Source organism: Pseudomonas sp. GW822-FHT03F08, assembly GCF_058801265.1.
The window spans coordinates 57,672-267,025 of sequence record NZ_JBXANC010000010.1; the positions used below are offsets into that span (position 1 = coordinate 57,672).

Annotated in this window: 213 protein-coding genes and 4 tRNA genes (1 of these 217 only partly in view); 82 read left to right on the forward strand and 135 right to left on the reverse strand. The window is 60.5% G+C overall.

Annotation, left to right across the window (positions count from 1 at the left end; genetic code table 11):
• The 3 genes in view from radA to AC1RME_RS23630 are tightly spaced (at most 51 nt apart) and all read right to left on the reverse strand, a layout consistent with a single transcriptional unit that may run on beyond the window.
• Window positions 1–823 carry the 5' portion of a DNA repair protein RadA gene (radA, locus tag AC1RME_RS23620; RefSeq protein WP_039771749.1) on the reverse strand. Its footprint begins 545 nt before the window's first position, so only the first 823 of its 1,368 coding nucleotides appear in the window; it begins with the start codon at window positions 821–823; its stop codon lies beyond the left edge, outside the window.
• A gap of 45 nt (window positions 824–868) precedes the next feature.
• Window positions 869–1,414, reverse strand: coding sequence for an ankyrin repeat domain-containing protein (locus AC1RME_RS23625; RefSeq protein WP_096820843.1), 546 nt, complete (start codon window positions 1,412–1,414; stop codon window positions 869–871).
• Between the two features lie 51 nt (window positions 1,415–1,465).
• Window positions 1,466–3,007 (reverse strand): catalase, encoded by a 1,542-nt coding sequence (locus tag AC1RME_RS23630; protein ID WP_493091813.1) that lies wholly within the window; start codon window positions 3,005–3,007, stop codon window positions 1,466–1,468.
• A 284-nt stretch (window positions 3,008–3,291) separates the two neighbouring features.
• Here AC1RME_RS23630 and mscL point away from each other — a divergent pair, with 284 nt between their 5' ends.
• Entirely contained in the window at window positions 3,292–3,705 is a 414-nt protein-coding gene (gene mscL / locus AC1RME_RS23635; RefSeq protein WP_102621112.1) for a large-conductance mechanosensitive channel protein MscL, read from the forward strand.
• A 33-nt stretch (window positions 3,706–3,738) separates the two neighbouring features.
• On the opposite strand, the gene AC1RME_RS23640 is transcribed toward mscL, so the two are convergent.
• Window positions 3,739–4,515: a ferredoxin--NADP reductase gene (locus AC1RME_RS23640; RefSeq protein WP_493073000.1), complete on the reverse strand. Its 777-nt coding sequence runs from the start codon at window positions 4,513–4,515 to the stop codon at window positions 3,739–3,741.
• Between the two features lie 346 nt (window positions 4,516–4,861).
• Here AC1RME_RS23640 and AC1RME_RS23645 point away from each other — a divergent pair, with 346 nt between their 5' ends.
• Window positions 4,862–5,575, forward strand: a complete 714-nt coding sequence (locus AC1RME_RS23645) for an autoinducer binding domain-containing protein (RefSeq protein ID WP_493091814.1) — start codon at window positions 4,862–4,864, stop codon at window positions 5,573–5,575.
• A 166-nt stretch (window positions 5,576–5,741) separates the two neighbouring features.
• The gene (locus tag AC1RME_RS23650) at window positions 5,742–6,866 is read left to right on the forward strand and encodes a methyltransferase (RefSeq protein WP_493072998.1); all 1,125 of its coding nucleotides are present in this window, start codon (window positions 5,742–5,744) and stop codon (window positions 6,864–6,866) included.
• A 69-nt stretch (window positions 6,867–6,935) separates the two neighbouring features.
• Here AC1RME_RS23650 and AC1RME_RS23655 read toward each other — a convergent pair whose 3' ends face one another.
• The 3 genes from AC1RME_RS23655 to AC1RME_RS23665 are packed head-to-tail and all read right to left on the reverse strand — an operon-like array spanning window position 6,936 to window position 9,608.
• Entirely contained in the window at window positions 6,936–7,103 is a 168-nt protein-coding gene (locus AC1RME_RS23655) for a DUF2474 domain-containing protein (RefSeq protein ID WP_007950992.1), read from the reverse strand.
• A 57-nt stretch (window positions 7,104–7,160) separates the two neighbouring features.
• Window positions 7,161–8,168, reverse strand: coding sequence for a cytochrome d ubiquinol oxidase subunit II (gene cydB / locus AC1RME_RS23660; protein ID WP_085697554.1), 1,008 nt, complete (start codon window positions 8,166–8,168; stop codon window positions 7,161–7,163).
• Window positions 8,169–8,171: 3 nt separating this feature from the next.
• Window positions 8,172–9,608: a cytochrome ubiquinol oxidase subunit I gene (locus AC1RME_RS23665; RefSeq protein ID WP_493091815.1), complete on the reverse strand. Its 1,437-nt coding sequence runs from the start codon at window positions 9,606–9,608 to the stop codon at window positions 8,172–8,174.
• Window positions 9,609–10,008: 400 nt separating this feature from the next.
• Between AC1RME_RS23665 and AC1RME_RS23670 the strand changes: the two genes are divergently transcribed.
• Window positions 10,009–11,247: an MFS transporter gene (locus AC1RME_RS23670; protein ID WP_096820837.1), complete on the forward strand. Its 1,239-nt coding sequence runs from the start codon at window positions 10,009–10,011 to the stop codon at window positions 11,245–11,247.
• A 5-nt stretch (window positions 11,248–11,252) separates the two neighbouring features.
• Here the strand turns inward: AC1RME_RS23670 and AC1RME_RS23675 are convergent, their stop codons facing one another.
• A complete protein-coding gene (locus AC1RME_RS23675; protein ID WP_493091817.1) occupies window positions 11,253–11,804 on the reverse strand; it encodes a DJ-1 family glyoxalase III in 552 nt (183 codons plus the stop codon).
• Between the two features lie 67 nt (window positions 11,805–11,871).
• Window positions 11,872–12,321 carry a DUF4879 domain-containing protein gene (locus tag AC1RME_RS23680; protein ID WP_102621120.1) on the reverse strand — a complete coding sequence of 150 codons (450 nt, stop codon included), beginning with the start codon at window positions 12,319–12,321 and terminating at the stop codon, window positions 11,872–11,874.
• 220 nt (window positions 12,322–12,541) lie between these two features.
• Here AC1RME_RS23680 and AC1RME_RS23685 point away from each other — a divergent pair, with 220 nt between their 5' ends.
• The gene (locus tag AC1RME_RS23685; RefSeq protein ID WP_096820834.1) at window positions 12,542–13,837 is read left to right on the forward strand and encodes an NCS2 family permease; all 1,296 of its coding nucleotides are present in this window, start codon (window positions 12,542–12,544) and stop codon (window positions 13,835–13,837) included.
• Window positions 13,834–14,913 (forward strand): tRNA (uridine(54)-C5)-methyltransferase TrmA, encoded by a 1,080-nt coding sequence (gene trmA, locus AC1RME_RS23690; protein WP_114885665.1) that lies wholly within the window; start codon window positions 13,834–13,836, stop codon window positions 14,911–14,913. Before AC1RME_RS23685 ends, trmA begins: the two co-directional genes overlap by 4 nt.
• A gap of 55 nt (window positions 14,914–14,968) precedes the next feature.
• Here the strand turns inward: trmA and AC1RME_RS23695 are convergent, their stop codons facing one another.
• The gene (locus AC1RME_RS23695) at window positions 14,969–15,415 is read right to left on the reverse strand and encodes a DUF2442 domain-containing protein (RefSeq protein WP_493091819.1); all 447 of its coding nucleotides are present in this window, start codon (window positions 15,413–15,415) and stop codon (window positions 14,969–14,971) included.
• Window positions 15,412–15,840, reverse strand: coding sequence for a DUF4160 domain-containing protein (locus tag AC1RME_RS23700; RefSeq protein WP_273541113.1), 429 nt, complete (start codon window positions 15,838–15,840; stop codon window positions 15,412–15,414). The genes AC1RME_RS23695 and AC1RME_RS23700 overlap by 4 nt, the downstream gene beginning before the upstream one ends.
• A 204-nt stretch (window positions 15,841–16,044) precedes the next feature.
• On the opposite strand from AC1RME_RS23700, the gene AC1RME_RS23705 reads away from it, so the two are divergent.
• The 3 genes from AC1RME_RS23705 (at window position 16,045) to AC1RME_RS23715 (ending at window position 18,398) form a co-directional block, all read left to right on the forward strand.
• Window positions 16,045–16,956: a LysR family transcriptional regulator gene (locus AC1RME_RS23705; RefSeq protein WP_493091820.1), complete on the forward strand. Its 912-nt coding sequence runs from the start codon at window positions 16,045–16,047 to the stop codon at window positions 16,954–16,956.
• 141 nt (window positions 16,957–17,097) lie between these two features.
• The gene (gene aroQ, locus AC1RME_RS23710; protein WP_011336043.1) at window positions 17,098–17,538 is read left to right on the forward strand and encodes a type II 3-dehydroquinate dehydratase; all 441 of its coding nucleotides are present in this window, start codon (window positions 17,098–17,100) and stop codon (window positions 17,536–17,538) included.
• A gap of 5 nt (window positions 17,539–17,543) precedes the next feature.
• Complete coding sequence (locus AC1RME_RS23715; protein ID WP_493091821.1) at window positions 17,544–18,398, forward strand: shikimate dehydrogenase; 855 nt, start codon at window positions 17,544–17,546, stop codon at window positions 18,396–18,398.
• Between the two features lie 34 nt (window positions 18,399–18,432).
• Here the strand turns inward: AC1RME_RS23715 and AC1RME_RS23720 are convergent, their stop codons facing one another.
• Entirely contained in the window at window positions 18,433–19,110 is a 678-nt protein-coding gene (locus AC1RME_RS23720; RefSeq protein ID WP_096820828.1) for a TetR/AcrR family transcriptional regulator, read from the reverse strand.
• A gap of 102 nt (window positions 19,111–19,212) precedes the next feature.
• Window positions 19,213–21,114: a 3-dehydroshikimate dehydratase QuiC gene (gene quiC / locus AC1RME_RS23725; protein ID WP_096820827.1), complete on the reverse strand. Its 1,902-nt coding sequence runs from the start codon at window positions 21,112–21,114 to the stop codon at window positions 19,213–19,215.
• A 273-nt stretch (window positions 21,115–21,387) separates the two neighbouring features.
• Here quiC and AC1RME_RS23730 point away from each other — a divergent pair, with 273 nt between their 5' ends.
• Window positions 21,388–22,725 carry an MFS transporter gene (locus AC1RME_RS23730; protein WP_096820826.1) on the forward strand — a complete coding sequence of 446 codons (1,338 nt, stop codon included), beginning with the start codon at window positions 21,388–21,390 and terminating at the stop codon, window positions 22,723–22,725.
• A gap of 42 nt (window positions 22,726–22,767) precedes the next feature.
• Here AC1RME_RS23730 and AC1RME_RS23735 read toward each other — a convergent pair whose 3' ends face one another.
• Together AC1RME_RS23735 and AC1RME_RS23740 are read right to left on the reverse strand one after the other, a co-directional pair.
• Complete coding sequence (locus tag AC1RME_RS23735) at window positions 22,768–23,646, reverse strand: DMT family transporter (protein ID WP_096820825.1); 879 nt, start codon at window positions 23,644–23,646, stop codon at window positions 22,768–22,770.
• Between the two features lie 145 nt (window positions 23,647–23,791).
• Window positions 23,792–24,568 carry an IclR family transcriptional regulator gene (locus tag AC1RME_RS23740; protein WP_096820824.1) on the reverse strand — a complete coding sequence of 259 codons (777 nt, stop codon included), beginning with the start codon at window positions 24,566–24,568 and terminating at the stop codon, window positions 23,792–23,794.
• A gap of 177 nt (window positions 24,569–24,745) precedes the next feature.
• Between AC1RME_RS23740 and AC1RME_RS23745 the strand changes: the two genes are divergently transcribed.
• The 3 genes from AC1RME_RS23745 (at window position 24,746) to AC1RME_RS23755 (ending at window position 27,631) form a co-directional block, all read left to right on the forward strand.
• A complete protein-coding gene (locus AC1RME_RS23745; RefSeq protein WP_273538851.1) occupies window positions 24,746–25,579 on the forward strand; it encodes an aldo/keto reductase in 834 nt (277 codons plus the stop codon).
• Between the two features lie 201 nt (window positions 25,580–25,780).
• A complete protein-coding gene (gene ypfJ / locus AC1RME_RS23750) occupies window positions 25,781–26,677 on the forward strand; it encodes a KPN_02809 family neutral zinc metallopeptidase (protein WP_493091822.1) in 897 nt (298 codons plus the stop codon).
• Window positions 26,678–27,631 (forward strand): S49 family peptidase domain-containing protein, encoded by a 954-nt coding sequence (locus AC1RME_RS23755; protein ID WP_096820822.1) that lies wholly within the window; start codon window positions 26,678–26,680, stop codon window positions 27,629–27,631. It abuts the gene before it with no gap.
• 29 nt (window positions 27,632–27,660) lie between these two features.
• Here AC1RME_RS23755 and AC1RME_RS23760 read toward each other — a convergent pair whose 3' ends face one another.
• From AC1RME_RS23760 to AC1RME_RS23770, 3 genes are all read right to left on the reverse strand, one after another.
• On the reverse strand, window positions 27,661–28,254 hold the full coding sequence (locus AC1RME_RS23760) for an HAD family hydrolase (RefSeq protein WP_493091823.1): 594 nt from the start codon (window positions 28,252–28,254) through the stop codon (window positions 27,661–27,663).
• A complete protein-coding gene (gene tesB / locus AC1RME_RS23765) occupies window positions 28,251–29,120 on the reverse strand; it encodes an acyl-CoA thioesterase II (protein ID WP_085712241.1) in 870 nt (289 codons plus the stop codon). Before tesB ends, AC1RME_RS23760 begins: the two co-directional genes overlap by 4 nt.
• Window positions 29,121–29,225: 105 nt before the next feature.
• Window positions 29,226–29,795 (reverse strand): GNAT family N-acetyltransferase, encoded by a 570-nt coding sequence (locus AC1RME_RS23770; protein ID WP_493072985.1) that lies wholly within the window; start codon window positions 29,793–29,795, stop codon window positions 29,226–29,228.
• 83 nt (window positions 29,796–29,878) lie between these two features.
• Here AC1RME_RS23770 and AC1RME_RS23775 point away from each other — a divergent pair, with 83 nt between their 5' ends.
• Entirely contained in the window at window positions 29,879–30,799 is a 921-nt protein-coding gene (locus AC1RME_RS23775) for a histone deacetylase family protein (RefSeq protein WP_096820819.1), read from the forward strand.
• Window positions 30,800–30,974: 175 nt separating this feature from the next.
• Entirely contained in the window at window positions 30,975–32,216 is a 1,242-nt protein-coding gene (locus tag AC1RME_RS23780) for a TIGR03862 family flavoprotein (protein ID WP_493091824.1), read from the forward strand.
• Between the two features lie 38 nt (window positions 32,217–32,254).
• Here AC1RME_RS23780 and rhlE1 read toward each other — a convergent pair whose 3' ends face one another.
• Both rhlE1 and yedA read right to left on the reverse strand, forming a co-directional pair.
• A complete protein-coding gene (gene rhlE1, locus AC1RME_RS23785; protein ID WP_096820817.1) occupies window positions 32,255–33,592 on the reverse strand; it encodes an RNA helicase RhlE1 in 1,338 nt (445 codons plus the stop codon).
• A gap of 53 nt (window positions 33,593–33,645) precedes the next feature.
• Window positions 33,646–34,596 (reverse strand): drug/metabolite exporter YedA, encoded by a 951-nt coding sequence (gene yedA, locus AC1RME_RS23790; RefSeq protein WP_096820816.1) that lies wholly within the window; start codon window positions 34,594–34,596, stop codon window positions 33,646–33,648.
• 163 nt (window positions 34,597–34,759) lie between these two features.
• On the opposite strand from yedA, the gene AC1RME_RS23795 reads away from it, so the two are divergent.
• On the forward strand, window positions 34,760–35,212 hold the full coding sequence (locus tag AC1RME_RS23795; protein ID WP_039771800.1) for an Lrp/AsnC family transcriptional regulator: 453 nt from the start codon (window positions 34,760–34,762) through the stop codon (window positions 35,210–35,212).
• Here the strand turns inward: AC1RME_RS23795 and AC1RME_RS23800 are convergent, their stop codons facing one another.
• The 3 genes from AC1RME_RS23800 to AC1RME_RS23810 form a co-directional block, all read right to left on the reverse strand.
• Complete coding sequence (locus AC1RME_RS23800) at window positions 35,213–35,818, reverse strand: 3'-5' exonuclease (RefSeq protein ID WP_096820815.1); 606 nt, start codon at window positions 35,816–35,818, stop codon at window positions 35,213–35,215. It lies immediately after the preceding gene.
• Between the two features lie 17 nt (window positions 35,819–35,835).
• Complete coding sequence (locus tag AC1RME_RS23805; protein ID WP_096820814.1) at window positions 35,836–36,315, reverse strand: NYN domain-containing protein; 480 nt, start codon at window positions 36,313–36,315, stop codon at window positions 35,836–35,838.
• Between the two features lie 137 nt (window positions 36,316–36,452).
• The gene (locus AC1RME_RS23810) at window positions 36,453–37,211 is read right to left on the reverse strand and encodes a DUF2076 domain-containing protein (RefSeq protein ID WP_493091826.1); all 759 of its coding nucleotides are present in this window, start codon (window positions 37,209–37,211) and stop codon (window positions 36,453–36,455) included.
• Between the two features lie 178 nt (window positions 37,212–37,389).
• Here AC1RME_RS23810 and AC1RME_RS23815 point away from each other — a divergent pair, with 178 nt between their 5' ends.
• Complete coding sequence (locus AC1RME_RS23815; protein WP_096820812.1) at window positions 37,390–38,064, forward strand: YciC family protein; 675 nt, start codon at window positions 37,390–37,392, stop codon at window positions 38,062–38,064.
• Between the two features lie 74 nt (window positions 38,065–38,138).
• Window positions 38,139–39,215, forward strand: a complete 1,077-nt coding sequence (locus AC1RME_RS23820) for an endonuclease/exonuclease/phosphatase family protein (RefSeq protein WP_493091829.1) — start codon at window positions 38,139–38,141, stop codon at window positions 39,213–39,215.
• A 2-nt stretch (window positions 39,216–39,217) separates the two neighbouring features.
• Here the strand turns inward: AC1RME_RS23820 and AC1RME_RS23825 are convergent, their stop codons facing one another.
• The 5 genes from AC1RME_RS23825 to AC1RME_RS23845 all read right to left on the reverse strand — a co-directional run bounded on the left by AC1RME_RS23825 (window position 39,218) and on the right by AC1RME_RS23845 (window position 45,028).
• Window positions 39,218–40,054 (reverse strand): ABC transporter ATP-binding protein, encoded by an 837-nt coding sequence (locus AC1RME_RS23825; protein ID WP_085612572.1) that lies wholly within the window; start codon window positions 40,052–40,054, stop codon window positions 39,218–39,220.
• Window positions 40,042–40,845, reverse strand: coding sequence for an ABC transporter permease (locus tag AC1RME_RS23830; RefSeq protein ID WP_085732919.1), 804 nt, complete (start codon window positions 40,843–40,845; stop codon window positions 40,042–40,044). Before AC1RME_RS23830 ends, AC1RME_RS23825 begins: the two co-directional genes overlap by 13 nt.
• Before the next feature lie 10 nt (window positions 40,846–40,855).
• Window positions 40,856–41,833: an ABC transporter substrate-binding protein gene (locus AC1RME_RS23835; RefSeq protein WP_096820810.1), complete on the reverse strand. Its 978-nt coding sequence runs from the start codon at window positions 41,831–41,833 to the stop codon at window positions 40,856–40,858.
• Between the two features lie 298 nt (window positions 41,834–42,131).
• Window positions 42,132–43,502: an aspartate aminotransferase family protein gene (locus AC1RME_RS23840; RefSeq protein WP_085703122.1), complete on the reverse strand. Its 1,371-nt coding sequence runs from the start codon at window positions 43,500–43,502 to the stop codon at window positions 42,132–42,134.
• 32 nt (window positions 43,503–43,534) lie between these two features.
• Window positions 43,535–45,028: an aldehyde dehydrogenase gene (locus tag AC1RME_RS23845; protein ID WP_493072978.1), complete on the reverse strand. Its 1,494-nt coding sequence runs from the start codon at window positions 45,026–45,028 to the stop codon at window positions 43,535–43,537.
• 238 nt (window positions 45,029–45,266) lie between these two features.
• Between AC1RME_RS23845 and AC1RME_RS23850 the strand changes: the two genes are divergently transcribed.
• Entirely contained in the window at window positions 45,267–46,181 is a 915-nt protein-coding gene (locus AC1RME_RS23850) for a LysR family transcriptional regulator (RefSeq protein ID WP_007958716.1), read from the forward strand.
• A 3-nt stretch (window positions 46,182–46,184) separates the two neighbouring features.
• Here AC1RME_RS23850 and hrpB read toward each other — a convergent pair whose 3' ends face one another.
• Window positions 46,185–48,704 carry an ATP-dependent helicase HrpB gene (hrpB, locus tag AC1RME_RS23855; protein ID WP_493091831.1) on the reverse strand — a complete coding sequence of 840 codons (2,520 nt, stop codon included), beginning with the start codon at window positions 48,702–48,704 and terminating at the stop codon, window positions 46,185–46,187.
• Window positions 48,705–49,065: 361 nt separating this feature from the next.
• Between hrpB and AC1RME_RS23860 the strand changes: the two genes are divergently transcribed.
• A complete protein-coding gene (locus AC1RME_RS23860) occupies window positions 49,066–49,485 on the forward strand; it encodes a polyribonucleotide nucleotidyltransferase (protein ID WP_169432047.1) in 420 nt (139 codons plus the stop codon).
• 15 nt (window positions 49,486–49,500) lie between these two features.
• Window positions 49,501–50,397, forward strand: a complete 897-nt coding sequence (locus tag AC1RME_RS23865; protein WP_096820806.1) for a cation diffusion facilitator family transporter — start codon at window positions 49,501–49,503, stop codon at window positions 50,395–50,397.
• On the opposite strand, the gene AC1RME_RS23870 is transcribed toward AC1RME_RS23865, so the two are convergent.
• Window positions 50,391–51,410: a DUF6515 family protein gene (locus tag AC1RME_RS23870; protein ID WP_493091833.1), complete on the reverse strand. Its 1,020-nt coding sequence runs from the start codon at window positions 51,408–51,410 to the stop codon at window positions 50,391–50,393. The genes AC1RME_RS23865 and AC1RME_RS23870 overlap by 7 nt on opposite strands.
• Before the next feature lie 455 nt (window positions 51,411–51,865).
• On the opposite strand from AC1RME_RS23870, the gene AC1RME_RS23875 reads away from it, so the two are divergent.
• Both AC1RME_RS23875 and AC1RME_RS23880 read left to right on the forward strand, forming a co-directional pair.
• Entirely contained in the window at window positions 51,866–52,345 is a 480-nt protein-coding gene (locus AC1RME_RS23875; RefSeq protein WP_007909658.1) for an Lrp/AsnC family transcriptional regulator, read from the forward strand.
• 106 nt (window positions 52,346–52,451) lie between these two features.
• Window positions 52,452–52,661, forward strand: coding sequence for a DUF2788 domain-containing protein (locus AC1RME_RS23880; protein WP_003228500.1), 210 nt, complete (start codon window positions 52,452–52,454; stop codon window positions 52,659–52,661).
• On the opposite strand, the gene AC1RME_RS23885 is transcribed toward AC1RME_RS23880, so the two are convergent.
• From AC1RME_RS23885 to AC1RME_RS23900, 4 genes are all read right to left on the reverse strand, one after another.
• A complete protein-coding gene (locus AC1RME_RS23885; RefSeq protein WP_244142413.1) occupies window positions 52,656–53,291 on the reverse strand; it encodes a pseudouridine synthase in 636 nt (211 codons plus the stop codon). The two genes, AC1RME_RS23880 and AC1RME_RS23885, sit on opposite strands and share 6 nt — an antisense overlap.
• Before the next feature lie 72 nt (window positions 53,292–53,363).
• Window positions 53,364–54,863 (reverse strand): AMP nucleosidase, encoded by a 1,500-nt coding sequence (gene amn, locus AC1RME_RS23890; RefSeq protein WP_192559068.1) that lies wholly within the window; start codon window positions 54,861–54,863, stop codon window positions 53,364–53,366.
• Between the two features lie 59 nt (window positions 54,864–54,922).
• On the reverse strand, window positions 54,923–56,572 hold the full coding sequence (locus tag AC1RME_RS23895) for an acyl-CoA dehydrogenase family protein (RefSeq protein WP_493091834.1): 1,650 nt from the start codon (window positions 56,570–56,572) through the stop codon (window positions 54,923–54,925).
• Between the two features lie 95 nt (window positions 56,573–56,667).
• Complete coding sequence (locus tag AC1RME_RS23900; RefSeq protein ID WP_493091835.1) at window positions 56,668–59,016, reverse strand: hybrid sensor histidine kinase/response regulator; 2,349 nt, start codon at window positions 59,014–59,016, stop codon at window positions 56,668–56,670.
• Between the two features lie 304 nt (window positions 59,017–59,320).
• Here AC1RME_RS23900 and AC1RME_RS23905 point away from each other — a divergent pair, with 304 nt between their 5' ends.
• The 4 genes from AC1RME_RS23905 to AC1RME_RS23920 all read left to right on the forward strand — a co-directional run bounded on the left by AC1RME_RS23905 (window position 59,321) and on the right by AC1RME_RS23920 (window position 62,841).
• Window positions 59,321–60,118: a hydroxymethylpyrimidine/phosphomethylpyrimidine kinase gene (locus AC1RME_RS23905; RefSeq protein WP_039771996.1), complete on the forward strand. Its 798-nt coding sequence runs from the start codon at window positions 59,321–59,323 to the stop codon at window positions 60,116–60,118.
• A gap of 18 nt (window positions 60,119–60,136) precedes the next feature.
• Window positions 60,137–60,760, forward strand: a complete 624-nt coding sequence (gene thiE / locus AC1RME_RS23910) for a thiamine phosphate synthase (protein ID WP_493091837.1) — start codon at window positions 60,137–60,139, stop codon at window positions 60,758–60,760.
• 17 nt (window positions 60,761–60,777) lie between these two features.
• On the forward strand, window positions 60,778–62,061 hold the full coding sequence (gene hemL, locus AC1RME_RS23915) for a glutamate-1-semialdehyde 2,1-aminomutase (RefSeq protein ID WP_493091841.1): 1,284 nt from the start codon (window positions 60,778–60,780) through the stop codon (window positions 62,059–62,061).
• A gap of 225 nt (window positions 62,062–62,286) precedes the next feature.
• Window positions 62,287–62,841 carry a tetratricopeptide repeat protein gene (locus AC1RME_RS23920; protein WP_096820799.1) on the forward strand — a complete coding sequence of 185 codons (555 nt, stop codon included), beginning with the start codon at window positions 62,287–62,289 and terminating at the stop codon, window positions 62,839–62,841.
• Window positions 62,842–62,859: 18 nt separating this feature from the next.
• Here AC1RME_RS23920 and AC1RME_RS23925 read toward each other — a convergent pair whose 3' ends face one another.
• Window positions 62,860–63,189 (reverse strand): DUF1820 family protein, encoded by a 330-nt coding sequence (locus tag AC1RME_RS23925; RefSeq protein ID WP_077045543.1) that lies wholly within the window; start codon window positions 63,187–63,189, stop codon window positions 62,860–62,862.
• A gap of 134 nt (window positions 63,190–63,323) precedes the next feature.
• Between AC1RME_RS23925 and miaB the strand changes: the two genes are divergently transcribed.
• From miaB to lnt, 5 genes are all read left to right on the forward strand, one after another.
• A complete protein-coding gene (gene miaB / locus AC1RME_RS23930; RefSeq protein WP_015096961.1) occupies window positions 63,324–64,652 on the forward strand; it encodes a tRNA (N6-isopentenyl adenosine(37)-C2)-methylthiotransferase MiaB in 1,329 nt (442 codons plus the stop codon).
• A gap of 123 nt (window positions 64,653–64,775) precedes the next feature.
• On the forward strand, window positions 64,776–65,780 hold the full coding sequence (locus AC1RME_RS23935) for a PhoH family protein (protein WP_493091842.1): 1,005 nt from the start codon (window positions 64,776–64,778) through the stop codon (window positions 65,778–65,780).
• Window positions 65,773–66,267 carry an rRNA maturation RNase YbeY gene (gene ybeY / locus AC1RME_RS23940; protein ID WP_273536415.1) on the forward strand — a complete coding sequence of 165 codons (495 nt, stop codon included), beginning with the start codon at window positions 65,773–65,775 and terminating at the stop codon, window positions 66,265–66,267. Before AC1RME_RS23935 ends, ybeY begins: the two co-directional genes overlap by 8 nt.
• Window positions 66,268–66,272: 5 nt before the next feature.
• Window positions 66,273–67,112: a CorC family transporter gene (locus AC1RME_RS23945; protein ID WP_007909641.1), complete on the forward strand. Its 840-nt coding sequence runs from the start codon at window positions 66,273–66,275 to the stop codon at window positions 67,110–67,112.
• A 14-nt stretch (window positions 67,113–67,126) separates the two neighbouring features.
• Window positions 67,127–68,650: an apolipoprotein N-acyltransferase gene (lnt, locus tag AC1RME_RS23950; protein ID WP_493091843.1), complete on the forward strand. Its 1,524-nt coding sequence runs from the start codon at window positions 67,127–67,129 to the stop codon at window positions 68,648–68,650.
• A 35-nt stretch (window positions 68,651–68,685) separates the two neighbouring features.
• Here lnt and AC1RME_RS23955 read toward each other — a convergent pair whose 3' ends face one another.
• Together AC1RME_RS23955 and AC1RME_RS23960 are read right to left on the reverse strand one after the other, a co-directional pair.
• Window positions 68,686–69,465, reverse strand: coding sequence for a YdcF family protein (locus AC1RME_RS23955; protein ID WP_493072963.1), 780 nt, complete (start codon window positions 69,463–69,465; stop codon window positions 68,686–68,688).
• Between the two features lie 104 nt (window positions 69,466–69,569).
• A complete protein-coding gene (locus AC1RME_RS23960) occupies window positions 69,570–69,893 on the reverse strand; it encodes a hypothetical protein (protein ID WP_096820794.1) in 324 nt (107 codons plus the stop codon).
• A gap of 254 nt (window positions 69,894–70,147) precedes the next feature.
• Between AC1RME_RS23960 and leuS the strand changes: the two genes are divergently transcribed.
• The 5 genes from leuS to AC1RME_RS23985 all read left to right on the forward strand — a co-directional run bounded on the left by leuS (window position 70,148) and on the right by AC1RME_RS23985 (window position 76,213).
• Window positions 70,148–72,754, forward strand: coding sequence for a leucine--tRNA ligase (leuS, locus tag AC1RME_RS23965; RefSeq protein ID WP_096820793.1), 2,607 nt, complete (start codon window positions 70,148–70,150; stop codon window positions 72,752–72,754).
• Window positions 72,755–72,841: 87 nt separating this feature from the next.
• Window positions 72,842–73,447: an LPS-assembly lipoprotein LptE gene (locus tag AC1RME_RS23970; protein ID WP_096820792.1), complete on the forward strand. Its 606-nt coding sequence runs from the start codon at window positions 72,842–72,844 to the stop codon at window positions 73,445–73,447.
• A gap of 39 nt (window positions 73,448–73,486) precedes the next feature.
• Entirely contained in the window at window positions 73,487–74,524 is a 1,038-nt protein-coding gene (gene holA / locus AC1RME_RS23975) for a DNA polymerase III subunit delta (protein ID WP_096820791.1), read from the forward strand.
• A 140-nt stretch (window positions 74,525–74,664) separates the two neighbouring features.
• On the forward strand, window positions 74,665–74,829 hold the full coding sequence (arfA, locus tag AC1RME_RS23980; protein WP_007958672.1) for an alternative ribosome rescue factor ArfA: 165 nt from the start codon (window positions 74,665–74,667) through the stop codon (window positions 74,827–74,829).
• A gap of 61 nt (window positions 74,830–74,890) precedes the next feature.
• On the forward strand, window positions 74,891–76,213 hold the full coding sequence (locus AC1RME_RS23985; RefSeq protein ID WP_493091845.1) for a lytic murein transglycosylase: 1,323 nt from the start codon (window positions 74,891–74,893) through the stop codon (window positions 76,211–76,213).
• A gap of 47 nt (window positions 76,214–76,260) precedes the next feature.
• Here the strand turns inward: AC1RME_RS23985 and AC1RME_RS23990 are convergent, their stop codons facing one another.
• From AC1RME_RS23990 to AC1RME_RS24050, 13 genes are all read right to left on the reverse strand, one after another.
• Entirely contained in the window at window positions 76,261–77,208 is a 948-nt protein-coding gene (locus AC1RME_RS23990; protein ID WP_493091846.1) for a S66 peptidase family protein, read from the reverse strand.
• A gap of 174 nt (window positions 77,209–77,382) precedes the next feature.
• Window positions 77,383–78,381, reverse strand: a complete 999-nt coding sequence (gene lipA, locus AC1RME_RS23995; RefSeq protein WP_162130488.1) for a lipoyl synthase — start codon at window positions 78,379–78,381, stop codon at window positions 77,383–77,385.
• A 25-nt stretch (window positions 78,382–78,406) separates the two neighbouring features.
• On the reverse strand, window positions 78,407–79,054 hold the full coding sequence (gene lipB / locus AC1RME_RS24000; RefSeq protein WP_096820788.1) for a lipoyl(octanoyl) transferase LipB: 648 nt from the start codon (window positions 79,052–79,054) through the stop codon (window positions 78,407–78,409).
• Window positions 79,054–79,329: a DUF493 domain-containing protein gene (locus AC1RME_RS24005; RefSeq protein ID WP_007958664.1), complete on the reverse strand. Its 276-nt coding sequence runs from the start codon at window positions 79,327–79,329 to the stop codon at window positions 79,054–79,056. Before AC1RME_RS24005 ends, lipB begins: the two co-directional genes overlap by 1 nt.
• An 84-nt stretch (window positions 79,330–79,413) precedes the next feature.
• Window positions 79,414–80,571, reverse strand: coding sequence for a D-alanyl-D-alanine carboxypeptidase family protein (locus tag AC1RME_RS24010; protein WP_096820787.1), 1,158 nt, complete (start codon window positions 80,569–80,571; stop codon window positions 79,414–79,416).
• Window positions 80,572–80,760: 189 nt separating this feature from the next.
• Window positions 80,761–81,771 carry a septal ring lytic transglycosylase RlpA family protein gene (locus tag AC1RME_RS24015; protein ID WP_096820786.1) on the reverse strand — a complete coding sequence of 337 codons (1,011 nt, stop codon included), beginning with the start codon at window positions 81,769–81,771 and terminating at the stop codon, window positions 80,761–80,763.
• Window positions 81,771–82,781: a lytic murein transglycosylase B gene (mltB, locus tag AC1RME_RS24020; RefSeq protein WP_096820785.1), complete on the reverse strand. Its 1,011-nt coding sequence runs from the start codon at window positions 82,779–82,781 to the stop codon at window positions 81,771–81,773. Before mltB ends, AC1RME_RS24015 begins: the two co-directional genes overlap by 1 nt.
• 17 nt (window positions 82,782–82,798) lie before the next feature.
• Window positions 82,799–83,902, reverse strand: a complete 1,104-nt coding sequence (rodA, locus tag AC1RME_RS24025; protein WP_085712360.1) for a rod shape-determining protein RodA — start codon at window positions 83,900–83,902, stop codon at window positions 82,799–82,801.
• A 31-nt stretch (window positions 83,903–83,933) separates the two neighbouring features.
• A complete protein-coding gene (gene mrdA, locus AC1RME_RS24030) occupies window positions 83,934–85,829 on the reverse strand; it encodes a penicillin-binding protein 2 (protein ID WP_096820783.1) in 1,896 nt (631 codons plus the stop codon).
• 10 nt (window positions 85,830–85,839) lie between these two features.
• Entirely contained in the window at window positions 85,840–86,307 is a 468-nt protein-coding gene (rlmH, locus tag AC1RME_RS24035) for a 23S rRNA (pseudouridine(1915)-N(3))-methyltransferase RlmH (protein WP_009051038.1), read from the reverse strand.
• 10 nt (window positions 86,308–86,317) lie between these two features.
• Window positions 86,318–86,812, reverse strand: a complete 495-nt coding sequence (rsfS, locus tag AC1RME_RS24040; RefSeq protein WP_008087903.1) for a ribosome silencing factor — start codon at window positions 86,810–86,812, stop codon at window positions 86,318–86,320.
• Between the two features lie 70 nt (window positions 86,813–86,882).
• Complete coding sequence (nadD, locus tag AC1RME_RS24045) at window positions 86,883–87,605, reverse strand: nicotinate-nucleotide adenylyltransferase (protein WP_085732954.1); 723 nt, start codon at window positions 87,603–87,605, stop codon at window positions 86,883–86,885.
• A complete protein-coding gene (locus AC1RME_RS24050) occupies window positions 87,574–88,845 on the reverse strand; it encodes a glutamate-5-semialdehyde dehydrogenase (RefSeq protein WP_096820782.1) in 1,272 nt (423 codons plus the stop codon). The genes nadD and AC1RME_RS24050 overlap by 32 nt, the downstream gene beginning before the upstream one ends.
• Window positions 88,846–89,022: 177 nt before the next feature.
• On the opposite strand from AC1RME_RS24050, the gene AC1RME_RS24055 reads away from it, so the two are divergent.
• Complete coding sequence (locus AC1RME_RS24055) at window positions 89,023–89,718, forward strand: DNA-3-methyladenine glycosylase (RefSeq protein WP_102620853.1); 696 nt, start codon at window positions 89,023–89,025, stop codon at window positions 89,716–89,718.
• A gap of 54 nt (window positions 89,719–89,772) precedes the next feature.
• Window positions 89,773–91,089 (forward strand): bifunctional DedA family/phosphatase PAP2 family protein, encoded by a 1,317-nt coding sequence (locus tag AC1RME_RS24060; RefSeq protein WP_192559075.1) that lies wholly within the window; start codon window positions 89,773–89,775, stop codon window positions 91,087–91,089.
• Here AC1RME_RS24060 and AC1RME_RS24065 read toward each other — a convergent pair.
• The 4 genes from AC1RME_RS24065 to AC1RME_RS24080 form a co-directional block, all read right to left on the reverse strand.
• Window positions 91,086–91,358 (reverse strand): hypothetical protein, encoded by a 273-nt coding sequence (locus AC1RME_RS24065; RefSeq protein ID WP_096820779.1) that lies wholly within the window; start codon window positions 91,356–91,358, stop codon window positions 91,086–91,088. The genes AC1RME_RS24060 and AC1RME_RS24065 overlap by 4 nt on opposite strands.
• 103 nt (window positions 91,359–91,461) lie before the next feature.
• The gene (locus AC1RME_RS24070) at window positions 91,462–92,052 is read right to left on the reverse strand and encodes an LON peptidase substrate-binding domain-containing protein (protein WP_493091847.1); all 591 of its coding nucleotides are present in this window, start codon (window positions 92,050–92,052) and stop codon (window positions 91,462–91,464) included.
• Between the two features lie 10 nt (window positions 92,053–92,062).
• Window positions 92,063–92,779, reverse strand: a complete 717-nt coding sequence (locus tag AC1RME_RS24075; RefSeq protein WP_096820777.1) for an LrgB family protein — start codon at window positions 92,777–92,779, stop codon at window positions 92,063–92,065.
• Window positions 92,779–93,141 carry a CidA/LrgA family protein gene (locus AC1RME_RS24080; RefSeq protein ID WP_007958636.1) on the reverse strand — a complete coding sequence of 121 codons (363 nt, stop codon included), beginning with the start codon at window positions 93,139–93,141 and terminating at the stop codon, window positions 92,779–92,781. Before AC1RME_RS24080 ends, AC1RME_RS24075 begins: the two co-directional genes overlap by 1 nt.
• Before the next feature lie 193 nt (window positions 93,142–93,334).
• Here AC1RME_RS24080 and AC1RME_RS24085 point away from each other — a divergent pair, with 193 nt between their 5' ends.
• From AC1RME_RS24085 to AC1RME_RS24095, 3 genes are all read left to right on the forward strand, one after another.
• Complete coding sequence (locus tag AC1RME_RS24085) at window positions 93,335–93,790, forward strand: MaoC family dehydratase (RefSeq protein WP_007909575.1); 456 nt, start codon at window positions 93,335–93,337, stop codon at window positions 93,788–93,790.
• A gap of 110 nt (window positions 93,791–93,900) precedes the next feature.
• Complete coding sequence (locus AC1RME_RS24090) at window positions 93,901–95,628, forward strand: C13 family peptidase (RefSeq protein ID WP_493091849.1); 1,728 nt, start codon at window positions 93,901–93,903, stop codon at window positions 95,626–95,628.
• 27 nt (window positions 95,629–95,655) lie between these two features.
• On the forward strand, window positions 95,656–96,297 hold the full coding sequence (locus AC1RME_RS24095; RefSeq protein WP_096820775.1) for an oxidoreductase: 642 nt from the start codon (window positions 95,656–95,658) through the stop codon (window positions 96,295–96,297).
• A 33-nt stretch (window positions 96,298–96,330) separates the two neighbouring features.
• On the opposite strand, the gene AC1RME_RS24100 is transcribed toward AC1RME_RS24095, so the two are convergent.
• The 4 genes from AC1RME_RS24100 to AC1RME_RS24115 all read right to left on the reverse strand — a co-directional run bounded on the left by AC1RME_RS24100 (window position 96,331) and on the right by AC1RME_RS24115 (window position 100,576).
• Window positions 96,331–96,615: a YceK/YidQ family lipoprotein gene (locus AC1RME_RS24100; RefSeq protein ID WP_039771878.1), complete on the reverse strand. Its 285-nt coding sequence runs from the start codon at window positions 96,613–96,615 to the stop codon at window positions 96,331–96,333.
• A complete protein-coding gene (gene ubiX, locus AC1RME_RS24105; protein ID WP_011336112.1) occupies window positions 96,608–97,243 on the reverse strand; it encodes a flavin prenyltransferase UbiX in 636 nt (211 codons plus the stop codon). Before ubiX ends, AC1RME_RS24100 begins: the two co-directional genes overlap by 8 nt.
• Entirely contained in the window at window positions 97,240–98,589 is a 1,350-nt protein-coding gene (mpl, locus tag AC1RME_RS24110; protein WP_007958628.1) for a UDP-N-acetylmuramate:L-alanyl-gamma-D-glutamyl-meso-diaminopimelate ligase, read from the reverse strand. The genes ubiX and mpl overlap by 4 nt, the downstream gene beginning before the upstream one ends.
• Window positions 98,590–98,659: 70 nt before the next feature.
• Complete coding sequence (locus AC1RME_RS24115) at window positions 98,660–100,576, reverse strand: sigma-54-dependent Fis family transcriptional regulator (RefSeq protein WP_096820774.1); 1,917 nt, start codon at window positions 100,574–100,576, stop codon at window positions 98,660–98,662.
• A 301-nt stretch (window positions 100,577–100,877) separates the two neighbouring features.
• Between AC1RME_RS24115 and exaC the strand changes: the two genes are divergently transcribed.
• The 11 genes from exaC to AC1RME_RS24170 all read left to right on the forward strand — a co-directional run bounded on the left by exaC (window position 100,878) and on the right by AC1RME_RS24170 (window position 112,353).
• Window positions 100,878–102,398 (forward strand): acetaldehyde dehydrogenase ExaC, encoded by a 1,521-nt coding sequence (gene exaC, locus AC1RME_RS24120; protein WP_096820773.1) that lies wholly within the window; start codon window positions 100,878–100,880, stop codon window positions 102,396–102,398.
• 204 nt (window positions 102,399–102,602) lie between these two features.
• A complete protein-coding gene (gene eat, locus AC1RME_RS24125) occupies window positions 102,603–103,973 on the forward strand; it encodes an ethanolamine permease (RefSeq protein WP_096820772.1) in 1,371 nt (456 codons plus the stop codon).
• Window positions 103,974–104,053: 80 nt separating this feature from the next.
• The gene (locus tag AC1RME_RS24130; protein WP_102620861.1) at window positions 104,054–105,448 is read left to right on the forward strand and encodes an ethanolamine ammonia-lyase subunit EutB; all 1,395 of its coding nucleotides are present in this window, start codon (window positions 104,054–104,056) and stop codon (window positions 105,446–105,448) included.
• Window positions 105,445–106,278 carry an ethanolamine ammonia-lyase subunit EutC gene (eutC, locus tag AC1RME_RS24135; protein ID WP_493091850.1) on the forward strand — a complete coding sequence of 278 codons (834 nt, stop codon included), beginning with the start codon at window positions 105,445–105,447 and terminating at the stop codon, window positions 106,276–106,278. The genes AC1RME_RS24130 and eutC overlap by 4 nt, the downstream gene beginning before the upstream one ends.
• Before the next feature lie 115 nt (window positions 106,279–106,393).
• Window positions 106,394–106,855 carry a GNAT family N-acetyltransferase gene (locus AC1RME_RS24140; RefSeq protein ID WP_096820770.1) on the forward strand — a complete coding sequence of 154 codons (462 nt, stop codon included), beginning with the start codon at window positions 106,394–106,396 and terminating at the stop codon, window positions 106,853–106,855.
• Between the two features lie 238 nt (window positions 106,856–107,093).
• Window positions 107,094–107,744, forward strand: a complete 651-nt coding sequence (locus AC1RME_RS24145) for a DedA family protein (RefSeq protein WP_096820769.1) — start codon at window positions 107,094–107,096, stop codon at window positions 107,742–107,744.
• A 4-nt stretch (window positions 107,745–107,748) separates the two neighbouring features.
• Window positions 107,749–108,561, forward strand: coding sequence for a M90 family metallopeptidase (locus AC1RME_RS24150; protein WP_096820768.1), 813 nt, complete (start codon window positions 107,749–107,751; stop codon window positions 108,559–108,561).
• Window positions 108,562–108,673: 112 nt separating this feature from the next.
• Window positions 108,674–109,201 carry an inorganic diphosphatase gene (gene ppa, locus AC1RME_RS24155; protein ID WP_007990564.1) on the forward strand — a complete coding sequence of 176 codons (528 nt, stop codon included), beginning with the start codon at window positions 108,674–108,676 and terminating at the stop codon, window positions 109,199–109,201.
• A 221-nt stretch (window positions 109,202–109,422) separates the two neighbouring features.
• Window positions 109,423–110,160: a S24 family peptidase gene (locus tag AC1RME_RS24160; RefSeq protein ID WP_085732972.1), complete on the forward strand. Its 738-nt coding sequence runs from the start codon at window positions 109,423–109,425 to the stop codon at window positions 110,158–110,160.
• A 464-nt stretch (window positions 110,161–110,624) separates the two neighbouring features.
• Window positions 110,625–111,056 carry a hypothetical protein gene (locus tag AC1RME_RS24165; protein WP_096820767.1) on the forward strand — a complete coding sequence of 144 codons (432 nt, stop codon included), beginning with the start codon at window positions 110,625–110,627 and terminating at the stop codon, window positions 111,054–111,056.
• 121 nt (window positions 111,057–111,177) lie between these two features.
• A complete protein-coding gene (locus AC1RME_RS24170; protein ID WP_493091852.1) occupies window positions 111,178–112,353 on the forward strand; it encodes a GGDEF domain-containing protein in 1,176 nt (391 codons plus the stop codon).
• Here the strand turns inward: AC1RME_RS24170 and AC1RME_RS24175 are convergent.
• Genes AC1RME_RS24175 through AC1RME_RS24200 form a run of 6 tightly spaced genes read right to left on the reverse strand, consistent with a single transcriptional unit; the run spans window position 112,340 to window position 122,513 of the window.
• Complete coding sequence (locus AC1RME_RS24175) at window positions 112,340–113,152, reverse strand: YfaP family protein (protein ID WP_493091853.1); 813 nt, start codon at window positions 113,150–113,152, stop codon at window positions 112,340–112,342. The genes AC1RME_RS24170 and AC1RME_RS24175 overlap by 14 nt on opposite strands.
• A 3-nt stretch (window positions 113,153–113,155) precedes the next feature.
• The gene (locus AC1RME_RS24180; protein WP_493091855.1) at window positions 113,156–114,775 is read right to left on the reverse strand and encodes a DUF2300 domain-containing protein; all 1,620 of its coding nucleotides are present in this window, start codon (window positions 114,773–114,775) and stop codon (window positions 113,156–113,158) included.
• A gap of 1 nt (window position 114,776) precedes the next feature.
• Entirely contained in the window at window positions 114,777–119,342 is a 4,566-nt protein-coding gene (locus AC1RME_RS24185) for an alpha-2-macroglobulin family protein (protein WP_493091856.1), read from the reverse strand.
• Entirely contained in the window at window positions 119,339–120,004 is a 666-nt protein-coding gene (locus tag AC1RME_RS24190) for a DUF1175 domain-containing protein (protein ID WP_170931650.1), read from the reverse strand. The genes AC1RME_RS24185 and AC1RME_RS24190 overlap by 4 nt, the downstream gene beginning before the upstream one ends.
• Window positions 119,974–121,686, reverse strand: a complete 1,713-nt coding sequence (locus AC1RME_RS24195) for a DUF2138 domain-containing protein (protein ID WP_493091857.1) — start codon at window positions 121,684–121,686, stop codon at window positions 119,974–119,976. The genes AC1RME_RS24190 and AC1RME_RS24195 overlap by 31 nt, the downstream gene beginning before the upstream one ends.
• 35 nt (window positions 121,687–121,721) lie before the next feature.
• Entirely contained in the window at window positions 121,722–122,513 is a 792-nt protein-coding gene (locus AC1RME_RS24200; protein ID WP_096820761.1) for a YfaP family protein, read from the reverse strand.
• Window positions 122,514–122,790: 277 nt separating this feature from the next.
• On the opposite strand from AC1RME_RS24200, the gene AC1RME_RS24205 reads away from it, so the two are divergent.
• From AC1RME_RS24205 to AC1RME_RS24225, 5 genes are all read left to right on the forward strand, one after another.
• Entirely contained in the window at window positions 122,791–123,936 is a 1,146-nt protein-coding gene (locus tag AC1RME_RS24205; RefSeq protein WP_493091858.1) for a Fic family protein, read from the forward strand.
• Window positions 123,937–124,024: 88 nt separating this feature from the next.
• Complete coding sequence (locus AC1RME_RS24210) at window positions 124,025–124,267, forward strand: exodeoxyribonuclease VII small subunit (protein WP_007894317.1); 243 nt, start codon at window positions 124,025–124,027, stop codon at window positions 124,265–124,267.
• Window positions 124,264–125,151 (forward strand): (2E,6E)-farnesyl diphosphate synthase, encoded by an 888-nt coding sequence (ispA, locus tag AC1RME_RS24215; RefSeq protein WP_493072945.1) that lies wholly within the window; start codon window positions 124,264–124,266, stop codon window positions 125,149–125,151. Before AC1RME_RS24210 ends, ispA begins: the two co-directional genes overlap by 4 nt.
• A 91-nt stretch (window positions 125,152–125,242) precedes the next feature.
• Window positions 125,243–127,141 (forward strand): 1-deoxy-D-xylulose-5-phosphate synthase, encoded by a 1,899-nt coding sequence (dxs, locus tag AC1RME_RS24220; protein ID WP_493072943.1) that lies wholly within the window; start codon window positions 125,243–125,245, stop codon window positions 127,139–127,141.
• Between the two features lie 139 nt (window positions 127,142–127,280).
• A complete protein-coding gene (locus tag AC1RME_RS24225) occupies window positions 127,281–129,164 on the forward strand; it encodes a TonB-dependent receptor domain-containing protein (RefSeq protein WP_493091859.1) in 1,884 nt (627 codons plus the stop codon).
• A 3-nt stretch (window positions 129,165–129,167) separates the two neighbouring features.
• Here AC1RME_RS24225 and AC1RME_RS24230 read toward each other — a convergent pair whose 3' ends face one another.
• From AC1RME_RS24230 to nrdR, 12 genes are all read right to left on the reverse strand, one after another.
• Complete coding sequence (locus AC1RME_RS24230; protein ID WP_493091860.1) at window positions 129,168–129,968, reverse strand: cobalamin-binding protein; 801 nt, start codon at window positions 129,966–129,968, stop codon at window positions 129,168–129,170.
• A complete protein-coding gene (locus AC1RME_RS24235) occupies window positions 129,968–130,387 on the reverse strand; it encodes an MFS transporter (protein WP_096820755.1) in 420 nt (139 codons plus the stop codon). Before AC1RME_RS24235 ends, AC1RME_RS24230 begins: the two co-directional genes overlap by 1 nt.
• Window positions 130,384–131,001, reverse strand: coding sequence for a GTP cyclohydrolase II (gene ribA, locus AC1RME_RS24240; protein ID WP_065259552.1), 618 nt, complete (start codon window positions 130,999–131,001; stop codon window positions 130,384–130,386). The genes AC1RME_RS24235 and ribA overlap by 4 nt, the downstream gene beginning before the upstream one ends.
• A gap of 133 nt (window positions 131,002–131,134) precedes the next feature.
• Window positions 131,135–131,872, reverse strand: a complete 738-nt coding sequence (locus AC1RME_RS24245; RefSeq protein WP_192559097.1) for a substrate-binding periplasmic protein — start codon at window positions 131,870–131,872, stop codon at window positions 131,135–131,137.
• A 28-nt stretch (window positions 131,873–131,900) separates the two neighbouring features.
• Window positions 131,901–132,404 carry a phosphatidylglycerophosphatase A family protein gene (locus tag AC1RME_RS24250; protein WP_096820753.1) on the reverse strand — a complete coding sequence of 168 codons (504 nt, stop codon included), beginning with the start codon at window positions 132,402–132,404 and terminating at the stop codon, window positions 131,901–131,903.
• Window positions 132,401–133,366 (reverse strand): thiamine-phosphate kinase, encoded by a 966-nt coding sequence (gene thiL, locus AC1RME_RS24255; RefSeq protein WP_493091862.1) that lies wholly within the window; start codon window positions 133,364–133,366, stop codon window positions 132,401–132,403. Before thiL ends, AC1RME_RS24250 begins: the two co-directional genes overlap by 4 nt.
• An 18-nt stretch (window positions 133,367–133,384) precedes the next feature.
• Window positions 133,385–133,885 (reverse strand): transcription antitermination factor NusB, encoded by a 501-nt coding sequence (gene nusB, locus AC1RME_RS24260; RefSeq protein ID WP_096820751.1) that lies wholly within the window; start codon window positions 133,883–133,885, stop codon window positions 133,385–133,387.
• Window positions 133,882–134,358, reverse strand: coding sequence for a 6,7-dimethyl-8-ribityllumazine synthase (ribH, locus tag AC1RME_RS24265; RefSeq protein WP_003228649.1), 477 nt, complete (start codon window positions 134,356–134,358; stop codon window positions 133,882–133,884). The genes nusB and ribH overlap by 4 nt, the downstream gene beginning before the upstream one ends.
• A gap of 91 nt (window positions 134,359–134,449) precedes the next feature.
• Window positions 134,450–135,541 carry a bifunctional 3,4-dihydroxy-2-butanone-4-phosphate synthase/GTP cyclohydrolase II gene (gene ribBA, locus AC1RME_RS24270; protein WP_065259547.1) on the reverse strand — a complete coding sequence of 364 codons (1,092 nt, stop codon included), beginning with the start codon at window positions 135,539–135,541 and terminating at the stop codon, window positions 134,450–134,452.
• A 16-nt stretch (window positions 135,542–135,557) separates the two neighbouring features.
• Complete coding sequence (locus tag AC1RME_RS24275) at window positions 135,558–136,220, reverse strand: riboflavin synthase (RefSeq protein WP_085712322.1); 663 nt, start codon at window positions 136,218–136,220, stop codon at window positions 135,558–135,560.
• A gap of 47 nt (window positions 136,221–136,267) precedes the next feature.
• Complete coding sequence (gene ribD / locus AC1RME_RS24280; RefSeq protein ID WP_493091863.1) at window positions 136,268–137,401, reverse strand: bifunctional diaminohydroxyphosphoribosylaminopyrimidine deaminase/5-amino-6-(5-phosphoribosylamino)uracil reductase RibD; 1,134 nt, start codon at window positions 137,399–137,401, stop codon at window positions 136,268–136,270.
• The gene (nrdR, locus tag AC1RME_RS24285; RefSeq protein WP_003228656.1) at window positions 137,398–137,862 is read right to left on the reverse strand and encodes a transcriptional regulator NrdR; all 465 of its coding nucleotides are present in this window, start codon (window positions 137,860–137,862) and stop codon (window positions 137,398–137,400) included. The genes ribD and nrdR overlap by 4 nt, the downstream gene beginning before the upstream one ends.
• A gap of 128 nt (window positions 137,863–137,990) precedes the next feature.
• Between nrdR and AC1RME_RS24290 the strand changes: the two genes are divergently transcribed.
• The 3 genes from AC1RME_RS24290 to trxA are packed head-to-tail and all read left to right on the forward strand — an operon-like array spanning window position 137,991 to window position 140,020.
• Window positions 137,991–138,455, forward strand: coding sequence for a YbaY family lipoprotein (locus tag AC1RME_RS24290; RefSeq protein ID WP_096820929.1), 465 nt, complete (start codon window positions 137,991–137,993; stop codon window positions 138,453–138,455).
• Window positions 138,452–139,108: a class I SAM-dependent methyltransferase gene (locus AC1RME_RS24295; protein WP_085712325.1), complete on the forward strand. Its 657-nt coding sequence runs from the start codon at window positions 138,452–138,454 to the stop codon at window positions 139,106–139,108. Before AC1RME_RS24290 ends, AC1RME_RS24295 begins: the two co-directional genes overlap by 4 nt.
• Window positions 139,109–139,147: 39 nt before the next feature.
• Window positions 139,148–140,020 (forward strand): thioredoxin, encoded by an 873-nt coding sequence (gene trxA, locus AC1RME_RS24300; protein WP_096820749.1) that lies wholly within the window; start codon window positions 139,148–139,150, stop codon window positions 140,018–140,020.
• Between the two features lie 4 nt (window positions 140,021–140,024).
• Here trxA and AC1RME_RS24305 read toward each other — a convergent pair whose 3' ends face one another.
• Window positions 140,025–140,381, reverse strand: coding sequence for a hypothetical protein (locus tag AC1RME_RS24305; RefSeq protein ID WP_096820748.1), 357 nt, complete (start codon window positions 140,379–140,381; stop codon window positions 140,025–140,027).
• Between the two features lie 125 nt (window positions 140,382–140,506).
• Here AC1RME_RS24305 and AC1RME_RS24310 point away from each other — a divergent pair, with 125 nt between their 5' ends.
• The 8 genes from AC1RME_RS24310 to AC1RME_RS24345 all read left to right on the forward strand — a co-directional run bounded on the left by AC1RME_RS24310 (window position 140,507) and on the right by AC1RME_RS24345 (window position 146,735).
• Window positions 140,507–141,088 (forward strand): PAAR domain-containing protein, encoded by a 582-nt coding sequence (locus AC1RME_RS24310; protein ID WP_255261922.1) that lies wholly within the window; start codon window positions 140,507–140,509, stop codon window positions 141,086–141,088.
• Window positions 141,085–142,035, forward strand: coding sequence for a CHAP domain-containing protein (locus AC1RME_RS24315; RefSeq protein WP_493091864.1), 951 nt, complete (start codon window positions 141,085–141,087; stop codon window positions 142,033–142,035). Before AC1RME_RS24310 ends, AC1RME_RS24315 begins: the two co-directional genes overlap by 4 nt.
• Window positions 142,032–142,595: a hypothetical protein gene (locus tag AC1RME_RS24320; protein ID WP_096820746.1), complete on the forward strand. Its 564-nt coding sequence runs from the start codon at window positions 142,032–142,034 to the stop codon at window positions 142,593–142,595. Before AC1RME_RS24315 ends, AC1RME_RS24320 begins: the two co-directional genes overlap by 4 nt.
• Before the next feature lie 157 nt (window positions 142,596–142,752).
• Window positions 142,753–143,355 carry a DUF2796 domain-containing protein gene (locus AC1RME_RS24325; RefSeq protein WP_493091865.1) on the forward strand — a complete coding sequence of 201 codons (603 nt, stop codon included), beginning with the start codon at window positions 142,753–142,755 and terminating at the stop codon, window positions 143,353–143,355.
• A gap of 15 nt (window positions 143,356–143,370) precedes the next feature.
• Window positions 143,371–144,081: an ABC transporter ATP-binding protein gene (locus tag AC1RME_RS24330; protein ID WP_096820744.1), complete on the forward strand. Its 711-nt coding sequence runs from the start codon at window positions 143,371–143,373 to the stop codon at window positions 144,079–144,081.
• Between the two features lies 1 nt (window position 144,082).
• Window positions 144,083–145,348, forward strand: coding sequence for an ABC transporter permease (locus AC1RME_RS24335; RefSeq protein WP_096820743.1), 1,266 nt, complete (start codon window positions 144,083–144,085; stop codon window positions 145,346–145,348).
• Window positions 145,349–145,359: 11 nt separating this feature from the next.
• The gene (locus AC1RME_RS24340) at window positions 145,360–145,878 is read left to right on the forward strand and encodes a DUF3299 domain-containing protein (protein WP_493091866.1); all 519 of its coding nucleotides are present in this window, start codon (window positions 145,360–145,362) and stop codon (window positions 145,876–145,878) included.
• 158 nt (window positions 145,879–146,036) lie between these two features.
• The gene (locus AC1RME_RS24345; RefSeq protein WP_007955593.1) at window positions 146,037–146,735 is read left to right on the forward strand and encodes an OmpW/AlkL family protein; all 699 of its coding nucleotides are present in this window, start codon (window positions 146,037–146,039) and stop codon (window positions 146,733–146,735) included.
• A 190-nt stretch (window positions 146,736–146,925) separates the two neighbouring features.
• Here the strand turns inward: AC1RME_RS24345 and AC1RME_RS24350 are convergent, their stop codons facing one another.
• Both AC1RME_RS24350 and AC1RME_RS24355 read right to left on the reverse strand, forming a co-directional pair.
• A complete protein-coding gene (locus AC1RME_RS24350) occupies window positions 146,926–147,855 on the reverse strand; it encodes an NAD-dependent epimerase/dehydratase family protein (RefSeq protein ID WP_493091867.1) in 930 nt (309 codons plus the stop codon).
• The gene (locus AC1RME_RS24355; protein WP_096820741.1) at window positions 147,848–148,732 is read right to left on the reverse strand and encodes a sugar nucleotide-binding protein; all 885 of its coding nucleotides are present in this window, start codon (window positions 148,730–148,732) and stop codon (window positions 147,848–147,850) included. The genes AC1RME_RS24350 and AC1RME_RS24355 overlap by 8 nt, the downstream gene beginning before the upstream one ends.
• A gap of 178 nt (window positions 148,733–148,910) precedes the next feature.
• Here AC1RME_RS24355 and AC1RME_RS24360 point away from each other — a divergent pair, with 178 nt between their 5' ends.
• From AC1RME_RS24360 to AC1RME_RS24380, 5 genes are all read left to right on the forward strand, one after another.
• Window positions 148,911–153,206: a DEAD/DEAH box helicase gene (locus AC1RME_RS24360; protein WP_493091868.1), complete on the forward strand. Its 4,296-nt coding sequence runs from the start codon at window positions 148,911–148,913 to the stop codon at window positions 153,204–153,206.
• A gap of 132 nt (window positions 153,207–153,338) precedes the next feature.
• Window positions 153,339–154,550 (forward strand): MFS transporter, encoded by a 1,212-nt coding sequence (locus AC1RME_RS24365; RefSeq protein ID WP_493072931.1) that lies wholly within the window; start codon window positions 153,339–153,341, stop codon window positions 154,548–154,550.
• Window positions 154,551–154,736: 186 nt separating this feature from the next.
• Window positions 154,737–155,534: an endonuclease/exonuclease/phosphatase family protein gene (locus tag AC1RME_RS24370; protein ID WP_102620877.1), complete on the forward strand. Its 798-nt coding sequence runs from the start codon at window positions 154,737–154,739 to the stop codon at window positions 155,532–155,534.
• Window positions 155,531–156,817 carry a cardiolipin synthase ClsB gene (clsB, locus tag AC1RME_RS24375; RefSeq protein WP_493091870.1) on the forward strand — a complete coding sequence of 429 codons (1,287 nt, stop codon included), beginning with the start codon at window positions 155,531–155,533 and terminating at the stop codon, window positions 156,815–156,817. The genes AC1RME_RS24370 and clsB overlap by 4 nt, the downstream gene beginning before the upstream one ends.
• Window positions 156,814–157,815 carry a lysylphosphatidylglycerol synthase domain-containing protein gene (locus AC1RME_RS24380; protein ID WP_493091871.1) on the forward strand — a complete coding sequence of 334 codons (1,002 nt, stop codon included), beginning with the start codon at window positions 156,814–156,816 and terminating at the stop codon, window positions 157,813–157,815. The genes clsB and AC1RME_RS24380 overlap by 4 nt, the downstream gene beginning before the upstream one ends.
• Here AC1RME_RS24380 and AC1RME_RS24385 read toward each other — a convergent pair.
• The 3 genes from AC1RME_RS24385 to AC1RME_RS24395 form a co-directional block, all read right to left on the reverse strand.
• A complete protein-coding gene (locus tag AC1RME_RS24385) occupies window positions 157,803–158,561 on the reverse strand; it encodes an alpha/beta hydrolase family protein (protein ID WP_493072927.1) in 759 nt (252 codons plus the stop codon). The two genes, AC1RME_RS24380 and AC1RME_RS24385, sit on opposite strands and share 13 nt — an antisense overlap.
• On the reverse strand, window positions 158,551–159,660 hold the full coding sequence (locus AC1RME_RS24390; RefSeq protein WP_493091872.1) for a DUF3182 family protein: 1,110 nt from the start codon (window positions 159,658–159,660) through the stop codon (window positions 158,551–158,553). The genes AC1RME_RS24385 and AC1RME_RS24390 overlap by 11 nt, the downstream gene beginning before the upstream one ends.
• A 178-nt stretch (window positions 159,661–159,838) precedes the next feature.
• Window positions 159,839–160,834, reverse strand: coding sequence for a GlxA family transcriptional regulator (locus AC1RME_RS24395; RefSeq protein ID WP_096820733.1), 996 nt, complete (start codon window positions 160,832–160,834; stop codon window positions 159,839–159,841).
• A 101-nt stretch (window positions 160,835–160,935) separates the two neighbouring features.
• Between AC1RME_RS24395 and AC1RME_RS24400 the strand changes: the two genes are divergently transcribed.
• The 7 genes from AC1RME_RS24400 to AC1RME_RS24430 all read left to right on the forward strand — a co-directional run bounded on the left by AC1RME_RS24400 (window position 160,936) and on the right by AC1RME_RS24430 (window position 166,094).
• Entirely contained in the window at window positions 160,936–161,490 is a 555-nt protein-coding gene (locus AC1RME_RS24400; protein ID WP_493091873.1) for a cysteine hydrolase family protein, read from the forward strand.
• 154 nt (window positions 161,491–161,644) lie between these two features.
• Window positions 161,645–162,313, forward strand: a complete 669-nt coding sequence (locus AC1RME_RS24405; protein ID WP_493091874.1) for a YjfI family protein — start codon at window positions 161,645–161,647, stop codon at window positions 162,311–162,313.
• Window positions 162,314–162,330: 17 nt separating this feature from the next.
• Window positions 162,331–163,029 (forward strand): PspA/IM30 family protein, encoded by a 699-nt coding sequence (locus tag AC1RME_RS24410; RefSeq protein ID WP_192559111.1) that lies wholly within the window; start codon window positions 162,331–162,333, stop codon window positions 163,027–163,029.
• 123 nt (window positions 163,030–163,152) lie between these two features.
• Entirely contained in the window at window positions 163,153–163,788 is a 636-nt protein-coding gene (locus AC1RME_RS24415) for a DUF2491 family protein (RefSeq protein ID WP_493091875.1), read from the forward strand.
• 13 nt (window positions 163,789–163,801) lie between these two features.
• Window positions 163,802–164,227, forward strand: coding sequence for a DUF350 domain-containing protein (locus tag AC1RME_RS24420; RefSeq protein ID WP_102620885.1), 426 nt, complete (start codon window positions 163,802–163,804; stop codon window positions 164,225–164,227).
• 17 nt (window positions 164,228–164,244) lie between these two features.
• Window positions 164,245–164,934 carry a DUF1190 domain-containing protein gene (locus AC1RME_RS24425; RefSeq protein ID WP_493091876.1) on the forward strand — a complete coding sequence of 230 codons (690 nt, stop codon included), beginning with the start codon at window positions 164,245–164,247 and terminating at the stop codon, window positions 164,932–164,934.
• Between the two features lie 2 nt (window positions 164,935–164,936).
• Window positions 164,937–166,094 carry a glutathionylspermidine synthase family protein gene (locus AC1RME_RS24430; RefSeq protein WP_096820926.1) on the forward strand — a complete coding sequence of 386 codons (1,158 nt, stop codon included), beginning with the start codon at window positions 164,937–164,939 and terminating at the stop codon, window positions 166,092–166,094.
• Between the two features lie 65 nt (window positions 166,095–166,159).
• On the opposite strand, the gene AC1RME_RS24435 is transcribed toward AC1RME_RS24430, so the two are convergent.
• From AC1RME_RS24435 to AC1RME_RS24445, 3 genes are all read right to left on the reverse strand, one after another.
• A complete protein-coding gene (locus AC1RME_RS24435) occupies window positions 166,160–167,365 on the reverse strand; it encodes an acyltransferase family protein (protein WP_096820727.1) in 1,206 nt (401 codons plus the stop codon).
• A gap of 265 nt (window positions 167,366–167,630) precedes the next feature.
• Window positions 167,631–168,149 (reverse strand): single-stranded DNA-binding protein, encoded by a 519-nt coding sequence (locus tag AC1RME_RS24440; protein WP_007966163.1) that lies wholly within the window; start codon window positions 168,147–168,149, stop codon window positions 167,631–167,633.
• Between the two features lie 9 nt (window positions 168,150–168,158).
• The gene (locus AC1RME_RS24445) at window positions 168,159–169,556 is read right to left on the reverse strand and encodes an MFS transporter (protein ID WP_457381299.1); all 1,398 of its coding nucleotides are present in this window, start codon (window positions 169,554–169,556) and stop codon (window positions 168,159–168,161) included.
• Window positions 169,557–169,747: 191 nt separating this feature from the next.
• Here AC1RME_RS24445 and uvrA point away from each other — a divergent pair, with 191 nt between their 5' ends.
• Window positions 169,748–172,582: an excinuclease ABC subunit UvrA gene (uvrA, locus tag AC1RME_RS24450; protein WP_096820724.1), complete on the forward strand. Its 2,835-nt coding sequence runs from the start codon at window positions 169,748–169,750 to the stop codon at window positions 172,580–172,582.
• 65 nt (window positions 172,583–172,647) lie between these two features.
• Here the strand turns inward: uvrA and bfr are convergent, their stop codons facing one another.
• The 50 genes from bfr to birA all read right to left on the reverse strand — a co-directional run bounded on the left by bfr (window position 172,648) and on the right by birA (window position 209,204).
• A complete protein-coding gene (bfr, locus tag AC1RME_RS24455) occupies window positions 172,648–173,115 on the reverse strand; it encodes a bacterioferritin (RefSeq protein WP_085733015.1) in 468 nt (155 codons plus the stop codon).
• Between the two features lie 149 nt (window positions 173,116–173,264).
• The gene (locus AC1RME_RS24460) at window positions 173,265–174,719 is read right to left on the reverse strand and encodes a catalase (RefSeq protein WP_096820723.1); all 1,455 of its coding nucleotides are present in this window, start codon (window positions 174,717–174,719) and stop codon (window positions 173,265–173,267) included.
• A gap of 238 nt (window positions 174,720–174,957) precedes the next feature.
• Window positions 174,958–175,344: a 50S ribosomal protein L17 gene (gene rplQ, locus AC1RME_RS24465; RefSeq protein WP_007955635.1), complete on the reverse strand. Its 387-nt coding sequence runs from the start codon at window positions 175,342–175,344 to the stop codon at window positions 174,958–174,960.
• A 42-nt stretch (window positions 175,345–175,386) separates the two neighbouring features.
• A complete protein-coding gene (locus tag AC1RME_RS24470) occupies window positions 175,387–176,388 on the reverse strand; it encodes a DNA-directed RNA polymerase subunit alpha (RefSeq protein ID WP_003186012.1) in 1,002 nt (333 codons plus the stop codon).
• 22 nt (window positions 176,389–176,410) lie between these two features.
• Window positions 176,411–177,031: a 30S ribosomal protein S4 gene (gene rpsD, locus AC1RME_RS24475; protein ID WP_003176404.1), complete on the reverse strand. Its 621-nt coding sequence runs from the start codon at window positions 177,029–177,031 to the stop codon at window positions 176,411–176,413.
• 18 nt (window positions 177,032–177,049) lie between these two features.
• Window positions 177,050–177,439: a 30S ribosomal protein S11 gene (gene rpsK, locus AC1RME_RS24480; protein ID WP_002555466.1), complete on the reverse strand. Its 390-nt coding sequence runs from the start codon at window positions 177,437–177,439 to the stop codon at window positions 177,050–177,052.
• A 30-nt stretch (window positions 177,440–177,469) separates the two neighbouring features.
• Window positions 177,470–177,826 carry a 30S ribosomal protein S13 gene (gene rpsM / locus AC1RME_RS24485; RefSeq protein ID WP_009045849.1) on the reverse strand — a complete coding sequence of 119 codons (357 nt, stop codon included), beginning with the start codon at window positions 177,824–177,826 and terminating at the stop codon, window positions 177,470–177,472.
• A gap of 130 nt (window positions 177,827–177,956) precedes the next feature.
• The gene (gene rpmJ, locus AC1RME_RS24490) at window positions 177,957–178,073 is read right to left on the reverse strand and encodes a 50S ribosomal protein L36 (RefSeq protein WP_002555468.1); all 117 of its coding nucleotides are present in this window, start codon (window positions 178,071–178,073) and stop codon (window positions 177,957–177,959) included.
• A 27-nt stretch (window positions 178,074–178,100) separates the two neighbouring features.
• Entirely contained in the window at window positions 178,101–179,429 is a 1,329-nt protein-coding gene (gene secY, locus AC1RME_RS24495) for a preprotein translocase subunit SecY (RefSeq protein WP_003228718.1), read from the reverse strand.
• A complete protein-coding gene (gene rplO, locus AC1RME_RS24500; RefSeq protein ID WP_003228720.1) occupies window positions 179,430–179,867 on the reverse strand; it encodes a 50S ribosomal protein L15 in 438 nt (145 codons plus the stop codon).
• Between the two features lie 3 nt (window positions 179,868–179,870).
• Window positions 179,871–180,047 carry a 50S ribosomal protein L30 gene (gene rpmD / locus AC1RME_RS24505; RefSeq protein ID WP_003176408.1) on the reverse strand — a complete coding sequence of 59 codons (177 nt, stop codon included), beginning with the start codon at window positions 180,045–180,047 and terminating at the stop codon, window positions 179,871–179,873.
• Window positions 180,048–180,049: 2 nt separating this feature from the next.
• Window positions 180,050–180,550 (reverse strand): 30S ribosomal protein S5, encoded by a 501-nt coding sequence (rpsE, locus tag AC1RME_RS24510; RefSeq protein ID WP_007955637.1) that lies wholly within the window; start codon window positions 180,548–180,550, stop codon window positions 180,050–180,052.
• Window positions 180,551–180,553: 3 nt separating this feature from the next.
• Window positions 180,554–180,904: a 50S ribosomal protein L18 gene (gene rplR, locus AC1RME_RS24515; protein WP_003186037.1), complete on the reverse strand. Its 351-nt coding sequence runs from the start codon at window positions 180,902–180,904 to the stop codon at window positions 180,554–180,556.
• A 10-nt stretch (window positions 180,905–180,914) separates the two neighbouring features.
• On the reverse strand, window positions 180,915–181,448 hold the full coding sequence (rplF, locus tag AC1RME_RS24520) for a 50S ribosomal protein L6 (protein ID WP_025129400.1): 534 nt from the start codon (window positions 181,446–181,448) through the stop codon (window positions 180,915–180,917).
• A gap of 12 nt (window positions 181,449–181,460) precedes the next feature.
• Window positions 181,461–181,853 (reverse strand): 30S ribosomal protein S8, encoded by a 393-nt coding sequence (gene rpsH, locus AC1RME_RS24525; protein WP_003228724.1) that lies wholly within the window; start codon window positions 181,851–181,853, stop codon window positions 181,461–181,463.
• Between the two features lie 209 nt (window positions 181,854–182,062).
• Window positions 182,063–182,368 carry a 30S ribosomal protein S14 gene (gene rpsN, locus AC1RME_RS24530; protein ID WP_003228726.1) on the reverse strand — a complete coding sequence of 102 codons (306 nt, stop codon included), beginning with the start codon at window positions 182,366–182,368 and terminating at the stop codon, window positions 182,063–182,065.
• Window positions 182,369–182,381: 13 nt separating this feature from the next.
• A complete protein-coding gene (rplE, locus tag AC1RME_RS24535) occupies window positions 182,382–182,921 on the reverse strand; it encodes a 50S ribosomal protein L5 (protein ID WP_003210069.1) in 540 nt (179 codons plus the stop codon).
• 20 nt (window positions 182,922–182,941) lie between these two features.
• Window positions 182,942–183,256 carry a 50S ribosomal protein L24 gene (rplX, locus tag AC1RME_RS24540; RefSeq protein WP_003186046.1) on the reverse strand — a complete coding sequence of 105 codons (315 nt, stop codon included), beginning with the start codon at window positions 183,254–183,256 and terminating at the stop codon, window positions 182,942–182,944.
• A gap of 11 nt (window positions 183,257–183,267) precedes the next feature.
• Window positions 183,268–183,636: a 50S ribosomal protein L14 gene (gene rplN, locus AC1RME_RS24545; RefSeq protein ID WP_002555479.1), complete on the reverse strand. Its 369-nt coding sequence runs from the start codon at window positions 183,634–183,636 to the stop codon at window positions 183,268–183,270.
• A 23-nt stretch (window positions 183,637–183,659) separates the two neighbouring features.
• Window positions 183,660–183,926 (reverse strand): 30S ribosomal protein S17, encoded by a 267-nt coding sequence (gene rpsQ, locus AC1RME_RS24550; RefSeq protein WP_003194644.1) that lies wholly within the window; start codon window positions 183,924–183,926, stop codon window positions 183,660–183,662.
• Between the two features lie 2 nt (window positions 183,927–183,928).
• Window positions 183,929–184,120, reverse strand: a complete 192-nt coding sequence (rpmC, locus tag AC1RME_RS24555; RefSeq protein WP_002555481.1) for a 50S ribosomal protein L29 — start codon at window positions 184,118–184,120, stop codon at window positions 183,929–183,931.
• Window positions 184,120–184,533: a 50S ribosomal protein L16 gene (gene rplP / locus AC1RME_RS24560; protein WP_003228729.1), complete on the reverse strand. Its 414-nt coding sequence runs from the start codon at window positions 184,531–184,533 to the stop codon at window positions 184,120–184,122. The genes rpmC and rplP overlap by 1 nt, the downstream gene beginning before the upstream one ends.
• Before the next feature lie 12 nt (window positions 184,534–184,545).
• Window positions 184,546–185,232, reverse strand: a complete 687-nt coding sequence (gene rpsC, locus AC1RME_RS24565; protein ID WP_003176422.1) for a 30S ribosomal protein S3 — start codon at window positions 185,230–185,232, stop codon at window positions 184,546–184,548.
• 13 nt (window positions 185,233–185,245) lie between these two features.
• Window positions 185,246–185,578, reverse strand: coding sequence for a 50S ribosomal protein L22 (rplV, locus tag AC1RME_RS24570; RefSeq protein WP_003103908.1), 333 nt, complete (start codon window positions 185,576–185,578; stop codon window positions 185,246–185,248).
• Window positions 185,579–185,589: 11 nt separating this feature from the next.
• Complete coding sequence (gene rpsS / locus AC1RME_RS24575; RefSeq protein WP_011336172.1) at window positions 185,590–185,865, reverse strand: 30S ribosomal protein S19; 276 nt, start codon at window positions 185,863–185,865, stop codon at window positions 185,590–185,592.
• Window positions 185,866–185,881: 16 nt separating this feature from the next.
• On the reverse strand, window positions 185,882–186,706 hold the full coding sequence (rplB, locus tag AC1RME_RS24580) for a 50S ribosomal protein L2 (RefSeq protein WP_003186055.1): 825 nt from the start codon (window positions 186,704–186,706) through the stop codon (window positions 185,882–185,884).
• Between the two features lie 14 nt (window positions 186,707–186,720).
• Window positions 186,721–187,020, reverse strand: coding sequence for a 50S ribosomal protein L23 (rplW, locus tag AC1RME_RS24585; RefSeq protein ID WP_002555488.1), 300 nt, complete (start codon window positions 187,018–187,020; stop codon window positions 186,721–186,723).
• Window positions 187,017–187,619: a 50S ribosomal protein L4 gene (rplD, locus tag AC1RME_RS24590; protein WP_003228735.1), complete on the reverse strand. Its 603-nt coding sequence runs from the start codon at window positions 187,617–187,619 to the stop codon at window positions 187,017–187,019. Before rplD ends, rplW begins: the two co-directional genes overlap by 4 nt.
• Window positions 187,620–187,631: 12 nt before the next feature.
• Window positions 187,632–188,267 (reverse strand): 50S ribosomal protein L3, encoded by a 636-nt coding sequence (gene rplC / locus AC1RME_RS24595; protein ID WP_007955641.1) that lies wholly within the window; start codon window positions 188,265–188,267, stop codon window positions 187,632–187,634.
• An 80-nt stretch (window positions 188,268–188,347) separates the two neighbouring features.
• A complete protein-coding gene (gene rpsJ / locus AC1RME_RS24600; RefSeq protein WP_003186070.1) occupies window positions 188,348–188,659 on the reverse strand; it encodes a 30S ribosomal protein S10 in 312 nt (103 codons plus the stop codon).
• Window positions 188,660–188,816: 157 nt separating this feature from the next.
• Window positions 188,817–190,010, reverse strand: a complete 1,194-nt coding sequence (gene tuf, locus AC1RME_RS24605) for an elongation factor Tu (RefSeq protein ID WP_024014521.1) — start codon at window positions 190,008–190,010, stop codon at window positions 188,817–188,819.
• A gap of 31 nt (window positions 190,011–190,041) precedes the next feature.
• The gene (gene fusA, locus AC1RME_RS24610) at window positions 190,042–192,147 is read right to left on the reverse strand and encodes an elongation factor G (protein ID WP_096823079.1); all 2,106 of its coding nucleotides are present in this window, start codon (window positions 192,145–192,147) and stop codon (window positions 190,042–190,044) included.
• Window positions 192,148–192,177: 30 nt separating this feature from the next.
• Complete coding sequence (gene rpsG, locus AC1RME_RS24615; RefSeq protein WP_007916467.1) at window positions 192,178–192,651, reverse strand: 30S ribosomal protein S7; 474 nt, start codon at window positions 192,649–192,651, stop codon at window positions 192,178–192,180.
• A 108-nt stretch (window positions 192,652–192,759) separates the two neighbouring features.
• Window positions 192,760–193,131 carry a 30S ribosomal protein S12 gene (gene rpsL, locus AC1RME_RS24620; protein WP_003186084.1) on the reverse strand — a complete coding sequence of 124 codons (372 nt, stop codon included), beginning with the start codon at window positions 193,129–193,131 and terminating at the stop codon, window positions 192,760–192,762.
• Window positions 193,132–193,346: 215 nt separating this feature from the next.
• Window positions 193,347–197,546: a DNA-directed RNA polymerase subunit beta' gene (gene rpoC, locus AC1RME_RS24625; protein WP_096823078.1), complete on the reverse strand. Its 4,200-nt coding sequence runs from the start codon at window positions 197,544–197,546 to the stop codon at window positions 193,347–193,349.
• 63 nt (window positions 197,547–197,609) lie between these two features.
• Window positions 197,610–201,683, reverse strand: coding sequence for a DNA-directed RNA polymerase subunit beta (gene rpoB / locus AC1RME_RS24630; protein WP_096823077.1), 4,074 nt, complete (start codon window positions 201,681–201,683; stop codon window positions 197,610–197,612).
• Window positions 201,684–201,903: 220 nt separating this feature from the next.
• The gene (gene rplL, locus AC1RME_RS24635; protein WP_007962228.1) at window positions 201,904–202,269 is read right to left on the reverse strand and encodes a 50S ribosomal protein L7/L12; all 366 of its coding nucleotides are present in this window, start codon (window positions 202,267–202,269) and stop codon (window positions 201,904–201,906) included.
• 74 nt (window positions 202,270–202,343) lie between these two features.
• On the reverse strand, window positions 202,344–202,844 hold the full coding sequence (rplJ, locus tag AC1RME_RS24640) for a 50S ribosomal protein L10 (RefSeq protein ID WP_085613345.1): 501 nt from the start codon (window positions 202,842–202,844) through the stop codon (window positions 202,344–202,346).
• Window positions 202,845–203,041: 197 nt separating this feature from the next.
• On the reverse strand, window positions 203,042–203,737 hold the full coding sequence (rplA, locus tag AC1RME_RS24645) for a 50S ribosomal protein L1 (RefSeq protein ID WP_003186095.1): 696 nt from the start codon (window positions 203,735–203,737) through the stop codon (window positions 203,042–203,044).
• A complete protein-coding gene (gene rplK / locus AC1RME_RS24650; protein ID WP_003228756.1) occupies window positions 203,737–204,168 on the reverse strand; it encodes a 50S ribosomal protein L11 in 432 nt (143 codons plus the stop codon). The genes rplA and rplK overlap by 1 nt, the downstream gene beginning before the upstream one ends.
• A 117-nt stretch (window positions 204,169–204,285) precedes the next feature.
• Window positions 204,286–204,819, reverse strand: a complete 534-nt coding sequence (nusG, locus tag AC1RME_RS24655) for a transcription termination/antitermination protein NusG (RefSeq protein ID WP_007957598.1) — start codon at window positions 204,817–204,819, stop codon at window positions 204,286–204,288.
• A gap of 9 nt (window positions 204,820–204,828) precedes the next feature.
• Window positions 204,829–205,197 carry a preprotein translocase subunit SecE gene (secE, locus tag AC1RME_RS24660; protein WP_011063783.1) on the reverse strand — a complete coding sequence of 123 codons (369 nt, stop codon included), beginning with the start codon at window positions 205,195–205,197 and terminating at the stop codon, window positions 204,829–204,831.
• A gap of 45 nt (window positions 205,198–205,242) precedes the next feature.
• Window positions 205,243–205,318 (reverse strand) — tRNA-Trp (locus AC1RME_RS24665).
• A gap of 53 nt (window positions 205,319–205,371) precedes the next feature.
• On the reverse strand, window positions 205,372–206,565 hold the full coding sequence (gene tuf, locus AC1RME_RS24670; protein ID WP_024014521.1) for an elongation factor Tu: 1,194 nt from the start codon (window positions 206,563–206,565) through the stop codon (window positions 205,372–205,374).
• Between the two features lie 84 nt (window positions 206,566–206,649).
• Window positions 206,650–206,725: transfer RNA gene (locus AC1RME_RS24675), tRNA-Thr, on the reverse strand.
• A gap of 26 nt (window positions 206,726–206,751) precedes the next feature.
• Window positions 206,752–206,825, reverse strand: a tRNA-Gly gene (locus AC1RME_RS24680).
• Between the two features lie 25 nt (window positions 206,826–206,850).
• Window positions 206,851–206,935: transfer RNA gene (locus AC1RME_RS24685), tRNA-Tyr, on the reverse strand.
• A 143-nt stretch (window positions 206,936–207,078) separates the two neighbouring features.
• Window positions 207,079–207,504, reverse strand: a complete 426-nt coding sequence (locus AC1RME_RS24690; protein WP_096823090.1) for a hypothetical protein — start codon at window positions 207,502–207,504, stop codon at window positions 207,079–207,081.
• 7 nt (window positions 207,505–207,511) lie between these two features.
• Complete coding sequence (locus AC1RME_RS24695; RefSeq protein ID WP_096823091.1) at window positions 207,512–208,261, reverse strand: pantothenate kinase; 750 nt, start codon at window positions 208,259–208,261, stop codon at window positions 207,512–207,514.
• Entirely contained in the window at window positions 208,251–209,204 is a 954-nt protein-coding gene (gene birA, locus AC1RME_RS24700; protein WP_096823092.1) for a bifunctional biotin--[acetyl-CoA-carboxylase] ligase/biotin operon repressor BirA, read from the reverse strand. The genes AC1RME_RS24695 and birA overlap by 11 nt, the downstream gene beginning before the upstream one ends.
• Between the last annotated feature and the right edge of the window lie 150 nt (window positions 209,205–209,354).

Sequence of the window (209,354 nt, forward strand, 5' to 3'; positions counted from 1 at the left end):
CTTTCAGGCCCTTGTCGGTCATGCCGAACACACCCAACTCGTTGACCGCGCCGAAACGGTTTTTCACCGCCCGCAGCAGGCGCAACCGGCCATCGGACTCGCCTTCGAAATACAGCACAGTGTCGACCATGTGCTCCAGAACACGCGGGCCGGCCAATGCGCCTTCCTTGGTGACGTGGCCGACCAGGAAAATCGCCGTGCCACTTTGCTTGGCGTAACGCACCAGCAACGCCGCACTTTCGCGTACCTGGGACACGCCGCCCGGTGCCGATTGCAGTTGTTCGGTGAAAATCGTCTGGATCGAGTCGATCACCATCACCTTGGGTTTTTCCTGACGGGCGGTGGCGATGATGGTTTCGATGCAAGTTTCGGTCATGACCCGCAGTTGATCCTGCGGCAACCCAAGGCGACGTGCGCGCATCGCCACTTGTTGCTGGGATTCCTCACCGGTGACGTACAGCGCCGGCATGGTCTTGGCGAGGTTGCACAGGGTCTGCAACAGAATCGTCGACTTGCCGATACCGGGATCGCCGCCGATCAGCACCACCGAGCCGTCCACCAGACCGCCGCCGAGTACTCGATCCAGCTCACCGGAGGCTGTGGAAAAACGCGGAATCTCTTCGATGCTGACTTCGGCCAGGGTCTTGATCTGCGCCTGTTGCCCGGCCCAGCCGGTGCGCCCGCTCGGGGCGGCGGCACCACCGCTCTCGACCATGGTTTCGGTCAGGGTGTTCCACGCGCCGCATTCGCCGCACTGCCCGGCCCACTTGGGAAAGGTTGCGCCGCACTCGGTGCAGCCGTACATGCGCTTGGCCTTGGCCATCTGAACCCCCGGCAAAAACCGCGATGATAACGCAGCCGTCGCCGATCAGCGCGGTGCGGCGGTACGGATTTCCCCGCTGGCCAGACGCGCGGCGCTGTTGCCCAACGGATCTTGCGCGTTCAGATCGGCGCCCCTGGCCTTGAGGGCGTCGAGCAAGGCCTCACGCTTGAACAGCCCTGCGTACATCGCAGCAGTCTGACCCGCCCCGTTGCGTTGGTCCGGGTTGCAGTCGGTAGCCATCAATCGGCGGGCGATCTGCAATTCCCCTTTGAATATGGCCCCCATCAGGGCGGTGTTTCCGCGCTGATCCTGGGCACAGGCATTCGCCCCGGCAGCCAGCAACTTGTCCACCGCGTCACCTTCGCCGTGGTAGGCCGCGAGCATCAGCGCGGTGTAACCCTTGGCATCCCGGGTATCCAGGGAATAGCCCGCCTCGATGAAGGTGTCGAGTACGGCGATATCGCCCTCACGGGCGGCATTGAAGTAGTAGTCCTGCAATTGCGCCTTGAGCACATCAGGGTCCTGTTCGGCGGGTGCAGCCATGGTCGCGAACGACAGACAGCCCAGCAACAGCGAAAGATAGAACCGCATGAGTCACCTCCTTGAAGGGAAACGGAGCCCTTTCGGGCCCCGCGATCGTTCTTAGTCGACCAGTTTGGCCGCCAGGGCCTTGACCCGATCCAGGTCACCCTTGGCCACCTTGGTCACACCGGCGCCGTACTCCGGATCAGCCTTATAGAGGAAGGACAGGATGATGTGCTTGCTCTCGTCATCGGTGCTCGCCAGCGAACCGCCAAAGCTCTCGATCAGGTCCTGACGTTCCTTCTTGCTGAAGGATCGATACAGATCACCGGCCTGCTTGAAGTTCTGCTCGCGCTGGATTTTCGCCTGCTGAGTGCTGCCTTGCAGGGACGTCTGGCTGTACCGTGCGTCTTGTGGCTCCTCACGCGGGTGCAGGCGGCTCGGCTGGTAGTTCACGCCCGTATTGCTGGCGCCGAAGTTCATCGAGCCATCCTGATTACCATTGTTCACCGCAACTTTTGGAGCGTTGATGGGGAGTTGCAGGGCATTGGCACCCAGGCGATACATTTGAGTATCGGCATAAGAGAACACTCGGCCTTGTAACAAGCGATCTTCCGAAGGCTCGATACCGGGAACAATATTGGCCGGCGCCATGGCCACCTGTTCAGTTTCCTGGAAGACATTTGCCGGATTGCGGTTCAAGACCATTTGTCCAACTTTCCGTTCAGGAACATTGGGCCAGATCTTGGTTGCGTCCAGTGGATCGAAATCAAACTTGGACAAATCTTGCGGATTCAGGACCTGAACGTACAAGTCCCACTTCGGAAAATTGCCCTTGTTGATATTAGTTACCAAATCATTGGTCATGTGACTGTAGTCACGACCCTGAACTTTTGCGACTTGTTCAGGATCGAGGTTCTTGATCCCCTGCAAACTTTTCCAGTGAAACTTCACGTAGTGCACTTCACCCTTGTCGTTGACCAACTTGTAGGCGTGCACACCGTTGCCATCCATCTCCCGATAACTGGCGGGTGTCCCTGAGTTGGAATACAGCTCGGTCAATGTACGAGTGGCTTCCGGTACATGAGAGAAGAAGTCGAAACGGCGCGAGTCGTCGTCCAGGTTAGTGCGCGGATCAGGCTTGAAAGCATGCACCATGTCCGGGAACTTGATGGCGTCGCGGATGAAGAACGTCGGGAAGTTGTTACCGACCAGATCCCAGTTACCGTCAGCGGTGTAGAACTTGGTCGCGAAGCCCCGTGGGTCACGCAACGTCTCCGGAGAATGATTGCCATGAACCACAGCGGAGAAACGCACGAACACCGGTGTGACCTGGCCGGCAGCGAACACCTTGGCTTTGCTCAGGTCACTGAGATCGTTGGTGACGGTGAACGTGCCATGAGCACCGGTGCCACGGGCATGCACGACGCGCTCGGGAATACGCTCGCGGTCAAAGCGCTGCAGCTTCTGGATCAGTTGCACGTCCTGCAACAGCACCGGGCCATTGGCGCCGGCGGTTTGCGAGTTCTGGTTGTCGCCAACCGCGGCACCGTTATCCCGGGTCAGGGGCGCGGCGTTCACGGAAAAGGTCAGCAGGCCGGCGGCCAATACGCCAACGGTACGGCGAAGGGGCAATACCCCTGAACCAAGTGTGGAATTCATTTCAGGTTCCTCTGTTGTTTGAGGCGCATCCAGGTGCGCCAACCAGAGGCTAGAGAGTCATGACGGCGAACATAAATAGAAAATCCACACTCCTGCGATTGAGAAAAATAGCTTCTCGATCAGAGCCTTGCGGAGTAATTCGCGCGCGATTAGTGGCACTTTGCAAACTAATCGCGAATTGATGTGTCGATAAAAACGAGCATTGTAAGTAGGTGTTTCGCGCAGGACGCGTTTTGCTGATTTACACTGCGTACACCAAACTCATCTGTAACAAGGAAATAACTATGGGCGTGCTCAGCGAGTTCAAGGCCTTCGCGGTCAAAGGCAATGTGGTCGACATGGCCGTCGGTATCATCATCGGTGCGGCCTTCGGCAAAATCGTTTCGTCGTTTGTCGGGGACGTCATCATGCCGCCAATCGGCCTGCTGATCGGCGGGGTGGACTTCAGTGACCTGGCGATAACCCTGAAAGCCGCCGAGGGCAGCGCCCCTGCGGTCGTGATGGCCTACGGCAAGTTCATCCAGAGCATTCTGGACTTCATAATCGTCGCCTTCGCGATTTTCATGGGCGTCAAAGCCATCAACCGCCTGAAACGCGAAGAAGCCGTCGCTCCGACCTTGCCACCAGTGCCAACCAAGGAAGAAGAACTGCTGGGTGAGATCCGCGATCTGCTCAAGGCCCAGAACAATCGGTCCTGAACCCCATGAACGGCGCCTGAAGGCGCCGTTTCTTCACCAGTAGTTTTCCACCGCCACCTGCCCTGGCCGCCGCGTCAGGCTGAGGCTCATGCCCCGCTGCTTGAGCAGGGCCCGGGTGTCGTCGATCATCTGCGGATTACCGCAGAGCATCACCCGCGAATGGACCGGATCAAGCTCAACCCCTGCCGTCTGCTCCAGCTCCCCGTTTTCGATGAGCGTGGTAATGCGCCCGTTGAGGGCCCCCAAACAGGGCTCGCGCGTCACCACAGGAATGAACTGGAACTTGTGAGCGTACTCGGCCAGGTAGTCACGCTGCGTCAACTCGGCAATCAGCTGTTGATAAGCCAGTTCCCGCGCCTCACGCACGCTGTAGACGAGGATGATTCGCTCGAATTTCTCCCACACTTCAAAGTCCTGCAGGATCGACAGAAACGGCGCCACGCCGGTGCCTGTGGATAACAGCCAGAGATCCCGGCCATCGACAAAACGATCCAGCGTCAGATACCCGAAGGCCTGGCGATCCACCAGCAAGGTATCACCTGCCTCAAGACGGCTCAGCTCACTGGTGAACTCGCCACCGGGTACCACGATGGAAAAGAACTCAAGAAACTCGTCGAACGGCGAAGACACCATCGAATACGCCCGCCACACCGTACTGCCATCGGCCTTGGTCACCCCAAGGCGGGCAAATTGCCCGGCGCGAAAGCGAAAACCGGCATCGCGGGTCGTACGCAAAGTGAACAGGCTTGGAGTCAAAGGCTGCACGTCAAGCAGCGTCTGGCGGCTGAATTTTTCTGCGCTGGCGGTCATGCGGAGCTCCCTCGACAAAGAGCTTCAGTGTCACTCAATTAGAGGCTTTGAAACACCGATGGTTTGTAGTGGCATTTAACGCCATCATCCTTAAAGAAAAACAGACGCGTTAACAACGACTTAACAGCCTTCACGACGGGATATAGAATGACGCCACTACTTTAACCACACTCAACTTTAACGCATGAAAATTAATTCATCTTGAAATCCAATATTCCTATCCAACACAGCCACTAAGAACAAAAAAATCCAAACACCCATACAAGAAGCGTCCTACACTCGTTTGCGTGCCTGACTCTTGGATCCAAGATCGCACCCCAGCGAAACACTCTCGGAGACTCTTCAAATGGAACTGTGGAAGGAGCGGCAGATACAGCAGGTGACATTCGCCACAAGAATTGAAACCGCCTACCCGATTCTGCTGACATTTGCCAAGAACATAGGTTTCAAGTTTTGTGGGATTTCAGTCACATCGACTGAACGAGAGAGACTACCAAAAGCCTTGAATATCAATAACTACCCTGAAGCCTGGAACAAACAGTACGAGGAAAATAGTTACTGTGAAGTTGACCCGGTAGTAGCACACTGCAATCAGTCAATGCTGCCAATTACATGGAATAAGGAACTCTTCTCAAAAACTCCGAAGTTGTGGGAAGCGTTACAGGAACAAGGACTGCAATACGGATGGTCGCAATCGTTTCATCACGAAGAAAGTGGCCTGTGCAGCATTCTCAGTCTGGCCCGGCCTCACTGTCCGATCAGTGCAATCGAGTTGTATGAACATTTTGGCTACATGTTTTACGTCACCAGCCATCTGGCCGAGTTGTTCGCGCACGCGCTTCCCAAGCGGCCGGCCAAGGCCCAACCGCCTCGCCTGTCCACTCGGGAGATCGAAGTGCTGAAGTTATGTGCATCCGGTAAAACCGCCTATGAAACTGCCCGAATCCTGAGCCTTAGCGAACGCACCGTTAACTATCATGTGCAAAACGTGATTCTGAAATTGAATGTCTGCAACAAGGTCTCCGCAGTCATCGCCGCCGCCAAGGCAGGGATCATCTAGTCGACGGCTCCGAAAACAAGCAAGTAAAACAGCCGAAAAAAAAGTACCATTTGCGACCTTTCTGAGTGATGACGCGTATCTTCGCGTCGCTGTCCACTCGGACGGTTCCGCCGCACAACACCCTGGGCCGCGGGACACCCGTTGATTACCCAGAGTCCCCCGTCCCATGCCTTTGCTCGATACGCCCTTCGCCCAGCTTGATCTGATCCGCCAGCCCGAACAGCAGAACGAACCGCTGCAAGCTTTCGATGCGGCCGACGAATACCTGCTCAATCATCTGGCCGAGCAGAACCCGGCGGCAAACACTCGGGTATTGGTGCTCAACGACAGCTTCGGCGCGCTAGCCATCAGCCTCTGCGGCAAAGTGCAGGTCAGCAGCAGCGGCGATTCGTTCCTGGCGTTTCAGGGTCTTGAAAAAAACCTGCTGCGCAATGGCCAGGTATTCGATGCGCTGCGCGGCACGCCGGCCAGCGAGCCGTTGGTCGGGCCATTCGACCGGGTACTGATCCGCGTGCCAAAAACCCTGGCGCTGCTGGAAGAACAACTGATTCGCCTGCAAGGCCAATTGGCGCCCGGTGCCCAGGTGGTAGCCGCAGCCATGGTCAAACACTTGCCCCGCGCTGCCGGTGATCTGCTGGAACGCTACATCGGCCCGGTTCAGGCTTCGCTGGCCGTGAAGAAGGCGCGCTTGTTGATCGCCACGCCTGAGGCCAAGGCTGCGGCCGTCTCGCCTTATCCGACCCGCTATCGCCTCGACGAGCCGGCCATCGAACTGCTCAACCACGCCAACGTGTTCTGCCGCGAAGGGCTGGATATCGGTACTCGCGCCTTTCTTCCGCACTTGCCGAAGAATCTCGGCGCGGCGCGGGTTGCCGATCTCGGTTGCGGTAACGGCGTACTGGCCATCGCCAGCGCCCTGCAAAACCCTGATGCGCATTACACGCTGGTGGACGAATCGTTCATGGCCGTGCAATCGGCGGCCGAGAACTGGCGCGCGGCGTTGGGTGAACGTGAGGTGATCGTTCGCGCCGGCGACGGTCTGGCCGGGCAGGAAGCGCAATCGCTCGACGTGGTGCTGTGCAACCCGCCGTTCCATCAACAACAGGTGGTCGGCGACTTCCTCGCCTGGCGCATGTTCCAGCAGGCTCGTGAAGCGCTGGTCGTCGGCGGTGCGTTGTACATCGTCGGCAACCGTCACCTGGGTTATCACAGCAAACTGGCGCGGCTGTTCCGGGGCGTCGAGCAAGTCGCGGCCACGCCGAAGTTCGTCATCCTCAAGGCGCGTAAATAATCCGGGCAAAAAAAACCCTCCGGTCGGAGGGTCAAAAATCCGTGCCGCAAGGCGACGGGATGGGAAGTTTCAGTGTGTAGTCAGGCCTGCGGCGTTCATGAACATGCGCATCAGGCTGGCGACGATGAACAATGCACCGACGCTGCCGACCCAGATCATGGCCAACCAGCCGAGCCGCTGCCACAGCGGCTTTTTTTCGGCTTCTTCAATGTCGTGCAGGGAATGTTTGCCGGTCATGCTTGCATCCTCCGGTTGAGGGAGATGGCGCCGCTGTCGGCGCCATCGTGATCACCCCTAGTGATAGCCGTCTTCATGGGTGACCTTGCCGCGGAACACGTAATAGCTCCAGAAGGTGTAACCCAGGATGAACGGGATGATGAACAGCGTGCCGACCAGCATGAAGCCCTGGCTTTGCGGCGGTGCGGCGGCGTCCCAGATCGAGATCGACGGCGGCACGATGTTCGGCCACAGGCTGATACCCAGTCCGCTGTAGCCGAGGAAGATCAGCACCAGGGTCAGCAGGAACGGCATGTAGTTGGCATTGCGCGCCACCGCGCGGATCAGACCGTACATCGTCACCAGCACCAGAATCGGCACCGGCATGAACCAGAACAGGTTCGGCATGCTGAACCAGCGCGTCGCGATTTCCGGATGGGCCAGCGGCGTCCACAGACTGACGATGCCGATCACCGCCAACAGCACGAAGGCCAGAGGGCGCGCCAGGTCATGCATCTGCTCCTGAAGCTTGCCTTCGGTCTTCATGATCAGCCACGTGCAACCGAGCAAGGCATACGCCACCACCAGCGCAGCGCCGCAGAACAGCGTGAACGGCGTCAGCCAGTCCAGTGAACCGCCGGCGTATTGCCGGTTGACCACGGGCAGCCCATCGATGAATGCGCCAAGCGCCACGCCCTGGAAGAACGTCGCCGCCACCGAACCACCGATGAACGCCTTGTCCCACAGGTGACGCTTGTCGTCCTTGGCCTTGAAGCGGAACTCGAACGCCACGCCACGGAAAATCAGCCCGATCAGCATGAAGATCAGCGGCAGGTACAGCGCCGACAACACCACCGAATAGGCCAGCGGGAAGGCACCGAACAACGCAGCGCCCCCCAATACCAGCCACGTTTCGTTGCCGTCCCATACCGGGGCGACAGTGTTCATCATCACGTCGCGGTCAGTCTTGCCGGGGATGAACGGGAAAAGAATCCCGATCCCCAGGTCGAAACCGTCCATGACCACGTACATCATGATGCCGAAGATGATGATCACGGCCCAGATCAGCGGAAGATCAATACCCATGACTCAAATCTCCTTGGTCAGGCTGCGATCGTGTTCGGCGCCATCGTCGTCGGCAGCGGACAACGGACGGGCCGGTGTGCGTTTCTGGCCAGGACCACCGTCGTTGGTTTCCTTGCCTTCGTCGGTCTTCGGCCCTTTGCGCACCAGGCGCATCATGTAGCCCAGACCCGCACCGAACAGCGCGAAATACACCACCACGAACATGATCAATGTGATGCTCATCTGCATGAAGCTGTGGTTGGAGGACGCATCCGCCGTGCGCATCAGCCCGTAGACCACCCACGGCTGACGACCGATTTCAGTGGTGAACCAGCCCGCCAGGATCGCGATCAGGCCAGACGGGCCCATCCACAACGCCAGGTACAGGAACGGCCGCGAGGTGTAGAGCGTGTCGCGTTTGCGCAGCCACAGGCTCCAGAGACCGGTGAAGATCATCAGGAAGCCGAGGCCGACCATGATCCGGAACGACCAGAACACGATGGTCGAATTCGGCCGGTCTTCCGGTGGAAACTCCTTGAGCGCCGGAACTTGCTTGTCCAGCGAGTGCGTCAGGATCAGGCTGCCGAGGTACGGGATCTCCACCGCGTACTTGGTTTTCTCTTCCTTCATGTCCGGCCAGCCGAACAGGATCAGCGGCGTCGCTTCGTCGCCGTGGTTCTCCCAGTGGCCTTCGATCGCGGCAATTTTCGCCGGCTGATGCTTGAGGGTGTTGAGGCCGTGGAAGTCGCCGATGACCGCCTGGATCGGCGCAACGATCAACGCCATCCACATCGCCATCGACAGCATGGTGCGGATCGCCGGGTTGTCCTTGCCGCGCAGCAGGTGCCAGGCCGCGGAGGAGCCGACGAAGAATGCGGTCGCCACGAACGCCGCCGTCGCCATGTGCATCAGGCGATACGGGAACGACGGGTTGAAGATGATCGCCAGCCAGTCGGTCGGGATGACCTGGCCATTGACGATCTCGAAACCCTGCGGGGTCTGCATCCAGCTGTTGGAAGCCAGAATCCAGAACGTCGAAATCAACGTGCCGATGGCAACCATGACCGTGGCGAAGAAGTGCAGCTTGCTTCCGACCTTGTTCCAGCCGAACAGCATGACGCCCAGGAAACCGGCTTCGAGGAAGAAAGCCGTAAGCACTTCATACGTGAGCAAAGGCCCGGTGACGGAACCGGCGAAGTCCGAGAAGCGGCTCCAGTTGGTGCCGAACTGATAGGCCATGACCAGGCCCGAGACCACCCCCATGCCGAAGTTGACGGCAAAGATCTTCGACCAGAAATGGTAGAGATCGCGGTAGGTGTCGTTGCCGGTTTTCAGCCACAGGCCTTCCAGCACCGCGAGATAACTCGCAAGACCGATGGTGATCGCCGGGAACAGGATATGGAACGAGATGGTGAACGCGAACTGAATTCGGGCGAGATCTAGTGCCTCTAAACCGAACATAAGCTTTCCTCTATCAGATAACGGTTCCAAGGCTGGCGGCCTTGAACCACTGCCCCCACGGGTATGGAGTGCGGCGAACTCGGATTCGTTCTTCTTTTTACAGGCATCGCGACGCAGGGAGTCTGCCGACGGGTCCCGGATCAGTTCCGCGAAGGGTCTTGATCTGGATCAATCAACGTTGAAAGAGTAGTCCCATTTCCGACGGGGAACCGCGTGGTCTTTTGCCGCGTGACAAGTTGCCTCAGAGTCTTGGTAAAGCCCTGAAATACATCGATGGCCGGGTTGAGTGTCCGGGTCCCGAAAAATCGATGTCTGGCTAACTAAATTTTTTGTCATAGCAACTTCCTGTTACAGACTGGTGATAATCTCGCGGTTCCCCTCGTTCAAGACCGGCCCGCAGATGCCCAGCCAAGAGCCCTTGCTGTTACGCCACCACCGTCCCTTTCTTGCGTTCTGGTTTGCCCGGATCTTCACCGCCAGCGGTTTCCAGATGCTCACCGTGGCGATCGGCTGGAATCTCTATCAACTGACCGGCAACGTGCTCGATCTTGGCTTGGTCGGTTTGGTGGAGTTCGCCCCACGCGTGTTGTTCATGCTGCACACCGGCCACGTTGCCGACCGCTACGACCGGCGCAAGGTCGCGGCGATCTGTCAGTCGTTGCAGGCCTTGATCGCCCTGGCACTGGCCATCGGCAGCGCCACCGACCATGTCACCCGGGAAATGATCTTTATCCTCGCGTTCCTGCTCGGTGCGGCACGCTCCTTCGAAATGCCGACCACCCAGGCGCTGCTGCCGAGCATCGTGCCCAGCGCTTTGTTCCCACGGGCGGTCGCCGCCGCGCAGTCGGCGCAGCAATCAGCCACCATCGTCGCCCCGGCGATGGGCGGTCTGCTCTACGCCTTCGGCAGTGTGTGGGTCTATGGCCCGACGGTCATTCTGTATGTCATCGCCTGCACCTTGATGCTCAACCTGCCTGCACGGCAAACCCCACTGAACAAGGGCAAGGCGACGCTGGACTCGTTGCTGGCGGGGATTCGTTTCATCCGCAGCCGCCCGGACATTCTCGGGGCGATCTCGCTGGACCTGTTCGCCGTACTGCTCGGCGGTGCCACGGCGTTGTTGCCGGTATTCGCCAAGGACATTCTGCTGACCGGGCCGTGGGGCCTGGGGTTGCTGCGTTCGGCACCGGCGGTCGGGGCGTTGATGATGTCGCTGTTCCTGGCGCGCTTCGCCGTCGAACGCAACGTCGGCCGGGTGATGTTCACCGCTGTCGGTGTATTCGGCGTGGCCACCATCGCCTTCGGTCTGTCGACGTCGTTCTGGTTCTCGCTCGCAGTGTTGGTGGTGCTGGGCGCGGCGGACATGATCAGCATGGTGATCCGCGCCTCGTTCGTGCAGCTGGAAACCCCGGACGAAATGCGCGGCCGGGTCAGCGCGGTGAACGGCCTGTTCATCGGCGCCTCGAACCAGTTGGGCGAATTCGAATCCGGCCTCACCGCCCACTGGTTCGGCACCGTACCGGCAGTGGTGATGGGCGGGATCGGTACGCTGGTGGTGACCGGGACCTGGATCAAACTGTTCCCGACCCTGGCCAACCGCGACCGGATGCATGTGCCGGTAGATGAGGTGAAGGCCTGACTTTCTCAGGCCAGCAACTCCCCCGCGACCTTCGCTCTGACGGCCTTGCCCGCCAGTTGCTCGACCAGCGTCAGCGCAAACGCCAGTGCGGCGCTGGAGCCCTGCGCGGTGATGCAATTACCGTCGACCACCACCGGTTGATCAACAAACGTACAACCAGACAGGTTATGACTGGTAGCGGGCAGGCAGGTCATGCGTCTTTGACGCAAAACACCGAAACTTTGCAGTGCGACCGCCGGGGATTCGGCGATGGCGGCGAACAGGCGTCCGGCGCTGGCCTGGTCCTTTAGTAATTGCTGCAGCGGCTGATGCGCCGCCAGGTGTTGTGCGCCAACAGCGCCACCGGGCAGGACGATCAGGTCAAAGGTCTGGGCCAGCACATCAATAAGCATGCCGTCGGCGGTCAGTCGCGTACCTCGGGCGCAGGTCAGCATGCGCCGTCCCTCGATGCTGGCCGCCACCACTTCGACGCCGGCCCGACGCAGCACGTCGATCAGGGTCACGCATTGCAGATCATCGATGCCCTCGGCGAGGGTAATCAGGGCTCTAAAGGTCATGGGCGCAATCCGCTGAGTGGTTCATTAAGCTTAGTCAGCTTTGTCCCGAACCGTTCAGCCTGTGCCGTTACTTGATGTAAAGCTGAGTCGACATCGTGTTGCGCGGGGCGTTGATCGATGTGTTGCTGAACGTGAAAGTGCCCTCCTGCCGGCCCGCCAGATCGAAGGTATAGAGAGAACCAACGGTTTTACTGCCGGGCGTGCACTCAGTCAGATTGCCGTTATCGAAGGCACACACCGGGCTTCGCGTGCCGTTCACTTCAAAACCGTCCAGTGCGGCCTGGGGCTGGCTCTGGCCATAGCCGATTTCCAGCACATAAACCTTGATGCCCGGCGCGCTGTGATCGCACCGGGTCTGCACCTGACCATCGGTAATGTCTTCGAGCCCGCAGGACGCCGACTGAACCTTGATGACTTTCACCTCGCTCAGCGGCGGTGCCGATGCGGCGAATGCAGCGGGTGCCCCGGTCAGCAACAGTGCGATCAACCCGCAGGCCTTCATCCAATGCTTGTTCATGCGATCCATTCCCGAAAAATCAGCGCGCAGTATGGCCGGTTTGGCCGCGACACAAAACTTCGCCGACGATCGATACCAACATCCGCCATATTCCTCACGCTGCTGGTATGATGCGCGGCTTTTTCCGGCCCACCACAATTTTCCAGGCGCTTGCGACGGTCTGTGCTTTGCTGTTGAGGTCGATACATTCACGGCGCCACGCGCGCCACGGGGAGCAGACATGCTGGAAAGGCTGTTTCAACTCAAGGCACACAACACCAACGTGCGGACCGAGATTCTGGCGGGCGTCACGACCTTCCTGGCCATGGCCTACATTCTGTTCGTCAACCCGAGCATCCTCGGCGAGACCGGCATGGACAAAGGCGCGGTGTTCGTCGCCACGTGCCTTGCGGCTGCCATCGGCTCCACGGTGATGGGCCTGATCGCCAACTACCCGATCGCCCTCGCGCCGGGCATGGGTCTGAACGCCTTCTTTACTTACACCGTCGTGTTGCACATGGGCCACACCTGGCAAGTGGCGCTGGGTGCGGTGTTCATTTCGGCCGTGTGCTTCTTCCTGCTGTCGATCTTCCGCATCCGTGAATGGATCATCAACAGCATCCCGCTGCCGCTGCGTTCGGCGATTGCCGCCGGTATCGGCCTGTTCCTGGCACTGATCGCCCTGCACAACGCCGGTATCGTGGTCAGTAACCAGGCGACCATGGTCGGCCTCGGTGACCTGAAGCAACCGGCACCGATCCTCGCCACCCTCGGTTTCGCCCTGATCGTTGCCCTTGAAGCCCTGAAAGTGCGCGGCGCGGTGCTGATCGGCATTCTCGCGGTGACCATCGTCTCGATCGTGATGGGCTTCACCCCGTTCGGCGGCGTGACTTCGATGCCACCTTCGCTGGCCCCGACCTTCCTGCAACTGGACATCAAGGGCGCACTGGACATCGGTCTGGTCAGCGTGATTTTCGCCTTCCTGTTCGTTGATCTGTTCGACAACTCCGGCACCCTGATCGGCGTCGCCAAGCGCGCCGGCCTGATGGGCAAGGACGGCCACATGCCGAAGATGGGCCGTGCGCTGATCGCCGACAGTACAGCGGCAATGGCCGGTTCGCTGCTGGGCACCTCGACCACCACCAGCTACATCGAGTCCGCTGCAGGCGTGAGCGCCGGCGGCCGCACCGGCCTGACCGCCATCGTCGTCGCGATCCTGTTCCTGCTGGCGCTGTTCTTCTCGCCGCTGGCCGCCAGCGTGCCGGCCTTCGCCACCGCGCCAGCGCTGCTGTTCGTCGCCGTGCTGATGACTTCGGGCCTGGCGGAAATAGACTGGGACGACATCACCGTCGCCGCGCCGGTCGTGGTCACCGCACTGGCGATGCCCTTCACCTATTCCATCGCCAACGGCATCGCCTTCGGCTTCATCGCCTGGACTGCAATCAAACTGCTGTCCGGCCGCGCCCGTGAGCTGAACCCGGCGCTGGTGATCCTGTCGATTCTGTTCGTGATCAAGCTGGGTTGGTTCAACGCATGACTTTTGATTCCCAGGCCTACGCCGCACAACTCGAAGACAAGGTCACGCGCCTGCGTGACCTCCTGGCCCCGTTCGACGCACCGGAGCCAGCGGTGTTCGACTCGCCGCTGCAGAACTTCCGTCTGCGTGCCGAATTCCGCCTGTGGCGCGAGGGCGGTGAGCGGCATTACGCGATGTTTTCCCAGGACGACAAACGTACGCCGATCCTGATCGAGGAATTCCCGATCGCCAGCCTGCGCATCAACCAGTTGATGCCACAGTTGAAAGCGGCATGGCAGGCCAGCGCGGCGCTGAGCCACAAGCTGTTCCAGGTGGAGTTTCTGACCACCCTGGCCGGCGACGCGATGATCACCCTGTGCTATCACCGTCCGCTGGACGAGCACTGGCATGCGGCGGCCACCAAGCTTTCGGCGGACCTGGGCGTCAGCATCATCGGTCGCTCCAAGGGCAAGCGCGAAGTGCTCGGCCTCGATTACGTGGTCGAGAAACTCGAAGTCGGCGGCCGCACTTTCAGCTATCGCCAGCCGGAAGGCGCGTTCACCCAGCCCAACGGCACCGTGAACCAGAAGATGCTCAACTGGGCATACGAAGCACTGGGCGATCGCAGCGACGATCTGCTGGAGCTGTACTGCGGCAACGGCAACTTCACCCTGCCGCTGGCGACCCGCGTGCGCAAAGTGCTGGCCACGGAAATCAGCAAGACGTCGGTTAACGCTGCGTTGAGCAACCTGGCCGAAAACGCTGTGGATAACGTCACCCTGGTGCGTCTGTCCGCCGAAGAGCTGACCGAAGCCCTGAACGAAGTTCGCCCGTTCCGTCGCCTGCACGGCATCGATCTGAAAAGCTACGAGTTCGGCAGCGTGTTCGTCGACCCGCCACGGGCCGGCATGGACCCGGACACCTGCGAACTGACCCGTCGCTTCGACAACATCCTGTACATCTCCTGCAACCCGGAGACCCTGGCGGCCAACATCGCCCAACTGCACGACACGCACCGCATCACCCGCTGCGCGCTGTTCGACCAGTTCCCGTGGACTCACCACATGGAATCCGGGGTGCTGTTGACCCGGCGTTGATCGCAGGTGCCAGAAACAAGAAAGCCGTCCTGACCGACGGCTTTTTTGTGCCTGTTCATGACACGGGATCGATCTTGCGCGGGCGCCCGCCCTTCCTGCCGTTGGCCCGGGCAGCCTCGGCCTTGGCAGCGCTGCTCTGGCGACCGTTGCGAGAAGCGATCACCGAGGCGGCCATGGCCATCAATGGCTGACTGGCCGAGATCATGCCGGCGATGGAAATCTGCAGATCCCTGCCTTCATGGCAAAGGGCTGTGCCGGCAAAGCCGACGTTCAATCCGCTGAAGTCTTCCGGTTCGAAATCATCGAATTCCCGGTAAAGATTCACTGGTAGCAGCACGCCGCTGTCATCTTCAAAGTGAATCACCAGGCACGGCTTCTGAAAGGACACCGATACGGCTTGCAGGCTGCTGCGTCGGCGCAGCCCCCCACGATCGACAGCTTCATCGAGGCGCTTTTCCGTTACCGGTCGATCAGCATGCAAACCGGCCTTTACTGTTTTCATAGTTCGATCTCCACACCTTCCTGAGCACCGACCAGGGCCAGCAAGGTTTTGTTTTCTTCTGGCTCGTAATACGCCGATCCGATTCTGAAGGTTGCATTGGTGACTTCGCGCATGACGGCCACTTCGTTCGAGTCCCCGTCCCACCATTGATTATCGAGACACGCCGTCTGCAAACGAGTCCACCAGATTCGGCGAGCCCGCCGCAGATGAACGGTTTCACGGAGCGATTGGCGCAACCCCTCAAGCACTGCAATCGGTGGCCGACGCGACAGCGGCACCACATCCCATAACTCCACGCCGTTGTGCCAGAAGCTGAATTTGAAGCGGGCACTCCATGCACCTGAATCTACGTGCGCATGGGGCGGACAATGTTCGTCTCGCAGCATGATCACCACCGACAATCCCTTGTAACTGCACACTTTCATGCTAACCCATCCGTTAGGTTAAAGAGTTTCGAAAACTGCCATTCCCTGACAATTCCGACCATCGGCATTGTTGCCTTCAATGGTCATTACGTTTTCGAGCCTAGTGCGGGATTCAGGAAAGCCCCGCGCAAAATGGTAAGCAGTTCTTTCGCAGCGGCCGCGCATTTGCTACATACGAAGACTCATTCCCCGGTGTAATCAATCATGCAGCGACACTTCGACGATCTTCAGCTAGGCAGCATCGAGTTGTTTTGCCTGGCCGCCGAGTGCGGCAGTTTCACCGGCGCGGCGCAGGCGGCTTCGGTGACGCCGGCTGCCGTGAGCCGCTCGGTGTCACGCATGGAGGAACGCCTGGGGGTGCGGCTGTTTGCGCGCACCACCCGCAGTGTGAAATTGACCGACAGCGGCCGGCGCTACTACGAAGAATGCCGTCAGGCGCTGGCGCAACTGGTCGAGGCGCAACGGGAAGTCATGGGCCAGCAGCAGGAACCGTCCGGCACCCTGCGCATCAGTATTCCTACAACCTACGCCCACCACCGGATCCTGCCGCTGCTGCCGGCGTTTCGCGCGCGCTTTCCTCAGGTGAAGGTCGACATGCACATCAGCAATCGCAACATCGACTTCGTCGGCGAGGGTTACGACATGGCGATCCGCGTGCGGGCCATTCCCGACTCAGGCCTGATCGCCCGACACCTGGAAGATGCGGCGCTGGTGATGGTCGCCAGCCCTGATTACCTGAAACGTGCCGGCACACCACTGACCCTCGAAGACCTCGAACAGCACGAGTGCATCCAGTACGAATTACCCAGCAGTGGGCGGCGGATCACCTGGCTGTTTTACAACGAGGACACGCCACGGGAAATTCTCGCCGAGGGCAATTTCTGCTGCTCCGATGACGTGCTCGGCGGCGTGACCCTGGCCAGACACGGCGCCGGGTTGTTCCAGACTTATCGCTTCATCGTGGAAAAGGAACTGGCCGACGGTTCGCTGGTGGAAGTGCTCAAACCCTACAGCGGGCGTTCGCGACCGTTCACCTTGCTGTACCCGCAGAATCGCCATATGCCGCTGCGCGTCAGGGCTTTCATTGATTTTCTGGTAGAGCAATTGCCGCGCTGATTCTCGCCTGTGTGCGATCACCGCACACAAAACAGGACTGTCGATGTAGAGCAATTGATTAAAGTAACCAGCTAGTACAATTTAACTCCACAGGTCGAAACCCTCGACCCAAGCCAAAAACAATAAGTGGAGTTTGCCCCCATGCCCCCTATCGTTCTGGTGCTCAACGGCCCGAACCTGAACCTGCTCGGCACCCGTGAACCGGCGACCTACGGTCACGAAACCCTGGCCGACATCTCTGCCCTGTGCGGGCGCGCCGCCGAAGAATTCGGCCTGGCCGTGGAGTTTCGCCAGACCAACCACGAAGGCGAACTGCTCGACTGGATTCACGGCGCCCGCCAGCGCTGCGCCGGCATCGTCATCAACCCGGCCGCCTGGACTCACACTTCGGTAGCGATCCGCGATGCCCTGGTCGCCAGCGAATTGCCGGTGATCGAAGTCCACCTGTCCAACGTCCACGCTCGCGAGCCGTTCCGTCATCACTCGTTCGTCTCGGCCATCGCCACGGCCGTGATGTGCGGCTTCGGCAGCCACGGTTATCGCCTGGCCCTGGAACATTTCAGCCAGCGTCTGAAGGGGTGAACCGCATGATCCGCGACAACGTCATACTGGCCGGGCTGATCGGCGCCGGCATCCAGGCGTCCCGCACCCCGGCGCTGCATGAACACGAAGGCGACGAACAGGGCCTGCGTTACCTGTACCGCTTGATCGATCTCGATCAACTGCAACTGGACAGCAACGCCCTGCCCGACCTGCTACTGGCCGCCGAACGCATGAATTACACCGGACTGAACATCACCTTCCCGTGCAAGCAGGCAATCATCCCGCTGCTCGATGAACTGTCACCCGAGGCCCGAGGCATCGGAGCGGTCAACACCGTGGTGTTGAAGGACGGCAAACGCGTCGGCCACAACACCGACTGCCTGGGGTTCGCCGAAGGATTTCGTCGCGGCCTGCCAGACGTTGCCCGCGAGCGTGTCGTCCAGATGGGGGCTGGCGGCGCCGGTGCGGCGGTGGCCCACGCCCTGCTGAGCGAAGGCGTACACCAGTTGAGCATTTTTGATGTGGACATTGAGCGGGCCGAAAGCCTGGCCAACAACCTCAATCAGCATTTTGGCGCGGGCCGCGCCGTGGCCGGACATGATCTGCCGAGTGCGTTGAGTCACGCTGACGGGCTGGTGAACACCACGCCAATGGGCATGGCCAAACTACCGGGCATGCCAGTGCCGGCAGCATTGCTACGTCCAGAGTTGTGGGTGGCGGAGATCGTGTATTTCCCGCTGGAAACCGAACTGCTGCGCAACGCCCGCGCCCTGGGTTGCCGAACCCTGGATGGCGGCAACATGGCGGTGTTTCAGGCCGTGAAGGCGTTTGAACTGTTCAGCGGCGTAGCGCCGGATGCGCAGCGAATGCTGGCGCATTTTCAAAGCATGAAAGGATAAAACCGTGAGGGGGCGACGCCCCCCTCGATACCGATCAGGCCTGCAGGTAACGCAGCACCGACTCGCAAATCATTTCGCGATGACGCTGCTTGATGGTTTCGTCCGGCAGGTCGATCTGAAAGATCTCACCGAACGTGTGACGGTTCGACACACGATAGAAGCAGAACGAACTGATCAGCAGATGCACGTCCAGCGCGTCGAGCCCGGCGCGGAACACACCTTCAGCGGCACCGCGCGCCAAGATCTCGCCCAGCGAATCGAGGATCGTGTTGTTCATCGCCTTGATCGCATCGGAACGCTTCACGTATTCAGCGTTGTGGATGTTTTCGATGCAGACGATGCGCACGAAATCGACGTTGCGATCGTGGTGATCGAAGGTGAACTCCACCAGGCGCCGGATCGCTTCCACCGGCGGCAGCTCGGCCAGGTGCAGACGGCTTTCGGTGCTGCGGATATCGCCGTAGAGCTTCTCCAGCACCTCGACGTACAACTGCTCCTTGCTGCCGAAGTAGTAATAGATCATGCGCTTGGAGGTGTGGATACGCTCGGCGATCGCGTCCACGCGAGCACCCGACAGGCCCTGCTGGACGAACTCGACGATCGCTTCCTGGAGGATGTTTTCGCGGGTTTTTTCCGGGTTGTTCTTGCGACTCTTGCGCGGCTCTACCGCTGGTAAAACGGGGGCTGCGGAAAGTTCTGAAGTCATTGTCATTGCGGGCTCACGGCCATCACTGCACAGGCTGGCGATTATGGGCCGCGCGCCCCAGCGAAGGAAGCCGCGCGACCCGTGTTTAATCCCGCGTTTACGAATTTCCTACAACTTCGCCTGGCGAACAGCGCCACTGCGTGCTTTGGCCATTGCCGCCAGTCGCACCGCGACGTTGGCCGCGCCATAACCGGCGTAACCGTTCTTGCGCTGGATGATCTCGAAGAAGAAGCGCCCTTCGAACGGCTCGGTGTAGACGTGGAACAGCTCGCCGCCCTGAGCATCGCGGTCATAAAGCACGTTGTAGTACGCCAGCTCGCTGAGGAACTCGTCATCGAAATCGAAACGCGCCGCGAGGTCATCGTAATAGTTGAGCGGGATATCCAGCAGCGGTACGCCCGCCTCTTTGGCACGGCTGACCTGAGCAAAGATGTCGTCGCAATCGAAGGCGATGTGATGCACCCCGGAACCGCGATAACTCGACAGCGCGTGTGAGATCGCGGTGTTGCGGTTCTCGGAAATGTTCAGCGGCAAGCGGATCGAACTGTCGCGACTGCGCAGCGCGCGACTCTTCACCAGACCGTACGGATCCGGCAGCACCACTTCGTCGTCGGCCTCGAAATCCAGCAGGCTTTTGTAGAACAGCACCCAACTGTCGAGGCTGTCTGCCGGCAGCGCCATGGCCATGTGATCGATGCGTTTGAGGCCGCCGCGAGCCACCGCATCCGGCAGCAGATTGAAGTCGGTGCCGTAGACATCCGCCTCTTCATCCACCAGATAAATCAGGCTGCCATCCGGCGCACGCACCGCTGCGAGTTCCAGCTCGTTGGGGCCGACCAGTCCGCGATACGGCTGACCTTTATAGGCGACGGCGCGGGCCAGCGCACTGGCGCTGTCCTTGACCCGCACGGCGGTGGCGCACAGCGACGGGCCGTGGGACTCGAAGAAACTGTGGGCGAACGAGTAAGGTTCGGAGTTGAGGATCAGGTTGATATCGCCCTGGCGCAACAGGCTGACGCTCTTGGAGCGATGTTGCCCGGCCTTGACGAAACCCAGTCGTTCAAGCCAGTTCGACAGTTTGGCGCCGAGCGCTTCGTCGACGGCAAACTCAAGAAACTCGATGCCGTTGTAGGCGCTGGCCTTCGGCGTCTCGAAGAGGATTTCGCGGTTATCCACAGGGCGGATGTCCTGCTCCAGACGCTGGCGGGTTTTCTCCTCCAGATACAGCAGCGAACGCAGACCGTCAGCCGCATTGGCCCGAGGCGGCGCGGCGCGGAAGCCGTCGTTGAAGATTTCCAGCGACAGCGGCCCGGTGTAGCCGCTCTGGATGATTGGCGCGAGGAAGCCCGGCAGATCGAATTCACCCTGTCCCGGGAAGCAGCGGAAATGCCGGCTCCACTCCAGCACATCCATCGCCAGGATCGGCGCGTCGGCCATTTGCACGAAGAAAATCTTGTCGCCGGGAATCTCGGCAATCGCCCGAGGATCGCCCTTGAGCGACAACGTGTGAAAGCTGTCGAGCAACACGCCGAGGCTTGGGTGATCGGCTTGGCGCACGATGTCCCAGACCTGTTGATAAGTATTGACGTGACGGCCCCAGGCCAGCGCCTCGTAACCGATGCGCAAGCCACGGGCGCCGGCGTGTTCGGCCAGCAGGCGCAGGTCATCGATGAGGATCTGTTGATCGCCGATACTGTCAGGGGAGGCGTTGCTGCACACCAGCACCAGGTCGGTGCCCAGTTCCTGCATCAGGTCGAACTTGCGTTCGGCCCGCTCCAGGTTGCGCTCCAGACGATCGCGGCGGCAGCCTTCGAAATCGCGGAACGGCTGGAACAGGGTGATGGCAATCCCGAGGTCGGCGCACATCTGCCGGATTTCCCGGGGACTGCCGTCGTAGTACAGAAGGTCGTTCTCGAAAATCTCCACCCCGTCGAACCCGGCGGCGGCAATGGCCTCGAGTTTTTCCGGCAGGGTTCCGCTCAAGGAAACGGTGGCAATGGATCGCTGCATGTTTCAACTCCCGGTGGAGACTTCGGCTACGAGGATTGCGCCGCTTTTATAAGGTGAGCGAATTATTGGTCCCGGTTTTTCATTGAGCAATTTAAACTGTACTACCCGGTTAGTTTTGCGTGCGATTATCGAACACAATGCCGGTTTGGCGAATTGACGATTTTTCGCCCACTGCCCAACATCCCTTTCACCTTGAGTCCGGATCTGAACCACCGGTCGCAGCGTGCACAAAAAAAGCACACCAAATAACAAATCCAAAAACGGGTGGAACACATGATTCCTTCACAGACTTCCCGCATGGCCCCGGCCATGAGCACTGCCACGGGTGGCATCGGCGACAAGATCCGCGGCGCCATGGCCGTCGGCAAGACCCGTTGGGGCATGCTGGCGCTGGTGTTTTTCGCCACCACCCTCAATTACATCGACCGTGCGGCCCTCGGCGTCATGCAGCCCATCCTCGCCAAGGAAATGAGCTGGACGGCGATGGACTACGCCAACATCAACTTCTGGTTTCAGGTCGGCTACGCGATCGGCTTCGTGCTGCAAGGACGGCTGATCGACCGGGTCGGCGTCAAACGCGTGTTCTTCTGCGCCGTGCTGCTCTGGAGCCTGGCCACCGGCGCCCATGGTCTGGCGACCTCGGCGGTGGGCTTCATGGTCTGCCGGTTCATCCTCGGCCTGACCGAAGCGGCCAACTATCCGGCCTGTGTGAAAACCACGCGCCTGTGGTTCCCGGCCGGCGAACGTGCTGTCGCCACTGGCATCTTCAACGCCGGCACCAACGTCGGCGCGATGTTCACTCCGATGCTGCTGCCACTGATTCTTCATGTGTGGGGCTGGCAGGCCGCGTTCCTGTGCATGTCGGCACTGGGCGGGATCTGGTTGCTGTTCTGGGGCCTGAAGTATTTCAACCCGGAAGATCACCCGAGCGTGAAACAGTCGGAGCTGGACTACATCCAGAAAGAAGTCGAACCGGAACAGGCCCGCGTACCGTTCTCGCGAATCCTGCGCATGCGCGGCACCTGGGCCTTCGCCCTCGCCTACTCGCTGACTGCGCCGGTGTTCTGGTTCTACCTGTACTGGCTGCCGCCGTTTCTCAATCAGCAATACAACCTGGGCATCAACGTCACCCAGATGGGCATTCCGCTGATCATCATCTACGTCACCGCCGACTTCGGCAGCGTGGGCGGCGGGATTCTGTCTTCGTTCCTGATCGGTCGCGGCATGAATTCGATCAAGGCACGGCTGCTGTCGATGTTCCTGTTCGCCTGCTGCATCATCGGTGTGGTCATGGCGGCCGGTTCCGCCAACCTGTGGGTTGCGGTGGCTGCCATCTCCCTGGCCATCGGCGCGCACCAGGCCTGGACCGCGAACATCTGGAGCCTGGTGATGGACTACACGCCCAAGCACATGATGAGTACGGTGTTCGGTTTCGGCGGCATGTGCGCGGCGATCGGCGGGATGTTCATGACCCAGATCGTCGGCCACATCCTCACCGTCACCAACAACAACTACACCGTGCTGTTCACCCTGATTCCGGCGATGTACTTCATCGCACTGACCTGGATGTACTTCATGGCACCGCGCAAAATTCCTACCGTTACCGAATAACCTTCCTGCACCGACCGGCCTGATTTCAGGCCGGTCACGTCTTCAGCGACGGCTCTGCTGCCACGCTGCCGCCAGTCCGCTGCAACAGATCACCGCGATCCCGATCACCGTCATCAGGGTCGGCGTGTGGGCAAACAGCAGCCAGCCCAGCAACCCCGCAAACACGATCTGGCAATAGCCGAAAGGCGCCAGCAACGCTGGCGCGGCATGGCGAAACGCCTGGGTCAGAAACAGGTGCGCCGTCATCCCGCACGTGCCCAGCGCCAGCATCAAGAAAGCGTGCCCAAGGCTCGGCACCTGCCAGAAGAACGGCACCAGCGCACTCATCACCAGCGTGTTGCACAACCCGGCGAAAAAGTTGCTGGTGGTCGGGCTGTCGATCTCGCTGAGCTTGCGGGTGAGCAATTGATAGAAGCAGAAAAACAGCGCCGAGCAGAACGGCAACAGAATCGCCGGGGTGAATAATTCACCACCGGGGTGGACGATGATCAGCACGCCGATAAACCCGCAGATCACCGCGATCCACTGGCCCCGCGTCACCCGCTCCTTGAGCAACGGCACCGACAGCGCCGTCACCAGCACTGGTGCAAGAAAGTTGACCGCTGTGGCCTCGGCCAGCGGGATGTACAGCAGCGCCGTAGTGAAAAACAGGCTGGTGCCCAGCAGGCACAACGCCCGCGCCAACTGCCACAACGGGCGTTTGGTGCGCAAAACACGCAACCCGGACTGCGGCAGAAAAATCCCCGCCATCAGCAGCGTGTGCACCAGATACCGCGCCCACACCACCATGATGATCGGATAAAAACCCGAGAGGTATTTCGACAGCGCATCGTGGCTGGAGAACAGGAACGTCGCCACGACAATCAGCAAGATCCCCTTGAAGGGTTGGTTGACGCCGGAAAGCGGAGTGCTGACGGTCATTGGCTATCTCTAGAAATCAAAATGAGGAAAAAGCCTCCAGCGATAATTTAGAACCAGGTTCCAAATTCTCACACCCTTCAAGCCAAATTCTGTGCGATCAACGCACAGCTTTACAGACAACCCGATCCCGTCTTCCGTTGCGCGGCTAGACGAACAGCTCCGAAGCCAGGCTCGCCGCCGACAACTCCTCGGTAAACCTCAACAACAGCGGCGCCAGTTCATGCAACCTCGCCCCCGGCATCCGCGCACTCGGTCCGGCAATGCTCAATACCCCGATCACTCGGCCATCCGCCGGATGCCGCACCACGGCGGCAATGGCCGATGTGCCCACCGCCGAACTCTCTTCGACACAGGCGTAACCCTGCTCCCGTGCCACGCGCAGATGCTCGAGCAATTCAATGTTGGTTCGTGGTGCATTCGGGCCGATATCCGCCGGCATTTCGGCGGCCTGACGTTCAACCCGCGACAAGGCCTCGGCATCACTCATGCTCGCCAGCCACGCATGGCCGGACGCGGTGTAGAACAGCGGCGCATCGCGGCCCATGTCCGGGTCGTAGCGCAATCCGCTGCGCGCGCCCTGTGACTTGGCGATCCAGGTCTGGCGCTCGCCGTCGGTGACGCCCAGTCGTACCAGCTCGCCGGTTTCCTGCGCCAGTCGATCAAGCACCGGCTGCACGATGTCGGCGCCGCTGCTCGACAGGTAACGAAAACCCATCGCCACCAATTTGGTCGACAAGTGATAACGCAGGGTTTCCGGGTTCTGCCGGACATAGCCCAGCCGGGACAATTCGGCGAGCAAGCGATGTGTCGCACTTTTCGGAATGTCGATTTGTTCGGCGAGGGTTTGCAGCGGCAGTCCGCGCGGCTCGTGGGTGAGGCTCTCCAGTACGCTGAAAACCCGTTCGATCTGACTGCCGGCCATGGTGCGATCTCAGTGAAATTTTGCCGATTCTAAAATACATATCAGAGATTGCGAAATCTGGAACCGACCGCTCGATAATCGCCCTCTTTCTCGGCTGACGAGTTGCCCCTACTGGCTGGCGTTGTTTAGTTTTCGCAATCCCATTCTGAAACCCCATCAATGCAGGAAGCGCCGACCATGCAGCACATCGTCAACAGACAAGGACTGAACCTGCCCAAACTCGGCCTCGGCACCTGGCCGATGCTCGGCGACGAATGCACCCGCGCCGTGGAGCAAGCGCTGGAGCTCGGTTACCGGCACATCGACACGGCAGCGGCCTACAACAACGAAGACGCGGTCGGACAGGCACTGGCGAATACACCGACACCCCGCGAACAGATCCACGTCACCACCAAGGTCTGGTGGGACCAGTTGCAACCGGATGCCATGCGTCACTCGCTGGATCGCAGCCTCAAGGCCTTGCGCAGCGAGTACGTCGACCTGTTCATGATCCATTGGCCGACTACTGACTGGGACTTGCCGCGCACTCTTGAGACCCTCGCGTCGTTCAAAGAGCAAGGTCTGGCTCGCAATATCGGCGTGGCGAATTTTCCGCTGCCGTTGCTGCGCACAGCCGTCGAGGAATACGGCATTCCTCTGTCAGCCATTCAGGTCGAGTACCACGTCCTGCTCGGACAAAACGCCCTGCTCGACTACGCCCGTCAACACGATCTGGCGCTGACGGCCTACACGCCATTGGCGCGTAACAAAGTCTCGGATATTGCGCAGATTCAGCAGATCGCCGAAAAACATGGTGTGCTGCCGACTCAGGTCGCGCTGAAGTGGTTGCTGGATCAGGACAATGTCGCAGCGATTCCCAAGGCCAGCAGCCGGGCCAATCAACTGGCCAACCTGGCGTCACTGAAGGTCGAACTGGACGATGACGATCGTGCGCTGATCGCCGCGTTGTCCAAACGCGAACGTCAGGTCAGCCCGGACTTCGCGCCGGTGTGGGACGCCTTCGACCGCTGACACCTGACCCGGCGAAAGAAATTCGCCGGCGGATTGAATTCCCGGCGCCCGTGCTCGTCAATAACAGGCCCGACCTCGTCACGCGAGGTCGGGCCTGTTTGTCTGTGTGCGAATGGACGGACGACCGGACTGGCGCCACACTCACACACCAGCAACACTCATCACCACACACTTTCCACCTGAACAGACGAGGATTCCCACATGCTATGGAGAAAAGGTCGACGCAGTGACAACGTCGTCGATGCCCGTGGCGATGACATGGGCGGTGGCGGTGGCGGTGGAGGCATGCGCTTCGGTGGCGGCAAAGGCCTGAGCCTCGGGGCGATCCTGTTGATCGTCGGTATCGGCTGGATCACCGGGCAGGACCCGCTACAGATTCTCGGCCAACTCACCGGCCAAGGCACACAGCAAGCCGCACCGACTTCGCAAACCCGTCAGGCACCGCCGGCCAACGATGAACAGGCTGAATTTGTGCGTTCGATCCTCGGCGACACCGAGGACACCTGGGGCGCGATCTTCCAGCAGGCCGGCCGCCAATATAAGGATCCGACCCTGGTGCTGTTCAGCAACCGGGTCAATTCGGCCTGCGGCATGGCCACCTCGGCCACCGGCCCGTTCTATTGCCCGGCGGACCAGAAGGTCTATCTGGACATGGCGTTCTTCCAGGAAATGTCCCAACGCTTCAAGGCGGCCGGCGACTTTGCCCAGGCCTACGTGATCGCTCACGAAGTCGGACACCATGTGCAGACGCTGCTGGGCGTCTCGGCGAAAATCCAGGCCGCCCGCCAGCAAGGTCGCCAGATGGAAGGTGACGGCGGTCTGCTGGTGCGCCAGGAACTGCAAGCCGATTGCCTGGCCGGGGTCTGGGCCTACAACGCGCAGAAGCGTCTGAACTGGCTGGAACCGGGCGATATCGAAGAGGCCTTGAACGCGGCGAACGCCATCGGTGATGATCGCCTGCAACAACAGGGTCAGGGCCGTGTGGTGCCGGACTCGTTTACCCACGGTACGTCGGCGCAAAGGGTGCGCTGGTTCAAAACCGGATTCGCCCAGGGCCAGGTCGGCCAGTGCGATACCTTTGCGGCGAAAAACCTGTAAATGCATAAATGGCTGTTGGCTTTACTGTTCATCGGCGGCACCGCACAAGCGGCCGGCGTCGACGCGATCAGCCCCGGACGTCTGCAGTTGCAGGCCGGCGAAATGGCGGTGGGCATCGGCCCGGCGCCAGCGAAAATCGAGCGGGTGCTGATCGTCATTCATGGCAAGCTGCGCAACGCCGAGACCTATCGCAAAAGTGGCGAGAGCGCCGCCGAACTGGCCGGGCAAACCGCCAACACCCTGGTGATCGCCCCGCAGTTTCTCAACGAAAGCGATGTCGCTCTCTACTCGTTGCCCGCCAGCGTCCTGCGCTGGAAAGGCAATGAGTGGATGGGCGGCGGGTTATCCACAGGGCCAAACGCGCTCAGCTCCTATGCCGCCCTCGACGAAATCATTGGCCGGCTCAGTGATCGCAAGCAGTTTCCGGACGTGAAGCAGATCGTGATCTTCGGCCACTCCGGCGGTGGTCAGGTGGTGCAGCGCTATGCCCTGCTGGCCCGCGAACAGCCGGCGCTCAAGGCCGAAGGCATTCGCTTGCGTTATGTGGTGGCCAACCCGTCCTCGTACGCCTACTTCAATGAACAACGGCCGGTGGCGTTCGATCACGCGCAGTGCCCGGGTTTCAATCGCTGGAAGTACGGTCTGGTGGATCCGCCGATCTACTCCGGTGGGCAAACGCCTGCGCAGCTTGAAGGCAGTTACGTCAAACGCGAGGTGATTTATCTGCTCGGCCAGCAGGACACCGACCCGCAACACCCGGCGCTGGACAAGAGCTGCGCCGCCGAAGCGCAAGGCGCCTATCGCCTGATGCGCGGAAAAATGTTCTTCAGCTATCTGCTGCGTCGGCATCCGGAAGGGGTGAATCAGCGGCTGGTGGAAGTGCCCGGCGTCGGACATAACGGCGACGGCATGCTGACATCGCCGGAAGGCCAGAAAGCGATATTCGACCAATAAAAAACGGGGGCCGAAGCCCCCGTTTTTTTTCAAGCGGACAACATCCGCCGCAATTCCACACAATCCTTCGCATGCCAGTCGGTCAGCTCCGGCCACGGATTATCCGGCAGGTTCACCAGCACCGTGTGGGTGCCCGCTGCCCGACCGCAGTCGAGGTCGAAGCGGTAATCGCCGACCATCACCATCTCGCTCGCCGGCACTTGCCAGGCCTTGGCCAGTTTCAGCAAACCGCCCGGGTGCGGTTTCGGCGGCGCTTCATCGCGGCCCAGTACATCGTCCACCGCAAAGCAGTCCGCCAGGCCGATGGCCTCCAGCGTCACATGGGCCAGCTCCCGCGCATTGCGGGTCAGGATGCCGAGGCGGTAGCCCCGCGCGTGCAGATCGCGCACCAGCTCCACCGCACCGACCGCCGGGGTCGAGCCGAGCGCCAGATCGCGCTCATGCTCCAGCAGCCACGCATGTTTCGCCGCCGCTTCTTCGGCGGGTAACGCCGCGAGGTGGGTAAGGATGTCGTCCTCCGGCGGGATCGCCAGTGCCACGCGAATCGCCGCAAAGTCGTGCACGGCGACGGTCAGGGTGCCGTCCATGTCGAACACCCAGTGCCGCACATCCGCCAGACTCATGCCCAATCCTTGCGATGACGGATCAGGCCTTCCTGAGTCACCGACGCCACCAGTTGCCCGGCGCGGTTGAACACGCTGCCACGGGAGAAGCCGCGGGAATTGCCGGCCCACGGGCTGTCCATGGCGTAGAGCAACCAGTCATCGGCGCGTAGATCGTTGTGGAACCACAAGGCGTGGTCGAGACTGGCGACCTGCATGTCTTTCTGCCAGACCGATTTGCCGTGCGGCAGCATCGACGTGGTCAGCAGACCGAAGTCCGAGGCGTAGGCCAGCAGGTATTTGTGCAGTGCCGGAATGTCGGCCAACGCACCGTCGGCACGGAACCACACGTACTTGATCGGATCCGCCGGCTGCGGGTTGTACGGGTCTTTTTCAGTGACCGGGCGCACCTCGATCGGCTTCGGGCACAGCAGCTTTTCACGCATGTGTTCCGGGATCAGGTGCGCGCGTTGCTGGGTCAGTTCCAGCTCCGACGGCAGGTTTTCCGGGCCGACCACTTGCGGCATCTGGCTCTGGTGTTCGAAGCCTTCTTCGTCGTACTGGAACGAAGCGCTGCAAGTGAAAATCGGGTGGCCCTTCTGGATCGCGGTCACGCGGCGGGTGCTGAAACTGCCGCCGTCACGCACGCGATCCACCGAGTAGACCACCGGCAACTTGGCATCGCCCGGGCGCAGGAAATAACCGTGCATCGAATGCACATGACGCGTTTCTTCAACGGTCTGACTGGCCGCCGACAGCGACTGGCCGAGCACCTGGCCGCCGAACAACTGGCGAAAGCCCAGATCCTGACTGCGACCACGGAACAGGTTTTCCTCGATCGGTTCGAGGGTCAGCAGATCCACCAGATCTTCCAACACTTGGCTCATTCAGACTCTCCTCACACAACGCTATGCCGCGCAGTCTTGGCTGCGGCGGCCAATTCAGGTTCTGGCGCGAGCCATGATCGCGCCATTGTAAACGTCCGTGTCGGCTTAGCCATGCAGGGTCTGCAGCCATTGCTCCCTGGTGATGCGGTACAACAGATGTCGACGCAACGGGTGATCGACAGCCACTTTCGGGTGATCGAAATCATGGGCCGGGTCGTGATGCATGCCGATGGCCTGCATGACTTTTTCCGACGGCAGATTGCTCTGCGCAGTGAACGCCACAATTTCCTTCAGGGCCAACCGGTCAAAGCCACAGCGCAGCGCGGTCCACGCCGCCTCGCTGGCATAACCCAGGCCCCAGTGTTCTTTCGCCAGGCGCCAGCCGATTTCCACCGCCGGGGTGAACGGCGCGTCGAAACCGACCACGCCGAGCCCGGTAAAACCGATGAATTCGCCGGTGTCCTTGCGCTCCAGCGCCCACAGACCGTAACCATGCTCGGCGAAATGACCGCGTACACGGCCGATCAACGCGGCGCTTTCCAGCCGACTCAAGGGGGCAGGAAAGTAGCGCATCACCTGCGGATCGGCGCACATCGCCGCAAATGCCGGCAAATCCGCGTCCTGCCACTGACGCATCAGCAGTCTCGCGCTTTCCAGCTCAAGTATCGGCTCCATCGTGCCCCTCCGTTTCCATGCCGCAAGTCTACATCGCTGGTAGGCTTTGCACTCTTTCCTACAGCCTTTATGAATAGTCCGCCATGCCATTGCCGTTGATCTACCACGAAGACTACAGCCCCGAGTTTCCGGCGGATCACCGCTTTCCCATGGACAAGTTCCGCCTGCTGCGCGATCACCTGGTGGACAGCGGTCTGACCCGCGACGAAGACCTGCTGCGCCCTGAACTGTGCCCTGCCGACATCCTCGCCCTGGCCCATGACCGCGGTTATATCGAACGCTACATGAGTGGCGAGTTGTCCCGTGAAGACCAGCGGCGTCTCGGCCTGCCATGGAACGAAGCACTGGCCCGGCGCACGGTGCGGGCCGTCGGCGGTTCGATTCTGGCAGCGGAAAAAGCGCTGGAACATGGTCTGGCCTGTCACCTCGCCGGTGGCACCCATCACGCCCACTACGACTACCCCGCCGGGTTCTGCATCTTCAATGACCTGGCGATCATCAGCCACTACCTGCTGCAAAGCGGCCGGGTGAACCGGGTGCTGATCTTCGATTGCGACGTGCATCAGGGCGACGGCACTGCACGGATTCTGCACAACACCCCGGAAGCGATCACCGTTTCCCTGCACTGCGAAAAGAACTTTCCTGCACGCAAGGCCGAAAGCGACTGGGACATTCCGCTGCCCAACGGCATGGGCGATACCGATTACCTGAAAGTGGTCGACGATGCGCTCAACTACCTGCTGCCGCTGTATCAACCGGATCTGGTGCTGTACGACGCCGGTGTCGACGTGCACAAGGACGACGCCCTCGGTTTTCTGCAACTGACTGACGAAGGCGTAGCCGCCCGCGACGAAAGCGTGATGCGCCACTGCCTGGGCCGCGACATCCCGGTGGTTGGGGTGATCGGCGGCGGTTACAGCAAGGATCGCCAGGCCTTGGCCCGCCGTCACGGCATCCTTCATCACAGTGCGCAACGCGTCTGGCAGTCATCGGGTTGTCATTGAGTTGTGCTGCGTTACCCACAATGGCTGTGGAACGGCCTGTGGATAACCTGAGCGAAACGGACTACAGCCCACGCTGAACATAGCCTGCAGCAAGCTGGTTGTTTTTTGATCAGGCCTGACAATGGCCGCTGCTGCTAGAATGCGCGGCTTATTCCGCCACGCTATTGCCGCTGCCATGACTCAGACTTCCGCCGCCCTTCCCGCTCACGTCGCCATCATCGGCGGTGGCCCCGCCGGCCTGATGGCCGCCGAAGTGCTGAGCCAGGCCGGAGTCCGCGTCGATTTGTACGACGGCATGCCCTCGGTGGGCCGCAAGTTCCTGCTGGCCGGGGTCGGCGGCATGAACATCACCCATTCCGAAGCCTACCCGGCGTTCCTCTCGCGCTACGCCGAACGCGCCCCGAACATCGCCCCGTTGCTGCGCGCGTTCGACGCCGATGCACTGTGCCGATGGATTCACGAACTGGGCATTGAAACCTTCATCGGCAGCTCCGGCCGGGTATTCCCCACCGACATGAAAGCCGCGCCGTTGCTCCGTGCCTGGCTCAAGCGCCTGCGCGACAGCGGCGTGGTTATCCACACCCGCCACCGCTGGCTCGGCTGGGATGAAAAGGGTGCGTTGCGCATCGACAGCCCGGAAGGCGAGAAAACCCTGAATCCCGACGCCACCCTGCTGGCCCTCGGCGGCGGCAGTTGGTCGCGGCTGGGTTCCGACGGCGCGTGGATGCTGCCGCTGGAGCAGCGCGGCGTAGGACTGGCGCCGTTGCAGCCGAGCAATTGCGGCTTCGAGGTGCAGACCTGGAGCGAAGTGATAGTCAGCAAATTCGCCGGCGCGCCGCTGAAAAATATCGCCATCGGTTTGAACGACGATGTTCCGCGCCTGGGTGAATGCGTGATTACCGCGACCGGCATCGAGGGCAGTTTGATCTACGCGTTGTCGGCGCCGATTCGCGAGGCGATCAATGTGCACGGTGCCGCGACTGTACACATCGACCTGCTCCCCGGCCGACCTGTGGATAAATTGCAGGCGGCATTGAGCAAACCACGGGGTTCGCGCTCGATGGCCAAGCATCTGCACAGTCAGGTCGGGATTGATGGGGTGAAAGCGGCGTTGCTGCGTGAACTCACTGACGCCGCAACCTTTGCCGATCCGGCGCGGCTGGCCCGGGCGATCAAGGCCTTGCCGCTGACCTTGGTGAAAACCCGTCCGCTGGACGAAGCGATCAGCAGTGCCGGTGGCGTGACGTTCGAGGCGATGGATGAGCGGCTGATGCTCAAGGCGTTGCCGGGGGTGTTCTGTGCGGGGGAAATGCTGGATTGGGAGGCGCCGACCGGAGGGTATTTGCTGACGGCGTGTTTTGCCAGTGGCCGGGCGGCCGGAGCTGGAATGCTGGACTGGTTGAAACAGCGCAACTGATCGTTCCCGCATTGCACGGGAACGACCCAATCTAATGCTTAAGGCTTACGCTTGCGCGGCCCGGTATTGAACACCGGCACCTTGCGCACAGGCTTGATCGCCACCTCCGGCGCCGGGGTATCCCCGCTGTCCACCCACTTGCCCAGATTACGCTTGCCGCCGCCACCGGAAGCCTTGGGCTTTTTCGGTTTCTTCGGCTTCTTGATCACCTGGCCACTGGCATCGGTGTCTGGCACACGGTGCTCCGGCACGAAGTCCGGCTCAATCTCGCGCTTCAACGTGCTGCGGGTCAGCATTTCAATCGCCGACAACATGTTCACTTCATCGGCACACACCAACGAAATCGCCTCACCGGTCGCACCTGCGCGGCCAGTCCGGCCGATACGGTGGATGTAATCCTCGGCAACGATCGGCAGATCAAAGTTGACCACCAACGGCAGGTCTTCGATATCCAGACCACGGGCGGCGACGTCGGTGGCCACCAGAATCTGCACTTCGCTCATTTTGAAACGGTCCAGCGCCCGCTGCCGAGTCGCTTGCGGCTTGTCGCCGTGGATGCCGTCGGCATTCACGCCCAGGCCCTGGAGCTTCTCGACCAGCGCGTCCACACCATTACGGGTCTTGGCGAACACCAGCACCTGCTTCCACTTGTTCTTGCGCATCAGGTGCACGAACAGTTCCGGCTTGCGCTTCTTGTCCACCGTCACTACCCATTGCTTGACGGTGTTGGCGGCCACGTTGCGCGGGCTGACTTCGATGCTCAGCGGATCGTTGAGCATCTGCCCGGCCAGCAGGCGGATGTCATCGGAGAAGGTCGCGGAGAACAGCAGCGTCTGACGTTTCTTCGGCAGCGCGCGGTAAATGTTCGCCAGCTCCTCGGAAAAGCCCAGGTCGAGCATGCGGTCGGCTTCGTCCAGCACCAGGGTTTGCAGCTGATTGAATTTCAGCGCCTTCTGGCGGAACAGGTCGAGCAAACGGCCCGGGGTTGCCACCAGCAGATCAACGCCGCCGCGCAGCTTCATCATCTGCGGGTTGATGCTGACGCCGCCGTACACCGCGTAAGTGCGCAACGGCAGGTTTTCGGCGTACTGGCGCACGGCTTCGTGGACTTGCTCGGCCAACTCGCGGGTCGGTACCAGGATCAATGCACGAACCGAGTTGGCAGCGACTTTCGGCCCTTCCATGCTCAGCAGCTGCAACAGCGGCAAGGCGAAACCGGCAGTCTTGCCGGTGCCGGTCTGGGCCGCGGCCATCAGGTCGCGACCGGCCAGCACGGCCGGAATGGCTTGCGCCTGCACCGGCGTCGGGGTCTGGTAGCCGAGCTTCTCGAGGGAGCGCAGCAAGGGTTCGATCAGGCCAAGGGTGGCGAAAGTCATGGGAGTACCGTAGGAAAAATCAGAGCAAAGTGTGCGATGGCGCGCAGTTTACCCTAATTCGCACGCTGCTCCGTCGCTATGGCCTTCGTTGCGGCAGCCGGCTCGGTGACCACCGGCAGCTGCCGTGGGCGGCGCCACTGCGGCAGACCGATCAGCACCACCGCGCCGATGATCACCAGCATCGCCAGCGCCTCTTCGATGCCGATGGTCTCGCCGACAAACACGATCCCCAGCAACACCGCCACCGCCGGGTTCACATAGGCATAACTGGTGGCCGCCGCCGGGCGGACGTTTTTCAACAGATACATGTAGGCGTTGAAAGCGATGATCGAGCCGAAGAAGATCAGGTACGCCAGCGCCAGCCAGCCTTCCAGTGGCGGCATGGCCTGCAGGTGCTCACCGCTCGCCGCGCTGCCGATCAACAACACCACGCCGCCCACCAGCATTTCCACGGCACTGGCCATTGCGCCCTGGGGCAACGGCAGGTGCTTGCTCCACACCGAACCGAACGCCCAGCTCGCCGCCGCGAAAATCAGCAACGCCGCGCCCAGCGGGCTCGATTGCAGATTGGAGCCCATGTTGAGCATCGCGATGCCGATAATCCCCATCGCCACCCCGGCCCATTCCAGACGCGTGTTGCGAGCGCCCCAGAAATAACCGCAGAGCAAGGTAAACAGCGGCACCGTCGCCACTGCCAGTGCGGCAACACCCGACGCCACACCGCTGTGTTCGGCCAGGGTCACCGCACCGTTGCCGAAACTGAGCAACAGAATCCCGATGATCCCCGCCGCTTTCCACTGCGCCCAGGTCGGCGCCGGTGCCCCGCGCCAGCGCAGGAACGCGTACATCAGGCTGCCGGCGATCACGAAGCGCACGCCGCCTAGCATCAGCGGCGGCCAGTATTCGACGCCGATGCGGATCACCAGATAGGTCGATCCCCAAATCACGTACAACGCAAAAAACGCGGCGATCAGCGGCAAGGAAAAACGGCGCACGGCAGACATGAGACGACTCGACATCAAGGCAGGGAGACTGGTTATTCTAGAAAGGCCAACCGCTAAAAATAAGTTACAAAACCTGTTTATAGCGCCGGTACACTTTTGAAAACACGGAGATCGACGGCCAAAACCGCGATTTCGAAAGTCTGGCATTTTCAGGAGTCCGACCTTGGACAAATACGACCGCATGCTGCTCAGCGCCCTGCTCGAAAACGGTCGCGCGTCCTACGCCGATCTCGCCCGCAAAGTGAACCTCTCCGCCCCCGCCGTCGCCGAGCGCGTGGCCAAACTGGAGGCCAGCGGCGTCATCACCGGCTACTCGGCCAAGGTCGACATGGCCAAGCTCGGCCTGCCGATCCAGTGCGTCATCGAACTGCGCCTGAACCAGCACGGCAACCCGAAGGTGTACGACGAACTGATCAGAATTCCGCAACTCACCGAATGCCACCGCGTCACCGGCGACCCGTGCGTGATCATGCAGGCCGCCGTGGGCTCGATGACCGAGCTGGAAGAGCTGATCAACCGGGTGGCGAAATTCGGGTTCAGCAAGACGTCGATCGTGTTGTCGAGTGCGATAGAGAAGCGGGTGCCGCTCGGTCATATCGAGGGCAACGGCAAATAATCAGCGAAATCGCTGAAGATGCTCCCGAACCTTCGCCGCCGGCACTTTCTGCAACTTGCAAAGCAGGTCATGAGACAACTCCCGCACCCCATGCTTGCACCGCAACTCATCCGCCAGATGCGCCAGCAGGTTCGCCGCCATCTCCGCATCCGCCATCGCCCGGTGGGCCTGGCCGGTATGCGGCAGTTGGGCGAAGGTCGTGAGCGTGCCGAGCTTGTGGTTCGGCGCCGCCGGCATCAGGCGACGGGCCAGCAGCAGCGAACAGGCAAAGTTCTGCAGGCGGGTGCGTTTGATCCGGCCCAGTTCGAAGTCCCAGAACTTCTGGTCGAACGCGGCGTTGTGCGCCAGCAGGGGCGTGCAGCCGACGAATTCGTTGACTTCGTTCATCACTTGCTCGGCCGAGGGCGCGGTGCGCAGCATGGCGTTGCTGATGCCGGTGAGTTGTTCGATGAAGGCCGGGACGCGTACGCCGGCATTCATCAGGCTCTGGTAACGCTCGACGATGCGGCCGTTTTCCAGCATGACCACGGCGATTTCCGTGGCCCGGCAGCTGCTGCTCGGCGAGATGCCGGTGGTTTCAAAGTCGATGACTGCAATGCGTTCCAAACCGGGTTCAACTCCGTTCAATTCTTGAGCAACAGCGTGCCTTCAATCGGCACATAACGGCTGGCGGCGCGGATCAGCGAGTTGGCGGTCAGGCCGGGAACGCCATAGGCCACCGCTTGCACGCCGTGTTTGTTGATGATGCGTTCGAGCAGCATGTCGAAGTCGCCATCACCGGAGGCCAGGACGATTTCGTCGACGTGGTCGGCGGCGTCCATGATGTCGAGGGTGATGCCCACGTCCCAGTCGCCCTTGGCCGAGCCGTCGCTGCGCTGGATGTAGGGTTTGAGTTTCACGGTGAAACCGAGGTTGCGCAGGATCTGCTGGAACTGCTGCTGTTTGCTGTCGCCCCGGTCGATCGCATAGGCATAAGCCTCGACGATCTGCCCGTGCTGGCTGACATCCGCCCACAGCGCCGCGTAGTTGAAGTGGCAACCATAGGCCTGGCGGACGGTGTAGTAGAGGTTCTGCACATCGGCGAACACTGCGATTTTTTTCACCGGAGTTCCTGTGAGCGCTGACGCGCATGAGCCGGATCAGGCACCAGGCCCGAAAAAGGCGCTCAGTATGCCAGCCCGAAGGAAGGTTCCGCGAATAATCGGCCCGGGGCGCTCAGGCGCCCCGGACGAATGGTGAATCAGACGAAGGAATCGTCGTCATCGAAGAACGATGAGTTGTCATCGCTGTAGTCGGTGTCGGTGAAGCCACCCTGGTTGTTGCCGAAGGAATCGTTGTTGGCCATGCGCTGGTCATCGCCCCAACCGTTATTACCCTGATCGGCCACTTGCGCAGGCTCTTCCTTGATCACTTCGACGATTTCTTCCGGCTGCTGGTTGTGATGGAACAGGCTGCTGATGCCTTGGGCCAGCATCACGCCACCGGCCACACCGGCCGCGGTTTTCAGGGCGCCGCCGAGGAAGCTGCTGCCCGCCGCCGGGGCCGCTTGCTGTTGGCCATAACCCGGTGGTGGCGCGCCAAAGTTCTGTTGTGGCGGGGGTGCACCGAAGTTCTGCTGCGGTGCCGGCTCACGCCAGCCGCCAGTAGAAGCCGGGGCGCTCTGGGTCGGCGCCGGGCGCGGGCTGCTGCCACCGAAGATGCTCGACAGGAAACCACCGCCGCTCGGCGCCGGGGCAGCACTTTGCGCCTTGGCCGATTGCAGTTCGGCCTGCAGTTGCTGAACCTGTTGAGTCAGTTGTTTGTTCTGTTCGTCGAGGCTCTTGATCGCGGCCTCCTGCACCAGAATCGCCTGGGTCATGAAATAGCCTGCGGCCGGCTGGCGCGTCAGGTGTTCCTTGATCCGCGCCTCGGCCTGGGCGTCACGCGGGGCTGCCTCCGTTTCGGCCTGTTGCAGCCGGGAAAACAGTCCATCGATCAGGGTTTGCTCTTCGCTGTTCATGGCGACCTCGTAGATTGCCGGGGATAACGTTGCCCTCCTCCACAGTGGAGGAGGCGCACCTCTGTAATGGAGGCAGTGACAGAATGTTTCAATGGTCTTTACCGAACGTTTACGTTTGCGCCCGGCAGCACATCATCGGTTAAAGTGAGCCACTGTTTTTGACCTGCGATACCGACTGATGAATGCCTTCGATGTGCTGCGTGACTCGCTGTATTTCTTTAAACGCAATCTGGTGCGGATCGTCCAGCTGTGCCTGCCGCTGGTGATCTTCGAAGCCGCGCTGCAACAAGTGGTCGATCGCGCCAGCGACCCGGACGGTTATTCGGCCATCAGCGTGATCGTCGGCCTGCTGGTCTATCCGCTCTACACCGCCGCGCTGATCCTGTTTCTCGACGCCCGCACCCGCGGCGAATCCCCGCAAACCCTCGATCTGCTGGCGATGTCGGCGCGCCTGTGGCCGCGTTTCGCCGTGCTCACTGCGCTCAACACGATGTTGATCCTGCTGGGCCTGTCCCTGTATTTCCTGCCAGGCCTGTGGCTGATGGTCACCCTGGCCTTCGGTGAATACCTGCTGGTGCTGCGCGGCTACGGCCCGTTGCAGGCGATGAAGGAAAGCCTGCGCCTGAGCCGTGGGCATTTCCTGCGGATTCTGGCGTGCATCCTCTGTGTGATGGGGCCGTTGTGGCTGCTCAAGGGCCTGACCTTGCAGGTCTATCCCGATCCACAGAATCCGTTGATCGCCGTGCTGATCGACAGTGGCCACAGCTTCCTGCAACTGTTCACCAGCGTGGTGCTGTTCCGCCTGTTCATGCTGATCAGCGAATTGCCCGACAAACGTGACGGAATAGTCTGACCGCTCTGCGCTTGGGCTGAGCGACGGGTCTCGGGTATGCTCGGGACCACTTCCGTATCGCTATAAGCCGAGCCATGACCCGTCTACTGCGCTACATCCTGCTCTCCGTGCTGCTGGCCGTCGCCCTGATCGGCGTGATGATTTTCAGCCTGACCTGGCGCCCCGACGCCCGGGAGACCCTGCCGGTCAGTTGCACCGGGCAGCCGCCGACGCTGGTGCCCGGCCAGGCGCTGAAGGTCATGACCTGGAACGTGCAATACCTGGCCGGCAAGCGTTACGTGTTCTGGAATGACCTGGCGCAAGGCGACGACGAAGCACCCACCCCGGAAGACATGGCCTTCAGCCTCGATGAAGTGGCGCGGGTGATCCGCGACGAGCAGCCCGACGTGGTGCTGTTGCAGGAACTGGATGACGGCGCCAAGGCCAGCGACTATCAGAACCAGCTCAAGCTGTTGCAGGAACGCCTCGCCGACCTCTACCCGTGCAGTGCCCATGCCTTCGACTGGAAGGCCGATTTCGTCCCGGATCCGCATGTCTTCGGCAGTGTCGGCCGGCAACTCGCGACCCTCAGTCGCTTGCGCATCGAACACGCCGAACGCCTGCAATTGCCGGTGCAGCCGCTGAATATCATCAGCCGCCAGTTCCAGCCGAAAAACGCCCTGCTCGCCACCACCCTGCCGTTCAGCGATGGCGGGCAACTGGTGGTGTTCAACACGCATCTGGATCGCGCCATGCAGCCGGACGAAACCTTGCAGGCGCAAGTGGCGGCGGTGGCCAAGGTTCTCGACAAACACGAAAGCCACGGCACGCCGTGGCTGATCGGGGGTGACTTCAACCTCTTGCCGCTCGGCCAGTACCGGCGCCTGCCCACCGAACAGCGCACGCCCTACTCCGTGGACAGTGCGCTGCATCTGCTGTGGGACAAGTACCCGATGATCCCGACCAACAACGAAGCCGGCGGCATCGACCGCGCCAAGTGGCTGACCCATTACCCCAACGACCCCGGTCTCAACGGCCCGGACCGCACGGTCGATTACCTGTTCTACAGCCCGAAGATCAAACGGGTCGAAGCCACAGTGCGGCAGGACGATACGTTGCGCATTTCCGATCATTTGCCGGTGATTGCGAAGTTCCTCCTGCCACCCAACTGATCTCAGTGAGCCTCTTCGAGATCGTCGTGCAACAGCCCGAAGATCTGCCGTTTCATGTCGATGAACGAGCGCTCCATGACCATGTCCAGCGTGCGCGGTCGTTCGATCGGCACATCGAGAATCTGCTTGATCCGCCCGGGCCGCGCGCCCATCACATACACCCGATCGCCGAGCAGGATCGCTTCGTCGATATCGTGAGTGACGAACAGCACGGTTTTCTTGCTGTTGCCCCACACCCGCAGCAACAGCTGCTGCATTTGCAGACGGGTCTGGCTGTCGAGGGCGCCGAAGGGTTCGTCCATCAGCAGTATCTGCGGATCGTTGGCCAGCGCCCGGGCAATCGCCACCCGTTGCATCATGCCGCCGGACAACTGCTTGGCGTAGTTGTCGGCAAACCCTGACAACCCGACTTCGTGCACGTAGTGATCGACGATCTCCTTGCGCCGCGCCGCCGGCATGCCCCGGCGCTTGAGGCCGAACTCGACGTTCTGCCGCACGGTCAGCCACGGGAACAGCGTGTAGCTCTGGAACACCATCCCGCGATCCGCGCCGGGGCCCTGCACTTGCTGGCCGCCGACGTAGATCTCGCCGGACGTCGGCTCGGCCAGGCCGGCGGTGAGGTACAGCAGGCTCGACTTGCCGCAGCCCGACGGCCCGACCAGCACCGCGAATTGCTGATCTGGCACTTCGAACGACACTTCTTCAAGCGCAGTGAATGTTCCGCCGCCGGGTTTGGTGTAGCGCAGGCTGACCTTGTCCACCTGCAACCTTGGCGCGGCGAGTGCCGGTGCGGCGACCGGCTCGATGAAACGACGGTTGGCAGCGGTTACTGAGCCCATGCGGCAATCCTCAAACGCAAGAAGCGGAACAGTTGATCGGTGACCAGGCCGAGCAGGCCGATGATCGCGATGGCGAGAAAAATCACATCCACCTGAAAGCCGCGCATGGCCTTGAGGCTCAAGTAACCGAGGCCACTCGATGCGGCGACCAGTTCGGCGACCACCAGATAGGTCCAGGCCCAGCCCATGGTCACCCGCAAGGTGTCGAGCACACCTGGCAACGACGCCGGGGCGATCACATGCAGCACCGCGTCACGTCGGTTGGAACCGAGGGTGTAAGAGGCGTTGATCAAATCCTTGGAAATGCCTTTGGACACGTCCGCGACCATCACCAGTTGTTGGAAGAACACACCGAAAATGATCACCGACACCCGCTGCTCCAGACCGATACCGATCCACAGGATGAACAGCGGCACGAACGAGGTCACCGGCAGGTAGCGGATGAAGTTGACCAGCGGTTCGAGGAACGCCTGGACGATACGGAAGCTGCCCATCAGCAAGCCCAGCGGCACTGCCACCAACGATGACACGATGAAGCCGACCATCACCACTTCGACACTGGCCCAGACATGCTGGCCGAGGGTGCCGTCGCGGCTCAGGCGCACGGCGGCTTCAACCACCGCACCGGGCGTCGGCAGGAACATCCCCGGCACGATGCCGCCGTAGGACAACCCGGCCCACAGGCCGACCAGCAACACCCAGGCCAGACCGCTGGCGCTCCACACCACTGGCACCGGCAATCCGGTCTTCGGCGTGATGCAGCGGCTCAGCCATGAATTGCGCTTGAACATGACCAATCTCCTAGAGCGGGCTGACGAAACGGTTATCCACCAGATCGTCGTTGCTGACGTTGTAGGGCTTGCCCTGCAATTCGCTGGCGGTTTCGTTGGCCAGTTTGATCAGCGGTGCGCTGTCACCCGGCGCGCCGGGTTTGCCCAGCAGCTTCTCGCTCATGGCCTGATCGTAGAAGCGCACGCCTTGCGCGGCGGCGGCCAGTTCCTTCGGATCGGACAGGTAACCGCCGACGCCCTTGGCCATGATTTCGTAGGCTTTCTGTGGATGGTCCTTGGTGTACTGCACCGCTTTGTAGAGACCGGCGACCAGCGCCTTGACGTCTTCCGGCTGCTTCTCGATCACCGTGCAGTTGAGCGCCACCACATCGACGATCACGCCCGGCGTGCTGCTGCTGTCGATCAGCACCTTGCCCTGCTGCTTGTCGCGCACCATCGACAGATGCGGTTCCCAAGTCACGGCGGCCGGCACACGACCGGCGATGAACGCCGTGGCGGCATCGTCGGCGGTCATGTTCTGCACGGTGATGTCACTCATGCTCATGCCGTTCTTTTTCAGCAGGTACGACAGCCAGAACTGCGAGGTCGACCCTTCGTTGACGGCCACGGCCTGGCCCTTGAGTTCCTGCAGGCTCTTGACGTTCTTGCCGACCAGCACGCCATCGCCGCCATGGCTGTCATCCAGCGCGGCCACGGCCTTGAAGCAGAACTGCGGGCGGTACTTGAGCACTTCGTCGATGGTCGAGGCCGAGCCGGACAATTGCCCGGACGCCTGGGCGGCCATGTACATCGAGGCTTCTTCGACCACCGGCAATTCGACGGTCAGGCCATTTTCCTTGAAGTAGCCCAGATCCTGGGCCAGATACAGGGTGCCGTAACCGACCCACGTGGTGTGGCCGATCGACAAGGTGCCGGCCTGGGCGCCGGTGACTGAAAGGGCGGAAATCGCCAGAGGACATGCAAGACGGGTAAACAAGGACTTGTTCATGGAGCACTCCCAACGCTGTTGATTTAGTTGTCATGGGCAGTACGGCCAGCCGTGGTGTCGCGATTGCACGCTGCGGTCTCTGCTGGACTCTGGCGGGCAATGCCTTGGCTGGCGAAATCGATGTTGACCCAGGCTTGGCGTCAGGAAAACGAGGAAATAGTTAGACGCGAACGATGAAAAAACTGGGTAGTGCGCACCGCGAAAGGGCGCGTCGGGCGGGGGTGCCCGAGGTGGGTGCAAAGCCAAAAAAAATCGCAGCCGAAGGCTGCGATTGTTAACGGTTCATGCAGGTTTCAAATCAGAGCCGACCGTATTCCTGCGCCGTACGATCCAGCGCTTTCAACGTCTTGCCCACCAGCTCATCTATCTCTTCACGGCTGGCAATCAACGCCGGCGCCATGATCATCCGCCCCAGCGTCGAGCGAATGATCACCCCCTCTTCAAAACCGATCGTGCGGCAGCGCCAGGCGATGTCGTTCTCGTTGGCGAAGCGCTTGCGTGTCGCCTTGTCTTCGGCCAGTTGCAACGCCGCGACCATGCCCGTGCCCTGGATATCGCCCACCAACGGGTGATTGCCGAACACCTCGCGCAGACACTGTTGCAGGTACGGCCCGATGTCATCCTTGACCCGCGTGACCACGCCTTCATCGCGCAATGCCTTGAGGTTGGCAATCGCCACCGCCGCCGCCACCGGGTGCCCGGAATAGGTCAGGCCGTGGGCGAATACGCCGCCCTGCTCCACCAGCACGTCGGCCATTTTCTTCGACAGGATCAAGCCACCCATCGGGATGTAACCGGAGGTCAGGCCCTTGGCGATGGACAGGGTGTCCGGCTCGAAACCGAAGTATTCGTGGGCGAACCATTCACCCGTGCGACCAAAGCCGCCGATCACTTCATCGGCACACAACAGCACGTCGTACTTGCGGCAGATACGCTGGATTTCCGGCCAGTAGCTTTCCGGCGGAAAGATCATCCCGCCCGCGCCCTGGAACGGTTCGGCGATGAACCCGGCAACCTTGTCCGCGCCCAGTTCGAGGATCTTCGCTTCCAGTTGCTGCGCCGCCCGCAGGCCGAATTCCGCCGGGGTCAGATTGCCTTCGTGGGCGAAGAAGTACGGCTCGTCGATGTGCGCGATGTCGGGAATCATCCCGCCCATTTCGTGCATGAACTTCATGCCGCCGAGCGCCGTCGCGGCCAGGGTCGAACCGTGGTAGCCGTTCCAGCGGCCGATCATGATCTTCTTCTCGGGCTTGCCCAGCACCTGCCAGTACCGCCGCACGGTACGGATCAGCACCTCGTTGGCCTCGGAGCCGGAGTTGGTGTAGATCGCGTGGCTGTAGTGCCCCGGCAGCAAGCTGAACAGCAACTCGGAGAGCTCGATCACCTGCGGGTGGGTGGTGTGGAAAAACATGTTGTAGTACGGCAACTGCTCCAGTTGCCGGCTCGCGGCGGCGTTCAGATCCTTGCGCCCGTAGCCGAGGTTGGTGCACCACAGCCCGGACATGCCGTCGAGGTAACGCCGACCGTCGTTGTCCCACAGGTGCAGGCGGTCACCGCGCACCATCACCCGTGGGCCTTCGTCGTTGAGGGCCTTCTGGTCGACGAACGCATGAATGTGGTGCGCTGCATCGGCGGCCTGGTAGTCGCGGGTTTCACGTGAGGTGGTCATCGCCGGATCTCCTTTTTTGTTGTGAGCGGCTGTCATGAGCGCAGTTGAAACCAGGTGGTTTTCAACTGGGTGTATTTGTCGAACGAGTGCAGCGACAGATCGCGGCCGAAACCGGATTGCTTGCCACCGCCGAACGGCACGGTCACGTCCAGCGCATCGACGCTGTTGACCGACACCGTACCGGCTCGCAATTGCCGCGCCACCCGGTGCGCGCGGTGCAGATCATCGGTCCACAGCGACGCCGCCAGACCGTAGACGCTGTCGTTGGCCAGTTGCAAGGCGTGGGCCTCGTCATCGAACGGCATCACCGCCAGCACCGGGCCGAACACTTCTTCGCGAAACAGGGTCATGTGCGGCTGCACGCCGGTGAAAATCGTCGGCTGAACGAAGTTGTCCGAACCGTTGAAACTCAGTTGCCGACCGCCGCAGACGCGGGTCGCGCCTTCGCGTTCGGCCTGGTGGATGAAGCGCAGAATGCTTTCGGTCTGACGAGTCTCGACAATCGCCCCGGCGGCGCTTGCCGGGTCCAGCGGATCGCCCGGCTGCCAGCGCTCGGCCTGAGCCTTCAGTCGCTCGACGAACTCATCATGAATCGAGCGCTCCACCAGCAATCGCGAGTTGGCCGAGCAGACTTCGCCCTGATTGAAGAAGATCCCGAACGCGGCTTTCTGCGCCGCCAGATCCAGATCCTTGCAGTCGGCGAACACCAGATTGGCGCTCTTGCCGCCGCACTCCAGCCACACCTGCTTGAGGTTCGACTGCGCGGAGTACTGCATGAAATATTTGCCGACCTGCGTCGAGCCGGTGAACACCAGACAATCGACATCCGGGTGCAGACCCAGGGCTTTGCCGGTCTGTTCGCCGAGCCCCGGCAGCACGTTCAGCACACCGGCCGGCAGCCCGGCTTCCAGCGCCAGTTCGGCCAGACGCAATGCGGAAAACGGTGATTGCTCGGCAGGTTTGAGGATCACCGAGTTGCCCGCCGCCAGCGCCGGGGCGAGTTTCCACGCGGCCATGTCCAGCGGGAAGTTCCAAGGCACCACGGCGGCGACCACGCCCAGCGCTTCGCGGGTGATGGTCGCCAGCACATTCGAAGCGCTCGGCGCGACTTGATCGTAGAGTTTGTCGAGGCTTTCGGCGTACCAGCGAAACACCCCGGCGGCGCCCGGCACGTCGATGTTGTAAGCGTCCATCACCGGTTTGCCCATGTTCAGCGAATCGAGCAGCGCCAGCTCTTCGCGATTGGCCAGAATCAGATCCGCCAGACGCAGCAAGACTTGCTTGCGCTCGGTCGGTGAACGCCCGGCCCAGGTGCCGGCCTCGAATACCTGCCGCGCATTGCGCACCGCCGCGTCGACATCTTCTTCACCGCACGCGGCGACGTTTGCCAAAAGCTGGCCGGTGGCCGGGTTGATCGCGGCAAAGGTCTGCCCCGACTGCGCCGCACGCAGTTTGCCGTCGATCACGGCCTGGTACGGATAGCTCAATTCAGCGGCCTTGCGCTGCCAGTCTGCAAGCTCGAACACGGTGGTTGCTCCTTGGACTTTTATTCTTTTGAGAACAGTGCGCAGTGATAGTCGCTCAGGCCCGTGCGAGCTAAAACCAGTAAAAATGTCTTCGCAGACAATAAAAAAGGTAACCAGCCGATAGCCCCCTCGCGCGCGTATGGGGCTATTGTTCAGGGACAAAAAAACCGCCGACAGAACGGAGGCCGGCGGCGTACAAATTGCTTGGATGTGGAATCCGTTCGCTTTGAGGTTCACCGTGGCCGCTTACAACCTGCGTCAGTTGAAATACTTCATCACCACCGTCGAATGCGGCAGCGTCGCCGAAGCCTCGCGCAAGCTGTACATCGCGCAACCGGCGATTTCCACGGCGATCAAGGGGCTGGAAGACAGCTTCGGCGTGCAACTGTTGATCCGCCATCACGCTCAGGGCGTGTCCCTGACGCCCAGCGGCGCGCGGTTTTTCCGCAAGGCCCAGGAACTGCTGCGCATGGCCAAGGAGTTCGAACAGAACGCCCTCGCCGACAACGACGTGGTGGCCGGGCAGATCGATATCGGCTGTTTCGAAACCGTCGCGCCGCTGTACCTGCCGCAGCTGATTGCCGGCTTCTCGGCGCTGTATCCGGGGGTGAAAATCCGCATCCGCGACGGCGAACAACAGGAACTGGTGCAAGGCCTGACCTCGGGCACCTTCGACCTCGCGATCCTGTACAAGCACGACCTCGACGCCACCATCGAAACCGAACCCTTGATGCCGGCCCAGCGGCCTTACGCCCTGCTCCCGGCGGATCACCGCTTCGCCCAGCTCAAGCAGGTTTCGCTGCGGGACTTGTGCCTGGAACCGATGATCCTGCTCGACGTACAACCGAGCCGCACCTACTTCGTCAGCCTGTTCGAAGAACTCGGGCTGTCGCCACGCATCGAGTTCAGCTCGCCGTCGATCGAAATGGTGCGCGGCATGGTCGGCCAGGGTTTCGGCTTCTCGATCCTGGTCACCCGCCCGCACTCGGAATGCACCTACGACGGCAAGAAAGTCGTGTGCGTCGACATCGTCGAAGACGTCACCGGCTCAGGGCTGGTAGCGGCGTGGCTCAAGCGCGGACAGCTGACCAAACCGGCGCAGTTGTTTGCCGATTATTGCCGGGAGCAATTGACCGCCAAGGCCAGTCGCTGAACCTCACGTACCGCGCGGTTTGGCTCGTGCAGTGGCTTCGGCCACCAGTGGGTCATCCGGCCAGTAATGCTTCGGATACCGCCCCTTCAAATCCTTCTTCACTTCCGCATAGGTGCTACGCCAGAAGTTGGCCAGATCCTGCGTCACCTGCACCGGACGTCGCGCGGGCGACAGCAGGTGCAGCTTGACCACTTGCCGACCGCCGGCGATGCGCGGTGTGTCGGCGAGGCCGAACAACTCCTGCAAACGCACGGCGAGAATCGGTGGTTGCTCGCTGTAGTCGAGGCGAATCGACGAGCCCGACGGCACGCTCAGGTGATGCGGTGCCTGTTCGTCGAGTTGCTGCGGCAGCGGCCATGGCAGCAGATTACGGACGATGTTCGACAGGTCGAGGTTGACGAAATGGCTGAGCCGCGAGACCTTGCCCAGATAAGGCATCAGCCAGTCTTCGAGGGTTTGCAGCAGCGTGGCGTCGCTGACATCCGGCCATTGGCTGTCGCCCTTGGTGTCCAGATCGAGCTGGCGCAGCAACGCGACTCGCGCCTGCCACTGGCGCAGTTCCGGGGTCCACGGCAGCAGTTCAAGACCCTTGCGCCGTACCAGATTGACCAGCGCCTGACTGCGGGCGTTTTCGTCGAGACCGGTCAGCGGCTCGCGGCTGAGGATCAGTTCGCCGACCTTGCGCTGACGCTCGGCACGCAGCACACCTTCGCGTTCGTCCCAGTCCAGTTGATCGACGTTGTGCACCTGCTCGGCCAGCACCGAATCGAACAGCGCCGGATCGAAATCCGCCGCCAGATAAATCCGTTCCTCACGCTGGCCCTGACGGCTGCCGAGGTCGGCGATGACGATCCACGGTTCCTTCATCAGGCTGTCGGCTTCGGCGAACAGCGCCGCGCGGCCGTTGGCCAGACGATATTCGGCACCACCGGCGCGCCGCTGCTGGGCGACGCGATCCGGGTAGGCCAGCGCCAGCAAGGCGCCGAGCCAGCGCGGATGATCCGGGTCGGCGACCGGTTCACTCGCCTTACCGCGCAGATAACCACGATATTGCCGCGCCAGTTGCCGGGCGCGCTGCACGCCGCCCTGAGCACCGCGCGCCGCACGTTCTTCGCCGGACAGCAGCACCAGACGACTGTGCAGATCGGCCCCCGCGCCACGCAAAATGTCCCGCTCACCAAGCAACGCGGCGACATCACAAGCCATGCTCGCCAGACCCAACGCCTGACCGCGCAACAGCAAATGAGCGATTCGCGGATGGGCCGGCAATTCAGCCATGGCCTGACCGTGACGGTTGAGAGCTTCGCCGTCCAGCGCACCGAGGCGCTGCAACAGATCCTGCGCCTGTGCATAAGCGGCCGCTGGCGGTACGTCCAGCCAGATCAGATCACTCGGCGCCACGCCCCAACGCCCGAGTTGCAAAGCGAGACCGGCGAGATCCGCCGAAAGAATTTCCGCACTGCCATAAGCCGCCAGTTGCTCATGCTGATCCTGCGACCACAGGCGATAACACACGCCCGGTTCCAGACGCCCGGCCCGGCCCGCGCGCTGAGTGGCGCTGGCCCTGGAGATGCGTTGGGTGTCGAGGCGGGTCATGCCGCTGCCCGGATCGAAACGCGGCACTCGCGCCAGCCCGGCGTCGATCACCACGCGCACACCGTTGATGGTCAGACTGGTCTCGGCGATGTTGGTGGCCAGCACCACTTTGCGCTGGCCAGCCGGGGCCGGGTCGATGGCGGCGCGTTGCGCATTCAGGTCGAGTTCGCCGTGCAACGGGCAGAGCAACACGTCGCTGCGCTCACCGATGGCGTCCGCCAATTGCTGATGAACACGCCGGATTTCCGCCTGCCCCGGCAGGAACACCAGCAGGCTGCCGGTTTCGTCGTGCAGGGCTTCGAGCACCGTTTGCGTGACGCGTTGATCGATGTATTCGCCGGGCTGGAACGGCCGGCCCCAGCGCATCGTCACCGGGAACATCCGGCCCTCGCTGCGCAGGATCGGTGCGTCGTCGAGCAACCCGGCCAGACGCTCGCCTTCGAGGGTGGCGGACATCAGCAAAATCTTCAGCGGTTGTTCAGCTCGAAACAGCTCACGACCGTTCAGACTGAGCGCCAGCGCCAGATCGGCGTCGAGACTGCGTTCGTGAAATTCGTCAAAGATCAGCAGGCCCACGCCGTCCAGCGCCGGGTCGTCCTGCAAACGCCGGGTGAGAATGCCTTCGGTGACCACTTCGATGCGCGTATTGGGGCCGACCTTGCTGTCGAGACGGATGCGATAACCGACGGTTTCACCGACCTTCTCGCCCAGCTCGCTGGCCAGCCGTTCTGCGGCTGCGCGCGCGGCCAACCGACGGGGTTCGAGCATGAGAATGGTCTGCCCGTTCAACCACGCTTCATCGAGCAGGGCCAAGGGCACGCGGGTGGTTTTACCAGCGCCGGGCGGTGCTTCGAGCACGGCTTCGTGGCGTGTCGCGAGGGCTTCACGCAGGGCGGGTAAAACTTCATCGATTGGCAACGAATTCATACTGGCTCCCCAGGGCGTGCCCACAGTAAATTGCGAGTCGCGTTAAAGCTGTGAGCGTGCCAGGCAAGGCGCGGGACGCAGGTAAGGGTCGTTTCCTTACCAAGTCCCGCAACGCAGCATGGCGCGCTCACAGCTTTAGCCCGGAGGGCCGAACCCCGGAAGGATTCGGTAGCCATCACGCGATATGGATCTGGAGAAAACAACTTCAATCCTCAACGTATTTCGATAGGGGTGAGACGGGGCCGCAATTTACTGTGGGCATGCCCTGCCGGGCCGAGTATAACGGCGAACTGCTGAGCGTTCGTCAGGGTCTTAACTTCACACGATGACGCTTCGTTAATAGATGACTCAGGAGATTCCCATGCGCTTACCTTTTCGCCTGATCGGCGGTGTACTGGTTGCCACCCTGCTCACTCAGATCACCGCGTGCGGTTCGATTTTCTATCCCGACCGGCGCGGCCAGATTGACGGCAAGATCGACCCGGCGATTGCCGTGCTCGATGCCGTGGGCCTGCTGTTCTACATCATCCCCGGCCTGATCGCGTTTGCCGTGGACTTCACCACCGGCGCGATCTATTTCGAACCAGGCCACACGGCGCAGGTCGATCCGGCCAAGCTCAAGCAAGCCATCGGCCCGGACGGCCAGGTCGATAACCTCAAGTTGCAGGCTATTCTCGAAACAGAACTGGGCCGCAACCTGCCTCTGGATGACCCACGGCTGATCCAGCACAAGGGCAGCACCCAGCAACTGGCGATGTTCGGCCTGCAACCTGCCGCATAAGGAATCAACGCCCCCATGACCTCCAGCCCCGAACACGCCCGCCTGCTAAGGCTGGCGACCCGCGCCTCGGTGGCGGTGGCCTGTACGCTGATCATCGCCAAAGCCATCGCCTGGTGGCTGAGCGGTTCGGTGAGCATGCTCGCCGGCCTCACCGACTCGGCCCTCGATGGCGTCACCTCGTTGCTCAATCTGCTGGCGGTGCATTACGCGCTGCGGCCGGCGGATGACGATCACCGTTATGGTCACGGCAAGGCCGAGTCCCTGGCGGGCATGGCACAGGCGCTGTTCATTGGCGGCAGTGCGGTGCTGATCGCGTTTCAGGCTTATGAGCGCTTGAACAATCCGGAGCCGCTCGGCGCGCCTTGGCTGAGCATCGGGGTGATCGTGTTTTCCCTGCTGCTGACGGCGGCGCTGTTGATGCTGCAGCACCGGGTGATCAAGCAGACCGGCTCCAATGCGGTGCGGGCGGACTCGCTGCATTACCGTTCGGACATGTTGCTCAACGGCAGCATTCTGATCGCGCTGGTGTTGGCCGGATTGGGTTTCGCTCAACTGGATGCGTGGTTCGGCCTGGGGATTGCGGCGTACATTCTGTGGAGCGCGATCCAGATCGCCCGGGAAAGTTTTTCGGTGCTGATGGATGAAGAACTGCCGGTGGATGTCAGTCAGCACATGCTCGAACTGGCGTGCGGCGTACCAGGCGTTTTGGGCGCGCATGATCTGCGCACACGAATTTCCGGCAATCACTGGTTCGTGCAGTTGCACCTGGAATTGCCGGGGGATCTGACGCTGTCAGTCGCTCACGGCATCAGCGACCAGGCGGCGGATGCGATTCATGCCGCTTACCCGCGGGCCGAAGTGCTGGTGCACGCCGACCCGCAGGAAGTGGTCAAGGCCGCCAGGGCTCAATAGCTGACCTGATAACCGCGACTGCTCAGGCAATTGCCCTGGGCCTGGCGGTAGGCCTGCACCACTTCGGGCGCGGGCTGGTAGGTCGCAGTGCGCGGATCGAAACCGCTTTGCTGCACCGCGTACTGATAGCACTGGTAGCCATCCTGCTGGACCTGCTCCGGCGACTGACCGTTGGCGGGATACGCTTCGACGTCATAGCCGTTGCTCGCCGGTTGCGGAGGTTGCTGCACCGGTGGCTCGACCACCACGTAATCCTGCGTCGCTTCTTGGTAGGCGTAGTACGAACCTGCCGCCAGGAACAACAGCGAACCACCGATCCACACTTCACGCGCGTAATCCGGCAGGTACTGGATACGGATGCCGCGTGGCGGCTGAACCACGATGTAGCGCGGGCCTTGCGGGCGATACCAGTAGCCGCCGGAGTAGAAGTAATCCTGGCCACGATATGGCACGCGGAAGTCACGATCCGGGAAACGCTCGATCACATGGCCCGGCCGGTATTGCGGGCCGGGGCCCCAGCCATTGCCATGTCCGTCCGGACGACCCGGCCAACGGTTGTCGTTGGGACGATTGCCGGTCTGCCAGTTCTGGTGGTAACCATTCTGTGGACGCTCATCGCGGTAATAGCCCTGACGCGGTTCCTGAGTCTGGCGCACGGTGTCGGGGCGTGGCTGGATCGGCAGGCTGTTGGCCGGCAGTTGTGGCGGCGGTGGCGGTTGGCGAACCGGATTGGGATTGTAGGCTGGACGGTTCTGGTCGTGGTTCTGCCACTGGCCGTTGTTGTGCTGCTGACCGTTGTGCTCGAACTGGCGGCTATTGTCGCCGCGAATGATTTCGTTGTTCTGCGGGCGCGGCTGATTGTTGCCGCCGTGGCCCTGATTGTTTTCCTGATGTTCCCGCTCGCGTCCGCCATTTTCAGGGCCGCGATTCTGCGGCTCATCGGCCAGCGCTTGCGCACAGACACTCACACACAGCACACCAACACTGGCCAGACGCCAGATACGCGACTTCATGAAATTCCTCACTGCGGGCTGAACCCTGTAATTAAGAAGGGCTTGTAGCTAAGACCGGGGATGGGCGCACCGGGTTCTGCTACAGGTTATCAGTCACGCCATTTATTTATTGAGCGAGCGAGGCCAAATTGCGGGCAAGAAAAAAGGGAGACCCGTCGGCCTCCCTTTTAGAGAACTTCGTCCTGGCTCGACGCTTTTGACGTCGGCTCACCTCACGCCGTCTTCTGGACAGTGTGCAGCTCGGGGGCCGGCACAACCCCGGTGGGGGTGGCGGCCGCGGCAGGCCGGATAGGGCGGGCCGCGTGGACTGTGTTACCGAGCAGTGATTCTGGTGATAAGAATAGGCCGGAGGCTGCGACAGATGATTGCGAAGATTGCTCAAATAAACATCACTTGCGCAATTTTTAACCCTGGATAGATAATCCGCCGCAATAGTTAGGACAAAGGACCGATTGATGAGCAAACTCGACCGTTACGACCTCAGCATTTTGGCGGAATTGCAGCGCGACGCCCGCATCTCCAACCAGGAACTGGCCGAGCGCATCGGTCTGTCGCCCTCCCCGTGCTCGCGCCGGGTCAAGCAACTGGAAGACGACGGCTACATCTCCCGTCAGGTGGCCCTGCTCGATCGCAAGATGCTCGGCCTGAGCCTGACCGCCTACGTGCTGATCGGCATGGACCGGCACACGCCGGAGCGTTTCGAGAACTTCGAAGCAGCGATCCGCACCTTGCCGCAAGTGCTGGAATGCAGCCTGGTCACCGGGGTGGATGCCGACTATCAGTTGAAAGTGGTGGTGCCGGACATGGATCACTATCAGAAGCTGCTGCTGGGGCACCTGACCCGCATTGAAGGCGTGACCAGCGTGCGCTCGAGCTTTGTGCTCAATCAGGTGCTCAACAGCACCGAACTGCCGCTGACTCACTTGCGTAGCTGAAATCGACGAATGACTGCGGCACACCGACGCAGGTCAATGCTGCGTCGTTCGCCGCTGGCGTATACTCCCGGCCGCCCTTTCAGCCGCACAGCGCCGGAGATGCCCGATGGATCCAGCAGTATTTGAAGAGTGGATGATGACCGGTCTGGTCAGCATCCTGATCATTTTCATGGGTTTCATCGTCTGGGATCTCGCGAAGAAGTCCAAGGCCGGGCGCTTCGGCTCGTTCATTCTGTTCTTCGTGCTGGGCCTGGGTGTGGCCGCGTTCATCATCAAGAGTGTGGTGATCGGCCTGATCGAATCCGGCGCCTTATAAGCGCGCCGGCACTTCTTTCCACTGCCCCTGATCGAGCCCTTCGATCGTCCAGTCACCAATCCTGACCCGCACCAGTCGCAATGTCGGCAGCCCGACCGCCGCCGTCATCCGCCGCACCTGACGGTTGCGTCCCTCGCGAATCACCAGTTCCAGCCAGGTGGTCGGTACGGTCACGCGAAAGCGTACCGGCGGATTGCGCGGCCACAGCTCAGGCTCCTCCAGTTGCCGCGCCTCAGCGGGCAAGGTCATACCGTCATTCAGTTCGACGCCGTCACGCAGACGCTGCAACTGCTCGGCCGTCGGCACACCTTCGACCTGCACCCAATAGGTTTTCGCAAGCTTGTGCTTCGGGTCGGCGATCCGCGCCTGCAACTGACCGTCGTTGGTCAGCAGCAGCAAACCTTCACTGTCGCGGTCCAACCGCCCGGCCGGGTAGATGCCCGGAACGTCGATGTAATCCTTGAGCGTCGCCCGCCCTTCGCCGTCGCTGAATTGCGTCAGCACATCGAACGGTTTGTTGAACAGGATCAGCTTCGGCTCGGCCGGTGGTGCCTTGGCGACACGGCGCGGGGCTGAAGAGGATGGCTTCGCGCCGGGGCGGCGGGAAGGTGGACGTGGGGGACGGGACATGGGCAAAACAACATCTGGCGATCTGGGCTGCTAATGCTAGTGCCCAGACCGCCAAATGACCACGACAAACCGTTAGCGGAACGGCGGCTCGTCGAAACTGCGCAGTTTGCGCGAGTGCAGCGAGTTGAGTTCGGTGCGCAGCAGGTCCACCGCTTCGATACCGATCTTCAAGTGCTGGCTGACCGCACGCTCGTAGAACGCGTTGGCCGAACCCGGCAGCTTGATTTCGCTGTGCAGCGGCTTGTCCGACACACACAACAACGTGCCGTACGGCACCCGCAGGCGATAACCCTGGGCGGCGATGGTGCCGCTTTCCATGTCCACGGCCACGGCGCGGGACAGGTTGATCAGCGGTCGTTCCTGGGCCCAGCGCAATTCCCAGTTACGGTCGTCGTAGGTCAGCACGGTGCCGGTGCGCAGGCGTTTCTTCAGGTCGTCGCCCTTCTCGCCGGTGATGTTGGCAGCCGCTTGTTGTAACGCCAATTGCACCTCGGCCAGCGCCGGGATCGGAATGTTCGGCGGCACCACCCGGTCGAGAATCCCGTCGCGACGCATGTAAGCGTGGGCCAATACGTAGTCGCCGATGGTCTGCGACTGACGCAGGCCGCCGCAGTGACCGATCATCAGCCAGCAATGCGGACGCAGCACCGCCAGGTGGTCGGTGATGTTCTTGGCGTTGGACGGGCCGACGCCGATGTTCACCAGGGTCACGCCGTGGCCATCGCTGGCGATCAGGTGATAGGCCGGCATCTGGTAGCGGTGCCAGACCACACCGGCCGCAATGGCCGAGGCTTCGCCGTGGTCCATGCCTTTTTCGATGATCACGTTGCCCGGCAACACCATGCGCACGAAACGCGGGTCGCGGCGCAATTGCTCCAGGCCATGGAGGATGAACTGGTCGACATAGCGGTGGTAGTTGGTCAGCAGGATCCAAGGCTGCACGTGGCGCCAGTCGCTGCCGGTGTAGTGCACCAGGCGACGCAGCGAAAAGTCGACGCGGGCCGCATCGAACAGCGCCAGCGGCAGCGGATCAGTGTTTTCCCAGTCGTAGAGACCGTCGGCGATGCCATCGGTGGCGGCGGACAGGTCGGTACTCGGGAACACCCGAGCCAGCACGGCGGCGGTGACGCCGGAGCCGGCCAGTTCATCGCCCTGCTCGACCACGTACGGGTACGGAATGTTCTGTGCGCTGACCCCGACTTCCACGGTCACCGTGAAGTCGTGCATCAGCGGCACCAGCTGTTCCAGCAGGTATTTGCGAAACGCCGCCGGGTGGGTGACGGTCACGCTGTAGGTGCCCGGCAACTGCACCTTGGCGTAAGCGCGGGTGGTTTGCGGGACTTCGCCCTGGCAGTGGTAGGTCAGACGCAGTTCGGGATAACGGAACAGGGCACGTTGCTCGGCGTCGGGCTCGACGCGATCCTTGAGATAACGCTTGAGCGCCGAGTTCAGCGCCGTGGTGGCCCGCTCATGCAGCTCGGCCAGGCGATCCACGGCTTGTTCGGCGGTTTGAACGACAATAAACGCTTCGGTCACGATCAGCTTCCTGTGTTCTGACTTGCAGAGCTTCATCTTGCCTGCATCGTGGCGTCACGGAAACAGTGGCGTAATGGCTTTGTCGCAATCGCCCTTCAGAAACCTTGCGGTGTCGAGCGGGCGACGATGGACTCGACATCCAGCCCACGGGGCAAGGCACCGTAGACCCGGCCGCCACCGCTCAGACGACTGGCGATAAACGCATCGCTGACCGCCGAGTTCCCGGCCTCCAGCAACAGCTTCGCTTGCAGCCCCAGGGCAATGTCTTCGGTCAATTGCCGCGCACGGTACTGAATGTCGCCGGTGTCCTTGAACGACGCCTGCAATTGCTGGATATGCGCGGCCAGCCGCTTGTCGCCATGGCCGTCGCCCAGCTCGTTGAACAGCACATCGAGCACGCCCGGCTCCTTCGACAGTGCACGCAACACATCAAGGCACTGCACGTTGCCGGAGCCTTCCCATGTCGAGTTCACCGGCGCTTCGCGGTACAGGCGCGGCAGAATGCTGTCTTCGACATACCCGGCGCCGCCCATGCACTCGGCGGCTTCATTGATCATGGCCGGCGCGCGTTTGCAGATCCAGTATTTGCCCACCGCCGTCACCAGTCGGGTGAACTGCGCTTCGTGGCGATCGTTCAGATGATCCAGCGCCTTGCCCATGCGCAAGCTCAGGGCCAGCGCGGCTTCGCTTTCCAGCGCCAGATCGGCCAGCACGTTCTGCATAAGCGGTTGTTCGCTGAGCAATTTGCCGCCGACCTTGCGATGGGCGCAGTGATGACTGGCCTGGGTCAGGGCCTGACGCATCAGCGAACTGGAGCCGACCATGCAATCGAAACGGGTCATGGCCACCATCTCGATGATGGTCGGCACACCGCGCCCCTCCTCGCCGACCATCCACGCCAGCGCGCCACGGAACTCCACTTCGCTGGAGGCGTTGGACTGGTTGCCGAGTTTGTTTTTCAGGCGCTGGATATAGAACTGATTGCGCGTATCGTCCGGGCGATGGCGCGGCAGCAGGAAGCAGGTCAGGCCCTTGTCGGTCTGTGCCAGCGTGAGGAACGCATCGCACATTGGTGCAGAACAGAACCACTTGTGCCCCACTAGTTCATAAGCCTGACCCGGGCCGCTGGCGCCGACCGGATAAGCCTTGGTGGTATTGGCGCGCACGTCGGTGCCGCCCTGTTTCTCGGTCATTGCCATGCCGATGGTGACGCCCGCCTTGTGGGCCATGCCGACATTGCGCGGATCGTATTCGGTGGCGAGGATTTTCGGCAGCCACTGTTCAGCCAGATCCGGCTGCAAACGCAGCGCGGGAACACTGGCGAAGGTCATGGTCAACGGGCAACCGCTGCCGGCCTCGGCCTGACTATGCAGATAGCTCATGGAGGCGCGGGCAACATGGGCGCCGTCCTGTGGATGAGCCCAGGGCAACGACGTCAGGCCATGTTCGATGGCGGTGCGCATCAGCTCGTGATAAGCGGGGTGGAATTCCACCAGATCGATGCGATGACCGTAGCGGTCATGGCTGGCGAACACCGGTTTATTCTGGTTGGCGAGGAACCCGGCCTCCATCAGCGGCCCGCCGGCCAATGCGCCGTAGGCATCGATCCGCGACTCGGCCCAGCCGGCGCCGAACCGCCGCGACCACTCCTGCAACGGCAGGTCGATGCGGTACAGGTTGGTGCCGTCCAGCGACGGTGGCTGGTTGGTGACTTCGTGGGTTTCGGCGAACTGATGCAGGTTCATGACGGGGCTCCTTGATCGGCCAGAGCTTCAGTTAAGCACCGCCCCCGAACCGATCAAAGTGTCATACCGGCCTAAATGCCGGCGCTTTCACCCTATCAACAACTCAACACGCGCCGTTGCATCGCGACCTGCAAGTCTTCGAATTTCACCGGTTTGCTCAGGTAATCGATCGAGCCGGCGGATGCGCAATGCTCTCGATCCGCCCCCAGCGCGATCACGAACACCGGCAGGTTGGCGCAGCCCGGCAGGTCATGGATCTGGCAGCACAACGATGCGCCATCAAGCGGTGGCAGCTGGCAATCAATCAGCACCGCATCGAACGCTTCGCGCTGCAAATATTCGAGCGCCGCGGCACCATGGTCGGCAGTGCGCACGCGGAAACCGAGCTTGAGCAGCATGCCGCGCATCACCAACTGATTGACGCTGTTGTCGTCCACCAGCAACACGGTGCAGTCCTGCGGTGCGCGCACGGCATCGCGAATGAGCGTCGGCGCCGCTTCAACCGCCGGCAACTCAAACTCGACATCCAGCTGAAAGCGACTGCCGCGCCCCGGCTCGGAACGGTGCGTGAGCTTGCCGCCGAGCAGTTCCACCAGTTGTCGGCAGATCGCCAGACCGACGCCCAGGCCGCCGTATTCGCGGGTCATCGAACCGTCGAGCTGGAAGAATCGCTGATACATCGTCGCCTCGCCCAGATCGGTGAAGCCGATGCCGGTGTCGATCACCGCAAAGGACAGCGCCAGACGATTGTCTGTCGACGGTTTACCGGTAACCCGTAGTGCGAGGCCGCCGACGCGGGTGAACTTGATCGCGTTGTCCAGCAGGCATTCCAGGCATTGCGCGAGTTTGGCGCTGTCGCCCTGCAGACGATCCGGCAGAGTCGGCAGCACGTCGACCTTGAAGTCCAGCGACTTGCTCGAGGCGTTGCCATCGAACTGCACACGCAGCGCCTCGACCACGGCGCGCAGGCTGAAACTGCCCGGCGTCGCCTTGAGCTTGCCGGCCTGCAGTTCGGTCAGGGTCAGGATGCCGTTGACCATGCGCATCATGTCCCGCGCCGAACCGGCGGCGGTCTGCTGGTATTGCTCCAGTTCCGGGTCCAGTTCGACGGTCTGCATCAGTTCCAGCGAACCGATCACACCGTTCATCGGCGTGCGCAGTTCGTGGGTCAGGGTCGCGAGGAACTCGTCTTTGAGCTTGTTGCTGTGGGCCAGTTGCTGGTTGAGCACTTCCAGCTTCTGGCCGGCGTCGAACAGGGTCTGCGCCTGTTGCTCGCGCATCGCGTTGATGCGGTCGGCCAGCGCCAGCGACAGCAGCGCCACCTCAATGGCCGAGCCGATCTGGCTGGCGTACATGGTCAGGAACACGTTCGGCAGCAAACCCAGGACCATCATCGTGTTGACGATCCCGCCGAGCAGAAACGCCGACCAGGCGATGATGAAGTAGCGCGCCACTCGCAGGCCGCGCCACCAGGCGAGGATCCCGGCGGCGAAGATCACCACGGTAAAGGTCAGCGCCAGGGTCGTCGCCAGACGCAGGGCCAGGGCATAACTGGTCATCAGCGACAGACCGATTACCAGTGCGCCGAAGGCAATCAGGGCGATCAACAAACGGTCGAGCCAGCGGCTATGGTTCTTGGTCTGCAGGAAACTGCGGGCGAACTGGCTGCCGAACAGTCCCGCGCAACCGATGAAAAACGGCGTGGCGGCGTTGGCCCACCAGGGGTTGTCCGGCCAGAAATACTCGACCGCTGCGCCATTCACCGACAACTGGTACAGGCCGAACGAGCCGATATAGAAGATGTAATAGAGGTAACTGGTATCGCGCACGCTGAGGTAGATGAACAGGTTGTAGACCAGCATCCCCAGCAGCACGCCATAAATCAGGCCCAGCACGTACAGGCGCACCGGCTGATCTTCGAGGTACGCGGTGCTCGACCACAACGTCACCGGCGCCTGGATCGAGCCTTCGCTGGACAGTCGCAAATAGACGGTCTGTTGCTGGTCCGGCCGGAACGCGAGGTTGAACAGGTAGTTGTTCTGCCGGATCTCGCGACTGGCGAACGGCAGCGCGTCCCCGGTCTGGCGCACCAGACGATAGTCACCGGCGGCATCGGGCAGATAAAGGTCGAGATGGTCGAGTGGCGGATAGGCCAGCTCCAGCAGCCAGGTACGCTGCGCCGCCGGATTGCTCGGGCGGTAATGCAGGTCGATTTTCAGCCAGAACGCCGAACGCGAGTAACCGGCATTGAGCGTGGCTTTATCGTGGGCCTTGAATTGTCCGGCAGCGGCTTGCGCGCGGACGTCGGCAATGCTCGCCTGACCGCTCGGGTCTTCGAACACTTGCAGGGATCGACCCAGCGGGAGGCTCTGGGTGAACTCGTCGAATTCGACGGCGTTTGCCAGGAGGGGCAAACAGAACAGCAACATCAACAAATAGCGCATTGAAGCCCCAGCGTGGCTTGTCCGGTTGTGTCAGGAAGCCCCCCATTCCCTTTGAGATGACGTAAAACCGGTATTACCTGTTATTGGTTTGGATCCACTCTAGCATAGCCGTTGATGGCCATTGAGCACCATGGAAATTTTTCCGACAAAGGCTCTAGAACGGGCGTTTCAGAGCAAAACACCGAGCTAGAGCTGTTGACTCGGTCAGATTGTGAGAACCCGTGTGGATCCGGATACCGAGGTTATCGGCCGAACGCTGTGCCACAACACCCGAAAAACAGGTTTGGTGGTAAGCTCGCGCACCATGAATATCTACAGCTCCCGCCCCGTTGTCCTCTGTCTCTCCGGCCACGACCCCAGTGGTGGCGCCGGCTTGCAGGCAGATATCGAAGCCCTGCTCGCTCAGGGTTGCCATGCGGCTCCGGCCGTCACCGCCCTGACCGTGCAAGACACCGTCAACGTCACTGACTTTCGCGTCCTCGACCGTGAGTGGGTACTGGCCCAGGCCAATGCCGTGCTCAACGATTCCGAAGTCGCGGCAGTGAAACTGGGCATGCTCGGTTCCCTGGAAATGGTCGACACCGTTGTCGAACTGCTTCAGGCGCACCCGCACTTGCCAGTGGTCTGCGACCCGGTGCTGCGCGCCGGCGGCGGCGGACGCCTGGGCAAGGACGAGGTCGGCTACGCCATGCGCGAACGCCTGCTGCCGCTGTCGATCATCGCCACTCCCAACCTTCCCGAAGCCCGGATCCTCGCCGAACTGCCAGAAGGCACCGCGGACGAGTGCGCTGAAAAACTCCTGCCGTTCATCAAGAACCTGCTGATCACCGGCGGTCACGGCGACGAAACCGAAATCCACAATCGCCTGTACAGCCGCGACGGCCTGCGCGAAACCTTCAAGTGCCAGCGCCTGCCCGGCAGCTACCACGGCTCCGGCTGCACACTGGCCAGTACCCTCGCCGGTCGACTGGCACTGGGCGAAAACCTTGCCAGCGCCGTGCGTACCGCGCTGGATTACACTTGGCGCACCCTGCGCGATGCCGAACAACTGGGCAAAGGCCAGTTCGTGCCGCGTCGTCTGCCGCTGGATTTCTGCTCGTAACGTCGTGAGGTCTGCCTGATGAAACTACGTGGCCTGTACGCCATTACCGACGGTCCGTTGCTGGCCGGCAAGTTCCTGCCGTACGTGGAGGCGGCGCTGGAAGGCGGTGTCACCCTCCTGCAATACCGTGACAAGAGCAGCGACGAAGCCCGGCGCTTGCGTGAGGCCGAGGCCTTGCGTGATCTGTGCGAACGCTACAAGACCCAGTTGATCATCAACGATGACGCCGAACTGGCCGCACGCCTGAACGTCGGCGTGCACCTGGGCCAGACCGACGGTCCGTTGTCGCCGACCCGCGCCCTGCTCGGCTCCAAGGCAATCATCGGTTCGACCTGCCACGCGCAGCTTGAACTGGCTGAACAAGCCGCCAAAGAAGGCGCGAGCTACGTCGCCTTCGGCCGCTTCTTCAACTCCAACACCAAACCCGGTGCGCCGACCTGCAGCCTCGATCTGCTCGATCAGGCCCGCCAGACGCTGCACCTGCCGATCTGCGCGATTGGCGGCATCACCCTCGACAACGCCGCGCCGCTGGTGGCCCACGGTGTCGATCTGCTGGCCGTGGTCCATGGCCTGTTCGGCGCTGACAGCACCGCCGAAGTGACCCGCCGCACCCGTGCATTCAACGAATTATTCAAATCCTGATTTTTGAGAGCCCGATCATGTCTCGTTCCGAAACCCTGTTTGCCAACGCCCAGAAACACATTCCCGGTGGCGTGAACTCGCCGGTTCGCGCGTTCAAGAGCGTCGGCGGCACGCCGCTGTTCTTCAAGCACGCCGAAGGCGCCTACGTCACCGACGAAGACGACAAGCGTTATGTGGATTACGTCGGCTCCTGGGGCCCGATGATCCTCGGCCACAGCCACCCGGACGTGCTGGACGCCGTGCGTAACCAACTGCAACACGGCCTGTCCTACGGCGCGCCGACCGCGATGGAAACCGAGATGGCCGACCTGGTCTGCTCGCTGGTGCCGTCGATGGAGATGGTGCGCATGGTCAGCTCCGGCACCGAAGCGACCATGAGCGCGATCCGTCTGGCCCGTGGCTTCACCGGCCGCGACAGCATCATCAAGTTTGAAGGCTGCTACCACGGTCACTCCGACAGCCTGCTGGTCAAGGCCGGTTCCGGCGCACTGACCCAAGGCGTACCAAGCTCGGCCGGCGTACCGGCCGCGTTCGCCAAACACACCCTGACCCTGCCGTTCAACGACATCGACGCCGTTGAAAAAATGCTCGCCGAAGTCGGCCAGGACGTCGCCTGCATCATCGTCGAGCCAGTGGCCGGCAACATGAACTGCGTGCCGCCGGCGCCGGGTTTTCTCGAAGGCCTGCGCAGCCTGTGCGACAAGCACGGCGTGGTGCTGATTTTCGACGAAGTGATGACCGGTTTCCGCGTAGCCCTCGGCGGTGCCCAGGCTTACTACGGCGTGACCCCGGATCTGACCACTTTTGGCAAGATCATCGGCGGCGGTATGCCGGTCGGCTGCTTCGGCGGCAAGCGCGCAATCATGGAGCGCATCGCACCGCTGGGCCCGGTCTATCAGGCGGGCACCTTGTCGGGTAACCCGCTGGCGATGGCCGCCGGTCTGACTACCCTGCGCCTGATCAGCCGTCCAGGCTTCCACGCCGAACTGACCGATTACACCACTCGCCTGCTCGACGGCCTGCAACAGCGCGCTGACGCGGCGGGCATTCCGTTCGTGACCACTCAGGCTGGCGGCATGTTCGGTCTGTACTTCAGCGGCGCTGACGACATTGTTACTTTCGAAGACGTGATGGCCAGCGATGCAGCGCTGTTCGGTCGATTCTTCCACCTGATGCTGGAAGGTGGCGTGTACCTGGCACCGAGCGCGTTCGAAGCCGGTTTCACCTCGATCGCCCACGGCGAAGCCGAGCTGAAACTGACCCTCGACGCTGCCGAGCGCGCGTTCGCCAAACTGAAGTAATGGCTTGATCGCTGACGTTGGCCATTGCCAGCGTCAGCTTTCACCTACATTCCAGCGCTTTCTCCGACGCTTCTGCCAAAAACATCCCGCAAACCGGGTGATATATTCCCCACACAGCAGAAAATCGAGTAAAGACTTTGTAAGGTTGGCCCTGCTTATTTCATAATGCGCGCTTATTGGATCCCTCGATGGGTCCGCGCGCCCTTCAGAGGTAAGTCGATTCTCATGAACCGCACCGGCCGCACCCTTGCCTTGGGCTGCCTGTTGCTCCTTCAGCCACTGCTCGCACATGCACAAGCAGGCGGCAACTCGTTGTTGATCCCGGCGATGGGTCGTTGCACCCTCAATACTCAGCCGCAAGATGTCACGCAGGCCCTCGCCGCCTGCCAAAAGGCATCGGATGAGGGGGATGCGCAAGCGCAATACGAGTTGGGTGAGTTCTACTACGACGGCAAGAATGCGCCGCGCGACCTCAATCAAGCCCTGAGCTATTTCGAAAAGGCCTCGCTGCAAGGCCACGCCCAGGCGCAATTCAAGCTCGGCACCATGTTCTTCCACGGTGAAGGCGTGCAGGCCAACAACATTCAGGCGTACATCGTGCTGAAGATGGCCGCGGTCAACGGCGCCGAAGATGCCCTGGACACCGCCGACGAAGTCGCCGAGAAAATGCCCCGCGAAGACCTGGAAACCGCCACCCAGGTGCTCGGGCAAATTTTCCGTAAATACCTGATGGAACTGCAGAGCGCTGACGGCCGTACGCCGTTCTCGCCGCTTCCGTAGTCCCTTCTCCCGCCCCGCTTACTTCTCGGGCATCGGCACCGGAAACGGCATCACATTGCCGACCGCACCGCGAGCTTCGCTGATTTTCGGCGTACCGAGGCGTTCCACTTCGTCGATGCGCACGATCGAATGCATCGGCACAAAGCTGCGCACCACGCCTTCGAACTGCGCCTTGAGCTTCTCTTCGCTCGGGTCGACGACGACCTGGGTGCGCTCGCCAAAGACGAACTCTTCCACTTCCAGGAAGCCCCACAGATCACTTTGATAGATCTGCTTGGCGTACATTTCGAACACCTGGCCCTGGTTGAGGAATATCACCTTGTAGATTGGAGCTTCGCGTTTGGTCATGGCGGGCGGACAACACATCGGGGTAAAAATGAGGGCGCGAACTATAGCATAGCCGCCGGACGCGCAACGGTAGGAACCTGGGGACATGTTCCCTATAATGCGCGGTTCTTTGAACCACGTGACGACCCTATTCCATGGCCAAGAAGCTTTACATCGAAACCCACGGTTGCCAGATGAACGAGTACGACAGCTCGCGCATGGTCGATCTGCTGGGCGAACACCAGGCCCTGGAAGTCACGGCGCGCGCCGAAGATGCCGACGTGATTCTGCTCAACACCTGCTCGATCCGCGAACGCGCCCAGGACCGGGTGTACTCCCAGCTCGGTCGCTGGCGCGAACTGAAACTGGCCAACCCGGACATGGTGATCGCCGTCGGCGGTTGCGTGGCCAGCCAGGAAGGCGCGGCGATCCGGGATCGCGCCCCGTACGTCGACGTGGTCTTCGGCCCGCAGACCCTGCACCGTCTGCCGGAAATGATCGACGCCGCGCGCATCAGCAAGTTGCCGCAAGTCGACGTCTCGTTCCCGGAAATCGAAAAGTTCGACCACCTGCCCGAGCCGCGCATCGACGGCCCGAGCGCCTACGTGTCGGTGATGGAAGGCTGCAGCAAGTACTGCACGTTCTGCGTAGTGCCTTACACCCGCGGCGAAGAAGTCAGCCGGCCGTTCGACGACGTGATCGCCGAAATCATTCACTTGGCCGAAAACGGCGTGCGTGAAGTGACCCTGCTGGGGCAGAACGTCAACGGCTATCGCGGCCTGACCCACGACGGTCGCCTGGCGGACCTGGCGGAATTGATCCGTGTTGTCGCCGCTGTCGATGGCATCGACCGCATCCGCTACACCACCTCGCACCCGCTGGAATTCTCCGACAGCCTGATCCAGGCCCACGCCGACGTGCCGGAACTGGTCAAGCATCTGCACTTGCCGGTGCAGTCCGGTTCGGACCGGATCCTGGCGGCGATGAAGCGCAACCACACAGCGCTGGAGTACAAGTCCAAGCTGCGCAAACTGCGCGCTGCCGTACCGGGCATCTGCATCAGCTCGGACTTCATCGTCGGCTTCCCGGGGGAAACCGAGAAAGATTTCGAACAGACCATGAAGCTGATTGCCGACGTCGGTTTCGACTTTTCCTACTCCTTCGTCTACAGCCAGCGCCCAGGCACCCCGGCTGCCGACCTGGCCGACGACACCCCGGAAGAGCTGAAGAAAGAACGCCTGAACGCCTTGCAGCACCGTTTGAACCAGCAAGGTTTCGAGATCAGCCGACAAATGGTCGGTTCGATCCAGCGGATTCTGGTGACCGACTATTCGAAGAAAGATCCGGGCGAGCTGCAAGGGCGCACCGAGAATAATCGTATCGTCAACTTCCGCTGCGATAATCCGACCCTGATCGGCCAGTTCGCCGACGTGCACATCGATGCGGCACAACCGCACTCGCTGCGCGGCTCGCTGATCCAGTAACACCGCAAGGAGACCCCGCCAGACGGCTGAATCGGTGCCAGGCTTTTTAAGAGCTTTCGCACCCAGGCCACTGGCGTTATCCTTGATTTCATCCTAATTGCCCCAGGGCGGCTAAATACGACCTTGAACGCACCCATAGAACCTCATCGTTTTATCCTCGAGCCTTTTGAGGCTCGCCGCTTCGCCAATTTGTGCGGGCAGTTCGACGAGCACCTGCGCCTGATCGAACAGCGCCTGGCCATCGAGATCCGCAACCGCGGCAATCAGTTCGAGCTGATCGGCGAACCCAAGCTCACCACTTCTGCGGAAAACCTGATTCGCCGCCTGTACCGGGAAACCAAGGGTTCAGAGTTGTCGCCGGATACGGTTCACCTGTTCCTCCAGGAATCGTCCGTCGTCGAGCTGGACAACCACGCCCCCGCCGAAGCCTCCGTCGCCCTGCGCACCAAGAAAGGCATGATTCGCCCTCGCGGCTTGAATCAGCTGCGCTATGTGAAGGAAATCCTCGGCAACGACATCAACTTCGGCATCGGCCCGGCCGGTACCGGCAAGACCTACCTGGCCGTGGCCTGCGCCGTGGATGCCCTGGAACGCGAGCAGATCCGCCGCATCCTGCTGGTGCGTCCGGCGGTCGAAGCGGGTGAAAAACTCGGTTTCCTGCCCGGCGACCTGTCGCAAAAAATCGACCCGTACCTGCGCCCGCTCTACGACGCGCTCTACGAGATGCTCGGCTTTGAATACGTGGCCAAGCTGATCGAGCGTCAGGTGATCGAAGTCGCCCCGCTGGCTTACATGCGCGGTCGCACGCTGAATAACAGCTTCATCATTCTCGATGAGAGCCAGAACACCACGGTCGAGCAGATGAAGATGTTCCTGACCAGGATCGGTTTCGGTTCCACGGCGGTGATCACCGGTGACATCACTCAGGTCGACCTGCCGCGCGGCACCAAATCCGGACTTCATCACGTCATCGAAGTCCTGAAGGATGTGCCGGGTATCAGCTTCACCCACTTCATGCCCAAAGACGTCGTGCGCCATCCGCTGGTGCAACGCATTGTCGAAGCTTACGAGCGCTTCGAGAATCGCGTGGCCGATGAAACACCGAAGGACACTCGCCACGATGCTTGAGCTTGACCTGCAAATCGCGACCGAAGCGTCCGCGCCGACCGAAGCCGAATTCCGCCAATGGTGCGAACTGGCCCTGCGCCAGCGCACCGCCGATTCGGAAATGACCATTCGTCTGGTCGACGAAGAAGAAGGCCGCGAACTGAATCACACCTGGCGCCACAAGGATTACGCGACCAACGTCCTGTCCTTTCCCGCCGAAGTGCCCGACGAGTTTCTCGACATTCCATTGCTGGGCGATCTGGTGATCTGCGTGGCCGTGGTTGAGCGTGAAGCCGCCGAACAGGGCAAGTCACTCAACGCCCACTGGGCACATCTGGTCATTCACGGCTGCTTGCATCTGCTTGGTTACGACCATATAGATGACGAGGAAGCCGAGGAAATGGAAGCACTGGAACGCGAGTTGCTTGCCGAACTGGGTTATCCCGATCCGTACGCGGACGACGAAACCGAAACATCCCCTATCGTTACAACAAAGGATTCAGAGTAATCGCTATGAGCGAAGATCGATCGAGCAACGGGCAGAAGTCCTGGCTGGGTAAACTGACCCAGGCTTTTGCCCACGAGCCGAAGAACCGCCAGGAGCTGCTGGAGCTGCTGCGCGATGCACATCAGAACAAACTGCTGGACAGCGAAGCGCTGGCCATCGTCGAAGGCGCCATTCAGGTGGCTGACCTGCAAGTACGCGACATCATGGTGCCGCGCTCGCAGATGATCAGCATCAAGGCGACCCAGACACCCCGCGAATTCCTTCCCGCCGTGGTCGACTCGGCCCACTCGCGCTACCCGGTCATCGGCGAAAGCCATGACGACGTGATGGGCGTGCTGCTGGCCAAGGATCTGCTGCCGCTGATCCTCAAGGAGAACGGCGACAGCTTCAACATCAAGGACCTGCTGCGCCCGGCCACGTTCGTGCCGGAGTCCAAGCGACTGAACGTGTTGCTGCGTGAATTCCGCGCCAACCACAACCATATGGCCATCGTGATCGACGAATACGGCGGTGTGGCGGGTCTGGTGACCATCGAAGACGTGCTTGAGCAGATCGTCGGCGACATCGAAGACGAGCACGACGTCGAAGAAGACAGCTACATCAAACCGCTGCCCAGCGGTGATTTCCTGATCAAGGCCCTGACGCCGATCGAGAATTTCAACGAGTTCTTCGACAGCGAATTCTCCGACGACGAGTTCGATACCGTCGGCGGGCTGGTGATGAGCGCGTTCGGGCACTTGCCAAAACGCAATGAAATCACTGAAATCGGCGCCTATCGTTTCCGCATCCTGAACGCCGACAGCCGTCGGATTCATTTGCTGCGACTCACGCCAATCGCCCGGTAAATTTAAGGACTGAAATGCGCTGGACAACCCGCCCCGGCTGGCCCGGTAACCTGCTGGCCGTGGCGGCCGGTGCAATCACCACCTTCGCTCTGGCACCGTTCGATCTCTGGCCGCTGGCCTTGCTGGCGGTCGGCCTGTTCTATGCCGGCCTGCGCGAGCTGAGCCCGCGCCAGGCGCTGGGTCGCGGCTGGTGCTTCGGTTTCGGCCTGTTCGGCGCCGGCACCAGCTGGATCTACTACAGCATCCACCACTTCGGCGGCGCTTCGGTGCTGCTGGCCGGGTTCCTGATGCTGATTTTCACGGCGGCCATTGCCTGGTTCTTCGCCCTGCCTGCCTGGCTCTGGGCGCGCTGGCTGCGTCGCAACGAGGCGCCGCTGGCCGATGCCCTGGCCTTCGCTGCGCTGTGGGTTGGCCAGGAAGCGTTCCGTGGCTGGTTCCTTACCGGTTTCCCGTGGTTGTACTCCGGTTATAGCCAGCTCGATGGCCCGCTGGCCGGGCTCGCGCCAGTGGGCGGCATGTGGCTGGTGTCGTTCGTTTTGGCGCTGACCGCTGCACTGATCTACAACACACCACGCCTGCTGCAGACCGGTCGCAAAGGTTTTATCGCCGCGGGCCTGGTATTGCTGGTCGGGCCGTGGGTGGCGGGTATCGCGCTGAAGGGCCATGCCTGGACCAGCCCGGCTGGCGCACCACTGAGTGTTGCTGCGATTCAGGGCAACGTCGCGCAAAGCATGAAATGGGACCCGGCCGAGCTCAACGCGCAGCTGGCGCTGTACCGCGACCTGAGCTTCCGTTCGAAACCCGTGGACCTGCTGATCTGGCCGGAAACCGCCGTACCGGTACTCAAGGAGTCCGCCGAGGGCTACCTGAACATGATGGGCAACTTCGCCGCCGAACGTAAATCGGCGCTGATCACCGGTGTGCCGATCCGCCAGACAGTGCGTCACGAGAAGCGCTTCTTCAACGGCATCACCGTGGTCGGCGAAGGCGACGGCACTTACCTGAAGCAAAAATTGGTGCCGTTCGGCGAGTACGTACCGCTGCAGGACATCCTGCGCGGGCTGATCGCGTTCTTCGACCTGCCGATGTCCGATTTCGCCCGTGGCCCTGCCGATCAAGCGCTGTTGCAGGCCAAGGGTTATCAGATTGCACCGTTCATCTGCTACGAAGTGGTATACCCGGAATTCGCCGCCAGTCTGGCGGCACGCAGCGACCTGCTGCTGACCATCAGCAACGACACCTGGTTCGGCACCTCGATCGGCCCGCTGCAACACTTGCAGATGGCGCAGATGCGCGCCCTTGAAGCCGGGCGCTGGATGATTCGTGCGACCAATAACGGCGTGACCGGCCTGATCAACCCGTTCGGGCAGATCACCGAGCGCATTCCGCAGTTCGAGCAAGGCGTGCTCTACGGCGAAGTGGTGCCGATGCACAACCTGACGCCTTACCTGCAATGGCGCTCGTGGCCGCTGATCATCCTGTGCGTGGTGCTGTTTGGCTGGGCGCTGATGACCAACCGGATATCCAAGACTCTGTGAAAACCCGCTCATTCCCGCGTTCTGCGCGGGAGTGATCAGTCGGCGCTGTCTTCCCCTCGGTAAAACAACGAATAGCCGATCTGCCCCACCGCCTCGTTCAACAACTGCCCGCTTTGCCAGATCGACTTGAACTCCGGCATCCAGCCGCCAAACGGCCGGGCATTGTCAGTGCCGAGGAAACCGACCGGCGCCGGCACCACTTCGAATCCGGCCTGTTGATAACTCCACACCGCTCGCGGCATGTGCCAGGCCTGGGTCACCAGCACGACACGCTTGACGCCCTCCGGCAACAGCATCTTGGCGCTGAAGGCGGCGTTCTCCCACGTGGTGCGGCTCTCCCCTTCCTGCCAACGCACCGTCACACCGAAATCATCGCGTAGCGAATCGGCCATCAGTCTGGCTTCGCTCGGCGGCGTACCGTAATGCAGGCCACCACTGGTCAGAATCGGCAACCCTGAGGCCTTGGCCAACCGCGCCGCATAACGCTGCCGTTCGAGCCCGATACCGGTCGGCTGATCCTCGCCCCAGGCCAGATCACCGCGCTCGCGACCGGAGCCCAGCACCACGATGGCATCGGCGCGTTGTGCAAGGTTTGTCCAGTCTTCCCGGGCCAGCGGCGGCTCGCGCTCCAGGGCCTTGGCCCCCCATTGCACGACCACCGGCAGACTCATCAGCAGGAAACCGCCAAAACCCAAGGCAAAGCACAGCCCCGCCAGTCGCGGCCGCGAGCGACGCAGCCACCAGGCGACGAGCAACAGCAGCAAGAGAAGGCCGGGCGGCAATAGAAGTTGTTTAATGAAATAACGAAAAGGCATCGAGCATCTCCAGAGATGCCCGAAGCCTAAGTGGGTTAGTACAGCGCGACAACCAGTAGGGTCGGATCCGCTGAAAAAGATCCGCTTTTTGACCTGCCATGCGTTTACTTGGCCTGCAGAGTCCGAACCTTGACGGTGTCTCTGCCGGGCGCCTTGTCCTTGAGCCAGATGACTTTGGCCGAACGGGGTGCATCGAGTTGCTTCACTGCCTGAGACAGATATCCATGGGTTTCACGCTCACTGCGATCCAGATAGGCCTTGACCAGTTCGAACTCGGCGGGGCTCAAGCCACGCAATTCCAGCTCCAGGGGGCGCTCGTCGCGCAGCCGGACAGCGGTTTTTGCAGCGTCCAGGGCCGTCCCCAGGCGATCGATCAACCGCTCGTACAACTCGGGTTTGGTAACGTTTTTTTGCTGTGACTCCACCATCCCTCACCTCATTGAAGATAAGACTCACTCCCCAGTTAGAGCTTAGCTTCGCTGCACAAACCGGCTGCACGCCGCGACCAACGGCCCTCGCCGCGATTTTGCCCGGTCAAACGGCTGCAATCAGGGTTTCCCTAGGCCAAGCGCGGTCATGTATGCTACGGCGCTTCCTGTAACTCCACTTCCAGCCCGTCCGGCCCGCTCCGGATGTCGCATTGAAGAGGATTAGGCCACCCCTATCCAGTACAAAAGTAGCCATGCACGAACAATATCAGCCCCGTGAAATCGAAGCCGCCGCCCAGTCGTTCTGGGACGAGCAAAAGTCCTTTGAAGTCAGTGAACAGCCAGGCAAGGAGACTTACTACTGCCTGTCGATGTTCCCTTACCCCAGCGGCAAGCTACACATGGGGCACGTGCGCAACTACACCATCGGCGACGTGATCTCCCGCTATCAGCGCATGCTCGGCAAGAACGTTCTGCAACCGATGGGTTGGGACGCCTTCGGCATGCCGGCAGAAAATGCCGCGATGAAGAACAACGTGGCCCCGGCCAAGTGGACCTACGAAAACATCGCCTACATGAAATCCCAGCTGCGCAGCCTGGGCCTGGCGGTGGACTGGTCGCGCGAAGTCACCACCTGCAAGCCTGATTACTACCGTTGGGAACAGTGGCTGTTCACTCGCCTGTTCGAAAAAGGCGTGATCTACCGCAAGAACGGTACCGTGAACTGGGACCCGATCGACCAGACCGTTCTGGCCAACGAACAGGTGATCGACGGTCGCGGCTGGCGTTCCGGCGCGCTGATCGAAAAGCGCGAAATCCCGATGTACTACTTCAAGATCACCGCCTACGCGGATGAGCTGCTGGAGAGTCTCGACGAACTGACCGGCTGGCCGGAACAGGTCAAGACCATGCAGCGCAACTGGATCGGCAAGTCCCGCGGGATGGAAGTGCAGTTCCCGTACAACGTCGACTCGATCGGCGAAAGCGGCACCCTGAAAGTCTTCACCACCCGTCCGGACACCCTGATGGGCGCAACCTATGTTGCCGTGGCTGCCGAGCACCACCTGGCGGCCCTTGCCGCGAAGAACAACCCTGAGCTGCAAGCGTTCATCGCCGAATGCAAGGGCGGCAGCGTCGCCGAAGCCGACGTCGCCACTCAAGAGAAGAAAGGCCTGCCGACCGGCCTGTTCGTCGAGCACCCGCTGACCGGTGAAAAACTGCCGGTCTGGGTCGCCAACTACGTGCTGATGCACTACGGCGACGGCGCGGTCATGGCTGTGCCGGCTCACGACGAGCGCGATTTCGAGTTCGCCCACAAGTACAACCTGCCGGTCAAATCCGTGGTTCGCACCAGTTCCGGTGAAACCAACCCGGCTCCGTGGCAGGACGCCTATGGCGAGCACGGCACGCTGATCAACTCCGGCGAGTTCGACGGCCTGGACTTCGCCGGCGCGTTCGACGCCATGGAAGTCGCCCTGATCAAGAAAGAGCTGGGCGCCTCGCGCACCCAGTTCCGCCTGCGCGACTGGGGCATCAGCCGCCAGCGCTACTGGGGCTGCCCGATCCCGATCATCCACTGCGATGCCTGCGGTGACGTGCCGGTGCCGGAAGACCAGTTGCCGGTCGTACTGCCGGAAGACGTGGTGCCGGACGGCGCCGGCTCGCCGCTGGCGCGCATGCCCGAGTTCTACGAGTGCACCTGCCCGAAATGCGGCCAGCCTGCCAAGCGTGAAACCGACACCATGGACACCTTCGTCGAGTCGTCCTGGTACTACGCCCGTTACGCCTCGCCGCACTTCGAAGGCGGCCTGGTGGAAAAATCCGCAGCCGACCACTGGTTGCCGGTGGATCAGTACATCGGCGGTATCGAACACGCTATTCTTCACCTGCTCTACGCGCGCTTCTTCCACAAGCTGATGCGCGACGAAGGCCTGGTGAGTTCCAACGAGCCGTTCAAGAACCTGCTGACCCAGGGCATGGTGGTCGCCGAGACTTACTATCGTCGTGAAGCCAACGGTGCCTACACCTGGTTCAACCCGGCGGACGTGGAACTCGAGCGCGACAGCAAGGCCAAGGTCATCAGCGCCAAGCTGATCGCCGACGGCCTGCCGGTGGAAATCGGCGGCACCGAGAAGATGGCCAAGTCGAAGAACAACGGCGTCGACCCACAGTCGATGATCGATCAGTTCGGCGCAGACACCTGCCGTCTGTTCATGATGTTCGCTTCGCCACCTGACATGAGCGCTGAGTGGTCCGACTCCGGCGTGGAAGGCTCGCACCGCTTCCTCAAGCGCGTCTGGCGTCTGGCTCAGGCCCACGTGACTCAGGGCCTGCCGGGCAAACTGGACGTGACCGGCCTGAATGACGAACAGAAAGTCATCCGCCGTTCGATCCACCAGGCGATCAAGCAGGCCAGCCATGACGTCGGCCAGAACCACAAATTCAACACCGCCATCGCTCAGGTGATGACGCTGATGAACGTGCTGGAAAAAGCCGCCCAGGCCACCGAACAGGATCGCGCACTGGTTCAGGAAGGCCTGGAAGCCGTGACGCTGCTGCTGGCGCCAATCACGCCGCACATCAGCCATGAGCTGTGGAACCGACTGGGCCACGCCGAACCGGTAATCGACGCCGGCTGGCCGGTGCTGGACGAAAGCGCACTGGTGCAGGACAGCCTGACGCTGGTCATCCAGGTCAACGGCAAGCTGCGCGGCCAGATCGAAATGCCGGCCGCCGCAACCCGTGAAGAAGTCGAAGCCGCCGCCCGTGCCAACGAAAACGTGCTGCGCTTCGTCGACGGCCTGACTATTCGCAAAGTGATCGTAGTGCCCGGGAAACTGGTCAATATCGTCGCCAGCTAATTGGATCGGGCGCCGGGTTTGCCTGGCGCCCTGTAAAACCTTTCGGGCCGCAAGGTCGGCCCACATGGTTTCAAGGGGAGCAACACAATGATCAAACGCAATCTGCTGGTGATGGGCCTCGCGGTCCTGTTGAGCGCCTGCGGTTTCCAGCTGCGCGGCACCGGCACCACCGAACTGGCGATCAAGGAACTCGACCTGAGCGCCCGCAACGCCTACGGCGAAACTGTGACGCAACTGCGTCAGCTGCTGGAGGCCAGCGGCGTCAAGATCGTCTCCGGTGCGCCGTACAAGCTGTACCTGGCCGACGAGCAGGAAAACCAGCGTATCCTCAGCTACGCCGGCGCCGGCCGTACTGGCGAGTATCAGGTAAATACTGTGCTCAGCTACGACATCCGTGGCGACAAGAACCTGCTGCTCAAAAGCGACAAGCTTGAAGTGCAGAAAGTGTTCATCCACGACGGCAACAACCTGGTGGGTTCCGACCAGGAAGCCAACGATGCCCGCAACGAGACACGCCGCGAGCTGGTACAGCGCATGATGCTGCGCCTGCAACAGCTGACTCCGGCTCAGCTGGAAGCTCTGCAACAAGCTGCCAACGACCGGGCCAAGGCAGAAGCCGACGCCCTGGAAGCGGCGCAGAAGGCTGAAGCGGAAACTCCGCGTCAGTCGCCGCTCGAACTGCCGCAGCAGTAAGACGTTCGGGGCGCTCAGGCGCCCCGTTCGCCGTTTCTTATGAAGCTCGCTCCCGCCCAACTCGGCAAACACCTGCAAGGTGCCCTCGCGCCGGTCTACATCATCAGCGGCGATGATCCGCTGCTGTGTCAGGAAGCAGCCGACGCCATTCGCTCCGCTGCCCGTCAGCAAGGGTTCGACGAACGCCAGGTCTTCGCCGCCGACGCCAATTTCGATTGGGGCACGTTGCTGCAGGCCGGCGCCAGCATGTCGCTGTTCGCCGAAAAGCGCCTGCTGGAACTGCGCCTGCCGTCCGGCAAGCCTGGTGACAAAGGCGCTGCTGCACTGATCGAATACTGCTCGCGCCCCGCTGAAGACACGGTGCTGCTGATCAGCTTGCCCAAGCTGGACGGCAGCGCGCAGAAGACCAAGTGGGGCAAGGCGCTGGTCGAAGGTCAGCAGACTCAGTTCATCCAGATCTGGCCGGTGGATGCCAACCAGTTGCCGAGCTGGATTCGCCAACGCCTGTCCCAGGCTGGGCTGTCAGCCAGTCAGGACGCCGTCGAACTGATTGCCGCGCGAGTCGAAGGCAACCTGCTGGCTGCGGCGCAGGAGATCGAAAAGCTCAAGCTGATGGCCGAGGGTGGGCAGATCAGCGTCGAAACCGTGCAGGCGGCCGTGGCCGACAGTGCGCGTTTTGACGTGTTCGGCCTGACCGACGCGGTGCTCAACGGCGAACCGGCTCACGCCCTGCGCATGCTCGAAGGGCTGCGCGGCGAAGGTGTCGAGCCGCCGGTGATTCTCTGGGCCCTGGCGCGGGAGTTGCGCCTGCTGGCCAATATCTCGTTGCAGTACAGCCAGGGCACACCGCTGGACAAGTGCTTCAGTCAGGCGAAACCGCCGGTCTGGGACAAGCGCAAACCGCTGATGAGCAAAGCCCTGCAACGCTACTCGGCGCAACGCTGGGCGCAATTGTTGCTCGAGGCCCAGCGCATCGACGCACAGATCAAGGGTCAGGCGGCTGGCTCGCCGTGGATGAGCCTCAGTCGGCTGGCGCTGTTGATGGCCGGTCAGCGTCTGACCTTACCTGCCGAATGAAACCCGGGATCGCACACCGCGATCCCGTTTTTTTGTACAGACCATTTCCTACAGAACATCCCGCCTTCTGTCCTATAGACAGACGCTCGACATCGGCAGATCATTTGCCGCGCAAAACCCACTCACTCGCGAGAACCCTCATGAGCAAAAAGCCATCGAAACATGGCCATAACAAGGCCAAATCCATCGTCGCCCAACCCCTGTTCCGCAGCCGCCAGGAACGCCCCACCAAGGGTAAAGGCAGCTACCGCCGCGAAGCCTTCCAGTCTGACAGCTGGGAGGCTTCTTACTTTCTGGCCGCTTGAAGCGCAGCACCCCTTCCTCATGTTAAGGTCTGCACCTGATTCGTATCCTCTGGACCTGTGCATGCCCCTTAGTCTTTCCCGTCGTTGGCCCTTTCGCCAACTGATCGCTGCCACAAGTTTCGTACTGCTTGTCGCCTGCGCGGAAAAACCCACCGCCGCCGACGCTCAACCGCTTCAGACCGCTCCTGTTGCCACGGCCCCCGCGATCATCCCGCCGGTAGTGCCGTCCGGTGACGACCTCGACCTGCAACCGACCCAGACCTTCGCCGAGTGGCAGGCCGGTTTCCGCAAGGACGCCCTGGCCGCCGGGATTCGCGCCGACGTCTTCGATCGCGCCTTTGCCAACGTCAGCTTCGATGCCAGCGTGATCCGTGCCGACCGCAGCCAGCCGGAATTCGCCCGGCCGGTGTGGGAATACCTGGATGGCGCCCTGTCGCCGCTGCGAGTGCGCAAAGGCCAGGCGCTGATCAACCAGTACGCCGACATCCTGCAACGCATCGAACAACGCTACGGCGTCGATCGCCAGGCGCTGGTGTCGGTGTGGGGGATGGAAAGCAATTTCGGCCAGTTCCAGGGCACCAAGTCGGTGATCAATTCCCTGGCGACCCTGGCCTATGAAGGCCGCCGCCCGGGCTTTGCCCACGCGCAACTGATCGCGGCGCTGCAAATCCTGCAACAGGGCGACATCACGCCAGAGAAGATGCTCGGCTCCTGGGCCGGCGCCATGGGCCAGACCCAGTTCATCCCGACCACCTACAACACCCACGCGGTGGATTTCGACGGTGACGGTCGCCGCGACATCTGGGGCAGCCCGGCTGACGCCTTGGCCTCCACCGCGCATTACCTGCAAAGCTCCGGATGGCAGCGTGGTCAGCCGTGGGGCTTCGAGGTGCAGCTGCCGAGCGGTTTCAACTACACCCTGGCCGACGGTGCAATTCGCAAAAGTGTCGCCGAATGGCGGCAACTGGGTGTGATTCTGCCCAACGCCGGCCAGGCACCGGCCGGTTCCGAGCAACTGTCGGCCGCCCTGCTGCTGCCGGCCGGCTATCGTGGCCCGGCGTTCCTGATCCTCGATAACTTCCGGGCGATCCTCAAGTACAACAACTCGTCGTCCTATGCCCTGGCCGTGAGCCTGTTGTCAGAGCGTTTCAACGGCGCAGGCCTGATCAACGGCACCTGGCCAAAAGATGATCTGCCGCTGAGTCGCACCGAGCGCATCGAGCTGCAAAATCTGCTGACTGCACGCAACTACGACGCGGGCACCGCCGACGGAATCATCGGTGCCAATACGCGCAAGGCGATCCGCAGTGCGCAGCAGTCATTTGGCTGGCCCGCGGACGGTTACCCGACGCACAAGCTGCTGGAAAGCTTGCGTAGCCAGTAAAAAAAGACCGCCGCCTCTTCAGGCGGCGGTCTTGTTTTGGGGTTCGGCTACCGAATCACCACATCCTGCTCCAGCATCAACTCCTTCTTCCCCGCATCCAGCCGAACCAGCGCCCCCATCGGCAACGTCAGGTTCGGATCACAATGCCCGCTGCGCCAACCCGACAGCACCGGAATCCGCAACGGTTCAAAGGTCTGCTTGAGCAGGCGGTTCAAGGCCTCGGTATCCACGCCCGCCACATCCCCGACCAACACGCCACGCAATCTGGCCAACTTGCCGGCCAGACGCATCTGGGTCAGCAAGCGGTCGATCCGATACAGCGGCTCGTTGACGTCCTCGATGAGCAGAATCACCCCTTCGACGTCGATTTCGTAAGGCGTGCCCAGGGTCGCGGCGATCATCGCCAGATTGCCGCCCAGCAAACGCCCATGGGCAATGCCGGGCTCAACCGTGGTCAGTGGGTAGACCACCGGATGGCTCAATACGCTACCGGCCGTCAACTGGCCGCGCAGCATGGCGAAGAACGACGTCACCGTCGGCGGTTCCTTGTCCCCCAGCAGATCGGCATTCAACAGTGGCCCGTGAAAGGTCACGAACCCGGCGTAGCGACTGATGGCCAGATGCAGTGCGGTGATGTCGCTGTAACCGACGAAGGGTTTGGCATGGCGGCTCAGCAAGTCGTAGTCGATCCGGTCCAGCAACCTTGGCGTGCCGTAACCACCGCGCAGGCAAATGATTGCATCGACTTCCTCGTCAGCGAACGCCGCGTGCAGATCGTTGAGCCGCACCTCGTCGCTACCGGCCAGATAGCCATCCTTTTCGTAGACGCCAGGGAACACCCGCAATCCGTAACCCCGGGCGCGCATCCATTGAACAGCCTTTTCAGTATCCAGCGTGCCGGGGCCGGCTGGAGCGATGACGCCTATCAGCCCTTCCGAAGGCAGTGCGGGGACAGGCTTGTGCGGACAAAGGGTGTGGGTCGGTCGAACGGTCATCCATGGATCTCCCTGTGTGAAGTCATGCTCACACAGTAGTCAGGAACGGCGACAAACAGAAGAGGCTCGGCTGCGCCGCAGATTGCAGGAAAAGTCAGTAACGAGTGTAGGCCGGGCAAAAAAATGCCCGCCGGGCGATAAACCCCGGCGGGCATTTTTTCATTCAGCGCTGAATCAGGAACCGAGCAGCTCGGCCTTGACCAGTTTCGCCTGCTCGTCGGCGTGGTACGAAGAGCGCACCAACGGGCCGGACGCGACGTTCTTGAAGCCCATCTTGTAACCTTCCTCGGCGAACCAGGCGAAGGTGTCCGGGTGCACGAAACGCTGCACTGGCAAGTGACTGCGGGACGGTTGCAGGTACTGGCCCAGGGTCAGCATGTCGATGTCGTGTTCGCGCATGCGCTTCATGACTTCGATGACTTCGTCGTCGGTCTCGCCCAGACCCAGCATCAGGCCGGACTTGGTCGGAATGTGCGGCATCATCTGCTTGAAGCGTTGCAGCAGGGTCAGCGACCACTGGTAGTCCGAACCCGGACGCGCAGCCTTGTACAGGCGCGGCACGGTTTCCAGGTTGTGGTTGAACACATCCGGCGGCTCGGCCGCGGTGATTTCCAGGGCGATGTCCATGCGGCCACGGTAGTCCGGGACCAGGGTCTCGAGCTGCACGTTCGGCGACAGTTTGCGGATTTCGCGGATGCAGTCGGCAAAGTGCTGGGCACCGCCGTCACGCAGGTCGTCGCGGTCAACCGAGGTGATCACCACGTACTTGAGTTTCAGGTCGGCGATGGCGATGGCCAGGCTTTCCGGCTCGTTGACGTCCAGTGGCTTCGGACGGCCATGGCCAACGTCGCAGAACGGGCAGCGACGGGTGCAGATGTCACCCATGATCATGAAGGTCGCGGTGCCGCCGGAGAAGCACTCGCCCAGGTTCGGGCAGGACGCTTCTTCACAGACGCTGTGCAGCTTGTGCTTGCGCAGCAGGCTCTTGATGCGGTCGACTTCCGGCGAAACCGGGATGCGCACGCGGATCCAGTCGGGTTTCTTCGGCAGTTCGGTGGTCGGAATGATCTTCACCGGGATGCGTGCAACCTTCTCGGCGCCGCGCAGCTTGACGCCCGCTTCAACCTTGGGACGCGGGGCCGGGCGCTCGGTCACGTCGAGCGTCGGGATCATGGTTTGCACTGCATCAGTAGTCATATCAGTCGATTCCGCCCGTCAGGGTCGTCTGCTCAGCATAGTCGAGGTGTTTGACGAGCTGCGCACGCAGCCGGGCACTTACCTCGGCAAATTCAATCGATCCTGCATGGTCGCTCAGCTGGGTCATCGCCAGCCCGGCGTAGCCGCAGGGATTAATCCGTCGAAACGGTTCCAGGTCCATGTCCACGTTCAGGGCCAGGCCATGAAAGGAACAACCGTGGCGAATCCGCAAACCCAGAGAAGCGATTTTCGCTCCGTCGACGTAGACGCCGGGAGCGTCTGGCTTGGCCACTGCAGTGACGTCATAGCTGGCCAGCAGCTCGATCAGGCACCGCTCCATGCGCGTGACCAGGTCTCGTACACCAAAACCCAGTTTGCGCACATCCAGCAGCAGGTACGCCACCAGTTGGCCGGGGCCATGGTAAGTCACCTGCCCGCCGCGGTCGACCTGCACCACCGGGATATCCCCCGGCAGCAGCAGGTGTTCGGCCTTGCCGGCCTGGCCCTGGGTGAACACCGGTGGGTGCTCGACGAGCCAGATTTCGTCGGCGGCATCACTGCCGCGTTCGTTGGTAAAACGTTGCATGGCATGCCAGACCGGCTCGTAAGCCATCTGGCCAAGCTCGCGAAAGCCCAGCGTGCCGGACATCACAACACCATGTGCACGAAACCGGTCGCCCGCAGTTCGCTGTTGATGTTGTACAGCTGATCCTGGTCGGTCGCGACGATGTGCAACTGGATGGTGGTGTACTTGCCGTTGCTGCTTTGACGCTCGTCCACACGCTCATCGTTGATCTTGGCGTGCTTCTTGACGATGTCGATGATCTTGTCTTTGTTGCCGACGCCCGTATCGCTGATCACCTTAACCGGATAATCAACCTGCGGAAATTCGATCTTTGGCGCCTTTACTTCGGTATCGGTCATGGCGTAACGGCCTCGTAAGCGTAAGCCCGGTAACGAACAAGGCCCCGCTCCGGATCGGAACGGGGCCATGCAGGTCAACTCGAATCAGTTGAACAAGCCGTAGAAGAATAGACGGATGCTATCCCACATGCGGCGGAAGATACCACCCTCCTCGACAGCGTCCAGGGCGATCAGGTCGGCGCTGTGCACCACCTTGTCGTCCAGTTTCACTTCGACTTTACCGATCACGTCGCCCTTGGCGATTGGCGCGGTCAGTTGCGGGTTCATGGTCATGCTGGCAGCGAGCTTTTTCAGCTGGCCTTTCGGCAGGGTCATGGTCAGGTCTTCAGCCAGGCCGGCCTTGACTTGATTGGTGGTGCCTTTCCACACCGGGGCCTGAGCCAGTTCGGTGCCCTTCTGGTAGAAGGTCTGGGTTTCGAAGAAACGGAAACCGTAGGTCAGCAGCTTCTGGGTTTCAGCAGCGCGAGCCACTTCGCTGTTGGTGCCGAACACCACGGCGATCAGGCGCATGCCGTCACGTACAGCCGAGGACACCATGCAGTAGCCGGCTTCGTCGGTGTGACCGGTTTTCAGACCGTCAACGGTCTTGTCGCGCCACAGCAGCAGGTTGCGGTTAGGTTGCTTGATGCCGTTCCAGAAGAACTCTTTCTGCGAGTAGATCGCGTAGTGAGCCGGGTCTTCGTGGATGATCGCGCGAGCCAGGATCGCCATGTCGTGAGCCGACGAGTAGTGCTCAGGGTTCGGCAGACCGGTCGGGTTCATGAAGTGGGTGTTGGTCATGCCCAGATCGGCGACGGTCTTGTTCATCAGGTCGGCGAAGGCGTCTTCGCTGCCGGCGATGTGCTCGGAAACCGCGACGCTGGCGTCGTTGCCGGACTGGATAATGATGCCATGCAGCAGGTCGCTGACAGTCACTTGCGAGCCGACTTTGATGAACATCCGCGAACCGCCGGTGCGCCAGGCGTTTTCGCTGATGGTCACTGGATCGTTTTCACCGATCTGGCCACGACGGATTTCCAGCGTAGCGATGTACGCGGTCATCAGTTTGGTCAGGCTGGCCGGTGGCAGACGCTGGTCACCGTTGTTCTCCACCAGCACGTTGCCGCTGCTGGCGTCCATGAGCACGTAGGCTTTTGCGGCCAGTTGAGGTGGCGACGGCATCATCTCGGCCGCGAAGGCGGCTGGCGAGAGGAGCAGCGGGACTAGCAGACACAGGCGTTTGGCAAAGGTGGTGATGTTCATCCGTCTCTCGAAATCGCTAATGGAAACTGCCCTTGCGGGCAAAATTAATCAGATGGCTTTCTAACGGGCCATCGCGTGTTCAGTTGCTCACTCCAGTCACCCTTTGCCGGGCTTTTGTTCTTCGACGAGCCAACAACCTGGTCCACCCCCCAATCGCTGGTGAACCGTCAATCAAGTGCTACGTATTACTTACTCGGTGACCACGCTTGGCGAACCGAGATTGGCCGAGCGCACGCTGTTCTGTACCTGGGCAATTTCACCCGGCGAACCGATCGGTCCCAGGCGTACCCGGTGCAGGGTCTGCTGATTGCGCACGATCGAGCTGATGAACACCGGAGCGCTCACCATCCCGCTGAGCTTCGACCTCAGGAGTTCTGCAGCGTCCGGGTTGGCGAACGCGCCCACCTGCAGATACTGGCCAGACGCTGGTGCAGAAGCGTTTTTTTTTGCGCTGATCTGTACAGGTACAGTGTCAGAGGCATGTTGTTGCGGCGGTGGAGTCCACTGCTCGATGGTACCGGCCGAAGCCGTGATCACCGGCGCAGTATTCTGCGCGACTTGCGGCTCGTTGAGCATCAAAGGCGCCGGACGGCCCTTGGCGGCCCACCATTGTTGCGGGTCGATACCCTCGACCTTGACTCGCGCGGTGCCGATTTCGGCATAACCGAGCTTTTTCGCCGCAGCGTAGGACAGGTCGATGATCCGGTCCGAATAGAACGGTCCACGGTCGTTGACCCGCAGGATCACGCTCCTGTTGTTGTCCAGGTTGGTCACCCGAACGTAACTCGGCAGCGGTAATGTCTTGTGGGCGGCACTCATGCCGTACAGGTCATAGACTTCGCCGTTGGCGGTGTTCTGACCGTGGAACTTGGTGCCGTACCAGGACGCTGTGCCCGAAGCCACGTAGGTCTTGGATTCCTGCAACGGGAAGTAGGTCTTGCCCAGCACGGTGTACGGGTTGGCCTTGTACGGGCCGGTGTGCAGGGTCGGCGTGGCGTCCGGGATGCGCGACACATCGACGTCCCACCACGGCGCGCCATCTTTGTGGGCCCGGTTGATATCCAGGCCCGGCTGCGCGCGAACAGCAGTGGACGAAGTCTTCTGGCTCGGCGCACGGCTGGTCGAGCAACTGGCGACCAACACTGCCAACGCAGCAAATGCCACCAGCTTCAGGGGTTTGTTGATAGGCAATGCCTGCATTACTTGACGCCCCGTGCTTTTACCAGCTCTTCAGACAGTTGATGTACAGCCATGGCGTACATCACGCTGCGGTTATAACGCGTGATCGCGTAGAAATTCTTCAGGCCCATCCAGTATTCCGGGCCGTTGTCGCCTTCCAGGCGAAATGCAGTAACCGGCATATCATCGCGCAGCGCATCATGACTTGACCAGCCCAGCGCTCGCAACTCCCCGACGGTTTTCGTCGGTTCGATCCCGGTGGTCAAACCCTCATCCACCTGCTCGCCGCGCACATCGGCCCGACTGACCACCGGCTCGCCGGCCACCCAGCCGTGACGCTTGAAGTAGCTGGCGACGCTGCCGATCGCATCATCCGGGTTGTTCCAGATATTGATGTGGCCGTCGCCGTCGAAATCCACCGCGTAGGCGCGAAAGCTGCTCGGCATGAACTGCGGCAAGCCCATCGCCCCGGCGTAGGACCCCTTGAGGGTCAGCGGGTCGACCTGCTCTTCACGCGCCAGCAGCAGGAACTCACGCAGTTCCTTGCGGAAAAATTCGGCACGGGGAGGATAGTCGAATCCCAGCGTGGACAAGGCATCGATCACCCGGTAATTACCGGTATTACGTCCGAAAAAGGTCTCAACGCCGATGATCGACACGATCACTTGGGCCGGAACGCCGTATTCCTGCTCGGCGCGGGCCAGCACGGCCTCGTGCTGGCGCCAGAAGTCCACACCCCGGGCGATGCGCGCGTCGGTGAGGAACATCGGCCGGTATTCTTTCCACTGCTTGACCCGTTCGGCGGGTTTGGAAATCGCGTCGAGAATCGCCTGCTTGCGCTGCGCCTCGCGGAACACCGCCATCAGCTGTTCGCCGGCGAAACCATAGTCGCGGGTCATTTCACCGACGAATTCGGCCACCTGGGGCGAGCCTTCGTAATCGCCGGCCAGCGCTTCCTGCGCGCTGCCAAGGATGCCTACCAGGCCGAGCCACGGTGCGTATCGTGTCGCCCAGTCACGCATTACTTGCATTGAACTCTTCACCTTATTCAAACCTGTGCGATCCATTTGCGATGCGTATGGATCGACATCAAAACCCCAAACGCTGACAGCAGTGTCACCAGCGAAGTTCCGCCGTAGCTAATGAACGGCAACGGCACCCCCACCACCGGCAACAGGCCACTGACCATACCGATGTTGACGAAAACATAAACAAAAAACGTCATGGTCAAGGCGCCGGCGAGCAGTTTGCCGAACAGCGTCTGGGCCTGGGCGGTAATCACCAGGCCGCGACCGATCAGCAAGAGATAGATCAGCAGTAGCGCGCAAATCCCCACCAGGCCGAACTCTTCGCCGAGTACAGCGATGATGAAGTCGGTGTGGCTTTCCGGCAGGAAGTCCAGGTGCGACTGAGTGCCCAGCAGCCAGCCCTTGCCGAACACGCCGCCGGAACCGATGGCGGCCTTCGACTGAATGATGTTCCAGCCGGTGCCCAACGGATCGCTTTCCGGGTCAAGGAAGGTCAGGATCCGTTGCTTCTGGTAGTCGTGCATGATGAAGAACCACATGGCGATCGCCACGGGTACGGCGGCGGCCAGCACGCTGAGGATCCAGCGCCAGCGCAACCCGCCCATGAACAGCACGAACGCGCCGCCGGCCAGAATCAGCAGCGAAGTGCCCAGATCCGGTTGACGCACGATCAGAATGAACGGCACGCCAATCAGCATCAGGCTGATCCCGACGTGCTTGAGCTGCGGCGGCAGCGTGCGTTTGGACAGGTACCAGGCGATGGTCGCCGGCATCAGGATCTTCATGAATTCCGACGGCTGGAAGCGGATCACCCCGGGAATGTTGATCCAGCGGGTCGCACCCATGGCGTTGTGGCCCATGATGTCCACCACCATCAGCAGCACCACCCCGACCACATAGCCGAGCGGCACCCAACGGGCCATGAACCGTGGTTCGAACTGGGCGATGACGATCATCGACACCAGACCGATGCCGAACGATGTGGCCTGTTTGGCCAGCAGGTCCCAGCTCTTGCCGCTCGCCGAATACAGCACGAACAGGCTGCCGGCCGCGAGGATCAACAGCAGAACCAACAACGGGCCATCGATATGCAGGCGTTGCAACAGCGTCGCCCGGCGACGCATCACATCCTCGCTGGAGAGCATGCGATCGAAATTATTCTTCACGGGCCGTAGCCTCCGCACTGATAGGGCTGGCGTATTCGGCCTTCAAGCGTCCGTCCTGATCCAGCAGCCAGGCGTCCATCACCTGACGCACAACCGGCGCGGCGACGCCGGAACCGGACTCACCGTTCTCGACCATCACCGACACCACGATTTTCGGGTTGTCGGCCGGTGCAAACCCCACGAACAAGGCGTGGTCGCGGTGGCGTTCCTGCACTTTGGAGCGGTCGTACTTCTCGCCTTGCTTGATCGCGACCACCTGGGCGGTACCCGATTTGCCGGCGATCCGGTATTGCGAGCCGATAGCCGCTTTGCGCGCGGTGCCCCGGGCGCCGTGCATCACCTGCTGCATGCCGTGATTGACCTTGTTCCAGTCCGACGGATCGCGCAGGACGATGTCCGGCATCGGATTTTCATCCTTGGGCCTCTCGCCTTCGACGGTCTTGGCCAGGTGCGGGCGGTTCCACACACCCTTGTTGGCCACCAGCGCAGTGGCCTGGGCCAGTTGCAACGGGGTCGATTGCATGTAGCCCTGGCCGATCCCGAGAATCAGGGTCTCGCCCGGGAACCACGCCTGACGACGGGTCGCACGTTTCCACTCGCGGGACGGCATCAGGCCTGGGGATTCTTCGAACATGTCCAGCGAGACCTTCTGGCCGATGCCGAACTTGTTCATGTACGCCGACAACCGATCGATGCCGAGCTTGTGCGCCAGGTCATAGAAGTAGGTGTCGTTGGACCGCATGATCGCTGTGTCGAGGTCGACGAAGCCGTCCCCCGTGCGATTCCAGTTGCGGTATTTGTGATCGTAGTTGGGCAGCATGTAGTAACCCGGGTCGAACACGCGGCTCGACGCCGTCACCACGCCCGCGTCAAGACCGGCAATCGCTACCGCCGGCTTGATCGTCGAGCCCGGCGGGTACAGACCGCGCAGTACGCGGTTGAACAGCGGCCGGTCGATGGAATCGCGCAGCTCGGCGTAAGCCTTGAAGCTGATGCCGGTGACGAACAGGTTCGGGTCGAAGCTCGGCTGACTGACCATCGCCAGTACTTCGCCGGTGCTCGGATCCAGCGCCACCACGGCACCGCGTCGCCCGCCCAGCGCGGCTTCGGCGGCTTCCTGCAATTTGATGTCGAGGCTCAGGACGATGTCCTTGCCCGGCACCGGATCAGTGCGCTTGAGCACGCGCAGCACGCGACCCCGAGCGTTGGTCTCGACCTCTTCGTAACCCACCTGACCGTGCAGTTCGGCTTCGTAGAAACGTTCGATGCCGGTCTTGCCGATGTGATGGGTACCGCTGTAATTGACCGGATCGAGGGTCTTCAGCTCTTTCTCGTTGATCCGCCCCATGTAACCCACCGAGTGCGCAAAATGCGCGCCCTGCGGGTAGTGACGCACCAGTTGCGCGACCACTTCCACGCCCGGCAGGCGGAACTGGTTCACCGCGACGCGGGCGATCTGCTCTTCGGTCAGCTCGAACAGGATCGGCACCGGCTCGAACGGCCGGCGCCCCTGACGCATGCGTTTCTCGAAGATCACCCGGTCTTCCGGCGTCAGCTCCAGCACCTCGACGATCACATCGAGCACTTGCTGCCAGTCGCCGGAGCGCTCGCGGGTCATGCTCAGGCTGAAGCTCGGGCGGTTGTCCGCCACCACCACGCCGTTACGGTCGAAGATCAACCCGCGGGTTGGCGGAATCGGCTGGACATGCACCCGATTGTTTTCCGACAGGGTCGAGTGATACTCGTACTGGATGACCTGCAGGAAATACAGCCGGGCAATCAGCACGCAGATCAGCAACACCACCGCAATGGCCCCGAACACGACGCGGCTACGCACCAGACGGGCGTCTTTTTCGTGGTCCTTGATGCGGATCGGCTGGGACATGAGGGCAGGGTTACTTGTGGTAAGGGTGGCCGGACAACACGGTCCAGGCACGATACAACTGCTCGCCGATGAGGATGCGCACCAACGGGTGCGGCAGCGTCAACGGCGACAACGACCAGCGCTGATCCGCGCGGGCACAGACTTCCGGCGCCAGCCCTTCCGGGCCGCCGACCATGAAATTGACCGTGCGCGAATCCAGCCGCCAACGGTCGAGTTCGACCGCCAGTTGCTCGGTGCTCCAGGGCTTGCCGTGCACTTCGAGGGTGACGATCCGCTCGTTCTGCCCGACCTTGGCCAGCATGGCTTCGCCTTCCTGACGGATGAAGCGTGCCACGTCGGCATTCTTGCCACGGGTATTGAGCGGTATTTCCACCAGTTCCAGCGCCAGCTCGGACGGAAGACGCTTGGCGTATTCATGCCAGCCTTCTTCCACCCATTTGGGCATGCGTGAACCGACGGCGATCAGTCGCAGTCGCACAGCGCGTCCCTTACAGCTGGTCTTTGTTGAGCTTGGTGAAATGCTCGTGGGTGTTTTCCGGGCTGTGGTGCTTGGCGTCCGCCGCACGGCTTTGCTCGGCACCGGCCCACAGGCGCTCCAGGTCGTAGAACTGACGAGCCGAGGCGGTCATCATGTGCACGATCACCAGGTCCAGGTCCAGCAGCACCCAGTCGCTGTCGCCCTTGCCTTCTTCGCCCAGCGGCTTGGCGCCCTGCTTTTTCACTTCTTCGCGAACCTTGTCCAGCATCGCGTTGATCTGGCGGTTGGACGTACCGGTGGCGATGATCATGTAGTCAGTGATGCTCTGCTTGTCGCGCACATCGATGATCTGGATGTCCTGGGCCTTGACGTCTTCCAGGGCGGCCACGGCAATCTTGACCAGTTCGTCGCCTTTCAGCGGCTCGTTGGTGTTGACCGGCTCTGGCAGCGGAGCGCTCTTGAACGTGCCTTTGCGCTTTACTTTGGTTTGGTCTTTGTCAGTCATATAAAACTCGTTTTGCTCATGTATTCGGCGTCTCGTCCCACGATGATCGTGTTACTTGAGCACGCCTTGTTCAGTTCGACGCACGATACAGACCGTGCGCATCGATGTAGGCCAGGACCGCGTCGGGCACCAGGAAACGTACCGACTTACCGCTGGCCAGCAGTTGACGGATCTGGGTGGCGGAGACCGCGAGCGGTGTCTGCCAGACGAATGCAATCTGTCCGCTCGGCCCTTTCAGGGCCAGCGGGTCGCTCACCGAACGCGCTGCCAGCAGGTTGCGCAAGGCATCCGGCGGTTCGCTGTCGGCGTCCGGGCGCTGTAGCACCAGGATGTGGCAATGCTGGAGCAACTCTTCCCAGCGGTGCCAAGTGGGCAGGCCGCAAAATGCGTCCCAGCCCAAAAGCAGAAAAACCTGGGTCTCGGCGGCCATTTCGGCACGCAGCGACTCCAGGGTATCGATGGTCCAGGACGGTTTGTCCCGCTGCAATTCGCGGGCGTCCACCACCAGCGGCGGCACTCCGGCCACCGCACATTCAACCATTGCCAGCCGATCCTGCGCCGACACCTGCGGGGTATCGCGATGCGGCGGCCGGGCGCTGGGCATCATGCGCAGCTCATCGAGGGCCAGCGCTTCGGCGACTTCCAGCGCGCCACGCAAATGACCGACATGCACCGGATCGAACGTTCCGCCCAGAACGCCAATGCGCCGGGGGCGAGACTTTCTGCCGGATTTCGGCGCTTTCAGGTCGAGGTCGGACAAGTCAGACCGTCGCCTGGCCGCGCAACTGGCCATCACCGACCACGATGTACTTCTCGCAGGTCAGTCCTTCGAGGCCCACCGGGCCACGGGCGTGCAGCTTATCAGTAGAAATGCCGATCTCGGCACCCAATCCGTATTCGAATCCATCGGCGAAGCAGGTCGGGGTGTTGATCATCACCGACGCCGAGTCGACCTGAGCCACGAACTGGCGGGTGTCGGCGAGGTTTTCGCTGACGATCGAATCGGTGTGATGGGAGCCGTAATGGTTGATATGTTCGATGGCCTGGTCCAGACCGTCGACCACACGGATCGACAGAATCGGCGCCAGATACTCGGTGCCCCAGTCTTCTTCGTTGGCCGGCACCGCATCGATGATCGCCCGGGTGCGCTCGCAACCACGCAGCTCGACGCCTTTTTCGCGGAACTGGGCAGCCATCGACGGCAGGAAATCCTTCGCAACACTTTGATCGACCAGCAAGGTCTCCATCGCGCCGCAGATGCCATAGCGATAGGTCTTGGCATTGAAGGCGATGCGCTGGGCTTTCGGCAGGTCGGCGTGTTCGCTGACATAGACGTGACAGATGCCGTCCAGGTGCTTGATCACCGGCACCCGCGCGTCACGGCTGATGCGCTCGATCAGGCCACGGCCACCGCGCGGCACGATCACATCGACGTACTCGGGCATGGTGATCAAGGCGCCAACGGCGGCGCGGTCGGTGGTTTCCACCACTTGCACCACGGCGGCAGGCAGTTCGGCTTCGGCCAGGCCGCGCTGGATGCAGGCGGCAATCGCACGGTTGGAATGAATCGCCTCGGAACCGCCACGCAGGATCGTCGCGTTACCGGACTTCAGGCACAGGCTCGCGGCATCAATGGTCACGTTCGGACGGGACTCGTAGATGATCCCGATCACGCCCAGCGGCACGCGCATCTTGCCCACCTGAATGCCCGACGGACGGAAGCTCATGTCGCGGATCGCACCGACCGGGTCCGGCAAGGCCGCCACCTGACGCAGACCGACGATCATCCCGTCGATACGCGCCGGGGTCAGTTCCAGACGTTCCAGCAGTGCAGGCTCCAGGCCGTTGGCGCGACCGGCGGCCAGATCCTGTTCATTGGCTGCCGCAAGCTCGGCGCGGGCGGCGTCCAAGGCATTGGCGGCAGCCAGCAGGGCGCGGTTTTTCTGCGCGGTGCTGGCACGGCCGATGACCCGGGAAGCTTCGCGGGCGGCGCGACCCAATCGGGTCATGTAGTCAAGAACGGACTCAGTCATGGTCTGCTGGGGTCTTGGCAAAGAGGAAAGCGGCAGATTATAGCTGTCGCGTCCCGGGACTAACAGCGGTGACGGGCGGATGGTCGAAATGGACGGCGATTTGCCGATGTTCAGCCGTAATTAAGGCTCGGATTGTTATCATCACGACCTCTTTCGCCTGGATAAACACCGTTTGCCATGTCCAATCTGACCGTTCGTGCCCACGCCGAGCGCCTGCCGATGGGCCTTCCGGACGCTTTTTTCGACCGTGACGCCCAGACGCTTGCCCGGGACCTGCTCGGCAAAGTCATTCGTCACCGGGTCGGCGACCTGTGGCTCAGCGCCCGGATCATCGAAACCGAAGCGTATTACTGCGAAGAAAAAGGCAGCCATGCCTCCCTCGGCTACACGGAAAAGCGTAAGGCTTTGTTTCTGGATGGCGGCCACATCTATATGTACTACGCCCGTGGCGGCGATTCGTTGAACTTCAGTGCACAGGGACCCGGCAATGCGGTGCTGATCAAATCGGCCTATCCATGGGTCGATGAAATCAGCGGCCCGGCCAGTCTGGCGCAGATGCTGCTGAACAACCCCGATGCACAGGGCCGCCCGCGACCGTCGCAAAAGCTCTGCGCTGGGCAGACCCTGCTGTGCAAGGCCCTGGGGCTGAAAGTGCCGGTGTGGGATGCCAAGCGTTTCGATCACGACATACTGCTGGTGGAAGACACCGGCCCCGCGCCAGGCCACATCATTCAGACCACCCGCCTGGGCATCCCCCATGGGCGTGACGAGCATTTGATGTATCGCTTCGTTGATGCGGCCTACGCCCAGTGGTGCACCCGGAACCCGCTGCGCCGGGGTCAGGTCGAAGGACGCGATTATTTTCTGCTGTGAATTTCCCCTCTGCGGTACGCCGGTCAGGGACATCAATGAAATGGAGTGTGTTGTATGGGCCCATGGCTCGATAGCGTGACCGGGTGGCTGGCCGCCAATCCGCAGTGGCTGGCCGCTGCGGTGTTCCTCGTGGCCTTCGTCGAGTGCCTGGCGATTGCCGGGCTGATTGTTCCCGGCACCGTGTTGCTGTTTGCCGTGGCAGTGCTGGCCGGCAGCGGTGCGCTGTCGTTGAGCGAAACCCTGTTGCTGGGTTTCCTCGGCGGGATTCTCGGCGACGTGATTTCGTACTTCCTGGGCCGCCACTTCCACCAGAACATCCGGCGCCTGCCGGGCTTGCGCCATCACCCGGAATGGATGGCCGGCGCAGAGACCTATTTCCAGCGCTACGGTATCGCCAGCCTGCTGGTCGGGCGTTTCATCGGCCCATTGCGACCGATGTTGCCGATGGTCGCCGGGATGTGCGACATGCCCTTCCCGCGCTTCGCGGCCGTGAGCCTGCTGGCGGCGGCGGGCTGGAGCATCGCGTACCTGCTGCCGGGCTGGGCCACCGGGGCGGCGATTCGTCTGCCATTGCCGGAAGGCTTCTGGCTGCAGGCCGGGATCGTCGCCGCCAGCATTGCGGTGATGGTCGGCCTGAGTGCCAACAGCAGCCTGCGCCGCCATCGTAGGGCAACAATCTGGATCAGCAGCATGAGCCTGTTGATTCTGATCGGTCTGTTCATCGGTTACCCGTACCTGACTGCGCTCGATCAGGGCGTCATGACCCTCGTACAGGAACACCGCAACGCGGTGCTCGACGAGGTCGCGGTGGTCTTTACCCTGATCGGCGAGTTCCGCAACATGCTGGTGTTCAGCATTTTGCTGACCGGCCTGTTGCTGCTGTGCCGCCAGTGGCGTCAGGCAATCTTCGCCGGCAGTACCCTGCTCGTCACCGCGCTGGCCAACACCGGGACCAAACTGTTTTTCGCCCGGGTACGCCCGGAGGTGCTGACCGACCCGTTGACCAGCTACAGCATGCCCAGCGGCCATGCGTCCGGATCGTTCGCGCTGTTCCTGACCCTGGCCGTGCTGGCCGGACGCGGGCAACCGCCAAGAATGCGATTGACCTGGCTGCTGGTCGGCTGCATTCCGGCACTGGCGATTGCCTTGTCACGGGTGTACCTAGGGGCACACTGGCCAACCGATGTGCTGGCCGGTGCAATGCTTGCCGCCTGTGTCTGCGCCGCGAGCCTGTGGCTGATTCAGCGCCGTTCGCCCCTTGAAGCGATGCCGCAGAAAGTCTGGTGGCTGGTGCTGCCGGCACTGGTCGCCTTGTTCGGTTTTTTCGTGTTGCGGCATTTGCCGCATACATTGTTGCGATATTCGTACTAGGCGACGGCAGACAGCGCCGAAGGCTGGGGCCTCAAGACGAACGACGCTGACACGGGATTGTAGGCATTGTGCTCGGGGTCGTTCGGATTCCTGTCGAGGAAGTGCTTGAGACCGCCCTTTGTTTCGTGCTGAAACAGCCCCAACTTCTTCTCGACACTGAACAACGCCACAGGGGCCGGATTGGAGGGCAGGTCGCCAAAGGACTTCAGCTTTCCCTCGTAGGTTTCCAGTTCGAAGTAGCTGCCGATATTCTTCGATGTTTCAGACATGGAGCTGGACACCGAACGCAATTACGAGACGACCCTTTCACTGCCGAGCGGCAAGGACTGGTTCGCCAACGACATCGTCTGGCCCGAATAACCTGAACGCGTCTTAAGCGAACAACTCGCCCTGCAATTCATCGAGCAGCGCCTGGATCGCATCCAGTCGCTGCTGTGGGTCGTCGAGTTGCAGCAGGTCGATCTTGTCTTCCTCGGCGAACGGCAGCAGATACGCCAACTGATTGGCCAGTGATTGCTGCCCGGCCGCTTCGATGCCCATGTTCAGCGCCTCGACCATCGGGTGCTCGGCCAGGGCCTTGAGCAGCGCCACCAGATCAGCGTCTTCATCCTGCAAGGGTTGCTCGGGTTCGTCGTCCAGCCACTCGACTTCGGCGACGATCAGTTGATCGCGTTGCACTTCGGTGCACTGCACGATGAACCGGCGCCCGCCCTGCACCCGGATGCCCAGCAGTCCATTGTCCTGCTGCTGGAAATCGGTGATGCGCGCTTCGCAGCCGACCATGGCAAAACCTTCGGGGGCGGCGCCGACTTCGCTGCCTTCAAGGATGCACACCACGCCGAACCCACCGCCCTGTTTCATGCAGCGGCCGATCATGTCCAGGTAGCGTGCTTCGAAGATCTGCAGATCCAGATTGCAGCCGGGAAACAGCACCGTGTTCAGCGGAAAAAGCGGCAGACTCATAGACATTTCCTTACACCACCATCGACACCGCCAACGGCAGGAACACCGCCGTGGCCACGCCCATCAGACTCATCGCCAGCGCCGCGAAGGCGCCGCACTCATCGCTTTCCTGCAACGCCACCGACGTACCGACCGCATGCGCCGTCATGCCCAGCGCCATGCCGCGCGCCTCCGGGCTGTGTACGCCGAGGCGGGTCAGCAGGGCCGGACCGAAGATCGCGCCGATCACCCCGGTGATCAACACGAACACCGCGGCCAGCGCCGCGACGCCACCGATCTGTTCGGCCACCAGCATGGCGATCGGCGAGGTCACCGACTTGGGCGCCATGGTCATCAGGATCATGTGATCGGCGCCGAACCACCAGCCCAGCGCCACGCCCATGCCCGTGGCGACCACCCCGCCTATCACCAGCGTAGTAAAAATCGGCCAGAACAATTGGCGGATGCGCCGCAGATTCAGATACAGCGGCACCGCCAGTGCCACGGTCGCCGGGCCCAGCAGAATGCTGAGGATCTCGGTGCTCTTGCGGTACTCGACATAAGTCAGGCCGCAACCCACCAGCACACCGATCACCAACAGCATGGAGACCAGCACCGGTTGCAGGAAAATCCAGCGGGTTTTCTCGAACGCCGCCAACACCAGTTGATAAGCCCCCAGGGTGATACCGATGCCGAACAGTGGATGGTGAATCACCGAAGCCCAGGCACCTTGCCAGTCGAACAGCATCAGGATTCCTCCGAATGCGGGGCGTGACGCTTGACCAGCCGTTGCATCAGCACACCGGCGAAGGCCATGGACAGAATCAGCGAGACCACCAGCGCACCGACGATGGCCCAGAAATCGGCGGCAATGGCCGTGGCGTAAACCATCACACCCACCGCCGGCGGCACCAGCAGCAACGGCAGATAACGCAACAGACTGCCGGCGGCGAGATTCAGCGGCTCGCCGACTTCACCGCGCACGATCAGGAACACCAGCAACAGCAAAAGACCGATGATCGGCCCCGGCAGCACCGGCAACAGCAAATGATTGAGGGCGGTGCCGAGCAATTGAAACAGCACCAGCATGGTCAGGCCGCGTAGCAACATCCGTCATCTCCGTCCGACATCCCGCCAAGCACGGGCCGGGCATTATAAGCACGCCAGCGCTATGGATCGGCATTCGCCAAAAGCATGGTCGGTTGACCTGAGCAAATCGTCATGATGATCTACAGTGGTTCGCAGGGCGGTCAAATCCCCCACCTGAAAAACTATAAAACCGATGAACCCAAGGAGAGTCTCAATGCCCTATGTTCCAGTTGCAGAGCTCAAAGATTATGTCGGCAAGGAACTCGGACGTTCCGAATGGCTCACTATCGATCAGGAGCGCATCAACCTGTTCGCCGAAGCCACCGGGGATTATCAGTTCATCCATGTCGACCCGGTCAAAGCCGCGCAAACGCCATTTGGCAGCACCATTGCACACGGTTTCCTGTCGTTGTCGCTGATCCCCAAACTGATGGAAGACATCCTGATCCTGCCGCAAGGCGTGAAGATGGTGGTCAACTACGGCCTGGACAGCGTGCGTTTCATCCAGCCGGTCAAGGTCAATTCCAAAGTCCGGCTCAAGGTCGACCTCGGTGAAGTGACCGAGAAGAAACCTGGCCAGTGGCTGCTCAAGGCCACCGCCACCCTAGAGATCGAAGGCTCGGACAAACCGGCCTACATCGCCGAACCGCTGTCGCTCTGCTTCGTCTGAGTGCCGGGATGCGAAGCGGCTCACGCTGTTTCGCATCCACTCCCCTCCGCCGGCTGTATAAGGTCACATAGCTGCGGCATACTCGGTCGCCTAATTGCCCGGATCCCGCTATGCGCTCACTTGCTGCTCTTGCACCGCTTGCCTTGACCCTGATGCTCACCGCTTGCGGCGATGGCGAATCGCTGTTGCCCCCGGATGCGCGCCTGCCCGATGGCGGACGCTATCGCGGCGAGCTGGTCAACGGTCTGCTGCAAGGCCAGGGCCGGGTCGACTACCCGAACGGCAGTTGGTACGCGGGCGAGTTCGACAAGGGCCAGTGGCACGGTCAGGGCGAATGGCACGGCAGCAACGGCGAGGTTTATCGCGGGAATTTCCAGCAAGGCCTGTTCGACGGCCAGGGCACACTGACCACCCACGGTGGCAGCTACACCGGCGGTTTCAAGCTCGGCCGACGCGAAGGCGAAGGCACCCTCAAAGAAAACGCGATGACCTATCGCGGCGAATTCAAGGCCGACCAGTATTCCGGGCTCGGTCGTCTGGAGCTGGACGACGGCAGCTCCTATCAAGGCCAGTTCGCAAACGGCAAACCCAACGGTGAGGGCCAGCGCGGCGATGCCAGCGGCAATCAGTTCACCGGCCATTTCGTGAACGGCCAGCTCGAAGGCAACGGCACCTTCAACAGCGCCGACGGCGATATCTATGTCGGCGGCTTCAAGAACAATCAGCTACACGGCAAGGGCCGCTACGAAAACGCTGACGGCGACGTCTGGCTCGGCCAGTTCAAGGAAGGCGCGCTGACCGGCAAGGGCGAACTGATCGGCGCCGACGGCAGCCATTACACCGGCTACTTCAATGACTGGCGCTTCAGCGGTCAGGGCCGACTGAACCTGTCCGACGGCAGTTTCTACATTGGCGGGTTCGACAGCGACAGCTACGCGGGCCGAGGCACGCTGGTGCTGACTGACGGCAGCGTGCTCAGCGGCACCTGGATCAACGGCCAGCGCGTGCGCGACGCCGACGGCAAATTGTTGCCCGATACGCTCGAACTTGGCCTGTTGGCCCAGGGCCGCCTGCTCGAGGAAGCGCTGGCCAATGTGCCAACCTCGACCCCGGCGGTGGAGTTGTACTCCCTGACCCTCGGCGGCGACGGCAAACAGAGCGTGTTCCTGCGCGAATCCGATTACGTGGCCAACATGCTCGCCAGCCGCTTCGGCGCCTTTGGCCAGATCCGCCTGGTCAACCATCGCGACCACCTCGGTGACCGGCCGATGGCCACCCGCGAAAATCTGCGCCGCGCGGCGTTGACCCTGGCCGAACGCAGCGGCCCGGAAGATCTGGTGTTCATCTACCTGACCAGCCACGGCACCGCCGAACATGAACTGGTGCTCGACCAACCGCGCATGGAACTGGCCGACCTGCCCGCCGACGAACTCGCCGCCGTGCTCGCACCGCTGAAGAACCGCGACAAGATCATTGTCATCTCCTCGTGCTATTCCGGTGGTTTCATTCCGGCGCTGAAGGACGAACGTACGTTGATCATGACCGCGTCGCGCGCCGACCGGGTCTCGTTCGGTTGCTCCGAAGAAGCCAACTTCACCTACTTCGGCGATGCCCTGTTTGCCCAGGCGCTGAACCAGACCGATGATCTGGAGCAAGCCTTCAAACTGGCCAAGGCCACCGTCGCCGAGCGCGAACTGGCGGACAACTTCGAAGCCTCGGAACCGCAGATCTGGGCGCCGAAAACAGTGCTCGCCCATTGGCAGCTGCTGCGCAAGCAGCAAGCGAGAAAAGCGTTGCAAAGTGCTGCGCTGAACGACGGAGCGACAAAGAGCAACTAAGCTGAACAGTATCAAGGGAGAGACACTATGTACTTGACGCCTCAGCATGTCTTGCTTGCCGGAGCCACCGGGCTGACCGGTGAACACCTGCTCGACCGTTTGCTCAACGAACCGACGATCACTCGCGTCCTGGCCCCTTCACGCCGGCCGCTGGCCGAACATCCTCATCTGGAAAACCCGGTCGGCGACCCGCAGACCTTCCTGCCGCAACTGGCCGGTCGCGTCGACATCGCCTATTGCTGCCTCGGCACCACCATCAAACAGGCCGGCTCCGAAGAGGCGTTTCGCGCCGTGGATCTGGACATGGTCGTGGCGTTTGCCAAACGCGCCCGGGAAATGGGCGCACGGCACCTGATCGTGATCAGTGCCCTGGGGGCTGATCGCCGATCCTCGATTTTCTACAACAAGGTCAAAGGCGAGATGGAACACGCATTGCGCGCGCAGGACTGGCCACAACTGACCATCTGCCGGCCTTCGTTGTTGCTGGGGGATCGCAGCGAGCCACGGCTGGGCGAGCAGCTTGCCGCACCGTTTTCGAAACTGATTCCCGGCAAATACCGCGGCATCGAAGCCTGCCAACTGGCCCGAGCCATGTGGCGGCTGGCGCTTGAGGAACAGGACGGAGTGCGGATCGTCGAGTCGGATGAATTGAGAAAGCTCGGCAAGTAAAAACAAAAATCGCAGCCATCGGCTGCGATCTTTTTAGAGCCCGCCAGTCGCCTGAAAGCCTACGCCGATCACCGTCAGCAACGACAACGGCAACAGCAGCGTATCGAGCAATGCACTGGCCGGCAGATCCACCCCGGGATAGCTTGGCGCCTCGGCACCGAACCGATCCATCGCGCAACACCCGCCATTCATGGCGTACAAATCCAGCCGAGTGCCGGAATACACCACCGGTGCGCCGGGTTTGGCGGCATCGAGCGTGCGTGCCGTGGCGCAGCCGGTCAGTTGCAATATCAGCAGGATCGCCAGCAGCTTATTCATCGCTGCTCAGGTGATGCTCGCCCCAGCGCGGCAGCATGTCCTGGGGGATGCCCAGTAGATTGAGAATCCGCGCCACCACGAAATCGATCAGGTCATCGATGGTCTGCGGCTGGTGATAAAAGCCAGGCGAGGCCGGCAGGATAGTCACGCCCATGTTCGACAACTTGAGCATGTGCTCCAGGTGAATGCTCGAATACGGCGCTTCGCGCGGTACCAGAATCAACTGGCGACGCTCCTTCAGCGTTACATCTGCCGCTCGCTCGATCAGGTTGTTGCAGGCGCCGGTGGCGATGGCCGACAAGGTGCCTGTCGAGCACGGCACCACTACCATTGCCGCCGGCGCCCCGGAGCCCGAGGCCACTGGCGACATCCAGTCTTCTTTGCCATACACGCGGATCTGCCCCGCGGCGGCGCCGGTGTATTCGGTGAGGAACGCCTGCATCATTTGCGGCTTGGCCGGCAGCGACACGTCCGTCTCGGTAGCCATCACCAGTTGCGCTGCCTTGGAGATCAGGAAATGTACTTCGCGATCCTCGCGCACCAGGCAATCCAGCAGGCGCAAGCCGTACTGGGCGCCGGACGCGCCGGTCATCGCCAGCGTGATGCGTTCCGGGCCGTTGTTGTTCATTTCAGCGCCTCGGCGAGTTTGCCGTGCAGACCGCCGAAGCCGCCGTTGCTCATGATCACCACGTGGGTGCCGGGCTGGGCCTGGCTTTTCACGCGTTCGATGATGCCTTCCAGCGAATCGCTGACGATCGACGGCACGGTGCACAACGCGGCAGTGCCAGCCAGGTCCCAGCCGAGGTTGGCCGGGGCGTACCAGATCACCTGATCGGCATCGACCACGCTGTCCGGCAAGCCGTCACGGTGTGCGCCGAGCTTCATCGAGTTGGAACGCGGCTCGATGATCGCGATCAGCGGTGCGTCGCCAATGCGTTTGCGCAGGCCGTCGAGGGTGGTCGCAATGGCGGTCGGGTGGTGGGCGAAGTCATCGTAGATGGTGATGCCGCGCACTTCCGCGACTTTTTCCATCCGACGCTTGACGCTCTTGAACGCGCTCAACCCGGCGATGCCCATGGACGGCACAACACCAACGTGACGCGCTGCCGCCAGAGTAGCCAATGCGTTGGCTACGTTGTGCTGCCCCGTCAATTCCCACTCGACGACGCCTTGGGAGACGCCCTCGAACATCACTTCGAATGCCGAGCCGTCGTCCTTCAGCAACTTGACCTGCCACTGACCGCCAGCACCGGTGGTTTGCACCGGGGTCCAGCAGCCCATCTCGATCACGCGCTGCAAGGCGGGTTCGGTGGTCGGGTGGATCACCAGGCCTTCGCTCGGAATAGTCCGCACCAAGTGGTGGAACTGGCGCTCGATGGCCGGCAGATCCGGGAAAATGTCAGCGTGATCGAACTCAAGGTTGTTGAGGATCGCCGTACGTGGACGGTAGTGGACAAACTTCGAGCGTTTGTCGAAGAACGCGCTGTCGTACTCGTCGGCCTCGATCACGAAGAACGGCGTGCCGCCCAGACGCGCCGACACCGAGAAATTCTGCGGAACGCCGCCGATCAGGAAGCCCGGGCTCATGCCGGCGTGTTCCAGTACCCAGGCCAGCATGCTGCTGGTGGTGGTCTTGCCGTGCGTACCGGCAACCGCCAGCACCCAGCGACCTTGCAGCACATGATCAGCCAGCCACTGTGGGCCGGAAACGTACGGCAGGCCTTTGTTCAGCACATATTCCACCGCCGGATTGCCGCGGGACATGGCGTTGCCGATCACCACCAGATCCGGCGCCGGATCAAGCTGAGCCGGGTCGTAACCCTGAGTCAGCTGAATGCCCTGGGCTTCGAGCTGAGTGCTCATCGGCGGATAGACGTTGGCATCGGAGCCGGTCACGTGATGGCCCAGCTCTTTGGCCAGAACCGCCATCGAGCCCATGAAAGTCCCGCAGATACCCAGAATATGAATGTGCATAGTCGACCTCGTAAAACATGGCCGCAGGGTAGCCCAGGCAGGGGAAAACCGCATCCTCGTTTTCAGGGGGTCAAGCGCTGCGGGCGATCCCGTGCTTGCGCAGCTTTCTATAGAGCGTATTGCGGCTGACACCCAGTTGCTGCGCCGTGTGGGTCATATGCCAGCGCGTGTGTTCCAGCGCATTGAGCAACGCCAGCCGTTCGGCATCCTCCAGCGGCTGCCCGGATGACACTTCATCGACTTTGACCAACAGCGGCTGCACCTGTCGGAACATCGCCGGCAGATCATCCAGCCCGATCCGCCCTTCATCGCACAACGCCGCCAGCGTGCGCAGCACGTTACGCAACTGCCGCACATTGCCCGGCCAGTTGAAGCCCAGCAAGGCCTGGCGCGCCGGCTCTTCGATCAGGATCGTTTCACCGCCTGCCTCTTCGGCCAGCAGGAAATCCAGCAACTGCGACTTGTCACTGCGCTCGCGCAACGGCGGCAGCGCCACTTCCAGCCCGTTGAGCCGGTAATACAAATCCTCCCGAAAACTGCCGTCGCCAACCCGTTCCAGCAAGTTACGGTGAGTGGCACTGATGATCCGCACGTTGACCGCTTCCGGCTCGCCGCCGATCGGCACCACTTGCCGGTCCTCAAGCACTCGCAACAGACGGGTCTGCAAGGCCAGCGGCATGTCGCCGATTTCATCGAGAAACAGCGTGCCGCCGTCGGCCTGCTGCAACTTGCCACGCATGCCGTCCTTGCGCGCGCCAGTGAAGCTGCCACCGCGATAGCCGAACAGTTCGCTCTCGATCAGGCTTTCGGGAATGGCCGCGCAGTTGAGGGCGACGAACGCTTTGCCGGCGCGTTGACTGGCCTGATGCACGGCCTTGGCGAACGCTTCCTTGCCGGAGCCGGTTTCACCGTTGATCAGCAGCGGCACGTCACGCTCGAACACTCGCAAGGCCTTGCGGAAATCCGCTTGCAGCCCGGCGTCGCCCAGACAAATGCCAGCCAGGCGTGGCGCCTCGGGAGCCTGAGGTTTCGGCAAGACGATGGATGGCTTGCGCGACTCGCCGCGCAGCACCGCGAACAGATGCCGTCCGTCACGAGTGCGCAACGGCCAACTGGCGCTGGCATTGGCACTCGCACGCCCCAGCAACTCATCCAGCGAACAATCGAAAAACGCCTCCACCGGTTTGCCGAGCAAACCACCGCGAATGTGCCCCAGCAGGTTCAAGGCGCTCTGATTGACCGCACTGATCCGCCCTTCCCCGTCAAACGCCAGCAGCCCTTCGCTGAACAGCCCGACAGACTCGGCCTGGAGATGGAATCGCAACAACCATTGGTTATCGAAACAGCGCAGGAAGTAGCAGCTCTCGATCATCTTCGCCGACAGATTGACCAGCGCCATGGTGTGGAACTGGCTCTGGCGCGAGACGTCATGCCGCGCAGAGGAAACATCGAGCACCGCCAGCAGTTCGCCGTGCGGGTCGAACACCGGGCTCGCCGAGCAGGTCAGGCCGGTGTGACGGCCGCGAAAGTGTTCGTCCTGATGGATGGTCAGGGCCTGACGTTCCACCAGGCAGGTGCCGATGCCGTTGGTGCCTTCACAGGCCTCGCTCCAGTCGGAACCGAGCCAGAGCCCTGCGCGTTCGAAGATCTTGCGTTCGGCAGGAGCGGTGACGCAGTTGAGGATTACCCCACGGGCGTCGGTCAGCAGTACCGCGTGGCCGGCGCCGGAGAGTTGCTGATGCAGGCTGCTCATTTCATTGCCGGCGATCTGCAACACCTGTTGCAGCCGTTCGCGGCTTTCGAGGACACGACCGTGTTCGAGCACGGTCGGCGCCATGGTCAGGGCCGGGTCGAGGTGATAGTCCTCAAGACAACGCAGCCACGAGCGGGCGATCGACGGGTCGGCACCGGGGCCGTGCAGGTGCGGCTTGCCCTGGGTGACGGTGAGAACCTGTTGGGCATGGCGACTCAAATGGTTGTCGTGCATTTCTTATTATTCTCCCCGAGGCTCATCGGCCCATGCGTGAAGTGGTGCCCAGCATCCTCCAGCCAACCGGTCTTTGCAATGCTGGCAAGACCGCCCGGTCACAGGTTGTGCCAGAAGCGGTACAAACTGTCACCCGAGCTGTACCGATACCGTCACAGACGCTTGCCACTTGTCCGACAGAAATCACGCAAGGCCTTGATTTGCCTGACCTGCACGGCGGTGGCCCGACCTTTGCTCTACGCTTATAGCAAGCGCTCATGCGCGTTTCTCTAATAAGTACAAAGCCAAGGAGAACATCATCATGCGTTACGCTCACCCCGGTACTGAAGGCGCCAAAGTCTCGTTCAAGAGCAAGTACGGTAACTACATCGGCGGCGAGTTCGTCGCGCCTGTCAAAGGTCAGTACTTCACCAATACCTCGCCAGTGAATGGCCAACCGATTGCCGAATTCCCGCGTTCCACTGCCGAAGACATCGACAAGGCCCTGGACGCCGCTCACGCCGCTGCCGATGCCTGGGGCTCGACCTCCGCCCAGGCCCGCTCGCTGATCCTGCTGAAAATCGCCGATCGCATCGAACAGAACCTCGAACTGCTGGCGATCACCGAAACCTGGGACAACGGCAAAGCCATCCGCGAAACCCTCAACGCCGACATCCCGCTGGCCGCCGACCACTTCCGCTATTTCGCCGGGTGCCTGCGCGCCCAGGAAGGCAGCGCCGCCGAAATCGATGGCAACACCGTCGCTTATCACATTCATGAACCGCTGGGCGTGGTCGGCCAGATCATCCCGTGGAACTTCCCGATCCTGATGGCCGCGTGGAAACTCGCCCCGGCCTTGGCCGCCGGCAACTGCGTGGTGCTCAAACCTGCCGAGCAAACACCGCTGGGCATCAGCGTGCTGCTGGAGCTGATCGGCGACCTGCTGCCACCGGGCGTGCTCAACGTGGTGCAAGGGTTCGGCAAAGAAGCCGGCGAAGCCCTGGCCACCAGCAAGCGCATCGCCAAGATCGCCTTCACCGGCTCGACCCCGGTCGGCTCGCACATCATGAAATGCGCGGCCGAAAACATCATTCCGTCCACCGTGGAACTGGGCGGCAAGTCGCCGAACATCTTCTTCGAAGACATCATGAAGGCCGAGCCGAGCTTCATCGAAAAAGCCGCTGAAGGTCTGGTGCTGGCGTTCTTCAACCAGGGCGAAGTCTGCACCTGCCCGTCCCGTGCGCTGGTACAGGAATCGATCTACGACGAATTCATGGCCGTCGTCATGAAGAAAGTCCTGCAAATCAAACGTGGCGATCCGCTGGACACCGACACCATGGTCGGCGCCCAGGCGTCCGAGCAGCAATTCGACAAGATTCTTTCGTACCTGGAAATCGCCAAGGGCGAAGGTGCCGAACTGCTGACCGGCGGCAAGGTGGAAAAACTCGAAGGCAACCTGGCCTCCGGTTATTACATCCAGCCGACCCTGCTCAAGGGCACCAACAAGATGCGTGTGTTCCAGGAAGAAATCTTCGGCCCGGTGGTGAGCATCACTACCTTCAAGGACGAAGCCGAAGCCCTGGCAATCGCCAACGACACCGAGTTCGGCCTGGGCGCCGGCCTCTGGACCCGCGACATCAACCGCGCCTATCGCATGGGGCGCGCCATCAAGGCCGGTCGTGTGTGGACCAACTGCTACCACCTGTACCCGGCGCACGCCGCGTTCGGCGGGTACAAGAAGTCCGGCGTCGGCCGTGAAACCCACAAGATGATGCTCGATCACTACCAACAGACAAAAAACCTGCTGGTGAGCTACGACATCAATCCGCTGGGCTTCTTCTAAAAAACCGAGGGCGGTGCCGAGATTTCGGTACCGCCCTTTTCATCCCGATGACAACTCCCTGGCCTGGCCGCTCTGGCACGGGCCTTGCGTACCCGTCATTCAGGATTTGCGTGAACACTGCCGCTGCGTGAACAGCGCCCACCCACTCAACCGCTGCACCCGAAAGTCCAACAGATCGAACAATAAAAAAGACAGAGAGGACTTATGACTTCCACCACACAGCTCAAACCCACACTCGGCACCCTGCATCTCTGGGGCATTGCCGTCGGCCTGGTGATTTCCGGCGAATACTTCGGCTGGAGTTACGGCTGGGGCACGGCGGGAACCCTGGGTTTCCTGGTCACGGCCCTGATGGTCGCGACCATGTACACCTGCTTCATCTTCAGTTTCACCGAACTGACCACCGCGATTCCCCACGCGGGCGGGCCGTTCGCCTACAGCCGCCGAGCCTTTGGTGAGAAAGGCGGATTGATCGCCGGGATCGCCACGCTGATCGAGTTCGTGTTCGCTCCGCCGGCCATCGCCATGGCCATCGGTGCCTATCTCAATGTGCAATATCCGGAACTTGATCCGAAAGTCGCGGCGGTCGGTGCGTATTTCGTGTTCATGACCCTGAACATCCTCGGCGTCAGCATCGCCGCGACCTTCGAACTGGTGGTCACCGTGCTCGCCGTCGCCGAACTGCTGGTGTTCATGGGCGTGGTTGCGCCGGGCTTCAGTTTCAGCAACTTCGTGCTGAACGGCTGGTCGGGCGCCAACGAATTCACGATGGGCTCGATTCCCGGCATTTTCGCCGCAATTCCCTTCGCGATCTGGTTTTTCCTCGCCATCGAAGGCGCAGCCATGGCGGCCGAGGAAGCCAAGGACCCGAAACGGACGATTCCCAAGGCTTATGTCAGCGGCATCCTGACCCTGGTGTTCCTGGCCATCGGCGTCATGGTGATGGCCGGCGGCGTTGGCGACTGGCGTCAACTGTCGAACATCAACGACCCGTTGCCTCAAGCGATGAAAGCAGTGGTCGGCAACAATTCGACGTGGATGCACATGCTGGTCTGGATCGGCCTGTTCGGGCTGGTGGCGAGTTTCCACGGGATCATCCTCGGTTACTCGCGGCAGTTCTTCGCCCTCGCCCGGGCCGGTTATCTGCCGAAAAGTCTGGCCAAACTCTCGCGTTTCCAGACGCCGCACCGGGCGATTCTGGCCGGCGGTGTGATCGGCATCGCGGCAATCTACAGCGACGGACTGGTCAATCTGCAAGGCATGACCCTGACGGCAGCGATGATCACCATGTCGGTGTTCGGCGCCATCGTGATGTACATCATCAGCATGCTCAGCCTGTTCAAACTGCGCAAAACCGAGCCGAACCTGGAACGCACCTTCCGCGCGCCGGGTTATCCGGTGGTGCCGGCTATCGCGCTGTTCCTGGCGGTGGTGTGCCTAGTGGCGATGGCCTGGTTCAACACGCTGATCGGTTGTGTGTTCCTCGGGTTCATGGCCGCCGGTTACCTGTACTTCCAGCTGACCGCCAAGCAACGCTCCGAAGCACCGGCAGACGCTATGCTCGAAGGTATCTAAACGCTAACTGAGCTGCACCGGCATCGGGCCTCGGGCTCGGTGCCCGCACTAAAAGCATTCATTCAGGAGGAACGCGCCCCATGGCCGCATTTGCCCATACCGTCGGCGCCCAGACCTATCGCTTCGACAGCCTTAAAGACGTGATGGCCAAGGCCAGCCCGGCGCGTTCCGGGGATTTTCTGGCCGGCGTCGCCGCGCTCAACGATGGCGAGCGGGTGGCCGCGCAAATGACGCTGGCCGACATCCCGCTGACACATTTCCTGCAGGAAGCGCTGATTCCCTACGAATCCGATGAAGTCACCCGACTGATCATCGACAGCCATGACAAGCAGGCCTTTGCGGTCGTCAGCCATCTCACCGTTGGCGGCTTTCGCGACTGGCTTCTGAGCGAAGCGGCCGACGAGTCCAGCCTGCGGGCCCTCGCCCCTGGCCTGACGCCGGAAATGGTCGCGGCAGTGTCGAAGATCATGCGCGTGCAGGATCTGGTGCTGGTGGCGCAGAAGATCCGCGTCGTCACGAAATTTCGCGGCACCCTCGGCCTGCGTGGACGGTTATCCACAAGGCTGCAACCCAATCACCCGACCGACGAACCGTCCGGCATCGCCGCGAGCATTCTCGACGGCCTGCTGTACGGCAATGGCGATGCGATGATCGGCATCAACCCGGCCACCGACAGCATCGCCTCGATCTGCGCAATGCTGGAAATGCTCGACGCGATCATCCAGCGCTACGACATTCCGACCCAGGCCTGCGTGCTGACCCACGTCACCACCTCTATAGAGGCGATCAACCGTGGGGTGCCGCTGGATCTGGTGTTCCAGTCGATTGCCGGCACCGAAGCGGCCAATGCCAGTTTCGGCATCAATCTGAATATCTTGCAGGAAGGCTATGACGCCGGGCTGAGCCTCAATCGGGGCACGCTTGGGCAGAACCTGATGTATTTCGAAACCGGCCAGGGCAGCGCGCTGTCGGCCAATGCCCACCACGGCGTCGATCAACAGACCTGCGAGACCCGGGCCTACGCCGTGGCGCGACATTTCAAACCGTTCCTGGTGAACACCGTCGTAGGATTCATCGGCCCGGAATACCTCTACAACGGCAAGCAGATCATCCGCGCCGGCCTCGAAGACCACTTCTGCGGCAAGCTGCTCGGCGTGCCGATGGGCTGCGACATCTGCTACACCAACCACGCCGAAGCCGACCAGGACGACATGGACACCCTGCTGACCCTGCTGGGCGTGGCGGGGATCAATTTCATCATGGGCATCCCCGGCTCCGACGACATCATGCTCAACTACCAGACTACTTCGTTCCACGACGCCCTCTACGCGCGTCAGACCCTGGGCCTGAAACCGGCGCCGGAGTTCGAGCAGTGGCTGGCGAACATGGGCATCTTCACCCAGGCGGACGGCAAGGTCCGCTTCGGCAACAACCTGCCGCCGGCCTTCCGCCAGGCGTTGGCGCAACTGGGATGAGTCAGATGGAAAAACCGCCCGTCGATCCACAAAACCCCTGGCTTGAGCTGCGCCGCCTGACCCCGGCGCGGATCGCTCTCGGCCGCACCGGCACCAGCCTGCCGACCCGCGCGCAGCTGGATTTCCAGTTCGCCCACGCTCAGGCCCGTGATGCGGTGCATTTACCCTTCGACCATGCAGGGCTCAGTGCCCAACTGACGGAGCGTCAGCGTGACAGCCTGCTGCTGCACAGCGCGGCTGCGGATCGCAACAGCTACCTGCAACGCCCGGACCTGGGGCGCAAATTGAGCGATCAATCGGCGCTAGCCCTGCGTGAATACGCCCTGGCGCATCCGGGCGGCGTGGACCTGGTGATCGTCGTGGCCGACGGCCTCTCGGCGCTGGCGGTGCATCGGCACACCCTGCCCTTTCTCACCCGTCTGGAAGAACAGATGACCGCCGACGAATGGTCGACCGCGCCGGTAGTGCTGGTAGAGCAAGGCCGAGTGGCGGTTGGCGATGAAATCGGCCAATTGCTGGGCGCAAAAATGGTCGTGATGCTGATCGGAGAGCGCCCCGGCCTCAGCTCGCCGGACAGCCTCGGTTTATATTTCACCTACAATCCAAAGGTCGGCCTCACGGATGCCTACCGCAATTGCATCTCCAATGTGCGGCTGGAGGGACTCAGCTACGGCATGGCGGCCCATCGCTTGCTGTATCTGATGCGTGAAGCCTGTCGGCGACAACTGTCGGGCGTCAATCTGAAGGACGAAGCGCAGGTTCAGACGCTGGAATCGGAAGCCGGTGCAGATATGAAGAGTAATTTCCTACTCGATCCGCCCCCAGCCTGAACCGTTTCCGCATTGCGTTTCTGCGCCGGTTTCAGGCAGGATCGATGCACGGCCGCACGGGTTTCCCATCGCCGTCAGAGCAGTTGAAGACAGCCACTTGAAGACGAGACCTATCATGCGGATTATTCAAGCGACCCTCGAACACCTGGACCTGCTGGCCCCGCTGTTCGTCAAATATCGCGAGTTCTACGGTTCCCTGCCCTATCCGGACTCGTCCCGGGCATTCCTTGAAAAACGCCTGCGGCGCAAGGAATCGGTGATTTACCTGGCCCTGGCCGATGACGACGACAAGAAGCTCATGGGGTTCTGTCAGCTCTACCCGAGCTTTTCCTCGCTGTCGCTCAAGCGTGTGTGGATCCTCAACGACATCTACGTCGCCGAAGACGCCCGCCGCCAGCTGGTCGCCGACAACCTGATCCGCACCGCGAAGAGAATGGCCAAGGAAACCCAGGCCGTGCGTATGCGCGTATCCACCAGCAGCAACAACGAAGTGGCGCAGAAAACCTACGAATCCATCGGATTCAAGGAAGACACCGAGTTCAAGAACTACGTGCTGCCGATCAGCGACGAACTCTGATTTTTTCTAACAATGCGCAAGCCGGCCATCGTGGCGAAGGAGCAAACCTCCTCGCCACCAAGGCTGGCGCCTCGTTCCACCCTCGAAACGCCCCGCTACAAAACCAACGCGCTTTTCACCTATCAGCTCGTATAATCCTGAGCTTTCCGGCTTGTAAGAAAAACTACACCCGCTTGTAGGCTTACACCGAATCATCCGCACAGGCCTGCCGAGTCGGGCCGTCACCACAGGTGCCCACATGGATTTCAACCCGATCGACCTCATCCTGCATCTCGACGTCTATCTCGACATGCTGGTGAACAACTATGGGACCTGGATCTACGCCATCCTGTTTCTGGTGATCTTTTGCGAGACCGGCCTGGTGGTCATGCCATTCCTGCCGGGTGATTCGCTGCTGTTCATCGCTGGCGCCGTCGCCGCAGGTGGCGGCATGGACCCGGTGCTGCTGGGCGGCCTGCTGATGCTGGCGGCGATCCTCGGTGACAGCACCAACTACGTGATCGGACGAACGGCCGGCGAAAAACTGTTCAGCAATCCGAACTCGAAGATCTTCCGCCGCGACTATCTGCAACAGACCCACGATTTCTACGACAAGCACGGCGGCAAGACCGTGACCCTGGCGCGCTTCCTGCCGATCATCCGCACCTTTGCGCCGTTCGTCGCCGGTGTCGCAAAAATGCCTTACGCGCGTTTCTTCGGTTTCAGCGTGTTCGGCACCGTTCTGTGGGTCGGTGGTCTGGTGACGCTGGGCTACTTCTTCGGCAACGTGCCGTTCATCAAGAAAAACCTGTCGCTGCTGGTGGTCGGCATCATCCTGCTGTCGCTGGTACCGATGATCATTGGCGTGGTTCGCAGTCGTTTCGGCGGCGCCAAAGCTCAATCGAACTAAGTCGATGTGGTCGCTGAGCGCCTGGCGACGCCGGCGCATCCTGGCAAAGCACCCGATTGCCGATGATATGTGGCAGCGGGTGCGCCACCACCTGACCTTTCTCGACGGCATCAGCGCCGAGGAGGATCAGTGGCTGCGCGAAACCAGCGTCCTGTTCCTTGAAGACAAACACCTGACCGCCCTGCCCGGTGTCGAGCTGCATCAGGAACAACGCCTGCTGCTCGCCGTCCAGGCGCAATTGCCGCTTTTACACCTCGACGATCTGAACTGGTATCAGGGTTTTCACGAAATCGTCCTCTACCCCGACGACTTCCTCAGCCCCCAGCGCCATCGCGATGCCAGTGGGGTGGAACACGAATGGGACGGCGAACACAGCGGTGAAGCCTGGCAGCAAGGGCCGATCATCCTCGCCTGGCCCGGGGTGATGGCCAGTGGTGGCTGGGAAGGCTACAACCTGGTGATCCACGAACTGGCGCACAAACTCGACATGCTCAATGGCGACGCCAACGGCCTGCCGCCGCTGCATGCCGACATGCGGGTCAGCGACTGGGCCCAGGTGATGCAAGCGGCCTACGACGATCTCAACCGCCAGCTCGACCGCCATCCCGACGCCGAAACCGCCATCGACCCGTATGCCGCCGAGAACCCGGCCGAGTTCTTCGCCGTCACCAGCGAGTACTTTTTCAGCGCCCCGGATCTGCTGCACGAGGCTTATCCACAGGTGTATGCGCAGCTGCGGCTTTTCTATCGACAGGATCCGCTGGCACGACTGAAGCAACTTCAGGCCACGGACCCGGTCTATCAGGCACACGAGTAAGGCCTGGACGACCTTCGGTGCATGGCATCGCGGGTGGAATATGCCTATAATCGCCGCCACTTTTTGGTCAATCCGGCCAAGTGTTTTGGTCTACTAACGGGGGCAACGCCCAATGAGCTACAGCAAGATTCCGGCTGGCAAAGACCTGCCGAACGACATCTACGTCGCGATCGAGATCCCGGCCAACCACGCGCCGATCAAATACGAAATCGACAAAGACAGCGATTGCCTGTTCGTTGACCGTTTCATGGCCACCCCGATGTTCTACCCGGCCAACTACGGTTACATCCCGAACACCCTGGCTGACGACGGTGATCCCCTGGACGTGCTGGTCGTAACCCCTTACCCGGTTGCTCCAGGTTCGGTGATCCGCGCTCGTCCAGTCGGCATCCTGAACATGACCGACGACGGCGGCGGCGATGCCAAAGTCATCGCAGTCCCACACGACAAGCTGTCCCAGTTGTACGTGGACGTGAAGGAATACACCGACCTGCCAGCCCTGCTGATCCAGCAGATCGAGCACTTCTTCGCGAACTACAAAGATCTCGAAAAAGGTAAATGGGTGAAAATCGAAGGCTGGGCCGGTGCAGACGCCGCCCGCGAAGCGATCACCAAGTCGGTTGCTGCCTACAAAGGCTAAGCCTCGCGACCTGCGACACGCTTGAAGAAAACCCCGGTTGATCCGGGGTTTTTTGTGCCTGACTGGCAGGGGCTTAAACAGCTTGTTTATGGCTGCCTACAGAAAAGTTTTAGTGTGTGTAATTTCCCACAAGTACGTCTTACATCCCGTCGCAAAATTTGCCGCGATTTTGAACGCCAGGTTTATTCAAACCGCTCTAGGCCGGCCGTAGACTCGTGTTTATGAGAAAGAACACTAGCGGTCCAAGATTCAAGGCACTCCTGGAAGCTGCGAATATCACCACCACGGGATTCGCAAAGTTCTGGGGCACGGAAGCCCAAAACGTTCATAACTGGTACACCCGGGGCGTACCCGCGTACCGCATGGAAGAAGTCGCGCGCCTGCTGTCCGTCAACAGCCAATGGCTGAAAACCGGTGAAGGCCCGAAAGAAGCGCCGCACCTGTACACCGCCGGCGACACGCTGGATGCACAGGCGATTCAGGGCGTCTATACGGTGCTCGAATCCACCGACATCGAACTGCCGCTCTACAAGGAAGCCCCGACTGCCCCTGGCTCCGACAAGACCCATGTCATCAAAGACCCGGAGCAAACCATCCGCCTGCCCCGCAGCCACCTCGAAACCCTGGAAATCCGCCACACCGACGCCATCTGCACACACATGATCGGCAACAGCATGGCCGAGAAGATCGAAGACGGCTCCACCCTCGCCATCGACCGCGGCCTCACCCAGGTGGTGGACGGCGAAATCTACGCCATCGAACACGACGGCATGCTGCGCATCAAATACCTGCACCGCATGCCCGGCAATGCCCTGCGCCTGCGCAGCCACAACAGCGCCGAATACCCGGACGAGATCTTCCGGGCAGCGCAGATCGAGGAGCAGAGGATTCATGTGTTGGGGTGGGTGTTCTGGTGGTCGACGCTGGGCAAGCGGCGGCCGGTGGTGCCGTTTCTCTGAGGTTACTGCTGCTGTGGGAACTCGCCGGCTGGCGATGAGGCCCGGAAAATCAGTACAAATCCCGAATTTGTTCTGCTGCGGTCGCTCTAAACCGCACTTCAGGCTGGGAATCCCCGGCAAAACTCAGTATCCTGCGCCCCACATTCGCGCATCGACCGCCCTGCGGCACAGATGACGCCTGACGCGGCAGACCACTGTCTGACCAAGTCCCACAGCCGGACGCAAGATCCGGGTGTACGTTTTGAAGGCTGGCGCGGTTTACCAAAAATAAACCAAGCCAGTCCCCGAGAAGCCGGCCACAAGCCGGCTTTTTAATGCCTGCTGAAAAGCCGGTCGGGTGTCGGTTTACAGTCAGAGCGCTGTGCAAGGGCGCCTGCACAACTCATCACACAACAGAGCCCCGCCTGCTGGAAGCAACGGCAACTCTGATTGCTCAAGTCACCCCACAAGGACGTTCATTATTGATGCCCCAATCCATTAGTTCCCACGTGAAATCAACTGGCCTGGCAGCCGCCTTGTGCCTTTGTCTTTCAGGATGCGTTGGAGCAATCGTATCGCTCCCGGAAAAGACAACCGTCAAGACAGACGCTTACAAAGCGCAAAGCTATCGGTCAATCACACCGCAAATCAGCAGAACGGTCACGTCAACGCCTACACGGGAATGGTGCGGGATAACCGTTTGGGCACTGATCATTCCGGTGCCATTGAAACTACCGGTGTGCACATCGTATTTCGAGCAGTCCTTCGGCAACGACGAATTCGGAAACGAAGCCGTTCTGCTCGACTCGCAACAAACGGTGCCATCCCCGTTCTACGCCTGCGGCCCATTCATGATGTTGGGACCGATCGTCCATGGTTACCAAGGCAATGCGCTTTGCGGCGTTTTTCCGAAATGATGGCGGATCTGTAACTGCCCCCCAACACTTGCCAACCCCAACCCCCACAGTGCTAAATCCCGCGCGACAACACCCTTCACCGGCCGGATTTCGGTATTGAACCCCACGGGGAACCCAAGGAATGGCGCTCCACATCCCGACCCTGCTGGTCGTCTCGGTCTTCGTTTTCTTGTTAATGGGCCTGCTGACCCTCCACGCCTGGTATCGCGAAACCCGTGAGCGGCCGCTGGCGTATCTGGGCTGCATGATGTTGCTGGCCGCGCTGGGCATGCTGTTGGTCAGTTGGCGGGGTAAAGGGGTCGATTTCATTCCGATCGTGATCGGCAATGTGATCCTGCTGCTCAGTGCCGGGCTGAACTGGACGGCCATGCGGGTGTTTGTCGGTCGGGCGCCGTCAGTGTCGGGGATCGTGGGCGGTGCGACCATCTGGTTGACCCTGTGTCTGATCCCCGCTTTCTACAACGCGATGCCGGCCCGCGTTGTTGCGTATTCGCTGCTCGCGTTCGGCTATGGGCTGCTGACGGCAATGGAGCTCTGGCGCAGCCGCAAAAGTCTGGACGTTGCCTACACGCCCGCGCTGCTCCTGACGTTGTGGCACACCGCGTTCTACGGCATCAGAAGCCTGATCGATGAGGGTTTGCCGCTGGATCAATCGCGATCCGGCGTCGGCGATGGCGCGCATTTTTTCTCTTTCATGCTGTTCGAGTCGATGCTCTACGTCATCGGCATCGCCTACATGACGCTGGCGATGGTGAAGGAACGCGCCGAACGGAAATTCAAGGCGGCTGCGCTGACCGATCCGTTGACGGGGATTGGCAATCGTCGGGCCTTTCTGCAGCAAGCCGAACAACTGTTGACCCTCGGCAAACGCCGGACGGAAACCGCCGCATTACTGCTCTGCGATCTCGATCACTTCAAGCGTCTTAACGATACCTTTGGCCATCCGGCCGGTGATCAGGCACTGATCGCCTTCAGTCGGGTGATGGGCAATCAGTTGCGTAAGGGTGACGCGTTTGGGCGTATCGGTGGCGAAGAGTTCGCCTGTCTGCTGACAGGCGCCGATGAACAGGTTGCCGTGCAAGTGGCCGAGCGGATTCGTGAGGCGTTTTCCGAACTGACGACTCTGGGAGCCGGCGTCCTCAGCGTCAGCATCGGTGTCGTGACGACACGGGAGTCGGGTTACGAACTGTCACGCCTGCTCTCGGAAGCCGACGAAGCACTGTACGGCGCCAAGGATCGGGGACGCAACCGCGTGCAAACCTTGCGCAAGCTGTACCTGAGCCTCACGGATAGCTGAACGACTTCACCAACGTCAACTCCCCCACCGCCCGCATCGGCACGATAAAAGTCTCCATCTTCTCGCTCGGTGTCCCTTCCTCGGTAATCACCGTCACCTGCGCGGTGGTCAGCGGCTGCACCGCCTCTTCCCCGCCCTCGTCATCACCGCGATAGCCACCGCCGAAGTAGTTCACATACACCAGATACTGCCCCTTGATCGGCGCCGGCATGGCGAAGATTTCCGGGCCGTAACCGGTGGTCACGTCAACGTCCAATGCAGCGCCGTTGGGGGCGACGCGGTTGCCGTACCAGATGTGCGCGCCGTCCGGTGTGACCAGGTGCAAGTCGAGGTCGGTGCCGTCGCTGTCCCAGGACAGCAGCACGCGCAGTTTGGCCGGGGTGGCGCCGCCGCTGACGTTGAGAAATTGCGTGCGGTGGCGTTGCTGGCCGTCGGGGCTGCGGACTTCGACGCTGTTGCTGCCGTTGGGGAACGAGAACGGGCGGTCGAAGCGGCCGCTGTCGTCGATTTTCAGCGGCATGCTGACGCCGTTGACGATCAGCCGGCCGGGCTCTTTGTTTTTCGGTGTGGCTTTGATTTCGCCGCTGATGCGTGCGGTGTTGGCCTGACCGACCGGGGTGTTCACCGAGGAGGCCGGGTAGTTGACGGTCTGACGGAAATTTTCGCCTTCGCCCTCGGGCGCGCCGCTGCGCCAGCCGCCGATCGGGGTGTCGAGTTTGACGCTGTCGGCGGCCATCGCCATTGGCAATGCATTGAGCGCGCAGAGCAACAGCAAGACCTGTGGATAACGGAGTGTCATGGTCTATTCCAACAAAAGGTGACGGGCGAGCCCTTCGATATAGGTTTCATCCTGGCCGTTGGGGTGTGCTTCAAAGGCCAGGTGCAGGTATTCGTGAGTCAGGTCGAGGCGATCCTGCAAAGACAGCACGCCGCGCACGTAGATGCGCTGACGTTCGCGGTCGACGAAGGGTCGGCCGAAGGCGAGTTTGCAGACGGCGAAAGTGCTGACTTCGTTGTAGCCGGTTTCGCTTTCCAGCCTCGGACGCCAGCCGCGCCGTTGTTTTTGCAGCCAGTCTTGCGCGGCGGGCAACGCTTCGCAGGACGCCACCGGGTTGTCCCAACGGCTAAGGCTGGCCCGGGGATAGGCGTGCAGCAGAATCGCGTCGTAGCGCTGGCCGGCATTGGCTTGTTCGACGGCTTGCTGCCAGGCAAGTTTGTCGGGGCCGGGTTGATCGGAGTGATAGGTGACGGTGCTGCCGGCCAACACCAGATCTGCCGTCCACGCCGCAATGCTGCGCGACTCGGCGGAGGCTGGACGCGGTGCGACCCGTTGGCGGGTGCTGCTGTCATCGATGCTCAGGCATTCGCCGTTGCGCGTGGCGTTTTGCAGCAGATACGTGCGGATTGCCACGGCCAATGCTCTGGCGGCTTCGGCGGGTTCGGGTTTGGCTTCACGCTCCAGCACACGGGCGACGTACTCTTCACGATCGAGCCGAGCAACAAGCTTGTCGTTGAGCAGAAACAGTTCGCCGTCGCTGTGGATATCCAGCGCATTGCCATTGGCGAATTCGACGCGGTAATCACCCTGCAATGGGCCTGAGCCAGCAACGCGCTCACCCGACAGAACCCGCGAAACCGGATAACGCGAGAACAGTCCGACCTCAACGCAACGCCCCGCTTCTGCCGGCCAGGAAGAAGGCAACACCGTCGCCAACGCCGGGCCGTAATGCCGCAGAACCATCTGACTGGTGCCACGGCCACCGGCCCAGATCGGCGTGCCATCCGCCGTCCAGCCGGCGAATCCGCCCTGGCGTGATTGAGGGTCCTGATCGCCGAGCCAGCTCCAGGTTTTCACCCGCAAGCGGCCACCCAGTTCACCGACGACATTGCCGTCCGCCGCGTTCAGCACCACGTCGAGCAGCACACGACGCATCTGATCCTGAGCCGGCAGCAAAGCCAAAACCTTCAGCAAGTCAGCCACGGAAACCCGAGTAGCCGGTTGCACCGATGGCAGGTCCAGCAACCACGACGGCGCCTGTCGCGCCTGCCAATAGGTTTTCCAATCGCCAGCGGTTATGCCCAACCGCGCCGGCTCGAAATACAGCCCGCAGGATTTCACCAGCGCCTGATCACGTTCGATCTTGCCGCCCGCGGTGCAGCAATAGACTTCTTCCTTCGACTGCCCGCGGCATTCATACGCCGGTTCTTGCGCGCCGGTATCCACCAGCCACGCGTAAACGAACATCTTCCACAGACTGCCCAGCGGCGTATCCAGAGACGAAGGCAGCGGCTCGCGAGCGGTCAGTTGCGTGGTGTTCAGCGACAGCAACTCGCCCTTGTAGGCCATGCGCAACGGTTCATCCTGCGCCGTCGCCAGCGCAGGAATCACACACATCAGCAGCCACAGCAGCGGCCGGGTCATGTCAGTTGACCGTGACCTGACCGAGGGCGGCTTTCGCTTCCTGGGCCTGATGCTGCGGCGCGTAGACCTGAGTGAAACGCACCGGCGGCAGGTTGAACTGGCCCTTCTGCGAGAACCGCACCAGATGCCGCAGACGCAATTCACCGCTCAGCGCATCCACCGGCACCGCGTAGGCCAGTTGGCCCGGTTCGAACCGTGCTTTTTCCAGAGCGGTCGGCTCGATGCCATCCTTGCCCTGCAACTTGATGCCCCATGTGGTGCGCTCGACATCCGCGCCCGGCGGCAGCGGCACTTCGAGCATGCCGTAGCGCAGCGGTTTCGGTGCCTTGCTGGTGAGGATCACTTCGTCCAGATACAGGCTGTCGCTGGACAGTGGTTTAGTACCGACCGGCTCCAGTTTGAAGGTAAAGGCTTCGTCACCCGGCACCAGACGCGACAAGCGACGGGTGATAGTTACAGCCATCGGATCGACTGCCGGTTGTTGAGTCTGGAAACTCAGCGCGGCACGCAACGGACGCTCCTGAGTACCCGACACCGTCAACACGCTCGGCACCGGCGCAGCACCTTGCCACGTCCAGAACATCTCGCCGGTCGCGCCGTAGTTTTTCTTCCAGCCTTCACCCGGTGCCAGCGCGATGGTCGGCGACGCCTGAGCGATGCTGCGTTGCAGCCAGGTCAGCGCCAGCGCGCGTTCGAGGGTTGATTGCTGCGGCAACAGGCGTTGCAGCAGCGCGTTCGCACGAGCCTGATCGAACGGTTGCAGCGACAGGTTCAGCGCTTCGATAAACGGCTGCGAACTGACCGACAAGCGCTGTTGCGCAGCGCCCAACTGACGATTGAACGCATCCGGCAAAGCGACTTTCGACTGGGTCGCCAGCGATGCGGTCAGGATCCGCGCCGCCGCCAGACCGAGCGCCGAATCCGGATCGCTCATCACCAGACTGTCTTCACCGTCGTCCATCAGGTTCGCGGCATTGCCTTCACCGGCCTTGGCCAGATCGTCCATCAAGCCGCTGAGCAGCGTGTTGACCGGCAGATGCATCTGCTTGGCGAACGACAGGATCAGCGCCCGTTGCAGCAACGGCGTGTTCGGCGCCTGCTTGGCGTAGACCTCCAGTACCCGCTGCCAGTGCTCCGGCGGCAAGGTCAGTTCCAGTACCTGACTGGCGTTCCAGTCGGCGTAATAGGCGTAAGCGGTGAGGAACGCATCCGGCTCGCCGTCGAAGCCCCACCAGGTGAAGCTCGCCGACGGCCCGGCCATTTGCACCAGACGCAGACGGCTGTTCTGCATGATCAGACGCAAGCGATCGCGGACCTGCGGGCTCGACGCCAGCGACGGATAAGCGATGCTCAGCGGCAGCAAGCGGCTGGCGGTCTGCTCGACGCCGCCGTACGGATAGCTGAGCAGATCGTCGAGGGCCGAACGGAACAGCGCTTGCGGGCTGTCATCCAGACGCAGGCGAATGTCGGTGGCGTCCGCCGGCAGAGTCAACGGCGTGTCGCCGCTGGCCACGTCGAGGCTCTGAGTCTGCGTCACTTGCCAGCCTTCACCGGTCGCGGTGAGGCGCACAGCGAGGGCGTCGGCGGTCTTGCCGTCCTGCACCAGCTCGGCTGTCCACTCGCCGGTACCCAATGCAAACGCCGGCAGCGGCAGGTAGTTGATGCCGTTATTGAGGGTCACCGGCAGGCGCTGTTCGGCACCGGCGTAGTGCGTCACCAGTTCAGCCTTGACCGGTTTCTCGGCCTGGCTGAAGGCGAACACGCCGAGTTGCGGCTGATCGCCCTTGCGGAATTTGCTCGGCCCGCTCCACTTCAGGTACAGCGGTTTTTCCGAGCGGACGAACTGCTTCTTCTGCCCGACCTGACCGTCATCGGCAATCGCCCGCGCGGTGATGCGCCAGCGGGTCAGCGAGTCAGGCATCTTGAAGGTGAAACGAGTCTTGCCGTCGGCGTCGGTCAGCAATTCCGGCTGCCATGCGGCGGTGTCGACGTCTTCGCGACGCGGCCGCTCCAGCACTTTCACCCCGCGTTCGCTGCGGTTGGCCTTGCCCGGCGCGCCGGGGCTGCCCGGCAATGCCACGTCGTAGCTGATGAACGACAGGCTGGCGCTGGTACGCACGTTGTTGCGGCGCGGGTGGTAGAAGAACTGGTCGATGGTCGGCGCGACTTCCGGTTGCAACGCGTAGACCATTTCATCCACGACGCTGACCGTCAGGTGCGCCGGCACTGCCTTGCCGGCGAACTGCGTGGTCAGGTCGACCGTCACGGTATCGCCCGGCTGATAAGTCTCTTTGTCGGTCTTGATCGCCACGTCGATCTGCGGCGCGACGACCTTGATCCCGGCGTTCTGGAAGCTGTACTGACCGCCCTTGGTGTAGAGCACGGAGAACGTCAGGTTCGGCGCGAAGTTGTCCTTCACCGGGATGCGTGCGCGGTATTGGGTGTCGCTGAGTTTTTCCAGTTTCAGCCAGTCGCCGCCCTTGGCCAGCAGCGCGGTGGCTTCGACCTTGTCGCGCTCCAGCGACAGCAGCGCATCGCTCACCGGCTCCGGGAACGTGATCAGCGCCAGTGCTTCGTCGCCGGCCTTGTACTCGGGTTTGTCGAGGACGATTTCCACGGTGCCCGGCACCGCCTTGACGCCGTCGCCGGTGACCGAATGACCGGTGCCACCGAGCACCCGGCCGAACTGATCCTTCAGCGACAGGTTGTAGGTCCCCGGACGATCAAACGTCACGCTGAAGCCTTTGTCTTTCGCCGCCAGTTTGCCTTCGCCGGTGGTCTGGTCTTCCAGACGCACCCAACTGTAGCTGCTCGGCACAACGGCCTGAGCCTGCACGCTGCCACCCTCGTTGGCGTAGCTGAATGCAACCTTGTCGCCCACCGCGCTGAAACGCTGCGGCGCAGTCAGGCGGAAGCTGGCGGCGCCACGGTCGATGAGGATTTCCTTGGTGGTCTTGACCCGGTACGCCGCGCCATCGCTGGCGAACACGGTGAGCATGTAGCGGCTCGGTTTGTCGGCGGCCGGCAGGTCGAGAGTCGCGTTGCCCTTGCTGTCGGTGGTCAGTTCGGTGCTGGTCAGTTCCACCGGGAATTGCCCGAGGTATTGCAGCTCGTTGTCGACCATCGACAGTTGCTGGGCACGCAGGCTCAGGGTCAGTTTGGCGTTGGCCACCGGTTTACCGTCCGGGTACAGCAGCACCAGGCTGCCCTTCACCGGTTCGCCGGTACGGTAATCCTGCTTGGCCAGATTCAGCGAGATTTCGAAGTGCGGCTTGATGTACTCAGCCACCCGGAACGCGCTGCTGTAAGCCTGATCCTTGTAGTTGAAACGCAGCTCGTAACCACCGGCCACCGCGTTGTCCGGCAACTGGAAACGGCCCTGAGTGCCGGCCTTGGAATCAAGTTTCAGGTCAAGACGCTGCAACTCGGTGCCGGTCGCATCGAGCACGCTGACATTGACGTCCGCCGCACCCGGCAATACCGAGTCCCGTGCGTTCTTGAATTCGCGTCCGACGATTTTCAGCGACACCCAATCACCCGGGCGATACAGCGGCCGGTCGGTGAAGGCGTAGAGTTTGGTGTCGTAGATTTCGCTGTCGTAATAGAAGTTTTCCGAGACGAACACGCCGCCCTCTTCGTCCTCGCCGATCACGAACGAACGCTCCGGGCTGACGTGTTTCAGGCGCAGCAAACCATCGGTGTCGGTGGCGCCGCTGCTCATCACGCCGAGGCCGTCGGTCCACAGCACATTGACCTTCGGCACCGAACTGCCTTCGTGTTTGCGCGCGGCCCACACCAGCAACTCATCACCGGCAATCTTGCTCACCGCCACAGTGTTGGAAACGAACACCATGGTGGTCGCGCGGTACTTGCCGATCAGCGCTTCAACCAGGTACAGGCCCGGTTTCAGGTTGCCTAGCGGGATGTAGACGTTGCCCGGCGCAACGCTGACGAACTCGCTGGAAGAACCGGCCAGATTCACGCCTTCCGGCGGCTGAATTGGCTTGGCTTGCCACAGCGGATAACGGAACTGACTGACCACCGGCAGGCCCGGAATCAAGGCGAACTGCGGCTGCGCGTCGTAAGGCGTCGGCGCAGCGATGGCGCTGCCCATCTTCAGCTCCGGCACCTCTTCGGTGACTTGCTGACGCGATTCGTAGGAGAACGCACGCTGCATCACCCGACGGGATTTGCGGTACCAGTTGTCCCACAGGTACGCGAGGGTGTTCGACAGGCCTTCGCCCTTGAACTGGCCGTCGCTGACCACGCGGTGCAGGTTCTTCTGGCGCTTGAGGAAGTCCAGCGGCTTGTCGATCTTGTACACGCGAATGTCGGCGCCGCCGTACGGTTCCATGCGGAAACGACGGTAGTCACGGCCCGGCGCTTCGAGGCGCACAACCGCCTGTTCGTCGCTGGCGAAACTGCTGTCGGCCAGCAGGAAGAAGCTTTCACCGGAGACCGGCGTGTAGCCGCTTGGCTCGACGGAATCTTCGGCATTCACGGCCGAAAATGGCAGGGCGAACAGCAACAGAAAAGGCAGTAAACGCAGCATGCGGGCACCGGTCATTGGGAGAGAAAGTTCAGTCGATAGACGCCGATGAAGTTGGGGTTGGCTGCGTCGGGTATCCATCGGGTGTCCTTCCATGTCATGAGTTGCTGCAGGCTTGCCGAACGCATGCCGTTGTCAGTGGGGGTGGTCGTGCCGGTGTGATAGGCGATGTAACGGCCCATCCAGATCATCAGGTGCTGGTCGTCGCCCTGATCGAAAAACATCAGATCGCCGGGCCGTGCCTGAGACACGTCGCGGCCGATCAGATGGCTGTTGAACTGAATCAGTTTGATCGCGTTGACGTAGGGCCCGACCTTGCCGCCGCCCTGTTGCCATTGCTGGGCAAACTTGCGTTGCTCGTCGCTCAACGCCAGCTCCGGCGGCAGGTAGCGGTTGGACACGCCATTGCTGCGCAGCCATTTGTCGTCATGGACTTTCAGCGCTTCGTTGGCGGCAAACCGCACCAGTCCGGCGCAGTCCTGCTGATACCAGCGCGGGCTCGGGCCTTTGCTCAACTGCTCCTGAGCGATGCGCACGAACCAGGCGCGAAAGACCTGGGACTGCGCAGGATCGAGCGCCGGCGCTTCGACCGCTCGGGCACCCGCGCTCAGTAACAGCGCGAGCAAGCCGAGGCTGCGGATCAGTGCCGTCACAGCGCTTTCCACTCCAGCGGCAGCCATTGCCAGTGACCGTCGGGCTCACTGCCTTCCGGCAACGTCAGGGCGTATTTGCCGTAACCGCCGAGGGTGCGCAGTTTCGGGATCAGGTAGGTTTGCGCGGCGTTGTAGAACACCGGCTCCATGTCCTGCGGCAGGCTGTCGAGGGTTTCCTGCTGCATCAGCTGCGCCATCGAATCCGGGCCGAAGTAGATCGGCATCAGCACGTCTTTGGGCAGCACATCGGCCATCGGCGGGAAGCGTTTGTCGAGGGTGCCGAGAGCCTTGTCGACCAGTTTGTCGTCGAGGGAAAACAGCAGCGTCGAACCGTGGCGCGCCAGGCTGACTTTCATGAAAGCCTTGCCGGTGATCGCGTCCGGATTCTCGGCATCCTTGGCCGCATACGGGCCGAAGTTGGAGCTGACCTGACGTTGCCAGAGGTGGCTCTGGCCTTCCTGTTTTTCCACCACCGGGAACGCGTGCTCATCGACGTTGCCTTCATAGGCGCCGACCATCGAATCGAACAGCGTGCCGATATCACCATCGAGTTTGCCGCTGTCCTCGTCCTTCAGACTGGCTACCAGCAATGGCGTATACAGCCGCGAATCGGCGTACCAGCACAGACCCGCCGCGCCGGCCACGTGTTCGGTAAGTGTCTGCGCTACTACTTCTTCGGCGCCGAGTTTAACCAGCAATGGTTTCTGCGGCTCGGCAGCTACCGGCAAGGTCACGCAGGCACTGGCACCCAGCGGCATGGCTTGCCAGACCGGTTTGAAATCGAAGTCCGGCTGGTTCTCCAGTTCATCCATGGCCAGGAAGCTGTGCCAGCCCTTGTCGTCCATGTCGAAACGCAGGCCGGCGAAGTTCGGGATGAAGCGCTGGTAGCCCATGGCGAGGACGCTGGAATTGACCGACAGACGCTGTTTGGTTTCAGGTGTTTTAGCTGGCAGCCCGAACGCTTCGGGGAACAGTTTTTCGCCATTGAGCAGCGCCGCCAGCGCTTGTGGCGAAACATGGCCAGACTCTTCGGAGGCGCCACTTTCAGGGTCGTAGAATTTGGTCGGGTTGGAAAGCACCACCAGTTTGTCGCCACGGGAAGCGAACAACAGTGATTTGCTGGCGTTGTAGGTCAGTTGATACAGCGGCACCTCGTCACTGCCGACTTTCAGGGTGCTCAACACGCTCAGTTGCGAATCATCCAGCGCGACTTTCGCCAGCGGCTCCAGCAGTTTGGCCAAACCGCCGCGATCCATCACCAACAGGAAATCCTTCAGACGACCATCGGCGCCACGCCACAGCGCTACGTCTGCCGGTTGATCGAAGAGCTGTTCGATCAGGCTGTCCTGCAGCTTCAGATCATGCTCGTAGATGATCCGCCGAAGACTGCCGATCAGCCCGAGGCGATCAGCATGGGTCTCGTAATAGAAGACAAAATCCTCGGTGAGCGTGGCCTTGAGGAACGGCACCGTCAGCAAGTCCTTGGGCAACTGGCTCAGGGAGCGGGTTTCCAGCAGCGCGTCCGGGCGGCTCAGGCCGAGCTTGTCGCTGGCCAGTGCCGCCGCAGGCAGCTTGGGCTTGTGCATCAGCCAGCCGAGCCCGCCCGCCACGCCGGCCACCAGGCACAGCCCGACCACCAGCAACGGCCAGCGCCGGGAGGGTTTGCCGGCAGGCGTTACGGCGGCCGGTGTAGCAGTGTTATCGCTCATCTTTCCAGAACCCGAGTTCATCCGTGGCGGGATGCTTAATAGTTGAAAGTCTTGACCAGCAGCAGATCACCGATGGCCCGCAGGGGCACGATGAACGTTTCGCGTTTTTCGTCGACGGTGTTTTCGTTGAGCACCAGCGTGATCTGCGAGGTGATGACCTCGTTCTGGTTGCTGGTCTCCTCGAAGTTATAGCCGCCGTCGCCGAAGTTGCCCCAATAGTTGACGTAAACCAGATAGGTGCCATGCAGCGGCGCGGTCATGGTGAACATTTCCGGGCCGGGGCCGTCGACGCCGTCCGGGTCCAGACCGCCGCCATTGGTCAACGCCGTGTGGGCGAAAAACGCATGCTGGCCGTCAGGCGTAATGATGTGCAGGTCGAGTTCGGCCTTGGGATCATCCCAGCCGAGCACCACGCGAATTCGCGCCGGAGTGCGCAGGTTGTTCGCTTCGTAGAACTGCACGCGCTTGAGCGACTGGCCTTCGGCGCTGCGCACTTCGACGCTGTTGGAGCCTGCGCCAAATGCATAAGGCCGGGCGAAACGCCCATCGTCGTCGGTGTACAGATTCAGCGGATTGCCGTTGACCGCCAGGGTGTGCGGCCCGCGCTGGTTGCCGATGGCCTTGAGCTGGCCCTGGATCATCGTGCGATTACGCTGGATGCCGCGATCGATCGGCGGCGTGGGATAGGCGACTTGCGGGTTTTCACTGCGGTCGAGCAAACCGTTATAGCGCCAGCCGCCCACCGGTTCCGACAGATCAGCGCTCGGCGCCGCCCATAAAGCGGGGGCGCAGGCCAACCCGACCAGCAGCAAAAGAAATGAACGCATGTGATGCCTCCTGCCATGCCTGAACGAAACCTTGCACCCGATCCTCGGTACTTCACAGCGGTGAAAACTGCGTTTCGTCTGAAAGACCCGTGACTGTCGGGTCGTAGAAGGCGCGAAGGTTAGCGATTCGGCAGTTTTTTAACAATCGGATACATCTTGAAATGCGGTGGGAATCACGCACCCGGGTGGACGATGAGCCGAATAGGCGTCATATTCGGCTCACAAAATGAGCCGAATAGCATTTCTATTCGGCTCACGCACTCAGGAACAGCATTTCATGGCAACTCACTGGATCTGGCAGCAACCCGATTGGCCCGACTTCAATTGGCAGGCAGAGCGTCTCACTGCGCTGTTGCGCGAATGCGTTCAGGCGCAGGGACAATTGATGGGCATGGCGGGATCAGTGGGCAATTCACTGAGCGCTCAGACTGAGCTGGACGCGTTGCTGCAGAACATCGTGACCTCCTCGGCCATCGAGGGGGAGCAGTTGAATGTTGAATCCGTGCGTTCTTCATTGGCACGACGTCTGGGGCTGGAATCACCGGATGGCGACAACGTCAGCAAGCGCAGCGAGGGGCTGGCGCAACTGATGCTCGATGCCACTCAACGTTTTGCCGAACCGCTGACGCTGGAACGATTGCTGGAATGGCATTCATGGCTGTTTCCAGAACAGGAGAGTGGTTTCCTTGCGCGAGCAATCAATGTCGGCGCATTACGCGGCGATGAGCCGATGCTGGTGGTTTCCGGACGAATCGACCGTCCGACCGTGCACTTCGAGGCGCCACCGCGACAAGGCCTTGAGCGACAACTCGACAGTTTTCTCAAGTGGTTCGACGCCAGTCAGCATCAGGCAGGCCTCGATCCTTTACTGCGAGCCGGTATCGCACATTTCTGGTTCGTCACCTTGCACCCGTTCGATGACGGCAACGGACGCCTGACTCGCACCCTCACCGATCTGGCACTGGCGCAGGGCGAAGCGCAGGCGATTCGTTTTTACGCGATGTCCGCCAGCATTCTCGATGACCGCGCGGGCTACTACCGAATTCTGGAATCCAGTCAGAAAGCCACGCTGGACATCACCGACTGGCTCGCATGGTTCCTGCAAACCCTGCTGCGCAGCCTGCAGCAGGCCATCGCACGGATTGAAAGTGTGTTGGGCAAGTCGCGCTTCTGGCAGGCACACCGCGAGTCCGGGCTGTCGGCGGAGCAGATCAAAGTGCTCAATCGTTTGCTCGACGGTGGTGAGCGCGGTTTCGAGCACAGCATCAGTGCGGCGCAATACCAGAGTGTGGCCAAGGTCTCCAAAGCCACGGCGACCCGACATCTGGCGGAACTGCTGGAAAAAGGCTGCCTGCAACGTCTTCCGGGCGGCGGGCGGAGCACTCGTTATCAGATCCGTTATCCGGTCGAATCGACTGACTGACACCATTCTCCGTCGGCCCGCTCATTTGCCCATAAACCCCCTATCTGCTAGTGTCGCGCCGGTTTAACGTCAACCGGAATTAGCCGCCATGGCCCGCAAAAAAGCTGCACTGGATTTCGAACAGTCCCTCGCCGACCTGCAAACGCTGGTCGAGCGTCTGGAGAACGGTGAATTGTCGCTGGAAGACTCGCTGACCGCTTTCGAGCAGGGCATCGGCCTGACCCGTGACTGCCAGGCAGCGCTGGCCCAGGCCGAGCAGAAGGTCCAGGTGTTGCTGGAGCGCGATGGCGAGCTGGCCGAGGAACCCTTCGACGCGGATCAGCCAGAATGATCGCGGCGTATTCGGCGACCAGCCAGGCGCGGGTCAATGCGGCACTGGAAACCTTGTTCAACGCACCACTGCCAGAGCTGGCGCGGCTTTACGAAGCAATGCGCTACAGCGTGATGAACGGCGGCAAACGCGTGCGTCCATTGCTGGCCTACGCCGCGTGCGAAGCCCTCGGCGGCAAGGCCGAGCAGGCCAACGGCGCGGCGAGTGCAGTGGAGTTGATCCACGCCTATTCGCTGGTACACGACGATTTGCCGGCGATGGACGACGACGATCTGCGTCGCGGTCAGCCGACTACCCACAAAAAATTCGATGAAGCCTGCGCGATTCTTGCCGGTGACGGCTTGCAGAGCCTGGCGTTCAGCGCCCTGCTCGACCCGCGCCTGAGCGACCTGAGCGCGGATATCCGTCTGCAACAGGTCACGGCGCTGGCGCACGCGGCAGGCCCGGCCGGCATGGTCGGCGGTCAGGCCATCGACCTCGGTTCGGTCGGTCTGAAGCTCAATCAGAAAGCCCTTGAACAGATGCACCGGCACAAGACCGGCGCGCTGATCGAAGTCAGCGTCAAGCTCGGCGCCCTGGCCAGCGGCCGCGCCGAGAAGGATGAACTCAAGGCCCTGCAAAGTTATGCACAGGCCATCGGCCTGGCGTTCCAGGTGCAGGACGACATCCTCGACGTCGAAAGCGATACCGAAACCCTCGGCAAGCGCCAGGGCGCCGACATTGCCCGCGACAAGCCGACCTACCCGGCCCTGTTGGGTCTGGACGCAGCCAAGGCCTATGCCCTGGAACTGCGCGATCAGGCGTTGCATGCACTGCGACCGTTTGACGCGGCCGCCGAGCCATTGCGCGATCTGGCCCGGTATATCGTCGACCGGCGCAACTAAAGGCTAATCAGCCAAAAAAGACCAACGCGTGGGCAGGGGACGATGCATCAGGTAAACTGCCGCATCTTTTATACCTATAACGATTCGCCTGATGCCCACGACGTTCCATGAGATTCCCCGCAAGCGCCCGACCACGCCCCTGCTCGACCGCGCGAACACGCCGGACGGCCTGCGCCGGTTAGGCGAAGCCGAGCTGGAAACCCTGGCTGATGAGTTGCGCCTGGAATTGCTCTACACGGTCGGCCAGACCGGTGGGCATTTCGGTGCCGGCCTGGGCGTCATCGAGCTGACCATCGCGTTGCATTACGTCTTCGACACCCCGGACGACCGGCTGGTGTGGGACGTCGGTCATCAGGCCTATCCGCACAAGATCCTCACCGGTCGCCGCGAGCGCATGGAAACCCTGCGCCAGAAAGACGGCATTGCGGCCTTCCCGCGTCGCTCCGAGAGCGAGTACGACACCTTTGGCGTCGGCCACTCCAGCACATCGATCAGTGCCGCGCTGGGCATGGCCATCGCCGCTCGCCTGCAGAACAGTGATCGCAAGGCGATTGCCGTGATCGGTGACGGCGCATTGACCGCCGGCATGGCCTTCGAGGCGCTGAACCATGCGCCGGAAGTGAACGCCAACATGCTGGTGATCCTCAACGACAACGACATGTCGATCTCGCGCAACGTCGGGGGGCTGTCGAACTATCTGGCGAAGATCCTTTCCAGCCGCACTTACGCGAGCATGCGTGAAGGCAGCAAGAAAGTCCTGTCGCGCCTGCCCGGCGCCTGGGAAATCGCCCGTCGCACCGAAGAATACGCAAAAGGCATGCTGGTCCCCGGCACCCTCTTCGAAGAACTGGGCTGGAACTACATCGGCCCGATCGATGGCCACGACCTGCCGACCCTGATCGCCACCCTGCGCAACATGCGCGATCTGAAAGGCCCGCAGTTCCTGCACATCGTCACCAAGAAAGGCAAAGGCTTCGCCCCGGCGGAAGTCGACCCGATCGGTTACCACGCCATTACCAAACTCGAACCGCTGGGCGCCCCGGCTGCCGCGCCGAAGAAGGCCGGCGGGCCGAAGTATTCCGGCGTGTTCGGTGAATGGCTGTGCGACATGGCCGCTGCCGACCCGCGTCTGGTGGGCATCACCCCGGCGATGAAGGAAGGTTCGGATCTGGTGGCGTTCAGCGAGCGTTTCCCGCTGCGCTACTTCGATGTGGCGATTGCCGAGCAGCACGCCGTGACCCTCGCGGCCGGCATGGCCTGCGAAGGCGCGAAACCGGTGGTGGCGATCTACTCGACGTTCCTGCAACGCGGCTACGACCAGTTGGTGCACGACGTTGCGGTGCAGAACCTCGACGTGCTGTTCGCCATCGACCGCGCCGGTCTGGTGGGCGAAGACGGCCCGACCCACGCCGGCAGTTTCGATCTGTCGTTCCTGCGTTGCATCCCGGGCATGGTCATCATGACCCCGAGCGATGAAAACGAACTGCGCAAGATGCTCACCACCGGTCACCTGTACAACGGCCCGGCGGCGGTGCGTTACCCGCGCGGCACCGGCCCGAACGCGACCATCGAGAAAGACCTCGAACCGATCGAGATCGGCAAGGGTGTGATTCGTCGCCAGGGCAACAAGGTCGCCCTGCTGGTGTTCGGCGTGCAAATGGCCGAAGCGCTGAACGTCGCCGAAACACTGGACGCGACCGTGGTCGACATGCGGTTCGTCAAACCGATGGACGAAGCGCTGGTGCGTGAAATCGCCGCCAGCCACGACCTGCTGGTGACCATCGAAGAGAACGCGATCATGGGCGGCGCCGGTGGCGCGGTCAGCGAATTCCTCGCCCGCGAGAACATTCTCAAGTCGGTGCTGCACCTGGGCTTGCCGGACGTTTACGTCGAGCACGCCAAACCGGCGCAGATGCTGGCCGAGTGCGGGCTGGACGAGGCCGGGATCGAAGCGGCGGTGCGTGAGCGCCTGGAGCTGCTTAACAAGTAAAACGCAATGCCCATGTGGGAGCGAGCCTGCTCGCGATAGCGTACTGTCAGTCACTTCAATGCCGACTGACACACCGCAATCGCGAGCAGGCTCGCTCCCACATTGATTTGCGCACACCGGAAATACCGACGGAATACCGATGAACCTCTCGCGTCTCGCCCTGCCCCTTCTCCTGCTGCCAACCGCCAACGCCCTCGCCGATACCTTCGAACGCGATCAGGCCCTGAAGCTGCCGGACATGCTGATCAGCGCCAACCGCCAGGTGGAAGCCCGCAACGACAGCAGCGCCGCCAACACCGTGTTCACCCGCGAAGACATCGAGCGCCTGCAACCGAGCAGCGTCACCGATCTGCTGCAACGTGTGCCCGGTGTGCAAGTGGCGCAACTCGGCGGACGCGGCAGCCTGCCGGGGATCTACATTCGTGGCACGCAATCGGCGCAAAGTCTGGTGCTGGTCGACGGCCAGCGCATCGGCAACTCCACCTCCGGCGACAGTAACCTGCAACACCTGAACATCGAGCAAATCGAACGCGTCGAAGTGCTGCGCGGTTCGCGTTCGGTGATCTATGGCAGCGATGCAATTGGCGGGGTGATTCAAATCTTCACCCGGCGCGGCGGCGAACAAGGCTTGCAGCCGCGGATGCATGTCGGATTCGGCAGCCATCAGACCTGGGAGCGCAGTGTCGGCCTGTCCGGCGGCGACGAGAAAACCCGCTTCAACCTCGGTGCCAGCCTCGATGAAACCGCCGGTCTCGACCGCACCCACGAATCGTATCCCAGCGACAGCGACCACGACGCCTACCGCAACAAATCCATCAGTCTGAGCCTCAGCCATGCGCTGACCGATGATGTCGAAGTCGGCGCCAACCTGCTGGATAACCGTGGCAAAAGCGAGTTCGACAACCCGTTCGGACGCTTCGACCCAGTCACCTTCGACTCCGTCCAGCAGCAGCCCTACAGCGATTTCACCGTCAGCAGTTTCAGCAGCTACATCGACGCACGGATCAACGAGCGCTGGAAATCGCGCCTGGAACTCGGCCACAGCGAAAACCGCGAGAAGACGTTCGACAAGCTCAGCGACGAACGCTCGGTGTTCAACACCTACCGCGACTCGGTGACCTGGCAGAACGACCTGACCCTGGATGCGCGCAACAGCCTGATCCTCGGCGGTGACTGGTACGAAGACCGGGTCAACAGCAGCACCGCGTTCGACGAAGACAGCCGCTGGAACCGTGCGGCGTTCATTCAGCATCGCTTCCAGGCCGACAGTTTCTCCACCGAACTCGGCCTGCGCCGTGACGACAATCAGCAGTTCGGCGGCCAGAACAGCTGGAGCGGCACGCTGACATTGCCGGTCAACCCGGACAACGATCTGCTTCTCAGCTACAGCGAAGGCTTCCGTGCACCGACCTTCAACGACCTGTATTACCCGGACTTCAGCAACCCGGATCTGAAACCGGAAACCTCGAAAAGCTACGAGCTGCAATGGCGCAGCCAGTTGAGCGACAACAGCCGTCTTGAGGCCTCGTTGTATCGGACCGATCTGGAAGACGCGATCATCTTCGGCAGCAACTCCCGGCCAGAGAACGTCGCGTCGGCGCGGATCAACGGCTTTGAGGCAGCGCTGAAACAGGAACTGCTGGGCTGGCAGAGCAACCTCGGCGTCGCAATCATCGACCCCCGCGACCGCGACACCGGCCACACCTTGGCGCGCCGTGCACGCCGGACGTTGAGCTGGGATCTGGACCGGCAGTTCGATCGTCTCGGTCTCGGTGCCAGTTGGCAGGCCGTCAGCAGCAGTTATGACGACCTGAACAATCAACAACCATTGGGTGGTTATGCGCTACTCGGACTGCGCAGCAGTTGGGCGCTGAACCGTGAGATCAAGCTGGATTTCAAGGTGGATAACCTGCTGGACAAGGGTTACAGCCGAGCGCTGTACAGCCATGACGGCAGTCAGTATGGCTATCGCGAGGAAGGTCGGGCGTTCATGTTCGGAGTGACCTGGACACCGCAGCTCTAGCGATCAACGGTCTGGCGCGATCAGTTGGCAGAGCTTGGCGGTCGCCTCGATCATCTGCCCGCTCGGACGCTCCAGACCTTTGTCGGTGACCAGCAGCAACTGCCTGTGCTTGACCGCTGCCACCTGCGGCCAGGCGCTCCATGCGTTCAGTTGCGACTGGTCGCCGGCCAGAATCACTTCGGGGTCACGCTGTAAAACGGCTTCGATGCTCACCTGCGGCGCCGGCAATGTCAGGTCGGCAAACGCATTGCGTGCACCGCACACTTCAAGCGCATCGCTGATGATCTGACCGCCACCGACGGTGTACAGCGGCTTGTCCCAGACTTGATAGAACACCCGCAACGGCGTTACCCGCCGATAGCGTTGGCGTAGCTCATCGAGTGTGCGCCGCAGCTCGGCCGCTCGCTCAACCCCGCGTTCAGGACGACCAAGCTGCGCAGCGATGGCTTCGATTTGCGTGATCAACTGCTCGAAACTGTGAGGTTCGGCAACGAAAGTCGGGATGTTCAGGCGCTTGAGCTGATCACGCTGGGCCGGGCCGACACTGCCGGGCCACAGCAGCAACAAGTCAGGCTTGAGGCTGAGCAGCCGCTCCATGTCGAGCTGACCATAACGACCCACCGAAGGCACATCCTTGATCGCAGACGGCCGGTCACCGGCATCCAGCACGCCGACCAACAGATCGGCCGAATCAAGCTCAACAACGATTTCAGACAGGGATGGCGCGAGGCTGACCACTCGCAGAGCGGCCAGGGTTTCGCTGCTGACGGCCAGTAGCAGAACCGCCAGCCAGAGACGACGCATCAACCGAGTTGACGCGGGATACGGTAGAGGTAGAACAGCACCGCCGTGGACAGCGCCAGCAACATCAGCGGCACGGCCTCCAGGCCGACGAACACCGCCAGTGCACCGATCCACGCCGGCAACCCCGCCACCAGAAACGCTGTGCGACGACGAGCCGCAAGGGCTATCCACGCAGCGGGTTCTTCAGGGGTATCGAGGGCTTTTTGCGTGGCGATCAGCGCATGTTTGTAACGGCCGAAAAACTTCAGGCTGACAAACATCGAGGCCACGCCGGCAATGAAAAACGGCATCGCCAGCACCGGCATGATCGCTTCGCTCTCGCCGAACACGGCATTGAGAACAAACAGCGGCACCAGCGCCAGCGCCAGGTATTTCCACCAGGCGACTGACAGACGGCGCCGCACCTGACCGCGAGTCACGCGCGGTCTACCTCGCCCTGATGTTCGTTGCCCATCATGTGGTCGAGTTTGCTGGCTTTGGTCGCCAGGTAGAGTTTGTTGTGCGGGTTGTGGCCTGTGTGCAGCGGCACGCGCTCGGCGACGACGATATTCATGTCGGTCAGGGCTTTGACCTTGCGCGGGTTGTTGGTCATCAGGCGCAGGGATTTCACGCCCAGATGCTCAAGCATCGGCAGGCACATGGCGTAGTCACGCTGGTCGGCGGCAAAACCCAGACGCTCGTTGGCTTCAACGGTGTCGGCACCGCCGTCCTGCAATTCGTAGGCACGGATCTTGTTCAGCAGGCCAATGCCACGGCCTTCCTGACGCAGGTACAGCAACACGCCACGACCTTCACGGGCGATCGCCTTGAGGGCGGCCTCCAGTTGCGAGCCGCAGTCGCAACGCTGACTGAACAAGGCATCGCCGGTCAGGCATTCGGAGTGCAACCGGCCGAGTACCGGGGCACCGTCGGCAATCTCACCCAGGCTCAGCACAACGTGCTCGCGGCCGGTGGCTTCATCGAGAAAACCGTGCATGGTGAATTGCGCAAAAGGCGTTGGCAGCTTGGAAGCGGCGACAAAAACGACAGGCACCGGTGTGCTCCTGATCTAAAAAGTCTGAAGATTCGCTGGGCGGCATTGTAACAGCAGGTTCCTGCAGGCGCTTAGGCTGAATTATCGGCCATAACGATCAAAAAGTTTGATAACAGGCCCGACATCATCGCGTTTACTCGAACGGATACGGCTGCTTCCAGTGCTCGAAGATCGGTTTCAGCTCGCCGCTTTTCACCAGTTGTTCCATGCGCTGGTCGTAGATCGACATCAGTGCGCGGGCCTGCGGGGTGTCGGCGAAACCGAGGTACAGCGGCAACTCCGCCAGATGCGAGTAATGGTATTGCGAAGGGTCGGCGGCGTTTCTCACCACCGCTTCGATTTCCGTCAGCGCATCGATGTAGTAATCCGCCCGCCCCTGCTTGAGCATCGACAGGATTCCGGTGCGGCGTTCGATCTGGTTGAAGCGTTTGACGTTCGGCAGGTAGGTTTCATACCGATAACCCCGCACCCAGGCCAGTCGGTACTTGCCAAGGTTCGCCTGGGTCGGCGACGGGTTGCTGGCAAGGCCGAGTGCGTAGATGTGGTCGGAATCGAAGTTCCATTTCGGGTACAGCACCTGCTCGGCTTCACCGCGATAGGAACCGACCAGTGCGTCGACTTCCTTCAGTTGCACCAGGCCCACCGAACGGGTGTACGGCACGGAGCGGATATCCAGAGTCACGCCGGCCGGCTCGAACACTTTGCGCAACACGTCCCAGCCCAGGCCGTGGCCATCGGCAGCGGTGTAGTCTTCCCATTCTTCGCTGGCCAGGTGAATCACCGACGGCGTTGCGTCCTGCGCCTGTGCCACCGCACCGGCCAGCACACCCAGCAGGGTAAAAAACAGTACCAACAAGCCGCGTCGAGCCATCCCTGTGTCCCTCATCCACGCCTTGAAATCAGGCGAAAATCCACACCAGTCCCTGCATCGCCAGCCAGGCGAATACGCCCGCCAGCACATCGTCGAGCATGATGCCGACGCCGCCATGCACATGCCGGTCGATCCAGCGGATCGGCCATGGCTTGAGGATGTCGAAGAAGCGGAACATCAAAAACCCGGCGAGCAGCCAGTACCAACCTTCCGGCACCAGCCACAGGGTGATCCACATCCCGACCATCTCGTCCCAGACGATGCCTTCGTGGTCGTGTACCCGCAGATCGTCGGCGACCTTGCCGCACAGCCAGAAGCCGAACAGCATGGTGATCCCGAGCATCAGCCAGTAACCCCAGTCGGGCAACATCTGCCACAACGGAATAAAGGGTAGCGCAACTAACGAGCCCCACGTGCCCGGTGCTTTCGGCAAGGTGCCGGAACCGAAGCCGAACGCGAGGAAATGCCAGGGGTTGCGCCAGACCGACGGCGGAACGAACTCGCCGGGAACCTGTTTCGGGTGATCTGTCACGGTGACTCCTGAAAATGTTGATAACCCCGGATTTGCGGGGTGATGTCATGCCCTTCGCGATCCAGCAGCACCACGCCCTGCCCCTCGGCCACGCGCCCGATCACATGGATCGGCCAGCCATCGGCCAGCAGCGCCGGCAATTCGACGGACGGCAAGGTAAAGGCCAGCACGTAATCATCGCCACCGCTCAGCGCCGCACGTTCGGCGCCGCGCTGACCGAGAAACGCCACCAGCGCCTCCGACAGCGGCACGCGCTCACGCTCGACTTCGAGGCGAACCTTCGAGGCCAGTGCAATGTGGCCGCAATCGGCGAGCAAGCCATCGGAGATATCCAGCGCCGACGTAGCCTTGCCACGCAGGGCCTGACCGAGGGCGAGTTGCGGTTGCGGCGACCAGTAATGATCGAGCAGCGGCTGGGCGATGCCCGGCTCGGCTTCGCGCTGGCCGAGCACCAGCGGCAAGGCCCCTGCGGCATTGCCCAGTTCGCCGCCGACGCACAGCAGATCGCCCGGCTGCGCGCCGCTGCGGGTCAGGGCCTTTCCGGCCGGGACACGACCGAACACGGTGACGGTCAGGCTCAACGGCCCACGCGTCGTGTCACCGCCAACCAGTGCCACGCTGCAGCTTTGCGCCATACGGTTCAAACCACGGGCATAGGCTTGCAGCCAATCGGCAGTCACCGTCGGCAAGGTCAGGGCAAGGGTAAAGGCAACGGGCGTGGCGCCCATGGCAGCCAGATCGCTGACCGCCACGGCCAGCGAGCGCTGACCGAGCAGAAACGGATCGCAGGGATCGGCGAAATGCACGCCGGCCACCAGCGTATCGGTGGAAATCGCCAGCTGTTCCCCGGAAGGAACCGCCAGCAAGGCGCAGTCGTCGCCGATCCCCAGTGCAACGCCTTCGCCCCCCTGCGCACAAGGCGCGGCGGCGAAGAAATTGCGGATCAGCTCAAACTCGCCCATTGCGATATCAAGCGCTGATCAGCGCTTGAACGCCTTGACTTCAGCTTCACGCAGGCGCGGAGCCAGCTTGTCGAGAACGCCGTTGACGAACTTGTGGCCGTCGGTGGAACCGAACACCTTGGCCAGTTCGATACCTTCGTTGATCACAACGCGGTAAGGCACGTCGACGCGCTTGAGCAGCTCCCAGGTGGACAGGCGCAGAACCGCCAGTTCAACCGGGTCCAGCTCTTCGATCGCCAGATCCAGGCAAGGCGTGAGCGCGTTGTCGATTTCGGTGCGGCTGGCCGGAACCCCGTGCAGGATTTCGCGGAAATACGCGCCATCGACATCGGTAAAATCGTTATCGACCCGGAATTGCGCTTCGATCTCGTTCAGCGAAGCCTTGGCCATGTGCCATTGATACAGAGCCTGAGTCGCGAGCTGACGGGCTTCGCGGCGCTTGACGCTCTTCGATGGCTTGCCGGCATCCGCAGGTTTCGGATCGCGCGGGTTGAAACGATCGCTTTCGTCGCTAATCACTTGGCCTCCAACTGCGCCAGCAGGCTGACCATTTCCAGAGCGGACAGGGCAGCTTCAGCACCTTTGTTGCCGGCCTTGGTGCCGGAACGTTCGATGGCTTGCTCGATGGAATCAACGGTCAGGACGCCGAAAGCGACCGGTACGCCGAACTCCATGGACACCTGGGCCAGGCCCTTGGTGCACTCGCCAGCCACGTATTCGAAGTGCGGAGTGCCGCCACGAATGACCGCGCCCAGGGCGATGATTGCTGCGAACTCGCCTTTCTGGGCGACTTTTTGCGCAACCAGCGGGATTTCGAAGGCGCCAGGCGCGCGGATGATGGTGATGTCGCTTTCGCTCACGCCGTGGCGAACCAGGGCATCAACTGCACCGCTGACCAGGCTTTCAACCACGAAACTGTTGAAACGGCCCACTACCAAAGCGTAGCGGCCTTTAGGGGCGATGAAGGTACCTTCGATGGTCTTCAGGGTCATTCGTCAGATCTCTTAAAGAGCCGGGACGCGTCTGTTTCGCGTCCCTCAGTGATTTATTTGCCGCGAATTCGGGTCCGGAAACAACCGGTCATTATTCGGAGGGCACGTATTCTACAACTTCCAGATCGAAACCGGATATCGCATTAAATTTCATCGGTGCCGACATCAAGCGCATTTTGCGCACACCGAGGTCACGCAGGATCTGCGAACCGGCACCGACGATGCTGTAGGTGGTCGGTTTTTTCACCGCCGCCTGATCGCCGGTTTCACGGATATGCGCCAGCAACACGTCGCCATCGAGCGGGTGACCGAGCAGCAGCACCACACCGCTGCCGGCCTCGGCAACCGCAGCCATGGCGGCGCGCAGGCTCCAGCGGCCCGGTTGCTTGACCATCAGCAGGTCGCGCAGCGGGTCCATGTTGTGCACACGAACCAGGGTCGGTTCTTCGGCGCAAACGGTGCCCAGGGTCAGTGCCATGTGCACGTCGCCTTCCACGGAATCACGATAGGTCACCAGGTTGAATTGGCCCAGTTCGCTGTCCAGTGGCTGCTCGGCAATCCGCTGAACGGTACGTTCGTGGATCATCCGGTAGTGAATCAGGTCGGCGATGGTGCCGATCTTGATGTTGTGTTCGGCCGCGAAAGCTTCCAGTTCGGCGCGACGGGACATGGTGCCGTCGTCGTTCATCACTTCGCAGATCACGCCGCTCGGTTCGAAACCGGCCATGCGCGCCAGGTCGCAAGCCGCTTCGGTGTGACCGGCGCGGGCCAGGGTGCCACCGGCCTGAGCCATCAGCGGGAAGATGTGGCCGGGGCTGACGATGTCTTCGGCTTTCGCGTCTTTCGCCGCAGCCGCTTGCACGGTGCGCGCGCGGTCAGCGGCGGAGATGCCGGTGGTCACGCCCTCGGCAGCTTCGATCGATACGGTGAACTTGGTGCCGAAACCGGAACCGTTGCGCGGTGCCATCAGCGGCAGCTTCAGGGTTTCGCAGCGCTCGCGGCTCATCGGCATGCAGATCAGGCCACGGGCGTGCTTGGCCATGAAGTTGATGTGCTCGGCCTTGCAGCATTCGGCGGCCATGATCAGGTCGCCTTCGTTCTCGCGGTCTTCGTCATCCATGAGGATGACCATCTTGCCTTGGCGGATGTCTTCAACCAGTTCTTCGATGCTATTGAGCGCCACAAGGCACCCCCTTCAGTCAGGATTTGAGGTAGCCGTTGGCGGCCAGAAAGCTTTCAGTGATGCCGCCGGACGTTGGCTCTGCAGCCTTGTCGCCCAACAGCAGACGCTCCAGATAACGCGCCAGCAAGTCGACTTCCAGGTTCACCCGGCGACCTGGCTTGTAGGACGCCATGATGGTTTCACTCAAGGTGTGCGGGATGATCGTCAGCAGGAATTCGGCGCCATCGACCGCGTTCACGGTCAGACTGGTGCCGTCGACGGTGATCGAGCCTTTGTGGGCGATGTACTTGGCCAGCTCTTTCGGCGCGCGGATGCGAAATTCCACGGCGCGGGCATTGTCGCTGCGCGAGACCACTTCGCCGACACCGTCGACGTGACCGCTGACCAGATGCCCGCCGAGACGGGTGGTCGGGGTCAGGGCTTTTTCCAGGTTGACCGGGCTGCCGCTCTTCAGGTCATTCATGGCGGTGCAGTCGAGGGTTTCGCGACTGACGTCGGCGGCAAAGCCGTCGCCCGGCAGCTCCACAGCGGTCAGGCACACGCCGTTGACCGCGATGCTGTCGCCGAGTTTGACGTCGCTCAGGTCGAGCTTGCCGGTTTCAACATGCACCCGCACATCACCGCCCTTTGGGGTCAGTGCGCGGATACTGCCGATGGATTCGATGATGCCGGTAAACATGGGGTTCTCCTTGAGAACGAAGCCAGCGCTAACGCGATGGCCGGGAATTATACGCTCGCCGATGAGACAGGGATTGCAGTGACTCGCCAGTCATCGCCAACCGCGCGAATTTCAGTGATTTTCAGCTCCGGCGCATCCTTCATATAGGCTAGCGGCCAGTCCAGCAACGGACGCGCCGTGGAGCCGAGAAACTTGCCGGCGATGAAGATCACGAACTCGTCGACCAGACCGAGCTGGGCAAACGCACCGGCCAGTCGCGGACCGGCCTCGACCAGCACTTCGTTGACGCCACGGCTGGCCAGTTCAATCAGCAATTGGCGCAGATCGACCTGACCGTCATCGCCCGGCACGATCAGGCATTCCGGGCCGTGGGCGTACTGTTCTTCGATGGCCACGCAGGTGGCGACCAGCGCCGGGCCGGCCTTGAAGAACGGCGCATCCAGCGGCACCCGCAGACGCCCGTCGATCAGCACGCGCAGCGGCGGACGACTCAGGGCCAGCGCGGTTTGCTCGGCATCCAGCCCCAGTTCATCGCCGCGCACGGTCAGTCGTGCACCATCGGCCAGCACCGTGTCGGCGCCGGTCAGCACCACGCTGGCCTGGGCGCGCAAACGCTGCACCGCCGAACGCGCGGCAGGCCCGGTGATCCATTGGCTCTCGCCGCTTTCCATCGCTGTGCGGCCGTCGAGGCTCATTGCCAACTTGACTCGCACGAACGGCAAGCCGTGTTCCATGCGTTTCAGAAAACCTTGATTGAGCTTGCGCGCTTCGCTTTCCAGCACACCGCTTTCAGTGGCGATACCGGCATCGGCCAGACGCTGCAAACCGCGTCCGGCGACTTGCGGATTGGGATCGCGCATCGCCGCAACCACCCGACCGACGCCGGCATTCACCAGCGCATCGGCGCAGGGCGGTGTGCGGCCGTGGTGGCTACAAGGTTCGAGGGTGACGTAAGCCGTGGCGCCCCGGGCCAGCTCACCGGCGGCGCGCAGGGCGTGGACTTCAGCGTGGGGTTCGCCAGCACGTTCATGCCAGCCTTCGCCGACAATCTGCCCGTCGCGCACGATCACGCAGCCGACCCGTGGATTGGGATGGGTCGTGTAATGCCCTTTGCGCGCCAATTCCAGGGCCCGGGCCATGAAGTGGGCGTCGAGGATGGCCTGTTCGGCAGCGGCGGTCATTCTTTCACCGGTTCACGGGCGAGGCGGTCGATCTCTTCGCGGAACTCGTTGAGGTCCTGGAAGCGGCGATACACGGAAGCGAAACGGATGTAGGCGACTTCATCGAGCTTTTGCAGCTCGGCCATCACCAGTTCGCCGACCACGAGGGATTTGACCTCGCGTTCGCCGGTGGCGCGCAGCTTGTGTTTGATGTGCACCAGCGAGGACTCGAGACGCTCGACGCTCACCGGACGTTTCTCCAGGGCGCGCTGCATGCCGGCGCGGAGTTTTTCTTCGTCGAACGGTTGGCGGCTGCCGTCGGTTTTGATTAGGCGCGGCAACACCAGTTCGGCCGTCTCGAACGTCGTGAAACGTTCGCCGCAGGCCAGGCATTCACGCCGGCGGCGCACCTGTTCGCCCTCGGCGACCAGACGCGAGTCGATGACCTTGGTGTCGTTGGCACCGCAGAAGGGACAGTGCATGGTGGCTGGCAACAAAAAAAGGGAGGGCCATGGTAGCGCATCCCGGTGGCAAGACAAGCCATAGGCTTTGCGGTATACAGACTGCCATGATCGTTTGATCCATGGATTTCATTTTGCTGGAGCCGCCAATGTCGTTACGACCGCTCGTTTTGCTCAGTGTTTTCAGCCTGCTGGTGGCCTGTGGCAGCGACGCGCCCAAGCCGCAGCCGCCAACACCGGGCCCGGCGCCGCAACAGGCGCAGAAAAAGGCCAGGGAAGCTGCCGACCTCGGCCCGCTGCCTGCGTATCAACGTGAACTGAGCGGCACCCTGCAAGGCGTGCCGGCTGGCGCCGAAGTCGAACTGGCGCTGCTGGTGATCGACGAGAAGGGGCGCCCGCAACAATTGCTCGCCAGCTCCAGTCTGATCGGCAACAACCAGGTTCTGCCGTTTCGCCTGCGTTTCAACCCTGACGCCTTCCCGGCCGGCGCGCGAGTCGAACTGCGGGGCCGCGCCACTCAATCCGGCCAGTTGATCCTGCACCTGCCGTCGCAGACCATCAGCCAGCCGACCACCCAGGCGCTGGGCCAACTGCAATTTGTCAAAGCCCCATGAATGCACCGTTAGACCTGCAACAGGCGCTGGGCGAGTTGCTCGGTGATGCCCGGCTGGTGGCCTGCCCGCTGCCGGACACTGATCTGAAACTGTGGCTGATCGACGGCGACAACATGGCCCGGGAGTTCAGCCCGGACGAAACCCGGCGAATCCTGCACGAACCGCCGTACTGGAGTTTCTGCTGGGCCAGCGGCCTGGCGGTGGCGCGTTACCTGGCGGAATTTCCCGAGTGGGTGCGTGGCAAACGCGTACTGGATTTCGGCGCCGGTTCCGGGATCGCCGGGATTGCCGCCGTGAAGGCAGGCGCGCTGGAAGTGGTGGCCTGCGACCTCGACCCGCTGGCGATTGCCGCGTGTCGGGCCAACGCTGAACTCAATGATGTGCAGATGAGCTATTCCACGGACTTCTTCGCCGAGGCGGATCGCTTTGATCTGATCCTGGTGGCCGACGTTCTGTACGACCGTGAGAACCTGCCGCTGCTCGATGCGTTTCTCAGTCGCGGTCGCGAAGCATTGGTGGCGGATTCGCGGGTCCGGGATTTCCGTCATCCGCTGTACCGGCGGATCGAAATGCTCGAAGCCATGACCCTGCCGGATCTGGCCGAGCCCGAAGAGTTTCGCCATGTCAGCCTCTACCACGCGGCCCGCGCCTGACCGTATAGTTGCCCCATTCACGCTTTTACGAGATACCCCATGAGTCAGCAAACGCCGTACATTTTCGACGCCACGACGGCCGACTTCGACCAGTCGGTGATCGAGGCTTCTTTTCAAAAACCGGTGCTGGTGGATTTCTGGGCCGAATGGTGCGCGCCGTGCAAGGCACTGATGCCGATGCTGCAAGGCATCGCCGAGAGCTATCAGGGCGAGTTGCTGCTGGCCAAGGTCGACTGCGACGTCGAGCAGGACATCGTCGCCCGCTTCGGTATCCGCAGCCTGCCGACCGTGGTGCTGTTCAAGGACGGTCAACCGGTGGACGGTTTCGCCGGGGCCCAGCCGGAGTCCGCTGTGCGTGCCCTGCTCGAACCGCATGTGAAGATGCCGCCACCCGCCGCCGCCGATCCATTCGAACAGGCTCAGGCGCTGTTCGACGAAGGCCGTTACGCCGATGCCGAAGCCGCGCTGGTGGTGATGCTCAATGAAGACAACACCAACGCCAAGGCGCTGATTCTCTACGCCCGCTGCCTGACCGAACGCGGTGAACTGGGCGAAGCGCAAGCCGTGCTCGACGCGGTCAAGAGCGACGAACACAAAGCCGCACTGGCCGGTGCCAAGGCGCAGATCAAGTTCCTTGGTCTGGCCCGTGACCTGCCGGACGCCGCCGACTTGAAAAGCCGTCTGGCGCAAAACCCGCAGGACGATGAAGCGGTGTATCAACTGGCGATCCAGCAACTGGCCCGTCAGCAATACGAAGCGGCGCTGGACGCTCTGCTCAAGCTGTTCATCCGCAACCGCAGCTACGGCGAAGGCCTGCCGCACAAGACCTTGCTGCAAGTGTTCGAACTGCTGGGCAACGATCACCCGCTGGTGACCGCTTACCGGCGCAAGGTGTTTGCGGCGCTGTACTAAGCGCTTACTCGATCCAGCTGTAGAGCGGCGTATCCCCGCCGCTCAGCACTTTCACGTCGGATGAATGACGCAGGCGCACCAGCAAGCGCTTGCCCGCCGCCGCGCTGCCGGTCAGCCCTTCGAGTTGATCCAGCAGCTCCGGCCCGCTGAGTTGCCCGGCCTTGCGCAACAAATCCCTGGCGACCTGCCACAACGCGTCATCCTGATTCACCGGTTTCGCCACCGGCGCCACGGCTGCTTGCGGCTGGGCCGCCTGCACCTGCACGCCAAACTGCGAACCGAGCCGCGCCCAGTCGCTTTCATCCAGTTCCAGGGTCAAATCCACCGGCAACTCACCGACGGTTCCGCGTATCCGCAACATAACTTCGCTCCCGCACATTTCTGACCTGCATGCTCCCATGGGACTTGTGTAACGCCAAGTGTCAGAAGCTGGCGACGCTTGCCTTATCGGCTACATTTCTTCTTTTTTTCATGGGAAGGAACCCCATGTCTTCAGGAAGAAAACTGGCGTCGAAGGGAGGCCCCACCTCTACAGGTGGCGTGATTCTCGAAGGAAACGAAAACCTGCGTATCGAAGGCAAAATCATCGCCTCGATCGGGCAACTTGCCAGTTGCCCGGCGTGCAGTGCTGGCCAAGGACCGATTGTCGCCGTTGGCGAAAGAACTCTGATCCTGCCCGCCGGCCCAGCTGCACTGGAGGGTGACTATATCGCCTGCGGCTGCCCGCCCATGGCCAACAAACTGCTCACTCAGCAACACAGCGGCTTCGCCGGCATTGGCCGTCCAGCTCCCATCGATATGGGCCCTTCGATTACCGCCCCGACTTCACATCGCTATCTGCAAGTCATTATCGAACGCCTGGACGACTCCCAGAAACCAGGACTTGCCTACAGACTCAAAGACAAGAAAAAAACAGCCGTCCTGCAAGACATCACCTGTAATGCAACAGGCGAAGGTTGCGAACACCCTGTGGAAAGCCATTCGGATTACGACACTCTGTTGGTCGGTGAAGAGTCCGAGTGGACGTTTTACGCTTATGAAGAATCCCTGAATCAGGACTTGCCATGAAGTCGGAAATCAAACTCGTCTTTAAAGACTTTCTGATGCAGCCACCAAAAGGCGTGAAGTTTCAGTTGCTGATCGACGGACTTGTCATTGATGACAACATCGTTCAAAACGATGACAAACCCCGCATCTACTCACTCGTTTCGGACAAGACTCAAACCGCTATTACCCGCTTGGACGCCCAGAAATTACCTTCGATAAAAAGCCGTGACAGCTACGAAGTCACCGTTCAAATTGTTGGTAACTCCGGCGCAAAAAAGGCAATGCATACAGCCACGCTGAATTCAGGTAAATCGCTGTCGATAGTTGCAGTATCACCTTGGGTAAAAGTGCCCCTATCCACCAGCGGCAAAGTCTCTAACGACACATTCTACGAGGTCGAGTATGGCGTCAAACGGAGGGATGAAACCCGCACCGTAAAGGTGGTCATCCAGGACATGCCGCGCCGCATACTGATGGAGGCGCTATCACACCGAGGTTCGACTGAATGGGCCGGCAACAAAGTCAAACATTCTTTACCGCATCCAACGCTTAAGAAAAGCGTGGAGTTCAGGGCGGAATCAAACAAGTGCAATGTGTTCGTCTATGACGTATTGACTGCCATCGGTGTCAACGTGGCGATGATCGAACATGGCTCTTCAAAATACATCCCGGGCTATTCCAAAGTGAGCCCGCCAACCGCAGGGGAATGGGCAGATGGGACCCGGCTGCTCAATAGTTGGAACGCAGAGAAATCTCCCCTACCCGGAGACGTTGGTGCGTATGCTGTCAATTACTCTGATGCCAGCGGTCACGTCGGATTTGTTCTGACTCAAGGTGTCTGCATTTCAGCAGGCTGGGACAAAATCGAAGTCAACGACGCAGGTTTTCGAATCGCATCGGGTAATGCTGCTCGCAGTGACCACGACTTCACCATCTTCCGACGTTACAAGTACAGCAAACCACAATGAAACGACTCTGGATAATCCTGGCTGCTTCACTCCTGCTCGTTGTGGCATGGCGCTTTTGGTCGCCTGCCGACCTTTCAGCCTGCACCTCCGAAGGCGCAGCACCAGGGCCGTTGAGCGCCATCATTCACAATTACTTTGAAAGTAATAGACGTATCGGATGGCGCGATATGGATGACCGCTTCGACATACTCTCTACTCCCGAAGGCCAAAAAATTGCCGGCCAACCAAAGCCGTACGCATGTGAAGCGTTACAGATACTGCAAAATCCCGCGTTCAGTGAGAGTGAAAAAATCTTCACTACGGCGTTGATGTTCCAGTTGCCGATCAGTCAGTACATGGGCTTCATGGATCGCAGCCATCAACTCTACTCAGAGCACAAAATAGATCCGGAGGTCATGAAGGTGGTGGTACTTCCGCGTGGAACGGCGATCAACTACTGGTGGCTTCCAGCCTGGCGCCAGCGCTTCACTCGCGATGCTCCGAACCTGCTCGACGAAAGTCTGATCCGCCATGTGCTAACGGGAGGCTACTGGTTCGACTATCCCGGCGCCGGATTCTGATTCAAAAATCGTGACATTCAATCTACGTGCCGCTCCGGGAACATCCCGGACGGTGCTCAGTGATGCCTTGCGCAAAGCGTGCGGGGCGGGCAAACTCTGCGCACTTTCGTTATAAGATTACATAACAAACTCTTCACTTTACTTCCCGGAGTTCGCCATGCGTCGTCTGCTGCTCGCTTTGCCGTTTGCCCTGTTGCCGCTGGCCATCGCCCAGGCTGCCGATGAGCATGACCACGATCATGAACACGGCAGCCTCGGTGCCCACGAACATGGCGTCGGTCGCCTGAACGCTGCGCTCGACGGCCAGACCCTGGAACTGGAGCTGGAAAGCCCGGCGATGAACCTGGTCGGCTTCGAACACGTCGCCACCAGCGATGCCGACAAGGCCAAGGTCGCTGCCGCTCGCTCGCAACTCGGAAAACCGCTGGCGCTGTTCAGCCTGCCGGCCGCCGCCGGTTGCAAGGTCACCAGTCAGGAACTGTCGAGCCCGCTGTTCGGTGACAAGCCGGATGCCGACGATCATGACGACGATGACCACGATGAAGACGCCAAGGGCGGCGAAGCGCATCACCACGATCACAGCGAAATCCACGCTCACTACCAGTTCACCTGCGCAGCACCGGGCGCCTTGACTACTCTGGATCTGGCGAACATTTTCAATACCTTCCCGGCGACCCAGAAAATTCAGGTACAACTGATCAGCCCGAACGGCCAGCAAGGCACGGAAGTGACGGCCAAATCCGCCGCCCTGAAATTCTGATCACGAACCGGCACCATGACCCAAGCACTCATCGAACTGTCCGACCTGGGCTTCAACTGGCCCGGTCACCCGCCGCTGCTGGATATCCCGGCGTTTCGTCTGGAACCGGGTGAAACCCTGTTCCTCAAGGGCCCCAGTGGCAGCGGCAAGACCACCCTGCTCGGCCTGCTCGGCGGGGTGCAGAAGCCCGGTCGCGGCAGCATTCGCCTGCTCGGCCAGGAGCTGACCGAACTGGGTGCCGGCGCTCGCGATCGCTTTCGTGTCGATCACACCGGCTACATCTTTCAGCAGTTCAACCTGCTGCCGTTTCTCTCGGTGCGCGAGAACGTCGAGCTGCCGTGCCACTTTTCGAAGCTGCGTGCAGAACGCGCGAAGCAACGTCACGGCAGCGTCGATCAGGCAGCCGCCACCCTGCTCGCCCACCTGGGCTTGAAGGACGAAGGCATTCTGGGACGACGTGCCGATTCGCTGTCGATCGGTCAACAGCAACGGGTTGCCGCAGCACGCGCGTTGATCGGTCAGCCGGAACTGGTGATCGCCGACGAGCCGACCTCGGCGCTGGACTACGACGCCCGGGAAAACTTCATTCGCCTGTTGTTCGCCGAGTGCCGTGAGGCCGGGTCGAGCCTGTTGTTCGTCAGCCACGACCAGAGTCTGGCGCCGCTGTTCGACCGTCACCTGTCCCTGGCCGAACTCAATCGCGCCGCCACGTCTGCCGAGGTCTGAGATGTATCTGTTCCGTCTGGCCATGGCCAGCCTCGCCAACCGCCGCTTCACCGCCCTGCTCACCGCTTTCGCCATTGCCCTCTCCGTCTGCCTGCTGCTGGCCGTGGAACGGGTGCGCACCGAAGCCAAGGCCAGTTTCGCCAGCACCATCAGCGGCACCGACCTGATCGTCGGCGCTCGCTCCGGTTCGGTGAACCTGCTGCTGTACTCGGTATTCCGCATCGGCAACGCCACCAACAACATTCGTTGGGACAGCTTCGAACATTTCGCCAGCAACCCGAAAGTGAAGTGGGCGATCCCGATGTCCCTCGGCGATTCCCATCGCGGCTATCGGGTGATGGGCACCACCGAAGCCTATTTCGAGCATTACCAGTACGGTCGCCAGCAGCATCTGGAACTGGCCGACGGCCGCGCCTTTGCTACCGATCCGTTTGAAGTGGTGCTCGGTGCCGAAGTGGCCGAGGCGCTGCATTACAAACTCGGCGACCAACTGGTACTGGCCCACGGCGTGGCGGCGATCAGTCTGGTCAAGCACGATGACAAACCGTTCACCGTGGTCGGCATTCTCAAGCGCACCGGCACGCCGGTGGATCGCACGTTGCACATCAGCCTCGGTGGCATGGAGGCAATCCACATCGACTGGCACAACGGTGTGCCGGCCCGTGGCAACGGGCGGATCAGTGCCGATCAGGCGCGCAACATGGACCTGACGCCGCAAGCGATCACCGCGTTCATGCTCGGCCTCAACAGCAAGATTTCCACCTTCGCGCTGCAACGGGAGATCAACGAATTCCGCGGCGAGCCGATGCTGGCGATCCTGCCGGGCGTGGCCCTGCAGGAACTCTGGAGCCTGATGAGCACCGCTGAAAAAGCGCTGTTCGTGGTCTCGCTGTTCGTGGTGCTGACCGGGTTGATCGGCATGCTCACGGCGATTCTCACCAGCCTCAACGAACGTCGCCGCGAGATGGCGATCCTGCGTTCGGTGGGCGCGCGGCCGTGGCACATCGCGAGCCTGCTGGTGCTGGAAGCGTTTGCGCTGGCGCTGACCGGGGTGATCGCCGGGCTGGCGTTGCTGTACATCGGCATCGCCGCGGCACAGGGTTATGTGCAGGCCAATTACGGCTTGTATCTGCCGCTGGCATGGCCAAGCGAGTATGAATGGACGCTGCTCGGTGGCATTCTGGCTGCCGCGCTGCTGATGGGCAGCGTGCCGGCCTGGCGCGCGTATCGCCAATCATTGGCCGATGGCCTGTCGATCCGTTTATGAGGATGTTCACCATGCCCCGCGCTGTCCTTGCGCTGCTGTTGCTGGTCGCCCTGCCCGTGTGGGCAGCGGCGCCGAAAGACCTGACCTGGTCGGAGATGATCCCGCCGGACGCGGCGCCCGAAGTGCCGAACATGACGCCGCTGCATGACCTGTCGAAGATGAGCGATGCGCTGTCCGCAGAATCGGCGCCAGCGGCCAAGCAGGACCTGCCCAACGCCCCGGTGGTGCAAAGCCTCGACGGCCAGAACATTCGCCTGCCGGGCTACATCGTACCGCTGGAAGTCAGCGAGGAAGGCCGCACCACGGACTTCCTGCTGGTGCCGTATTTCGGCGCCTGCATCCACGTGCCGCCACCACCGTCGAACCAGATCGTGCATGTGAAAAGCGCCGTCGGCGTGAAGCTCGACGAGCTGTATCAGCCGTACTGGGTCGAGGGGCCGTTGCAGGTCAAGGCGTCCACCAGCGAACTGGCCGATGCCGGGTATCAGATGGAAGCGGACAAGATTTACGTCTACGAGCTGCCGGAGTAATTCCGGCAATCAGTTATAGCCCGCCAAATCGGCTTCGCGAGCAAAGGTTCCACAAAAAAACCGTCCATCACTGTTTCATTGAGCTGAGTCAAAAGACCGTATCAGACGGATTCGTACCATAGGACATCAAACATTTTTAACGTCCTTTGGGAGCTTCCATGAACAAGTCCTTGCTCAGCGCTTCGCTGTTTGCCCTCGCGCTCGCAGCCCCGCTCGCCCACGCCCATGAAGCCGGCGACATCATCGTTCGTGCCGGTGCGATCACCGTCAACCCGAAGGCCGACAGCTCCAGCGTCAAGGTCGATCAGGGTCCGCTGAGCGGCACCAACCTGGGCGGCAAGGCGACCATGAGCAGCGACACCCAACTGGGTCTGAACTTCGCCTACATGCTGACCAACAACATCGGTATCGAGCTGTTGGCCGCATCCCCGTTCGAGCATGACGTGAAGCTCAAGGGCACTGCACTGCCAGCGGCCAACGGCAAGCTCGGCACCCTGAAACACCTGCCGCCGACCCTGAGCGTCGTCTACTACCCGCTGGACGCGAAGTCGGCCTTCCAGCCGTACATCGGCGGCGGCATCAACTACACCTGGATCTACGACGAACACGTCGGCAGCGAAGCCCAGTCCAACGGCTTCAGCAACTTCAAGGCGAAAAACTCCTGGGGCCTGGCCTGGCAGGTCGGCGCTGACTACATGCTGACCGACAACATCATGCTCAACGCCCAGGTGCGCTACATCGACATCGACACCCGCGCCACCGTCGAAAACAACGCCGTGGCTCCAGGCACTCGCGCAAAAGTGAACGTCGACGTCGATCCATTTGTGTACATGGTCGGTCTGGGCTACAAGTTCTAAGCGAGCAATCAAAGAACGTTCACGTGGTGGTGAATGAGGCTTGGTGGCGGGCAGACTCAGAACTGACGGCGATGTTACGCAATCGACCGGGGAGCAAGCTCCCTCGCTACAGGAAATGTGTTTGAAATCCGATTTCCGGCCGTGAAAAAGGCGCCTGTCAAAAGGCGCCTTTTTCATGTCTGCGAGAAGCTCAGCGGCCGAGCAAACGTGCCAGGCCGACGCTCATCGGCGTTGGCGTCGGGCACTTGAATCGATCGAGCAACCGAGCGTTGTTCGCCCGCGAATGACGGATGTCACCGGAGCGCGCCGGGCCATAGCTGACCGGCGGCAACTCGCCGACCACCGCTTCCAGCGCAGCCAGCATCTGCTTGAGATTGGTCGCCTGATTCCAGCCGACGTTCACCGCGCCGACTTGTGCTTCAGGTTTTTCCAGGGCCTGCACCAGCACGTCGACCAGATCTTCGACGTACATGAAATCCCGGGTCTGCTCGCCATCGCCGAACACGGTGATCGGCAAGCCTTTCTGCGCGCGTTCGCTGAAGATGCTGATCACGCCGGAGTACGGCGAGGACGGATCCTGACGCGGGCCGAAAATATTGAAGAAGCGGAAGATCACCGGCTCCAGACCGTGCTGGCGGCGGTAGAAATCGAAGTAGTGCTCACCGGCCAGTTTGTCCGATGCATACGGCGTCAATGGCGCTTTCGGCGTGTCTTCGTTGATCGACTCGCCCTCGCCATTGTTGCCGTAGACCGCGGCGCTGGAGGCGAACAGCACGCGCTTCACGCCGGCCTCGCGCATCGCTTCGCAGACGTTGAGCGTGCCGATGAAATTGCTCTGGTGAGTCTTCACCGGATCATCCACCGACGCCTGAACCGAAGCCACGGCGGCCAGGTGCGCGACTGCGCTGCAACCCAGCATCGCCTGGGCGACCAGCGCGGCATCGGCGACGTCGCCGACGATCAGCTCGACCTTGGGATTGTCCAGCGGCAGGTTGCTGCGTTTGCCGGTCGACAAGTCATCGAGGATCCGTACCGAGTGGCCGTTGGCGAGCAACGCGTCAGTCAGGTGCGAACCGATGAAACCGGCGCCGCCGGTGATTAAAACAGGGCCGTCAGCCATGGCGATAAAACCTATCCAGTAAGCCCGGGAGTGCGGCACGCCAGGCGCGCGGCTTGATCCCGAAAGTGTGCAGAATTTTCTTGCAGGCCAGCACCGCGTGTTGCGGCTCTTCAGCGGCATCCTCACGCGCGGCGTGGGCCTGGGCGGTCGGTTCTTCGATCGCCAGCGGATGCAGGCTGCGAGCCTCGGTGAGAATCGCCTGCCCCAGCGCCAGCGGTGTGGTCGCCTCGTGGCCGGCGTAGTGGTAAGTGCCCCACAGCGGCGCGGCGCAATCGAGTTGTTTGAGCACCGAAATGATCACCCGGGCCGCATCGTCGACCGGGGTCGGATTGCCGCGACGGTCGTCAGCCAGCAGCAATTCTTCCGGCTGTTCGGCACGGGCCAGGAATCGCCCGAGGGTGCCTTCCGGGCTGTCATCGAGCAGCCAGCCAAAGCGCAGCAACACGTGCTGCGGGCAAGTGGCGCGTACGCTCTGCTCGATCCGCCACAGCGCCTGACCGCGCAGGCCCAACGGCACGGGCTCGTCCTTTTCGCTGTAGGCGGTGGCACGGGAACCGTCGAATACCCGGTAGCTGGACGGCTGCACCAGCACGATGTTGTGGTGCTGGCACAGTTCGGCCAGACGCTCGATAGCGCGTTCCTGACCCGACAGACGGCTTTCGCTGACGGTCTCGGCCTGGAACCAGTCGAAATAGTAGGCGAGGTTGATCAATGCATCGGGACGGGTGTCGTCGAGCAGTTGTGTCAGGCTCGCGGCATCCCAGCCGTCTTCGGGCGGGCGGGGGGCGAGGAAACCGATGTCTTCCTCCGCACCGAGGCGAATCAGCGCCTGCCCAAGGGCATTTCCGCCGCCCAGTAACATAAGGCGCATTCGCATAGAGTCAGCAGGCCCAGTCTGATTGGAACGATGGCTTTAGCGACGATGCGCGTGGCACCGTCGTCGATAATTGCCGGAATCGTTGCATTTTGCGGGTTTAGTGCGCAACCGTCACCCGTAAAGTGTAGATCCCCAGCGGTACTTGCAACTTCGCCCGCTCACCCGCATAACTGAAGCCATGAATCTGCCCCTCCCCAAGGACGCGGCCCTGGCAGGCTTCCACCCCGCTGTCAGCGCCTGGTTCAGCCACACATTCGCGACGGTCACCGCCGCCCAGGCCCGCGCATGGCCGTTGATCCGCCAGCGTCGCTCGACGCTGATCGCCGCGCCCACCGGCTCCGGCAAGACCCTCACCGCATTTCTCGCGGTGCTCGACGATCTGGTCCACCGTGGCCTGGAAACCCCGGACGGTCTGCCGGACGAGACGCTGGTGGTCTACGTTTCGCCGCTCAAGGCGTTGTCCAACGACATCCGCATCAACCTGCAAAATCCGCTGGCCGGGATAACCGACCAGTTACGTCAAATGGACCTGCCGGCACTGGAAATCACCACCGCCGTACGCACCGGTGACACCCCGCAAAAAGACCGCGCCGCCATGCGCAAAAGTGCGCCGCACATTCTGGTGACCACCCCGGAATCGCTCTATGTGCTGCTAGGTTCCGAGTCCGGGCGCAAAATGCTCGGCACCACGCGCACGGTGATCGTCGATGAAATCCACGCCATTGCCGCCAGCAAACGTGGCAGCCACCTGGCCCTGAGCCTAGAACGCTTGCAGGCGCTGTGCGTCGAACCACTGACCCGCATCGGGCTGTCGGCCACGCAAAAACCGATCGATGCGGTCGCACGGTTTCTGGTCGGCCATGAGCGCCCGTGCGAAATCATCGACATCGGCCACGCGCGCCCACGGGATCTGGGCATCGAAGTGCCGCCGGTGCCGTTGTCGGCGGTCATGGCCAATGATGTCTGGGAGCTGGTCTACGACCGCCTCGCCACGCTCGCCCGCGAACACCGCACCACGCTGATTTTCGTCAACACCCGGCGCCTCGCCGAACGCCTGAGTCGGCACCTGAGCGAACGCCTCGGCAAACACGCGGTGGCCGCGCACCACGGCAGTCTGGCCAAGGAGTTTCGTCTCGACGCCGAACAGCGACTCAAGCGTGGCGAGTTGCAAGTGCTGATCGCCACTGCATCGCTGGAACTGGGGATCGACATCGGTGAAGTCGACCTTGTGTGCCAGATCGCTTCGCCGCGCTCGATTGCCGGTTTTCTGCAACGGGTCGGCCGTTCCGGACACCAGGTTGGCGGCACGCCCAAGGGGCGCCTGTTCGCCACCACCCGCGATGACTTGATCGAATGCGTCGCGCTGCTCGACTGCGTGCGCCGGGGCGAACTCGACACCCTGCACATCCCCGAAGCGCCGCTGGATGTGCTGGCGCAACAGATCATCGCCGAGGTCAGTTGCCAGGAGTGGGCCGAGGACGCGTTGCTCGCACTGCTTCGTCACGCGGAACCCTACGCCGACCTCGACGAAAAGCATTATCAGGCGCTGCTGACCATGCTCGCCGAGGGCTACAACGGCCGTCAGGGCATCCGCAGCGCCTACCTGCACCGCGATGCCGTGAGCCGAACCTTGCGCGGACGACGCGGTGCGCGGCTGACGGCCGTGACCAGCGGCGGCACCATCCCCGACAACGCCGACTACAGCGTGCTGCTGGAACCCCAGGGCCTGAACATCGGCAGCGTCAACGAAGACTTCGCCGTGGAAAGCATTGCCGGCGATGTGTTCCAGCTCGGCAACACCTCCTACCGAATCCTGCGGGTGGAAACCGGCAAGGTGCGGGTCGAGGATGCCCAGGGCCAACCGCCGACCATTCCGTTCTGGCTCGGCGAAGCGCCCGGTCGCAGCGCCGAATTGTCGATGGCCGTGGCCCGCCTGCAGGCACAGCTCGATCAACTGCTGAGCGCCAGCCCCGGCGACCTGCAACCGGCCCTCGACTGGCTGACCGCAACCCTGGGACTGGACCTGGCCAGCGCCGAACAGCTTGTGGATTATCTGGCCCGAGCCCGCCTCTCCCTCGGCGCCCTGCCGTCCCAGGACACGCTGCTGATGGAGCGGTTTTTCGACGAATCCGGCGGCACCCAACTGATCATCCATTCGCCGTTCGGCAGTCGTATCAACCGCGCCTGGGGCCTGGCACTGCGCAAGCGCTTCTGCCGCACCTTCAATTTCGAATTGCAGGCCGCCGCCAGCGAAGACGCCATCGTGCTGTCGCTGTCCACCAGCCACAGTTTCGAACTCGACGAAGTCTGGCGTTATCTGCACAGCAACAGCGCCGAGCACATCCTGATTCAAGCGGTGCTGGATGCGCCGTTGTTCGGCGTACGCTGGCGCTGGAACGCCGGGGTGGCGCTGGCCCTGCCGCGCTTTGTCGGCGGGCGAAAAGTCCCGCCGCAGTTGCAGCGAATGAAAAGCGAAGACCTGATCGCCAGCGTGTTTCCCGATCAGATCGCCTGCCTGGAAAATCTCGCCGGCGAACGAGAAATCCCCGAGCATCCGCTGGTGGAACAGACCCTCGACGATTGCCTGCACGAAGCGATGGACAGCGAGGGCTGGCTCGATCTCCTGCGACGGATGGAACGCGGCGAAGTGCGCCTGATCGCCCGCGATCTGCCGGCGCCCTCGCCGCTGGCGGCGGAAATCCTCAGCGCACGCCCCTACACCTTTCTCGACGACGCGCCGCTGGAAGAGCGTCGCACCCAGGCTGTGCTCAACCGCCGCTGGAGCGATCCACAATCCACCGATGACCTCGGTGCGCTGGACGCCGACGCGATCACCGCCGTACGTGAAGAAGCCTGGCCAACGCCGAACAGCCCCGATGAAATGCACGAAGCGCTGATGAGCCTGGCCTGCATCAGCGACCGCGAAGTCGAGGCCAACCTGCATTGGCGCGATTGGCTGAATGCGTTGGCCGACACGGGTCGAGCCTGCCAACTGCAAATCGATCCCGAGCATTCGCTCTGGTTGGCGCGAGAACGCCTGACCTGTCTGCAAGCGCTTTATTCACAGGCATCTTCAGTACTGCAAGCCCTGCCCGGTTTTGACGAAGTCTGGACCGCCGACGATGCCTTGGTGGAAGTCATCCGCGCACGACTGAGTGCATTCGGCCCGCTGCCACTGGAGACCATCGCGCAACCGCTGTCATTGCCGCCCGCTCACGTCCATCAAGCCCTCGCCCGACTGGAACGCGAAGGCTATGTACTGCGCGGTCAATTCACGCCGGGGCTGAAGACTGAAGAATGGTGCGAACGGCATCTGCTGGCGCGAATTCACCGCTACACCGTCAAGCGCCTGCGCCGGGAAATCGAACCGGTGGCGTTGCAGGATTTCATGCGTTTCCTGTTCGACTGGCAGCATGTCTCCCCGTCCACCCGGGGTCAGGGCAGCGCCGTGTTGCCGGCGATTGTCGGTCAGTTCGAAGGCTATCCGGCTGCCGCCTCGGCGTGGGACAGCAACATTCTTCCGGCGCGGCTCAAGGACTATTCACCGAGTTGGCTGGATGATTTGTGCCGCAGCGGAAAACTGGTGTGGACACGCCTCAGCGCCCGGCAAAAAACCAGCGGCACGGCGCTGCGCAGTACGCCCGTGGTGCTGTTGCCGCGCAGTCAGGTCGGGTTGTGGAGCGCACTGGCCGAGCAGACGCCGATCAGTGAACTGTCGCCTAAAACGCAGAAAGTCTTCGAGGCCCTCAGTCAGCACGGGGCGCTGTTTTTCGATGAGCTGATTCATGAAGCGCACCTGCTGCGCACCGAACTGGAAATCGCCTTGCAGGAACTGGTCGGCGCTGGCCTGGTGAACGCCGACAGTTTTGCCGGCCTGCGGGCACTGATCACCCCGGCGAGCAAGCGCCAGCAGCGAAGCAGTCGACGCGGGCGCGGGGCGTTCGTGGGTGGCATGGACGATGCCGGGCGCTGGGCGCTTTTACGTCGTGGGTCAGTTGCGGAAAGCAGCCAGACAGCGCCGCCCGAGACGCTTGAACACATCGCCATGACCTTGTTGCGCCGTTACGGCGTGGTGTTCTGGCGCCTGCTGGAACGCGAAGCCGATTGGCTGCCGAGTTGGCGCGAACTCCTGCGCACCTTTCACCGGCTGGAGGCCCGGGGCGAGATTCGCGGCGGGCGGTTTGTCAGTGGCCTGGCCGGTGAACAATTCGCCCTGCCCGAGGCGATTCCGCTGCTGCGCGAAGTGCGCCGTCGCCCCCATGACGGCAGCCTGATCGCGGTGTGCGGGGTCGATCCGCTGAACCTCGCCGGCACTTTGTTGCCGGGCGCGAAAGTGCCGGCGCTGACGAGCAACCGGCTGGTGTATCGCGACGGGTTGCCGGTGGCGGCCGAGATTGCCGGCAAGCAGCAGTTCTGGCCGGAGCTGGATCAGGTCTCCATGGAACAGGTGCGCAACAAACTGATTCGGCATTGAGCTCAAGAACGCCTTGAGGGCAGCGTTTGATCTTTGCTCCCAGGTCAAATATCAAATGCCCATCCCTGTATTTTTCCTCCCTCGCCAAACCCCGACACTGCGCTCCATTCAATCCTCAACCGGAGTGCTGTCATGCCCATTGCCTTGCTCGCGCTGACGCTCAGCGCATTTGCCATCGGGACGACCGAGTTCGTCATCGTTGGCCTGCTTCCTACCATCGGCGCCGATCTTGGCGTCAGTCTGCCGTCCGCCGGTCTGCTGGTCAGTCTCTACGCCCTCGGCGTGGCCATCGGTGCGCCGGTGCTGACCGCGCTCACCGGCAAAGTCCCGCGCAAACTGTTGCTGCTGTCGCTGATGGTGCTGTTTACCCTCGGCAACCTGCTGGCCTGGCTGGCACCGAGTTATGAATCGTTGGTGCTGGCGCGGATCGTCACCGGCCTTGCCCACGGCGTGTTCTTCTCCATCGGCTCGACCATTGCCACCAGCCTGGTGCCCAAGGAAAAGGCCGCCAGCGCGATTGCAATCATGTTCACCGGCCTGACCGTGGCATTGGTCACCGGCGTGCCGCTGGGCACGTTCATCGGTCAGCATTTCGGCTGGCGTGAAACCTTCCTCGCCGTGTCGGCGCTGGGCGTCATCGCGTTCATCGGCAGCTTGCTGTATGTGCCGAAAAACATCGCCCACAGCAAGCCGGCTTCGTTGCTGCAACAGTTGCAGGTGCTCAAACAGCCGCGCCTGCTGCTGGTCTACGCCATGACCGCCATCGGTTACGGCGGCTCGTTCATTGCCTTCACCTACCTGGCGCCGATTCTTCAGGACATCTCGGGCTTCAGCGCCGGCACGGTCAGCCTGGTGCTGCTGGTGTACGGCGTATCGGTCGCCGTCGGCAATATCTGGGGCGGCAAACTGGCTGACAAGCGCGGGCCGATCAGCGCCCTGAAAATCATCTTCGCCCTGCTCGCCGCCGTGCTGTTCGTGCTCACTTTCACCGCCGGCAACCCGTGGCTGGCACTGGCCACCGTGCTGGTCTGGGGCGCGGTCGCCTTCGGCAACGTGCCGGGTTTGCAGGTGTACGTGGTGCGTCAGGCTGAACATCACACGCCGCAGGCAGTCGATGTGGCTTCAGGGCTGAACATTGCGGCGTTCAACCTCGGGATCGCCGGCGGTGCCTGGGGTGGCGGGCTGATTGTCGAGCACATCGGCCTGATCCACACCGCGTGGATCGGCGGGCTGGTGGTGCTGGTGGCATTGGCCCTGACAGCCTTGAGCGGTCGCCTCGACCGGCTGGGCCCGATGTATGCCGAACCCGCTGAAGGCTCTGCTCGCGTCATTACCGGCCACTGATCCGGCGAATACCGACCGTCCGTAGTCCCGCCGAAACTTTCTCGAACCGCCCGCAGTCACCAATAGACAGAGGCGGTACGAGGACTTTCGACGGGAGGACGGCATGGCGGCGATTCGCATCGATGACTCAAAGGGGCGCCCTGCCCCTTGGCGCGACCAGCGCCACCCCCCTGCGGGCATGCCGTCATGAGCATTCCCGAGCCGGTCGGCGTCACCGATGAACACGCCACCGTCATCACCACGGTGCGTCGTTTCACGGTACTGACGGTCAACACCCACAAGGGCTTCACCGCGCTGAACCGCCGCTTCATTCTCCCGGAACTGCGCGAAGCGGTCCGCAGCGTGTCCGCCGACGTGGTGTTCCTGCAGGAAGTCCACGGCACCCATGAACACCATCCCAAGCGCTACAACAATTGGCCGACGATGCCGCAATACGAGTTCCTCGCCGACAGCCTGTGGCCGCAGTTCGCCTACGGGCGCAACGCGGTGTATCCGGAGGGCGATCACGGAAACGCTCTGCTGTCGAAATTCCAGATCGTGCGCCACGACAACCTCGACGTTTCCATCAGCGGTCATGAAAACCGTGGCCTGTTGCATTGCGTGCTGCGCCTGCCGGGAGACGCTCGCGAATTGCACGCGATCTGCGTGCACCTGGGCCTGCGTGAAAGTCATCGCAACGCACAGCTGAAACTGCTGCGAAAACGCCTCGCCGACCTGCCCGACGATGCACCGGTGATCGTCGCCGGCGACTTCAACGACTGGCGCCAGCGCGCCGATGCGCTGCTGGAACCTTGCGGTCTGCGTGAAGTGTTTGCCGAACATCAGGGCAAACCGGCGCGCAGTTTTCCGGCGCGTTGGCCGGCGTTGCGGCTGGACCGGATCTACGTGCGCAACCTCAAGACCAGCCAGCCGAAGGTGCTCGCCAACCGACCCTGGTCACATCTTTCCGATCACGTGCCGCTGTCAGTGGAGATCGAACTATGAGCAGCGCGCCGCTGGAAAAATCCGCCGTGGAACCGATCACCATCACCCCACCGATCCGCGAGCCCGGCCAAGTCGATGTCGACTATGGCTGGCAGGGCAACAACCGCGTCGAACTGCTGGAAAACGGCGAGGATTATTTCCCGCGAGTCTTCGACGCCATGCGCGCAGCGAAGAGTGAAATCCTGCTGGAGACCTTCATCGTTTTCGAAGACAAGGTCGGCAACGAGTTGCAGCAGATTCTGATCGACGCCGCCCGGCGTGGCGTGCGCACCACCGTCAGTCTCGACGGCTTCGGCTGTGGCGAACTGAGCACCGGCTACCTCACCGCGTTGAGCGAGGCCGGTGTGCACCTGCAAATCTTCGACCCTGCGCCCAAACGCCTGGGTTTTCGCACCAACTGGTTCCGGCGCCTGCACCGCAAGATCGTGGTGGTCGACGGGCTGATTGCATTCATCGGCGGGATCAATTTTTCCGGCGATCACCTGGCGGATTTCGGCCCCGAGGCGAAGCAGGATTACGCGGTGCAAGTTCAGGGCCCGGCGGTGGCCGACATCCATCACTTCGCCCTGCTGCAAAGCGGTCGTCCCGGCCGGGCGCGGTTCTGGTGGCAGCGTCGACGCCAGCGGCGGGCGGAGATGGCGTTCACCGAACATGACGGTCAGGTGCGATTGGTATTTCGCGACAACGACCAGCACCACACCGATATCGAAGACGTTTATTTGCAGGTGTTGCGCCGCGCCCGGCGTCGGGTAGTGATCGCCAACGCGTATTTCTTTCCCGGTTACCGCTTGCTGCGCGAGATTCGTAACGCGGCCCGGCGCGGCGTCGATGTGCGGCTGATCCTGCAGGGCCAGCCGGACATGCTGGTGGCCAAACTTGCGGCGCGCATGACCTATGACTACCTGCTCAAGGCCGGGGTGCAGATCCACGAATATTGCGAGCGTCCGCTGCACGGCAAAGTCGCGCTGGTGGATGAGGAATGGAGCACCGTGGGGTCGAGCAATCTCGATCCGCTTAGTCTCTCGTTGAACCTGGAAGCAAACGTGCTGATCCGTGACCGGGTCTTCAATCAGGAGCTGTTTCGCCGCCTGGAAGATCTCAGCCAAAACCACTGCAAAGCGATGGACGTTGATCAGGCTCCGCGCGGGCGCCTCTGGCACATGACCGTGGGGTTTCTGGTGTTTCACTTCCTGCGTCATTTCCCGGCCATGGCCGGTTGGTTGCCAGCGCACAAGCCTCGGCTGAAGCCCTTCATTCACACTGCCGGGAGCGATCCGTCATGAGCCGCTCCGATGCTCCCGCCGCCACACATTTGAAACCCGCTGCCACATCTCGCTGGAGCCGCTGGAAGCGTCCGCTGACGCTCCTTTTTTTCCTCGCGCTGATCGTCCTGCTGACGATGTTCGCCAGCCGCATCGAATGGGCCGAGGTGCTGCAAACCCTCGCCGACTTCAAGGTGCGCACGCTGATCATCGCTTCCAGCCTGACGCTGCTGAGTTTTCTGGTGTACGCCAGTTTCGACCTGATCGGCCGCACTTACATTCGCCAGGAGCTGACCTGGAAACAGATCCTACCGGTGGGCATCATCAGTTACGCGTTCAACCTCAACCTGAGCGCGTGGGTCGGCGGGATCGCCATGCGTTATCGGCTGTATTCGCGACTCGGCGTGAGCAAAAGCAACATCGCCAAGATCCTCGGGCTGAGCCTGGCCACCAACTGGTTCGGCTACATGACCATCGCCGGCGCGGTGTTCAGCAGCGGTCTGGTGCGCATGCCGCCGGGCTGGAAAGTCAGCAGCAATGCGTTGCAGGGCATCGGCGTTTTGCTGCTGTTGCTGAGTGCCGGTTACCTGGTCGCCTGCCAGTTTTCCCGGCGGCGCGAGTGGTCGATTCGCGGGGTGGAAATCAACCTGCCGTCGCTGCGCATGGCCGTCCTGCAACTGTTGCTCGGCGCGCTGAACTGGTCGTTGATGGCGGCGGTGATTTTCACCTTGCTGCCGGACAAACTCGACTACCCACTGGTGCTCGGGGTGCTGCTGATCAGCGCGATTGCCGGGGTCATCACTCACATTCCGGCCGGGCTCGGCGTACTCGAAGCGGTGTTCGTGGCGCTGCTGCAACACGAGGCTTCGCGCGGCAGTCTGGTGGCAGGCTTGCTGGCCTATCGGGCGATCTATTTCCTGCTGCCGCTGGTGATTACCGTGCTGATGTACCTGGTGGTGGAAGCCAAGGCCAAGGCATTGCGGATCGAGAAGAAACCCAAATCTGATCAGCGCGACTGAATGATGCTCAACCGTTCGCCCACCACCATTTCGGTGATCCAGTCGACCAGGATCGAGGTGTAGGCCTGCTGAGAAGTTGGATCGCTCAGGGCATGGTCGGCGCCGTCGATGATGCGGTGAGTCAGCGAGTGGGTCTGCTGGCACGCGGCGCGATAACTCATGATCGTCGCGTGGGGCACGTAGTCATCGGTTTCCGATTGCACCAGCAGCACGTCGCCGGTGAATTGCGAGCAGGCATGCAGCGCCCGATTGCTGTCGGCGCGCACCAGCGTACCGCGATAATCGCGCAGGTCAGCCTTGTCCAATTCGCGTTTGGGTGTGTGCCATTGCTCATCGCGATACAGCGCCGGCACCCGCAGCGCCAGCCAGCGCACCGGGCGCAATGAGGTGAGGATCGAAGCGAGATAACCGCCGTAGCTGGTGCCGACCACCGCGATGGCCGAGGTGTCCAGCGCCGGGTGCGCGAGCAGCCGGTCGTAGGCCGCCAGCAAGTCGCGCAGGTTGTCTTCACGGGTGACCCGGCTCAGCGGAATACCGGTGCCGCCGGTGTGCCCGCGCAAGTCGAAAGTCAGGCACACGCAGCCCAGGCCGGCGATGCCTTTGGCCCGTTCCAGATCTCGCTCCTGGCTACCGCCCCAACCGTGCACGAACAACACACCGGGGACTTTCGATTTGGGGCTGAGGAAGGTCCCGCTCATCTGCTCGTCATCAATGTCGATCTGAATGCTTTCGCTTCTAGCCGTCATAGGATTTGACCGTCACGTATTTGAGGAGAAAGTCGCTGTTCTCGGCAGGGCCGCGATAGACCTCGATAGCATCCGCTGGCAGGGCCTGGTCGATGTAGGTTTCCACCGACGACACGCGGATCGCGCACATCGACGGATCGTTGACGAAACTCTGCAACGCCGCCACTTCGGCACTGCTCGCGCCGCCCATGCGCCAGGATTGTTCGAGTACGCCGCTGCGCCGTTGGCCGTTGCTGTCCAGACCTTGAGCGATGTCATAGTTGCGTCGCGAAGCGTAGAACCGTGGATAGGCTTCATCCGCCGCGCGGTCGAACACCTGCGCCTGTTCGATGGCCAGCCGCACATCGTCCGGCAGATCCAGTTTCAGCAGTTCCTCGTAGCCGCCCTGCACCACCAGCAGGTTCGAGCCGCCGTACACGTCTTCGCCGTGGGCATCCTCGGTCAAGTATTGATCACCGCAGTAACTGAGCACCCGGTCGCCGATGAATGACTGACCGACGCTGTGGGTAACTACCTGGCTCAAGTCCTGCTCCAGCACCACGCCTTCGCTGAACTGTTTTGCAATGTCCGGGCGAGTGAGGATCTCGTCGAAAGCGTCGAGGCTCTTGATCACTTCCTGTCCGCGACCGGCGCACGCATGAATCGGCTTGAGGCGGATCGGTCCGCTGTACAGCAGATGTTCGGCGGCGGGTCGTGCATCCTCCAGGGCAAACACGCTGAGCCCGTCGAGCACGACATTGCGCGTGCGTTCGGAGAACTGCGGCGACCAGCCTTGCGGCGCGCGGGCCAGATGACTGCGCAAACCGTGGCTGATGGCTTTGGTGCAGATGAAATCGTGCTCGACGAAACCGCCCCACAGATCGTCCGGGCCTTTGATACCCAGCTCATGGGCCTTGGCAGCGCCGACGATGGTTTGGGTCGGCAGCAGATACAGGTCGCGACCACGATGCTTTTGCGCGTCGTAACTGCCACCGAATGTCAGCCCGAGAATCTGCGCCAGCCAGCGGGCCAGCGCCTTGTTGGTCTGCACTTCGTGTTGAGGTGCGTCGGGGCGTACGGAATGGGCGACCACTATTTTGTTGCGAGGTGTCGGGGTCATGCGTCCCCCTTCCTGCGGCTCGATGAATGTAGGTCAGAGGGTGCAGAGATCAGGCCAAACGGCTGCTGCGCGAAACCCCACGCAAATCAGTGAATTAGCCTTTTCGTACTGGCACCCCGCCCGTTTCAATCTGCACGACTGCCGCAATGGCCCCGGCATTTTGCACGAACGTCAGACGCTATCTCGCCAGCGCCGTCGGCGGTGTCACGCCAAACCGCGCCCGATAATCGCTCGGCGCCAGCCCGGTGATTTTCTTGAAGATGGCGCGAAATGCACCCGGATCCTGATAACCCACCGTCCACGCGATATGGTCGATGGTGCTGTTGGTGAACTCGAGCATTTCCCGTGCCTTGCCGACCCGCAGGTGCTGACAGTACTCGGTGGGTTTCAGGCCGGTCGCGGCACGGAAACGACGCAGGAATGTGCGCTCCTCCAGCCCCGAGCGCTCAGCCATCGAGGCCAGCGAAACGTCAGTCGCACCGGTGCTTTGCAGCCAGTGCTGGACCTTGAGAATCGACGCATCGCCATGGCTGAGGATCGGCGCGAAATTGCTGCCGCAGGCACTGGCGCTGTCGCTGTGTTCCATCACCAGGAACCGCGCAGTGGCGCTGGCGATGCTCGGCCCGAGCAGACGATCGACCAGTCGCAGCCCCAGCTCCGACCAGGCCATCAGCCCGGCGGTGGTGATCAGGTCGCCGTCATCGACAATCGGTGTGTCGGCCTTGAGCTTGATGTCTGGATAACGCTCGGCAAACGCCTTGGCCGAGGTCCAGTGAGTGGTGGCGCTGCGACCGTCGAGCAGGCCGCTTTCGGCCAGCAGCCACGAGCCCACGCAGACTCCGCCCAGCGTCGCGCCACGGGCATGCTGATCGCGCAGCCATTGCAGCAATCCCGGCGATGTCTGCTCTGCACTGAACCCGGCGATCGAAGGTGGGATCAGCACCGCCAGCAAGCCTGTTTCGGCTGCAGGATGACTGTCGTAAACCCTGACCGGAGCCTGTTCGTTTTCGACCTGCCAGTGACTCACCCGCAGCCTTGGCAATTGCGCGGCCTGATGCTCGACCGCGATCCGGTCGGCCACGCCGAACAGGTCGGTCAAACCATGCACCGCCGCCAGTTGCGCACCGGGATAAATCAGCACGCCCAATTCGGCAACGGCCCTTTCAACACCCATTGTCAGTTTTCCCCTGTCTATTGTCGGTGCGGCCAATCCTCGAAGACGTAGCTGGCGCCGATACTGATTCCACACCCAACAAACACTTCGAGGACACACCCATGGCCAGGCAAGCACTCATCGTAGTCGATATCCAGAACGACTACTTCCCCCAAGGCAAGTGGCCGCTGGCCGGTGTCGACGCCGCCGCGGACAACGCCGCCCGGCTGATCGCGGCGTTTCGTGAGGCCGGTGATTCGGTGGTGCATATCCGCCACGAATTCACCTCCCCCGAAGCACCGTTTTTCACCCCCGGCTCCGAAGGCGCCAAACTGCATCCGAAAGTCCTCAACCGCGCCGACGAACCGGTGGTGCTCAAGCACTTCGTCAACTCGTTCCGCGAAACCGAACTGCAATCGATCCTTGATGAGCAAGACATCAAGGAACTGGTGGTGGTCGGCAGCATGAGCCACATGTGCATCGATGGCGTCACCCGTGCGGCGGCGGATCTGGGTTACACCGTCACGGTGATCCACGATGCCTGCGCCACCCGCGATCTGGAATTCAATGGCCTGACCGTGCCGGCGGCCTACGTACACGCGGCATTCATGTCATCGCTGGGTTTTGCCTACGCCAGCGTGGTCTCGGCAGACGAATTCCTCGCCGCCAGCCGTTAATCCTCGTCCGCGAACCTTCGCAATAGACACAGGCCCGCCATGTTGCGGGCCTTTTTTCGTGCGCTGAAAAAATCTCACGCGTGAGCCATTGATGGCACTTTGAATTGGTTGTAGTGTGGCTCACGCGTGAGTTATTCATAACAGAGTCATCGCCATGAAAAGCAACTCCCCAGCAACAAAATCGGAGAGCCCGAAGGGAGTACGCTCGACAACGTCCGCGAAAAAACCATCGAGTTTCTATATGAAGCAGATGCGTGCGGGCCTGGCGGCCGCCGGTTATGTGAAACACGAAACTTGGGTGCTTCCGGAGAACCGAAGCTTGCTCAAGCAAATGGAGCAACAGCTACGCCAACCGATTCTGGCTGGCTCTTTCATGTCGGAGAATTACATGAGCGCAGGCAACAACTGGAACATCGATAGCCTCTACAACGCTTTCAAGGCACTGGACGAAGTGGCTTCGCAAGAAATCACCCTGTCCCTGATCCAGAGCGCCGAACCCAGCCTCAAGCTGGAAATGAACGAATTCGGCGGCCTGCCGATTCACATCGCCATCGCGGGTCAGCAGATCATCGTCGACACCGTGCTGGTGGACATCGATTCGATCACCGACGTGCGCACCTTCAACGATGCGGTCCTGCGCAGCCGGGAAATGTTCCCGCTGTCGTCGATCGGCATCGAGACCATGCCCAACGGCCAGACTGTCTACAACATGTTCGGCGCGCTGAGTGCAGATTCGAGCCTGACCAACGTGGTCACCGAGGTGAAAACCCTGGTCGATAACGTGCAGCGCGCCAGCGAAGCCTTCGAACATTTCTTCAAGTAATCAACAGGGAAAGTCCAATGACTCAGTCCATCTGGAACAAGTTGTTCACCGCGCTGCGCGGCGGCGCCAATGAAGTCGGCGAAGCGATCGTCGATCAACAGGCCCTGCGCATCCTCGATCAGGAAATCCGTGACGCCGACAGCGCCCTGTCCAACGCCCGTCGCGAACTGGTCACCATCATGGCCAAGCACAAGCTGTCCGCCGACCGCGTGAGCGAGTACGACGCCAAGATCAAGGATCTGGAAGCCAAGGCAGTCTCTGCCCTGAACGCCGGCCGTGAAGACCTGGCGATGGAAGTGGCCGAGGCGATTTCGACCCTGACCAACGACCTGACCACCGAGAAGGCCCAGAGCGACGAGTTCGGCACCTACGCCGACAACATGCGCAAGGACATCAACAAGGCCGAAGCGCGGATCAAGAGCCTGCGTCAGCAAGTGGACATGGCCAAGGCCCGTGAAAGCGTGCAGAAAGCACAGGTCAGCGCCTCCATCGCCAGCGGCGGCGCCAACGGCAAGCTGGAAACCGCAGTCGGCACCCTGAACCGTCTGCAAGAGAAGCAAAAGCAACGCGCCGCCGAGCTGAACGCTCAGGACGAACTGGCCGATGCCACGACCGGCAACGACCTGGAACGCAAACTGCGCGACGCCGGCATCACGCCGAACGAGGGCAGCGCCAACGCGATCCTCGAGCGACTGAAGCAGAAGTCGGCCCAGTAAGGGCAGCCAGAGAAAAGAAGGGCACCGGGTGCCCTTCTTTTTCGCCTGCTCGTTTGTCACGAGGCCGGTACACTAGCGGCGTTTTGCCAACGAACGCCTCCACCCGCTTCAAGGAATGTACCCATGGGATGGTTAAAGAACTTGCTGGGGACCCCGGCTCCAACACCTGAAGCTGTCGGCGGCCCGCTTGGCCTGGCGCAGGGCAAGGGGATCCGGTTCGATACGACGCTCGGCCTGCTGCTCGATGGCAGCACCTCGGTACGGGTTCCCGATGCCCAGGCCATCTGGAGCGCCGGCTGGATCGACCTCGGCCAGTCGAACAAGCTGCATCGCTATTACCTGAACAACGAAGATTTCTGGCTGCAGGTGCATGTCACCGGCGACGATCAGATCGAATCGGTGACACTGTTCAATTACCTCAGCTACGTCACGGTCAACAGTGACGCCGAGCTGCAGCGCCTGGCGGGCCCGAACAGCCTGATCGGCCTGCCGGCCTACACCCATGACGGCGTGTCCTTCACCCGTGAATGGGGCACCGAACGCGGCCAGACCGAACTGGTCCCGCTCACCGAACAAGTGATCAATCCCGACGAGTCCTACACCATCGAACACCATTCGATGCTGTACGCCCGGGAAACCGGCCTGACCGACCGTCGAGAGCTGCTGCTGTTCTCCGTCGAACAGGACGAAGAAGGCACCGTCAGCCTGAGCACATCGCTGGGCATCTCGCTGTACACCACCGATCTGAGCACCATTTAAAAGGAAGTTCCCCATGCTGGAAGTGCTGTCCGTTTCCCTGAACAAGGCCGCGCTGGTCGGTTTCGCCGCCTACCTGATCGGCGCCGTGCTGCTGTTCATGCTGTTTCAGTTCGTCTACACCCGCATCACGCCGCACAAGGAATTCGAACTGATTCGCGGCGGCAACAACGCTGCCGCCATCGCCCTGTCGGGTGCGATCATCGGTTTCGCGATTCCGGCGAGCAACATCATCGCCCACTCGATCAACGTCCTCGATTTCGTGCTCTGGGCGGTGATCGCCGCTGCGGTGCAATTGCTGGCATTCCTGGCGACCGGCCTGGTGCTCAAAGGCACGTCCCAACGCATCGCCAATGGTGAAATCGCCGCCGGCATCTACGTCGCGGCGGTGGCGATCAGCGTCGGCATGCTCAACGCCGCGTGCATGACACCGTCCTACTGATCGGCAGGAAGCCTGAGATGAAACGAAGCAAGTACGTTCAACTGTCCCTGGCGGCCTCCGTGGCGCTGGCGATTTCCGGCGAAGTGGCCGCCCAGGAACAACGCAACTTCCAGAGCGTGGAACAGTGCGTTGACGCCGAAGTGGCCGCCGATGCCTGCTCGAACGCCTACGTCGCGGCCCTGACCGAACACCGGCGCATCGCCCCGGCCTATGACGATAAAGCGCAGTGCGACGCAGACTTCGCCGCCGGCTGGTGTCAGAAAAATTCCGACGGCCGCTTTGTACCGAAGCTGGGTGGCTTCAAGGTGCCGCAGAACGTTGAGCCGGCGCAGAACCTCGATGCGATCGCCAATGCGCAGATGCCAGCGGGTGACCCGGCACCTGCCCAGACCACACAGAGCACTTCCCATGGTTCCAGTGGCGGTGGTAACGGCTGGCTCAGCGGATGGCTGATCGGCAATGCCATGAGCAACAATCGCGCAAGCGACACGCGGACGGTCTATCGCGATCGTGACACTCGCCAGACGTACGACACTTCGACGCTGAACCGCCGGATCGAATCGGCTCCGACGACTCGAAACGATTCGGACTACACCAGCTCCCGAAGCAAATCGGTCAACGTGGCGTCTTCGACTTCCCGTGGCGGTTTCGGCAGCCAGTCCAGTGCACGCAGCGGTTGGGGCGGCTGGGGCAGTTCGAGCAGCTGATCATGAAGAAGATCCATTGCGCTGAGCGCCCCGACTGGAAACAGACCGCCGAAAGCCTCGGCTTCCTGTTTCACACCATCGACGACGAACCCTATTGGGACGAACGCGCGTACTACCAGTTCACGCTCGCGCAGATCGAAAACGATCTCGAGGATCCGACTACCGAACTGCACGAGATGTGCATGGACCTGGTCGACCGGGTGGTGCACAGCGAAGAGTTGCTCGATCGCCTGAGCATCCCAGCGTCGTACTACGACATGATCCGAACATCCTGGCTGGAAGGTCATCCGCATCTGTACGGACGCATGGACTTCTCCTACAGCGGCAACGGCCCGGCAAAGTTGCTGGAGCTCAACTACGACACGCCCACCAGCCTGTACGAAGCAGCGGCGTTCCAGTGGGGCTGGCTGGAGCAATGCATCGAGCGCGGAATGCTGCCGCGCCATGCCGACCAGTTCAACAGCATCGACACCCGCCTGCACGAAGCCTTTGCCCAGCTGAAGCTCAAGCGCCCGTTCTACTTTGCCTCGATGAAAGGCTCGGTCGAGGACAAGGGCACCACGGACTACCTGCGACTGATCGCGGAAAAGGTCGGCATCGAATCACGGCACATCGATATCGAAGACATCGGCCTGACTCCCGAGGGACGTTTTGTCGATCTTGAAGATCGCTGGATCCCGCACCTGTTCAAGCTGCACGCCTGGGAGTTCATTTTCCATGAGCCATTCGGCGCAGCCATCGCCGAATGCGACACGCAGTTTTTCGAACCGGCCTGGAAATCCATTCTCTCCAACAAGGGCGCCCTGCCCCTGCTCTGGGAGCTGCACAAGGGCCATCCGAACCTGCTGGCGGCGCATCTCGACCCGAATCCGGGCAGCGCGGTGCCCAAGGGCTGGGTACGCAAACCGTACTTTTCCCGGGAAGGCGCCAACATCGAGCTGCAAACCGCCGACGGTCTGGTCGTCAAAGAGGACGGCCCCTACACGGACGCGCCCTTCATCCTGCAGGAATTTGCGCCGCTGCCCAAGTTCGATGACAGCTACACGCTGATCGGCTCCTGGGTGATTGGTGATCAGGCCGCAGGAATAGGCGTGCGCGAAGACAACAGTCTGATCACCAAGGATTCAAGCCGGTTTTTACCGCATCTGATTCTTGACTGATTCGAGGCTGGCAATAAAAAACCCGTAGCGTTTGCGCGCTACGGGTTTTTCGTTTCCGGCATCGGTTACGACAATTCGGTCGTACGCACCGGCACCTCGGACGCTCGCTTTTCCTTGACCGGCTCGACGGTGCTGACCCCGACCATTCTCCGGCGTGCGATTTCCGCACCGCGACGACGCAATGGGGTTTCGACAAAACGATAGTTCAACTCGCTGCACACCAGCATGATTGCAAACGAGGTCAGCAACATCGGCACGGTGAACTCCGCACCCAACGCGACACCCCGTTCGCTGGCCACCCGGCTCCAGATCTCGGTGCTCAGGTGGTAGGCGAACATATGCACAACGTACAAGGCATACGAGCGCGACCCCAGCCATTGCCCGAGCCCACTCAAAATCGCCGGGCAGTAGATGTAGCCCTTCTGGTAGCTGGAAAGCCAGACGAGAATCAACGCATTGATTGCGATCAGCCCCACCGCGATCGGCATGGCGACCATCTGACCGGCAATGGCACCGAGCATGTAAAGCAGGAACAGCGTGAGCGCCAGCCGCTTGAACAAGCTGGCCCCCAATGCCGTGGGTTCAATGTCCTTGTACAGCGATGTGCGCGTGAACAGGCACAGCAAAATGCCCCACATCATCGCATCCAGACGGAACGAGAACAGCATGCCGGCCAATGGCCCGCCAAACGCATAGCGATTGAAGGGGAACTGCACGGCAATCAGCGCGATCAGGGTAATCACCCGCCAGCGCGTGGAGGTGATCAGCAGCAGGAACAGCGGGAAAATGAAGTAAAACTGCTCCTCCAGCGCCAGGCTCCAGTACACCGAGTTCGGCCCCAGCAGTACACCGTACTGGTTCGCCAGATTCCCCGTGAACGTCGCGACGGCGGTGAAGCTGCGCAGATTCTCGAACCACGACTGGAAGGCATTCGACTGGTTGAAAAAGATCGAAAACGCCAACGGGATCAGTACCCACAGCCACGCCGTAGGCAGCAGACGATAGGCGCGACGAATCCAGAATGAAGTGGCGGCGAGGCCGAACCGGTTTTGCTCGCGGTTCTTGTCGAAATAGTCGAGATAGGCCTTGCTGACGACAAAACCTGAAATACAGAAAAACAGATCCACCCCCGACCAAGGGGAATAGACGTTGAACAGCTTTTCCATGAACTCGGCATGGAACGGCAGTAACAGCGAGCTGTGAGCAAACACCGTCATCAGGATAGCCACGCCGCGCAGGTACTCGATTTCCTTGTTCTTGCTACTGCTCATTGTTTTCTCTTGTTCTTGTGGTGGAACTGACACCCGACGCCGGGGAGCCCGCTCTTGCAAAATGGACGGGCTCGAAAGCGCCGGACCGATCATGGATTGGCTTGCCGCGGCCTTCAAGACTCTACGCGAAACTTTATTGCCCTGACTGCCGGGACCGATCAGTCAGTTCACGATCATCCAAAAGATGTTTACGACGCCAGAAACGACGAAGCCCCCGCAATGCGGGGGCTTCGAATGCAAACCGGAAGGGGTTCGGGCGCTTCAATCAGAACGGGATATCGTCATCGAAGCTGTCGAAATCCGGAGCCGGTTGCGGTGCGGCCTGCTGTGGAGCCGGGGCCGGACGCTGCTGAGGTGCCGACTGCTGCGGACGCGGAGCCTGTTGGCGTGGAGCCTGCTGCTGATAGTTGTTGCCACCGCCTTGTTGGTCGCCCTGTTGTGGACGGCCGCCCAGCAGTTGCATGGTGCCTTGCATGTCGACCACGATTTCGGTGGTGTAACGCTTGATACCGTCTTTTTCCCACTCACGGGTCTGCAGCTTGCCTTCGATGTACACCTGCGAACCCTTGCGCAGGTATTCGCCGGCGATTTCGGCAACCTTGCCGAACATCGATACACGGTGCCACTCGGTCTTCTCGACCTTCTGACCGGTCTGCTTGTCGGTCCACTGCTCGCTGGTCGCCAGACTCAGGTTGGTCACGGCGTTACCGTTGGGCAGGTAGCGTACTTCGGGATCCTGGCCGCAAGTACCGACCAGAATGACTTTGTTAACCCCACGGGCCATAACGTTCTCCTAGGCTTCGCACGCAGTCTGCGCCGGGTTGTTCACCAGGCGCTCAAGAGTGGTGCGATCCATTAATTCGGTGTCCAGTTTGATGTAGATCGCCGCTTCATCAGCGACTATGACTGCATCAGTTACCCCTACGAGGGCCTTGAGGCGCTCGACCAGACCCGCTTCGCGGATCGCTTCGGGCGACAACGGCAGGCGCAGGCTCGTCACGTAGGGAGGTTCGCGCATGGTAACAGCAAAGGCCAGCCAAAGTGCAGCCAGCCCGGCACATCCGAGGAACACAACCGACAGACCGCCATGCTGGAACATCCAGCCGCCGAGAATCCCACCGAGTGCAGAACCGAGGAACTGGCTGGTGGAGTACACGCCCATGGCCGTGCCTTTGCCACCTGCCGGTGAAACCTTGCTGATCAGCGACGGCAGCGAAGCTTCCAGCAGATTGAACGCGGTGAAGAACACCACCGTCCCGATCACCAGAGCCCGCAGGCTGTCACCGAACTGCCAGAAGAATAGCTCAGTGAGCATCAGCGTCATCACGGCGCCGAGCAAAACTCGTTTCATTTTGCGTTTCTTCTCGCCGTAGATGATGAACGGGATCATGGCGAAGAACGAGATCAGCAAGGCTGTGAGGTAGACCCACCAGTGCTGTTCCTTGGGCAGACCGGCCTTTTCGACCAGGGCCAGGGGCAGCGCGACGAAGCTCGACATCAACATCGCATGTAACACAAAAATGCCCAGGTCCAGCCGCAGCAGGTCCGGGTGTTTGAGCGTCGGCATCAACGCCTGACGCGCCACGCCGGACTCACGATGACTCAGCGGCCCGGTGGACTTCGGCACCATGAACATCACGATCACGATGCCGACCAGTGCCATCCCGCCAGTGGCGAGGAACAGGCCGGACAGACCGAATGCGCGGGTCAGCAGCGGACCGACCACCATGGCCACGGCGAACGACAGGCCGATGGTCATGCCGATCATGGCCATCGCTTTGGTGCGGTGCTGTTCGCGAGTCAGATCGGACAGCAACGCCATGACCGCCGCGGAAATAGCGCCGGCGCCCTGCAGGACCCGGCCGGCAATCACACCCCAGATCGAGTCGGCCTGGGCCGCCAGCACACTGCCGAGGGCGAAGACGATCAGCCCCAGGTAAATCACCGGGCGACGGCCTATGCGGTCGGAAATGATCCCGAACGGGATCTGGAAAATCGCCTGGGTCAAGCCGTAAGCGCCAATCGCCAGCCCGATGAGGGCCGGGGTCGCTCCCGCCAGATCCATGCCATAGGTCGCCAGTACCGGCAGCACCATGAACATGCCAAGCATACGGAAGGCGAACACCAGGGCCAGACCGCTCGCCGCGCGGGTCTCGCTGCCACTCATGCGTTCGCTGTGGGGATCGTGCATGGAAAAACCTCGTGTGAACCGGCGGCGATTCTACCAGTCCCATCGAAAGACGGGGTATATCGCGACGCTTTGCCACGTACAGATGAAACTCTCTTCATGTAAGGCAGAAATCCCTTCATTTGATAGTGTGCATCCATCCAGTATTTGGCCGTATACTCCTGTGTTTTCGACGCCCGCCGAGCGAGGCCACTTTGGACAAGATCCTGATACGTGGGGCCCGTACCCACAACCTGAAGAACATCGACCTGACCCTGCCACGGGACAAACTGATCGTCATCACCGGCCTGTCCGGATCCGGCAAGTCGTCCCTGGCCTTCGACACGCTGTACGCCGAAGGTCAGCGCCGCTATGTCGAATCCCTGTCGGCCTATGCCCGGCAGTTCCTGTCGATGATGGAAAAACCCGACGTCGACACCATCGAAGGTCTGTCGCCGGCGATCTCCATCGAACAGAAGTCGACCTCGCACAACCCGCGCTCCACGGTCGGCACCATCACCGAAATCTACGACTACCTGCGTCTGCTCTACGCACGCGTCGGCACACCGCGCTGCCCGGATCACGACATCCCGCTGGAAGCCCAGACCGTCAGTCAGATGGTCGACCTGGTGCTGGCTCAGCCGGAAGGCAGCAAACTGATGCTGCTGGCCCCGGTGATCCGTGAGCGCAAGGGCGAGCACCTTTCGGTATTCGAAGAGCTGCGTGCACAGGGCTTCGTCCGGGCCCGGGTCAACGGTCGGCTCTGCGAGCTGGACGAGCTGCCGAAACTGGATAAGCAGAAGAAGCACACGATCGAAGTCGTGGTCGACCGCTTCAAGGTGCGCGCCGACCTGCAACAGCGCCTGGCCGAATCCTTCGAGACCGCGTTGAAGCTGGCCGACGGCATCGCCCTGGTAGCACCGATGGACGATGAGCCGGGCGAAGAGATGATCTTCTCCGCGCGCTTCGCCTGCCCGATCTGCGGCCATGCGATCAGCGAGCTGGAACCCAAGCTGTTTTCCTTCAACAACCCGGCCGGCGCCTGCCCGACCTGCGATGGTCTGGGCGTGAAGCAGTTCTTCGACATCAAGCGCCTGGTCAACGGCGAACTCACGCTGGCCGAGGGCGCGATTCGCGGCTGGGACCGGCGCAACGTCTATTACTTCCAGATGCTCGGCTCGCTGGCTGCGCATTACGGCTTCAGCCTGGAGCAACCGTTCAACGAACTGCCGGCCGATCAGCAGAAGTTCATCCTGCACGGCAGTGGCTCGCAGAACGTCGATTTCAAATACCTCAATGACCGGGGCGACATCGTCAAACGCTCGCACCCGTTCGAAGGCATCGTGCCGAACCTGGAGCGTCGTTACCGCGAAACCGAATCGGCCAGCGTGCGTGAAGAACTGGCGAAGTTCCTCAGCACCCAGTCCTGCCCGGACTGCCGTGGTACCCGTTTGCGTCGCGAAGCTCGGCATGTGTGGGTGGGCGAGAAAACCTTGCCGGCGGTGACCAACCTGCCGATCGGCGATGCCTGCGACTACTTCGGCGAGCTGAAGATGACTGGCCGGCGCGGTGAGATCGCCGACAAGATCCTCAAGGAGATCCGCGAGCGTCTGCAGTTCCTGGTCAACGTGGGGCTGGATTACCTGTCGCTGGATCGCAGTGCCGACACATTGTCCGGCGGCGAAGCCCAGCGGATCCGTCTGGCCAGCCAGATCGGCGCCGGCCTGGTCGGTGTCCTGTACATTCTCGACGAACCGTCCATCGGCCTGCACCAGCGCGACAACGATCGTCTGCTCGGCACCCTCAAGCACCTGCGCGACATCGGCAACACAGTGATCGTGGTCGAGCACGACGAAGACGCGATCCGACTGGCAGATTACGTGGTCGATATCGGCCCGGGCGCCGGCGTTCATGGCGGGCAGATCGTCGCCGAAGGCACGCCGGCCGAAGTCATGGCACACCCTGACTCGCTGACCGGTAAATACCTGTCGGGCCGGGTCAAGATCGAAGTGCCGGCCAAGCGCACGCCGCGCAACAAGAAACAGGTGCTGTCGCTCAAGGGCGCACGCGGCAACAATCTGCGCAACGTCGACCTGGAGATCCCGATCGGCCTGCTGACGTGCGTGACTGGCGTCTCCGGATCGGGCAAGTCGACGCTGATCAACAACACACTGTTCCCGCTGAGCGCCACGGCACTCAATGGCGCAACCACTTTGGAAGCGGCAGCCCACGACAGCATCAAGGGCCTGGAGCATCTGGACAAGGTCGTGGATATCGACCAGAGCCCTATCGGTCGTACACCGCGCTCTAACCCGGCGACCTATACCGGGCTGTTCACGCCGATTCGCGAACTGTTCGCCGGCGTGCCCGAGTCCCGCTCCCGTGGTTATGGTCCGGGGCGTTTCTCCTTCAACGTCAAGGGCGGTCGCTGCGAGGCTTGCCAGGGCGACGGCCTGATCAAGGTGGAAATGCACTTTCTGCCGGACATCTATGTGCCGTGCGATGTGTGCAAGAGCAAACGCTACAACCGCGAAACCCTGGAGATCAAATACAAGGGCAAGAGCATCCACGAAACCCTCGAGATGACCATCGAGGAAGCGCGGGAGTTCTTCGACGCGGTGCCGGCGCTCGCGCGCAAGCTGCAAACACTGATGGATGTGGGTCTGTCGTACATCAAGCTCGGGCAGTCGGCGACCACGCTGTCCGGCGGTGAAGCGCAGCGGGTCAAGCTGTCTCGCGAGCTGTCGAAGCGCGATACCGGCAAGACCTTGTACATACTCGATGAGCCGACCACAGGCCTGCACTTCGCGGACATCCAGCAACTGCTCGACGTGCTGCATCGCCTGCGTGACCACGGCAACACCGTGGTGGTGATCGAGCACAACCTCGACGTGATCAAGACGGCCGACTGGCTGGTGGACCTAGGCCCCGAAGGGGGTTCAAAAGGTGGACAGATCATCGCCACCGGCACACCGGAGGAAGTGGCCGAGATGAAGCAATCTCACACTGGCCATTACCTCAAGCCGCTGCTGATCCGCGATCGAGCCTGATTGCCAGGCATGAAAAAGCCCCTGTCACTTCACCAGTGACAGGGGCTTTTTTGTATCTGACGCAATCAGGATGTGTGAGATTGCAGGTAGTTCTGAATGCCGATCAGCTTGATCAGGCCCAACTGCTTTTCTAGCCAGTAGGTGTGGTCTTCTTCGGTGTCGTGCAACTGAAGCTTGAGGATGTCGCGGCTTACGTAGTCGCCATTCTTTTCGCACAGCTCAATGCCTTTGCACAGCGCGGCACGCACCTTGTACTCAAGGCGCAGATCCGCTTCGAGCATGGTCTCCACCGTGGTGCCGACGTCCAGGTCATCCGGACGCATGCGCGGTGTGCCTTCCAGCATCAGAATGCGGCGCATCAAAGCGTCAGCATGACCGGCTTCTTCTTCCATCTCGTGGTTGATTCGTTCGTAGAGCTTGGTGAATCCCCAGTCCTCATACATCCGCGAGTGAACGAAATATTGGTCACGCGCGGCCAGTTCGCCGGTCAGCAACGTGTTGAGGTAATCGATAACGTCTGGGTGGCCTTGCATCGCCCTACATCTCCCTTCTTGAAAGTCTGTAGTTTGAACCAACCTGACTGCGAGGTCACTCACTTCGCGCAATAAAAGCGAAGATATTCTGAGAAAAGCAGGTTAAATCACGCAAAAACCGCCCTAATGAGGGCGGTTCTGCTTCTCGTTTAGACTTCGTTAAGCTGTACGTTGAGCAGCTTTGCGATTGCTTCTCCATACGCCGGGTCGGCCTTGTAGAAATGCTGCAACTGGCGGTCGACGACATCACTCGAAACACCCGTCATCGCACCGGCAATGTTGCTGACCAACAGCGCTTTCTGTTCGTCGCTCATCAAACGGAACAGCGCACCGGCATGGCTGTAGTAGTCGGTGTCTTCGCGGTGATCGTAGCGATCAGCCGCGCCACTCAAGGCCAGCGCAGGCTCAGCGTAATGCGGCGCCTGCTTTGGCGACTCTACGTAGCTGTTCGGCTCGTAGTTAGGCGTCGCACCACCGTTGCTGCCAAAAGCCATCGAACCATCACGCTGGTAGGTATTCACTGGACTGCGTGGGGCGTTCACCGGCAGTTGCTGGTGATTGGTGCCTACGCGATAGCGATGCGCATCGGCGTAGGCAAACACGCGACCTTGCAGCATGCGATCCGGCGAAAGACCAACACCCGGGACCATGTTGCTCGGGCCGAATGCAGCTTGCTCGACTTCGGCGAAGTAGTTCAGCGGGTTGCGATTCAACTCCAGCTCTCCGACTTCGATCAGCGGGAACTCCTTCTGCGACCAGGTCTTGGTCACGTCAAACGGGTTCTCGTAATGTGCTGCGGCCTGGGCTTCGGTCATGATCTGGATGCACACGCTCCATTTCGGGAAGTCGCCGCGCTCAATGGCCTCGAACAGATCACGTTGCGCGTAATCAGGATCGGTACCCGCCAGGCGTGCCGCATCTGCCGGCGCAAGGTTCTTGATCCCTTGCTTGGTTTTGTAGTGCCACTTCACCCAATGACGTTCGCCTTGCGCACTGATCAAGCTATAGGTGTGACTGCCGAAGCCGTGCATGTGGCGGTAGCCGTCAGGAATACCTCGGTCAGAAAACAGAATGGTGACCTGGTGCAGTGCCTCAGGCGAGTGCGACCAGAAATCCCACATCATCTGCGCACTTTTCAGATTGCTCTGCGGCAGGCGTTTCTGGGTGTGGATAAAGTCGGGGAATTTCAGCGGATCACGAATGAAGAACACTGGCGTGTTGTTGCCGACGATGTCCCAGTTGCCTTCTTCGGTGTAGAACTTCAGGGCAAAGCCACGAGGATCGCGTTCGGTGTCAGCCGAGCCACGCTCACCACCCACCGTGGAAAAACGCAGAAAGGTTGGTGTCTGCTTACCCACCACAGAGAACAGTTTGGCGCTGGTGTACTGCGTGATATCGCGAGTGACGGTGAAAGTACCGTAGGCGCCCGAGCCCTTGGCGTGCACGCGGCGCTCAGGAATGTTTTCACGGTTGAAATGGGCAAGCTTCTCGATCAAGTGAAAGTCATCGAGCAGCAACGGACCACGCGGCCCGGCAGAGCGGGAGTTCTGGTTATCGGCGACTGGCGCACCGCTGGCAGTCGTAAGCGTCTTGTTCTGGCTCATGCGATCTTCTTCCTCTGTCAGTCTTGAACTGCCGGCTAATCGGCTTGTTGGGGAGTATCGATCATCAACATGACAGCCACAAATTCATTAACTCATGGTCATCAATAGAAAAAAGCTAACGATAAATCCCCACACATAGTGCAGACACAAACAGGGTAGAAGCTTGTACGAACCGCGCATTTCTTGCGGGCACAAAAAACCGGGCACTAAGCCCGGTTCTTTGTTTCAGACTGACGTCTTACTCAGCGGATACAGCTTCACCGCCGACAGCACGATCAACCAGTTCGACGTACGCCATAGGCGCATTGTCGCCAGCGCGGAAACCGCACTTGAGGATGCGCAGGTAGCCACCCTCACGGGTAGCGTAACGCTTGCCCAGGTCGTTGAAGAGCTTACCAACGATAGCTTTCGAACGAGTACGGTCGAAAGCCAGACGACGGTTAGCAACGCTGTCTGTCTTGGCCAGAGTGATCAGCGGCTCGGCAACGCGGCGCAGTTCTTTGGCTTTTGGCAGAGTAGTTTTGATCAGCTCGTGCTCGAACAGCGACACTGCCATGTTTTGGAACATGGCCTTGCGGTGCGAGCTGGTGCGGCTCAGGTGGCGACCACTTTTACGATGACGCATGGTTCATTCCTTACCAAACACTACGTTCGGTGATTACGACGATCAGGCAGTCGCCTTGTCGTCCTTCTTAAGACTTGCAGGCGGCCAGTTGTCGAGGCGCATGCCGAGGGACAGACCGCGGGAGGCCAGAACGTCCTTGATTTCAGTCAAGGATTTCTTGCCCAGGTTCGGAGTCTTCAACAGCTCTACTTCGGTGCGCTGGATCAGGTCACCGATGTAATAGATGTTTTCCGCCTTAAGGCAGTTAGCCGAACGTACAGTCAGTTCCAGATCGTCAACCGGGCGAAGCAGGATCGGATCGATCTCGTCTTCCTGCTCGACAACCACTGGCTCACTGTCACCTTTGAGGTCGACGAACGCAGCCAACTGCTGTTGCAGGATGGTTGCAGCACGACGGATAGCCTCTTCAGGATCCAGAGTACCGTTGGTTTCCAGATCAATAACCAGCTTGTCCAGGTTGGTACGCTGTTCGACACGGGCGTTTTCCACCACGTATGCGATACGGCGAACCGGGCTGAACGAAGAGTCAAGCTGCAAGCGACCGATGCTGCGGCTTTCGTCTTCATCGCTCTGACGCGAGTCTGCTGGTTCATAACCACGACCACGAGCTACGGTGAGCTTCATGTTCAGGGCGCCGTTAGACGCCAGGTTAGCGATTACGTGATCGGGATTAACGATCTCGACATCATGATCCAGCTGAATATCGGCAGCGGTAACCACCCCCGAACCCTTCTTCGACAAGGTCAGCGTAACTTCGTCACGGCCGTGCAGCTTGATAGCCAGACCTTTAAGGTTCAACAGGATTTCAATTACGTCTTCCTGTACACCTTCGATGGCGCTGTACTCGTGGAGCACACCGTCAATCTCGGCCTCGACTACTGCGCAGCCGGGCATTGAGGACAACAGGATGCGGCGCAGCGCGTTGCCCAGGGTGTGGCCGAAACCACGCTCGAGAGGCTCGAGAGTGATCTTGGCGCGGGTTGGACTGACAACCTGCACATCAATATGGCGGGGTGTCAGGAACTCATTTACCGAAATCTGCATGGATGCACCTATTTTCTAGCCCTTACTTGGAGTAGAGCTCGACAATCAGGCTTTCGTTGATGTCGGCGGACAGATCACTGCGAGCAGGAACGTTCTTGAAAACGCCCGACTTCTTCTCAGTGTCTACTTCTACCCACTCTACGCGGCCACGTTGAGCACACAGATCGAGAGCTTGGACAATGCGAAGTTGATTTTTTGCTTTCTCGCGAACAGCGACCACGTCACCAGCACGAACCTGGTACGAAGGAACGTTTACGGTCTGACCGTTAACGCTGATCGACTTGTGCGATACCAGCTGACGGGATTCGGCACGAGTCGAACCAAAGCCCATACGGTATACGACGTTGTCCAGACGGCATTCGAGCAGTTGCAGCAGGTTTTCACCGGTTGCACCTTTCTTGCCAGCAGCTTCTTTGTAGTAGCCGCTGAATTGACGCTCGAGAACGCCGTAGATACGACGGACCTTCTGCTTTTCACGCAGTTGGGTGCCGTAGTCGGACTGGCGACCGCGGCGTTGGCCGTGGATACCAGGTGCTGCTTCAATGTTGCACTTCGATTCGATCGCGCGCACGCCGCTCTTCAGGAAGAGATCGGTGCCTTCGCGACGAGCGAGTTTGCATTTTGGACCAATGTAACGAGCCATTCTTTACAATCTCCTGGATTACACGCGGCGCTTCTTCGGCGGACGGCACCCGTTGTGCGGGATTGGCGTCACGTCGGTGATGCTGGCGATCTTGTAGCCACAGCCGTTCAAAGCGCGGACTGCGGATTCACGACCTGGACCTGGACCCTTGACGTTCACGTCGAGGTTTTTCAGGCCGTATTCCAGCGCAGCTTGACCAGCACGCTCAGCAGCTACTTGAGCAGCGAACGGGGTGGACTTGCGGGAACCGCGGAAACCCGAACCACCGGAGGTAGCCCAGGAAAGAGCGTTACCTTGACGGTCGGTAATGGTCACGATGGTGTTGTTAAAAGAAGCATGGATGTGGGCGATGCCATCAACCACTGTCTTTTTAACTTTTTTACGAGGACGAGCAGCAGGTTTTGCCATGATTAAATTCCTGTCGATTCGCTGGGGCGATTACTTGCGGATCGGCTTACGCGGACCTTTACGGGTACGCGCGTTGGTCTTGGTACGCTGACCGCGTACTGGCAGACCACGACGATGACGCAGACCGCGATAGCAACCGAGGTCCATCAAGCGCTTGATTTTCATGTTGATTTCGCGACGCAGGTCACCTTCAGTGGTGAACTTCGCCACTTCGCCACGCAGCTGTTCAATCTGCTCGTCGCTCAGATCCTTGATCTTTGCGGCTGGGTTTACCCCAGTCTCTGCACAAATCTTCTGTGCAGTAGTGCGACCAACACCATAGATGTAGGTCAGCGAGATAACAGTATGCTTGTTATCTGGAATGTTAACGCCTGCAATACGGGCCATTCAGTGGGACTCCAATTGACAGCTACCTACGCCCCGGAAGCCAAGAAATAGGGCGCGAGATAATATCGCTGTAATAACAAATAATCAACCCGGCAGCGCACTAGCTGCCGGGCTTGAAGCACAATCACACTCAGCCTTGGCGCTGTTTGTGACGCGGTTCCGCGCTGCAAATTACTCGAACAACACCTTCGCGGCGAATAATCTTGCAGTTACGGCACAGCTTTTTCACCGATGCACGAACTTTCATCACCAACTCCTCGAACCTTATGGGTACTCAGCGCAACATGCCGCTGCCGTAACCCTTCAGGTTGGCTTTCTTCATCAGGGATTCGTACTGGTGCGAAACGAGGTGCGATTGTACTTGGGACATGAAGTCCATCACAACCACGACCACGATCAGCAACGAGGTCCCGCCAAGGTAGAACGGAACGTTTGCTGCAACCACCAGGAACTGGGGCAACAGGCACACGGCCGTCATGTAAAGAGCACCGAACATGGTCAAGCGAGTCAGAACGCCATCAATGTAGCGCGCGGACTGCTCACCTGGACGGATGCCCGGAATAAAGGCACCGGACTTCTTCAGGTTTTCCGCTACGTCTTTCGGATTGAACATCAACGCCGTATAGAAGAAGCAGAAGAAAATAATCCCTGCACTAAACAGCAGAATATTCAACGGCTGACCAGGAGCGATCGACTGCGAGATGTCCTGCAACCAGCCCATACCTTCAGACTGACCGAACCAGGCACCCAGCGAAGCCGGGAACAGCAAAATGCTGCTCGCGAAAATAGCCGGAATAACACCGGCCATGTTCACCTTCAGCGGCAAGTGGCTAGTCTGCGCAGCGAAAACCTTGCGGCCTTGCTGACGCTTGGCGTAGTGAACGGCGATACGACGCTGACCACGCTCAATGAACACCACGAAACCGATAATCGCTACTGCCAGCAAACCGATGGCAACCAAGGCGAAGATGTTGATATCACCCTGACGCGCAGACTCGAAAGACTGCCCGATTGCTCTCGGAAGACCGGCGACGATACCCGAAAAAATCAACATCGAGATACCGTTGCCTACACCACGCTCAGTAATCTGCTCACCCAGCCACATCATGAACATCGCACCAGCCACAAAAGTGGATACCGCGACGAAATGGAAGCCAAAGTCACCAGTGAACGCAACGCCCTGCCCCGCCAGACCAATGGACATGCCAATGGCCTGGACGAGAGCGAGGACGACGGTGCCGTAGCGGGTGTACTGGCTGATCTTGCGACGGCCAGCTTCACCTTCCTTCTTCAACTGCTCCAGCTGCGGGCTGACGGCTGTCATCAGTTGCATGATGATCGATGCCGAAATGTACGGCATGATCCCCAGTGCAAAAATGCTCATCCGCTCCAGCGCGCCGCCGGAAAACATGTTGAACAAGCTAAGAATGGTCCCCTCATTCTGTCGAAACAGGTCCGCGAGTCGGTCCGGGTTGATACCTGGAACCGGGATGTGTGCGCCTATTCGGTAGACGATAATCGCCAGGAACAGAAAACGCAGACGAGCCCAGAGTTCAGACATACCGCCTTTGCCGAGCGCAGAGAGAGCACCTTGCTTAGCCATTTATTCCTCGAACTTGCCGCCAGCTGCTTCGATAGCCGCACGCGCACCTTTGGTGGCGCCGATTCCCTTGCCGATAGTGACAGCGCGAGTCACTTCACCGGACAGCATGATTTTCACACGCTGTACGTTGACGTTGATCACGTTGGCATCTTTCAGGGACTGCACGGTGACGATGTCGCCTTCCACTTTAGCCAGCTCGGACAGACGCACTTCTGCGCGGTCCATGGCCTTCAGGGAAACGAAACCGAACTTCGGCAGGCGACGATGCAGCGGCTGTTGACCGCCTTCAAAGCCTGGAGCAATAGTGCCACCGGAGCGGGAGGTCTGACCTTTGTGACCACGGCCACCAGTCTTACCCAAACCACTACCGATACCACGGCCCGGACGATGCTTTTCGCGACGGGAACCCGGCGCTGGACTCAGATCATTGAGTTTCATCGATTAACCCTCGACACGCAGCATGTAGTAAGCCTTGTTGATCATCCCGCGATTCTCGGGAGTATCCTGGACTTCTACAGTGTGACCGATGCGACGCAGACCCAGACCCTTAACGCACAGTTTGTGGTTAGGGATGCGGCCGGTCATGCTTTTGATCAGCGTAACTTTAACGGTAGCCATGATTACTTGATCTCCTCAACACGCAGGCCACGCTTGGCTGCGATGGACTCAGGAGACTGCATAGCCTTCAGACCCTTGAAAGTGGCGTGAACCACGTTTACAGGGTTAGTCGAGCCGTAGCACTTGGCCAGAACGTTCTGAACGCCAGCAACTTCGAGGACAGCACGCATAGCGCCGCCAGCGATGATACCGGTACCTTCAGAAGCAGGCTGCATGTACACCTTCGAAGCGCCGTGAGCGGACTTCATTGCGTACTGCAGAGTGGTGCCGTTCAGATCAACCTGGATCATGTTGCGGCGAGCAGCTTCCATTGCCTTCTGGATCGCAGCAGGCACTTCACGCGACTTGCCACGGCCGAAGCCAACACGCCCTTTACCATCACCAACCACGGTCAACGCGGTGAAAGTGAAGATACGGCCGCCTTTAACGGTTTTGGCTACGCGGTTAACTTGAACCAGCTTCTCAATGTAGCCTTCGTCGCGCTTTTGGTCGTTATTTGACATAACTTAGAACTCCAGCCCAGCTTCACGAGCAGCATCAGCCAGCGCTTTAACGCGGCCGTGGTACTTGAAGCCAGAGCGGTCGAAAGCCACCTGCGAGACGCCAGCGGCCTTAGCACGCGTAGCGACCAGCTGGCCAACCTTAGTGGCCGCGTCGATGTTGCCAGTGGCGCCATCACGCAGTTCTTTATCCAAAGTCGAGGCGCTTGCCAGGACTTTGTTGCCGTCGGCCGAAATGACCTGGGCGTAGATGTGCTGCGACGAGCGGAACACGCAGAGACGCACGACTTCGAGTTCGTGCATTTTCAGGCGTGCTTTGCGAGCGCGACGCAGTCGAGTAACTTTTTTGTCGGTCATTTGCTATGCCCTACTTCTTCTTGGCTTCTTTACGACGGACGACTTCGTCCGCGTAGCGCACACCTTTGCCTTTGTACGGCTCTGGTGGACGGAAGTCGCGGATCTCGGCGGCCACTTGACCTACCAGCTGCTTGTCGATGCCCTTGATCAGGATATCGGTCTGGCTAGGGGTCTCAGCGGTGATGCCTTCCGGCAGTTCATAATCCACTGGGTGCGAGAAGCCAAGAGCCAGGTTCAGCACTGTGCCTTTTGCTTGCGCTTTGTAACCAACACCGACCAGCTGGAGCTTGCGCTCGAAGCCTTGGCTTACGCCCTGGACCATGTTGTTAACCAACGCACGAGTGGTACCGGCCATTGCGCGAGTTTGTTGATCGCCATTGCGAGCAGCAAAACGCAGCTCACCGGCTTCTTCAACGATCTCAACGGACGAATGGACGTTCAGTTCGAGAGTGCCCTTGGCACCCTTCACCGAAAGCTGTTGGCCTGCGAATTTGACTTCGACACCGGCTGGCAGCTTAACGGGGTTCTTAGCGACGCGAGACATGCTTATCCCCCCTTAGAACACAGTGCAAAGAACTTCGCCGCCGACACCGGCAGCGCGCGCAGCACGATCAGTCATCACACCTTTGTTGGTGGAGACGATAGACACACCGAGACCGCCACGTACTTTTGGCAGATCTTCGACGGACTTGTACTGACGCAGGCCTGGACGGCTAACGCGCTTGACTTCTTCGATGACCGGACGGCCTTCGAAATATTTCAGCTCGATAGACAGCAGTGGTTTTGTTTCGCTGCTGATCTGATAACCCGCGATGTAACCTTCGTCCTTCAGGACTTTAGCTACAGCCACCTTCAACGTGGAAGAAGGCATGCTTACGACGGACTTTTCAGCCATCTGGGCATTACGGATTCGAGTTAGCATGTCCGCTAACGGGTCCTGCATACTCATGGGCTAGACGCTCCTAATACAGAAAAATTAGCCTTGCGGCTACTACTTGTCGCCGAGAAATTCCGGGCATAAAAAACACGGGCTCAGGCGAGCCGGTCATTCTAGACATACCCCAGAAATGAATCAAGCCCCAAAAGGGGCTTGATTCATGTTCAAGGCCACCGATGGTCAGGTTCTTGCGAACCCGACCATCGAGACTTTGACAGCAATTACCAGCTGGCTTTAACCAGACCTGGAACGTCACCACGCATTGCAGCTTCACGCAGCTTGTTACGGCCCAGGCCGAACTTGCGGTAAACGCCGTGCGGACGACCAGTCAGGCGGCAGCGGTTACGCATGCGCGAAGCGCTTGCGTCACGTGGCTGCTTCTGCAGAGCTACGGTAGCTTCCCAACGCGCTTCTGGACTTGCGTTCAGATCAACGATGATAGCTTTCAGCGCTGCACGCTTGGTGGCGTACTTGGCAACGGTGAGCTGACGCTTCAGCTCACGGTTTTTCATGCTCTTCTTGGCCATTTTCCTACTCCAATCAGTTGCGGAACGGGAATTTGAAAGCACGCAGCAGAGCGCGGCCTTCATCATCGTTCTTGGCAGTGGTGGTCAGGGTAATGTCCAGACCGCGGAGAGCATCGATCTTGTCGTAATCGATTTCCGGGAAAATGATCTGCTCTTTCACGCCCATGCTGTAGTTGCCACGACCATCGAAGGACTTGGCATTCAGGCCGCGGAAGTCGCGAACCCGAGGCAGGGAGATCGACAGCAGACGATCCAGGAACTCGTACATACGCTCACGGCGCAGGGTCACTTTGACGCCGATCGGCCAACCTTCACGGACTTTAAAGCCAGCGATGGATTTGCGAGCGTAGGTCACAACGACTTTCTGGCCGGTGATCTTTTCCAGGTCAGCAACAGCGTGCTCGATGACTTTTTTGTCGCCGATCGCTTCGCCCAGACCCATGTTCAGGGTGATTTTGGTAACGCGCGGAACTTCCATCACGTTCGAAAGCTTAAGTTCTTCCTTAAGTTTCGGAGCGATTTCCTTCCGGTAAATCTCTTTTAGTCGTGCCATGGTCTTCTACCTAGCAGTGTTCAAGCATCAACCGCTTTTTGGGTCGACTTGAAGACACGAATTTTTTTACCGTCTTCTACTTTGAAACCAACGCGGTCAGCCTTGTTGGTTTCGCCGTTGAAGATGGCGACGTTAGAAGCGTGCAGTGGCGCTTCTTTCTCGACGATACCGCCCTGTACGCCCGACATCGGGTTAGGCTTGGTATGACGCTTGACCAGGTTCAGACCACCAACAACCAGACGGTTGTCAGCAAGAACCTTCAGCACCTTACCGCGCTTACCTTTGTCTTTGCCGGCGATCACGATGATCTCGTCGTCACGACGAATCTTTTGCATGTCGGATCTCCTTACAGCACTTCTGGGGCGAGCGAGACGATCTTCATGAACTTCTCAGTACGAAGTTCACGGGTCACTGGCCCAAAGATACGGGTGCCGATCGGCTCTTGCTTGTTGTTCAGAAGAACAGCAGCGTTGCCATCAAAGCGGATAATGGAGCCATCAGCACGACGTACGCCGTGACGAGTGCGGACTACAACAGCAGTCATCACTTGGCCTTTTTTCACCTTACCGCGAGGAATTGCTTCCTTCACGGTAACTTTGATGATGTCACCGATACCAGCGTAACGACGATGGGAGCCACCCAGCACCTTGATGCACATAACGCGGCGAGCGCCGCTGTTATCGGCCACATCGAGCATGGATTGAGTCTGAATCATATAATTTCTCCGACCCCTAGCCCTTAGACTTCCACAGCGCGTTCGAGAACATCAACCAGCGCCCAAGACTTGGTCTTGGCCATCGGACGAGTTTCACGAATAGTGACTTTGTCGCCGATGTGGCACTGATTGGTTTCGTCGTGCGCGTGCAGCTTAGTCGAACGCTTAACGTATTTACCGTAGATCGGGTGCTTAACGCGACGCTCGATCAGAACGGTGATGGTTTTGTCCATCTTGTCGCTGACAACACGGCCAGTCAGCGTACGGACAGTTTTTTCGGCTTCAGCCATGATCACTTACCTGCCTGCTGGTTGAGCACAGTCTTCACGCGAGCGATGTCACGCTTAACTTGCGAGAGCAGATGAGACTGCCCCAACTGGCCAGTTGCTTTCTGCATACGCAGATTGAACTGGTCGCGCAGCAAGCCGAGCAGTTGCTCGTTCAGCTGCTGTGCGGATTTTTCACGAAGTTCATTCGCTTTCATCACATCACCGTCCGTTTAACAAAGGAGGTGGCGAGCGGCAGCTTTGCAGCAGCCAGGGCGAAAGCCTCACGCGCCAGCTCTTCAGAAACACCCTCGATTTCATACAGGACTTTGCCTGGCTGAATCTGGGCAACCCAGTACTCCACGTTACCCTTACCTTTACCCATACGAACCTCGAGAGGTTTCTTGGAGATCGGCTTGTCCGGGAATACACGGATCCAGATCTTGCCGCCACGTTTTACGTGACGGGTCAGAGCACGACGCGCTGACTCGATCTGACGAGCGGTGAGACGACCACGAGCTACAGACTTCAGCGCGAACTCGCCGAAGCTGACTTTGCTACCGCGCAGTGCCAGACCACGGTTGTGGCCGGTCATCTGCTTGCGGAACTTCGTACGCTTTGGTTGCAACATTTGGCGTACCCCTTACTTAGCAGCTTTTTTACGAGGCGCTGGTGCTTGTGGTTTCAGTTCTTCTTGGCGACCACCAATTACTTCGCCCTTGAAGATCCAAACCTTTACACCGATCACACCGTAAGTGGTGTGAGCTTCGTAGTTGGCATAGTCGATGTCGGCACGCAGGGTGTGCAGTGGCACACGACCTTCGCGATACCATTCAGTACGTGCGATTTCAGCACCGCCGAGACGACCGCTCACTTGGATTTTGATGCCTTTGGCACCAATGCGCATGGCGTTTTGTACAGCGCGCTTCATAGCGCGACGGAACATTACGCGACGCTCCAGCTGCTGAGCTACGCTCTGCGCAACCAGCATACCGTCGAGTTCCGGCTTGCGGATCTCTTCGATATTGATGTGCACAGGCACACCCATTTGCTTGGTCAGGTCCTGACGCAGTTTCTCAACATCTTCACCTTTCTTCCCGATAACGATACCTGGACGAGCGGTGTGGATGGTGATGCGTGCAGTTTGGGCCGGACGATGGATATCGATACGGCTTACGGACGCGCTTTTTAGTTTGTCTTGGAGGTATTCACGCACCTTCAGATCAGCGAACAAGTAGTCCGCATAAGTCCGACCGTCTGCGTACCAGACGGAGGTGTGCTCCTTGACGATTCCCAGGCGAATGCCAATGGGATGTACTTTCTGACCCATCTCTTCGACTCCGTTACTTGTCAGCAACCTTGACAGTGATATGGCAAGACCGCTTGACGATGCGATCAGCACGGCCTTTGGCACGTGGCATGATGCGCTTCAGCGAACGCCCTTCGTTGACGAAAACGGTGCTGACCTTCAGGTCATCAACGTCTGCGCCTTCGTTATGCTCGGCGTTGGCTACGGCCGACTCCAGCACTTTTTTCATGATCTCGGCGGCTTTCTTACTGCTGAAAGCCAACAGGTTGAGCGCTTCGCCCACCTTCTTCCCGCGGATCTGGTCGGCGACCAAGCGGGCTTTCTGGGCGGAGATTCGAGCGCCCGACAACTTAGCGGCTACTTCCATTTCCTTACCCCTTAACGCTTGGCTTTCTTGTCTGCCACGTGCCCGCGATAGTTGCGGGTACCGGCGAACTCGCCCAGTTTGTGGCCGACCATGTCTTCGTTAACGAGAACTGGGACGTGCTGACGACCGTTGTGTACTGCGATGGTCAGACCGACCATTTGTGGCAGGATCATCGAACGACGCGACCAAGTCTTAATTGGTTTGCGATCGTTCTTTTCCGCCGCCACTTCGATCTTCTTCAGTAGGTGAAGATCAATAAAAGGACCTTTTTTCAGAGAACGTGGCACTGTCGTATCCCTCTATTTACTTGCGACGACGGACGATCATTTTGTCGGTACGCTTATTACCACGAGTCTTCGCGCCCTTAGTCGGGAAGCCCCATGGCGATACCGGATGACGACCACCAGAGGTACGACCTTCACCACCACCATGTGGGTGGTCAACCGGGTTCATGGCAACACCACGAACGGTTGGGCGAACGCCACGCCAGCGCTTGGCACCAGCTTTACCCAGCGAACGCAGGCTGTGCTCGGAGTTCGAGACTTCGCCCAGGGTCGCACGGCATTCAGCCAGTACTTTACGCATTTCACCGGAACGCAGACGCAGGGTCACGTAAACGCCTTCACGAGCGATCAGCTGAGCCGAAGCACCAGCGGAACGAGCGATTTGTGCGCCTTTACCTGGCTTCAGTTCGATGCCGTGTACGGTGCTACCAACTGGAATGTTGCGCAGTTGCAGAGCGTTGCCCGGCTTGATCGGTGCCAGAGCACCTGCGATCAGCTGGTCGCCAGCGCTCACGCCTTTAGGGGCGATGATGTAGCGACGCTCGCCATCTGCGTACAGCAGCAGAGCGATGTGAGCAGTACGGTTTGGATCGTATTCGATACGCTCGACAGTGGCAGCGATGCCATCTTTGTCGTTGCGACGGAAGTCGACCAGACGATAATGCTGCTTATGACCACCACCGATGTGACGAGTGGTAATACGGCCATTGTTGTTACGACCACCAGACTTCGATTTTTTCTCGAGCAGCGGTGCGTGAGGAGCGCCTTTATGCAGCTCCTGGTTGACCACCTTGACCACAAAACGGCGGCCAGGGGAAGTCGGTTTGCATTTAACGATTGCCATGATGCACCCCTTCCTTACTCAGCACTGCTGCTGAAATCGAGATCTTGGCCTGGCTGAAGGGAGATAACTGCCTTCTTCCAGTCATTACGCTTGCCCAGACCGCGAGCGGTGCGCTTGCTCTTACCCAGAACATTCAGGGTAGTAACACGCTCAACTTTCACGCTGAACAGGCTTTCGACGGCCTTCTTGATTTCCAGCTTGGTTGCGTCAGTAGCAACCTTGAAAACGAACTGGCCTTTCTTGTCTGCCAGAACCGTAGCCTTCTCGGAAACGTGCGGGCCAAGCAGAACTTTAAATACGCGTTCCTGGTTCATCCCAGCAGCTCCTCGAATTTCTTCACGGCCGACACGGTGATCAACACCTTGTCGTATGCGATCAGACTAACTGGATCGGAACCTTGCACGTCACGTACATCTACGTGTGGCAGGTTGCGAGCAGCCAGGTACAGGTTCTGATCAACAGCGTCCGACACGATCAGAACGTCGGTCAGGCTCATGTTGTTCAGTTTGCCCAGCAGGTCTTTGGTTTTCGGAGTTTCAACTGCGAAATCCTGAACCACAACCAGACGATCAGTACGCACCAGCTCAGCAAGGATGGAACGCATTGCTGCGCGGTACATCTTCTTGTTCAGCTTCTGGGAGTGATCTTGTGGACGAGCTGCGAAAGTGGTGCCGCCGCCGCGCCAGATTGGGCTACGGATAGTACCGGCACGAGCACGGCCAGTACCTTTCTGACGCCATGGGCGCTTACCGCCACCACGAACGTCGGAACGGGTCTTTTGCTGCTTGCTACCTTGACGGCCGCCGGCCATGTAGGCCACGACTGCTTGGTGAACCAGCGTCTCGTTGAACTCGCCGCCAAATGTCAGTTCGGAAACTTCGATCGCTTGAGCGTCATTTACATTTAATTGCATGTCAGCTTCCCCTTAACCGCGAGCCTTGGCTGCTGGACGTACAACCAGGTTGCCGCCAGTAGCGCCAGGAACAGCACCCTTGACCAACAACAGATTGCGTTCAGCGTCCACGCGCACTACTTCCAGGGACTGCACGGTCACGCGCTCAGCGCCCATATGACCGGACATTTTTTTGCCCTTGAATACACGACCAGGAGTCTGGCACTGGCCGATAGAGCCTGGGACGCGGTGGGATACGGAGTTACCGTGGGTGTTATCTTGCCCGCGGAAATTCCAACGCTTGATCGTACCCTGGAAGCCTTTACCTTTGGACTGACCGGTTACATCAACCAGTTGACCAGCGGCGAAGATTTCAGCGTTGATCAGATCGCCGGCCTGGTACTCGCCTTCTTCAAGGCGGAATTCCATTACGGTACGACCAGCGGCAACGTTCGCTTTAGCGAAGTGGCCAGCCTGAGCAGCTGTTACACGGGAAGCACGACGCTCGCCGACAGTGACTTGCACTGCACGATAGCCATCGGTTTCTTCAGTTTTGAACTGGGTGACGCGATTCGGCTCGATCTCAATGACCGTGACCGGAATGGAGACACCTTCTTCGGTGAAAATACGGGTCATACCCGCTTTACGACCGACTACACCAATAGTCATGTTGTAAACCTCATGAGTGTACGGGGCTTTCACCCGCTATGGCCGCCCATTTCAGAGCGTTACACGACTAAGACCGAGTCTTAGCCGAGGCTGATCTGCACTTCCACACCGGCCGCAAGATCAAGCTTCATAAGTGCATCAACGGTTTTATCCGTTGGCTGGACGATGTCCAGAACGCGCTTATGAGTGCGGATTTCGTACTGGTCACGCGCGTCTTTGTTGACGTGCGGGGAAACCAGAACGGTAAACCGCTCTTTACGGGTAGGCAGTGGAATTGGACCACGCACTTGAGCACCAGTACGTTTCGCGGTTTCCACGATTTCCTGGGTTGATTGGTCGATCAGGCGATGGTCAAAAGCCTTCAACCTGATACGGATTTGCTGATTTTGCATTGGATTTCAGACTCCGGCTGCTATTCCCACCGGGCGCAATACGCCCGTTAAAAGGAGGCGCAATTCTATAGACGCCCCAGATAGGTGTCAACCCAATAAAAAAGCCCCCGCTAAGCGGGGGCTTTTTCAACTCATCAAAGCTATCTCAAAAAAGAGATTACTCGATGATTTTGGCTACGACGCCAGCGCCGACGGTACGACCGCCTTCACGGATAGCGAAACGCAGACCGTCTTCCATCGCGATGGTTTTGATCAGGGTAACAGTCATCTGAATGTTGTCACCTGGCATTACCATTTCAACGCCTTCTGGCAGCTCGCAGTTACCAGTCACGTCAGTAGTACGGAAGTAGAACTGTGGACGGTAGCCTTTGAAGAACGGAGTGTGACGACCGCCTTCTTCCTTGCTCAGAACGTAAACTTCTGCGGTGAACTTGGTGTGCGGCTTAACCGAACCCGGCTTAACCAGAACCTGACCACGCTCAACGTCGTCACGCTTGGTGCCACGCAGCAGAACGCCGCAGTTCTCGCCAGCACGACCTTCGTCCAGCAGCTTGCGGAACATCTCAACACCGGTGCAGGTGGTGGTGGTGGTGTCACGCAGACCAACGATTTCCAGAGCGTCTTGAACGCGAACGATACCGCGCTCGATACGACCAGTCACAACAGTACCGCGACCCGAGATCGAGAATACGTCTTCGATTGGCATCAGGAATGGCTTGTCGATCATACGAACTGGCTCAGGGATGTAGGTATCCAGAGTTTCAACCAGTTTACGAACGGCAGTGGTGCCCATTTCGTTGTCGTCTTTGCCTTCCAGCGCCATACGAGCCGAACCGATGATGATCGGAGTGTCGTCGCCTGGGAAGTCGTAGGTCGACAGCAGGTCACGAACTTCCATCTCAACCAGTTCCAGCAGCTCAGCGTCGTCTACCAGGTCAGCCTTGTTCAGGAAAACCACGATGTACGGAACGCCTACCTGACGGGACAGCAGGATGTGCTCACGGGTTTGTGGCATCGGACCATCAGCGGCCGAGCAAACCAGGATCGCGCCGTCCATCTGGGCAGCACCAGTGATCATGTTCTTCACGTAGTCAGCGTGACCTGGGCAGTCAACGTGAGCATAGTGACGAATAGTCGAGTTGTACTCAACGTGCGCGGTGTTGATGGTGATACCACGAGCTTTTTCTTCTGGAGCGCTGTCGATCTTGTCGAATTCAACTACGGCCGAACCGAAAACTTCGGAGCAGACGCGAGTCAGAGCAGCGGTCAGAGTGGTTTTACCGTGGTCAACGTGACCGATGGTGCCAACGTTTACGTGCGGTAGGGAACGATCAAATTTTTCTTTAGCCACGACAATTAACTCCTAGCCTAAAGGGGCTGAATCAGCCTTGTTTTTTGGTAACGGATTCGACGATGTGCGACGGAGCCGTATCGTATTTTTTGAATTCCATAGAGTAGCTTGCGCGACCCTGGGACATGGAACGGACGTCGGTCGCATAACCGAACATCTCACCCAGTGGAACCTCGGCACGGATAACCTTGCCGGACACTGTGTCTTCCATACCCTGGATCATGCCGCGACGACGGTTAAGGTCGCCCATCACATCACCCATATAGTCTTCAGGCGTAACAACCTCTACCGCCATGATCGGCTCAAGCAGCTCACCACCGCCCTTCTGGGCCAGTTGCTTGGTCGCCATGGAAGCAGCCACTTTAAACGCCATCTCGTTGGAGTCGACGTCGTGGTAAGAACCATCGAACACGGTAGCCTTCAGGCCGATCAGCGGATAGCCGGCAACAACGCCGTTCTTCATCTGCTCTTCGATACCCTTCTGGATAGCCGGGATGTATTCCTTAGGAACCACACCACCTACTACTTCGTTCACGAATTGCAGACCTTCCTGACCTTCGTCAGCAGGAGCAAAACGGATCCAGCAGTGACCGAACTGACCACGACCACCGGATTGACGAACGAACTTGCCTTCGATTTCGCAGTTCTTCGTGATGCGCTCACGGTACGAAACTTGAGGCTTGCCGATGTTGGCTTCGACGTTGAACTCACGGCGCATCCGGTCAACCAGGATGTCCAGGTGCAGCTCGCCCATGCCGGAGATGATCGTTTGACCAGTCTCTTCATCAGTTTTAACGCGGAAAGACGGGTCTTCCTGAGCAAGCTTGCCCAGAGCGATACCCATTTTTTCCTGGTCATCCTTGGTCTTAGGCTCTACGGCAACCGAAATAACCGGCTCCGGGAAGTCCATGCGAACCAGGATGATTGGCTTGTCAGCGTTGCAGAGGGTTTCACCAGTGGTGACGTCCTTCATGCCGATCAGGGCCGCGATGTCGCCAGCGCGTACTTCCTTGATCTCTTCACGGGCGTTTGCGTGCATTTGCACCATACGACCCACGCGCTCTTTCTTGCCTTTAACCGAGTTGATCACGCCGTCGCCGGAGTTCAACACGCCCGAGTAAACACGGACGAAGGTCAAGGTACCCACGAATGGGTCGGTAGCGATCTTGAACGCCAGGGCCGCGAACGGCTCGTCGTCGCTTGCGTGACGCTCCATTTCCTCTTCCTCGTTATCAGGGTTGGAACCCTTGATAGCAGGAATGTCGGTCGGAGCAGGCAGGAAGTCGATAACGGCGTCGAGAACCAGGGGAACACCCTTGTTCTTGAAGGAAGAACCGCAAACAGCCAGAACGATTTCGCCGGCGATAGTACGTGCACGCAGAGCAGCCTTGATCTCTTCGATCGACAGCTCTTCGCCTTCCAGGTACTTGTTCATCAGGTCTTCGTTGGCTTCGGCAGCAGCCTCAACCATGTTGTTGCGCCACTCAGCAGCCAGCTCAGCCATGTCCGCAGGAATTTCCTTGCGAACCGGAACCATACCCTTGTCAGAGTCGTTCCAGTAAACGGCTTGCATGTTGATCAGGTCGATCTGGCCCTGGAAGTTGTCTTCCGAACCGATAGCCAGCTGGATCGGCACCGGAGTGTGACCCAGACGCTGTTTGATCTGACCGATCACGCGCAGGAAGTTGGCACCAGCACGGTCCATCTTGTTTACGTAAACAAGACGTGGAACGCCGTATTTGTTGGCCTGACGCCATACGGTTTCCGACTGAGGCTCAACACCCGAAGTACCGCAGAACACAACGACAGCGCCGTCGAGTACGCGCAGGGAACGTTCTACTTCAATGGTGAAGTCTACGTGGCCCGGGGTATCGATTACGTTGAAGCGATGCTCGTGAGCGTACTGCTTCTCGGAACCTTTCCAGAAGGCGGTAATGGCAGCAGAAGTAATGGTAATACCACGCTCCTGCTCCTGAACCATCCAGTCTGTGGTCGCGGCGCCGTCATGCACCTCGCCCATTTTGTGACTTTTGCCAGTGTAAAAAAGGACGCGCTCGGTGGTGGTGGTTTTACCAGCATCCACGTGAGCGACGATACCGATGTTACGGTAGCGACTAATCGGAGTAGTACGAGCCATAAAGCCCTCGCAAAATTAGTGAAGCTAAAATTAGAAGCGGTAGTGCGAGAAAGCTTTGTTAGCTTCGGCCATACGGTGCACGTCTTCACGCTTCTTAACAGCAGCACCTTTACCTTCAGCAGCATCCAGCAGCTCGCCAGCCAAGCGCAGAGCCATAGACTTCTCGCCGCGCTTACGGGCGAAGTCTACCAACCAGCGCATTGCCAGAGCGTTACGACGGGACGGACGAACTTCGACCGGAACCTGGTAAGTAGCACCACCAACGCGGCGCGACTTCACTTCGACCAGCGGAGCGATGGCGTCGAGTGCTTTTTCGAAGAGTTCCAGGGGATCGGTGCCAGCCTTACGGGTCGCAACGGTTTCCAGGGCACCATAAACGATACGCTCGGCAACGGCTTTCTTGCCGCTTTCCATAACGTGGTTCATGAATTTGGCGAGGATTTGGCTTCCGTATTTCGGATCGTCCAGAATCTCACGCTTTGCTGCTACGCGACGTCTTGGCATTGATAAGCCCTCAAACGGTCTTCAGGTTAGCTCGGGACAGATCCAGAGGATGCGCGCCCGACCTTACTCTTATCGACTCAATAAAATGAAAATCTGCAAAACGGCCGATTACTTCGGACGCTTGGTACCGTACTTCGAACGACCTTGGTTACGACCTTTAACACCGGAAGTATCCAGGGAGCCGCGAACGGTGTGGTAACGAACACCTGGCAAGTCTTTTACACGACCGCCGCGGATCAGTACCACGCTGTGCTCTTGCAGGTTGTGGCCTTCACCACCGATGTACGAGGAAACCTCGAAACCGTTGGTCAGACGCACACGGCATACTTTACGCAGTGCCGAGTTAGGTTTTTTCGGCGTAGTGGTGTACACACGGGTGCACACGCCACGACGTTGCGGGCAGTTCTGCAGCGCAGGTACGTCGGATTTCTCGACGATACGCTTACGCGGCTGACGTACCAGCTGGTTGATAGTTGCCATCTACTAGCTCCACTGTTGTCTTGCGACGCTATTGTCTTGCAAGAAAAGCAAAATGGCAGGAACGAATTCCCGCCAAATTTAGGGGATCAAGAGTCTAAAGAGGATCTTGTCCCCAGTCAAGGCAAGGCCCCGACCTCCCCGCTCGTCGAACCTCGACAAATTGTCTCGATTCGATGAACGGTTCGATCAGGGCCTTAGCTCATTTTTCGCAGAACTCAGTTACCGCTCGAGTTCAGCGCTTCGGTCAGTGCAGCTTCCACTTCACTGGCGCTTACGCGCAACGGTTTGTCTGCATCACGGCGACGTTTACGCTCGCTGTGATAAGCCAGACCGGTACCAGCCGGGATCAGACGACCCACGACCACGTTTTCTTTCAGGCCGCGCAGGTAATCGCGCTTGCCGGTTACGGCCGCTTCGGTCAGTACGCGGGTGGTTTCCTGGAAGGAAGCCGCGGAGATGAACGATTCGGTCGACAACGACGCCTTGGTGATACCCAGCAGAACGCGGGTGAACTTGGAGACAAATTTGTCTTCCGCGTTCAGACGCTCGTTCTCTACCAGTACGTGAGTCAGTTCCATCTGGTCGCCCTTGATGAAGCTGGAGTCGCCGGACTCGGAGATCTCAACTTTACGCAGCATCTGACGCAGGATGGTCTCGATGTGCTTGTCGTTGATCTTCACGCCTTGCAGACGGTAAACGTCCTGGATCTCGTTAACGATGTACTTGGCCAGCGCGCTCACACCCAGCAGACGCAGGATGTCGTGCGGATCGCTCGGGCCGTCGGAGATAACTTCGCCGCGGTTTACCTGTTCGCCTTCGAACACGTTCAGGTGACGCCACTTCGGAATCAGCTCTTCATACGGATCGCTACCGTCGTTCGGAGTGATGACCAGACGGCGCTTGCCCTTGGTCTCTTTACCGAACGCGATGGTGCCGCTGACTTCAGCCAGAATCGACGCTTCTTTCGGACGACGGGCTTCGAACAGGTCGGCAACACGCGGCAGACCACCGGTGATGTCACGGGTTTTCGAAGTTTCTTGCGGGATACGAGCGATAACGTCACCGATCGCAATCTTCGCACCGTCCGCAACACCGACCAGGGCGTTGGCTGGCAGGAAGTACTGAGCGATAACGTCAGTGCCTGGCAGCAACAGATCCTTGCCGTTGTCATCGACCATCTTCACCGCAGGACGGATGTCCTTGCCGGCAGCCGGACGGTCTTTGGCATCGAGTACTTCAATGTTGGTCATACCGGTCAATTCGTCAGTCTGACGCTTGATCGTGATGCCTTCTTCCATGCCCACGTAGGTCACGGTACCTTTCATTTCGGTAACGATCGGGTGAGTGTGCGGATCCCACTTGGCCACGATTGCGCCAGCGTCGACCTTGTCACCTTCTTTAACCGAAATCACAGCACCGTACGGCAGCTTGTAACGCTCGCGCTCACGACCGAAGTCATCAGCGATTGCCAGCTCACCGGAACGGGACACAGCAACCAGGTTGCCATCCACACGCTCAACGTGTTTCAGGTTGTGCAGACGGACGGTACCGCCATTCTTCACCTGAACGCTGTCGGCTGCGGAAGTACGGCTTGCCGCACCACCGATGTGGAACGTACGCATCGTCAGCTGGGTACCCGGCTCACCGATGGACTGGGCAGCGATAACGCCGACCGCTTCACCGATGTTCACCTGGTGACCACGAGCCAGATCACGGCCGTAGCACTTGGCGCAAATGCCATAGCGGGTTTCGCAGCTGATCGGCGAACGCACGATCACTTCATCGATGCTGTTCAGCTCGATGAACTCGACCCACTTCTCGTCTACCAGGGTGCCAGCAGGAACGATGACGTCCTCGGTACCCGGCTTGAATACGTCACGGGCGATAACACGACCCAATACGCGCTCACCCAACGGCTCTACAACGTCACCGCCTTCAATGTGCGGAGTCATCAGCAGACCGTGTTCGGTGCCGCAATCGATCTCGGTTACAACCAGATCCTGCGCAACGTCTACCAGACGACGAGTCAGGTAACCCGAGTTCGCAGTTTTCAACGCGGTATCCGCCAGACCTTTACGAGCACCGTGAGTGGAGATGAAGTACTGAAGTACGCTCAAACCTTCACGGAAGTTCGCAGTAATCGGCGTTTCAATGATGGAGCCGTCCGGCTTGGCCATCAGACCACGCATACCGGCCAGCTGACGGATCTGTGCTGCGGAACCCCGCGCACCCGAGTCAGCCATCATGTACATCGAGTTGAACGACTCTTGATCGACTTCGACGCCGTGACGGTCGATGACTTTCTCTTTCGAGAGGTTGGCCATCATCGCCTTGGAGACTTCGTCGTTCGCTTTCGACCAAAGGTCGATCACTTTGTTGTACTTCTCGCCCTGGGTTACCAGGCCGGAGGCGTACTGGCTCTCGATCTCTTTCACTTCGTCGGTGGCTGCACCGATGATGCGGGCTTTTTCATCCGGGATAACGAAGTCGTTAACACCGATGGAAACGCCGGAAATGGTCGAGTAGGCAAAACCGGTGTACATCAACTGGTCAGCGAAGATCACGGTCTCTTTCAGACCAACCACGCGGTAGCACTGGTTGATCAGCTTGGAGATCGCCTTTTTCTTCATCGGCAGGTTGACGACGTCGAACGACAGACCTTTTGGCACAACCTGGAACAGCAGCGCACGGCCGACAGTGGTGTCGACGATACGGGTACCGCTCACGCTGTTGCCGTCACGATCGTTCACGGTTTCGTTGATACGAACCTTGATCTTGGCGTGCAGTGCGGCTTCGCCGGCACGGAACACACGGTCAACTTCCTGCAGATCCGCGAACACACGACCTTCGCCCTTGGCGTTGATCGCTTCACGGGTCATGTAGTACAGACCCAATACAACGTCCTGCGACGGAACGATGATTGGCTCACCGTTGGCTGGCGACAGAATGTTGTTGGTCGACATCATCAACGCACGCGCTTCCAGCTGGGCTTCCAGCGTCAGCGGTACGTGCACGGCCATTTGGTCGCCGTCGAAGTCGGCGTTGTACGCGGCGCAGACCAGAGGGTGCAGCTGGATAGCCTTACCTTCGATCAGTACCGGTTCAAACGCCTGGATACCCAGACGGTGAAGGGTCGGTGCACGGTTGAGAAGAACCGGGTGTTCGCGAATCACTTCAGCGAGAACGTCCCAAACTTCCGGCAGCTCGCGCTCGACCATTTTCTTGGCCGCTTTGATGGTGGTAGCGAGACCACGCATTTCCAGCTTGCCGAAAATGAACGGTTTGAACAGCTCGAGAGCCATCTTCTTCGGCAGACCGCACTGGTGCAGACGCAGGGTCGGACCTACGGTAATTACCGAACGACCGGAGTAGTCAACACGCTTACCGAGCAAGTTCTGACGGAAACGACCTTGCTTACCCTTGATCATGTCAGCCAGGGATTTCAGAGGACGCTTGTTGGAACCTGTGATAGCGCGGCCACGACGACCGTTGTCGAGCAGTGCGTCGACAGCTTCCTGCAACATACGCTTTTCGTTGCGCACGATGATGTCCGGAGCGGACAGATCCAGCAGGCGCTTCAAACGGTTGTTACGGTTGATCACTCGACGATACAGATCGTTGAGGTCGGAAGTCGCGAAACGACCGCCATCCAGTGGAACCAGTGGACGCAGATCTGGCGGCAGAACCGGCAGAACGGTCAGCACCATCCACTCTGGCAGGTTGCCGGAGCCCTGGAAGGCTTCCATCAACTTCAGACGCTTGGACAGCTTCTTGATCTTGGTTTCGGAGTTGGTTTGCGGAATTTCTTCACGCAGACGGCCAATCTCGTGTTCCAGATCGATGGCGTGCAGCAGTTCACGGACAGCTTCAGCACCCATGCGGGCGTCGAAGTCATCACCGAACTCTTCCAGCGCTTCGAAGTACTGCTCGTCGTTCAGCAGCTGACCTTTTTCAAGAGTGGTCATGCCCGGGTCGATAACGACATAGCTCTCGAAGTAGAGAACGCGTTCGATATCACGCAGGGTCATGTCCATCAGCAGGCCGATACGGGACGGCAGCGATTTCAGGAACCAGATGTGGGCAACCGGCGAAGCCAGTTCGATGTGCGCCATGCGCTCACGACGAACCTTGGCCAGTGCAACTTCAACGCCGCACTTCTCGCAGATCACACCACGGTGCTTCAAGCGCTTGTACTTACCGCACAGGCACTCGTAATCCTTTACCGGGCCAAAGATCTTGGCGCAGAACAGACCGTCACGCTCAGGTTTGAACGTACGGTAGTTGATGGTTTCCGGCTTTTTAACTTCACCGAACGACCACGAGCGGATCATCTCAGGCGAGGCCAATCCGATACGGATGGCGTCGAACTCTTCGACTTGACCCTGGTTTTTCAGCAAATTCAGTAGGTCTTTCAAGGCCTTTCCTCCTGGCGGAGCAGAGAGCGGGCAATCCTGCCCCGCTCTCGATCGCGTCACGTGTTATTCGGTTTCCAGATCGATATCGATGCCGAGGGAACGAATTTCCTTGATCAACACGTTGAAGGACTCGGGCATGCCCGGCTCCATACGGTGATCGCCGTCCACGATGTTTTTGTACATCTTGGTCCGGCCGTTCACATCGTCCGACTTCACTGTGAGCATTTCTTGCAGAGTGTAAGCAGCACCGTATGCTTCCAGTGCCCAGACCTCCATCTCCCCGAAACGCTGACCACCGAACTGAGCCTTACCACCCAGCGGCTGCTGGGTAACCAGGCTGTACGAACCGGTAGAACGCGCGTGCATCTTGTCGTCTACCAAGTGGTTCAGCTTCAGCATGTACATGTAGCCAACGGTAACTGGACGCTCGAACTTGTTGCCGGTACGGCCGTCGGTCAGCTGCATCTGGCCGCTTTCTGGCAGGTCCGCCAGTTTCAGCATGGCCTTGATTTCGCTTTCCTTGGCACCGTCGAACACTGGAGTGGCCATTGGAACACCGCCACGCAGGTTCTTCGCCAGATCCAGGATTTCCTGATCGGAGAAGCTGTCCAGATCTTCGTTACGACCGCCGATCTGGTTGTAGATCTCGTCCAGGAAGGTACGCAGTTCAGCGACTTTACGCTGCTCTTCGACCATCCGGTTGATCTTCTCGCCCAGACCTTTGGCCGCGAGGCCCAGGTGGGTTTCAAGGATCTGACCAACGTTCATACGCGAAGGTACGCCCAGCGGGTTGAGGACCACGTCGACCGGGGTGCCATTGGCATCGTGCGGCATGTCTTCAACCGGCATGATCACGGAGACCACACCCTTGTTACCGTGACGACCGGCCATCTTGTCGCCCGGCTGGATGCGACGACGGATTGCCAGGTAAACCTTGACGATCTTCAGCACGCCTGGAGCCAGGTCATCGCCCTGCTGCAGTTTGCGCTTCTTGTCTTCGAACTTGTCGTCCAGCAGACGGCGACGATCAACGATGTAGGCCTGAGCCTTCTCGAGCTGCTCGTTCAGAGCATCTTCAGCCATGCGCAGTTTGAACCACTGACCATGCTCAAGACCGTCGAGTACTTCGTCGGTGATGTCCTGACCTTTCTTCAGGCCCGCGCCGCCTTCAGCCTTGTGGCCTACCAGAGCGGAACGCAGACGTTCGAAGGTCGCGCCTTCAACGATGCGGAACTCTTCGTTCAGATCCTTGCGGATCTCGTCCAGCTGGGTCTTCTCGATCGACAGGGCACGAGCATCACGCTCAACGCCGTCACGAGTGAAGACCTGCACGTCGATGACAGTACCTTTGGTACCGGTAGGTACACGCAGGGAAGTGTCTTTAACGTCGCTGGCTTTTTCACCGAAGATCGCACGCAGCAGTTTTTCTTCCGGAGTCAGTTGGGTCTCGCCTTTCGGAGTGACCTTACCTACCAGGATGTCGCCTGCGCCAACTTCAGCACCTACGTAAACGATACCGGCTTCGTCCAGTTTGTTCAGTGCAGCTTCACCCACGTTCGGGATGTCCGCAGTGATTTCCTCTGGGCCAAGCTTGGTGTCACGAGCCACGCAGGTCAGTTCCTGGATGTGGATCGTGGTGAAGCGGTCTTCCTGAACCACACGCTCGGACAGGCAGATGGAGTCTTCGAAGTTGAAGCCGTTCCATGCCATGAACGCGATGCGCATGTTCTGACCCAGTGCCAGTTCACCCATATCGGTGGACGGGCCGTCGGCCATGATGTCGCTACGTTGAACGCGATCACCTTTGCTCACCAGCGGACGCTGGTTGATGCAGGTGTTCTGGTTCGAGCGGGTGTACTTGGTCAGGTTGTAGATGTCGACACCAGCTTCGCCGGTTTCAACTTCGTCATCGGCAACGCGAACCACGATACGGCTGGCATCAACGGAGTCGATCACGCCGCCACGACGAGCCACGACGCAAACGCCGGAGTCGCGAGCCACGTTACGCTCCATGCCGGTACCTACCAGCGGCTTGTCAGCGCGCAGGGTTGGTACAGCTTGACGCTGCATGTTCGAACCCATCAACGCGCGGTTGGCGTCGTCGTGCTCGAGGAACGGAATCAGCGACGCTGCAACCGAAACTACCTGCTTCGGCGAAACGTCCATCAAGGTGACTTCTTCAGGCGCCTTGACGGTGAATTCGTTCAGGTGACGTACGGCTACCAGTTCGTCGATCAGGACTTTCTGGTCGTTCATGGTCGCCGAAGCCTGCGCGATCACGTGATCGGCTTCTTCAATAGCGGACAGGAACACGATCTCGTCGGTAACCACACCCTCTTTCACCACACGGTACGGGCTCTCGAGGAAGCCGTACTGGTTGGTGCGAGCGTAAGCAGCCAGGGAGTTGATCAGACCGATGTTCGGACCTTCCGGCGTTTCAATCGGGCAGACACGACCGTAGTGAGTCGGGTGTACGTCACGAACTTCGAAGCCCGCGCGCTCACGAGTCAGACCGCCAGGGCCGAGTGCAGAAACACGACGCTTGTGGGTAATCTCGGACAGCGGGTTGTTCTGGTCCATGAACTGCGAGAGCTGGCTGGAACCGAAGAACTCCTTCACCGCCGCAGCCACAGGCTTGGCGTTGATCAGGTCTTGCGGCATCAGGCCTTCGCTTTCGGCCATCGACAGACGCTCTTTGACCGCACGCTCAACACGCACCAGGCCAACGCGGAACTGGTTCTCGGCCATTTCGCCTACGCAGCGAACACGACGGTTACCCAGGTGGTCGATGTCGTCGACGATGCCTTTACCGTTACGGATGTCGACCAGAGTCTTCAGTACCGCGACGATGTCTTCCTTGCACAGCACGCCCGAACCTTCGATCTCGGTACGACCGATACGACGGTTGAACTTCATCCGGCCGACCGCAGACAGGTCATAACGCTCAGGGCTGAAGAACAGGTTGTTGAACAGGGTTTCGGCAGCGTCTTTGGTTGGCGGCTCGCCTGGACGCATCATGCGATAGATTTCGACCAGCGCTTCCAATTGGTTGCTGGTGGAGTCGATCTTCAGAGTGTCGGAGACGAACGGACCACAGTCGATGTCGTTGGTGTACAGCGTTTCGATGCGAACGACGCCGGCCTTGGCGATTTTCGCCAGGACTTCAGTCGACAGCTCGGTGTTGCACTCTGCCAGGATTTCGCCGGTAGCCGGATGCACGATGACCTTGGCGGTGGTGCGACCCAGGACGTAGTCCAGAGGCACGTCCAGCTCTTTGATCCCGGCTTTTTCCAGCTGGTTGATGTGACGGGCAGTGATACGACGACCCTGCTCGACAATTACCTTGCCTTTGTCATCCTGGATATCGAGGACAGCAACTTCACCGCGCAGGCGCTGAGGCACCAGCTCCAGGCTCAGGGTCTCGCCCTTAACGTGGAATACGTTGGTGGTGTAGAACGCGTCCAACACTTCTTCGGTGGTATAGCCGAGCGCGCGCAGCAGAACCGAGGCCGGCAGCTTGCGACGACGGTCGATACGTACGAATACGCAGTCCTTCGGGTCGAACTCGAAGTCCAGCCACGAACCGCGGTAAGGAATGATACGCGCGGAGTACAGCAGTTTGCCGGAGCTGTGCGTCTTGCCACGGTCGTGGTCGAAGAACACGCCCGGGGAGCGGTGCAACTGGGAAACGATTACACGCTCGGTACCGTTGATTACGAAGGTACCGTTCTCAGTCATCAGGGGGATTTCACCCATGTAGACTTCTTGCTCTTTGATGTCCTTGATCGCTTTGTTCGACGACTCTTTGTCGAAAATGATCAGGCGCACTTTTACCCGCAAAGGTACGGCGAAAGTTACACCGCGCAATACGCATTCTTTGACATCAAATGCCGGTTCGCCCAGGCGATAACCGACGTACTCCAGCGCAGCATTGCCGGAGTAGCTGATGATCGGGAAAACGGATTTGAAGGCCGCATGCAGGCCCACGTCGCGGAACTGATCTTTAGTCGCTCCCGCTTGCAAGAATTCACGATACGAATCCAGCTGGATGGCCAGGAGGTAAGGCACATCCATGACGTCCGGCAACTTGCTAAAGTCCTTGCGGATACGTTTTTTCTCAGTATATGAGTAAGCCATCAGCGTTCCCCAGCTTGGTCACCTGCTTGTTTGGCCCCTCCCGACGGGAGCAGCCAGAAAATCGTGCAAACCCCATGGTTTGCGCCACCGCATCGGGTGGTTACAGCTCGTTATCAGCACCGACCCAGTCGGCTGCCAATAACGGAAAAAGGCCGGTGGCAAGAGCCACCAGCCATCAGCCTGTCGCTTGACGCTCGGGCTGGAGGAGCAAAGTCGATACTTATTTCAGCTCGACTTTAGCGCCTGCTTCTTCCAGCTTCTTCTTGGCGTCTTCAGCAGCTTCTTTCGAAACGCCTTCAGCTACAACCTGAGGAGCGCCGTCTACTTTCTCTTTGGCTTCTTTCAGGCCCAGACCGGTCAGTTCGCGAACTGCCTTGATCACGTTAACCTTCTTCTCGCCAGCTTCCAGCAGAACAACGTTGAACTCGGTTTGCTCTTCAACAGCAGCAGCAGCTACAGCTGGGCCAGCCGAAGCAGCAGCAGCGGTAACACCGAAGGTTTCTTCCATCGCTTTGATCAGCTCAACGATTTCCACTACGGATTTCTGGCCGATTGCTTCGATGATTTGTTCGTTAGTCAGAGACATGACTCAATTCCTGAATTGGGGGACGGCCTACGCGACCATCGAAATAAACAAAAAACGCGAGAAGCTGACGAGCCTTAGGCTGCAGCAGCTTCTTTCTGGTCGCGAATTGCCGCCAGAGTACGAGCCAATTTGCTGGTAGCGCCTTGAATCACGCTCATCAGCTGGGAAATTGCTTCGTCACGGGTCGGCAGAGTTGCCAGAACGTCGATCTGATTAGCTGCGAGGAACTTGCCCTCGAACGCAGCTGCCTTGATCTCGAACTTGTCCTGACCCTTCGAAAACTCTTTGAAAATACGAGCAGCAGCGCCCGGATGTTCGTTCGAGAATGCGATCAGGGTCGGGCCGGTGAACACGTCGTTGAGGACACTGTATTGAGTGTCAGCAACAGCGCGCTTGAGCAGGGTGTTACGTACAACACGTACGTAAACGCCAGCTTCACGAGCCTCTTTACGGAGTCCGGTCATTGCGCCTACTGTTACGCCACGGGCATCAACCACGACAGCGGACAGAGCGACTTTGGCAGCCTCGTTGACTTCAGCGACGATGGCCTTCTTGTCTTCGAGATTAATTGCCACGGGTTTAACTCCTGCTTGTTACCGTTTCACTCGATCGAAACCGAATGTCGTTTTGGTGTCTGATTCGGTAAGGAACCGGGAGCACCATCTGCGTAGGCTTGAGGTTTAAGACTTGCGCCGCCTACGGTCTTGGATAGCCCCCGCCAGGCAGGGACCCCAATCTTTCGATTGGCACGATAACTCGTGCCAATTTTGTCTTACGCGTCCAGCGAGCTCTGGTCGATAACCAGACCTGGGCCCATAGTGGTGCTCAGGGTAACGCGCTTGACGTAGATACCTTTCGAGGAAGCTGGCTTGATACGCTTCAGATCAGCGATCAGGGCTTCAACGTTTTCCTTCAGCTTGACGGCATCGAAGCCGATCTTGCCAACGGAAGTGTGGATGATGCCGTTTTTGTCGGTGCGATAACGAACCTGACCAGCCTTGGCGTTTTTAACCGCGGTGGCTACGTCTGGAGTTACGGTGCCGACTTTCGGGTTAGGCATCAGGCCACGTGGACCGAGGATCTGACCCAGTTGACCTACAACGCGCATGGCATCCGGGGATGCGATCACTACGTCATAGTTCAGGTCGCCGCCTTTCATTTCGGCAGCCAGGTCGTCCATACCTACACGGTCAGCGCCGGCAGCCAGAGCGGCTTCAGCAGCTGGACCCTGGGTGAACACAGCAACGCGAACGGTCTTGCCAGTGCCGTGTGGCAGCACAGTAGCGCTACGAACGACCTGGTCGGATTTACGCGGGTCTACGCCCAGGTTTACAGCAACGTCAAACGACTCGCTGAACTTGACAGTCGACAGCTCGGCCAGCAGTGCAGCGGCGTCTACAAAGTTGTAGGCCTTGCCTGCTTCGATTTTGCCGGCGATAGCCTTTTGACGCTTGGTCAGCTTAGCCATTACACACCCTCCACGTTAAGGCCCATGCTACGAGCAGAACCGGCGATAGTACGCACGGCTGCATCCATATCAGCTGCAGTCAGATCCGCGTTTTTGGTTTTCGCGATTTCTTCCAGCTGAGCACGGGTAACAGTGCCAACCTTAACGGTGTTCGGACGAGCGGAACCGCTGGTCAGACCGGCCGCCTTCTTCAGCAGAACCGAAGCAGGGGTGGATTTGGTTTCGAAAGTGAAGCTACGGTCGCTGTAGACAGTGATGATCACTGGAGTCGGCAGACCAGCTTCCAGGCCCTGGGTACGGGCGTTGAAAGCTTTGCAGAATTCCATGATGTTCACGCCGTGCTGACCCAGAGCAGGACCAACAGGTGGACTTGGGTTAGCCTGAGCGGCCTTCACTTGCAGCTTGATGTAAGCGGTAATCTTCTTGGCCATGAGGCACTCCAATTACGGGTTCGATCGCCTCGAAAGGCTCCCCGGTTACTTGCGCGTTTATCCCAGTGACGACAAAACCCCACAGCCTAGGGCTGCGGGGTTGGGATGCTTGTCCAGTTAGACCTTTTCGACCTGACTGAACTCCAGCTCCACCGGAGTAGAGCGACCGAAAATGAGCACTGCCACTTGGATCCGGCTCTTTTCGTAGTTAACTTCTTCAACAACACCGTTAAAGTCAGCAAAAGGACCGTCATTGACACGAACGGTTTCGCCTGGCTCGAACAACGTTTTCGGCTTCGGCTTGTCGCTACCGTCAGCAACGCGACGCAGAATCGCCTCTGCTTCTTTATCAGTGATCGGTGCAGGCTTATCAGCAGTACCGCCGATAAAACCCATCACCCGAGGAGTATCCTTGACCAAGTGCCAAGTACCCTCATTCATATCCATCTGGACCAGCACATAGCCAGGGAAGAACTTACGTTCGCTTTTGCGTTTCTGGCCATTACGCATTTCAACCACTTCTTCAGTGGGAACCAGAATTTCGCCGAAGCCATCTTCCATGCCAGCCAGCTTTACACGCTCGATCAGCGAGCGCATTACATGCTTCTCGTAACCCGAGTAAGCATGCACAACGTACCAACGCTTAGCCACGGGACACCCTTAGCCGACAATCAAGGAAACAAGCCAACCGAGCAGGGAATCAAGCCCCCACAACAGCAACGCCATAACCAGAACAACAGCCACAACAATCAACGTGGTCTGCGTGGTTTCTTGGCGAGTTGGCCATACGACTTTACGAATCTCGGTGCGAGCTTCCTTAACCAGTACAAAGAAAGACTTGCCCTTGGCAGTCTGCAGGCCTACAAAGGCAGCTACAGCAGCAATGACAAGCAATGCGAGTACACGGTACAGGATCGGCGAAGCAGAGTAATACTGATTGCCTACAACGCCAACAATCACCAAAGCGACCACTACAAGCCACTTAAGCAGATCGAAGCGAGAGCCTTGAGCTTCAGCCTTAGGAGTCATCTATGAAGATCCTGTGAAAAGAAAGCCAGACACACCGAGTGAATCTGGCAGGTCAGGAGGGAATCGAACCCCCAACCTACGGTTTTGGAGACCGTCGCTCTGCCAATTGAGCTACTGACCTAAAACAAAATCAGGCCGACCATTATGCCGGCCTGAAAAATACATTACAACTACTTACTCGATGATTTTGGCTACGACGCCAGCGCCGACGGTACGACCGCCTTCACGGATAGCGAAACGCAGACCGTCTTCCATCGCGATGGTTTTGATCAGGGTAACAGTCATCTGAATGTTGTCACCTGGCATTACCATTTCAACGCCTTCTGGCAGCTCGCAGTTACCAGTCACGTCAGTAGTACGGAAGTAGAACTGTGGACGGTAGCCTTTGAAGAACGGAGTGTGACGACCGCCTTCTTCCTTGCTCAGAACGTAAACTTCTGCGGTGAACTTGGTGTGCGGCTTAACCGAACCCGGCTTAACCAGAACCTGACCACGCTCAACGTCGTCACGCTTGGTGCCACGCAGCAGAACGCCGCAGTTCTCGCCAGCACGACCTTCGTCCAGCAGCTTGCGGAACATCTCAACACCGGTGCAGGTGGTGGTGGTGGTGTCACGCAGACCAACGATTTCCAGAGCGTCTTGAACGCGAACGATACCGCGCTCGATACGACCAGTCACAACAGTACCGCGACCCGAGATCGAGAATACGTCTTCGATTGGCATCAGGAATGGCTTGTCGATCATACGAACTGGCTCAGGGATGTAGGTATCCAGAGTTTCAACCAGTTTACGAACGGCAGTGGTGCCCATTTCGTTGTCGTCTTTGCCTTCCAGCGCCATACGAGCCGAACCGATGATGATCGGAGTGTCGTCGCCTGGGAAGTCGTAGGTCGACAGCAGGTCACGAACTTCCATCTCAACCAGTTCCAGCAGCTCAGCGTCGTCTACCAGGTCAGCCTTGTTCAGGAAAACCACGATGTACGGAACGCCTACCTGACGGGACAGCAGGATGTGCTCACGGGTTTGTGGCATCGGACCATCAGCGGCCGAGCAAACCAGGATCGCGCCGTCCATCTGGGCAGCACCAGTGATCATGTTCTTCACGTAGTCAGCGTGACCTGGGCAGTCAACGTGAGCATAGTGACGAATAGTCGAGTTGTACTCAACGTGCGCGGTGTTGATGGTGATACCACGAGCTTTTTCTTCTGGAGCGCTGTCGATCTTGTCGAATTCAACTACGGCCGAACCGAAAACTTCGGAGCAGACGCGAGTCAGAGCAGCGGTCAGAGTGGTTTTACCGTGGTCAACGTGACCGATAGTTCCGACGTTGACGTGCGGTAGGGAACGATCAAATTTTTCCTTAGCCATCGATATCACCCCTCACAGAAGAAATAAGCAAACAACCCTAGCCATTAAAACAAAGGCAGATATTTTCATATCTGCCTTGTTATATGGAGCTCTTGAGCGGATTTGAACCGCTGACCTCACCCTTACCAAGGGTGTGCTCTACCAACTGAGCTACAAGAGCGTAACACTTTGCACAATCTGCAAACTTGGAGCGGGTAGCGGGAATCGAACCCGCATCATCAGCTTGGAAGGCTGAGGTTCTACCACTAAACTATACCCGCGGAGCCTGCAGCTCACGCTAAAATCTGGTGGAGGGAGAAGGATTCGAACCTTCGAAGTCGTAGACGTCAGATTTACAGTCTGATCCCTTTGGCCGCTCGGGAACCCCTCCTAATCAGGCCGGCATTCTATACCATGCCAAACCCTTGTCAAGCATTTTCTCATTTAAAAACCTGAGGTTAGCTGCTTTGACATCGCCCTACCGCTTCAACCTTTTCAGGTCTTCGCTGTGGAGCGGGCGCCATTCTATGCAAACTATTCCGCAGGTGCAACCCCCTCGCACAGCATTATTTTGTGTTTTAACTCATTGAATTCCTTGGAAAGGTTTTGCAACTGAGTATCGCCCAGGAAACGCTGGGTTTCAGGCGTGATTCGGAACCAATATGCATTGCTGGAAAGGTCTTTCGGCAAAGGCTGAGCTTTCGCACCAAGCTCACTCAGGCGCTGTTCCAGTGCCTGCGCAGTTTCAGGACGACCCGAACCACCTATATATAGACACTGCCCATCAGCCTTCGCACCTCGCGAGGCATCACCAGCCTCACTCAGCAAACGGATATCCTGCTGCGAACCACGATAAAGACTGAGAGGCGTGACGTCCTTTGCACGCAATGGAGCCTCCTGCTGATGCCAGACGTAATAAAACACATTGAGTACCAGAAGCAGGAGAAACAACCAACGCATACAAACCTCAGGACAAAGGACATGCCATAGCCAAACCTACGAACACCAAATCGGAAACGACCCGAGCCTCAGGCGCGACATCCGACACCAACTCGGCATCACCACCTGTGATGAAGACACTGAAGCTTTCACCCCAGTAGGAGCGCGCCATCTCCAACTGCGTCAATACGAATCCTCTGAGCATCAACGAACAGCCACGCTCCACTGCCTCGACCGTATTGCGCCCAGGAGCGTGACTCGTCAATGCCCGTTCCGCCGCCAGATCGCCATAGCGAATCTTTCGAGTATGCGTACGCAATTGATTGCGCATTAGCGGCATACCAGGACCAATGAAGCCTCCCAGGTGCTCACCATCCGACGAGATGAAATCAGCAGTCACCGCTGTCCCGAAATCGAGAACCAGGCAAGCGCCACCAGCCAGATGAAAACCACCGAGCATCGCCAACCAACGATCAAGGCCAAGACGTTCGTAGTCTTCGTAACCATTTTTGACGCCGGACATTTCGCGAGCAGGCGTCGCACAGACAACGGAAATATCGAACTCACGCTTGAGAAAACCAATCAGCAAATTGGTCTCATCTTCAGTTCTCACACTGACAAGGCGGCATTTGCCGAGAGACAATTTATCGATCGAACGAAGGCCGCTGACCAATGCCTCATCGGAGTCGACCACCCCTTCCGCGACCAGGGCACCTGCCTCGGCATCCAGCACCCGCCACTTGATAAAGCTGTTTCCGCAATCAAGCTCAAGAATCATCACGCAACCTCAAGCTGAGCTCACCACCACTAAAGACTTTCTCCACACCATCCACCTTCAGCCGTAGCGCACCTTGATTATCGATCCCCAGCACCACGCCATCTATCTGGTTGACACCCGCAGTGAGAGAAACCGGCAGTCCCTGCCATAAGTGATTCGCTTCCCACTCCGCCTGAAGCGCAGAGAAACCTCCTGATTGATGACGCTGCAGATAAAGCTGCAACTGCTTGCTCAGCTCAACCACCAGAACATTGCGATCACAAGTTTTTCCCGACTCGAGCCGTATCGAGGTCCATTGCTGATCAACCTCGTCAGTGGCTTGCATGTTCACGTTAATGCCAACACCCAGCACTACATGACACACGTCTGCCGGATCTCCGACCAGTTCCAGCAAGATCCCGGCGATTTTTTTGCGCCCAGCCAAAACGTCATTGGGCCACTTCAGCCCCGCACCCGGCACCCCAAGCGCACGGAGGGTTTGCATGACCGCGAGACCGACAACAAGACTTAGCCCTTCAAGTTGACGCATCCCACCATCAATACGCAATACGAGACTGTAATAGAGGTTCTCGGCAAACGGACTTACCCATTTGCGACCTCTACGACCACGTCCGGAGATTTGCCGTTCAGCCAGTACCATAAAGGGCGCCATTTGACCCCGATCAACGGCACGCAGCGACTCTGCGTTAGTAGAGTCGATGGAGTCGAAGACACTCACAGGCCAGCCGGCAAGACTTTCCTCTATCTTGAGCGAGTCAAGCAACTCCAGTGGTGAGGCCAACTGGTAGCCTCGCCCCCGGACTTTATGTATGGATAGCCCAAGCTCAGCCTCCAGGTGTTGAAGCTGCTTCCACACTGCACTTCGACTAATTCCCAGGGCAACTCCCAGAGCCTGACCGGAATGGAATCGTCCATCCTTCAGAAGGTTCAACAACGTCAGCATGCAGGTCTCGCCTCGGAATGAGGCCCGAATAATAGCCATGCACCGAGCTGTTGCATAGAATTCAAACAACCCGCTTTCCTGCGGGCAAAACAAAACCCCAACTGCTTTCGCAATTGGGGTTTCGGAATTTAATCTTGACGATGACCTACT

Coding starts and splice junctions, on each gene's coding strand:
- AC1RME_RS23625 (WP_096820843.1), bottom strand. CDS start 1,414: ATGCGGTTCTATCTTTCGCTGTTGCTGGGCTGTCTGTCGTTCGCGACC.
- AC1RME_RS23630 (WP_493091813.1), bottom strand. CDS start 3,007: ATGAATTCCACACTTGGTTCAGGGGTATTGCCCCTTCGCCGTACCGTT.
- mscL (WP_102621112.1), top strand. CDS start 3,292: ATGGGCGTGCTCAGCGAGTTCAAGGCCTTCGCGGTCAAAGGCAATGTG.
- AC1RME_RS23640 (WP_493073000.1), bottom strand. CDS start 4,515: ATGACCGCCAGCGCAGAAAAATTCAGCCGCCAGACGCTGCTTGACGTG.
- AC1RME_RS23645 (WP_493091814.1), top strand. CDS start 4,862: ATGGAACTGTGGAAGGAGCGGCAGATACAGCAGGTGACATTCGCCACA.
- AC1RME_RS23650 (WP_493072998.1), top strand. CDS start 5,742: ATGCCTTTGCTCGATACGCCCTTCGCCCAGCTTGATCTGATCCGCCAG.
- AC1RME_RS23655 (WP_007950992.1), bottom strand. CDS start 7,103: ATGACCGGCAAACATTCCCTGCACGACATTGAAGAAGCCGAAAAAAAG.
- cydB (WP_085697554.1), bottom strand. CDS start 8,168: ATGGGTATTGATCTTCCGCTGATCTGGGCCGTGATCATCATCTTCGGC.
- AC1RME_RS23665 (WP_493091815.1), bottom strand. CDS start 9,608: ATGTTCGGTTTAGAGGCACTAGATCTCGCCCGAATTCAGTTCGCGTTC.
- AC1RME_RS23670 (WP_096820837.1), top strand. CDS start 10,009: ATGCCCAGCCAAGAGCCCTTGCTGTTACGCCACCACCGTCCCTTTCTT.
- AC1RME_RS23675 (WP_493091817.1), bottom strand. CDS start 11,804: ATGACCTTTAGAGCCCTGATTACCCTCGCCGAGGGCATCGATGATCTG.
- AC1RME_RS23680 (WP_102621120.1), bottom strand. CDS start 12,321: ATGAACAAGCATTGGATGAAGGCCTGCGGGTTGATCGCACTGTTGCTG.
- AC1RME_RS23685 (WP_096820834.1), top strand. CDS start 12,542: ATGCTGGAAAGGCTGTTTCAACTCAAGGCACACAACACCAACGTGCGG.
- trmA (WP_114885665.1), top strand. CDS start 13,834: ATGACTTTTGATTCCCAGGCCTACGCCGCACAACTCGAAGACAAGGTC.
- AC1RME_RS23695 (WP_493091819.1), bottom strand. CDS start 15,415: ATGAAAACAGTAAAGGCCGGTTTGCATGCTGATCGACCGGTAACGGAA.
- AC1RME_RS23700 (WP_273541113.1), bottom strand. CDS start 15,840: ATGAAAGTGTGCAGTTACAAGGGATTGTCGGTGGTGATCATGCTGCGA.
- AC1RME_RS23705 (WP_493091820.1), top strand. CDS start 16,045: ATGCAGCGACACTTCGACGATCTTCAGCTAGGCAGCATCGAGTTGTTT.
- aroQ (WP_011336043.1), top strand. CDS start 17,098: ATGCCCCCTATCGTTCTGGTGCTCAACGGCCCGAACCTGAACCTGCTC.
- AC1RME_RS23715 (WP_493091821.1), top strand. CDS start 17,544: ATGATCCGCGACAACGTCATACTGGCCGGGCTGATCGGCGCCGGCATC.
- AC1RME_RS23720 (WP_096820828.1), bottom strand. CDS start 19,110: ATGACAATGACTTCAGAACTTTCCGCAGCCCCCGTTTTACCAGCGGTA.
- quiC (WP_096820827.1), bottom strand. CDS start 21,114: ATGCAGCGATCCATTGCCACCGTTTCCTTGAGCGGAACCCTGCCGGAA.
- AC1RME_RS23730 (WP_096820826.1), top strand. CDS start 21,388: ATGATTCCTTCACAGACTTCCCGCATGGCCCCGGCCATGAGCACTGCC.
- AC1RME_RS23735 (WP_096820825.1), bottom strand. CDS start 23,646: ATGACCGTCAGCACTCCGCTTTCCGGCGTCAACCAACCCTTCAAGGGG.
- AC1RME_RS23740 (WP_096820824.1), bottom strand. CDS start 24,568: ATGGCCGGCAGTCAGATCGAACGGGTTTTCAGCGTACTGGAGAGCCTC.
- AC1RME_RS23745 (WP_273538851.1), top strand. CDS start 24,746: ATGCAGCACATCGTCAACAGACAAGGACTGAACCTGCCCAAACTCGGC.
- ypfJ (WP_493091822.1), top strand. CDS start 25,781: ATGCTATGGAGAAAAGGTCGACGCAGTGACAACGTCGTCGATGCCCGT.
- AC1RME_RS23755 (WP_096820822.1), top strand. CDS start 26,678: ATGCATAAATGGCTGTTGGCTTTACTGTTCATCGGCGGCACCGCACAA.
- AC1RME_RS23760 (WP_493091823.1), bottom strand. CDS start 28,254: ATGAGTCTGGCGGATGTGCGGCACTGGGTGTTCGACATGGACGGCACC.
- tesB (WP_085712241.1), bottom strand. CDS start 29,120: ATGAGCCAAGTGTTGGAAGATCTGGTGGATCTGCTGACCCTCGAACCG.
- AC1RME_RS23770 (WP_493072985.1), bottom strand. CDS start 29,795: ATGGAGCCGATACTTGAGCTGGAAAGCGCGAGACTGCTGATGCGTCAG.
- AC1RME_RS23775 (WP_096820819.1), top strand. CDS start 29,879: ATGCCATTGCCGTTGATCTACCACGAAGACTACAGCCCCGAGTTTCCG.
- AC1RME_RS23780 (WP_493091824.1), top strand. CDS start 30,975: ATGACTCAGACTTCCGCCGCCCTTCCCGCTCACGTCGCCATCATCGGC.
- rhlE1 (WP_096820817.1), bottom strand. CDS start 33,592: ATGACTTTCGCCACCCTTGGCCTGATCGAACCCTTGCTGCGCTCCCTC.
- yedA (WP_096820816.1), bottom strand. CDS start 34,596: ATGTCTGCCGTGCGCCGTTTTTCCTTGCCGCTGATCGCCGCGTTTTTT.
- AC1RME_RS23810 (WP_493091826.1), bottom strand. CDS start 37,211: ATGAACAGCGAAGAGCAAACCCTGATCGATGGACTGTTTTCCCGGCTG.
- AC1RME_RS23815 (WP_096820812.1), top strand. CDS start 37,390: ATGAATGCCTTCGATGTGCTGCGTGACTCGCTGTATTTCTTTAAACGC.
- AC1RME_RS23820 (WP_493091829.1), top strand. CDS start 38,139: ATGACCCGTCTACTGCGCTACATCCTGCTCTCCGTGCTGCTGGCCGTC.
- AC1RME_RS23825 (WP_085612572.1), bottom strand. CDS start 40,054: ATGGGCTCAGTAACCGCTGCCAACCGTCGTTTCATCGAGCCGGTCGCC.
- AC1RME_RS23830 (WP_085732919.1), bottom strand. CDS start 40,845: ATGTTCAAGCGCAATTCATGGCTGAGCCGCTGCATCACGCCGAAGACC.
- AC1RME_RS23835 (WP_096820810.1), bottom strand. CDS start 41,833: ATGAACAAGTCCTTGTTTACCCGTCTTGCATGTCCTCTGGCGATTTCC.
- AC1RME_RS23840 (WP_085703122.1), bottom strand. CDS start 43,502: ATGACCACCTCACGTGAAACCCGCGACTACCAGGCCGCCGATGCAGCG.
- hrpB (WP_493091831.1), bottom strand. CDS start 48,704: ATGAATTCGTTGCCAATCGATGAAGTTTTACCCGCCCTGCGTGAAGCC.
- AC1RME_RS23860 (WP_169432047.1), top strand. CDS start 49,066: ATGCGCTTACCTTTTCGCCTGATCGGCGGTGTACTGGTTGCCACCCTG.
- AC1RME_RS23865 (WP_096820806.1), top strand. CDS start 49,501: ATGACCTCCAGCCCCGAACACGCCCGCCTGCTAAGGCTGGCGACCCGC.
- AC1RME_RS23870 (WP_493091833.1), bottom strand. CDS start 51,410: ATGAAGTCGCGTATCTGGCGTCTGGCCAGTGTTGGTGTGCTGTGTGTG.
- AC1RME_RS23875 (WP_007909658.1), top strand. CDS start 51,866: ATGAGCAAACTCGACCGTTACGACCTCAGCATTTTGGCGGAATTGCAG.
- AC1RME_RS23880 (WP_003228500.1), top strand. CDS start 52,452: ATGGATCCAGCAGTATTTGAAGAGTGGATGATGACCGGTCTGGTCAGC.
- AC1RME_RS23885 (WP_244142413.1), bottom strand. CDS start 53,291: ATGTCCCGTCCCCCACGTCCACCTTCCCGCCGCCCCGGCGCGAAGCCA.
- amn (WP_192559068.1), bottom strand. CDS start 54,863: ATGAAGCTCTGCAAGTCAGAACACAGGAAGCTGATCGTGACCGAAGCG.
- AC1RME_RS23895 (WP_493091834.1), bottom strand. CDS start 56,572: ATGAACCTGCATCAGTTCGCCGAAACCCACGAAGTCACCAACCAGCCA.
- AC1RME_RS23900 (WP_493091835.1), bottom strand. CDS start 59,016: ATGCGCTATTTGTTGATGTTGCTGTTCTGTTTGCCCCTCCTGGCAAAC.
- AC1RME_RS23905 (WP_039771996.1), top strand. CDS start 59,321: ATGAATATCTACAGCTCCCGCCCCGTTGTCCTCTGTCTCTCCGGCCAC.
- thiE (WP_493091837.1), top strand. CDS start 60,137: ATGAAACTACGTGGCCTGTACGCCATTACCGACGGTCCGTTGCTGGCC.
- hemL (WP_493091841.1), top strand. CDS start 60,778: ATGTCTCGTTCCGAAACCCTGTTTGCCAACGCCCAGAAACACATTCCC.
- AC1RME_RS23920 (WP_096820799.1), top strand. CDS start 62,287: ATGAACCGCACCGGCCGCACCCTTGCCTTGGGCTGCCTGTTGCTCCTT.
- AC1RME_RS23925 (WP_077045543.1), bottom strand. CDS start 63,189: ATGACCAAACGCGAAGCTCCAATCTACAAGGTGATATTCCTCAACCAG.
- miaB (WP_015096961.1), top strand. CDS start 63,324: ATGGCCAAGAAGCTTTACATCGAAACCCACGGTTGCCAGATGAACGAG.
- ybeY (WP_273536415.1), top strand. CDS start 65,773: ATGCTTGAGCTTGACCTGCAAATCGCGACCGAAGCGTCCGCGCCGACC.
- AC1RME_RS23945 (WP_007909641.1), top strand. CDS start 66,273: ATGAGCGAAGATCGATCGAGCAACGGGCAGAAGTCCTGGCTGGGTAAA.
- lnt (WP_493091843.1), top strand. CDS start 67,127: ATGCGCTGGACAACCCGCCCCGGCTGGCCCGGTAACCTGCTGGCCGTG.
- AC1RME_RS23955 (WP_493072963.1), bottom strand. CDS start 69,465: ATGCCTTTTCGTTATTTCATTAAACAACTTCTATTGCCGCCCGGCCTT.
- AC1RME_RS23960 (WP_096820794.1), bottom strand. CDS start 69,893: ATGGTGGAGTCACAGCAAAAAAACGTTACCAAACCCGAGTTGTACGAG.
- leuS (WP_096820793.1), top strand. CDS start 70,148: ATGCACGAACAATATCAGCCCCGTGAAATCGAAGCCGCCGCCCAGTCG.
- AC1RME_RS23970 (WP_096820792.1), top strand. CDS start 72,842: ATGATCAAACGCAATCTGCTGGTGATGGGCCTCGCGGTCCTGTTGAGC.
- holA (WP_096820791.1), top strand. CDS start 73,487: ATGAAGCTCGCTCCCGCCCAACTCGGCAAACACCTGCAAGGTGCCCTC.
- arfA (WP_007958672.1), top strand. CDS start 74,665: ATGAGCAAAAAGCCATCGAAACATGGCCATAACAAGGCCAAATCCATC.
- AC1RME_RS23985 (WP_493091845.1), top strand. CDS start 74,891: ATGCCCCTTAGTCTTTCCCGTCGTTGGCCCTTTCGCCAACTGATCGCT.
- AC1RME_RS23990 (WP_493091846.1), bottom strand. CDS start 77,208: ATGACCGTTCGACCGACCCACACCCTTTGTCCGCACAAGCCTGTCCCC.
- lipA (WP_162130488.1), bottom strand. CDS start 78,381: ATGATCCCGACGCTCGACGTGACCGAGCGCCCGGCCCCGCGTCCCAAG.
- lipB (WP_096820788.1), bottom strand. CDS start 79,054: ATGTCCGGCACGCTGGGCTTTCGCGAGCTTGGCCAGATGGCTTACGAG.
- AC1RME_RS24005 (WP_007958664.1), bottom strand. CDS start 79,329: ATGACCGATACCGAAGTAAAGGCGCCAAAGATCGAATTTCCGCAGGTT.
- AC1RME_RS24010 (WP_096820787.1), bottom strand. CDS start 80,571: ATGAACATCACCACCTTTGCCAAACGCCTGTGTCTGCTAGTCCCGCTG.
- AC1RME_RS24015 (WP_096820786.1), bottom strand. CDS start 81,771: ATGCAGGCATTGCCTATCAACAAACCCCTGAAGCTGGTGGCATTTGCT.
- mltB (WP_096820785.1), bottom strand. CDS start 82,781: ATGCAAGTAATGCGTGACTGGGCGACACGATACGCACCGTGGCTCGGC.
- rodA (WP_085712360.1), bottom strand. CDS start 83,902: ATGCGTCGCCGGGCGACGCTGTTGCAACGCCTGCATATCGATGGCCCG.
- mrdA (WP_096820783.1), bottom strand. CDS start 85,829: ATGTCCCAGCCGATCCGCATCAAGGACCACGAAAAAGACGCCCGTCTG.
- rsfS (WP_008087903.1), bottom strand. CDS start 86,812: ATGACTGACAAAGACCAAACCAAAGTAAAGCGCAAAGGCACGTTCAAG.
- nadD (WP_085732954.1), bottom strand. CDS start 87,605: ATGGCCAGTTGCGCGGCCAGGCGACGGTCTGACTTGTCCGACCTCGAC.
- AC1RME_RS24050 (WP_096820782.1), bottom strand. CDS start 88,845: ATGACTGAGTCCGTTCTTGACTACATGACCCGATTGGGTCGCGCCGCC.
- AC1RME_RS24055 (WP_102620853.1), top strand. CDS start 89,023: ATGTCCAATCTGACCGTTCGTGCCCACGCCGAGCGCCTGCCGATGGGC.
- AC1RME_RS24060 (WP_192559075.1), top strand. CDS start 89,773: ATGGGCCCATGGCTCGATAGCGTGACCGGGTGGCTGGCCGCCAATCCG.
- AC1RME_RS24065 (WP_096820779.1), bottom strand. CDS start 91,358: ATGTCTGAAACATCGAAGAATATCGGCAGCTACTTCGAACTGGAAACC.
- AC1RME_RS24070 (WP_493091847.1), bottom strand. CDS start 92,052: ATGAGTCTGCCGCTTTTTCCGCTGAACACGGTGCTGTTTCCCGGCTGC.
- AC1RME_RS24075 (WP_096820777.1), bottom strand. CDS start 92,779: ATGCTGTTCGACTGGCAAGGTGCCTGGGCTTCGGTGATTCACCATCCA.
- AC1RME_RS24080 (WP_007958636.1), bottom strand. CDS start 93,141: ATGTTGCTACGCGGCCTGACCATGCTGGTGCTGTTTCAATTGCTCGGC.
- AC1RME_RS24085 (WP_007909575.1), top strand. CDS start 93,335: ATGCCCTATGTTCCAGTTGCAGAGCTCAAAGATTATGTCGGCAAGGAA.
- AC1RME_RS24090 (WP_493091849.1), top strand. CDS start 93,901: ATGCGCTCACTTGCTGCTCTTGCACCGCTTGCCTTGACCCTGATGCTC.
- AC1RME_RS24095 (WP_096820775.1), top strand. CDS start 95,656: ATGTACTTGACGCCTCAGCATGTCTTGCTTGCCGGAGCCACCGGGCTG.
- AC1RME_RS24100 (WP_039771878.1), bottom strand. CDS start 96,615: ATGAATAAGCTGCTGGCGATCCTGCTGATATTGCAACTGACCGGCTGC.
- ubiX (WP_011336112.1), bottom strand. CDS start 97,243: ATGAACAACAACGGCCCGGAACGCATCACGCTGGCGATGACCGGCGCG.
- mpl (WP_007958628.1), bottom strand. CDS start 98,589: ATGCACATTCATATTCTGGGTATCTGCGGGACTTTCATGGGCTCGATG.
- AC1RME_RS24115 (WP_096820774.1), bottom strand. CDS start 100,576: ATGCACGACAACCATTTGAGTCGCCATGCCCAACAGGTTCTCACCGTC.
- exaC (WP_096820773.1), top strand. CDS start 100,878: ATGCGTTACGCTCACCCCGGTACTGAAGGCGCCAAAGTCTCGTTCAAG.
- eat (WP_096820772.1), top strand. CDS start 102,603: ATGACTTCCACCACACAGCTCAAACCCACACTCGGCACCCTGCATCTC.
- AC1RME_RS24130 (WP_102620861.1), top strand. CDS start 104,054: ATGGCCGCATTTGCCCATACCGTCGGCGCCCAGACCTATCGCTTCGAC.
- eutC (WP_493091850.1), top strand. CDS start 105,445: ATGAGTCAGATGGAAAAACCGCCCGTCGATCCACAAAACCCCTGGCTT.
- AC1RME_RS24140 (WP_096820770.1), top strand. CDS start 106,394: ATGCGGATTATTCAAGCGACCCTCGAACACCTGGACCTGCTGGCCCCG.
- AC1RME_RS24145 (WP_096820769.1), top strand. CDS start 107,094: ATGGATTTCAACCCGATCGACCTCATCCTGCATCTCGACGTCTATCTC.
- AC1RME_RS24150 (WP_096820768.1), top strand. CDS start 107,749: ATGTGGTCGCTGAGCGCCTGGCGACGCCGGCGCATCCTGGCAAAGCAC.
- ppa (WP_007990564.1), top strand. CDS start 108,674: ATGAGCTACAGCAAGATTCCGGCTGGCAAAGACCTGCCGAACGACATC.
- AC1RME_RS24160 (WP_085732972.1), top strand. CDS start 109,423: ATGAGAAAGAACACTAGCGGTCCAAGATTCAAGGCACTCCTGGAAGCT.
- AC1RME_RS24165 (WP_096820767.1), top strand. CDS start 110,625: ATGCCCCAATCCATTAGTTCCCACGTGAAATCAACTGGCCTGGCAGCC.
- AC1RME_RS24170 (WP_493091852.1), top strand. CDS start 111,178: ATGGCGCTCCACATCCCGACCCTGCTGGTCGTCTCGGTCTTCGTTTTC.
- AC1RME_RS24175 (WP_493091853.1), bottom strand. CDS start 113,152: ATGACACTCCGTTATCCACAGGTCTTGCTGTTGCTCTGCGCGCTCAAT.
- AC1RME_RS24180 (WP_493091855.1), bottom strand. CDS start 114,775: ATGACCCGGCCGCTGCTGTGGCTGCTGATGTGTGTGATTCCTGCGCTG.
- AC1RME_RS24185 (WP_493091856.1), bottom strand. CDS start 119,342: ATGACCGGTGCCCGCATGCTGCGTTTACTGCCTTTTCTGTTGCTGTTC.
- AC1RME_RS24190 (WP_170931650.1), bottom strand. CDS start 120,004: ATGGCTGCCGCTGGAGTGGAAAGCGCTGTGACGGCACTGATCCGCAGC.
- AC1RME_RS24195 (WP_493091857.1), bottom strand. CDS start 121,686: ATGAGCGATAACACTGCTACACCGGCCGCCGTAACGCCTGCCGGCAAA.
- AC1RME_RS24200 (WP_096820761.1), bottom strand. CDS start 122,513: ATGCGTTCATTTCTTTTGCTGCTGGTCGGGTTGGCCTGCGCCCCCGCT.
- AC1RME_RS24205 (WP_493091858.1), top strand. CDS start 122,791: ATGGCAACTCACTGGATCTGGCAGCAACCCGATTGGCCCGACTTCAAT.
- AC1RME_RS24210 (WP_007894317.1), top strand. CDS start 124,025: ATGGCCCGCAAAAAAGCTGCACTGGATTTCGAACAGTCCCTCGCCGAC.
- ispA (WP_493072945.1), top strand. CDS start 124,264: ATGATCGCGGCGTATTCGGCGACCAGCCAGGCGCGGGTCAATGCGGCA.
- dxs (WP_493072943.1), top strand. CDS start 125,243: ATGCCCACGACGTTCCATGAGATTCCCCGCAAGCGCCCGACCACGCCC.
- AC1RME_RS24225 (WP_493091859.1), top strand. CDS start 127,281: ATGAACCTCTCGCGTCTCGCCCTGCCCCTTCTCCTGCTGCCAACCGCC.
- AC1RME_RS24230 (WP_493091860.1), bottom strand. CDS start 129,968: ATGCGTCGTCTCTGGCTGGCGGTTCTGCTACTGGCCGTCAGCAGCGAA.
- AC1RME_RS24245 (WP_192559097.1), bottom strand. CDS start 131,872: ATGGCTCGACGCGGCTTGTTGGTACTGTTTTTTACCCTGCTGGGTGTG.
- thiL (WP_493091862.1), bottom strand. CDS start 133,366: ATGGGCGAGTTTGAGCTGATCCGCAATTTCTTCGCCGCCGCGCCTTGT.
- ribH (WP_003228649.1), bottom strand. CDS start 134,358: ATGACCCTGAAGACCATCGAAGGTACCTTCATCGCCCCTAAAGGCCGC.
- AC1RME_RS24275 (WP_085712322.1), bottom strand. CDS start 136,220: ATGTTTACCGGCATCATCGAATCCATCGGCAGTATCCGCGCACTGACC.
- ribD (WP_493091863.1), bottom strand. CDS start 137,401: ATGACCGCCGCTGCCGAACAGGCCATCCTCGACGCCCACTTCATGGCC.
- nrdR (WP_003228656.1), bottom strand. CDS start 137,862: ATGCACTGTCCCTTCTGCGGTGCCAACGACACCAAGGTCATCGACTCG.
- AC1RME_RS24290 (WP_096820929.1), top strand. CDS start 137,991: ATGTCGTTACGACCGCTCGTTTTGCTCAGTGTTTTCAGCCTGCTGGTG.
- AC1RME_RS24295 (WP_085712325.1), top strand. CDS start 138,452: ATGAATGCACCGTTAGACCTGCAACAGGCGCTGGGCGAGTTGCTCGGT.
- trxA (WP_096820749.1), top strand. CDS start 139,148: ATGAGTCAGCAAACGCCGTACATTTTCGACGCCACGACGGCCGACTTC.
- AC1RME_RS24305 (WP_096820748.1), bottom strand. CDS start 140,381: ATGTTGCGGATACGCGGAACCGTCGGTGAGTTGCCGGTGGATTTGACC.
- AC1RME_RS24310 (WP_255261922.1), top strand. CDS start 140,507: ATGTCTTCAGGAAGAAAACTGGCGTCGAAGGGAGGCCCCACCTCTACA.
- AC1RME_RS24315 (WP_493091864.1), top strand. CDS start 141,085: ATGAAGTCGGAAATCAAACTCGTCTTTAAAGACTTTCTGATGCAGCCA.
- AC1RME_RS24320 (WP_096820746.1), top strand. CDS start 142,032: ATGAAACGACTCTGGATAATCCTGGCTGCTTCACTCCTGCTCGTTGTG.
- AC1RME_RS24325 (WP_493091865.1), top strand. CDS start 142,753: ATGCGTCGTCTGCTGCTCGCTTTGCCGTTTGCCCTGTTGCCGCTGGCC.
- AC1RME_RS24330 (WP_096820744.1), top strand. CDS start 143,371: ATGACCCAAGCACTCATCGAACTGTCCGACCTGGGCTTCAACTGGCCC.
- AC1RME_RS24335 (WP_096820743.1), top strand. CDS start 144,083: ATGTATCTGTTCCGTCTGGCCATGGCCAGCCTCGCCAACCGCCGCTTC.
- AC1RME_RS24340 (WP_493091866.1), top strand. CDS start 145,360: ATGCCCCGCGCTGTCCTTGCGCTGCTGTTGCTGGTCGCCCTGCCCGTG.
- AC1RME_RS24345 (WP_007955593.1), top strand. CDS start 146,037: ATGAACAAGTCCTTGCTCAGCGCTTCGCTGTTTGCCCTCGCGCTCGCA.
- AC1RME_RS24350 (WP_493091867.1), bottom strand. CDS start 147,855: ATGGCTGACGGCCCTGTTTTAATCACCGGCGGCGCCGGTTTCATCGGT.
- AC1RME_RS24355 (WP_096820741.1), bottom strand. CDS start 148,732: ATGCGAATGCGCCTTATGTTACTGGGCGGCGGAAATGCCCTTGGGCAG.
- AC1RME_RS24360 (WP_493091868.1), top strand. CDS start 148,911: ATGAATCTGCCCCTCCCCAAGGACGCGGCCCTGGCAGGCTTCCACCCC.
- AC1RME_RS24365 (WP_493072931.1), top strand. CDS start 153,339: ATGCCCATTGCCTTGCTCGCGCTGACGCTCAGCGCATTTGCCATCGGG.
- AC1RME_RS24370 (WP_102620877.1), top strand. CDS start 154,737: ATGAGCATTCCCGAGCCGGTCGGCGTCACCGATGAACACGCCACCGTC.
- clsB (WP_493091870.1), top strand. CDS start 155,531: ATGAGCAGCGCGCCGCTGGAAAAATCCGCCGTGGAACCGATCACCATC.
- AC1RME_RS24380 (WP_493091871.1), top strand. CDS start 156,814: ATGAGCCGCTCCGATGCTCCCGCCGCCACACATTTGAAACCCGCTGCC.
- AC1RME_RS24385 (WP_493072927.1), bottom strand. CDS start 158,561: ATGACGGCTAGAAGCGAAAGCATTCAGATCGACATTGATGACGAGCAG.
- AC1RME_RS24390 (WP_493091872.1), bottom strand. CDS start 159,660: ATGACCCCGACACCTCGCAACAAAATAGTGGTCGCCCATTCCGTACGC.
- AC1RME_RS24395 (WP_096820733.1), bottom strand. CDS start 160,834: ATGGGTGTTGAAAGGGCCGTTGCCGAATTGGGCGTGCTGATTTATCCC.
- AC1RME_RS24400 (WP_493091873.1), top strand. CDS start 160,936: ATGGCCAGGCAAGCACTCATCGTAGTCGATATCCAGAACGACTACTTC.
- AC1RME_RS24405 (WP_493091874.1), top strand. CDS start 161,645: ATGAAAAGCAACTCCCCAGCAACAAAATCGGAGAGCCCGAAGGGAGTA.
- AC1RME_RS24410 (WP_192559111.1), top strand. CDS start 162,331: ATGACTCAGTCCATCTGGAACAAGTTGTTCACCGCGCTGCGCGGCGGC.
- AC1RME_RS24415 (WP_493091875.1), top strand. CDS start 163,153: ATGGGATGGTTAAAGAACTTGCTGGGGACCCCGGCTCCAACACCTGAA.
- AC1RME_RS24420 (WP_102620885.1), top strand. CDS start 163,802: ATGCTGGAAGTGCTGTCCGTTTCCCTGAACAAGGCCGCGCTGGTCGGT.
- AC1RME_RS24425 (WP_493091876.1), top strand. CDS start 164,245: ATGAAACGAAGCAAGTACGTTCAACTGTCCCTGGCGGCCTCCGTGGCG.
- AC1RME_RS24430 (WP_096820926.1), top strand. CDS start 164,937: ATGAAGAAGATCCATTGCGCTGAGCGCCCCGACTGGAAACAGACCGCC.
- AC1RME_RS24435 (WP_096820727.1), bottom strand. CDS start 167,365: ATGAGCAGTAGCAAGAACAAGGAAATCGAGTACCTGCGCGGCGTGGCT.
- AC1RME_RS24440 (WP_007966163.1), bottom strand. CDS start 168,149: ATGGCCCGTGGGGTTAACAAAGTCATTCTGGTCGGTACTTGCGGCCAG.
- AC1RME_RS24445 (WP_457381299.1), bottom strand. CDS start 169,556: ATGCACGATCCCCACAGCGAACGCATGAGTGGCAGCGAGACCCGCGCG.
- bfr (WP_085733015.1), bottom strand. CDS start 173,115: ATGCAAGGCCACCCAGACGTTATCGATTACCTCAACACGTTGCTGACC.
- AC1RME_RS24460 (WP_096820723.1), bottom strand. CDS start 174,719: ATGAGCCAGAACAAGACGCTTACGACTGCCAGCGGTGCGCCAGTCGCC.
- rplQ (WP_007955635.1), bottom strand. CDS start 175,344: ATGCGTCATCGTAAAAGTGGTCGCCACCTGAGCCGCACCAGCTCGCAC.
- AC1RME_RS24470 (WP_003186012.1), bottom strand. CDS start 176,388: ATGCAGATTTCGGTAAATGAGTTCCTGACACCCCGCCATATTGATGTG.
- rpsD (WP_003176404.1), bottom strand. CDS start 177,031: ATGGCTCGTTACATTGGTCCAAAATGCAAACTCGCTCGTCGCGAAGGC.
- rpsK (WP_002555466.1), bottom strand. CDS start 177,439: ATGGCAAAACCTGCTGCTCGTCCTCGTAAAAAAGTTAAAAAGACAGTG.
- rpsM (WP_009045849.1), bottom strand. CDS start 177,826: ATGGCCCGTATTGCAGGCGTTAACATTCCAGATAACAAGCATACTGTT.
- rpmJ (WP_002555468.1), bottom strand. CDS start 178,073: ATGAAAGTTCGTGCATCGGTGAAAAAGCTGTGCCGTAACTGCAAGATT.
- secY (WP_003228718.1), bottom strand. CDS start 179,429: ATGGCTAAGCAAGGTGCTCTCTCTGCGCTCGGCAAAGGCGGTATGTCT.
- rplO (WP_003228720.1), bottom strand. CDS start 179,867: ATGAAACTCAATGATCTGAGTCCAGCGCCGGGTTCCCGTCGCGAAAAG.
- rpmD (WP_003176408.1), bottom strand. CDS start 180,047: ATGGCTACCGTTAAAGTTACGCTGATCAAAAGCATGACCGGCCGCATC.
- rpsE (WP_007955637.1), bottom strand. CDS start 180,550: ATGTCAAATAACGACCAAAAGCGCGACGAAGGCTACATTGAGAAGCTG.
- rplR (WP_003186037.1), bottom strand. CDS start 180,904: ATGACCGACAAAAAAGTTACTCGACTGCGTCGCGCTCGCAAAGCACGC.
- rplF (WP_025129400.1), bottom strand. CDS start 181,448: ATGTCTCGCGTCGCTAAGAACCCCGTTAAGCTGCCAGCCGGTGTCGAA.
- rpsH (WP_003228724.1), bottom strand. CDS start 181,853: ATGAGTATGCAGGACCCGTTAGCGGACATGCTAACTCGAATCCGTAAT.
- rpsN (WP_003228726.1), bottom strand. CDS start 182,368: ATGGCCAAGAAGAGCATGAAAAACCGTGAGCTGAAGCGTCAGCTCACC.
- rplE (WP_003210069.1), bottom strand. CDS start 182,921: ATGGCACGACTAAAAGAGATTTACCGGAAGGAAATCGCTCCGAAACTT.
- rplX (WP_003186046.1), bottom strand. CDS start 183,256: ATGCAAAAGATTCGTCGTGACGACGAGATCATCGTGATCGCCGGCAAA.
- rplN (WP_002555479.1), bottom strand. CDS start 183,636: ATGATTCAGACTCAATCCATGCTCGATGTGGCCGATAACAGCGGCGCT.
- rpsQ (WP_003194644.1), bottom strand. CDS start 183,926: ATGGCTGAAGCCGAAAAAACTGTCCGTACGCTGACTGGCCGTGTTGTC.
- rpmC (WP_002555481.1), bottom strand. CDS start 184,120: ATGAAAGCGAATGAACTTCGTGAAAAATCCGCACAGCAGCTGAACGAG.
- rplP (WP_003228729.1), bottom strand. CDS start 184,533: ATGTTGCAACCAAAGCGTACGAAGTTCCGCAAGCAGATGACCGGCCAC.
- rpsC (WP_003176422.1), bottom strand. CDS start 185,232: ATGGGTCAGAAAGTACATCCCATTGGCATTCGCCTGGGAATCGTCAAG.
- rplV (WP_003103908.1), bottom strand. CDS start 185,578: ATGGAAGTAGCCGCTAAGTTGTCGGGCGCTCGAATCTCCGCCCAGAAA.
- rplB (WP_003186055.1), bottom strand. CDS start 186,706: ATGGCAATCGTTAAATGCAAACCGACTTCCCCTGGCCGCCGTTTTGTG.
- rplW (WP_002555488.1), bottom strand. CDS start 187,020: ATGAACCAGGAACGCGTATTTAAAGTTCTGCTTGGCCCGCACGTTTCC.
- rplD (WP_003228735.1), bottom strand. CDS start 187,619: ATGCAATTAAATGTAAATGACGCTCAAGCGATCGAAGTTTCCGAACTG.
- rplC (WP_007955641.1), bottom strand. CDS start 188,267: ATGACTATTGGTGTAGTCGGTCGTAAAGCGGGTATGACCCGTATTTTC.
- rpsJ (WP_003186070.1), bottom strand. CDS start 188,659: ATGCAAAATCAGCAAATCCGTATCAGGTTGAAGGCTTTTGACCATCGC.
- fusA (WP_096823079.1), bottom strand. CDS start 192,147: ATGGCTCGTACTACTCCGATTAGTCGCTACCGTAACATCGGTATCGTC.
- rpsG (WP_007916467.1), bottom strand. CDS start 192,651: ATGCCAAGACGTCGCGTAGCAGCAAAGCGTGAGATTCTGGACGATCCG.
- rpsL (WP_003186084.1), bottom strand. CDS start 193,131: ATGGCAACTATCAACCAGCTGGTACGTCAGCCGCGTAAGCGTATCGTC.
- rpoB (WP_096823077.1), bottom strand. CDS start 201,683: ATGGCTTACTCATATACTGAGAAAAAACGTATCCGCAAGGACTTTAGC.
- rplL (WP_007962228.1), bottom strand. CDS start 202,269: ATGTCTCTGACTAACGAACAAATCATCGAAGCAATCGGCCAGAAATCC.
- rplA (WP_003186095.1), bottom strand. CDS start 203,737: ATGGCTAAGCTGACCAAGCGTCAAAAGGCTATCGCCGGCAAAATCGAA.
- rplK (WP_003228756.1), bottom strand. CDS start 204,168: ATGGCCAAGAAGATTACCGCTTACATCAAGCTGCAAGTGAAGGCCGCT.
- secE (WP_011063783.1), bottom strand. CDS start 205,197: ATGACTCCTAAGGCTGAAGCTCAAGGCTCTCGCTTCGATCTGCTTAAG.
- tuf (WP_024014521.1), bottom strand. CDS start 206,565: ATGGCTAAGGAAAAATTTGATCGTTCCCTACCGCACGTCAACGTCGGA.
- AC1RME_RS24690 (WP_096823090.1), bottom strand. CDS start 207,504: ATGCGTTGGTTGTTTCTCCTGCTTCTGGTACTCAATGTGTTTTATTAC.
- AC1RME_RS24695 (WP_096823091.1), bottom strand. CDS start 208,261: ATGATTCTTGAGCTTGATTGCGGAAACAGCTTTATCAAGTGGCGGGTG.
- birA (WP_096823092.1), bottom strand. CDS start 209,204: ATGCTGACGTTGTTGAACCTTCTGAAGGATGGACGATTCCATTCCGGT.